The 225077-nt window shown below is 63.5% G+C and carries 227 protein-coding genes, 3 tRNA genes and 3 pseudogenes (2 of these 233 only partly in view); 131 read left to right on the top strand and 102 right to left on the bottom strand.

Annotation, left to right across the window (positions count from 1 at the left end; genetic code table 11):
* Positions 1–196 carry the end of a DUF1697 domain-containing protein gene (locus CK224_RS02285; RefSeq protein WP_095780654.1) on the top strand. 377 nt of this gene lie to the left of the window's left edge, so 196 of the gene's 573 nt are visible here — the last part of the coding sequence; the start codon falls outside the window, past its left edge; the stop codon is at positions 194–196.
* A gap of 12 nt (positions 197–208) precedes the next feature.
* On the opposite strand, the gene CK224_RS02280 is transcribed toward CK224_RS02285, so the two are convergent.
* Entirely contained in the window at positions 209–496 is a 288-nt protein-coding gene (locus CK224_RS02280) for a DUF2218 domain-containing protein (RefSeq protein ID WP_067328442.1), read from the bottom strand.
* A 125-nt stretch (positions 497–621) separates the two neighbouring features.
* Positions 622–1062 (bottom strand): lactoylglutathione lyase, encoded by a 441-nt coding sequence (gloA, locus tag CK224_RS02275; protein ID WP_066998873.1) that lies wholly within the window; start codon positions 1060–1062, stop codon positions 622–624.
* A 259-nt stretch (positions 1063–1321) separates the two neighbouring features.
* Between gloA and CK224_RS02270 the strand changes: the two genes are divergently transcribed.
* The 3 genes from CK224_RS02270 (at position 1322) to CK224_RS02260 (ending at position 3402) form a co-directional block, all read left to right on the top strand.
* A complete protein-coding gene (locus CK224_RS02270) occupies positions 1322–1915 on the top strand; it encodes a cold-shock protein (protein WP_066998870.1) in 594 nt (197 codons plus the stop codon).
* 191 nt (positions 1916–2106) lie between these two features.
* Entirely contained in the window at positions 2107–2619 is a 513-nt protein-coding gene (locus CK224_RS02265) for a DUF192 domain-containing protein (protein ID WP_095780653.1), read from the top strand.
* Between the two features lie 15 nt (positions 2620–2634).
* Positions 2635–3402 carry an alpha/beta fold hydrolase gene (locus CK224_RS02260; protein WP_095780652.1) on the top strand — a complete coding sequence of 256 codons (768 nt, stop codon included), beginning with the start codon at positions 2635–2637 and terminating at the stop codon, positions 3400–3402.
* A 117-nt stretch (positions 3403–3519) separates the two neighbouring features.
* Here the strand turns inward: CK224_RS02260 and speB are convergent, their stop codons facing one another.
* Both speB and CK224_RS02250 read right to left on the bottom strand, forming a co-directional pair.
* Positions 3520–4485, bottom strand: coding sequence for an agmatinase (gene speB, locus CK224_RS02255; RefSeq protein WP_095780896.1), 966 nt, complete (start codon positions 4483–4485; stop codon positions 3520–3522).
* 41 nt (positions 4486–4526) lie between these two features.
* On the bottom strand, positions 4527–5141 hold the full coding sequence (locus tag CK224_RS02250) for a hypothetical protein (RefSeq protein ID WP_095780651.1): 615 nt from the start codon (positions 5139–5141) through the stop codon (positions 4527–4529).
* A gap of 121 nt (positions 5142–5262) precedes the next feature.
* Here CK224_RS02250 and cysE point away from each other — a divergent pair, with 121 nt between their 5' ends.
* Both cysE and CK224_RS02240 read left to right on the top strand, forming a co-directional pair.
* The gene (gene cysE, locus CK224_RS02245) at positions 5263–6111 is read left to right on the top strand and encodes a serine O-acetyltransferase (RefSeq protein ID WP_095780650.1); all 849 of its coding nucleotides are present in this window, start codon (positions 5263–5265) and stop codon (positions 6109–6111) included.
* A gap of 137 nt (positions 6112–6248) precedes the next feature.
* A complete protein-coding gene (locus CK224_RS02240) occupies positions 6249–6452 on the top strand; it encodes a DUF3126 family protein (RefSeq protein ID WP_040969488.1) in 204 nt (67 codons plus the stop codon).
* Positions 6453–6516: 64 nt separating this feature from the next.
* On the opposite strand, the gene CK224_RS02235 is transcribed toward CK224_RS02240, so the two are convergent.
* Complete coding sequence (locus tag CK224_RS02235) at positions 6517–7065, bottom strand: hypothetical protein (protein WP_095780649.1); 549 nt, start codon at positions 7063–7065, stop codon at positions 6517–6519.
* Between the two features lie 432 nt (positions 7066–7497).
* Between CK224_RS02235 and clpP the strand changes: the two genes are divergently transcribed.
* From clpP to hupB, 4 genes are all read left to right on the top strand, one after another.
* Positions 7498–8127, top strand: a complete 630-nt coding sequence (gene clpP / locus CK224_RS02230) for an ATP-dependent Clp endopeptidase proteolytic subunit ClpP (protein ID WP_066998854.1) — start codon at positions 7498–7500, stop codon at positions 8125–8127.
* A 295-nt stretch (positions 8128–8422) separates the two neighbouring features.
* Entirely contained in the window at positions 8423–9697 is a 1275-nt protein-coding gene (clpX, locus tag CK224_RS02225) for an ATP-dependent Clp protease ATP-binding subunit ClpX (RefSeq protein WP_059185169.1), read from the top strand.
* A gap of 274 nt (positions 9698–9971) precedes the next feature.
* Positions 9972–12383, top strand: a complete 2412-nt coding sequence (lon, locus tag CK224_RS02220) for an endopeptidase La (RefSeq protein ID WP_066998851.1) — start codon at positions 9972–9974, stop codon at positions 12381–12383.
* Positions 12384–12578: 195 nt separating this feature from the next.
* Entirely contained in the window at positions 12579–12851 is a 273-nt protein-coding gene (gene hupB, locus CK224_RS02215) for a DNA-binding protein HupB (protein ID WP_027166452.1), read from the top strand.
* Positions 12852–12934: 83 nt separating this feature from the next.
* Here the strand turns inward: hupB and CK224_RS02210 are convergent, their stop codons facing one another.
* Complete coding sequence (locus CK224_RS02210) at positions 12935–13957, bottom strand: aldo/keto reductase (protein ID WP_095780648.1); 1023 nt, start codon at positions 13955–13957, stop codon at positions 12935–12937.
* 187 nt (positions 13958–14144) lie between these two features.
* Here CK224_RS02210 and hxlB point away from each other — a divergent pair, with 187 nt between their 5' ends.
* Both hxlB and CK224_RS02200 read left to right on the top strand, forming a co-directional pair.
* Positions 14145–14708, top strand: a complete 564-nt coding sequence (hxlB, locus tag CK224_RS02205) for a 6-phospho-3-hexuloisomerase (protein ID WP_095780647.1) — start codon at positions 14145–14147, stop codon at positions 14706–14708.
* A gap of 4 nt (positions 14709–14712) precedes the next feature.
* A complete protein-coding gene (locus CK224_RS02200; RefSeq protein WP_095780646.1) occupies positions 14713–15456 on the top strand; it encodes a creatininase family protein in 744 nt (247 codons plus the stop codon).
* A 30-nt stretch (positions 15457–15486) separates the two neighbouring features.
* On the opposite strand, the gene CK224_RS02195 is transcribed toward CK224_RS02200, so the two are convergent.
* The 3 genes from CK224_RS02195 to CK224_RS02185 form a co-directional block, all read right to left on the bottom strand.
* A complete protein-coding gene (locus CK224_RS02195) occupies positions 15487–16404 on the bottom strand; it encodes a carbohydrate ABC transporter permease (RefSeq protein ID WP_066998838.1) in 918 nt (305 codons plus the stop codon).
* Between the two features lie 8 nt (positions 16405–16412).
* A complete protein-coding gene (locus CK224_RS02190) occupies positions 16413–17534 on the bottom strand; it encodes a sugar ABC transporter permease (RefSeq protein WP_095780895.1) in 1122 nt (373 codons plus the stop codon).
* Positions 17535–17686: 152 nt separating this feature from the next.
* Positions 17687–19351 (bottom strand): sugar ABC transporter substrate-binding protein, encoded by a 1665-nt coding sequence (locus CK224_RS02185; protein WP_067328234.1) that lies wholly within the window; start codon positions 19349–19351, stop codon positions 17687–17689.
* Positions 19352–19630: 279 nt separating this feature from the next.
* Here CK224_RS02185 and ugpC point away from each other — a divergent pair, with 279 nt between their 5' ends.
* Genes ugpC through rbsK form a run of 3 tightly spaced genes read left to right on the top strand, consistent with a single transcriptional unit; the run spans position 19631 to position 22102 of the window.
* Complete coding sequence (ugpC, locus tag CK224_RS02180) at positions 19631–20689, top strand: sn-glycerol-3-phosphate ABC transporter ATP-binding protein UgpC (RefSeq protein WP_066998832.1); 1059 nt, start codon at positions 19631–19633, stop codon at positions 20687–20689.
* 26 nt (positions 20690–20715) lie between these two features.
* Complete coding sequence (locus CK224_RS02175; RefSeq protein WP_066998829.1) at positions 20716–21168, top strand: RbsD/FucU family protein; 453 nt, start codon at positions 20716–20718, stop codon at positions 21166–21168.
* Positions 21169–21172: 4 nt separating this feature from the next.
* A complete protein-coding gene (gene rbsK / locus CK224_RS02170; RefSeq protein WP_095780645.1) occupies positions 21173–22102 on the top strand; it encodes a ribokinase in 930 nt (309 codons plus the stop codon).
* A gap of 812 nt (positions 22103–22914) precedes the next feature.
* On the opposite strand, the gene CK224_RS02160 is transcribed toward rbsK, so the two are convergent.
* The 3 genes from CK224_RS02160 to CK224_RS02145 form a co-directional block, all read right to left on the bottom strand.
* On the bottom strand, positions 22915–24261 hold the full coding sequence (locus CK224_RS02160) for an FAD-binding oxidoreductase (protein ID WP_095780644.1): 1347 nt from the start codon (positions 24259–24261) through the stop codon (positions 22915–22917).
* 128 nt (positions 24262–24389) lie between these two features.
* Positions 24390–24596 carry a hypothetical protein gene (locus CK224_RS02155; RefSeq protein WP_095780643.1) on the bottom strand — a complete coding sequence of 69 codons (207 nt, stop codon included), beginning with the start codon at positions 24594–24596 and terminating at the stop codon, positions 24390–24392.
* A 974-nt stretch (positions 24597–25570) separates the two neighbouring features.
* Positions 25571–25647 (bottom strand) — tRNA-Asp (locus CK224_RS02145).
* 218 nt (positions 25648–25865) lie between these two features.
* On the opposite strand from CK224_RS02145, the gene CK224_RS02140 reads away from it, so the two are divergent.
* Positions 25866–25941 (top strand) — tRNA-Val (locus tag CK224_RS02140).
* Positions 25942–25962: 21 nt separating this feature from the next.
* Here CK224_RS02140 and CK224_RS02135 read toward each other — a convergent pair.
* From CK224_RS02135 to CK224_RS02075, 13 genes are all read right to left on the bottom strand, one after another.
* Positions 25963–26733 carry an SDR family oxidoreductase gene (locus CK224_RS02135; RefSeq protein ID WP_095780642.1) on the bottom strand — a complete coding sequence of 257 codons (771 nt, stop codon included), beginning with the start codon at positions 26731–26733 and terminating at the stop codon, positions 25963–25965.
* A 13-nt stretch (positions 26734–26746) separates the two neighbouring features.
* Positions 26747–27742, bottom strand: coding sequence for an ABC transporter permease (locus CK224_RS02130; protein ID WP_095779582.1), 996 nt, complete (start codon positions 27740–27742; stop codon positions 26747–26749).
* A gap of 97 nt (positions 27743–27839) precedes the next feature.
* Complete coding sequence (locus tag CK224_RS02125; RefSeq protein ID WP_066995049.1) at positions 27840–28880, bottom strand: sugar ABC transporter substrate-binding protein; 1041 nt, start codon at positions 28878–28880, stop codon at positions 27840–27842.
* Between the two features lie 39 nt (positions 28881–28919).
* The gene (locus CK224_RS02120; RefSeq protein WP_095779583.1) at positions 28920–29684 is read right to left on the bottom strand and encodes an ATP-binding cassette domain-containing protein; all 765 of its coding nucleotides are present in this window, start codon (positions 29682–29684) and stop codon (positions 28920–28922) included.
* Positions 29681–30847 (bottom strand): ROK family transcriptional regulator, encoded by a 1167-nt coding sequence (locus tag CK224_RS02115; RefSeq protein ID WP_095780641.1) that lies wholly within the window; start codon positions 30845–30847, stop codon positions 29681–29683. Before CK224_RS02115 ends, CK224_RS02120 begins: the two co-directional genes overlap by 4 nt.
* A gap of 141 nt (positions 30848–30988) precedes the next feature.
* Entirely contained in the window at positions 30989–31744 is a 756-nt protein-coding gene (locus CK224_RS02110) for an ABC transporter permease (protein ID WP_095780640.1), read from the bottom strand.
* On the bottom strand, positions 31741–32514 hold the full coding sequence (locus tag CK224_RS02105) for an ATP-binding cassette domain-containing protein (protein ID WP_095780639.1): 774 nt from the start codon (positions 32512–32514) through the stop codon (positions 31741–31743). The genes CK224_RS02110 and CK224_RS02105 overlap by 4 nt, the downstream gene beginning before the upstream one ends.
* On the bottom strand, positions 32514–33566 hold the full coding sequence (locus CK224_RS02100) for an ABC transporter substrate-binding protein (protein WP_176477830.1): 1053 nt from the start codon (positions 33564–33566) through the stop codon (positions 32514–32516). Before CK224_RS02100 ends, CK224_RS02105 begins: the two co-directional genes overlap by 1 nt.
* A 65-nt stretch (positions 33567–33631) precedes the next feature.
* Entirely contained in the window at positions 33632–34066 is a 435-nt protein-coding gene (locus CK224_RS02095; protein ID WP_067328264.1) for a VOC family protein, read from the bottom strand.
* Between the two features lie 2 nt (positions 34067–34068).
* Positions 34069–34803 (bottom strand): FadR/GntR family transcriptional regulator, encoded by a 735-nt coding sequence (locus CK224_RS02090; protein WP_066995066.1) that lies wholly within the window; start codon positions 34801–34803, stop codon positions 34069–34071.
* Entirely contained in the window at positions 34800–36236 is a 1437-nt protein-coding gene (locus CK224_RS02085) for an FAD-binding oxidoreductase (protein ID WP_095780637.1), read from the bottom strand. Before CK224_RS02085 ends, CK224_RS02090 begins: the two co-directional genes overlap by 4 nt.
* 135 nt (positions 36237–36371) lie before the next feature.
* On the bottom strand, positions 36372–37649 hold the full coding sequence (locus tag CK224_RS02080; protein ID WP_095780636.1) for a M23 family metallopeptidase: 1278 nt from the start codon (positions 37647–37649) through the stop codon (positions 36372–36374).
* A 166-nt stretch (positions 37650–37815) separates the two neighbouring features.
* Positions 37816–38283 (bottom strand): peroxiredoxin, encoded by a 468-nt coding sequence (locus CK224_RS02075; protein WP_095779635.1) that lies wholly within the window; start codon positions 38281–38283, stop codon positions 37816–37818.
* A gap of 97 nt (positions 38284–38380) precedes the next feature.
* Between CK224_RS02075 and CK224_RS02070 the strand changes: the two genes are divergently transcribed.
* On the top strand, positions 38381–41791 hold the full coding sequence (locus CK224_RS02070) for a DUF3971 domain-containing protein (protein ID WP_095780635.1): 3411 nt from the start codon (positions 38381–38383) through the stop codon (positions 41789–41791).
* Positions 41792–41800: 9 nt separating this feature from the next.
* On the opposite strand, the gene tyrS is transcribed toward CK224_RS02070, so the two are convergent.
* The gene (tyrS, locus tag CK224_RS02065) at positions 41801–43054 is read right to left on the bottom strand and encodes a tyrosine--tRNA ligase (protein WP_095780634.1); all 1254 of its coding nucleotides are present in this window, start codon (positions 43052–43054) and stop codon (positions 41801–41803) included.
* 350 nt (positions 43055–43404) lie between these two features.
* Between tyrS and CK224_RS02060 the strand changes: the two genes are divergently transcribed.
* Together CK224_RS02060 and CK224_RS02055 are read left to right on the top strand one after the other, a co-directional pair.
* Positions 43405–45048 carry a glycosyltransferase family 39 protein gene (locus CK224_RS02060; protein ID WP_095780633.1) on the top strand — a complete coding sequence of 548 codons (1644 nt, stop codon included), beginning with the start codon at positions 43405–43407 and terminating at the stop codon, positions 45046–45048.
* Positions 45049–45084: 36 nt separating this feature from the next.
* Positions 45085–45936, top strand: coding sequence for a phosphatase PAP2 family protein (locus tag CK224_RS02055; RefSeq protein WP_095780632.1), 852 nt, complete (start codon positions 45085–45087; stop codon positions 45934–45936).
* A gap of 29 nt (positions 45937–45965) precedes the next feature.
* Here CK224_RS02055 and CK224_RS02050 read toward each other — a convergent pair whose 3' ends face one another.
* Positions 45966–46640 (bottom strand): alpha/beta hydrolase, encoded by a 675-nt coding sequence (locus CK224_RS02050; protein ID WP_066995082.1) that lies wholly within the window; start codon positions 46638–46640, stop codon positions 45966–45968.
* A 247-nt stretch (positions 46641–46887) separates the two neighbouring features.
* Here CK224_RS02050 and CK224_RS02045 point away from each other — a divergent pair, with 247 nt between their 5' ends.
* The 8 genes from CK224_RS02045 (at position 46888) to CK224_RS02010 (ending at position 54642) form a co-directional block, all read left to right on the top strand.
* Positions 46888–48048, top strand: coding sequence for a cysteine desulfurase family protein (locus CK224_RS02045; RefSeq protein WP_095780631.1), 1161 nt, complete (start codon positions 46888–46890; stop codon positions 48046–48048).
* A gap of 237 nt (positions 48049–48285) precedes the next feature.
* Complete coding sequence (sufB, locus tag CK224_RS02040) at positions 48286–49803, top strand: Fe-S cluster assembly protein SufB (RefSeq protein WP_095780630.1); 1518 nt, start codon at positions 48286–48288, stop codon at positions 49801–49803.
* Positions 49804–49829: 26 nt separating this feature from the next.
* Positions 49830–50585 carry a Fe-S cluster assembly ATPase SufC gene (sufC, locus tag CK224_RS02035; RefSeq protein WP_066995090.1) on the top strand — a complete coding sequence of 252 codons (756 nt, stop codon included), beginning with the start codon at positions 49830–49832 and terminating at the stop codon, positions 50583–50585.
* A 25-nt stretch (positions 50586–50610) separates the two neighbouring features.
* Positions 50611–51885, top strand: coding sequence for a Fe-S cluster assembly protein SufD (sufD, locus tag CK224_RS02030; protein WP_095779591.1), 1275 nt, complete (start codon positions 50611–50613; stop codon positions 51883–51885).
* Between the two features lie 103 nt (positions 51886–51988).
* On the top strand, positions 51989–53230 hold the full coding sequence (locus CK224_RS02025; RefSeq protein WP_095780629.1) for a cysteine desulfurase: 1242 nt from the start codon (positions 51989–51991) through the stop codon (positions 53228–53230).
* Positions 53231–53235: 5 nt separating this feature from the next.
* A complete protein-coding gene (locus tag CK224_RS02020) occupies positions 53236–53628 on the top strand; it encodes an SUF system Fe-S cluster assembly protein (RefSeq protein ID WP_095780628.1) in 393 nt (130 codons plus the stop codon).
* Between the two features lie 108 nt (positions 53629–53736).
* Positions 53737–54123, top strand: a complete 387-nt coding sequence (gene sufA / locus CK224_RS02015) for a Fe-S cluster assembly scaffold SufA (protein WP_066995098.1) — start codon at positions 53737–53739, stop codon at positions 54121–54123.
* Positions 54124–54642, top strand: a complete 519-nt coding sequence (locus CK224_RS02010) for a DUF2199 domain-containing protein (RefSeq protein WP_095780627.1) — start codon at positions 54124–54126, stop codon at positions 54640–54642.
* Between the two features lie 8 nt (positions 54643–54650).
* On the opposite strand, the gene CK224_RS02005 is transcribed toward CK224_RS02010, so the two are convergent.
* The gene (locus CK224_RS02005; protein WP_095780894.1) at positions 54651–55148 is read right to left on the bottom strand and encodes a GFA family protein; all 498 of its coding nucleotides are present in this window, start codon (positions 55146–55148) and stop codon (positions 54651–54653) included.
* Between the two features lie 89 nt (positions 55149–55237).
* Here CK224_RS02005 and CK224_RS02000 point away from each other — a divergent pair, with 89 nt between their 5' ends.
* The gene (locus CK224_RS02000) at positions 55238–55561 is read left to right on the top strand and encodes a TfoX/Sxy family protein (RefSeq protein WP_095780626.1); all 324 of its coding nucleotides are present in this window, start codon (positions 55238–55240) and stop codon (positions 55559–55561) included.
* A gap of 3 nt (positions 55562–55564) precedes the next feature.
* Here CK224_RS02000 and CK224_RS01995 read toward each other — a convergent pair whose 3' ends face one another.
* Both CK224_RS01995 and CK224_RS01990 read right to left on the bottom strand, forming a co-directional pair.
* Positions 55565–56482: a pseudouridine-5'-phosphate glycosidase gene (locus CK224_RS01995; RefSeq protein WP_095780625.1), complete on the bottom strand. Its 918-nt coding sequence runs from the start codon at positions 56480–56482 to the stop codon at positions 55565–55567.
* 49 nt (positions 56483–56531) lie between these two features.
* Positions 56532–57470 (bottom strand): carbohydrate kinase family protein, encoded by a 939-nt coding sequence (locus CK224_RS01990; protein WP_095780624.1) that lies wholly within the window; start codon positions 57468–57470, stop codon positions 56532–56534.
* A 280-nt stretch (positions 57471–57750) separates the two neighbouring features.
* Between CK224_RS01990 and recA the strand changes: the two genes are divergently transcribed.
* Together recA and alaS are read left to right on the top strand one after the other, a co-directional pair.
* On the top strand, positions 57751–58848 hold the full coding sequence (recA, locus tag CK224_RS01985; protein ID WP_059185132.1) for a recombinase RecA: 1098 nt from the start codon (positions 57751–57753) through the stop codon (positions 58846–58848).
* A 269-nt stretch (positions 58849–59117) separates the two neighbouring features.
* The gene (alaS, locus tag CK224_RS01980) at positions 59118–61787 is read left to right on the top strand and encodes an alanine--tRNA ligase (protein WP_095780623.1); all 2670 of its coding nucleotides are present in this window, start codon (positions 59118–59120) and stop codon (positions 61785–61787) included.
* A 236-nt stretch (positions 61788–62023) separates the two neighbouring features.
* Here the strand turns inward: alaS and CK224_RS01975 are convergent, their stop codons facing one another.
* The 3 genes from CK224_RS01975 to CK224_RS01965 are packed head-to-tail and all read right to left on the bottom strand — an operon-like array spanning position 62024 to position 64604.
* A complete protein-coding gene (locus CK224_RS01975) occupies positions 62024–62650 on the bottom strand; it encodes a glutathione S-transferase family protein (protein ID WP_095780622.1) in 627 nt (208 codons plus the stop codon).
* Position 62651: 1 nt separating this feature from the next.
* Positions 62652–63389, bottom strand: coding sequence for a hypothetical protein (locus CK224_RS01970; protein ID WP_095780621.1), 738 nt, complete (start codon positions 63387–63389; stop codon positions 62652–62654).
* A 3-nt stretch (positions 63390–63392) separates the two neighbouring features.
* On the bottom strand, positions 63393–64604 hold the full coding sequence (locus tag CK224_RS01965; protein ID WP_095780620.1) for an NADP-dependent isocitrate dehydrogenase: 1212 nt from the start codon (positions 64602–64604) through the stop codon (positions 63393–63395).
* A gap of 204 nt (positions 64605–64808) precedes the next feature.
* Between CK224_RS01965 and CK224_RS01960 the strand changes: the two genes are divergently transcribed.
* From CK224_RS01960 to CK224_RS01925, 8 genes are all read left to right on the top strand, one after another.
* Positions 64809–65648: an RNA methyltransferase gene (locus CK224_RS01960; protein ID WP_095780619.1), complete on the top strand. Its 840-nt coding sequence runs from the start codon at positions 64809–64811 to the stop codon at positions 65646–65648.
* 79 nt (positions 65649–65727) lie between these two features.
* On the top strand, positions 65728–66342 hold the full coding sequence (locus tag CK224_RS31140; RefSeq protein ID WP_176477828.1) for a hypothetical protein: 615 nt from the start codon (positions 65728–65730) through the stop codon (positions 66340–66342).
* 106 nt (positions 66343–66448) lie between these two features.
* Complete coding sequence (gene murI, locus CK224_RS01950; RefSeq protein ID WP_067328310.1) at positions 66449–67249, top strand: glutamate racemase; 801 nt, start codon at positions 66449–66451, stop codon at positions 67247–67249.
* A gap of 59 nt (positions 67250–67308) precedes the next feature.
* On the top strand, positions 67309–67491 hold the full coding sequence (locus CK224_RS01945) for a DUF3008 family protein (RefSeq protein ID WP_066995133.1): 183 nt from the start codon (positions 67309–67311) through the stop codon (positions 67489–67491).
* A gap of 409 nt (positions 67492–67900) precedes the next feature.
* Positions 67901–68518 carry a 30S ribosomal protein S4 gene (gene rpsD / locus CK224_RS01940; protein WP_066995136.1) on the top strand — a complete coding sequence of 206 codons (618 nt, stop codon included), beginning with the start codon at positions 67901–67903 and terminating at the stop codon, positions 68516–68518.
* Positions 68519–68705: 187 nt separating this feature from the next.
* Positions 68706–69602: a tRNA 2-thiocytidine(32) synthetase TtcA gene (ttcA, locus tag CK224_RS01935; protein WP_066995139.1), complete on the top strand. Its 897-nt coding sequence runs from the start codon at positions 68706–68708 to the stop codon at positions 69600–69602.
* Positions 69592–70419 carry an inositol monophosphatase family protein gene (locus CK224_RS01930; RefSeq protein ID WP_095780617.1) on the top strand — a complete coding sequence of 276 codons (828 nt, stop codon included), beginning with the start codon at positions 69592–69594 and terminating at the stop codon, positions 70417–70419. The genes ttcA and CK224_RS01930 overlap by 11 nt, the downstream gene beginning before the upstream one ends.
* 78 nt (positions 70420–70497) lie before the next feature.
* Positions 70498–70908 (top strand): hypothetical protein, encoded by a 411-nt coding sequence (locus CK224_RS01925; RefSeq protein WP_095780616.1) that lies wholly within the window; start codon positions 70498–70500, stop codon positions 70906–70908.
* Between the two features lie 22 nt (positions 70909–70930).
* Here the strand turns inward: CK224_RS01925 and CK224_RS01920 are convergent, their stop codons facing one another.
* Together CK224_RS01920 and grxD are read right to left on the bottom strand one after the other, a co-directional pair.
* Complete coding sequence (locus CK224_RS01920) at positions 70931–72130, bottom strand: multidrug effflux MFS transporter (protein ID WP_176477848.1); 1200 nt, start codon at positions 72128–72130, stop codon at positions 70931–70933.
* Between the two features lie 192 nt (positions 72131–72322).
* The gene (gene grxD / locus CK224_RS01915; RefSeq protein ID WP_066995148.1) at positions 72323–72658 is read right to left on the bottom strand and encodes a Grx4 family monothiol glutaredoxin; all 336 of its coding nucleotides are present in this window, start codon (positions 72656–72658) and stop codon (positions 72323–72325) included.
* Positions 72659–72950: 292 nt separating this feature from the next.
* Here grxD and CK224_RS01905 point away from each other — a divergent pair, with 292 nt between their 5' ends.
* The gene (locus CK224_RS01905) at positions 72951–74072 is read left to right on the top strand and encodes a multicopper oxidase domain-containing protein (RefSeq protein WP_066995151.1); all 1122 of its coding nucleotides are present in this window, start codon (positions 72951–72953) and stop codon (positions 74070–74072) included.
* Positions 74069–75268: a ZIP family metal transporter gene (locus tag CK224_RS01900; protein WP_066995154.1), complete on the top strand. Its 1200-nt coding sequence runs from the start codon at positions 74069–74071 to the stop codon at positions 75266–75268. The genes CK224_RS01905 and CK224_RS01900 overlap by 4 nt, the downstream gene beginning before the upstream one ends.
* A 19-nt stretch (positions 75269–75287) precedes the next feature.
* Here the strand turns inward: CK224_RS01900 and CK224_RS01895 are convergent, their stop codons facing one another.
* The 4 genes from CK224_RS01895 to CK224_RS01880 form a co-directional block, all read right to left on the bottom strand.
* Positions 75288–75521 (bottom strand): BolA family transcriptional regulator, encoded by a 234-nt coding sequence (locus CK224_RS01895; protein ID WP_023674714.1) that lies wholly within the window; start codon positions 75519–75521, stop codon positions 75288–75290.
* Between the two features lie 107 nt (positions 75522–75628).
* Complete coding sequence (locus tag CK224_RS01890) at positions 75629–76153, bottom strand: hypothetical protein (protein ID WP_095780614.1); 525 nt, start codon at positions 76151–76153, stop codon at positions 75629–75631.
* Positions 76150–78381: a phosphoribosylformylglycinamidine synthase subunit PurL gene (purL, locus tag CK224_RS01885; protein ID WP_095780613.1), complete on the bottom strand. Its 2232-nt coding sequence runs from the start codon at positions 78379–78381 to the stop codon at positions 76150–76152. Before purL ends, CK224_RS01890 begins: the two co-directional genes overlap by 4 nt.
* Positions 78382–78534: 153 nt before the next feature.
* Positions 78535–79944, bottom strand: a complete 1410-nt coding sequence (locus CK224_RS01880; RefSeq protein ID WP_095780612.1) for a PLP-dependent aminotransferase family protein — start codon at positions 79942–79944, stop codon at positions 78535–78537.
* 92 nt (positions 79945–80036) lie between these two features.
* Between CK224_RS01880 and CK224_RS01875 the strand changes: the two genes are divergently transcribed.
* Complete coding sequence (locus CK224_RS01875) at positions 80037–80276, top strand: DUF1127 domain-containing protein (protein WP_095780893.1); 240 nt, start codon at positions 80037–80039, stop codon at positions 80274–80276.
* Positions 80277–80442: 166 nt separating this feature from the next.
* Here the strand turns inward: CK224_RS01875 and CK224_RS01870 are convergent, their stop codons facing one another.
* The 4 genes from CK224_RS01870 to purC all read right to left on the bottom strand — a co-directional run bounded on the left by CK224_RS01870 (position 80443) and on the right by purC (position 82789).
* On the bottom strand, positions 80443–80853 hold the full coding sequence (locus CK224_RS01870; RefSeq protein ID WP_095779611.1) for a hypothetical protein: 411 nt from the start codon (positions 80851–80853) through the stop codon (positions 80443–80445).
* A gap of 55 nt (positions 80854–80908) precedes the next feature.
* Complete coding sequence (purQ, locus tag CK224_RS01865; RefSeq protein WP_095780611.1) at positions 80909–81577, bottom strand: phosphoribosylformylglycinamidine synthase subunit PurQ; 669 nt, start codon at positions 81575–81577, stop codon at positions 80909–80911.
* A gap of 110 nt (positions 81578–81687) precedes the next feature.
* Positions 81688–81927: a phosphoribosylformylglycinamidine synthase subunit PurS gene (gene purS, locus CK224_RS01860; protein WP_066995172.1), complete on the bottom strand. Its 240-nt coding sequence runs from the start codon at positions 81925–81927 to the stop codon at positions 81688–81690.
* A 67-nt stretch (positions 81928–81994) separates the two neighbouring features.
* Positions 81995–82789, bottom strand: a complete 795-nt coding sequence (purC, locus tag CK224_RS01855; protein WP_040969563.1) for a phosphoribosylaminoimidazolesuccinocarboxamide synthase — start codon at positions 82787–82789, stop codon at positions 81995–81997.
* Positions 82790–83064: 275 nt separating this feature from the next.
* On the opposite strand from purC, the gene CK224_RS01850 reads away from it, so the two are divergent.
* Positions 83065–83385 (top strand): DUF1476 domain-containing protein, encoded by a 321-nt coding sequence (locus CK224_RS01850; RefSeq protein WP_066995175.1) that lies wholly within the window; start codon positions 83065–83067, stop codon positions 83383–83385.
* 100 nt (positions 83386–83485) lie between these two features.
* On the top strand, positions 83486–84259 hold the full coding sequence (locus CK224_RS01845) for an HpcH/HpaI aldolase/citrate lyase family protein (protein WP_066995178.1): 774 nt from the start codon (positions 83486–83488) through the stop codon (positions 84257–84259).
* 12 nt (positions 84260–84271) lie between these two features.
* Here the strand turns inward: CK224_RS01845 and CK224_RS01840 are convergent, their stop codons facing one another.
* Positions 84272–84829 (bottom strand): alpha/beta hydrolase, encoded by a 558-nt coding sequence (locus CK224_RS01840; protein ID WP_066995180.1) that lies wholly within the window; start codon positions 84827–84829, stop codon positions 84272–84274.
* 198 nt (positions 84830–85027) lie between these two features.
* Between CK224_RS01840 and CK224_RS01835 the strand changes: the two genes are divergently transcribed.
* Positions 85028–85840 (top strand): VOC family protein, encoded by an 813-nt coding sequence (locus tag CK224_RS01835; protein ID WP_095780610.1) that lies wholly within the window; start codon positions 85028–85030, stop codon positions 85838–85840.
* Between the two features lie 37 nt (positions 85841–85877).
* On the opposite strand, the gene purB is transcribed toward CK224_RS01835, so the two are convergent.
* Positions 85878–87185 (bottom strand): adenylosuccinate lyase, encoded by a 1308-nt coding sequence (gene purB, locus CK224_RS01830; protein WP_095780609.1) that lies wholly within the window; start codon positions 87183–87185, stop codon positions 85878–85880.
* Between the two features lie 60 nt (positions 87186–87245).
* A complete protein-coding gene (locus tag CK224_RS01825; protein ID WP_141245769.1) occupies positions 87246–87653 on the bottom strand; it encodes a hypothetical protein in 408 nt (135 codons plus the stop codon).
* A 300-nt stretch (positions 87654–87953) separates the two neighbouring features.
* On the opposite strand from CK224_RS01825, the gene CK224_RS01820 reads away from it, so the two are divergent.
* Positions 87954–88211 (top strand): DUF2171 domain-containing protein, encoded by a 258-nt coding sequence (locus CK224_RS01820; protein ID WP_095780608.1) that lies wholly within the window; start codon positions 87954–87956, stop codon positions 88209–88211.
* 15 nt (positions 88212–88226) lie between these two features.
* Here CK224_RS01820 and CK224_RS01815 read toward each other — a convergent pair whose 3' ends face one another.
* Together CK224_RS01815 and CK224_RS01810 are read right to left on the bottom strand one after the other, a co-directional pair.
* Positions 88227–89243 carry a P1 family peptidase gene (locus tag CK224_RS01815; RefSeq protein ID WP_095780607.1) on the bottom strand — a complete coding sequence of 339 codons (1017 nt, stop codon included), beginning with the start codon at positions 89241–89243 and terminating at the stop codon, positions 88227–88229.
* Positions 89243–90307, bottom strand: a complete 1065-nt coding sequence (locus tag CK224_RS01810; protein ID WP_095780606.1) for an ABC transporter substrate-binding protein — start codon at positions 90305–90307, stop codon at positions 89243–89245. The genes CK224_RS01815 and CK224_RS01810 overlap by 1 nt, the downstream gene beginning before the upstream one ends.
* 179 nt (positions 90308–90486) lie before the next feature.
* On the opposite strand from CK224_RS01810, the gene CK224_RS01805 reads away from it, so the two are divergent.
* From CK224_RS01805 to CK224_RS01780, 6 genes and pseudogenes are all read left to right on the top strand, one after another.
* Positions 90487–90981 carry a flavin reductase gene (locus CK224_RS01805; RefSeq protein ID WP_066995321.1) on the top strand — a complete coding sequence of 165 codons (495 nt, stop codon included), beginning with the start codon at positions 90487–90489 and terminating at the stop codon, positions 90979–90981.
* 3 nt (positions 90982–90984) lie between these two features.
* Positions 90985–91175, top strand: a pseudogene (locus CK224_RS01800) (VWA domain-containing protein); the annotation flags it as partial.
* 69 nt (positions 91176–91244) lie between these two features.
* Positions 91245–91583 (top strand): XdhC family protein, encoded by a 339-nt coding sequence (locus tag CK224_RS01795; RefSeq protein ID WP_095780605.1) that lies wholly within the window; start codon positions 91245–91247, stop codon positions 91581–91583.
* Positions 91584–91589: 6 nt separating this feature from the next.
* Positions 91590–92294 (top strand): XdhC family protein, encoded by a 705-nt coding sequence (locus CK224_RS01790; protein ID WP_066995193.1) that lies wholly within the window; start codon positions 91590–91592, stop codon positions 92292–92294.
* Positions 92291–93910 carry a molybdopterin-binding/glycosyltransferase family 2 protein gene (locus CK224_RS01785; protein WP_095780604.1) on the top strand — a complete coding sequence of 540 codons (1620 nt, stop codon included), beginning with the start codon at positions 92291–92293 and terminating at the stop codon, positions 93908–93910. Before CK224_RS01790 ends, CK224_RS01785 begins: the two co-directional genes overlap by 4 nt.
* Before the next feature lie 32 nt (positions 93911–93942).
* Positions 93943–94833, top strand: a complete 891-nt coding sequence (locus CK224_RS01780; protein WP_095779622.1) for an alpha/beta fold hydrolase — start codon at positions 93943–93945, stop codon at positions 94831–94833.
* Here the strand turns inward: CK224_RS01780 and CK224_RS01775 are convergent, their stop codons facing one another.
* Positions 94834–95883 carry a DUF1176 domain-containing protein gene (locus CK224_RS01775; RefSeq protein ID WP_095780603.1) on the bottom strand — a complete coding sequence of 350 codons (1050 nt, stop codon included), beginning with the start codon at positions 95881–95883 and terminating at the stop codon, positions 94834–94836.
* A gap of 145 nt (positions 95884–96028) precedes the next feature.
* Between CK224_RS01775 and CK224_RS01770 the strand changes: the two genes are divergently transcribed.
* Entirely contained in the window at positions 96029–96532 is a 504-nt protein-coding gene (locus CK224_RS01770) for a DUF1993 family protein (RefSeq protein WP_095780602.1), read from the top strand.
* Positions 96533–96583: 51 nt separating this feature from the next.
* Here CK224_RS01770 and CK224_RS32435 read toward each other — a convergent pair whose 3' ends face one another.
* A complete protein-coding gene (locus CK224_RS32435; RefSeq protein WP_082954041.1) occupies positions 96584–96748 on the bottom strand; it encodes a DUF1127 domain-containing protein in 165 nt (54 codons plus the stop codon).
* Positions 96749–97077: 329 nt separating this feature from the next.
* On the opposite strand from CK224_RS32435, the gene CK224_RS01760 reads away from it, so the two are divergent.
* From CK224_RS01760 to CK224_RS01750, 3 genes are all read left to right on the top strand, one after another.
* Positions 97078–97596, top strand: coding sequence for a hypothetical protein (locus CK224_RS01760; RefSeq protein ID WP_176477827.1), 519 nt, complete (start codon positions 97078–97080; stop codon positions 97594–97596).
* A gap of 117 nt (positions 97597–97713) precedes the next feature.
* Positions 97714–98781: an aldo/keto reductase gene (locus CK224_RS01755; RefSeq protein ID WP_095780890.1), complete on the top strand. Its 1068-nt coding sequence runs from the start codon at positions 97714–97716 to the stop codon at positions 98779–98781.
* A 36-nt stretch (positions 98782–98817) separates the two neighbouring features.
* The gene (locus CK224_RS01750) at positions 98818–100086 is read left to right on the top strand and encodes a cysteine desulfurase-like protein (RefSeq protein WP_095780889.1); all 1269 of its coding nucleotides are present in this window, start codon (positions 98818–98820) and stop codon (positions 100084–100086) included.
* 1 nt (position 100087) lies between these two features.
* On the opposite strand, the gene CK224_RS01745 is transcribed toward CK224_RS01750, so the two are convergent.
* From CK224_RS01745 to CK224_RS01725, 4 genes are all read right to left on the bottom strand, one after another.
* Entirely contained in the window at positions 100088–101116 is a 1029-nt protein-coding gene (locus CK224_RS01745) for a histone deacetylase family protein (protein WP_095780601.1), read from the bottom strand.
* Positions 101113–101610 carry a GNAT family N-acetyltransferase gene (locus CK224_RS01740; RefSeq protein ID WP_095780600.1) on the bottom strand — a complete coding sequence of 166 codons (498 nt, stop codon included), beginning with the start codon at positions 101608–101610 and terminating at the stop codon, positions 101113–101115. The genes CK224_RS01745 and CK224_RS01740 overlap by 4 nt, the downstream gene beginning before the upstream one ends.
* Positions 101611–101834: 224 nt before the next feature.
* Positions 101835–103217 (bottom strand): aspartate aminotransferase family protein, encoded by a 1383-nt coding sequence (locus CK224_RS01730; RefSeq protein ID WP_095780598.1) that lies wholly within the window; start codon positions 103215–103217, stop codon positions 101835–101837.
* A 1-nt stretch (position 103218) separates the two neighbouring features.
* A complete protein-coding gene (locus CK224_RS01725; protein ID WP_095780597.1) occupies positions 103219–104859 on the bottom strand; it encodes a N,N-dimethylformamidase beta subunit family domain-containing protein in 1641 nt (546 codons plus the stop codon).
* A gap of 144 nt (positions 104860–105003) precedes the next feature.
* On the opposite strand from CK224_RS01725, the gene CK224_RS01720 reads away from it, so the two are divergent.
* From CK224_RS01720 to CK224_RS01710, 3 genes are all read left to right on the top strand, one after another.
* Positions 105004–105252 carry a ParB N-terminal domain-containing protein gene (locus CK224_RS01720; RefSeq protein WP_066995224.1) on the top strand — a complete coding sequence of 83 codons (249 nt, stop codon included), beginning with the start codon at positions 105004–105006 and terminating at the stop codon, positions 105250–105252.
* A gap of 128 nt (positions 105253–105380) precedes the next feature.
* A complete protein-coding gene (locus tag CK224_RS01715) occupies positions 105381–105776 on the top strand; it encodes a GFA family protein (protein WP_067328478.1) in 396 nt (131 codons plus the stop codon).
* Positions 105777–105929: 153 nt separating this feature from the next.
* Entirely contained in the window at positions 105930–106142 is a 213-nt protein-coding gene (locus CK224_RS01710) for a hypothetical protein (protein ID WP_067328366.1), read from the top strand.
* Between the two features lie 40 nt (positions 106143–106182).
* Here CK224_RS01710 and CK224_RS01705 read toward each other — a convergent pair whose 3' ends face one another.
* On the bottom strand, positions 106183–107094 hold the full coding sequence (locus CK224_RS01705; protein WP_095780596.1) for a hypothetical protein: 912 nt from the start codon (positions 107092–107094) through the stop codon (positions 106183–106185).
* A 187-nt stretch (positions 107095–107281) separates the two neighbouring features.
* On the opposite strand from CK224_RS01705, the gene CK224_RS01700 reads away from it, so the two are divergent.
* From CK224_RS01700 to CK224_RS01685, 4 genes are all read left to right on the top strand, one after another.
* Positions 107282–108154 (top strand): undecaprenyl-diphosphate phosphatase, encoded by an 873-nt coding sequence (locus CK224_RS01700; RefSeq protein ID WP_066995237.1) that lies wholly within the window; start codon positions 107282–107284, stop codon positions 108152–108154.
* A gap of 54 nt (positions 108155–108208) precedes the next feature.
* A complete protein-coding gene (locus tag CK224_RS01695) occupies positions 108209–108994 on the top strand; it encodes a phosphodiester glycosidase family protein (protein WP_095780595.1) in 786 nt (261 codons plus the stop codon).
* Between the two features lie 210 nt (positions 108995–109204).
* Positions 109205–110344: a GH25 family lysozyme gene (locus CK224_RS01690; protein ID WP_066995242.1), complete on the top strand. Its 1140-nt coding sequence runs from the start codon at positions 109205–109207 to the stop codon at positions 110342–110344.
* A gap of 138 nt (positions 110345–110482) precedes the next feature.
* Positions 110483–110965: a DUF2314 domain-containing protein gene (locus tag CK224_RS01685; protein ID WP_066995245.1), complete on the top strand. Its 483-nt coding sequence runs from the start codon at positions 110483–110485 to the stop codon at positions 110963–110965.
* Between the two features lie 201 nt (positions 110966–111166).
* Here the strand turns inward: CK224_RS01685 and CK224_RS01680 are convergent, their stop codons facing one another.
* Positions 111167–111538, bottom strand: coding sequence for a VOC family protein (locus CK224_RS01680; protein WP_066995247.1), 372 nt, complete (start codon positions 111536–111538; stop codon positions 111167–111169).
* A 160-nt stretch (positions 111539–111698) separates the two neighbouring features.
* The gene (locus CK224_RS01670; protein WP_095780594.1) at positions 111699–115490 is read right to left on the bottom strand and encodes a vitamin B12-dependent ribonucleotide reductase; all 3792 of its coding nucleotides are present in this window, start codon (positions 115488–115490) and stop codon (positions 111699–111701) included.
* Positions 115491–116211: 721 nt separating this feature from the next.
* On the opposite strand from CK224_RS01670, the gene gltX reads away from it, so the two are divergent.
* Entirely contained in the window at positions 116212–117585 is a 1374-nt protein-coding gene (gene gltX / locus CK224_RS01665; RefSeq protein WP_095777790.1) for a glutamate--tRNA ligase, read from the top strand.
* On the opposite strand, the gene CK224_RS01660 is transcribed toward gltX, so the two are convergent.
* From CK224_RS01660 to CK224_RS01650, 3 genes are all read right to left on the bottom strand, one after another.
* The gene (locus CK224_RS01660) at positions 117503–118708 is read right to left on the bottom strand and encodes a DUF2865 domain-containing protein (RefSeq protein ID WP_095780593.1); all 1206 of its coding nucleotides are present in this window, start codon (positions 118706–118708) and stop codon (positions 117503–117505) included. The genes gltX and CK224_RS01660 overlap by 83 nt on opposite strands.
* A gap of 122 nt (positions 118709–118830) precedes the next feature.
* Entirely contained in the window at positions 118831–121152 is a 2322-nt protein-coding gene (locus CK224_RS01655) for an NADP-dependent malic enzyme (RefSeq protein ID WP_095780592.1), read from the bottom strand.
* Between the two features lie 161 nt (positions 121153–121313).
* On the bottom strand, positions 121314–122093 hold the full coding sequence (locus tag CK224_RS01650; RefSeq protein ID WP_067328390.1) for an SDR family oxidoreductase: 780 nt from the start codon (positions 122091–122093) through the stop codon (positions 121314–121316).
* A 116-nt stretch (positions 122094–122209) separates the two neighbouring features.
* Between CK224_RS01650 and CK224_RS01645 the strand changes: the two genes are divergently transcribed.
* Together CK224_RS01645 and CK224_RS01640 are read left to right on the top strand one after the other, a co-directional pair.
* A complete protein-coding gene (locus CK224_RS01645; RefSeq protein WP_095780591.1) occupies positions 122210–123031 on the top strand; it encodes a UDP-2,3-diacylglucosamine diphosphatase in 822 nt (273 codons plus the stop codon).
* A 142-nt stretch (positions 123032–123173) separates the two neighbouring features.
* Positions 123174–124388 (top strand): MFS transporter, encoded by a 1215-nt coding sequence (locus CK224_RS01640; RefSeq protein WP_095780590.1) that lies wholly within the window; start codon positions 123174–123176, stop codon positions 124386–124388.
* On the opposite strand, the gene dgcA is transcribed toward CK224_RS01640, so the two are convergent.
* Positions 124359–125342, bottom strand: coding sequence for an N-acetyl-D-Glu racemase DgcA (gene dgcA / locus CK224_RS01635; RefSeq protein ID WP_095780589.1), 984 nt, complete (start codon positions 125340–125342; stop codon positions 124359–124361). The genes CK224_RS01640 and dgcA overlap by 30 nt on opposite strands.
* A gap of 76 nt (positions 125343–125418) precedes the next feature.
* Here dgcA and CK224_RS01630 point away from each other — a divergent pair, with 76 nt between their 5' ends.
* The 4 genes from CK224_RS01630 (at position 125419) to CK224_RS01615 (ending at position 129493) form a co-directional block, all read left to right on the top strand.
* The gene (locus tag CK224_RS01630; RefSeq protein WP_095780588.1) at positions 125419–126606 is read left to right on the top strand and encodes an ABC transporter permease; all 1188 of its coding nucleotides are present in this window, start codon (positions 125419–125421) and stop codon (positions 126604–126606) included.
* A 1-nt stretch (position 126607) separates the two neighbouring features.
* The gene (locus tag CK224_RS01625; RefSeq protein WP_067328403.1) at positions 126608–127426 is read left to right on the top strand and encodes an ABC transporter ATP-binding protein; all 819 of its coding nucleotides are present in this window, start codon (positions 126608–126610) and stop codon (positions 127424–127426) included.
* A 14-nt stretch (positions 127427–127440) separates the two neighbouring features.
* Positions 127441–128814 (top strand): MlaD family protein, encoded by a 1374-nt coding sequence (locus CK224_RS01620; protein WP_095780587.1) that lies wholly within the window; start codon positions 127441–127443, stop codon positions 128812–128814.
* 79 nt (positions 128815–128893) lie between these two features.
* The gene (locus CK224_RS01615) at positions 128894–129493 is read left to right on the top strand and encodes an ABC-type transport auxiliary lipoprotein family protein (protein WP_066995280.1); all 600 of its coding nucleotides are present in this window, start codon (positions 128894–128896) and stop codon (positions 129491–129493) included.
* A 33-nt stretch (positions 129494–129526) separates the two neighbouring features.
* On the opposite strand, the gene CK224_RS01610 is transcribed toward CK224_RS01615, so the two are convergent.
* Both CK224_RS01610 and CK224_RS01605 read right to left on the bottom strand, forming a co-directional pair.
* Positions 129527–130141: a 3'-5' exonuclease gene (locus tag CK224_RS01610; protein WP_095780585.1), complete on the bottom strand. Its 615-nt coding sequence runs from the start codon at positions 130139–130141 to the stop codon at positions 129527–129529.
* A 106-nt stretch (positions 130142–130247) separates the two neighbouring features.
* On the bottom strand, positions 130248–136451 hold the full coding sequence (locus CK224_RS01605; protein ID WP_095780584.1) for a kinesin: 6204 nt from the start codon (positions 136449–136451) through the stop codon (positions 130248–130250).
* 291 nt (positions 136452–136742) lie between these two features.
* Between CK224_RS01605 and CK224_RS01600 the strand changes: the two genes are divergently transcribed.
* The 3 genes from CK224_RS01600 to CK224_RS01590 all read left to right on the top strand — a co-directional run bounded on the left by CK224_RS01600 (position 136743) and on the right by CK224_RS01590 (position 138664).
* Positions 136743–137111 carry an Hpt domain-containing protein gene (locus CK224_RS01600; RefSeq protein WP_095780583.1) on the top strand — a complete coding sequence of 123 codons (369 nt, stop codon included), beginning with the start codon at positions 136743–136745 and terminating at the stop codon, positions 137109–137111.
* Positions 137112–137218: 107 nt separating this feature from the next.
* On the top strand, positions 137219–137539 hold the full coding sequence (locus CK224_RS01595; protein ID WP_095780582.1) for a 2Fe-2S iron-sulfur cluster-binding protein: 321 nt from the start codon (positions 137219–137221) through the stop codon (positions 137537–137539).
* Between the two features lie 93 nt (positions 137540–137632).
* Positions 137633–138664 (top strand): NAD(P)/FAD-dependent oxidoreductase, encoded by a 1032-nt coding sequence (locus tag CK224_RS01590; RefSeq protein ID WP_095780581.1) that lies wholly within the window; start codon positions 137633–137635, stop codon positions 138662–138664.
* A 5-nt stretch (positions 138665–138669) separates the two neighbouring features.
* Here the strand turns inward: CK224_RS01590 and CK224_RS01585 are convergent, their stop codons facing one another.
* Positions 138670–140157, bottom strand: a complete 1488-nt coding sequence (locus CK224_RS01585) for an MDR family MFS transporter (RefSeq protein WP_095780580.1) — start codon at positions 140155–140157, stop codon at positions 138670–138672.
* A gap of 220 nt (positions 140158–140377) precedes the next feature.
* On the bottom strand, positions 140378–140998 hold the full coding sequence (locus CK224_RS01580; RefSeq protein WP_067319718.1) for a DUF922 domain-containing protein: 621 nt from the start codon (positions 140996–140998) through the stop codon (positions 140378–140380).
* Between the two features lie 84 nt (positions 140999–141082).
* Here CK224_RS01580 and folP point away from each other — a divergent pair, with 84 nt between their 5' ends.
* The 3 genes from folP to folK are packed head-to-tail and all read left to right on the top strand — an operon-like array spanning position 141083 to position 142792.
* Positions 141083–141934, top strand: a complete 852-nt coding sequence (gene folP, locus CK224_RS01575) for a dihydropteroate synthase (RefSeq protein WP_095780579.1) — start codon at positions 141083–141085, stop codon at positions 141932–141934.
* A 2-nt stretch (positions 141935–141936) separates the two neighbouring features.
* Positions 141937–142296 carry a dihydroneopterin aldolase gene (gene folB, locus CK224_RS01570; protein ID WP_066992392.1) on the top strand — a complete coding sequence of 120 codons (360 nt, stop codon included), beginning with the start codon at positions 141937–141939 and terminating at the stop codon, positions 142294–142296.
* A complete protein-coding gene (gene folK, locus CK224_RS01565) occupies positions 142280–142792 on the top strand; it encodes a 2-amino-4-hydroxy-6-hydroxymethyldihydropteridine diphosphokinase (RefSeq protein ID WP_095780578.1) in 513 nt (170 codons plus the stop codon). Before folB ends, folK begins: the two co-directional genes overlap by 17 nt.
* Before the next feature lies 1 nt (position 142793).
* Here folK and CK224_RS01560 read toward each other — a convergent pair whose 3' ends face one another.
* The 3 genes from CK224_RS01560 to CK224_RS01550 are packed head-to-tail and all read right to left on the bottom strand — an operon-like array spanning position 142794 to position 145454.
* Complete coding sequence (locus tag CK224_RS01560) at positions 142794–143033, bottom strand: hypothetical protein (RefSeq protein WP_095780577.1); 240 nt, start codon at positions 143031–143033, stop codon at positions 142794–142796.
* 26 nt (positions 143034–143059) lie between these two features.
* Complete coding sequence (locus tag CK224_RS01555; RefSeq protein ID WP_066992399.1) at positions 143060–143608, bottom strand: DUF924 family protein; 549 nt, start codon at positions 143606–143608, stop codon at positions 143060–143062.
* Positions 143609–143618: 10 nt separating this feature from the next.
* Positions 143619–145454 carry a monovalent cation:proton antiporter-2 (CPA2) family protein gene (locus tag CK224_RS01550; protein WP_095780576.1) on the bottom strand — a complete coding sequence of 612 codons (1836 nt, stop codon included), beginning with the start codon at positions 145452–145454 and terminating at the stop codon, positions 143619–143621.
* A gap of 274 nt (positions 145455–145728) precedes the next feature.
* Between CK224_RS01550 and CK224_RS01545 the strand changes: the two genes are divergently transcribed.
* On the top strand, positions 145729–145995 hold the full coding sequence (locus CK224_RS01545; protein WP_067320126.1) for a hypothetical protein: 267 nt from the start codon (positions 145729–145731) through the stop codon (positions 145993–145995).
* Positions 145996–146064: 69 nt separating this feature from the next.
* On the opposite strand, the gene CK224_RS01540 is transcribed toward CK224_RS01545, so the two are convergent.
* From CK224_RS01540 to CK224_RS01525, 4 genes are all read right to left on the bottom strand, one after another.
* Positions 146065–146592 (bottom strand): hypothetical protein, encoded by a 528-nt coding sequence (locus CK224_RS01540; RefSeq protein ID WP_245299552.1) that lies wholly within the window; start codon positions 146590–146592, stop codon positions 146065–146067.
* Positions 146593–146718: 126 nt separating this feature from the next.
* A complete protein-coding gene (locus tag CK224_RS01535) occupies positions 146719–147798 on the bottom strand; it encodes a YcjF family protein (protein ID WP_095780575.1) in 1080 nt (359 codons plus the stop codon).
* The gene (locus CK224_RS01530) at positions 147795–149264 is read right to left on the bottom strand and encodes a YcjX family protein (protein ID WP_095780574.1); all 1470 of its coding nucleotides are present in this window, start codon (positions 149262–149264) and stop codon (positions 147795–147797) included. Before CK224_RS01530 ends, CK224_RS01535 begins: the two co-directional genes overlap by 4 nt.
* A gap of 63 nt (positions 149265–149327) precedes the next feature.
* Positions 149328–149831 (bottom strand): histidine phosphatase family protein, encoded by a 504-nt coding sequence (locus CK224_RS01525; RefSeq protein ID WP_095780573.1) that lies wholly within the window; start codon positions 149829–149831, stop codon positions 149328–149330.
* A 252-nt stretch (positions 149832–150083) separates the two neighbouring features.
* Here CK224_RS01525 and dksA point away from each other — a divergent pair, with 252 nt between their 5' ends.
* Positions 150084–150500 carry an RNA polymerase-binding protein DksA gene (dksA, locus tag CK224_RS01520; protein ID WP_040972254.1) on the top strand — a complete coding sequence of 139 codons (417 nt, stop codon included), beginning with the start codon at positions 150084–150086 and terminating at the stop codon, positions 150498–150500.
* Positions 150501–150584: 84 nt separating this feature from the next.
* On the opposite strand, the gene CK224_RS01515 is transcribed toward dksA, so the two are convergent.
* Entirely contained in the window at positions 150585–151295 is a 711-nt protein-coding gene (locus CK224_RS01515; protein WP_095780572.1) for a flagellar biosynthetic protein FliO, read from the bottom strand.
* 208 nt (positions 151296–151503) lie between these two features.
* Here CK224_RS01515 and CK224_RS01510 point away from each other — a divergent pair, with 208 nt between their 5' ends.
* Both CK224_RS01510 and CK224_RS01505 read left to right on the top strand, forming a co-directional pair.
* Complete coding sequence (locus tag CK224_RS01510) at positions 151504–154083, top strand: PAS domain-containing sensor histidine kinase (protein ID WP_095780571.1); 2580 nt, start codon at positions 151504–151506, stop codon at positions 154081–154083.
* Positions 154084–154259: 176 nt separating this feature from the next.
* The gene (locus tag CK224_RS01505; protein WP_066992426.1) at positions 154260–154967 is read left to right on the top strand and encodes a purine-nucleoside phosphorylase; all 708 of its coding nucleotides are present in this window, start codon (positions 154260–154262) and stop codon (positions 154965–154967) included.
* A gap of 96 nt (positions 154968–155063) precedes the next feature.
* On the opposite strand, the gene CK224_RS01500 is transcribed toward CK224_RS01505, so the two are convergent.
* On the bottom strand, positions 155064–155456 hold the full coding sequence (locus CK224_RS01500; protein ID WP_066992768.1) for a hypothetical protein: 393 nt from the start codon (positions 155454–155456) through the stop codon (positions 155064–155066).
* A 265-nt stretch (positions 155457–155721) separates the two neighbouring features.
* On the opposite strand from CK224_RS01500, the pseudogene CK224_RS32430 reads away from it, so the two are divergent.
* Positions 155722–156055, top strand: a pseudogene (locus tag CK224_RS32430) (ATP-binding cassette domain-containing protein); the annotation flags it as partial.
* A gap of 354 nt (positions 156056–156409) precedes the next feature.
* Entirely contained in the window at positions 156410–156586 is a 177-nt protein-coding gene (locus tag CK224_RS01490) for a hypothetical protein (protein WP_082953673.1), read from the top strand.
* A 108-nt stretch (positions 156587–156694) separates the two neighbouring features.
* Here CK224_RS01490 and CK224_RS01485 read toward each other — a convergent pair whose 3' ends face one another.
* The 9 genes from CK224_RS01485 to CK224_RS01445 form a co-directional block, all read right to left on the bottom strand.
* Positions 156695–156949 carry a hypothetical protein gene (locus tag CK224_RS01485; protein WP_095780570.1) on the bottom strand — a complete coding sequence of 85 codons (255 nt, stop codon included), beginning with the start codon at positions 156947–156949 and terminating at the stop codon, positions 156695–156697.
* A gap of 207 nt (positions 156950–157156) precedes the next feature.
* Complete coding sequence (locus CK224_RS01480) at positions 157157–157960, bottom strand: DUF72 domain-containing protein (protein ID WP_095780569.1); 804 nt, start codon at positions 157958–157960, stop codon at positions 157157–157159.
* Positions 157961–157990: 30 nt separating this feature from the next.
* A complete protein-coding gene (locus CK224_RS01475; protein ID WP_095780568.1) occupies positions 157991–158455 on the bottom strand; it encodes a GNAT family N-acetyltransferase in 465 nt (154 codons plus the stop codon).
* Between the two features lie 35 nt (positions 158456–158490).
* Positions 158491–161412, bottom strand: a complete 2922-nt coding sequence (gene uvrA / locus CK224_RS01470; RefSeq protein WP_095780567.1) for an excinuclease ABC subunit UvrA — start codon at positions 161410–161412, stop codon at positions 158491–158493.
* Between the two features lie 749 nt (positions 161413–162161).
* Positions 162162–162428 carry a hypothetical protein gene (locus tag CK224_RS01465; RefSeq protein WP_245425705.1) on the bottom strand — a complete coding sequence of 89 codons (267 nt, stop codon included), beginning with the start codon at positions 162426–162428 and terminating at the stop codon, positions 162162–162164.
* An 81-nt stretch (positions 162429–162509) separates the two neighbouring features.
* On the bottom strand, positions 162510–163115 hold the full coding sequence (locus tag CK224_RS01460) for an ATP-dependent Clp protease proteolytic subunit (protein ID WP_095780566.1): 606 nt from the start codon (positions 163113–163115) through the stop codon (positions 162510–162512).
* A 23-nt stretch (positions 163116–163138) separates the two neighbouring features.
* On the bottom strand, positions 163139–163630 hold the full coding sequence (locus tag CK224_RS01455; RefSeq protein ID WP_095780565.1) for an SRPBCC domain-containing protein: 492 nt from the start codon (positions 163628–163630) through the stop codon (positions 163139–163141).
* A complete protein-coding gene (locus tag CK224_RS01450; protein WP_067319753.1) occupies positions 163627–163941 on the bottom strand; it encodes a metalloregulator ArsR/SmtB family transcription factor in 315 nt (104 codons plus the stop codon). The genes CK224_RS01455 and CK224_RS01450 overlap by 4 nt, the downstream gene beginning before the upstream one ends.
* A gap of 44 nt (positions 163942–163985) precedes the next feature.
* On the bottom strand, positions 163986–164366 hold the full coding sequence (locus CK224_RS01445; protein WP_066992456.1) for a cupin domain-containing protein: 381 nt from the start codon (positions 164364–164366) through the stop codon (positions 163986–163988).
* 194 nt (positions 164367–164560) lie between these two features.
* On the opposite strand from CK224_RS01445, the gene CK224_RS01440 reads away from it, so the two are divergent.
* The 3 genes from CK224_RS01440 to CK224_RS01430 all read left to right on the top strand — a co-directional run bounded on the left by CK224_RS01440 (position 164561) and on the right by CK224_RS01430 (position 166042).
* Complete coding sequence (locus tag CK224_RS01440; protein WP_067319755.1) at positions 164561–165079, top strand: single-stranded DNA-binding protein; 519 nt, start codon at positions 164561–164563, stop codon at positions 165077–165079.
* Between the two features lie 34 nt (positions 165080–165113).
* Complete coding sequence (locus tag CK224_RS01435; RefSeq protein WP_066992460.1) at positions 165114–165512, top strand: DUF2306 domain-containing protein; 399 nt, start codon at positions 165114–165116, stop codon at positions 165510–165512.
* Between the two features lie 104 nt (positions 165513–165616).
* Positions 165617–166042, top strand: a complete 426-nt coding sequence (locus CK224_RS01430) for an OsmC family protein (RefSeq protein WP_095777762.1) — start codon at positions 165617–165619, stop codon at positions 166040–166042.
* A 17-nt stretch (positions 166043–166059) separates the two neighbouring features.
* Here the strand turns inward: CK224_RS01430 and CK224_RS01425 are convergent, their stop codons facing one another.
* From CK224_RS01425 to CK224_RS01415, 3 genes are all read right to left on the bottom strand, one after another.
* On the bottom strand, positions 166060–166689 hold the full coding sequence (locus CK224_RS01425) for a MarC family protein (RefSeq protein ID WP_066992466.1): 630 nt from the start codon (positions 166687–166689) through the stop codon (positions 166060–166062).
* A gap of 91 nt (positions 166690–166780) precedes the next feature.
* The gene (locus tag CK224_RS01420) at positions 166781–167158 is read right to left on the bottom strand and encodes a VOC family protein (protein WP_095780564.1); all 378 of its coding nucleotides are present in this window, start codon (positions 167156–167158) and stop codon (positions 166781–166783) included.
* A gap of 32 nt (positions 167159–167190) precedes the next feature.
* Entirely contained in the window at positions 167191–167721 is a 531-nt protein-coding gene (locus tag CK224_RS01415) for a hypothetical protein (protein WP_095780563.1), read from the bottom strand.
* A gap of 85 nt (positions 167722–167806) precedes the next feature.
* On the opposite strand from CK224_RS01415, the gene CK224_RS01410 reads away from it, so the two are divergent.
* Both CK224_RS01410 and gyrA read left to right on the top strand, forming a co-directional pair.
* On the top strand, positions 167807–168643 hold the full coding sequence (locus CK224_RS01410) for an AraC family transcriptional regulator (protein ID WP_095780562.1): 837 nt from the start codon (positions 167807–167809) through the stop codon (positions 168641–168643).
* 187 nt (positions 168644–168830) lie between these two features.
* Complete coding sequence (gene gyrA, locus CK224_RS01405; protein ID WP_095780561.1) at positions 168831–171626, top strand: DNA gyrase subunit A; 2796 nt, start codon at positions 168831–168833, stop codon at positions 171624–171626.
* 49 nt (positions 171627–171675) lie between these two features.
* Here the strand turns inward: gyrA and CK224_RS01400 are convergent, their stop codons facing one another.
* Entirely contained in the window at positions 171676–171828 is a 153-nt protein-coding gene (locus CK224_RS01400) for a hypothetical protein (protein ID WP_082953674.1), read from the bottom strand.
* Positions 171829–172021: 193 nt separating this feature from the next.
* On the opposite strand from CK224_RS01400, the gene coaD reads away from it, so the two are divergent.
* The 7 genes from coaD to tgt all read left to right on the top strand — a co-directional run bounded on the left by coaD (position 172022) and on the right by tgt (position 176662).
* The gene (gene coaD / locus CK224_RS01395) at positions 172022–172522 is read left to right on the top strand and encodes a pantetheine-phosphate adenylyltransferase (RefSeq protein ID WP_095780560.1); all 501 of its coding nucleotides are present in this window, start codon (positions 172022–172024) and stop codon (positions 172520–172522) included.
* Positions 172523–172689: 167 nt separating this feature from the next.
* Complete coding sequence (locus tag CK224_RS01390; protein ID WP_245425716.1) at positions 172690–173187, top strand: peptidylprolyl isomerase; 498 nt, start codon at positions 172690–172692, stop codon at positions 173185–173187.
* A gap of 31 nt (positions 173188–173218) precedes the next feature.
* Positions 173219–173731, top strand: a complete 513-nt coding sequence (locus CK224_RS01385) for a peptidylprolyl isomerase (RefSeq protein WP_066992487.1) — start codon at positions 173219–173221, stop codon at positions 173729–173731.
* An 11-nt stretch (positions 173732–173742) separates the two neighbouring features.
* Positions 173743–174192: a DMT family transporter gene (locus tag CK224_RS01380; RefSeq protein WP_095780558.1), complete on the top strand. Its 450-nt coding sequence runs from the start codon at positions 173743–173745 to the stop codon at positions 174190–174192.
* A complete protein-coding gene (queA, locus tag CK224_RS01375; RefSeq protein ID WP_095780557.1) occupies positions 174192–175280 on the top strand; it encodes a tRNA preQ1(34) S-adenosylmethionine ribosyltransferase-isomerase QueA in 1089 nt (362 codons plus the stop codon). The genes CK224_RS01380 and queA overlap by 1 nt, the downstream gene beginning before the upstream one ends.
* Positions 175270–175539, top strand: coding sequence for a hypothetical protein (locus CK224_RS01370; protein ID WP_095780556.1), 270 nt, complete (start codon positions 175270–175272; stop codon positions 175537–175539). Before queA ends, CK224_RS01370 begins: the two co-directional genes overlap by 11 nt.
* Entirely contained in the window at positions 175532–176662 is a 1131-nt protein-coding gene (tgt, locus tag CK224_RS01365; protein WP_095780555.1) for a tRNA guanosine(34) transglycosylase Tgt, read from the top strand. The genes CK224_RS01370 and tgt overlap by 8 nt, the downstream gene beginning before the upstream one ends.
* Positions 176663–176668: 6 nt before the next feature.
* Here tgt and CK224_RS01360 read toward each other — a convergent pair whose 3' ends face one another.
* Positions 176669–177088, bottom strand: a complete 420-nt coding sequence (locus CK224_RS01360; protein WP_066992501.1) for a DUF4864 domain-containing protein — start codon at positions 177086–177088, stop codon at positions 176669–176671.
* Between the two features lie 283 nt (positions 177089–177371).
* Here CK224_RS01360 and CK224_RS01355 point away from each other — a divergent pair, with 283 nt between their 5' ends.
* The 16 genes and pseudogenes from CK224_RS01355 (at position 177372) to CK224_RS01280 (ending at position 194095) form a co-directional block, all read left to right on the top strand.
* Entirely contained in the window at positions 177372–177608 is a 237-nt protein-coding gene (locus CK224_RS01355) for an Lrp/AsnC ligand binding domain-containing protein (protein WP_066992504.1), read from the top strand.
* 168 nt (positions 177609–177776) lie between these two features.
* Positions 177777–179189 carry a circularly permuted type 2 ATP-grasp protein gene (locus CK224_RS01350; RefSeq protein WP_066992507.1) on the top strand — a complete coding sequence of 471 codons (1413 nt, stop codon included), beginning with the start codon at positions 177777–177779 and terminating at the stop codon, positions 179187–179189.
* 171 nt (positions 179190–179360) lie between these two features.
* Entirely contained in the window at positions 179361–180302 is a 942-nt protein-coding gene (locus tag CK224_RS01345; protein WP_066992511.1) for an alpha-E domain-containing protein, read from the top strand.
* A 20-nt stretch (positions 180303–180322) separates the two neighbouring features.
* A pseudogene (locus CK224_RS01340) lies at positions 180323–181117 on the top strand (transglutaminase family protein).
* 30 nt (positions 181118–181147) lie between these two features.
* Positions 181148–181879: a peptidase gene (locus tag CK224_RS01335; protein ID WP_066992517.1), complete on the top strand. Its 732-nt coding sequence runs from the start codon at positions 181148–181150 to the stop codon at positions 181877–181879.
* Between the two features lie 89 nt (positions 181880–181968).
* On the top strand, positions 181969–183396 hold the full coding sequence (locus CK224_RS01330; protein WP_066992520.1) for a pyridoxal-dependent decarboxylase: 1428 nt from the start codon (positions 181969–181971) through the stop codon (positions 183394–183396).
* 111 nt (positions 183397–183507) lie between these two features.
* Positions 183508–184275 carry a DeoR/GlpR family DNA-binding transcription regulator gene (locus CK224_RS01325; RefSeq protein ID WP_066992523.1) on the top strand — a complete coding sequence of 256 codons (768 nt, stop codon included), beginning with the start codon at positions 183508–183510 and terminating at the stop codon, positions 184273–184275.
* Positions 184276–184401: 126 nt separating this feature from the next.
* Positions 184402–185928 carry a glycerol-3-phosphate dehydrogenase gene (glpD, locus tag CK224_RS01320; RefSeq protein ID WP_095777753.1) on the top strand — a complete coding sequence of 509 codons (1527 nt, stop codon included), beginning with the start codon at positions 184402–184404 and terminating at the stop codon, positions 185926–185928.
* 37 nt (positions 185929–185965) lie between these two features.
* Positions 185966–187045 carry an ABC transporter ATP-binding protein gene (locus CK224_RS01315; RefSeq protein WP_095780887.1) on the top strand — a complete coding sequence of 360 codons (1080 nt, stop codon included), beginning with the start codon at positions 185966–185968 and terminating at the stop codon, positions 187043–187045.
* A gap of 10 nt (positions 187046–187055) precedes the next feature.
* The gene (locus tag CK224_RS01310; RefSeq protein WP_095780554.1) at positions 187056–188123 is read left to right on the top strand and encodes an ABC transporter ATP-binding protein; all 1068 of its coding nucleotides are present in this window, start codon (positions 187056–187058) and stop codon (positions 188121–188123) included.
* Positions 188124–188990, top strand: coding sequence for a sugar ABC transporter permease (locus CK224_RS01305; RefSeq protein WP_066992534.1), 867 nt, complete (start codon positions 188124–188126; stop codon positions 188988–188990). It begins immediately after the preceding gene.
* A gap of 1 nt (position 188991) precedes the next feature.
* On the top strand, positions 188992–189900 hold the full coding sequence (locus CK224_RS01300) for a carbohydrate ABC transporter permease (RefSeq protein WP_066992537.1): 909 nt from the start codon (positions 188992–188994) through the stop codon (positions 189898–189900).
* Positions 189901–189903: 3 nt separating this feature from the next.
* Positions 189904–190191, top strand: a complete 288-nt coding sequence (locus tag CK224_RS01295; RefSeq protein WP_095780553.1) for a DUF2160 domain-containing protein — start codon at positions 189904–189906, stop codon at positions 190189–190191.
* A gap of 77 nt (positions 190192–190268) precedes the next feature.
* The gene (locus CK224_RS01290) at positions 190269–191999 is read left to right on the top strand and encodes an ABC transporter substrate-binding protein (protein WP_066992542.1); all 1731 of its coding nucleotides are present in this window, start codon (positions 190269–190271) and stop codon (positions 191997–191999) included.
* A gap of 90 nt (positions 192000–192089) precedes the next feature.
* Positions 192090–193583: a glycerol kinase GlpK gene (gene glpK, locus CK224_RS01285; protein ID WP_095780552.1), complete on the top strand. Its 1494-nt coding sequence runs from the start codon at positions 192090–192092 to the stop codon at positions 193581–193583.
* Positions 193584–193615: 32 nt separating this feature from the next.
* Positions 193616–194095: a DUF6882 domain-containing protein gene (locus CK224_RS01280; RefSeq protein WP_067319793.1), complete on the top strand. Its 480-nt coding sequence runs from the start codon at positions 193616–193618 to the stop codon at positions 194093–194095.
* A gap of 67 nt (positions 194096–194162) precedes the next feature.
* Here CK224_RS01280 and CK224_RS01275 read toward each other — a convergent pair whose 3' ends face one another.
* Positions 194163–194618 carry a BA14K family protein gene (locus CK224_RS01275; RefSeq protein WP_095780551.1) on the bottom strand — a complete coding sequence of 152 codons (456 nt, stop codon included), beginning with the start codon at positions 194616–194618 and terminating at the stop codon, positions 194163–194165.
* 284 nt (positions 194619–194902) lie between these two features.
* Here CK224_RS01275 and CK224_RS01270 point away from each other — a divergent pair.
* The 4 genes from CK224_RS01270 (at position 194903) to CK224_RS01255 (ending at position 197627) form a co-directional block, all read left to right on the top strand.
* Positions 194903–194978 (top strand) — tRNA-Lys (locus CK224_RS01270).
* Between the two features lie 493 nt (positions 194979–195471).
* Complete coding sequence (locus CK224_RS01265; RefSeq protein ID WP_095780550.1) at positions 195472–196011, top strand: J domain-containing protein; 540 nt, start codon at positions 195472–195474, stop codon at positions 196009–196011.
* Positions 196012–196195: 184 nt separating this feature from the next.
* Positions 196196–196381 (top strand): hypothetical protein, encoded by a 186-nt coding sequence (locus CK224_RS01260; RefSeq protein ID WP_066992556.1) that lies wholly within the window; start codon positions 196196–196198, stop codon positions 196379–196381.
* A gap of 100 nt (positions 196382–196481) precedes the next feature.
* Positions 196482–197627, top strand: a complete 1146-nt coding sequence (locus CK224_RS01255; protein ID WP_095777747.1) for a hypothetical protein — start codon at positions 196482–196484, stop codon at positions 197625–197627.
* Positions 197628–197657: 30 nt separating this feature from the next.
* On the opposite strand, the gene dprA is transcribed toward CK224_RS01255, so the two are convergent.
* The 4 genes from dprA to CK224_RS01235 are packed head-to-tail and all read right to left on the bottom strand — an operon-like array spanning position 197658 to position 201666.
* On the bottom strand, positions 197658–198785 hold the full coding sequence (dprA, locus tag CK224_RS01250; protein WP_066992563.1) for a DNA-processing protein DprA: 1128 nt from the start codon (positions 198783–198785) through the stop codon (positions 197658–197660).
* On the bottom strand, positions 198782–199363 hold the full coding sequence (plsY, locus tag CK224_RS01245) for a glycerol-3-phosphate 1-O-acyltransferase PlsY (RefSeq protein ID WP_095780549.1): 582 nt from the start codon (positions 199361–199363) through the stop codon (positions 198782–198784). The genes dprA and plsY overlap by 4 nt, the downstream gene beginning before the upstream one ends.
* Before the next feature lie 54 nt (positions 199364–199417).
* Positions 199418–200704 carry a dihydroorotase gene (locus CK224_RS01240; RefSeq protein WP_095780548.1) on the bottom strand — a complete coding sequence of 429 codons (1287 nt, stop codon included), beginning with the start codon at positions 200702–200704 and terminating at the stop codon, positions 199418–199420.
* Positions 200701–201666 (bottom strand): aspartate carbamoyltransferase catalytic subunit, encoded by a 966-nt coding sequence (locus tag CK224_RS01235; protein WP_095777744.1) that lies wholly within the window; start codon positions 201664–201666, stop codon positions 200701–200703. Before CK224_RS01235 ends, CK224_RS01240 begins: the two co-directional genes overlap by 4 nt.
* A 182-nt stretch (positions 201667–201848) precedes the next feature.
* On the opposite strand from CK224_RS01235, the gene CK224_RS01230 reads away from it, so the two are divergent.
* The 3 genes from CK224_RS01230 (at position 201849) to CK224_RS01220 (ending at position 204531) form a co-directional block, all read left to right on the top strand.
* Complete coding sequence (locus tag CK224_RS01230) at positions 201849–203477, top strand: DNA alkylation response protein (RefSeq protein ID WP_095780886.1); 1629 nt, start codon at positions 201849–201851, stop codon at positions 203475–203477.
* 152 nt (positions 203478–203629) lie between these two features.
* Positions 203630–204190: a hypothetical protein gene (locus tag CK224_RS01225; RefSeq protein ID WP_095780547.1), complete on the top strand. Its 561-nt coding sequence runs from the start codon at positions 203630–203632 to the stop codon at positions 204188–204190.
* Entirely contained in the window at positions 204190–204531 is a 342-nt protein-coding gene (locus tag CK224_RS01220) for a DUF6105 family protein (protein WP_066992578.1), read from the top strand. The genes CK224_RS01225 and CK224_RS01220 overlap by 1 nt, the downstream gene beginning before the upstream one ends.
* On the opposite strand, the gene ruvX is transcribed toward CK224_RS01220, so the two are convergent.
* Positions 204473–204955 carry a Holliday junction resolvase RuvX gene (gene ruvX, locus CK224_RS01215; RefSeq protein WP_095780546.1) on the bottom strand — a complete coding sequence of 161 codons (483 nt, stop codon included), beginning with the start codon at positions 204953–204955 and terminating at the stop codon, positions 204473–204475. The genes CK224_RS01220 and ruvX overlap by 59 nt on opposite strands.
* 107 nt (positions 204956–205062) lie before the next feature.
* Between ruvX and CK224_RS01210 the strand changes: the two genes are divergently transcribed.
* From CK224_RS01210 to CK224_RS01190, 5 genes are all read left to right on the top strand, one after another.
* Entirely contained in the window at positions 205063–205770 is a 708-nt protein-coding gene (locus CK224_RS01210) for a metal-dependent hydrolase (RefSeq protein ID WP_095780545.1), read from the top strand.
* Positions 205771–205907: 137 nt separating this feature from the next.
* Positions 205908–206195 carry an Asp-tRNA(Asn)/Glu-tRNA(Gln) amidotransferase subunit GatC gene (gene gatC, locus CK224_RS01205; RefSeq protein ID WP_066992584.1) on the top strand — a complete coding sequence of 96 codons (288 nt, stop codon included), beginning with the start codon at positions 205908–205910 and terminating at the stop codon, positions 206193–206195.
* A 7-nt stretch (positions 206196–206202) separates the two neighbouring features.
* On the top strand, positions 206203–206661 hold the full coding sequence (locus tag CK224_RS01200) for a GNAT family N-acetyltransferase (RefSeq protein ID WP_095780544.1): 459 nt from the start codon (positions 206203–206205) through the stop codon (positions 206659–206661).
* On the top strand, positions 206661–208226 hold the full coding sequence (locus tag CK224_RS01195; RefSeq protein WP_095780543.1) for an amidase family protein: 1566 nt from the start codon (positions 206661–206663) through the stop codon (positions 208224–208226). The genes CK224_RS01200 and CK224_RS01195 overlap by 1 nt, the downstream gene beginning before the upstream one ends.
* Before the next feature lie 83 nt (positions 208227–208309).
* Positions 208310–209107: a YdcF family protein gene (locus tag CK224_RS01190; protein ID WP_095780542.1), complete on the top strand. Its 798-nt coding sequence runs from the start codon at positions 208310–208312 to the stop codon at positions 209105–209107.
* Here the strand turns inward: CK224_RS01190 and CK224_RS01185 are convergent.
* Positions 209080–209856, bottom strand: coding sequence for a DUF599 domain-containing protein (locus tag CK224_RS01185; protein WP_095780541.1), 777 nt, complete (start codon positions 209854–209856; stop codon positions 209080–209082). The two genes, CK224_RS01190 and CK224_RS01185, sit on opposite strands and share 28 nt — an antisense overlap.
* A 116-nt stretch (positions 209857–209972) precedes the next feature.
* Here CK224_RS01185 and CK224_RS01180 point away from each other — a divergent pair, with 116 nt between their 5' ends.
* From CK224_RS01180 to CK224_RS01170, 3 genes are all read left to right on the top strand, one after another.
* A complete protein-coding gene (locus tag CK224_RS01180; RefSeq protein ID WP_095780540.1) occupies positions 209973–211376 on the top strand; it encodes an L-serine ammonia-lyase in 1404 nt (467 codons plus the stop codon).
* A gap of 139 nt (positions 211377–211515) precedes the next feature.
* Positions 211516–211953 carry a DUF1489 family protein gene (locus tag CK224_RS01175; RefSeq protein ID WP_095780539.1) on the top strand — a complete coding sequence of 146 codons (438 nt, stop codon included), beginning with the start codon at positions 211516–211518 and terminating at the stop codon, positions 211951–211953.
* A 123-nt stretch (positions 211954–212076) separates the two neighbouring features.
* Positions 212077–212775, top strand: coding sequence for a molecular chaperone DnaJ (locus CK224_RS01170; protein ID WP_066992599.1), 699 nt, complete (start codon positions 212077–212079; stop codon positions 212773–212775).
* Between the two features lie 41 nt (positions 212776–212816).
* On the opposite strand, the gene CK224_RS01165 is transcribed toward CK224_RS01170, so the two are convergent.
* Positions 212817–214271, bottom strand: a complete 1455-nt coding sequence (locus CK224_RS01165; protein ID WP_095780538.1) for a D-alanyl-D-alanine carboxypeptidase — start codon at positions 214269–214271, stop codon at positions 212817–212819.
* A 288-nt stretch (positions 214272–214559) separates the two neighbouring features.
* Between CK224_RS01165 and CK224_RS01160 the strand changes: the two genes are divergently transcribed.
* Positions 214560–214889 (top strand): phasin family protein, encoded by a 330-nt coding sequence (locus CK224_RS01160; protein WP_066992785.1) that lies wholly within the window; start codon positions 214560–214562, stop codon positions 214887–214889.
* 10 nt (positions 214890–214899) lie between these two features.
* On the opposite strand, the gene CK224_RS31135 is transcribed toward CK224_RS01160, so the two are convergent.
* Entirely contained in the window at positions 214900–215076 is a 177-nt protein-coding gene (locus tag CK224_RS31135; protein ID WP_156751000.1) for a hypothetical protein, read from the bottom strand.
* An 89-nt stretch (positions 215077–215165) separates the two neighbouring features.
* Between CK224_RS31135 and clpS the strand changes: the two genes are divergently transcribed.
* Together clpS and clpA are read left to right on the top strand one after the other, a co-directional pair.
* Positions 215166–215492: an ATP-dependent Clp protease adapter ClpS gene (gene clpS / locus CK224_RS01155; protein ID WP_041000825.1), complete on the top strand. Its 327-nt coding sequence runs from the start codon at positions 215166–215168 to the stop codon at positions 215490–215492.
* 6 nt (positions 215493–215498) lie between these two features.
* The gene (gene clpA / locus CK224_RS01150; RefSeq protein WP_066992605.1) at positions 215499–217964 is read left to right on the top strand and encodes an ATP-dependent Clp protease ATP-binding subunit ClpA; all 2466 of its coding nucleotides are present in this window, start codon (positions 215499–215501) and stop codon (positions 217962–217964) included.
* A gap of 237 nt (positions 217965–218201) precedes the next feature.
* Here clpA and CK224_RS01145 read toward each other — a convergent pair whose 3' ends face one another.
* Both CK224_RS01145 and CK224_RS01140 read right to left on the bottom strand, forming a co-directional pair.
* Positions 218202–219296 carry a phosphatase PAP2 family protein gene (locus CK224_RS01145; RefSeq protein ID WP_245425704.1) on the bottom strand — a complete coding sequence of 365 codons (1095 nt, stop codon included), beginning with the start codon at positions 219294–219296 and terminating at the stop codon, positions 218202–218204.
* Positions 219297–219508: 212 nt separating this feature from the next.
* A complete protein-coding gene (locus tag CK224_RS01140; RefSeq protein ID WP_066992609.1) occupies positions 219509–219937 on the bottom strand; it encodes an HIT family protein in 429 nt (142 codons plus the stop codon).
* 156 nt (positions 219938–220093) lie between these two features.
* Between CK224_RS01140 and CK224_RS01135 the strand changes: the two genes are divergently transcribed.
* Positions 220094–220258, top strand: a complete 165-nt coding sequence (locus CK224_RS01135) for a cytochrome oxidase subunit III (protein ID WP_095780537.1) — start codon at positions 220094–220096, stop codon at positions 220256–220258.
* Between the two features lie 21 nt (positions 220259–220279).
* Here CK224_RS01135 and CK224_RS01130 read toward each other — a convergent pair whose 3' ends face one another.
* From CK224_RS01130 to CK224_RS01120, 3 genes are all read right to left on the bottom strand, one after another.
* Positions 220280–221494: a GNAT family N-acetyltransferase gene (locus CK224_RS01130; protein ID WP_095780536.1), complete on the bottom strand. Its 1215-nt coding sequence runs from the start codon at positions 221492–221494 to the stop codon at positions 220280–220282.
* Between the two features lie 164 nt (positions 221495–221658).
* Positions 221659–222387: a glycerophosphodiester phosphodiesterase gene (locus CK224_RS01125; protein WP_095780535.1), complete on the bottom strand. Its 729-nt coding sequence runs from the start codon at positions 222385–222387 to the stop codon at positions 221659–221661.
* Between the two features lie 12 nt (positions 222388–222399).
* A complete protein-coding gene (locus CK224_RS01120) occupies positions 222400–222864 on the bottom strand; it encodes a RidA family protein (RefSeq protein WP_095780534.1) in 465 nt (154 codons plus the stop codon).
* 138 nt (positions 222865–223002) lie between these two features.
* Here CK224_RS01120 and CK224_RS01115 point away from each other — a divergent pair, with 138 nt between their 5' ends.
* From CK224_RS01115 to CK224_RS31720, 3 genes are all read left to right on the top strand, one after another.
* Positions 223003–223833 carry a cell envelope integrity EipB family protein gene (locus CK224_RS01115; protein ID WP_066992621.1) on the top strand — a complete coding sequence of 277 codons (831 nt, stop codon included), beginning with the start codon at positions 223003–223005 and terminating at the stop codon, positions 223831–223833.
* 95 nt (positions 223834–223928) lie between these two features.
* Entirely contained in the window at positions 223929–224939 is a 1011-nt protein-coding gene (locus CK224_RS01110) for a hypothetical protein (RefSeq protein ID WP_245425703.1), read from the top strand.
* Positions 224867–225077, top strand: partial view of a hypothetical protein gene (locus CK224_RS31720; protein WP_245425702.1) — the 5' portion only. Its footprint extends 143 nt past the window's final position; the window shows 211 of its 354 coding nt (coding positions 1–211); it begins with the start codon at positions 224867–224869; the stop codon falls past the right edge of the window. The genes CK224_RS01110 and CK224_RS31720 overlap by 73 nt, the downstream gene beginning before the upstream one ends.

Raw genomic sequence — 225077 nt, 5'->3', positions numbered from 1 at the left:
GCGGCTGGCGGAAAAGTCTGCCGGCCCGGAGCGCTTCGAGATCAAAGGCGACGTGCTTTACCTGCATGCGCCGGAAGGGCTTGGCAAATCGGTGTTTGCCAACCTTATTGGGCGAACGCTCAAGGTGCCGGGCACGGCGCGGAACTGGCGCAGCGTGCTTGCGCTGCTCGAAATGGCTAGCAAGGCCGCCGGCTGACGCTCAATTCTTTCAGGCAGCCTTCTGCCAGTCGAAGGTCAGCTCCTCGCGGAAGGCGAAGCGCTTGATGTGGTCGGCGACCACGGTTTCCAGCCGCTCGAGCGAGGCGGCGTCGTCAGCGGCGACCGCGATGTGGAGAGCCTTGTCGTCTGCATCCATCACGGTGCGGCCGAGCGAGAGCTGGATGGCGCCGTGATGCGGGTCGAATTCGACCGGGAACTTGTGCGCCCAGTGCTTGCAGAGCTGCTGCAGATAGCGGCTGGCGTTTTCAGTGGCGACGTCGGCGCGGCTGGTCGGCATGAAATTCTCCCGGCGGATCAAGAAAAGCGCCAGCCTGATCTGGCTGGCGCCACAAGCGCTTAGATAGGCGCGATCCGGCAAAACGCCATAGACCGGCCGGTCAAATCCCCGGGAAGGGCAGGCGCCTACCAGCTTCCCGTATTCGACATTGAGGCCCATGGCTCCGCCTTTGCCTTGGCCGGGCCTTTCTGCAGGAGCTCGATGGAGATGCCGTCCGGCGAGCGAATGAAGGCCATGTTGCCGTCGCGCGGCGGCCGGTTGATGGTCACGCCATTGTCCATCAGCTTCTGGCAGGTGGCGTAGATGTCGTCGACCTCATAGGCAAGGTGGCCGAAGTTGCGGCCGCCTTTGTACTCCTCCGGATCCCAATTGTAGGTCAGTTCGACCAGCGGCGCCTTCTCGGCAATGCCGCTTTGCTCGTCATCGGGTGCGGCGAGGAAGATCAGCGTGTAGCGTCCCTGCTCGTTCTCGTAGCGACGCACTTCCTTGAGGCCGAGCTTGTTGCAGTAGAAATCGAGCGATTGATCAATGTCGGCGACGCGGACCATTGTGTGAAGATAGCGCATATCGGATTCCTCGCGGCGTTACGTTTGCGGCGCACCATAGGAGCCGCTCCGCCAAAGGGCAATCGTCCGACAAAACCGATGGAGGGATCGATTTCAGCCGCCCCTTTGCGCTTCAGGCCGCGCCGGTAAACAACAATTGAGGCTTTCCGGTGCTCAACGGTGAAAAAAGGCACGTCAGGTCTTGCACACCCCGGAAGCCGCAGTGTTAATCTGATGGCAAGAATCACTAGCGGTTGCAGTTGGAAAAGGGGGCGTTCTTATGGGGGAAAAAGCCTCTTTTACGAGGCGGGACGGAAGCCTTGACGACGCCTTGACGCGAGACAGTGGCGGCGACTCCGCCGGGCTTGTCGAAATCGCCGGCGCTATCAAATGGTTCGACGTGGCCAAGGGCTACGGCTTCATTCTTCCGGACGACGGCGTCTCGGGTGATATTCTCCTCCATGTGACATGTCTTCGAAGAGATGGCTTTCAGACCGCGCTGGAAGGCGCGCGCGTCGTCTGTCTCGTCAAGCAGGGCGAGCGTGGCCTGCAGGCGTTCCGGGTTCTTTCCATGGACGCCTCGACAGCGGTGCATCCGGCCGAGCAGGAGCAGCGCACGCATGTCACCGTGACTGCCGAGAGCGGGCTCGAGCGGGCGCTGGTGAAGTGGTTCAACCGCACCAAAGGCTTCGGCTTCCTGACCCGGGGCGAGGGCACCGAGGACATCTTCGTCCATATGGAGACGCTGCGCCGCTACGGCATTACCGAGCTGAGGCCCGGCCAGGTCGTTCTGGTCCGTTTCGGACGCGGCGACAAAGGCCTTATGGCCGCCGAAATACACCCCGATATGGGCACCTTGCCGGTCTCGCATTAAAGCGCGGCCCGACGCACTTTATTTTTTGCTTGATGCAGGTTCGCCAAAACCGCTTGGCAGTTTTGGGCGACATGCATCGGGCTCTCTCGATGCGATCGGGATGCCCTGCCCGGTGCAAGGCCGTTCCTGTCCAAAAACCAGTTCCACTCGCTCGGATCATGGTCTAGGACAGGGCCTGGACGAGGTATCACATGGCTCATCGCAACTGGCTGACCGCAGGCGCGCTTTGCGCCGCCATCGCTCTGGCCGCCATTTTCAGCGCCTTGAGACCGAGTTCGGCGGACGGTCAGGCGATGATGCTGCCTGCCGATCCGACGCGGCTTGTCGCGATCACCGGCTCCGGCAAGTATTCCTTCTCAATCGAGATCGCCGACAGCTCGGAAGAACGCGAGGCCGGGCTGATGTACCGCAAGGACATGGCCGACGATCACGGCATGCTGTTCGTGTTCGAGCGGCCCGCTGAGGTGAATTTCTGGATGAAGAATACACCGATGCCGCTCGACCTGGTCTTTATCGGCCAGGACGGCAGGATCAAGGCCGTCAAGCGTGGCGAACCGGAATCGGAGGCGATCATCTCGCCCGGACAGCCGGTAAGCTTTGTGCTTGAGCTGAAGGCGGGAACGGCCGCCAAGGACGGTCTGAAGGACGGCGATCTCCTGCGTCACCCAGCGATCGATAAGACCTCGGGCGCCGGCTCCAACTGACCGCGGCTGCGCCAGATGCAATATTTTTCCCACGACGGCTTCGAACTCGCTTACCTCGACCGCCCGCCGGCGTCCGGGCAGGGCGATCCGGTGCTGATGATCCACGGCTTCGCCTCCAGCCACTACGTCAATTGGGTCTCGCCGGGCTGGTTCAAGACGCTGAACGACGCGGGGTACCGCGCCATCGCCCTCGACAATCGCGGCCACGGTTCTTCGACGAAGAGCTACCAGGAGGCCGACTACACGCCGGTTAAGATGGCCGCGGACGCGGCCGCGCTGCTCGATCACCTCGGCATCGAGCACGCCCATGTCATGGGCTATTCGATGGGCGCGCGGGTATCCGCCTTCATGGCGTTGTCCAATCCGGACAAGGTGGCGACGCTGGTGTTCGGCGGCCTCGGCATCGGTCTTGTCGACGGCGTCGGCGACTGGGATCCAATCGCCGATGCGCTTCTGGCCGAGGATGCCGGTACGATCAGCCATGCGCGCGGCCGCTCGTTTCGCGCCTTCGCCGACCAGACGCGCAGCGACCGCCGGGCGCTGGCCGTCTGCATCGTCGGCTCACGCGCGTCAATGAGCGAGGACGATGTCGCGCGGATCGCCCAGCCGACCCTGATTGCCGTCGGGACCAAGGACGACATCGCCGGCTCGCCTGACGAGCTTGCCGCGCTGATGCCCCACGCAGAGGCTTTTCGCATCGAGGGCCGCGACCACATGCTCGCCGTCGGCGACAAGAGCTTCAAGCAGCGCGTGCTGGAGTTCTACGCCGAAAATCCGCTCTGACCCATACCGTCCGCTACGGGCGACGACGCGTCTAAAGCGGGTTGCGCAAAACGCGACCTGCTTTTGACCTACGCGATGTCCTCGTCCCGAAACTGAAAGCACGTCGGGGAGAATGCTTTAGCCGCGCGTTCTCCTGTCGGCGATGGATTTCGCCATGACGCAAAGCAGCTCGAACATCATGGTCGCTCCCGCAAGCGCCGTCATGCCGCCAATATCAAAAGGAGGCGCGACCTCGACGACATCGGCTCCGGCGAAATTCAATCCGTCGAGCAATCGAACCAGCTCCTGCACCTCGCGGGTGGTGAAGCCGCCGAGCTCCGGCGTGCCGGTGCCAGGGGCCATCGACGGATCGATGCAATCGATGTCGAAGGTCACGTAAGTGAGGCTGTCGCCGACAAGATCGCGTGCTTCCTGCATGACGGAAGCGGTGCCGCGTTTGACGAACTCTTCCATATATACGATGCGCACGCCCTGAGCGGTCGCCCAGTCGTGTTCGCCCGGCTCATAGATCGAGCCTCGAATTCCGATCTGAATAACCCGCTTCGGGTCGAGCAGCCCTTCCTCGATCGCGCGGCGAAAGGGCGTCCCGTGTGTATAGGGATTCTCGCCGAAGTAGCGGTCGTTCGTGTCGGAATGCGCGTCGAAGTGGATCATGCCGACGGGTTCCTTGCGGGCGATGGCGCGCAGCACCGGCAAGGTCGTCAGATGATCGCCGCCGGCGGCCAAAGGAAGAGCGCCGTCAGCAACGATGGCGGCAATGCCGTCCTCGATGCGCTTCAATCCGTCGAGCAAGTTGATCGGATTGACCGAGAGATCTCCCACATCGGCGACATTGGCAATGCTGAACGGCTCGGTTCCCGACACGTGGTGGACGCGGCGCATCAGGCTCGACTGGTTCCTGATTTCGCGTGGACCGTGGCGGGCGCCGGCCCGATTGGTCGTGCCGCCATCCCAAGGAATCCCGACAAGGGCAATATCGAGCCCCTTCGCGTTCGGCACCGCCGGCAGCCGCATGAAGGTGGAAAGCCCGGCAAATCGCGGCACCTGGGCGGCGTCGACGGGTTGGAAGAAGTTGTTTTCCATGGTTTCGGTCATCCCAGAGGCGTTCACGTTCCGCGTGGCGATCAGGTCTGTTGAGACTGGTCTTGCAGGACCTGCAGCGATCGGACCAGATTTTCCCTGGCCCGAGCCTCGAACCGATCGCGAAACCATTGTGTGTTGAAAATATGCGGACGGGCCAGGAAGCTCGTCAGGACAGCCGCGCGGCCGGCGCGCCAGATCGGTTCCTCGACCCAGCCATATTCGCGCCGGACCGCCTTCTCGTAGGCGTCGAAGCGGTTCGGGTCGGCACCGAGGATCGCGAGGTCCATGTCGAGGAAAAGGGCGGCATCACTCGCGGCACCCTCATCTTCGAGCGGCGGCAACTGGTGCGTGGCGGTGGCGCTGATCATGGCCAGAATCCGGGCAAGCCGGGCCGGGTCGGTGCGGCCGGAGAGTTTCCTTTCTGCCAGCACGGCGCTCTTTGCCTCGTTGTCCTTGGCGCGGCTGTCATAGACCGCGTCATGGAACCAGATCGCCGCTTCGACTGCTTCTGGATCATCAAGAAGGTGCCGGTGTTCTGCCGCCAACGCCAGCATCGCTTCGATGTGATGCAAGCCGTGGTAGTGGCGATCCGCGCTCTGATAGAGCGCGGCAAGCTCGTTTTTCAGCGCATCGTCGATCAAGGGTTCGTTTTCCATCGCCGCTTGAATCTTGGTGAACCAAGTTCATTTGACAAAGCACTAAGGAAAATTGAGTTCAACCGTGTTATGATCTGGCCTATATGTGCCGCCGGATGAATGAGCAGGCCGGAGACCGCCGATGAACAGCGTTACGATAGCCCGCCCCAGCATGGTGCAGCCGGTCGACCCGATCTGGCGCGCGATCAGGGATGAGGCGATGGAAGCGGTAAACCGCGATCCGTTGCTGGCTGCTTTCCTCTATTCCACCATCCTCAACCAGGAGAGCCTGGAAGAAGCGGTCATTCACCGCCTGGCCGAGCGCCTGGCGCATCAGGATATCGGCTCCGACCTCATCCGGCAGACCTTCAAGGCCATGCTTGCCGACGATCCGGAGTGGAGCACGACGGTCCGCGTCGACATCCAAGCCTATTACGATCGCGACCCTGCCTGCGACCGCTTCGTCATGCCCGTGCTTTATTTCAAGGGCTTTCATGCCATCCAGACGCACCGTTTGGCGCATTGGCTGTGGAACCAGGGCCGCAGGGACTTCGCGCTCTACCTGCAGAGCCGCTCGTCCTCGGTGTTCCAGACCGATATCAACCCGGCCGCCCGTATCGGCAAGGGCATTTTTCTCGATCACGCCACAGGCCTGGTGGTCGGCCAGACCGCCGTCATCGAGGACGATGTCTCGATCCTGCACGGCGTGACGCTGGGCGGCACCGGCAAGGCCAGCGGCGACCGCCATCCGAAGATCCGCCGCGGCGTGCTGATCGGCGCCGGCGCCAAGATACTCGGCAACATAGAGATCGGCCATTGCTCGAAGATCGCGGCCGGTTCGGTGGTGCTGTCGCCCGTGCCGCATAACAAGACGGTCGCCGGCGTGCCGGCGCGGGTCGTCGGAGAGACCGGCTGCGACCAGCCCTCGCGACAGATGGACCAGCTCCTGCCCTCGCAGACGATGGACCACGTCGTCAGCTTCGACATCTGATTCTGCGGTCATCGCCAGTGGCCGGAGTCCGGTCGCCACTCAAGGCTCGGTTGTAATGCTGCCGGCTTGCCTTTACATCGCCATCGTCGGCGTGTCAGAAGCGCGTTCCAACGAACAGCCGCATTCGGAGAAGACTTTTGAAGCCAGACGAAATCAGAAAGCTGGACGCCTACTTCAAGCGCGTCTTCCAGAATCCCAAGCTGCAGGTGAAGGCGCGCCCGCGCAAGGAAGACTCTGCCGAGGTCTATGTCGGTGACGAATTCCTCGGCATCGTCTTCAAGGACGAGGACGACGGCGACTATAATTTCTCGATGGCGATCCTCGACGTCGACCTGGCCTAAGCCGGCTTTCCGGCCGGGCTCGCCATGCCGCCTCGGTCGGAAACACCCCTGCGTGATTTTCCGGCTAGTCCACGCAGTGCCGCGGGATATGCACCCGCCGCCAGTCGGTCGAGCCTTCCCGCACCACCATTCGCCGCGCTACCCTCCGGTATGAGGGCGCGATTTCGGTGATGCGCCGCTCTCCTGGCCGCACCAGCACCTCGCGGGCGACGCCTTCGTATTCGGCCGGAAGGACGACGCGCCGGACGCGCTCCGGCTCGACGATGACCGTTGTGGCAACCCGCGCGTAGCGCGCCTTACGCCACACCTTGCACAGCACCTTGCGGCCGTGGATGACCCGCCATTCCCAGGCATAGCCGCCGTCATCCACCTTGACCGTGTGATAGACGGTGCGCGTCACGGCCGGTACGACTTCATAGCCGATGCGAGGCGTGGCGATCTGTTCGATGCTCTCGGTCGTGCCGTAGATCGGCGGGTCATAGTGGACGAGCTGGCCGCCGGGGCTCACCATCACGTCTTCATAGACCGTGTCGTAGATCGCCGGCCGATGCACCGGCTCGTAGCATTCGAGCGTGCGGCCGCCGGCCGCGGCCTGCGACACGGCGGTAAGCATTGCGAGGCTGGTCGAGGCGAGCGATGCGGCACCCTTGCGAAGGGAGCTCTTGCAAAAGGAACTCGTGCAAAAGGAACTCTGGCTAAACATGACGTTCACCCGTTGAAAAAAGGACGCCGCTTCAACGCGGGAGCGTATCGGAAGGTCCGCCATGGACGGGGATTTCACGGCTTGTCGTTAAGCAGCGCGGTTAAGAAACTGCTACCGTGGCGGCCGGGTAGCGCCCTGGCATTTCGGGCAAAGGGCCATCTCCGGCGCAACCTGCAGCATTTCCTTGGGCCGAGCCGCTTGCTTCGACTTAACCAGATGGCTAGGAGGGGCGGCCTTGCGCTAGGGTGAGCCGGCATCCTATTTAGGATTCAACGTTCCAGAACCGATTCCGCCCGATTGCTCAGGTCTACGGCGCCGGAATCCATCCAACAAGGGTAGTCCATGAAGAACCCCGTCGAAACCTACATGAACCTCGTTCCGATGGTGGTCGAGCAGACCAATCGCGGCGAGCGTGCCTACGACATCTTCTCCCGCCTGTTGAAGGAACGCATCATCTTCATCACCGGCCCGGTCGAGGACGGGATGGCGACGCTGGTTTGTGCACAGCTTTTGTTCCTCGAGGCGGAGAACCCCAAGAAGGAAATCAACCTGTACATCAACTCGCCGGGCGGTGTGGTGACATCGGGCATGGCGATCTACGACACCATGCAGTTCATCAAGCCGGCGGTATCGACGCTCTGCATCGGCCAGGCAGCCTCGATGGGCTCGTTGCTGCTTTGCGCCGGCCACAAGGATATGCGGTTTGCCACGCCGAACGCCCGTGTCATGGTCCATCAGCCGTCCGGTGGCTTCCAGGGCCAGGCGTCGGACATCGAACGTCATGCGCAGGACATCATCAAGCTGAAGCGCCGCTTGAACGAGGTCTATGTCAAGCACACCGGCAAGAGCTATGACGAGATCGAGCGGACGCTCGACCGCGACCATTTCATGACCGCCGACGAGGCCAAGGAGTTTGGTCTGATCGACAAGGTCATCACGACGCGCGAACTTGGCGAAACCCCGGCCGCATAGGCTCTGATTGGGGGCTGAATGGCGGGATAACGCGCTTTTGGCGCGGCTTGCGGCATTTCGGCCACAATTGCCTGTTCCCTCAAGGTTCGGGATTGCCTACGTTAAGGCTATGTTGATTTTCGACGGCTTAGCTTTGCATGGGGTTGCTGCGAATCATTGTCGCGTTTTCTGATTGTGTTTCGGACGGAATGCGCTGTGTGAGCCGGGGCACTGGCGCCGGCGGATTCCTGCGATAGATTGGTGAGACGCCAATGCGGCCAGACCATCGGCTGGCAGGCGGTGAAAGGACAGAAAAATGAGCAAAGTTAGCAACAACGGCGGCGATTCAAAGAACACGCTCTATTGCTCGTTTTGCGGCAAAAGCCAGCACGAAGTGCGCAAGCTGATCGCCGGTCCGACCGTCTTCATCTGCGACGAGTGCGTCGAACTCTGCATGGACATCATCCGCGAGGAGAACAAGACCTCGATGGTGAAGTCGCGCGAGGGCGTGCCGACCCCGCAAGAGATCCTCAAGGTTCTCGACGACTATGTTATCGGCCAGCCCTACGCCAAGCGGGTGCTGTCGGTGGCCGTCCACAACCACTACAAGCGCCTCGCGCATGCCGGCAAGAACAACGACGTCGAATTGGCAAAGTCGAACATCCTGCTGATCGGGCCGACCGGCTGCGGCAAGACGCTGCTCGCCCAGACGCTCGCCCGCATCATCGACGTGCCGTTCACCATGGCCGACGCCACGACGCTGACCGAAGCCGGTTACGTCGGCGAGGACGTCGAAAACATCATCCTGAAGCTCTTGCAGTCGGCCGACTACAATGTCGAACGTGCCCAGCGCGGCATCGTCTATATCGATGAGATCGACAAGATCTCGCGCAAGTCGGACAACCCGTCGATCACCCGCGACGTCTCGGGCGAGGGCGTGCAGCAGGCGCTGTTGAAGATCATGGAAGGCACGGTTGCTTCCGTGCCGCCGCAGGGCGGCCGCAAGCACCCGCAGCAGGAATTCCTGCAGGTCGACACCGCCAACATCCTGTTCATCTGCGGCGGCGCCTTTGCCGGACTGGACAAGATCATCTCGGATCGCGGCCGCAAGACCTCGATCGGCTTCGGCGCAACCGTGGCGTCGCCCGAGGATCGCCGCACCGGCGACCTGTTCCGCCAGGTCGAGCCCGAGGATCTTTTGAAATTCGGCCTGATCCCGGAATTCGTCGGCCGTCTGCCGGTTCTGGCGACGCTCGAGGACCTCGACGAGCCGGCGCTGATCCAGATCCTGACGGAACCGAAAAATGCGCTGGTCAAGCAGTATCAGCGGCTGTTCGAGATGGAGAATGTGGATCTCACCTTCCACGAGAACGCGCTGTCGGCGATCGCCAAGCGCGCCATCGAGCGCAAGACCGGCGCGCGCGGCCTGCGTTCCATCATGGAAGCGATCCTGCTCGACACGATGTTCGAGCTTCCGGCGCTGGAAGGCGTGCGCGAGGTGGTGATCTCGGAAGAGGTGGTCTCGGGTAACGCCCGGCCGCTTTACATCTATTCCGAGCAGAAGGAAAAGAAGGGCAATGTCAGCGCCTGAAATGGCACTGATCCGGCAAATTTTCATGGAACGGCGCCCGTGTGGCGCCGTTTTGCTGTGAGGGGCTTACCTGTAGGTGATGGAGTGGCTGATCAAAGCATGCTAACCCTTGATCTTTGCACCGCCCGCATCCACCTAACAGCGGAAGGCCGAGGGCCCGAATTCTGTGCTGTAAAATTCCCGTCACAAACGGTGGTAGGCGGAACGACGCTCGGTCGTTAATATAAGATTCGCGGTTGGCTCAATTAGCGGCCGCGACATGAAAGGTTGGACAATGGCCAAAATATCCAGGGCTTCCGGCGACGGCGTGTTTGCAGTCCTCCCACTGCGCGACATCGTCGTGTTCCCGCACATGATCGTCCCGCTCTTTGTCGGGCGTGAAAAGTCGATCAAGGCGCTGGAAGAAGTGATGGGTCAGGAAAAGCAGATCCTGCTTGCCACCCAGATGAACGCAGCCGACGATGATCCTGAGCCCGATGCGATTTTCGACATCGGCACGCTCGCCAATGTGCTGCAGCTCCTGAAGCTTCCCGATGGCACCGTGAAGGTGCTGGTCGAGGGCGCCTCGCGCGCCAAGATCGTCTCGTTCACCGATCGTGCCGACTTCCACGAGGCCCGCGCCACCGCGTTGGTCGAGCCGGAGGAGGAAGAGGTCGAAATCGAGGCGCTGGCCCGCTCGGTCGTCACCGACTTCGAAAACTACGTCAAGCTGAACAAGAAGATTTCGCCCGAAGTGGTAGGTGCCGCCAGTCAGATCGACGACTATTCCAAGCTCGCCGACACGGTTGCCTCGCACCTGGCCATCAAGATCCCCGAGAAGCAGGAGATGCTCGCCACGCTCTCCGTCAAGGAGCGTCTCGAGAAGGCGATGGGCTTCATGGAGGCCGAGATTTCCGTGCTGCAGGTGGAGAAGCGCATCCGCAGCAGAGTCAAGCGCCAGATGGAGAAGACGCAGCGCGAGTACTACCTCAACGAGCAGATGAAGGCGATCCAGAAGGAGCTCGGCGAGGGCGAGGACGGCCGCGACGAGGCTGCCGAGATCGAGGCGCGCATCAAGAAGACCAAGCTCTCCAAGGAAGCCCGCGAGAAGGCGGAAGCCGAATTGAAGAAGCTGCGGTCGATGTCGCCGATGTCGGCTGAATCGACGGTCGTGCGCAATTATCTCGACTGGCTGCTGTCGATCCCGTGGGGCAAGAACTCCAAGGTCAAGCAGGATCTCGGCTACGCCCAGGACGTGCTCGACGCCGATCACTTCGGCCTCGACAAGGTCAAGGAGCGCATCGTCGAGTATCTCGCCGTGCAGAGCCGTCAGAAGAAGATCAAGGGTCCGATCCTGTGCCTCGTCGGCCCGCCCGGCGTCGGCAAAACCTCGCTCGGCAAGTCGATTGCCAAGGCCACGGGGCGTGAGTTCATCCGAATGGCGCTCGGCGGCGTGCGCGACGAGGCCGAGATCCGCGGTCACAGGCGGACCTATATCGGCTCGATGCCCGGCAAGGTCATCCAGTCGATGAAGAAGGCCAAGAAGTCCAACCCCCTCTTCCTGCTCGACGAAATCGACAAGATGGGCCAGGACTTCCGCGGCGATCCGTCGTCAGCCCTGCTCGAGGTGCTCGATCCGGAGCAGAACTCGACGTTCATGGACCATTACCTCGAAGTCGAATACGACCTGTCGAGCGTGATGTTCGTGACGACGGCGAACACGCTGAACATCCCTGCGCCCCTGATGGACCGCATGGAGATCATCCGCATCGCCGGCTACACCGAGGACGAGAAGATCGAGATCGCCAAGCGGCACCTGATGCCGAAGGTGATCCGCGATCACGCGCTGCAGCCGAACGAGTTCTCGGTCGGCGAGGACGCGATCCGCGGCATCATCCAGACCTACACCCGTGAAGCGGGCGTCAGAAGCCTCGAGCGCGAGCTGATGAAGCTCGGGCGCAAGGCGGTGACCGAGATCCTGAAGACGAAGAAGAAGACGGTGAAGATCACGGCCGACAACCTCGCCGATTATCTCGGCGTGCCGCGCTTCCGCTTCGGTCAGGTCGAGGCCGACGATCAGGTCGGCGTCGTCACGGGTCTTGCCTGGACGGAAGTCGGCGGCGAGCTGCTGACGGTCGAGGGCGTCATGATGCCCGGCAAGGGACGCATGACGGTGACCGGCAACCTGCGCGACGTGATGAAGGAATCGATCTCTGCAGCGGCCTCTTACGTCCGCTCGCGGGCCATCGATTTCGGCATCGAGCCGCCGCTGTTCGACAAGCGCGACATCCACGTCCACGTGCCGGAGGGCGCGACCCCCAAGGACGGCCCGTCGGCGGGTGTGGCGATGGTGACGGCGATCGTGTCCGTGCTCACGGGTATTCCGGTCCGCGCCGATGTGGCAATGACCGGCGAGGTGACGCTGCGGGGCAGGGTGCTGCCGATCGGCGGCCTGAAGGAGAAGCTGCTTGCCGCGCTGCGCGGCGGCATCAAGAAGGTGCTGATCCCGGAAGACAATGCCAAGGACCTGGCGGAGATCCCGGACAATGTGAAGAACAACATGGAGATCATTCCGGTGTCGCGGGTCGGCGAGGTGCTGAGGCACGCGCTGGTCAGGATGCCGGAGCCGATCGAATGGGTCGAGCCGGTCAATCCGCCGGCCGGCGCGGACGCCGGCGACGACGCCGGCAAGTCGCTTGCGCATTAGTTTCTTCTAAGGTTGCAATGCACAAAGAGAGAGCCGGGCTTTCAGCCCGGCTTTTTCATGTGAAAAATCTCCGAAAAAGTGGAAAAAAGCCCGGAATTCTGCGGTTTTCGGCTTGGGTTCCGGAACGCTTCTTTCTAAAGTCCGTTTCCTGCCGGATGAGTCGTAGTTCCGGTTTTCTCATGGAAGGGAATTTTTATGAACAAGAACGAACTGGTGTCCGCCGTCGCCGACTCCGCAAGCATTTCGAAGGCTGATGCGCAGTCCGCCGTCGATGCGGTGTTCTCTGTGATCACTGGCGAACTGAAGAAGGGCGGCGATGTCCGGCTTGTCGGCTTCGGAAATTTCACCGTGTCAAAACGTGCTGCTTCGACCGGCCGCAACCCGCAGACCGGCGCGGAAGTGAAGATTCCGGCGCGCACCGTGCCGAAGTTCTCGGCCGGCAAGGGCCTCAAGGACGCGGTCAACTAAGACCTTTTGTTTTTAAGATCAGATGAGCCGGGCTTGCCCGGCTCTTCCTTTTTGTGACCCGCGCCAGGGCCACATGTGTGGTATCAGCCGGTAGGCGCGTCGGCGCGCATCAGGCCTTCTTGCTTGAGATCCGCCCACAAGGCTGCCGGGATCTTCACGTCGAGCAGTGCACGGTTGCTTTCGACCTCGGCCGGGCGTTGGCCGCCGGGTATTACCGACATGACGGAAGGGTGCCGCAGCGGGAACTGCAACGCGGCCTCGATCAGCCGCACGCCATGGCGCTTGCAGACCGCCTCGATGCGTGCCACGCGATCGAGCACGTCTTTTGGCGCCTCTGTGTAGTTGTAGAAGGCGCCGGGCTTCGGCCCTGTCGCCAGGATGCCGGAATTGTAGGGCCCGCCAAGAACGATGCCGATGCCGCGCTGCTCGCAGAGCGGCAGGAAGCTCGCAAGCGCATCCTGCTCGAGCAGCGTGTAGCGGCCGGCGAGCAGAAAGAGGTCGAAATCGCCGCGCTCGGCGAGCGTCTGGCAAACCTGCCACTCGTTGATACCGCCTCCGAAGGCCTTGATCACGCCCTGGTCACGCAGCGCGAGCAGCGCGTAATAGCCCGAAGATATGAACTCCTCGATGCGCCGGTCGGAAGCCTCCTTGCTGCCATGGGTGAAGATGTCGACATCGTGCACATAAAGGATGTCGATGCGGTCGACGCCGAGCCGCTCCAGCGAGGCCTCGAAGGAACGCATCACGCCGTCGTAACTGTAGTCGTAGACTTCCCGGCGCGAGGGCGTGTCGAAGAACTTGCCGATGCCGGTTCGCTGGTCGGGCGCAGAGACGCGCATGAGGCGGCCGACCTTGCTCGACAGCACATAGTCGTCGCGTTTCTTGCCGCGCAGGAAGGGGTTGAGCCGGGTTTCGGAAAGGCCGAGGCCATAGAGCGGAGCGGTATCGAAATAGCGGCAGCCGGTCTTCCAGGCCGCCTCCAGCGTGGCATTGGCATCCTCGTCCGAGACAGCGCGGTAGAGATTGCCGAGCGGCGCGGTGCCGAAACCAAGCTCGGTGAAGGTGATGCCGCCATTGCCGATGCGGTCGAAATGCCGTGTCTTCATATCCGCAAGATGTCCTGGATTGATTTGTCTGACATGACACTAGCACGCCGGTGGCACAGCAAAAGCGCCGAGGCTCGTTGGACACGAATTTTCGCGGTGATAGCATGAACGAAAACAAGTGTTTCGCGCCGAACGCGATCGCAAAGCCGCATGCCTATCAAGGCATCGGCAGACAGGATGAGCAGCCATGACGCAAGCCGGATCGGAGTTGTTTGCGACAGCGCTGGGCGAGCTCGGCGCCGTGTTGGGGCGCATCGATGACGGTCGGGTTGACGCCGCCTGCGCAATGCTCGCCGGCGCTGGCAAGATCGTCGTCTATGGCTGCGGCCGCGAAGCGCTGCAGGTCAAGGGCTTCGCTATGCGGCTCTTCCATCTCGGCCTGCCGGTTTCGGTGGTCGGCGATATGACCACGCCGCCCCTCGGCCAGGGCGATGTCTTCCTGGCAAGTTCCGGACCGGGCGAGACCGCCACCGTTCTCACCTTGATGCGCGTGGCCCGGGAGGCCGGCGCCAAGGTGGTGTTGCTCACGGCCGAACCGGCGGGCAGCGCGGCAAAGCTTGCGGACTTCACGCTGCTCGTTCCGGCCCAGACCATGGCGAGCGACCAAGGCGCCAGAAGCTCGGTGCTGCCCATGGGCTCGCTGTTCGAGGGAGCGCTTTTCCTGGTGTTTGAGGTGATGGTGCTGAAACTCAAGGCGCTCACCGGCGCAACGCCGGAGACGATGCGCACCCGGCACACCAACATGGAGTAGGGACATGCGCTACGAACTGATGCTGCCGCACCAGATCCGCAACGCGATCGAGGAGAACTGGCCGGTCGCGCTGCCGCTCGGCGTGCTCGAATACCATGGCGAGCACATGGCGGTCGGCATGGACACGCTGGCCGTCATCAAGACGCTCGAGCTTATCGAGAAGGAGCGGGACATCGTCATCCTGCCGCCCTTCTATTATGGCGCGGCGAGTTATGCCGTGGCGCCGCCGGAAGGCAGCGGCTCGGTGCAGGTCGGCGGTCCGGTGCTGGCGCCCTTTGCGGAGGAATTGTTCTATGGCCTGCTGCGCATCGGCTTCCGCAACATTCACGCCATCATCCATCACCAGACCGAGAATTTCGTCGCCGGCATGCCGACCGATCTCGCCTTCAAGACCGCCGGCCGGCAGGCGATTTTCCGCTTCCTGGAGAAGGAACGCGGCGAGGGCTGGTGGGGCTCGGAGAAGATGGTCGACTACTATGCCGGCCATGCCCAGGGCGAGAACGTCTTCAACTGGGTGCAGGTGCACCCGCTGATGCCGGCCGCAATGACCGGCAAATATCCATTCGACCATGCCGGGATCGGCGAGACATCGCTGATGCTGGCGCTACGTCCCGAAGCGGTGGATGCCGGTCATTTCGCGGACAATACCGGCTGGTACACAAAAGGCGCATCGGATGCCTCGGCCGAGCTGGGCCGGAAGGGTGTGGCGATGATCCTTGAGCATTTGCGGGCGATATTGCGGGCCTAGCTCGCTTCTCCCACAAGAAGGGGAAGGCGGCTATTTCACCGAACCGGCCGTCATGCCCATGATCAGATAGCGTTCGAGCGCGATGCCGATGATCGCCAGCGGCGTGATGGCTGCTGTCGCCAGGGCTGCCATCGACCACCAGTTGATACCTTGCGAGCCGGTCTGGCTCGCCACCATAACTGGGATGGTCTTGGCATCCGTCGACGTCAGAAGGGCGGCGAAGAAATATTCGTTCCAGCAGAGCACCATCGCCAGGATGAAGGCGGCGACCATGCCTGGGAGCGCGATCGGCATGACAATGCGGAAGAAGGCGCCCCAGATCGACAGGCCGTCGACGAGTGCCGCCTCCTCGAGCTCGACGGGAATGGAGTTGAATTGGTCGCGCATGATCCAGATGACGATCGGCAGCACCATCAGCGTGTAGAGGAGCACAAGGCCGATGCGGGTGTCGAGCAGGGCCACTTCGCGGTAAAGCACCAGGAAGGGCAGCGCCAGCACCACCGGCGGCAGGATCAGCTGCGAGAGGAAGAAGAAGGAGATGTCCTCGTTCTTGAACCAGGCGAACTTGTAGCGGTATCGGGTCAGGCCATAGGCGGCGAGGCTGCCGATGATGATGGCGAGGCTCGACGCGCCGACAGAGGTAATGACCGAGTTCATGAAGCGTTTCAGGAACTCGTCGCGCACCGTCGAGGTCTGGACGATCGAATCCGGCGACAGCCCGAGTGAGCGCCAGCCCTTCCAGTCTGGCTGGAAGTCGACGAAGGGGATGAGGTGCCCCTGCGTGACATCGACCGCCGACTTGAACGAAGTGGTGATCGTCCAATAGATCGGGAACAGGCAGACGAAGGACCAGAACACCAGGGCGCCATAGATGAAGACGCGGCTGGCGAGGAAGGCCGCCGGGGAGCGGATATCGGAAACGGTATATTCGGTGGTCTGGACGCTCATATGGACGCTCAGTTGACGTTGCGCACGAAGCGACTGGCGAGCTTCAGCAGCCAGGTGACGAACACGACGATGATGATCAGATAGACCATCGCGAGCATGGTGCCGTAGCCGACATTCGAACGGTCGCGATATTCGCGGTAGATGAAGCTCGAAACGGAATCGGTGGCGCCGCCCGGCCCGCCGGACGTCACCGTAATGATGATGTCGGCGAGCTTCAGCTTGAAGATGATGCGCAGGATCACCGCCGTCACGGACACCGGCAGCATCAGCGGGAAGGTAACCTGCCAGAAGGTCTGCCATGTCGTCGCGCCGTCGACGCGCGCCGCCTCGATCACCTCGCGCGACATCGCTTGCAGGCCGGCGAGCAGCATGATCATCATGAACGGAATGAAGGTCCAGGCGTCGAGCACCATGATCGAGATGCGCGCGATGATCGGGTCGGAGAAGAAGGCGGGATTGTCCCAGCCGAGATGGCGCGCCAGCGTCGATGCCGGTCCGAACCGGTATTCCATCAGCGACTTGCCGACCATCCAGGAGACCGCCACCGGCGACAGCATGAGCGGCAGCAGGAAGACCACACGGAAGAATTTCCTGGCGCGGATCTGCGCGTTGAGCAGCAACGCCAGTCCGAAGGCGATGACATATTCGACCAGCACCGCCAGCACATAGAGCACCATGTTGAAGAGCGCGTTGCGGTAGTAGGGGTCGGCCAGCATCTGCCAGAAATTGTCGAGACCGTTGAACCTGCGGCCAGCGAAGGAGCTGAGGTTCCAGTCGGTCAGCGCGATATAGAAGCCGAACAGCGTCGGGAAGATCACCATGGCGACGGTGAAGAGCAGCGCCGGCAGCAGGAACAGCGCGCGCTGGCCGTCCTCGCCGCGCGTCAGCACTTGCCAGGCGCCGAGCGCCACGCCCCACAGCACATAGGCGTAGACCACCGGACGCCAGGTATAGAAGCCGATCGTGTCGACCTCAGTCTTGTAAAGGATCTGCATCACGATCGTCGCCAGCAGCACGAGCGTCGCGGCGATCATCAGGGCCCAGCCGAGGCGCTTGCGGGCGGGCGGGATCAGATCGATCGCTGCGGAGTTAGCCGGCCATGCATTGGCGGTTGAAGTCTGCTCAGCCACGCCTCTCGCCTCTACCTTGCTTTGATGCAATTCCGGAGGAAAACCGCTTCACGCTTTTCCTGGAATTGCTGGAAGTCCAAATGACCGGCCATTGCCGGTCAACATGCGGCCCGGCGACGAGGTCGCCGGGCCGCGACTTCTCACGGGACAGCCTACATGCCGAGCGAGGCTTTGTAGAGCTTGATTTGGTTCTCGCGGCCGATCTGGTCGGTCAGCTTCTCCCAGGCGGCGGCGATGGCATCCGCACCTTCCTGCGCCTTCATCTTGCCGGCGAAGGTGTTGGCCAGGATGTCCTCGGCGGCGCTGTAGTACTGGAAGATGCCGGGGATGCGCGGCTCGATCGCGGCGTTCGGATGGTTGTAGGAGTCGCCCTCCGACTTCAGATAGGAGGTGATGAAGGCCTCGTCATAGCCGGCCGCCACCCATTCCGGAATGTTGAAATGGGAGTTGCGGTAGGGCTGGAAGCCGGAAGGATAGGCCGCGCACCACAGCGACAGATCCTTGCCGCCGAGATGGGCCGCCGCCGACCACGCCGCCTTCTTCTTCTTCTCGTCGCTGTCGACGCGGGCCATGACGTAGACGCCCCAGCCGAGATAGGCGCAGTTCGGCGCATAGTTCGGGCCGCTGGCCAGCTTGTCCCACTTGCCGGTCTTCGAATTGTAGACGTCGTCCGAGCCCGGCAGGATCGAGAAGCCGGTGACGTCGCCGATGACCGAGGAGTCGTTGGTCTTGACGTTGGAGCCGATATCGCCCCACCAGGGGATCATCGAGCCCGTGCCGGCAAGGAACTGCTGGAAGCCGGTGGTGTTCGGATCGGCGTTGATCTGATCCGGCGGCTCCGAGGGCAGGGCGTCGATGACGTCCTGGATGGCCCGCACCCAAGCCGGGTTGTTGATGCGCGGCTTCATCGTATCCGGGTCGAACAGCCAGGCCTTGTCGTCGGGGTGCTTGGCATAGGCAGAGGCGCGGCTGCCGAGGAAGTAGAAACCGAAGCCGCCCCAGGGCTTGGGCGCGTCGAGATAGCCATAGACGTCCTGGCCCTTGAACTGCTTGCCCTTGAGGAACTTTGTGACGGCCTGCACTTCCTGCCAAGTCTTGGGCACGCCCCATTCGGTCGTCGCGCCGCTCTCCTTCCAGGCCTTGGCGAGATCGGGATCGGAGAATACGTCGGTGCGGTAGTTGAAGTTGTGCGTATCGCCGTCGATGGTCACGCGATACTGCTTGCCGTCCCAGGTGCCGACCGGCGGCTTGAGGTAGTTGACGAGATCGTCCATGTCGATCTGCTTCTTGACCCAGTCGGGCATCTCCGAGGTGAGGCCCTTGCCGCAGACGTCGCCCTCGAAGGGCGCACCCATCTCGATGATGTCGAAGTCGACGGTTTTGGTCGCGATCGACTGCTGCAGACGGGCGTTGTAGTCGGCCTGGGCGAGGTCGATCCAGCTGATCTTGGCGCCGGTATAGGCCTCCCACGGCTTCAGGAAGCCGCGGAACAGCACGTTGTGCAGGTTCTGGTTGTTGAGGCCCATGAAGGTGAGCTCGACACCGGCGAACTCGCCTTGCTTGACGTTGGCCTTGGTCGCTTCCAGGCAGAGCTCACCGACTTTCTGGAAGTCGGCGTCCGTCGGCTGGCCTTTGCCGACGCCGGGTATCTGCAGGATTTTCGCGCGCAGGTCGTCGGCGGCAGCCGCCGGCCTGGTCAGCGCGCCAAGCCCCGTGCCGGACGCCGCTGCGAGCGCCGCCATGCTGGCCGCGCCCTTCAGCAAATCGCGGCGGGTCGCCCCGGCGCGCACCAGTTTTTCGTAAAGATCGACTCTCATCTCAAGGTTCCTCCCAGAACTTCAGTCGTGAATTGATTCTGCCAATCTCTCGGACGTCGAAACGTCTGCGGTTCTCCTATACCATAGGGCAGCGTGGGACCCCACCCTGCGTCGCCTGGAGATCCGATTTTCGGGACAAGGACCGGCATTCGGATTGGCACTCGTCACTATTCGCGTAATCGATTACCTTGTCAACAAGATTGGCTTTTTATCTATAAGATACCGACTTGCCCTTGCCGTTGGCAATGGCTAGCTTCACCGAAAAAGATAGGGGAGACAATGGCTCAAGTCGCGATCGCCAATGTGGCCAAGGCTTTCGGAACCGTCAAGGTTCTACATGAGGTCAGCGTCGATATCGCCGACGGTCAATTCGTCGTCCTGGTCGGCCCTTCGGGCTGCGGCAAGTCCACGCTGCTGCGGATGGTGGCGGGGCTGGAAACGGTTTCCGGCGGAACGATTTCGATCGGCGACCGCATCGTCAACAACCTGCCGCCGGCCAAGCGCGACATCGCCATGGTGTTCCAGAACTACGCGCTCTATCCGCACAAGACGGTGGAGCAGAACATGGCTTTCGCGCTGAAGCTGCGCGGCACCGATCCGGCCATCGTCGCCGAGCGGGTGAAGCGTGCGGCCGACATCCTCGACCTCAATCCCTATCTCAAGCGCTATCCGCGCCAGCTTTCCGGCGGCCAGCGCCAGCGCGTCGCCATGGGCCGCGCGATCGTGCGCAACCCGCAGGTGTTTCTGTTCGACGAGCCGCTCTCAAACCTCGATGCCAAGCTGCGCGTGCAGATGCGCACCGAGATCAAGGAACTGCATCAGCGGCTGAAGACCACCACCATCTACGTCACACACGACCAGATCGAGGCCATGACCATGGCCGACAAGATCGTGGTGATGCGCGATGGCCGCATCGAGCAGATCGGCGCGCCGCTGCAACTGTTCGACCGGCCGGCCAACCTGTTCGTCGCGGGCTTTATCGGCTCGCCGGCGATGAACCTGCTGAAGGGCACGGTGAAGAAGGGTGAAAGGCCGGAGGTCGACATAGCAGGCTCGGCCTTTCCGATGCCTGCCAGCATCGCCGCGGCGGACGGCCAGGCCGTCGTCTATGGCGTCCGTCCCGAGCATCTGGAGATCCATCCCGACGGTGTGGCGTCCACGATTTCGGTGGTCGAGCCGACCGGCTCGGAGACGCTGGTGTTCGTGCGCTTCGGCGAGGGCGAGATGGTGGCGCTGTTCCGCGAGCGTCACGACTTCAAGCCTGGCGATACGCTGAAGCTCAGGCCGCGGCTCGACCATGTCCATCTCTTCGACGCAGGGACCGGCAAGCGTCTCTGACCGCAAACACACATCGAGGAAACCCAATGCTCAAAGGGATCAATCCGCTGCTCAACGCCGACGTGCTCCAGGCACTGCGGGCGATGGGGCACGGCGACGACCTGATCATCGCCGACACCAATTTCCCATCCGACTCCGTCGCCAAGCAGACGGTGCTCGGCAAGCTGCTGCGCATCGATGCGCCGGCGGCCGAAGTGGTGAAGGCGGTGCTGTCGCTCTATCCGCTGGACAGCTTCGTCAACGACGCGGCCGCGCGCATGGAGATCGTCGGCAAGCCGAACGAGATCCCGCCGGTGCAGAAGGAGGTGCAGCAGGAAATCGACGCGGCCGAGGGCAAACCCTGGCCGATGATCTCGATCGAGCGCTACGCCTTCTACGAGCGGGCCAAGAAGGCGTATTGCGTCATCCAGACCGGTGAGCGCCGCTTCTATGGCTGCTTTGCCTTCCGCAAGGGCGTCATTCCGCCGGATGCGGAGTAAGGAGATGTCCGCCAGCAAGCCAGTCGTCATCCTGGGTGTCTTCGTCGCCGACACCGCCTATCGCGCCGACCGCCAGCCGCGCATGGGCGAGACGATCCTCGGCAATTCGTTCAAGCTCGGACCCGGCGGCAAGGGCTCGAACCAGGCGGTCGCAGCCGGCAAACTCGGCGCCGACATCACCTTCCTGACCCGGCTCGGCATCGATGCCTTCGCCGACATGGCCAAGCAGACGTGGAAGGATGCGGGCGTCAAGAGCGCGGTCATCGACACGCCGGACAGCTACACCGGGGCGGCTTATATCTTTGTCGAGGAGGGCAGCGGCAACAACGCCATCATCGTCAGCCCGGGTGCTGCGATGCTGATCTCGTCCGCTGACATCGAGGCGCATGCCGACCTGATCCGCTCGGCGGGCGTCTTCGTCACCCAGCTCGAGCAGCCGATCGACGCGGCGCTGAAAGCCTTGCAAATTGCGCACGGGGCAGGGGTGACTACCATTCTTAACCCGGCGCCGGCCGCCACCCTGCCGGACAGCATCTACGCGCTTTGCGACTACGTCACACCCAACGAGTCCGAGGCCGAGGGGCTGACCGGCATCGCCGTCTCTTCGGTCGACGATGCCCGCCGCGCCGCCGACAGCCTGCTGGCAAAGGGCGTCGGCGCCGTGATCGTGACGCTTGGCGAGAAGGGCGCGCTGCTGCACACCAGGGAGCGATCCGATCACGTCGGCGCCGTCAGTGCCGGCCCTGTAATCGAAACCACGGGGGCGGGCGACGCCTTCAATGGTGGACTTGCGGCGGCGCTTGCCAAGGGCGTCGAGCCGCTGGAGTCGGTGCGCTTCGCCTGTGCCGTCGCAGGCATTTCGGTGACCCGGCCGGGCACCGCGCCTTCCATGCCGACGCTCCAGGAAGTCGAGGCGCTGCTGGCGCGCGGTTGAAGCCGCTAAATCTCGCGTGGCGTTTCAGCGGCGCTAGCCGGCCATCGGCTTGACCACAACTCACAGAAGTTGGTCTCTCACGGCCCCCAGGGTTGCATATTAGCCACGGTTAATATTAATCGGCGCCAACGCCTTGCATCAACGGCATAGGTGTCCCGTAATGGGCCACCGTGTCTGGCATCGCAATTGCACTGTCAGCAATGCCGGGGTGGACTGTGCCTCGGTAGCCGGGGGGTATTTTGGGGGCCCGCCGCTCCGCGATGGAGCGGCGGGCGCTTTAAGGGTCGAGGGTACTGGCGATGTATTTTCCGCAATTTCTGGTGGGCATGTTCGCGAGTTCGTTCACGGTCGCAATCTGGGTCGGGCTGCAAACCGGCTCCGCCTGGAAGGCGCTTGGCTGCGCTATGCTTGCGATGATTATTCTCCAGATTGGATATGCCGGACTTGTCATTCGGCTGATCTACAAGCGGGGCCCGCAAGGCACTGGAGCAGACTTTATATCGGCAAATGCGGCGCCACCGGTGCAGCGAGCGCGCCCACACTAGAGGGCTCACCTCCAACCCGCCAACGCGCCCTGCGGAACGCAAGCAGTGCCAGCGCGTTCACCGTCTTGACCAGCACAGGCAGCCTGGTTGCCCGGAACGGTGAGATGAAAACGCCCTATAAAAAGCCCACGCTTGTAAAGCGCGAGAAGCTCACCGCCCGAACCGCGCAGATTGTCGCCTCCGGTGTGATATTGGGCGAGTGAACAGGGGCGCCGAAGCGCAGCTGAAGAATTTTGCTGCTCACAGGCTGGCCGGTCGGTGACTGCTCTAGAGGGCCGGACCCGGCCGAATGGCGCTTCCGTCAGAAAAGCGCGACAGGCGAAAGCGGGTGAGATCGTGCCCGATCTGGTTTCCCTGGATCATGTCGGCGACGACGCGGCCGATTCCGGGTCTGATACCGAAGCCGTGCCCGCTCATGCCCGTTGCGACGATAAGGCCAGCTATCGCCTGCACTTTGTCCACAATGGGAACGACATCCGGCATCGCGTCGATCATGCCAGCCCAGCTTGCCTTTAGGCGCACCGCGTCGAGCTGTGGGAACAGGCGCCTGAAATTGCGCTCGATCGAACGCAGACCAGAACGTTCGGGAGCCGGATTTAGCACCCGCATTCTTTCGAAAGGACTTTGCGAATCCGGCGCCCAGTGACGCGGCGTCGACCAGCCATCCGGGTAGCCCGCCGGCGCAGCCGGCGAATAGCGTGAGCCGAAAGGATTGGCCATAAGGGCGGGAAGGTATTTCCTAGCATGCCGGAATGCGTCCGGGCCAAGGTGGAGCAAATGACTGCCTCCGGCAGCGAGCGTGTATCCGCCATCCTGTCGGCGTCTGAAAGCGATATGCTCTCCTGCCGCGGCTCCAGCATGGACTTCGGGCATCGGCTCGGTTGCCGCGACGGTCGACCTTACACTGAGCTGGGGAATGGAAACGCCATGTCTTCTCAGGAACAGGGAAGACCACGCACCGCCGGCGAGCAGAACGCTCGACGTCTCGATGTGACCCGCCTCTGTCCACACACCGCTGATCCTCCCGGCCGAGATTTCCAGGGCTCGCGCCGCGCAATTCTCCACAATCTTGACGCCCTTGCGGGCGGCAAGCCGGGCGAGTGCGGGCACGGCCAGCCAAGGCTCCGCCCGAATGTCGGAAGGCGTTGTCATCGCGCCCTTGAAACTGCGCGACATGCCTTTGATGAGACCGGCGGTTTCCCGTGCGTTCAGCAGGCGCGTGTCGATCTCATGGACGGCAGCGATCTTCATGAATTTTTCGAAGCGGGCCATTTCGCGGTCGGAGCCTGCCAGGTAAGTCACGCCTGTCTGCTTCAAGCCGATGTCTTCGCCGCATTCCTCAGCCAGCTGCCGCCAACGACGGGACGCCTCGATCACGATCGGCAGTTCGTCCGCATCGCGTCCCTGTTTGCGGATCCATCCCCAATTGCGGGAGGACTGTTCGGCGGCGATGCGTCCCTTTTCCAACAGCGTCACCGAGATGTTGCGCCGCGCAAGAAAAAGCGCTGTCGTCACGCCGATAACGCCCCCACCGATAATGACGACGTCAGCGCTTTTTGGTGGAGGGCCGGGAAATTGAATCGGATCTGCTTCGGAGAACGGGAAAGTAGGCAAGGGGCGAATCCTGAAAAGGCCGCGTCAGCTATGGCCCACCGGCAGCCATCCTTTCTTGAGGCAGTTCAGGGGGAAGGTGGAGCACAGGCCGCCCGATAGGTCAGCGTCACACGCTTAACGCCTTTTCTTCAAGGCTTCCGCGAGCCAGTTGTCAAACCATCGGCCAGTTCGGCGGGCTTGATGATCCCTTTCATAAATAAAGCCATAATACGTTTGGCGATTTCGTCGCGCTCGCTAACTTTCCGTAGCCCGTGCTTTTCGCAGTATTCGTTGAGAGCTTTGGTGAGAGCGATCAGTTCTTCCGAATTCGCCACACCGTGCCGATGCGCTAGCATGGCTGCCTCCCTCGTCGGGGCGAAAGCGTCACAATCGCATCCAAGCGTCCGCTTGCCTCAATTTGGTACGGACGACGCTTGCGATGTTACGCCTTTTGAAGATTGGCGCTATTTCGAAATGACAAACCAAATGATTTTGGTTCCCACAAAGCCCGCCCGAGCTAATCGGGCGGGCTGTCGGGTTTGACCCAACGGCGGCACGTCAAGTAATTGTTCCAGTCTTACCATGTGCCGCGAACTCCAACGATAACGCTCTGCTAAGGTTCCTGCGTGACAGGCGCCCGACTTGGGGCCGGTCCGGCATCTGTCCAACTGCATTTTCACCTTTCGCGATCTCAAATGGACTTGGGACGGGCACCATCGTCGTCCACGCGCCTCCGACCTCAGGCCCAGAGCTAGACCGGATTTTCACTTCGATATTCGTCCAGGGAGGTTTCAGAACAGGCAAGAGCTGTGGCCCTCATCACGGATGCCTCAAGGCTTGCGTGCTGGCGCTTAATCCGTCGGCCTCAAAGGCGCTATTCTCCGGTAACACCAGCGTGAAGTTGACCGGCTGTTCGGTGATGTCGGATTCGCTCGCGTCGGATGCCCTTAAGGTACAAGGCCTCGGCTGGTTTACAGGCGGATTGCCTGATCACTGTCGGCGGCCTGGTCCTGAACAACCCGGTCACCACAGTTTGCAAGGCCCCCGCACGCGCTGCGGCGCCGCCTACACCGGAAGATGATGCTGGACGAAGGCCGTAGCTGGCGGCGTCGAGGGCACCGCGCTGTCGGCGAAGCTGGCGAACTCGCTATCCGAATCGAAGAAGCTCGAACAGACCTACGTGCCCGTCCAGGTCGAGATGGTAAGCCGATGACGCCAGACGCGAGGGAAGGCGGTCTCTCAGAGGGAACAAAAAGGGTTAAAAGTCTGAATTGCCGGTCTGGCATTCAGACTATTGCCATCTACCCCAACATCTAAGTTGTTGATTTGATGGCGCGAGTGACGGGGCTCGAACCCGCGACCTCCGGCGTGACAGGCCGGCACTCTAACCGACTGAGCTACACCCGCGCACTGACGAGCACGTGTCAGGCGTGTTCGTCGTTGGGGCGCTGGATAAGGGGTTCGTTTGCGGGTGTCAAGCGCGGCATGTGAGCATAACAGCAATCAGCAGAAGGTTTTTTGACAAGTGCGCCGGCATTGGCGCAATCCGTCCGATAGTGAGTGCGCCGGCTGTTCATTGGGCCTTGCGAATAGAGCTCTAACTGCTTAAAGGTCCGGCCCGGAGCGGGCGATTAGCTCAGTTGGTAGAGCGCTTCGTTTACACCGAAGATGTCGGCGGTTCGAGCCCGTCATCGCCCACCAGTTTCCCGGCACAATCAAGACTCACGGCGGCGTCAGGCGGAAATCCTGGCCTTCGGGCAGGAGCTGGCCGCCATCAACGACGATCGTCGTGCCGGTGATGTAGCTGGCGTCGTCGGAGGCCAGGAACAGGAAGGCGTTGGCGACGTCGCGTGGCGTGCCGAGACGTCCGAGCGGCACGGCGTCCTCCATGCTCTTGATGAAGGCGGCATCGCGGTGAAGCTTCATGCCTTCGGTCAGGATGTTGCCAGGCTCGACGCCGTTGACGGTGATGCCATAGCCGGAAAACTCCAGCGCCGCCGCGCGGATGAAGCCGTTGATGCCGGCCTTGCTTGCCGAATAATGGCCGTGGCCGGGGCTGCTCACCTGCGGGCCGGTAATGGAAGAGGTGAAGAGCATGCGACCGCTGCCCTGAGCCTTCATCGGTGGAAGCGCTGCCCGGGCGGCGTTGAAGCTGCCGCGCAGATTGACCGCCATGACCCGGTCCCAATCTTCCGGGCTGGTGTTCTCGATCAGTTGCCAGGGATAGATGCCGGCGTTCTGGACGATGATGTCGAGGCGGCCGTGACGCTGCAGCGCAAATGCCACCACCGCTTCGGCGTCGGCCATCTTCGAAATATCGGTGCGGATGAAGGCGGCACCAAGTTCGTCGGCGCTCGCTCTGCCGGCTTCGGCTTCACTGTCGGCCAGCACAAGGCTGGCGCCTTCCTCGGTGAAGCGCTGGGCTATGCCCCTGCCGATGCCACGCGCGGCCCCGACGATCACCGCCACCTTGCCTTCGATGCGTCCGGTCATGCGAGCCGTCCTGTCATGCGAGCCTTTGGCGAATGGTTTGCTTGAAAGCGTCGAGAAGCACGGCCGCCAGCACCAACAAGCCGTGGATGACCTGGGTGAAGTTGGCCGGCAGGGCCATGAGGTTGATGGCGGTGTTGATGGCCGACAGAAGTAGCACGCCGGCATAGACGCCGGGCAGGGTGCCGACGCCGCCTTTCAGGCTGACGCCGCCAATGACCACGGCGGCGAAGGCGTTGAAGAGCAGGCCGACCCCGAGATTGGCGGTGGCGCCGGAGGTGCGGATGGCGAGCAGCCAGCCGGCGAGGCCGGCGATGGCGCCGGCAAGCACGAAGGCGATGATCAGGTTGCGGTTGACGCGGATGCCGGCACGGAAGGTCGCGGTCTCGTTGCCACCGATCATCACCAGATGCCGGCCGAACGGCGTCTTGGCGAGAATCAGCGAGAAGACGACGAAGCAGCCGACAGCGATCCAGGCGGTGAGCGGCAGCCCGACGAGCCGCTGGATGCCGAACCAGCGGATGGCCGGCGCCAGGTCCTGCGCCGAGCGTCCGCCTGAAACGACAAGCACCAGGCCGCGCACCCAGATATAGGAGGCAAGCGTGATGATGAAGGCGCTCATCCGCAGTCTGACGATGAGGAAACCGTTGATGACGCCGATAAGGGCTCCGACCGCCAGGGCTACGGCGAGCGAGACCGGCACCATCAGCCAGTCCGGATGCAACTGCAGGCCGAGGCCGATGCCTGACGAGCAGAACATGATGCCGACCGCCATGGCGCTGAGCGCCGCGACCGATTCAACCGACAGGTCCATGTGACCGGCAATGATGACCAGCGCCAGGCCGATCGACATGACGCCCAGCACGCTCGAAGCCTCGACGATGTTGGCGAAGATGCCGAGCTGGAAGAAGTTCGGAATGAGCGTCGAGAACACGGCCAGCACAAAGACCAGCATGAACCAGACGAGATTGTCGAGCACAAGCTCGAGACTGTGGCGGGTGCGTGGGCTCATCGGCCGATCCGGTTAGCGTCGAATTTGAATATGCGGCTGCCGCGGGGCGGGCCTGCGAGGCTCCGGGCCGGGAGGCCCGGAGCTCGATGAAAAAGGCCTACTCGACGGGCTTGACGGTATCCGTCGGCGGCTTCAGGTTGCCCCAGAAAGCGGGGTTGTCGACATTCTCCTTGGTGATCGCCGCACCCGGGATCTTGATGTTCGGGCCCCAGGCTTCCTTGGTCACCACCGACTTCAGGCCGAGCACGTCATATTCGCCGGGCTTGATCTCCTGCTTGTTGACGACCTTGTCCATGAACATGGCGACGGCCGCGGCCTGGGCGTAGAGCGGCTGTTCGACTTCGACGTTGAGCCAACCCTTGCGGATAAGGTCGAGGCCGACCGGCGCGCCGTTCGAGCTCATCATCATCACGTCGCCCGGCTTCTTACCGGCAGCCTCCAGCGAGGCAACGCCCGCGACCGAAAGATGTGCGGCGTGGCTGAAGATCAGGTCGATGTCGGGATTGGCCAAGATCTGGTCGGCAACGATGGTGCCGGCGTTGCTCGCCTCCCACTGCATGGCGGGCAGCGAGATGATCTTGACGTCCGGAAACGCCTTCATCTTCTCCTCGAAACCCTTCTGGATGTCGAGCGTGTAAGGATCGCCGGGATCGCCGAGCACCTGCAGGATCTTGCCCTTGACCGAGCCATGCTTGGCCTTCAGCAGCGCTTCGGCCTGCTCGGCCGCAATGTGGCCGATCTCGACCGTGCCGGCGACCGATGTGAAGTCGGATGGCGTGGCGGTGATCTGGCGGTCGAACTCGACCACAGGGATGCCGGCCGCGCGGGCGGCTTCAACGGATGGCTTCAACGCATTGAAATCGACCGCGGCGAGGATGATCGCCTTCGGCTTCAGTGCGATGACGTCGTTCATCTGCGATTGCTGAGCGTCGGTCTTGTTGTCGGCGTTCAGTGTCTTCATCTCGTAGCCGACCTGTTTCAGGAACAGTTCCAGCGCGCTCACCGAGCCGGTCTGGAATTCGTCGAGCAAGGTCGGCACCAGGTAGTAGACGGTACCCTTGGACTGGGCGAATGCCGGCGTGAGCGTGGCAATGGCCAGGGCCAGGATACCGAAGACAGAAAGTAGCATTCGCTTCATGTCGTTCGCTCCTCTTTTCGCCGGACCCCTCATTGTCCCTCAGCCCGCCGGTCCGGCACCGGCGAGCGTTTCCCCGGTGATCATGTTGATCACCGCATCGGGACTTGTCTTGTTGCGGGCAACGTCGCCCGCCACGACGCCCTGGCGGATCACCACGATCCGGTCGGCGACCTGGAAGGCCTGCTGCATGATGTGGGTGATGATGACGACGCCGATGCCTTGGCTCGCCACCTTGCGGATCATGTCGAGGCCGCGGCGCGTCTGCTCGACGCCGAGCGCGGCGAACGGCTCGTCGAGCAGCACCAGCTTGCCGCCCCAATGAACGAAACGGTTGAGCTCGATCGCCTGCCGCTGGCCGCCCGAGAGATGCTCGACCTTGGTGCGCAGCGAGGGAATGCGAGTGCCGGCATTGGCCAGCGCCTTCGCCACTACGGACTCCATCGCGCGCTCGTCGAGCACCGGAACGCCCAGCACCTTGCGGGTGATCTCGCGGCCCATGAAGAAGTTGGCCACCACGTCGACATTGGTGCAGAGCGAGAGGTCCTGGTAGACGGTCTCGATGCCGGCCGCCTTGGCCTCGGCGGGGGTTTTGGCGAGGAACTCCTTGCCTTCGAACAGCATGCGGCCCGAGGTCGGCTCGAGTCCGCCGGCGATGATCTTGACCAGCGTCGACTTGCCGGCGCCGTTGTCGCCGAGCAGCGCCACCACCTCGCCGCGCGCGATCGAGAAGCTGATGCCCCTCAGCGCCCGGATGGCGCCGTAATTCTTGGTGACGTTGTCAAGGACCAGCAGGGGTTCGCTCATGCCGCGATGTCTCCGCCGTTCAGAAGGTCGCCTTCGCGCTGCCGCTTGGCGGTGAAGATCTGGCCGAAGCGCGGCGAAAGCACGCCGGAAACCGCAAGTGCCGCGGCGCCGCGCAACACGGCATGCTGCCCGCCCTGCGCCACGAGGATGCGCGGCGCGGCGCGATCCTTGCGAGCCGAAACCGAATTGTGCAGCGGCTCCGCCAATGCAGCCAGGCGTTCGAGCAACTGAGGCGAGGCGAGGCCCCCAAGCACGATCGTCTCGGGGTCGAAAAGGTTCTCGATGACTGCGACGGCGTTGCGGAAGATCGGAGCGACTTCGGCCACCCATCCGGCGTCGTTGCCGTTCCAGCGGCCGCGCGCCTCGAGCGACAGATAGCGTTCGAGGCAGCCCCGGTTGCCGCAGGGGCAAAGCTCGCCTTCCGGAACGACGGGGATGTGTCCGATCTCGCCGGCATTGCCCCAGGCCCCGCGCAGCACGCCGCCGTCATGCACCATGGCGCCGCCAAGCCCGACGCTGAAATAGAGATAGTAGTAGTCGGAACGCTGGAGGCCGAGGCCGTAGAGGCGTTCCCCCATGGCCGCCGCCGCCATATCGGTCTCGAAGAAGGCGGGCAGGCCGGTCGCGGCGGCAAGGCGCTCGCGCAACGGCACGCCTTTCCAGCCGGCCATTGTGGTCGGTCCGACGAAGCTCATGGACTCGACGCCGAACGGGCCGGGAAGCGCCATGCCGACGCCGATGACCCGTCCTCCGGCCCGGCGCCCGGTCAGATCGGCAACCATGGCGCCGATCGCCTCGAAGGCGAGATCGGGTGTCGGGCTCGGCGCTTCGCGATGGACGCTCTCGATCACGTCGCCGCTCAGGTTGATGAGCGCGGCGTCTATCCCCAGCGGGGTGAGGTGGATGCCGACCGCATAGCCGCCTTCCGGGTTGATGCGCAGCGTGGCCGGAGGTTGGCCGCGGCCCTTCGGCTCCTCGCGGACCGACAGTATGTAACCTTGTTCCTCCAATTCGCGCACGATGGTCGACACCGTCTGAACGGTGAGCCCGACGTGCTGCGCGATGTCGCCGCGGGCGATCGGACCGAAGCGGCGGATGGATTCGAGCACGATGCGCCGGTTGTATGGCCGCCCGAACTCCTGATTGGTTCCCCGCAACGCCATGGCTTGCGCTCCTGACGGACACAAGGTTCGCAGAGAAGATTTATTCAGTCAAATGGAATTCAAAAATAATTTGCCCGGCTCCCGAGGAGAGCAAGTTTCCCTGCGGCCCCGGCGCTTGCGACCCGGGCAATGTGCGGAAAGCTAGTATCTGATGACGCGACGCTCGATCAGCACGACGATGCAGAAAAGCGCGATCGACAGCGACGAGGACAGCACAATCGCGGCGTAGAGCCGGTCGGATTGATAGTTGAACGTCGCCTGGATGATCAGCGCGCCGAGGCCTTTGTCCGAGCCGATCCATTCGCCGACGATGGCGCCGATCACCGCAGTGGCCGAGGCGATGCGCAGCGAGGAGAACAGCATCGGCAGGGCGCGGGGCAGGCGCAGAGTCCAGAAGATCTCCGAGCGTGTCGCCGACAGCACGCGGAACAGCTCGTGCTCGTTGTCGCTTGCCGAATCCAGGCCCCGGATCATGTTCACCAGGGTCGGGAAGAAGCAGATCACGGCGGCGATGACGATCTTTGGCGTCATGCCGAGGCCGAAGATCAGGATGATGATCGGCGACAGCGCCAGGATCGGAATGGTGTTGAAGAATAGCACGATCGGGAAATATGCGGCCTGCAGGATGCGGCTGTGCACGAAGACCACGGCAAGCAGCACGGCGGCGAGATTGCCGATGACGAAGCCCGCCAGCGCCTCGATCAGCGTCGGTCTGAGGTTGTCGATGAGCAGGGCGAAATTCTTCTGGAAGACGCCGAAGATCGCCGTCGGCGCCGGCACGATATAGGCCGGTACGCCGAGCAGCGGCAGGAGATACTGCCAGGCAATCAGGATCGACGCCGCGCCCAGAACCGGAAGCGCAATCGCCATTTGCGGGGCAAGCGGCGCCGGTTTCACGATGCGCGCTCCAGCGCTGCACGCAACTCGGCCATGGCGCCGACGATCGCCGCATCCTCGCGCTTGCAGCGGTTGCCTTCCTGCTTGAAGGGCCGCAGGTCGAGGTCCTTCACCACCCGTCCCGGATTGGCAGCCAGCACAATGACGCGCTCGCCGAGATAGGCGGCTTCGGCGATCGAATGGGTGACGAAAAGGATCGTTGTGCCGGTGCGCCGCCAGAGGGTCAGCAATTCGTCGTTGAGGCGATCGCGCGTGATCTCGTCCAGCGCGCCGAACGGCTCGTCCATCAGAAGCAGCCTGGGCTCGCCAAGCAGGGCGCGCGCGATGGCGACGCGCTGGCGCTGGCCTCCCGAAAGCTGATGCGGCAGGCGTTCACCGAGTCCGCCAAGCCCCATCAGCTCCAGCAGTTCGCTGCTGCGGTCATCGATCTTGCGTGTGAGGCTGCGCTGGCCGACGCCGAGCGGCAGGCGCACATTGTCGCGCACCGTGCGCCAGGGCAGCAGGGTGGAATCCTGGAAGACGAAGCCGACGTCGCGGCGCGAGCGCACCGCGTGCGGTGTGGCCCCAAGCACGCTGATCGTGCCGTCCAGCGGGTCGAGCAGGTCCGCCACCACGCGAAGTAAGGTCGACTTGCCGCAGCCCGACGGGCCGAGGATCGACAGGAAGGAGCCGGCCGCGACCGTGAGGTCGAGGCCGGACAGCACTTTGACGACCTTCTGCCGGCCGCCATAGCCGACATCGAGCTTCTGCGCTTCGATGGCGTTCGGCATCAGGCCGCGGGCGCGTCGAGCTTGGGCCGGTCCGCGGCCGAAAGCTCCAGGATCTTCGTGGTGTAGACATCTTTGGCGGCCGGGCGTCCGTTCGGGTACTGGCCGACCTTGTCGAGCAGCGTCAATTGCTCCTCGATGGAGGCAGGGTCGAACGTGCCCCAGCCATCTTTGGCGGTCGCGCCGTCGAAGGAGAGTTTCAGCACCAGGTTGACGGTCTTCTCTTCCCAGCCGAGATCCATCTCCGGATAGGCGGCGACCATCTTCTTCACCGCTTCCTGGGGGCTGGCGTGAACCCAGCCCCAGCCCTTGCCGACCGCGCCGACGAATTTCGCCAGTGTGTCGGGGTCCTTCTCGATCACCGCGTCGGTCGCGAAATAGACGTCGGCGTAGGAAGCGAGGCCGAGGTCGCGCACCAGGAGATCGATGCGGTCCTCGCCGACCACGCTCAGCGCCTGGGTGTTGGTGATCCAGCCGCCGATGGCGTCGACGTCGCCGCGCACCAGAGGCGCCTTGTCGAAGCCGACATTGACGATGGTGACTTCCGACGGGTCGATGCCGTTCTTGGCCAGGATCTCATCGATGACGAAGCGCGCGGTCGGCTGGATGCCGATCTTCTTGCCCTTGAGGTCGGCAACATTGCGGATTGGCTTTCCCGGTTTCGAGGTCAGCGCATAGGGGCCGGTGCGGAAGCCGCAGGCGATGATTTTGATCGGCACGCCGCTGGCGCGCGCCGCATAAAGCTGCGGCGTTTCCGAGAACTGGCCGAGCTGCGCGGCGCCGGAGATCACCGGCGGCACGGTCGAGGCGTTGGGCCCGCCAGGGCTGAACTCCACCTCGAGCCCAGCATCCTTGAAATAGCCGTTGGCGACGGCCGCGATGTCGCCGATCTGGCCATTGGACATCAGCCAGTCATACTGGATGACGACCTTGCCGGCGGCCCTGGCGCCCGGCGTCAACACCAATTGCATACCGGCTGACGCGGCTGCGACCGCTGCGAGGCCGCCCTTCACGAAAGCGCGGCGGTTCAATTCGTAGTCTTGGTTCCCACTCATTTTTCGCTCCTGTTGCAGACTTCTTGTCTCTTCTTTCCAAGCGCCGCTCCCTCGGCGCGGCGTCGCTACGGCTGTTGGTCGTGGTAGTCGCCAGGGCCGCCGTCGAGCCAGGCGTAAAGCTCCCAAAGCGTGTCGTCCGGATCGGTGAAATAGGCGCAGCGCGCATTCCAGACGTAGTTTTCGGGCGGTCCATAGAAGGGCACGCCCTTGGCGCTCAATTCGCCGTGCAGCCGGTCGATCTCGGCCGGCGATCCGAGCTGGACGGCGACGCAAACCTTGTGCGCTTGGCGCGGCGATCTCTGGTTCGAGACGCCGGTGTGTCGGTTGATGTGGTCGAGCTCCCAGGCGGCGAGCGTCACGCCCTCGCCATGGAAATCGGCAAAGCCTTCGGCACGCCGACGCAGCCGGAAGCCGAGTTTCCCGACATAGAAGTCGACCGTACGCTCGATATTTTCCACCAGCAGGCAGACGTCGGAGATGCGGGTGAGGTTGGCCGGCATGACTATTTCGTCCCGCCGGTCTTGGAGAGTGGCAGCTTCACGCCGACGCGGTTGGCGGCGCCGATGATGTGCGTACGCATTGCTGCTTCCGCCGCCGCCGGATCGCCCGCCACCAGCGCCTCGTAGATGCGCACATGCTCGCCGACATTGATCTCGACGAGATCGTGCAGCGGGTTGGTCATGCGGGCATAGTGGATCGACTGGCGGATCTGCTCACAGACAAAAGAGATGAAGGTGTGGATGTAGCTGTTGCCGGTCGCCCGCGCGATCTCGCGGTGGAAGAGCAGGTCGGCGTCGATGCTGCCTTCTTCCCAGCGCTCCTCGCCGCCCATGCGGTCGAGCGCCGCCTTGATCGAATCGAGATGCTCCTGCCCGCGCCGCGCCGCGGCGAGCGCCGCCGACTCGGCCTCGAGGATGCAACGCAGCTCGAACAGCCGCTCCATATTGTGGGTATCCTTGAGCGCCTCGCGGTCGATGCGGATGGCGGCCCTTTGCTCGGGCGCCAGCACGAAGGCTCCGATACCTTGCCGCGCTTCGATCATGCCGTCGGCCCTGAGCTGGGCGATCGCCTCGCGCACCACATTGCGGCTGACGCCGAACTTCTCGGAAAGCTCCTGCTCGGTCGGCAGCCGCGCGCCGGGATTCAACTCGCCGGATTCGATCTCGCGGCTGAGGAAGGCCGCGACCCGGTGCGGCAGGGTTTCGACGGTGCCGATGGCGGCCAGTCTCTGCTTCATAAAAAACGCTCCGTCAAGGGCAGCAGGCAGCCGGGATTCATCACCCCTTTAGGGTCGAGCGCAGTCTTCAGCGCGGTAAGCATGCGGCGATGTGCTGGCGAGAGTCCGGCCCAGAATTCTCGGGCACGGCTGCGGCCGATGCCGTGCTCGGCGCTGATCGAGCCGCCGAGGCTGACGGCGATGTCGTAGAGCCCCGCCGTGATTTCCTCGCCGCGCACCCGCGCTTCGCCATCGGCGAGATCGAGCGGCGGCAGCACATTGAAATGGATGTTGCCGTCGCCGGCATGGCCATAGGCCAGTGCAATCCAGCCCGGATGTTCGGTGGCGGCGAAGCGGCGGGCGCGCTCGACAAGGACAGGGATATCGGGAATGCGCACCGAGAGATCGGTGCGCACGTGATAGCCGCGCTTCGCCTGGCCCTCGACCAGTCCCTCGCGGATCGCCCAGAAGGCCTTAGCCTGCGCGTTGCTGGTCGCGAGGACTGCGTCGGCCACCAGGCCGCCTTCGATTGCATCGGTTAGAAAACTGGCGAGCACGCCGTTGAGGTCGATGGTCGGTCCGGAGGACAATTCGATCAGCGCATGGACGGGTGCTGCGACAGGCGCCATCATTCCAGGATCGACCAGCCGGGCCAAATCGATGCATTCCGAGCCGATGATCTCGAAGGCGGAAATCAGATCGGAGCAGCCGCGGCGCGCTCGGTTGAAGAGGCCGATGGCCGCCTCGAACGAGACGAGGCCGAGGTAGGCAGTCTCGACACGGGCGGGCTTCGGGAACAGCTTGACCTCGACACCGGTAATGAGGCCGAGCGTGCCTTCGGAGCCGATGAAGAGCTGCTTCAGGTCATAACCGCTGTTGTTCTTGCGCAGCCCGGAAAAGCCGTTCCACAGCTCGCCATCGGCCAGAACAACCTCCAGCCCCAGGATCAGGTCGCGCGCCATGCCGTAGCGCAGCACGTTGACGCCGCCGGCATTGGTCGCGGCATTGCCGCCGATCTGGCAACTGCCTTGTGCGCCGAGCGCCAGTGGGAACAGGCAATCTTCGGCCTCACTTGCCTCTTTGATCGTCTGCAGCACGCAGCCTGCGTCCGCCTGAAGTGTGAAGTTCGCGCGATCGATCCGGCGGATGGCGTTCAGCCGCTCCAGGCTGACGACAATAACGCCGGCGCTGGTGCCATCGATGGCGCCCGAAACCAAGCCGGTGTTGCCGCCCTGTGGAATGACGCCGAGTCCCAACTCGCTGCACAGACGCATCAGCGCTTGCACCTCCGCAACCGACGCGGGGCGCAGTACGGCCAGCGCGCTGCCTCGATAGTCGCCGGCCCAATCGCCGAGATACTTCGCCATTCCAGCAGTGTCGGCGGTGAGACCGCTCGGCCCCACTGCGTCTTCGAGGACGCTGAGGATATCCGGTGAGAGGCTGCGAATGGTCATCAGCGGCGCAATCGGTGAGGCGATAGGGTGATGTATATCATCCTACAACTTGGATTGAGTCAATCCGAAGCGAGCGCTGCCTGGCAAAACGGTGGATAAATCTGGAGGGACCTCGGGTCGGCCGCGAGGCGTGCGCTAAAGGTACTGCGCGACCTTCTTGCCGACGGCGAGGAATCGCAGCGGGTCGACCGCCTCGCCGTTGTGGCGCACTTCGTAGTGGAGATGCGGACCGGTCGAGCGGCCGCTGCTGCCGGTCTTGCCGATCACGTCGCCGGCGGCGAGCTTCTGGCCGACAGTCACGTCGATCTCGCTGAGGTGGCCATAGCGCGTCGCAAAGCCGTTGCCGTGGTCGACCTCGACCATGCGGCCGTAGCCGCCGTTCCAGCCGGCCTTGGTGACGACGCCGGCAGCGGTGACCTTCGCCGGCATGCCGATCGGCGCCCTGAAATCCATTCCCGTATGCAGGGCGGCCGTGCCGAGGATCGGGTCGGTGCGCACCCCGAACGGGCTGGTCACAGTATGGCCCGGCGCGGGATTGCTGAGCGGCAGCTTGCACGCCTCTTTCTTGACTTGATCTAGCGCATCAAGCGCTTCATCCAGCTCTTTGACTTTGCTGTCGAAGATCATTGAAGAATCGAGCGGCACCAGCGGCCCGCCGACATCGTTCTTGTCGAGCTCCGTGTCGACCGGCAGCCCGGCGGCTTGCAGTGCCTGCGAGATCGCGTCGGCGTTGCGGTAGGCATTGTCCGCAAGCGTGGTGATGCGGGTGAGCTGCTGGTTCTCGATGGACTTGAGCGAAGCGTTGATCGACACGAAGAGCTTGTCGGCACGATCCGCTGCCGTTTCGTTGTCGAGCGGGTCCGAGCGTGTCGACCACAGGGAGAATGGCCTCGTGTCGCCGGCGCCCAACGATGCGACGGAGTAGGTCGGGGCCTGCGAAAGACCGCCGGTGATCTCGGCGTGCTCGTCGGGTTTGGTCGCGGTGGCATTGGCTGCGGCGGGCACATCGCCGACCTCGCTCTCGGCGCGTTCGAGGATCGGCCCGAGCCGGCCGTGGCGCTGGCTGAGCTGGGTCTGCCTGGCCAGCAACTCGCTGACCTTGGTCTCCATGAGCTGCTGGTCGAGAAGCTGGCGGCTGGTGATGCGATCGACCTGGGCGCGAAGCGCGGAGATGCGATCCTCATAGGCCTGCTGCATGCGCGCCTGCCTGGCTGCGGTGGCGCCGATCAGGTCATCGCGCAGCACCAGGTAGGAGGTGGCGAGCAGATAGCCGATGGCGATCGCCGCAAGCGCCGACCCGATGAAGGCGGCGAGCCACGGGCGGATGGTGAAATGCCGGATCTCGTTGCCCCGGGCGATAATGACCGTATGGGGCTCCTTGCGCCTGCCGAAGACCGCTGACTGACCGTTCACGGGACCAAGCTTTCGTTACGACTCCAACGACAGCTCGATTACACATTATTAGGGTTAACAAAGGTTTGCTGGCGGCGATGTCGGCATGTCCAAATCCCGCAACGCGGGTGGCAGGTTGCAGGGAAGGAGGCCAGCAAAATCGCGGAAGCTTTGGGTCTGCCCCGCTTCACAGCGCGCGCACCGCCTCCAGCACCTCTTCGGCATGGCCCTTGACGCGCACCTTGCGCCAGATGCGGGCGATGCGTCCGTCCTGGCCGATCAGGAAGGTGGCGCGCTCGACTCCCATGTACTTGCGGCCGTACATCGTCTTCTCGACCCACAGATGATAGGCCTCGATCGCCTTGCGCTCCTCGTCGGCGACGAGATCGAGGGTGAGATCGTATTTCGCCTTGAATTTGTCGTGTTTCTTGACGCTATCCGGGGACAGCCCGATGACCACGGCGCCGGCCTTCTCGAATTCCGGCTTCAGCTGCGAGAAGCCGATCGCCTCGTTGGTGCAGCTTGTGGTGTCGTCCTGCGGATAAAAGTAGAGTACGACAGGTTTTCCCCGGATCGCGGCGAGGCTGAGGGAGCCGCCGCCGTCGCGCGGAAGATCGAATTGCGGCGCAACGTCGCCCACGTCGAGTTCAGCCATGTCGATGCCCCTGTTTGCGGTTACGCGCGGATCGAGCATCGATATAACGTGAGGCGGGGATTCGTCCACGACGAGTACGTTTACAACGGAATATTGCTTGGATCAGGAGCAACCGCAGCACGAGAAGATCAGGTTCAGGCGTGACGAGATCACCGACCTGGCGGCCTTTCCGTCCGCGTGCAGCGTGCCGCCGCTCGGCCGTGCTTCGGCGCGCCGGCGCTTCCGCATCCTCGGTCGGGTGTTCGCCGGGCTCTGCGCGTTGGTGCTTCTGGCGGCAATTGGCGTCTATGTGCTTGGCACGTCAGGCATCGGCACCGAGCGACTTCGCGCCGAAGCCGAGACGGCCATCGAGAAGCTCGCAGGCGTCGATCTCAACGTCACCGTTGGGCCGGCGCGGTTGACGCTCGATGGGTCGAGCTTCGTCGCCCTGCAGGTCAGCGACGTCAGCTTGAAGACGGCCGACGGCAAGCCGATGGCCGATGTCGGGCGCGTCCGCTTCGGCATGCGCCTGCTGCCGCTGCTATCCGGCGAGGTCAAGCTCACCAGCGCCCGGTTCTCCGATGCTCGCATCATGGTCGCCGCCATGCCGTCCGGCAGCGGTGATTGGACGGCGGCTTTGCGCAACGAGGATGGCCTGGTCGATCCGGAGAAAGTATCGGCGGCGGTGTTTGGCGGCGTCAACGCGGCGCTGGATGCGGTGCGCGCGGAATCGATGCGCCAGATCGACCTCCGCAACGTCGAGTTCGAATTGCCGCCGGGCGGATCGGTCAGGCGTGTGACCGTCGCCGAGGCCACGGTTGGGCAGACGGGCACAGGCAGCATGGAACTGTCTTCAAAAGCCGATGTCGACGGCCGGCATGTAAGCCTGAGCGCCTCCGCGGCGCGCGATCCGAGCGCCAGGCGGATCGCATCGCTGGACGCCGCCGTCGCGATAGCGGACGTCGGCGTAACGCCCGCTCAGGGAAGCTCCAGCGGCGGGAACTTCGCCGCCCAGGGCGGCAAGCTTGGTTCTGTTGCGCTGAAGCTTTCGGGCGTCGAGGCGTCCGGCGACACGCCGTCGCGGCTGACGGCGTCGCTGTCGCTCGGCGGCTCGGTGCTCGATCTCGGCTCGCGCGGGCTGCTGCCGGCCGACGTCGATGCCAGGGCCACATTGGTCGCGGGATCAAACAAGGTCTCGGTCGACAAATTGCTGATCAGGACCGGCCGCTCGACATTCGATTTCTCAGGCTCGGTCGGGCCGAAGCCGGCAGCCGCGGGCGAGGAGCCGTCCTACCGCTATGACCTTGTCAGCGACGGCTCGACGCTCGCGCCTTCGGAATCGCCGGAGCCGGCGCTTCAGTTCCTTGCCCGGGTCGCCGGCGTCTACCAGACCAAGAGCCGCAAGCTCGTCGCCGAGCAGATCGGCGTTCGCTCCGGGGGTTCGAGCGACGTGCTGGGCACGGCGTCGCTCGCCTTCATCGACAATGGCCCGCCGGGTGTGTCGCTGTCGCTCAATGTACACGACATGCCGATTTCGCATGTGAAGCAGTTGTGGCCCTGGTTCTCCGCCCGCAACGCGCGGCTTTGGGTGCTGGACAACCTGTTCGGCGGCCGTGTGGTCGACGCCAACCTGCAGTTCCAGGTCGTTCCTGGGCGGCTCGGCAACGGCGTTCCGCTTTCCGGCGACGAGGTGTTCGGCCGCTTCCAGGTCGAGGGCTCGCGCTTCGATACCGCGGGGCGCATTCCGCCGATCCGCGATGCGGTCGGTGTCGTTGCCTTCCATGGCAACGATGTCGATATCACGCTGTCCTCGGGCAGCGTTTTTATGCCGAGCGGCCGCACCGTGGCGGCAAGCGGCGGCACGCTGACGATCAAGCAGGCGAATGTTTCGCCCGTGATCGGCTCGCTCGACATCGATGTCGCCGGCGAAGCCCCGGCGATCGCCGAACTCGCCTCCTTTGAGCCGATCAACGCCATGCGCCATGTCGGACTTGCGCCTGAGGATTTGAGCGGCACCGTCACCGGGCATGTGCGGGCCGACATTCCGCTGACTTCCGGCGTCGATACCTCGACGCTCGACTGGCTGGTGGCGCTGGACTACCAGGATCTTTCCTTAGCCAAGCCGTTCGAGGACCAGATGGTGACCGAGGCCGACGGGTCGATCACCGTGAGCCCCGACCGTGCGGTGATATCGGCCAAGGCGAAGCTGAACGGCATTCCGGCCGAGCTCGACCTGGTCGAGCCGCTCGAGGACAGCGGCCCGCCGCGCAGCCGTAAGGTCGCGCTGGTGATCGACGACAAGACGCGCGCTGCAGCAATGCCCGGCCTGTCGCCGCTGCTTTCCGGAACCATCAAGGTGGCGATCGACAAGAGCGGCGAGGGCGTCCAGAACGTGTCGGCCGACCTGACCAACGCAAGGCTCGACATCCCTTGGGCAGGATGGAGCAAGGGTGCCGGCATTCCGGCCAAGGTCACCTTCACGATGGCAAAGTCCGGCAGCACGACCACGCTGTCCGACTTCGATCTCGACGGGAAGAGCTTTTCGATCGACGGCGATGTGACTCTGGTCAACGGGGCGCTGTCCTCGGCCCGGTTCAGCAAGGTCGCGCTCAACAGAGGAGACGACGTCGCGGTCTCGGTCAAACGGTCGGGCAAAAGCTATGCGGTCAATGTCAGCGGCGACTCTCTCGACGCCCGCTCGCTGATCAAACAGTTCACCTCAGACGTCGATACAGCCACAAAAGGCGCCGGCGCCGACGCGATCTCGGTCAGCGCCGACGTGAAGTCGCTGACCGGCTTTCACGACGAGGTGCTGTCGAACCTCAAGCTGAATTACAGCGCTGCCGGCTCCCGGGTGAATGGTCTTGATATCAGTGCGACGGCGAGTTCGGGTGCCGCCATTGCCGTCCGAAACACCACCGGCGACGGCGGCCGGTCCCTCACGATGAAATCGGCCGATGCCGGCGCTATCCTGCGCTTCCTCAACATTTACGAGCATATGGAGGGCGGGGCCATCACGCTGTCGCTGGCGGGCGACGCCGACGGGCCAATGAAGGGCCAGGTCGACGCCAGCAATTTCTATGTCGTCAACGAGCCGAAGCTTGCGTCGATCGTGTCGACCAGGCCGGCCGGCGATACGCGCAGCCTCAACCAGGCGGTCAAGGCCAACATCGACACCTCAAGGGTGCAGTTCGAGCGCGGCTATGCCGACATCGACAAGGGCTCCGGCTATCTCAGACTGGCAAACGGTCTGTTGCGCGGTCCGCGCATCGGCACGACTTTCCAGGGCACGCTCTACGACCAGGACAACAATATGGACATGACCGGCACCTTCATGCCGGTCTATGGGCTCAACCGCATCTTCGGCGAACTGCCGCTGTTCGGCCCGCTGCTCGGCAACGGCCGCGACCGCGGCCTGATCGGCGTCACCTACCGGCTGCGCGGCAACGCCAACAAGCCGACGCTCAACATCAATCCGCTGTCGGTGGTGGCGCCGGGAATTTTTCGCTCAATCTTCGAGTATCGGTGATCAGGCCGACTAGATCGGCCGCACCAGAACGTGCTTCTTCCTGCCGAACGAGAGCTTCACCACACCTTCCGCGCCCAGGTCCTCAAGCGTCACCACGTGCCGGTCATCGGTCACCACCTTGTCGTTGAGGCGCACGGCGCCGCCCTGCACATGCCGGCGCGCTTCGCCATTGGAGCCGGCGAGTCCGGCGGTGACGAACAGCGACAGGATGCCGATGCCGGCCTCGAGATCAGCCTTGGCGACGTCGATGCTGGGCAGCGTGTCGGCGAGTGCGCCTTCCTCGAAAGTCTTGCGCGCGGTCTCTGCAGCCGTTTCGGCCGCCTCGCGGCCATGCAGCATGGCGGTGATCTCGGTGGCGAGAATCTTCTTCGCCTCGTTGATCTCCGAGCCGCCGAGCTTTTCGAGGCGCGCGACCTCGGCGAGCGGCAGTGTCGTGTAGAGCTTCAGGAAGCGCCCGACATCCGCATCCTCAGTGTTGCGCCAGTACTGCCAGAACTCGTAAGGCGACAACATATCGCCGTCGAGCCAGACAGCGCCGGAGGCCGACTTGCCCATCTTGGCGCCCGACGAGGTGGTGAGCAGCGGCGTTGTCATCGCAAACAGCTGCACGCCTTCCATGCGATGACCGAGATCGATGCCGTTGACGATGTTGCCCCACTGGTCGGAGCCGCCCATCTGCAGCCGGCAGCCGACGCGCTTGTAGAGCTCGACGAAGTCGTAAGCCTGCAGGATCATGTAGTTGAATTCGAGGAACGACAGCGACTGCTCGCGGTCGAGCCTGAGCTTCACGGAATCGAAGGCCAGCATGCGGTTTACGGAGAAATGCCGGCCGACATCGCGCAGGAAATTGACGTAGTTGATCTCCATCAGCCAGTCGGCGTTGTTGACCATCACCGCGTCGCCCGCGCCGCTGCCGAATTTGAGGTAAGGCGCGAAATTGCGGCGGATGCCGACGAGATTGCTTTCGATATCCCCAGGCGTCAGCAGCTTGCGCGCCTCGTCCTTGAAGGAAGGATCGCCGATCATCGAGGTGCCGCCGCCCATCAGCGCGATCGGCCGGTGGCCGGTCTGCTGCAGCCAGTGGAGCATCATGATCTGGATCAGCGATCCGGCATGCAGGCTCTTCGCCGTCGCATCGAAGCCGATATAAGCGCTCACCGTTTCGTTGGCGAAAAGCTGGTCGAGGCCGGTTTCATCCGAAATCTGGTGGATGAAGCCGCGCTCGCTCATGATGCGCAGGAAATCGGACTTGAAGGCGGACATCTTTTCTTCCCGGAGATCGCACGGCATTTGGCCGAGCTTGACGTGAAGGGGCGCGTTTAGCATCCAAGCGCGATCAGCAAAAGTGGTTTCCGGTTTTGCGTAGGATCGCGCTTCAAGAGGCAAACAGGTGATCAGCAACAGTGAGTTCCGGTTTCGCGTAAGACCGCACTTCAACCGGCAAATGGGCGATCAGCAAAAGTGGCTTGGGGCATTGCGTGCTATCGCCTGCCATGAGCCGCATCCTTGCTTCGCCCCTTTTGCTGGCGTAATGAGGCGCCCGCGCAAGGGCAGCACGCCCCGACGCGCCGCGACGGGGCTATCCCGCAGATCAGATCGGACAAGCTCCCGCGATGAACAGGAACTATCTCCTCCTCTTTCTGTTCAGCATCCTGATGACCGTCAGCGGGCTGGCAAGCCTGCCGCCGGTCGACCGGGACGAATCACGCTTCGTCCAGTCGACCAAGCAGATGGTCGAGACCGGCGACTATATCGACATCCGACTGCAGGATGTGACCCGCTACAAGAAACCGATCGGCATCTACTGGCTGCAATCGGCGGCCGTCATATTGAGCGGTGAGGGGGTCGAAGCGCCGATCTGGGTCTATCGACTGGTTTCGATGCTGGGCATCGCGCTCGCCGTCGTGGGCATCGGCTGGACGGGCACAAAACTCTTCGGCGCCAATGCCGGCCTTGCCGCCGGCCTGATGATGGCCGCCATCTTCGCCACCGCCTTCGAAGGCCGCGACGCCAAGACCGACGCCATGTTGCTCGCCTGCTGCGTGGCCGCGCAGGGCGCGCTGGCGCAGGTCTATCTGGCCGCGCGCCGCAAGGAGCCGGTTGCCGGCCACCTCCCATGGATCTTCTGGATCGCGCAGGGACTGGGAATTCTGATCAAGGGTCCGGTCGCTCCGCTGTTGTCGCTGCTGACGGCCGGCGCGCTGTTCGCCTTCGAACGCGACTGGCGCTGGCTTTTGAAGCTGAAGCTGGTGCGCGGCGTTGCAATCGTGCTCGTCATCGTGCTGCCCTGGATCATCCTCATCAGCTGGAAGAGCGGCGGCGCCTTCTTCCAGGAGGCGGTCGGCAAGGACATGCTGAACAAGGTGGCGCAGGGCGAGGAATCGCATGGCCTGCCGCCGGGCTTCTATATGCTCACCTATTCGCTGTTCATGTGGCCTTTCGGCCTGATCGCGGTCGGCGCCGGGCTGCAGGCCATCAACCGCTTCTGGGACGACCCGCGCCTGCGCTTCTGTCTCGCCTGGTATATCCCCTTCTGGCTGGTGTTCGAGGCGATCCCGACCAAGCTGCCGCATTATGTGCTGCCGGCCTATCCCGGCATGGCGCTGCTGATCGGCTGGCTGCTCACCTTGCCGGAGGATAAGGCCAATGCGCCGCTCAAGCGCTGGCAGAACTGGCTGTGGTGGTCGACCGCCTTCGGCGTCGTCGTCGTGTCGATCGGGCTAGCCGCAGTATGCATAGGCGCGCCGCTCTATCTCGCAAAAGCCTTTTCCTGGTGGAGCATTCCGGCGGCGATCGCCGCGCTCGTGACCGGCTATCTCGCTTTCCCGCGCCAATTGCAGGTGCCGCTCGAACGCATCGCGGCGATCGCGATCGGCGCGGGCGTAACCTTCAGCCTGCTGTTCGGCGTGATTGCGCCGGCGCTGAGGCCGATCTGGCTGAGCCCGGCCATCAAGGCAGCCGTCGATGCCAACCGTCCTTGCGACACCACGGTGGTCGCCTCGTCCCCCTATCACGAGCCGAGCCTGGTGTTCCTGGTCGGGACCAAGACCGTGCTGACCGACGTCGATGGCGTGGCAAAGCACCTGCTGGCCGATCCGACCTGTGCGCTGGGACTGGCGCCAGTCAAGGAGGAGCAAAAGCTCAACGAGCTGCTTGCCGGGCAGGGCAAGTCGGCGAAGCGACTGACCGAGATCGACGGGCTCAACTATTCGTCAGGAGACAAGCTGGCGCTCGGCCTTTATCGAGTGGCCCAGTGAGGAATAATGTCGGAGCTCGAAGACCCCCATAGAGCCATGTCCGCCGTTTCTCTTTACCGCCGTTCGCTCGGCAACTTCCTCGACACGACGCGCATCGTGCAGCGGCGTTTTGCAGTGCGTCCCGCGCGCTATCCCGAGATTCCCTGGCTCGTCTGGGTCTCTGCATGGCTTCTGCTGGCCATAGCCATTGGCCTCACCCTGGACAGCGCAGCCGGCAGGATGCGCGGCGGGTGGACACCAGGCTTCGTCCGTTTCACCGACTTCTTAACGGATTTCGGCCTGGGCGGCTGGTATCTCATCCCCGCCGCTCTCTGCCTCGTCGCCGCCAACCTGACGGACTGGCGACGGCTTTCCAGGTCGTCGCGTCTGCTCGTCTACAATTGGACCTGCTTCGCTTTCCTGGTGCTTTGCGCGGTTGGTCTTTCCGGGTTGGCCGTCAACTTACTGAAATACGGCATCGGCCGGGCCCGGCCGCTCTATTTCAACGATTACGGGGTGCTGTCGCTGCATCCCTTCGCCATGGATGCGCGCTTCGCCGGCTTTCCGTCCGGCCATGCCACGACGATGGGGGCGGTGTTCGGCGTCCTCTTGCTGCTGTTTCCAAGGCGCTGGCACATTGCGCTTGCGCTCACGGCCTTGATCGCTTCGACGCGCGTCTTCGTCGGCGCGCATTATCCGAGCGACACAGTGGCCGGCTTTGGGCTCGGCCTAGCCTTTGCGATCGCCGCAGGGTTGGTCTTCGCGCGGCTCGGTTTCATCTTCCGGCGGCCGTCGTCGACCAGACCCGTGCCCAAGCGCACGTTCCGGCTGCTGTCTTCCAGCGGATCCAAGGGTAAAACATCGCTGGCGAGGCGGAGCCGCGAGCAATTGTCAGCTGACCGCCCGTAGAGCTATTTGGTCTAAGGATTGCCCGAAATCTACCTCAGCCGCTTCGGCCGTGGATCGGCGAGCTCGCCGGCCAGACGCCGGTCGAGGTAATCGGCGCATTCGTCGATCAGCAGTTCGGCGTGGTTGGCGAAGAAATGGTTGGCGCCGGAGATAGTCTTCTGCGTGATGGTTATGCCCTTTTGCGTGTGCAGCTTGTCGACCAGCGTCTGCACGTCCTTGGGCGGCGCCACCTTATCGGCATCGCCATGGATGATGAGGCCGGACGACGGGCAGGGTGCCAGGAACGAAAAATCGTAGGTGTTGGGCTGCGGGGCGACCGAGATGAAGCCCTCGATCTCGGGCCGGCGCATGAGCAGCTGCATGCCGATCCATGAGCCGAAGGAATAGCCCGCGACCCAGCAGCTCTTGGAATCCGGATGCAGCGACTGCACCCAGTCGAGCGCAGCGGCCGCGTCCGACAATTCGCCGGTACCGTGGTCGAACTCGCCCTGGCTGCGGCCAATGCCGCGGAAATTGAAGCGAAGCGTGGTGAAATCGCGCTTCTGGAACATGTAGAAGAGGTCGTAGACGATCTTGTTGTTCATCGTGCCGCCGAATTGCGGGTGCGGATGCAGCACAATGGCGATCGGCGCGCTCTTTTCCTTGGAAGGCTGGTAACGGCCCTCCAGGCGACCAGCCGGACCGGCGAAAATGACCTCAGGCATAAAATACTCCACGTGGCATACGAAGGCGCGAGCCCGGACTCTTCCTTTGGCCCATTCTGTGGCCTTGACGCCGGGCAAGCGTCTTCCTAGAAGCTAGTTTAGAATTGTTCAAAACTGGGTGCCGAGAACGCATTTTCTCGGCCGCCCGCGCCGCAAGCCGGGTAAATAGGACGGCTCGCCTTGCAATTTCAAGGAAATAACGCGCTGTCCTCGCGGAATGGCTGCTGACAGGATCGACTGAAGGAAAATGGCCGCAACTCGCGCCTATCTCGACTACAACGCCAGCGCACCTCTCATGGCAGAGGCGCGGTCGGCGGCGGTCGCGGCGCTCGATGCCGCCAATCCGTCGTCGGTTCACAGCGAGGGCCGCGCGGCGCGGCGGCTGATCGAGGATGCCAGGCGTGACGTGGCAGGGCTGGTCAATGCCAGGCCCGAGCACGTCGTGTTCACCTCCGGCGCGACGGAGGCCGCATCGACGCTGCTTGCTCCCGACTGGCAGATGGGGCGCGGCTCTGTCCGCATCAGCCACCTCTATGTCTCGGCCGCCGATCATCCCTGCATTCTGAATGGCGGGCGGTTCTCGGCGCCGCAGGTGACGAGGATCGGCGTCGATCGAGACGGCATTGCCGATCTCGAGGCGCTGACTACGGCGCTCTCCGCGCATGACAAGGCTGCCGGCCTGCCGCTGGTGGCGATCCATGCCGCCAACAACGAGACGGGGGTGATCCAGCCGGTCGGACGCATCGCCGAGATCGTCAAGGAAGCGGGCGGCGTGCTGGTCGTCGATGCCGTGCAGGCGGCAGGACGGATTCCGATCGACATGTCAGCCGGTTATGCCGATTATCTGATCCTTTCCTCGCACAAGATCGGCGGCCCGAAGGGCGCCGGCGCCATCGTCGCCCGGGCCGATCTGATGATGCCGAAGCCGCTGATCAATGGCGGCGGCCAGGAAAAGGGCCATCGCGCCGGCACGGAGAATCTGCCCGGCATTGCCGGTTTTGGTGCCGCGGCGCGGGCAGCACTCGCCGGCCTGGAAGACATGGAAGCGGTCGCGCGCCGTCGCGACAAGGTCGAAGCCATCGTCCGGGAGCTCGTCCCTGATACGGAAATCTTTGGAGCGGCAGCGCCAAGGCTTGCCAATACGACATTCTTCGCTATTCCCGGCGTCAAGGCCGAGACCGCGCAGATCGCCTTCGATCTCGCCGGTGTTGCGCTGTCGGCCGGTTCCGCCTGCTCGTCGGGGAAAGTCGGGCCAAGCCACGTGCTGAAGGCGATGGGCCACGGCGAGAGCCTTGGCGCCTTGCGCGTCTCGATTGGCGGCGCTACCGGCGCCGAGGAGATCGAGGCGTTCCGGGCGGCTCTGGCGGGCATAGCCGCGCGTCGGGCTGGAAAAGAAAAGGCTGCCTGACGGCGGCAAGGCATCGGACAAGAGATCCCCGGCGGCTCTTGAAATCCGGTGCTCGAAAAACGAATTCAGGCCATCCGGCCTGGTAGAGCCGTGCGTTTCGTTTGGACGGGTGAATTTCCGGCCGGAACGCACTATATGGAGCTTACTCCGCAGCCGAGTCCTTCCCCGGGCGCGTTTCTGCGGTGCCATAGTTTGAAAACTGCCGGGCCTTGACCCCGGCGTGGATGGAGAACGCTTATGCCTGCTGTGCAGGAGACGATCGATCGAGTCCGAAAGATCGACGTCGACCAGTATAAATACGGATTCCAGACAGAGATCGAGATGGATAAGGCCCCCAAGGGCCTGAGCGAAGACATCATTCGCTTGATCTCCGAGAAGAAGGGCGAGCCGGACTGGATGCTGGAATGGCGTCTGGGCGCCTATAGGCGCTGGCTGACGCTGGAAGAGCCGACCTGGGCGCGCGTCCACTATCCGAAGATCGACTTCCAGGACATCCACTATTACGCGGCGCCGAAGAGCACGCCGGGACCGAAGTCGCTGGACGAGGTCGATCCCGAATTGCTCAAGGTCTACGAGAAGCTTGGCATTCCTTTGAAGGAGCAGGAGATCCTCGCCGGCGTGCGGAAGACCGACGCTTCGGAGCTGGAGGAGGCCAACGACAACGTCTATAAGTCTGGCCGCGTCGCGGTCGACGCCGTGTTCGATTCCGTCTCGGTCGTCACCACCTTCAAGAAGGAGTTGGCTCAGGCCGGCGTTATCTTCTGCTCGATCTCGGAAGCGATCCGCGAGCACCCGGAACTTGTGCAGAAATATCTGGGCTCGGTCGTGCCCACTTCCGACAATTTCTACGCCACGCTGAACTCGGCCGTGTTCACCGACGGCTCCTTCGTCTTCGTGCCGAAGGGCGTGCGCTGCCCGATGGAGCTGTCGACCTATTTCCGCATCAACGAGAAGAATACCGGCCAGTTCGAGCGCACGCTGATCATCGCCGAAGCAGGGGCCTATGTCTCCTACCTCGAGGGCTGCACGGCGCCGCAGCGCGACGAGAACCAGCTGCATGCCGCGGTAGTCGAGCTGATCGCGCTCGACGATGCCGAAATCAAATATTCGACGGTGCAGAACTGGTATCCCGGCGACGCCGAGGGCAAGGGCGGCATCTATAATTTCGTCACCAAGCGCGGCGATTGCCGCGGCCATCGTTCGAAGATTTCGTGGACGCAGGTCGAGACCGGCTCGGCGATCACCTGGAAATATCCGAGCTGCATCCTTCGCGGCGACGATTCCAGCGGCGAGTTCTATTCGATCGCGGTGTCGAACGGCTATCAGCAGGTCGATAGCGGCACCAAGATGATCCATCTCGGCAAGAACACGTCGAGCCGCATCATCTCCAAGGGTATTGCCGCCGGCTTCTCGCAGAACACCTATCGCGGCCAAGTCTCGGCGCACCGCAAGGCGACCAACGCCCGCAACTTCACCAACTGCGATTCGCTGCTGATCGGCGACCAGTGCGGCGCGCACACCGTGCCCTACATGGAAGCCAAGAACGCGACGGCGAAGTTCGAGCACGAGGCGACGACGTCGAAGATATCCGAGGACCAGAAGTTCTACGTGATGCAGCGCGGGATTCCCGAGGAAGAGGCGATCGCGCTGATCGTCAACGGCTTTGTCAAGGACGTCATCCAGCAGCTGCCGATGGAGTTCGCCGTAGAGGCGCAGAAGCTGATCGGCATCAGCCTCGAGGGTTCGGTCGGCTGACCGCAGAAGATATTCAGGAAAAAAATATGCTTGAGATCAAGAATTTGCATGCCCGCATCGTCGAGGACGGCACGGAGATCATCCGTGGCCTGAACCTGACGGTCAAAGCCGGCGAGGTCGCCGCCATCATGGGCCCGAACGGTTCGGGCAAGTCGACGCTGTCCTACATACTCGCCGGCCGCGAGGACTACGAGGTCACCGAAGGCGACATCCTCTACAACGGCCAGTCGATCCTCGAAATGGATCCGGCCGAACGTGCCACCGCCGGCATCTTCCTCGCCTTCCAGTATCCGATGGAGATACCGGGCGTGGCGACCATGGAATTCCTGAAAGTCGCGATGAACGAGCAGCGCAAAGCGCGCGGCGAGGAGCCCCTGAAGGTTCCGGAATTCCTGAAGCGCGTGAAGGACGCCGCCGCCTCGCTCAACATGGACATGAACATGCTAAAGCGGCCGCTCAATGTCGGCTTCTCCGGCGGCGAGAAGAAGCGCGCCGAGATCCTGCAGATGAAGCTGCTCGAGCCGAAGCTCTGCGTGCTCGACGAGACCGATTCAGGCCTAGACATCGACGCCCTCAAGATCGTCGCCGATGGCGTCAACGCGCTGCGCTCGCCGGAGCGCGCGATCGTCGTCATCACCCACTACCAGCGCCTGCTCGAGCACATCGTGCCGGACAGCGTGCACGTGCTCTACAAGGGCCAGGTCATCAAGTCGGGCGACAAGTCGCTGGCGCTCGACCTCGAGACCAACGGCTATGCCGGCGTGATCGGGCAAGCCGCGTGAGATGGGGCCAAGTGAGGCAAGAGCAATGAACATGCACGCACAGCCCCAGCGGACATTGGCCGAAACCGCGCTGATCGACGCCTTCGGCGAGCGGCTGTCGCTGCTGCCCGGCGACGGCGCGGTGATGGTCAAGCGCGACGACGCGATCGAGGCGATCAAGCACGGCCTGCCGACGCGCCGCGTCGAATCCTGGCATTATACGGACCTGCGCCGGCTGCTGACCTCGGTGCCGGCCTTCGAGGCCGGGGACATCGCAAAGGCGCTCGATCCGGTCCTCGACGGTTCGGCCGTTCTGCCGGTGCTGAACGGCGTTTCGAGCGCCAAGGCTCCCGAGATCGAAGGCGTCACGGTGGAGCGCCTGTTGGAGAAGCTCACCGACGGCAGTATCGCGCCGGGGCTCGATCGCTATGGCGCCGATGACGCAATCGGCGCGCTGAACACGGCCTTCGTGGCCGACGGCTATTTCATCGACATCGCCGACGACGCCGAGCTGGAAAAGCCGATCGAGCTGCAGAACCTGCAGGCCGGCGGCCAGACGCATGTGCGGCTCCTGGCACGTGTCGGTGCCGGCGCCAAGGCAATCATCGTCGAGCGCCAGACGAGCGAGGGCGGCGAGGCCGCGCTCGTCAGCTCGGTCAGCCAGCTCGTGGTCGGCGACGGCGCCGAGGTGACCTGGCTGATCGTGCAGGAGCAGCCGGATACGGCAACGCACCTTGCTCAGTTCAAGGCGCATATCGGCAAGGACGCCAAGCTGACGCTGTTCGTGATGAACGCCGGCGGCAAGCTGGTGCGCCAGGAAGTCGTGGTCAGGACGACTGGTGAGGGCGCCGATTTCAAGCTGCGCGGCATCAACCTTCTGGCCGGCGACACGCACACCGACACCACCATGGTGCTCGATCATGCCGTGCCGCACACCGCCTCGACCGAAGTGATCCGCAACGTTGTGACCGGCAAGGCGCGGGGTGTCTTCCAGGGGCGCATCAACGTCCACCAATACGCGCAGAAGACCAACGCCAAGATGGCGTGCAACACGCTGCTCCTATCGGACGAGGGTGAGTTCTCGACCAAGCCGGAGCTGGAAATCTTCGCCGACGACGTCGTCTGCGGTCACGGCGCGACGGTCACCGAGATCGACCACAACCATCTGTTCTATCTGATGGCGCGCGGCATCGACGAAAAGGCGGCTCGAGGGCTGCTGGTGAAGGCTTTCGTCGCGGAAGTGATCGAGGAACTGGACGACGAGGCGCTCGTCGATGCGCTCGAAGCGCGGCTCGACGCCTGGTTTTCGACGCACGGATAGCGCTTTCCCCTTCTCCTACTTGGGAGAAGGTGGATTGGCGCGGAGCGCCAAGACGGATGAGGGATGCTGGACGGAGTGAGGCGAAGCCTCGAAAGACCTTGTGATGGACCAGAAGATCGAAACCGCTCCCTACGACGTCGAGGCGATCCGCCGCGACTTCCCGATCCTGTCGCGGCAGGTCTATGGCAAGCCGCTGGTCTATCTCGACAACGGCGCCTCGGCGCAGAAGCCGCAGGTGGTGCTCGACACGATCCAGCACGCCTATTCCCAGGACTACGCCAATGTCCATCGCGGCCTGCATTTCCTGTCGAACGCCGCGACCGATGCTTATGAGAAAGCACGCGAGACGGTACGCCGCTTCCTCAATGCGCCGAGCACCGACAACATCGTCTTCACTTCCAACACCACCTCGGCGATCAACACGGTCGCCTATGGCTACGGCATGCCGAGGATCGGCGAGGGCGACGAGATCGTGCTCTCGATCATGGAGCACCACTCCAACATCGTGCCCTGGCATTTCATCCGCGAGCGGCAGGGCGCGAAGCTTGTCTGGGTGCCGGTCGACGATCTCGGCGCCTTCCATATCGAGGAATTCGAGAAGCGGCTGACGAACCGCACAAAACTCGTCGCCATCACCCACATGTCGAACGCGCTGGGCACGGTGACGCCGATCAAGGAGATCGTGCGCATCGCGCATTCGCGTGGCATTCCCGTGCTCGTCGACGGCAGCCAGAGCGCCGTGCATATGCCGATCGACGTGCAGGACCTCGATTGCGACTTCTTCGTCTTCACCGGCCACAAGGTTTACGGTCCGTCCGGCATCGGCGTGCTCTACGGCAAGAAGCACATGCTGGAAGCGATGCGGCCCTTCATGGGTGGCGGCGAGATGATCGAGGAGGTGACGGAAGACATCGTCACCTACAACGAGCCGCCGCACCGTTTCGAGGCCGGCACGCCGCCGATCGTGCAGGCGATCGGGCTGGGCGCCGCGCTCGAATATATGGAAAAGGTCGGCCGCGAGCGCATCGCGGCGCATGAGGCGGACCTCAAGAATTACGCGCACGAGCGGCTGCGCGCCATCAATTCGCTGCGCATCTTCGGCGACGCGCCCGGCAAGGGCGCCATCATCTCGTTCGAATTGCAGGGCATCCACGCCCATGACGTGTCGATGCTTATCGACAGGCAAGGCGTCGCGGTCCGCGCCGGCACGCATTGCGCCCAGCCGCTGTTGAAACGCTTCGGCGTGACCTCCACATGCAGGGCATCGTTCGGCATGTATAACACCAGGGCCGAAGTCGACGCTTTGGCCGATGCGCTGGAAAAGGCGCGAAAGTTCTTCGGGTGACGACCATGGAAGATGCGAGCACCACCGCAGAGACCGCGCCGGAAACGGCCGGTAACGGCCTCGTCTCGGCCTCGGCGATCCCCGCCGATGAGCTGGCGAGGCTGACCGACGATATCGTCTCGGCGCTGAAGACGGTCTACGATCCGGAAATCCCGGCCGACATCTACGAGCTCGGCCTCGTCTACAGGATCGACATCGAGGACGACCGGACGGTCAAGATCGACATGACGCTGACCGCGCCGGGCTGCCCGGTGGCCGGCGAAATGCCGGGCTGGGTCGAGAACGCCGTCGGCGCCGTGGAGGGGGTTTCGGGCGTCGAGGTCATCATGGTGTTCGACCCGCCGTGGACACCCGACCGGATGTCGGAAGAGGCGCAGGTCGCGGTTGGATGGTACTAGCCAGCGACCCCACTAAGGTTGGCTGGCTTGCAGCAAAGGTGAAACTTCACCATCTTAAAGGCAGACTCATTCCGCGGGCCTTGAACCCGCGCGAACGTGGAGAATGACATGGGACGCTTCGCCGTCATCACGATGACCGACAAGGCCGCGGACCGCGTGCGTGAGATCGTCGCTACGCGCGACAACGCGCATGGGATCCGCCTTGGCATCAAGAAGGGCGGCTGCGCCGGGATGGAATACACGGTCGATCTGGTCACCGAGCCGAACCCCAAGGACGATCATATCGAGCGCGACGGCGCGCACGTCTATGTCGCGCCGGAAGCGGCGCTTTTCCTGCTCGGAACCGAGATGGATTTCGAGCAGACGACGCTGCGAACCGGCTTCACCTTCAGGAACCCGAACCAGAGCTCGGCCTGCGGCTGCGGCGAATCCGTCGAGCTGAAGCCGGCCGATCTCAAGGCGCTGGCGGAGGCGCGCGCTTCAAGCGCTGCTTAGGTGAGCGCCGAGGCATATCGCTGGCGATGTGCCTGCTGTGACCAGGAGTTCACCGGACTTCCCACCGATATAGCCTTTGGCGCACCGGTGAATCCAGAGGCGCTTGACGAGGTAGCTCGGTCGACTTTCCGCAAGAACGACGATTTTTGCGTGGTGAGCTACGCCACGGGGCAAACAGACCGCTTCATTCGTTGCCTGCTGCCCTTGCCCGTACCTCAGTTGTCCGAAGAGTTCTGTTTCGGTGTTTGGATGTCCGTCTCGGAAAGAAGCTGGAATGTCTATCGAGCCGGGTTTGATAGCGGCCAATATGAGGACGAGCTCTGCTTCGGGTATCTGATGCACGACATTCCTGAATATCCGAGCTCGATGCACCTGCATCCCAATGTTGTGTTTCAGCCCGGCAATCTGCGTCCCAGGGTTTTTCTGCATGATGCAGACCACCCTTTGGTCGCCGCGCAGCGCGAAGGGGTAGATGTGACACAGATCGAGCGCTGGGTTGCGCTAACCCATCGCCCTTAGATGCAGGCTTAGTTGACCCACAAGCCGGTGCGCTTGTGCCAGTCGGCGATCGATTCTTCGGGATAGAGCTCGAACACCTTGTCGTTCTTGCCGATCGCCGGTTCGACCCAGTTCGCCTTGTATTTCAGCATCAGATGCACCTTTTCCAGCGGCTTCGGCAGGTCGCTGTCGATCGCCGAGGCGAAGGGGTGGACGAGGTCCGGCCAAGTCGGGTCGTAGAGCCAGAGCGCGGCGCCGCATTTCTTGCAGAAATTGCGCTCGCCGGTCGAAGCCTCACAGTGCGGATGCTCGTCGTCCTCGATCTCAGCGCGGTAGACGCCGAGATTGGGCTTGCCGGTGACCTTGAGCGTTTCGTTGTCGGCGCCGAGATTGATGGCAAAACCGCCGCCGCCCTGCTGCTTGCGGCAGATCGAGCAGTAGCAGAGCATGAACGGCACGGGCGTGTGACTTTCCACCTCGAAGCGGACGGCGCCGCAGCGGCAGGAGCCTTTGAGCAGGACAGGCATGGCGCGAAACTCCATTTCATGTCTCAACCTGTCAGCATGCTGTTGGTTGCTGCGATGACAAGGCCCATGCCGGATGAGATGATTGCGGCATGGACAATGACCGCCTCGAAGAATTGTTCGAGAGCCTGGGGCCGATCAGCATCCGAAAACTGTTCGGCGGCAAGGGCATCTATTGCGACGGCGTCATCGTCGCGGTGGTCGTGCGCGGCGAACTGATGCTGAAGGCCGACGAGGAGACGATCCCCGAATTCGAGGCCGCCGGCTGTAGCCAATGGACCTATACCGGCCCGCGGCACGGCAAGGAGGTGGCGATGCCCTATTGGAGCGTTCCCGACAGCGCCTTCGACGATCCCGACGAAATGGCGGTCTGGGCGCGGCGCGCTTATGAAGCGGGGCGGCGCGCGGGCAGATAAGGCCTACAGCGCCTTCGCGATCTCCGCCGCCAGCCGTGCATTGTTCTCGACCAGCGCGATGTTGGTCTTGAGGCTGCGGCCGCCGGTGAGCTCCAAAATCTTCGACAGGAGGAACGGCGTCACGGCTTTGCCGGTGATGTTCTGCGCTTCGGCCGCCTTTTGCGCGGCCTGGATGTAGCCGTCCATCTCGGCTGCCGGGATCTCGTCGTTCTGCGGCACCGGATTGGCGACCAGTATGCCGCCGCCGAGGCCGAGCGCCTGCCGGATATGATAGAAATTCGCGATATCTTCAGGCGCATGCAACGTCAGCGGCGCGCGGAAGGGCGATTGCCTGGACCAGAAGGCCGGCATGGTCTCGCAGCCATGGCCGATGACCGGCACGCCGCGCGTCTCCAGCACTTCCAGCGTCTTTTCGATGTCGAGGATCGCCTTGGCGCCGGCCGACACGACGATGACCGGCGTGCGCGCCAGCTCGTCGAGATCGGCCGAGATGTCGAAACTCTTTTCGGCGCCCTTGTGGACGCCGCCGATGCCGCCGGTGGCGAAGACCTTTATGCCAGCCATGTGCGCGGCGATCATGGTGGCGGCCACGGTGGTGCCGCCGGTGCGCTTTTGGGCGACGGCAAAGCCGATATCGGCACGCGACAGCTTCATGGCGTCGCCGGTCATGGCAAGCGATTCGCGCTCGCCATCGGAAAGGCCAATCTTGATGCGGCCATCGACCACGGCGATCGTCGCCGCCACCGCGCCGCCATCGGCAATGATCTGCTCGACCTTGGCGGCCATCGCGCCATTGTCGGGGTACGGCATCCCGTGCGTGATGATGGTGCTTTCCAGCGCCACCACAGGCCGCCCGGCGGCAAGCGCCTCCGCCACTGGCGGATGAATGTCGATGAAGGGGCGGGCGGTTTCGGGCGTCATGTCCGTTCTCCACTCCGGAGAAAACACTCCGGCAAGATAGTTTGTGGCCCTATGCCACCACCCGTGCCTCCGGCACAAGGGCAAGCGCCTGGCCAAAACTGCCGGCGGTGAAAGACGGAACCGCCTCGGCGCTCTCAATGGCGAGCATCGCCGCGGCAACACCTTCGGGCAGTGCCCTCCGCAAAGGCAGCCCACGCAGCAGCGCGGCAACCGTGGCTCCGGTCAGGGCGTCGCCGGCGCCGGTTACGTCGGCAACTCGTCGCGGCGCGGGCGGGTCGATGGCGAAGACGCCCGATTGGTCGAAGCCGAGCACCGGAGCACTGCCAGCCGTGATCACGCCTGCCGTCAAGCCCAGTCGCCTGAGTTCCCCGACAAGATCGCGGCCGGAGATATCCGCACCAGCCAGCGCCGCCGCCTCTCGGCGGTTCATGAATAGCAGCGAAAGATTGCCGAGCAGCGGCGCTAGCCGCACCACCTTGGCTGGCGAGATGGCGATGGCGAAAATCGGCCTGTCGCCGGCTTGCGCAACCAGACGCTCGAGGGCCGCCGTCGGCAGGTTCGCGTCGCAGAGGATCGCGTCTGCCTCGGCGATCGCCTCGCGCACCTTGGCGCGGCGGATCTGCTTGGGGAAGGCCAGGTCGTAAAGGCCCATATCGGCAAAGCCGACGATCAGCTCCCCCTCGCTGTCGATCAGCGCGGTGTAGCTCGGCGTCGTGCGGTCGAGGAACACCGCCGAAAGGTCGGCGATGCCGGCCTCGTCGATCGCCGATGCGACGGTCTCACCCGCCGCATCGCCGCCGCGCACCGAAAGCAGCGAGGCCGAGACGCCGCGCTTCACAATGCTGCGCAGCGCGTTGAAGACGCCGCCGCCGACATCCTCGCGCATGATGCCGGGATTGGATGCGGCGGGCACGTAAGGGCCCGAGACCTTGCCGCGCCGGTCGATATGGGCGCCGCCCAGCGCCAGGATATTTGGGGATGTCGGCATGCCGCGGAGGTGACCTCGTTGATTGTTTGCGTGCGCACACTAGGTTTCCGCGCATCGCCCCGCAATCGGGTCGCGATTCGGGCCGCCCGGATAACGAGATCTCGTTTGGATCAGCAGCACTGGTTCACGCCATCTCTGGTGAGACAAAAATAGAACAAATCCAGATATTGATTGTTTTCCAGTTAGTTGACGCCTCTTGCCAGATGAGAACAAAAAAGGTACAAACTGGCAGGGATCACGGACTGTCCGGCCTTCATTGACGACCAAGGGGTGATGTATCATGGCTCAGAATAGTTTGCGGCTTGTAGAGGATAAGGCAGTGGACAAATCAAAGGCTCTGGATGCGGCGCTGTCGCAAATCGAGCGCGCTTTCGGCAAGGGCTCGATCATGCGGCTCGGCGCCAACGAGCAGGTGGTCGAGATCGAAACGGTGCCGACGGGATCGCTCGGGCTCGACATCGCGCTCGGCGTCGGCGGGTTGCCGCGCGGCCGCATCATCGAAATCTACGGGCCGGAAAGCTCGGGCAAGACGACGCTGGCGCTGCACACGGTTGCGGAAGCCCAGAAGAAGGGCGGTATCTGCGCCTTCGTCGATGCCGAGCACGCGCTCGATCCGGTCTATGCCCGCAAGCTCGGCGTAGACCTCGAAAACCTCCTGATCTCGCAGCCCGACACGGGTGAGCAGGCGCTGGAGATCTGCGACACGCTGGTGCGCTCCGGCGCCATCGACGTTCTGGTGGTCGATTCGGTGGCGGCACTGACGCCGCGCGCCGAAATCGAGGGCGAGATGGGCGACGCGCTGCCCGGCCTGCAGGCCCGCCTGATGAGCCAGGCGCTGCGCAAGCTGACCGCATCGATCTCGCGCTCCAACACCATGGTCATCTTCATCAACCAGATCCGTATGAAGATCGGCGTCATGTTCGGCTCGCCGGAAACCACGACCGGCGGCAACGCGCTGAAATTCTACGCCTCGGTGCGTCTCGACATCCGCCGCATCGGCTCGGTCAAGGATCGCGACGAAGTGGTCGGCAACCAGACCCGCGTCAAGGTGGTGAAGAACAAGCTGGCTCCGCCCTTCAAGGTGGTCGAGTTCGACATCATGTATGGCGAGGGCGTGTCGAAGACCGGCGAGCTCGTCGATCTCGGGGTCAAGGCCGGCGTGGTCGAGAAGTCGGGCGCCTGGTTCTCCTACAATTCGCAGCGTCTCGGTCAGGGCCGTGAGAACGCCAAGCTTTTCCTGCGCGACAATCCGGACACGGCGCGCGAGATCGAGCTGGCGCTGAGGCAGAATGCCGGGCTGATCGCGGAAAAATTCCTTGAGAACGGCGGCTCCGAAGGCGGTGACGACGGCTTCGAGGACGAGGCTGGAGCCATGTAGGCAACTGCCGGAGTTCGGCCATAATCTGGACCCATTATCTAAAGCTGATGTAATCGAGTTCCCTAGTACTGCGTTCGAACCGCCGGCCTCCGTGCCGGCGGTTTGCGTTTGGGGGGCGAGGGTACACGCCGCTCGGCCGGTGGGTTGGCCTGGTTCCGTGTTTCTGGACAGGGTCAAGAGCTACGGCTAAAAGGCCAATCTATCTTCTGACACACGAAAGCCCATTTGCCGCCGGCCTGGCCGGCGGTTTTCGCGAAAAGGCAGTATCCATGAGTGGCGTGAACGAGATCCGGTCGACATTCCTCGACTACTTCCGCAAGGAGGGTCATGAGATCGTCGCCTCCAGCCCGCTGGTGCCGCGCAACGATCCGACGCTGATGTTCACCAACGCCGGCATGGTGCAGTTCAAGAACGTGTTCACCGGCCTGGAGAAGCGGTCCTATTCGCGCGCCGCGACCGCGCAGAAGAGCGTGCGCGCCGGCGGCAAGCACAACGATCTCGACAATGTCGGCTACACCGCGCGCCATCTCACCTTCTTCGAGATGCTCGGCAATTTCTCGTTCGGCGATTATTTCAAGGAGCGCGCGATCGAGCTTGCCTGGAACTTGATCACCAAGGAATTCGGCCTGCCGAAGGACAAGCTTCTGGTCACCGTCTATCACACCGACGACGAGGCGGCCGGTTACTGGAAGAAGATCGCCGGCTTCTCGGACGACCGCATCATCCGCATTCCGACCTCTGACAATTTCTGGGCGATGGGCGACACCGGTCCCTGTGGTCCGTGCTCGGAGATATTCATCGATCGCGGCGAGCATATCTGGGGCGGTCCGCCCGGCAGCCCGGAGGAGGACGGCGACCGGTTCCTCGAATTCTGGAACCTGGTGTTCATGCAGTATGAGCAGGTGACGAAAGAAGAGCGCATCGACCTGCCGCGCCCGTCGATCGATACCGGCATGGGCCTGGAGCGCATGGCTTCGATCCTTCAGGGAGTGGAGAGCGTCTTTGAGACCGACCTGTTCCGGCATTTGATCGATGCGGCATGCTCGGCGCTCGGGCACGGTCACAACCAGGAGAACGCAGCATCCTTCCGCGTGATCGCGGATCATTTGCGCTCGTCATCCTTCCTGGTGGCCGACGGCGTGCTGCCCTCCAATGAAGGCCGCGGCTATGTGCTGCGTCGCATCATGCGTCGCGCCATGCGCCACGCCCAACTGCTCGGCGCCAAGGAGCCGCTGATGTGGAAGCTGGTGCCGGCGCTGGTGCGCGAGATGGGCCAGGCCTATCCGGAACTGGTGCGTGGCGAAGCGCTGATCACCGAGACGCTGAAGCTCGAGGAGACGCGCTTCCGCAAGACGCTGGTCCGCGGTCTCGGCCTGCTTTCGGAGGCGACGGAACAGCTGCACGCCGGCGCCATGCTGGATGGCGAGACGGCTTTCAAACTCTACGACACTTATGGCTTCCCGCTCGACCTGACGCAGGATGCGCTGCGCCAACGCGACATCTCGGTCGATCTTGCCGGCTTCACCGCTGCGATGGAGCGGCAGAAGGCGGAAGCGCGCGCGCATTGGGCGGGGTCGGGCGAAGCGGCGACCGAGACAGTCTGGTTCCCGGTGCGCGAGCAGACCGGCGCCACCGATTTCCTCGGTTACGAGACGGAAGAGGCGGAAGGCCTGATCCAGGCCTTGGTCAAGGATGGCAAGATCGTCGACAGCGCGGGGCAGGGTGACGCGGTTGCGGTCGTCGTCAACCAGACGCCGTTCTATGGCGAATCCGGTGGTCAGATGGGCGATAGCGGCATGATTTCCGGCGACGGCTTCTCGATCGAGGTCACCGACACGCAAAAGAAGGCCGACGGGCTTTTCGTGCATTTGGGCAAGGTGACGCGCGGTACGATCAAGACCGGCGCTGCCGTGGAGCTAAAGGTCGATCACGCGCGCCGTTCGAAGCTGCGCGCCAATCACTCCGCGACGCATCTCATCCACGAGGCGCTGCGTGAGGTGCTGGGCACCCATGTCGCGCAGAAGGGTTCGCTGGTCGCGCCTGATCGCCTCCGCTTCGACATCTCGCACAACAAGCCGATCTCGGCCGAGGAGCTCGAGGATGTCGAGCGCATGGCCAACGAGATCGTCGTGCAGAACAGTCCGGTGACGACGCGGCTGATGTCGGTGGACGATGCTATTGCCGAGGGCGCGATGGCGCTGTTCGGCGAGAAATACGGCGACGAGGTGCGCGTCGTTTCGATGGGCACCGGCCTGCACGGCGCCAAGGCCAACCGTCCCTATTCGGTCGAGCTCTGCGGCGGCACGCATGTTAGGTCGACCGGCGATATCGGCCTTGTGCGCATCCTGTCGGACAGCGCGGTCGCCGCCGGCGTGCGCCGCATCGAGGCGCTGACCGGCGAGGCGGCGCGCAAGCATCTCGACGAGCAGGACAAGCGCCTGAAGGCAGCCGCGGCGACCTTGAGGATCTCGCCGGCCGACGTTCCGGCGCGTGTCGAGACTTTGCTCGAGGAGCGCAAGAAACTCGAGAAAGAGCTCACCGAGGCGCGCAAGAAACTGGCCCTTGGCGGCGGCGCGGCCGTTGCCGATGCTCCGGCCACCAACGAGACGGTTGCGGGTGTCGGCTTCCTCGGCAAAGCGGTCAGCGGTGTCGCGCCGAAGGACCTGAAGCCGCTTGCGGATGCCGGCAAGAAGACGCTGGGCTCCGGCGTGGTCGTCTTTATCGGCGCCGGCGAGGACAACAAGGCGAGCGTGGTGGTCGGCGTCACCGACGACTTGACCGGCCGCTTCAGCGCTGTCGATCTCGTCCGTGTTGCGTCCGCCGCGCTTGGCGGGCAGGGCGGCGGCGGGCGCCCTGACATGGCGCAAGCCGGCGGCCCCGACGCCTCCAAGGCGGACGACGCCATCGCGGCGGTAAAGGCGGCGCTCGAAGCCGCGTAAGCCAGCTACAGGGCTTCAATTTAAGCCAGTTCCACCTTCTCCGAGGGTAGCGCTGCCCCTCATCTGGCAGCCGCCATCTTCTCCCCGTCGAACGGGGAGAAGGGCGCTGTCACCGCGATTTTCGCCAATCGCCGGCGTCGCGCCCAGCCTCTTTCTCCCCATTTAGGCCCGTTTACGGGGAGAAATGCCCGGCAGGGCAATGAGGGGCACGCCGGCATCGAGGACGTTCACTCGAATCAGGCGGCTTTATCGGTTCGCGCAAAGCTCGGGCGAACGGCAACGCGCCCATACCAATCCCGGATTTCTGGAAACCGCGCAAGCAGCTTTCGCCCTTCGGCGACCTTGAGGAAATAGCCGATAATCGACGCCGCGTGCAGATCGGCCAGGGTCAACTGATCGCCGAGCAGCCAGGGGCCCGGGGTGCTCAATGAAACAAGCGTCCGCAGCACCGTCTCCGCCTGCGAAATCCCCCGCGCGATCAAGGCTTCGTCCGGCGCCGCCTTTTCCAGCCGCTCGACGGCGACATTCCAGACCATGGCCCGGTAAGCGTAGGCATCGAGCATGCCGATGATCTGGTTCATCCGCGCCCGACAGCGCGTATCGCCGGGCTGCAGGGCCGGACCGGCGAAGGCCTCGTCGATGTAGCGTGCAATCGCACCGGTCTCGAAGAGCCGAAAACCGTCATGCTCGAAGGCCGGAATGCGGGCGAACGGATGATGCTCCAGATACCAGGGCGGAATGCCTTCGGCCGCGAAGATGTCGAGAGGGACGAGCTCGTAATCGGCGCCCTTTTCCTCCAGCGCCATTCGCGCGATGCGGACATAGACGCTGTAGTGGGCGCCGTAGAGAAGAGGCTTTGCCACTTCATTCCTCTTTGCCTTGGCTGTCCCGTATCCAGACGCGCAGCGTGCCGGTGGTCTGAAAGCCGCAGGTCAGTGCGTCATCCATTGCGCCGCCGCGTTCATACCCGACTAGCGCGCGACCTTCAGCAAACGTATTGGCTGCGGCTCGCACAGCGTCTCGATAGGTCGGATTGCCATCCGTGGCAAAGACATTTGACAACCCGATCACGAGCTCGGATCTATTGGCTATGCAGCCGGCGGTGAAGCCGTCGGCCGTCCGTCGGCCAAGGATGGCGATGGCGGGGTCGGCCAGAACTGCAGTCGGAAAGAGACGGCCGCTGGAGCAACCTGCGCCACCCGTCCAGGCAAGTTCCCACATCTCCAAGCTGGCTGCGTCCCGAACGCGTTCCCAACCGGAGGGGGTCGTCGTTGGACGCCTTAGGTCCATCCAGATCCAGCTTGCTTCGAAGAGTTGGCTGAACCCGAGCGGTCGGAGATCCAGACGGCAGAAGCAATCCTTGACCGAAAAGCTGGTGGCAAGAACAGATGTCAGTCTGGCTATTTCTGCAAGTTGGATCGGTACGGCATCGGCATCCAAAGTGGCGGCATTGGGGTAGTAAGGAGGTGCTTGCTCAGCGCTGGACCAGACGGAGCGGCTCCTCCGGCCGCTTAGCCCGTGCACCTTGAAAATAGCCTGACAGAGGTCGGCATTGTTGCCAGCGCAAAGGCGGACCCTTTCGCTGGCAACAAGGCTCGGCACTTCTTACCCCATCGCCTTCTGCAGGTTCTCGTCGATCTTGTCGAGAAAGCCGGTGGTCGACAGCCAGGGCTGGTCGGGACCGATCAGCAGCGACAGGTCCTTGGTCATGAACCCGGCCTCTACGGTCTGGATGCAGACCTTTTCCAGCGTCTCGGCAAAGCGCTTGAGCTCGGCATTGCCGTCGAGCTTGGCGCGGTGGGCCAAGCCACGCGTCCAGGCGAAGATCGAGGCGATCGAGTTGGTCGAGGTTTCCTCGCCCTTCTGATGCTGGCGGTAGTGGCGGGTGACGGTGCCGTGGGCGGCCTCAGCTTCCACCGTCTTGCCGTCCGGCGTCATCAACACCGAGGTCATCAGGCCGAGCGAGCCGAAGCCTTGCGCCACCGTGTCGGACTGCACGTCGCCGTCATAGTTCTTGCAGGCCCAGACATAGCCGCCCGACCATTTCAGGCTGGAAGCCACCATGTCGTCGATCAGCCGGTGCTCGTACCAGAGTTTTCTCGCCTTGAACTCGGCCTCGAATTCCTTCTCGTAGACCTCCTGGAAGATGTCCTTGAAGCGGCCGTCATAGGCTTTGAGGATGGTATTCTTGGTCGAGAGATAGACCGGGAAGTTGCGCAGCAGGCCATAGTTCAGCGAGGCGCGAGCGAATTCACGGATCGACTCGTCGAGATTGTACATGGCCATGGCGACGCCGGCGCCGGGCGCCTCGAAGACGTCATGCTCGATCACCTTGCCGTCCTCGCCGACGAACTTGATTGTCAGCTTGCCCTTGCCCGGGAAGCGGAAGTCGGTGGCGCGGTATTGGTCGCCGAAGGCGTGACGGCCGACGACGATCGGCTTGGTCCAGCCGGGCACCAGGCGCGGCACGTTCTTCATGATGATCGGCTCGCGAAAGATGGTGCCGCCGAGGATGTTGCGGATGGTGCCGTTGGGCGACTTCCACATTTTCTTCAGCTTGAATTCCTCGACGCGCTGCTCGTCGGGCGTGATCGTCGCGCATTTCACGCCGACGCCGTATTTTTTGATGGCGTTGGCCGAGTCGACGGTCACCTGGTCATTGGTGGCGTCGCGGTTCTCGATTCCTAGATCGAAATAGTCCAGCTTGATGTCGAGATAGGGGTGGATCAGCTTGTCCTTGATGAACTGCCAGATGATGCGTGTCATCTCGTCGCCGTCGAGCTCGACGACCGGGTTCGCCACCTTGATCTTCGCCATGGAAAAAATGCCTCGTTGCTGGGGATCTGAACGGCCTTGCCCGTGGCTTCGGCCGGGGTTGGGCAGCGTATATCAAAGCCTTTTTGAGCGCGCAAACCGCGATCAGCCGATCGCAGACCGGTGTCGCGCTTGTGAATGCTTCATTTTCCGGGCCGGATGTGGCAGGGGACGCCGAAACGCCGCAAACCCAATGTAGGGAGAGCCATGCCAGGCGCAAACGACACCGCCAAGACCGCCGGACCGGCGATCATCCTTGTCGAGCCGCAGCTCGGCGAGAATATCGGCATGGTCGCGCGCGCCATGGCGAATTTCGGCCTTTCGGAGCTGCGCCTGGTCAATCCGCGCGACGGCTGGCCGAGCGAGAAGGCGCGTGCCGCCGCCAGCCGCGCCGACCACGTCATCGATGCGACAACGGTGTTCGACGACCTTGCCTCGGCAGTGGCCGACCTCAACTTCGTCTTCGCCACCACCGCCCGCGAGCGTGACGGCTTCAAACCGGTGCGCGGTCCGGTGGATGCGGGCAGGGCGCTCCGGGCCCGCGAGCAGGCGGGGCTGCGCACCGGAATTCTGTTCGGCCGTGAACGTTTTGGCCTCTACAATGAAGAGGTTGGTCTGGCTGACGAGATCGTCACCTTTCCCGTCGATCCCGGCTTCTCCTCGCTCAACATCGCACAGGCCGTGCTTTTGATGTCCTATGAATGGATGAAATCCGGCCTTGCCGAAGAGACCGCGACCAACTTCGCCGGACCGGAGCTCGTTCCGGCGACCAAGGAACAGCTGCACAGCCTGTTCACCTATCTCGAAGGCGCTCTCGAGGCACGCGGCTATTTCCGCCCGGAAGAGAAGAGGCCTAAGATGGTCGACAATCTGCGTGCCGTGCTGACGCGGGCGGGATTCGCTGAGCCCGAGTTGAAGGTGCTGCGCGGCATCATCTCGTCGCTCCACAGGTTTTCGCCGGCAATGCCGCGCGGCGACGGCTCACCGGGGGATGATCCGAGGCGGGCGCCGGCTACGCGCAAGCGAACAACGGACAAAGAAAGTTAAAATCCGTAAGCTCCGAACCTTCAAGGTAACCGAATATTATGCGGTTTGGTTCATCGTTCTCGAAACGATGGGGCAGCAGATGTTTACGTCCAATATTGGCCGTCTGCATTTCTTCTTCTATTCGCTAGGTCTGTTCATAGCGGAAGCGGTAACGATCGTGCTCTGCATTGCCGCAACGACCGGCTTCGCGGGATTGATCAATTCGATGCCGGGTCCGTCGCGGCAAAGCCTGGCCGGCGCCGCGCTTGTTGTGTCGCTCGTCTTCGTCGCGCTGCGCGGCAACATCGCATGGCGCCGCAGCCGCGATGCCGATGGTTCAGGCTGGATCCTCTGGTCCTATATCGCCTTTTCCGGCATCTATGGATTGCTGCAGGCCGGAACGCTTCTGGTCATCGATTTCGGCAATCCTGAGAGCGCGCCCGGTGGCCTGAACCTGCTCGGCCTTGCCATATTCGGCCTCTGGTGCACGATCCTGTGGGCAAAGCCTGTGGCCGGCAGCAACATCGATGAGCTGACCGAGGCTTTCGACTTTGAAGGCTCGTTGCCGGCGGAGGCGCGCCCCGCGAGGGCGACAGCGAGCGTCGCTCCAGCTGCGCCACGGACTGCTGCGCAACCCGCGCGTCCGGCGCCGGCGCCGGCGCCGCAGCCGTTTGGCCGCGCGCGACCCGCCGGCTTCGGCAAGCGGGGGCTCTGAGTTGCGCAAAAGCTGCTGGCATCTGCCACTTCAAGACCATGATCGTTCAGGATAGAAGCGCGGTTGGCCAAATCTCGGGTCAGCTTCTTCCTGTAGTCGGATGACAATGAACGATCGATCAAACCAGCGTCCGATCCTGATGTTCGATTCCGGTGTCGGCGGACTGACGGTGCTGCGCGAGGCGCGCGTCCTGATGCCGGATCGGCGCTTCGTCTATGTCGCCGACGATGCGGCTTTTCCTTACGGCGCATGGGAAGAGCCGGCGCTCAAGGAGCACATACTCGCCCTGTTCGGCAAATTGCTCGACCGTCTGCAGCCGGCGATCTCAGTGATCGCCTGCAACACCGCCTCGACCCTGGTGATCGATGCGCTGCGGGAAAAATTTCCCGGTCATCTTTTTGTCGGAACGGTGCCCGCGATCAAGCCGGCGGCCGAGCGCACGCGGTCCGGCCTGGTTTCGGTGCTGGCGACTCCGGGCACGGTGAAGCGCCAGTACACGCGTGACCTGATCAGCAAATGGGCGCAGAAATGCCATGTCCGGCTCGTCGGCAGCGACAGGCTTGCCGCATTGGCCGAGATCTATATGCGCGAAGGTTTTGTCGACGAGGAAGCCGTGCGCGCCGAGATCGCGCCCTGCTTCATCGAGCACGACGGGCAGCGCACCGACATCGTCGTGCTCGCCTGCACGCATTATCCGTTCCTGGCCAACCGCATGCGCAAGACCGCTCCCTGGCCGGTCGACTGGATCGATCCGGCGGAAGCCATTGCCCGGCGCGCCATGTCGCTGCTGCAGCCTATCGGCGAACCGTCGGGCGAGACCGAGCCCGATATCGCCCTCTTCACCTCTGGTAAGGTGGATTTCGCCACGCGCAGGCTCATCCAGGGCTTTGGGCTGACCTCGCGCTAGCTGGAACTGCGATAGCGCCGCAGCGTTTCTCTTCCCACCACCGCACAGGGAGAAATCGCATGCCAGCCAAATCGCAAGCCCAACAGAAGGCAGCCGGCGCAGCCCTTTCGGCCAAGCGCGGCGAGACCAAGAAAACCGAGCTTAAGGGTGCTTCGCGCGAGATGTACGAGTCCATGAGCGAGAAGCAACTCGAGGAGTTCGCCGAGACCAAACGCAAGGGACTGCCTAGCAAGAAGTCCTGACTTTGTGGCTGCCTGGCTCTCAAGTTGGTGCCTGGATAGAAACCCGCGGCATGCCACGACGTGGCGGATCTGCTTGCGGCCATGCCAATGCCTGCCATCGCCGGCTCCGGCGTCATGACGGCAGAATGGTTGAGCCGGTGCGTCGCCGACACGAGCTTGACACCGGTTAAATCTCTGTTTAACAGGGCCACCAACACCGGGCGGCGACGTCCGGTGGTTTCTTTTGCATGGGCAAGACCTCACCGGAAGCCACTCTGTCGGCGGTCTTGTTCGAACTGACGTGTCCCGTGGGTTTTCCGTCGCGTTGCGTGGGAAACCCTGTCAGGCCTCGAAAACGGAGGCCAGAGGAGGGCGCGTTTCCTTCACCCGGAGCAGGGGTTCCGGGTATATCGTTTTGAAAGGGAATGCGATGAGCAAGCGCGAATCCGCGAAATACAAGATCGACCGCCGTCTCGGCGAAAATATCTGGGGCCGTCCGAAGTCCCCGGTCAACAAGCGCGAATACGGTCCCGGCCAGCATGGCCAGCGCCGCAAGGGCAAGCTTTCCGACTTCGGCCTGCAGTTGCGCGCCAAGCAGAAGCTCAAGGGCCACTATGGCGACGTTTCGGAAAAGCAGTTCCGTAAGGTCTATGAGGAGGCCAACCGCCGCAAGGGCGACACCTCCGAGAACCTGATCGGCCTGCTCGAGTCGCGTCTCGACGCGATCGTCTATCGCGCCAAGTTCGTGCCGACCATCTTCGCGGCCCGCCAGTTCGTCAACCACGGCCACGTCAACGTCAACGGCAAGCGCACCAATATCGGTTCGTACCGCTGCAAGCCGGGCGACGTCATCGAGGTGCGCGAGAAGTCGAAGCAGCTCGTCATCGTGCTGGAATCGGTAGGCTTGGCCGAGCGTGACGTGCCGGACTATATCGAGGCCGACCACAACAAGATGACCGCGACCTACAACCGCGTTCCCGGCCTGGCGGATGTTCCGTTCGCCGTCCAGATGGAACCGAACCTGGTCGTCGAATTCTATTCGCGCTGATCCGACCAATCGGTGACACCCATCCAAGGCCGCCCTCGAGGCGGCCTTTTCTTTGTTTGTCGCGTCGGCCACGGCGGCAATTCCACCCTGGTCATTTTTTTAGCCGCAATTCCGCGACGGCTAGTGATTCCACTTGGCTGCAAAATGCTCTAAGCGAAGCGGCAACAGAACCGTGGGCACCTGCGCCATGAATATGCTGCCAAACGTCAAATCGCTTGAGCCGATCGCCGACGAGCCGGAAGGCGGATTCCATCCGCTGTTCCGCGACGTGCCATCCTCGGTCGAGTTCAACAAGCTGCGCAAGCGGCTGTTGCGGCTCACGCGCCAGGCGATCGAAGACTTCGCCATGGTCAAGCCCGGCGAGCGCTGGCTGGTGGCGCTCTCCGGCGGCAAGGATTCTTATGGCCTGCTTGCCTTGCTGCTCGATCTCAAATGGCGCGGGCTGCTGCCGGTCGAGCTGCTTGCCTGCAATCTCGACCAAGGTCAGCCGAATTTCCCGAAGCACATCCTGCCGGACTACCTCGGCGCCAACGGCATTGCGCATCGCATCGAGTACCAGGACACCTATTCGGTGGTCACCGACAAGCTGCCCGAGGGCAGCACCTATTGTTCGCTCTGCTCGCGGCTGAGGCGCGGCCATCTCTATCGCATCGCGCGCGAGGAGGGTTGCACCGCGCTGGTGCTCGGCCACCACCGTGAGGACATCCTCGAAACCTTCTTCATGAACCTGTTCCATGGCGGGCGTCTCGCCGCCATGCCGCCGAAGCTTCTCAATGACGAGGGCGACGTCATGGTTCTGCGCCCGCTCGCCTATTGCGCCGAGGCGGATCTCGAGAAATTCGCCAGTGCAATGAAGTTCCCAATCATCCCGTGCGATCTCTGCGGCAGCCAGGAAGGACTGCAGCGCAACGCCATGAAGGCGATGCTCGACGATATCGAGAAGCGTATGCCTGGCCGCAAGGACACGATGATCCGCGCGATGACCAATGTGCGACCCTCGCATCTGCTCGACCGGAAACTGTTCGACTTCGCCGCGCTCGATGTGCGCCTTACCATGGGAAAAGACATTTCCGATGACGTTTGACATGCAAGCGATCGACTGGCTGGCCGAGCTTCTAGCTGACGCAGCCAGGGCCGAAATCATGCCGCGCTTTCGCCGGTTGGGCGAGGGCGATATTCGCCAGAAGACGTCCGCCGCCGATCTGGTTACGGAGGCGGACGTCAACGCCGAAAGGCTGATCACTGTCAGGCTGCGCGAGCGTTACCCTACAGCGATGATCGTCGGCGAGGAGACCTGCTCCGACAATCCGGCCTTGCTCAAAGGGCTCGGCGATGCCGCGCTGGCCTTCGTCATCGATCCGGTCGACGGCACCTTCAACTTCGCCTCCGGCGTGCCGCTGTTCGGCGTCATGCTCGGCGTCGTGGTCAACGGCGAGACGGTTGCCGGCATCATCCACGACCCGATCGGGAAGGACTGGCTGATCGGCGCCAGGGGGGCGGGCAGCCATATCCGCCACGCACATGGCGCGCTGGACAGGGTGCGGGTCGCCGAGCCGGTGCCGATCTCCGAGATGACCGGCGCGATCTCGTGGCAGTATCTGAAGGAACCGGAGCGCTCGCGGCTCGCTCGCAACCACACAAAGGCGCTGTCGCAGTTCGGCTATCGTTGCGCCGCGCACGAATACCGGCTGCTGGCGAGCGGCCATGCGCATTTCGTCGTCTACAACAAGCTGATGCCGTGGGACCATCTGGCCGGCGTGCTGATCCATCAGGAGGCCGGTGGTTATGCGGCGCGGATCGACGGCGATGCCTATCTGCCGTCGCATGTCGACGGCGGGTTGTTGGTTACGCCAGACAAGGATAGCTGGAACGAACTGCGGCGCGAGCTCTGGGCGGAATAGGATCGATTGCGCTGACGAGGGCCAGCCCGTCGGCTGGAAGGTGTCGCTCTACACCCTCACGCAAATCCGGAGATGTGAATGAGCACCCGGTCCGCGATGGTCGCTCTGGCTCTCGCCCTCGCCGTGACGATCACCGGGGCTGACGAAGCAGCGGCACGGGAGCGCGCCTGCGGCAGTCGCGATCCCGTAAACTCCATAGCGGAAATGTCGGCTGCCATTTACGCCTGCTGGCGGCCGCCCCGCGGAACTGCCGGCCTGTCCTTGACCCTGCGGTTCTCGCTCCGCCGAGACGGAACGCTCATTGGCAAGCCGCGCGCGACCTTCTCCGCACTCGGACCGAACGACGCATTGAACAGAGCCTTCGTTGCCTCAGTCCTCGAGGCTCTCGATAAGGCCCTGCCGTTACCCTTTACCGAGAGCATGGGCGAGGCGATCGCAGGGCGCATACTTTCGCCTCGCTTCACGGCTGCGCTTGAACGAAAATCCTGACCGCCTGGCCGTAGGCGAGGTCTCACACCGGCGGATTGTGGGGCTGGAACAGCCTTCCGCGCTCGGCGATCAGGATCATCAGCAGGGCAGCGAGGGAAACGCTGCAGAAGCCGGCGGCCAATGGCGTGACCGTGCCGTTATAGGCCTGGCCTATCAGCGTGCCGAGCAGGCCGCCAAGAAAGGTCTGCATGAAGCCGAGGATGGAGGACGCCGTGCCGGCAAGCTCGCCGAGCGGCTCCATCGCAAGCGCGTTGAAATTCGCGCCGAGACAGCCGAACGGAACCATCGCGCCGGCAAAGAAGGCGATGAACAGCCAGAGCGGCATCTCGATCTCCAGCGAGACGACGAGCCAGACAAGGCTGATGGCGAGGAAGAGCAGCAGCGCGCTCTGCGACAGACGGCGCATGCCGACCTTGCCGACGAGCCGCGCGTTGAGGAAGTTCGAGAAGGCGAGCACGCCCGCGACGCCGGCGAAGATCAGCGGAAACAGCTCGCCGACATGGAAGACTTCGAGATAGATCTGCTGCGCGGAATTGATGAAGCCGAACATGGCGCCGAAGATGAAGGTGCTGGCAATGGCATAGCAAAGCGCGATGCGGTTGGTGAGCACGATGCGGAAGCCGCCGACGACGGCGTTGACGGTTAAGGGCCGCCGGTATTCCGGATGCAGCGTCTCCGGCAAGCGCAACAGTGACCATGCCGACACGATCAGCGCGCCGACCGCCATGGTGACGAAGATCCAGTGCCAGGTGGCGAAAAGCATGATGAACTGGCCGATGCCGGGCGCGACGACCGGTATCGCCATGAACACCATGAAGATCAGCGACATGACCTCGGCCATGCGGCGGCCCTCGAAGGTGTCGCGCACGATGGAGACGGCGATGACGCGGGTGGCCGCCGCGCCGATGCCTTGCACGACACGGCAGGCGAGCAGGGTGGCAAAGGTCGGAGCAACAGCAGCGGCCGCTACCGCCGCCACATAGATGATCAGGCCGGCGACCAGCGGCGCACGGCGGCCGAAACGATCGGAAACCGGACCGAAGAAGAGCTGACCGGTGCCGAAGCCAAGGATGTAGGCTGTGATCACATACTGGCGGTGGTTTTCATTCTCGACGCCGAGCGAGGCGCCGATCTGCTGCAGTGCCGGCAGCATGATGTCGATGGCGAGCGAATTGAGCGCCATCAGCGCCGCGCAGAGCGCAATGAATTCCCAGCGCGGAATGGGCAAGCTTTTTGCCGACTGCTGCGCTAGTGCCTGATTGTCCACGGCAAAATCCGATCAATCAAACGAACACGCGCCGGTCGACCGGCGCATCAATTCGTCTCGTTCTCGAGTTCGAAAGCCAAAGTGCCGGGGTGGGGCGGCCCCGGATGTCACCGCGCGGCCGGCTGGGCCGGCCAGCGCGAGCTCAAATCAGGCGGCGCCTTTGACGCTGACGCCTTTTTCGACCAGGAAATCCTGCAGCTCGCCGGCCTGGAACATCTCGCGCACGATGTCGCAACCGCCGACGAACTCGCCCTTGACGTAGAGCTGCGGAATGGTCGGCCAGTTCGAATAGTCCTTGATGCCCTGGCGCAGCTCGGCCGAGGTCAGCACGTTCACGCCTTTGTAGTCGACCCCGACATAGTCGAGGATCTGCACCACCTGGCCGGAGAACCCGCACTGCGGGAAGCCGGGGGTGCCCTTCATGAAGAGCACGACGTCGTTGCTCTTCACTTCGCTGTCGATGTAGTCGTTGATGCCGCTCATGGGGTATCCTTTCACGCCTGTGGGAGTCAGGCTCGAAGCATGTCCATCAAATAAACCCATAGGTTGGCTGAAACAAGACGTTAGCCGCGACGCACCCGAAATGGCGCAAAGCTTTGGTCCGCCATTGGGCCAAATCCGCCAGCCGGAACTCTTCCCACAGGCGGGCCGGCAGGCCGGTTCTCTTGTCCCGGTGCCGCTGACGGTTTCCCAGGTGCGCACGCGCCAGAATTATAGCTATAGCTAAATCTTGAAGCATGCGCTATCCTTGCCAGTGCCTTGGAGGAACGCGGATATGCGCGAAACGAAATCGCTGCTGGAACAAAAGCTCGATCGAAGGCTGCTTCTGGCCGGTGGCCTGGCGGCCGGCGGCACGGCGGTGATGGCGACCGCGGCGCGCGGGCAGACCGACCACGCCGGTCACGGAACGCCAGGGGCGGCCGAACCGCAGCCGGCGCACCTGTCCGCGCATGGGGCGATGATCACCGTCGGCGAGGTCGAGGATAGCCGCAACGGATTCGATCCAGTGAAGCTGCTGAGCGACTGGGAGACCGGGACGGTGTCGACGCTGCCGGACGGGCGGACACTGCGCAGCTTCGAGGTCACGGCCGAGGACAAGGAGATCGAGATCGCGCCCGGCATCCTGTTCCCCGCCTGGACCTACAATGGCCGCGTGCCGGGGCCGACGCTGCGGGCCACCGAAGGCGATCGCTTGAAGATCGTCTTCCGCAACAACGGCTCGCATCCGCATTCCATGCATTTCCACGGCATTCATGCAGCACGGATGGACGGCGTTCCCGGCGCCGGTCTGATCGGGCCGGGCGAGGAGTTCGTGTACGAGTTCGACGCCAGGCCGTTCGGCTGCCACCTCTATCATTGCCATGCGCTGCCGCTGAAGCGGCACATCCAGAAAGGTATGTACGGCGCCTTCATCATCGATCCCGATCCCGCCAGGCATCCGGAGCACGAGGCGGTCGCCCGCTCGCGCCTGCTCGGCACGCCGGAGAATGCCGGCTGGCAGGAATTCGTAATGGTGATGAACGCCTTCGACACCAATTTCGACAACGAGAACGAGGTCTATGCCGTCAACACCGTCGCCCATGCCTACGCGAAGAAGCCGATACGGGTGCTGAAGGACAAGCCTGTCCGGATCTATCTCGTCAACGTGGTCGAGTTCGACCCGATCAACTCCTTCCATCTGCATGCCAATTTCTTCGACTACTACAATCAGGGCACGACGCTGACGCCGACACTCAGGACCGTCGATCTGATCACCCAGTGCCAGGCCGAGCGCGGTATCCTCGAGTTCCATTTCAGGGAGCACGAGCCAGGCCTCTACATGTTCCATCCCCACCAGTCGGAGTTTACCGAACTCGGCTGGTCGGGCATGTTCGACGTCGTGGAGGCCTTGTCGTGACCGATGTCAGTAGCACCTCCCGGGATACACAGGCCGGTCGGCCGCGCTGGCTCTCTCTGCTCTGGATAGTACTGCCGCTCGCCGTGCTCGGGCTCGCGGTTGCGTGGATGGTCTCTTCCGACCCGTTGGCCAGCTTTCGCAACGGCGCGCCGCCGGTCGAGAACCTGACCTTCGAGCGGACAATTATCGGAAACGACGGCATTCGAATCCTCGTGCGGGCCGGTGGGTCGGAACCGATGACGATCGCACAGGTCCAGGTCGACGACGCTTACTGGCAGTTCACGCAGGATCCGCCGGGGCCGATCCCGCGAGGCGCAACGGCATGGATCAGCCTGCCATACCCCTGGGTGCTGGGGGAGGCGCATGCGATCAATGTCGTAACCAGTACCGGGACAACATTCGGGCACGATATCGCCGTCGCCGTACCCACACCGACGCGCAGTTCACCTAGCTTTGCCGCGCAAGCGGTGCTCGGCGGCTTTGTCGGCATCCTGCCCGTGGCGATCGGCCTGATGTTCTATCCGGCACTACGCGGGGTCGGGCGGAACGGCATGGACTTTCTCCTGTCGATGACCGTCGGTCTGCTCGCCTTCCTTTTCGTCGACACGCTCGAGGACGCGTTCGAACTGGCCGGCGAAGCAGCCGCCCTGTTCCAGGGGTCGACCATGATCGTACTCGCAGCCACCGCCAGTTTCCTTCTGCTCATGGCGGCAGGCCGGCGCAGCGGGACACCGACCGGGCTGGCGCTTGCCACCTTCATCGCACTCGGCATCGGCCTGCACAATCTCGGCGAGGGGCTGGCGATCGGCGCCGCCTTCGTTTCGGGCGCAGCCGGGCTCGGCACGTTCCTGGTGCTTGGCTTCACCTTGCACAACATCACCGAAGGCATCGCCATCGCCGCCCCGATCCTGAAGCAGCGACCGCCGCTCAGGACCTTCGCCATGTTGACGCTGCTCGCGGGAGGTCCGGCCGTCGTCGGCCTATGGATCGGCAGCCTCGCCTATGCGCCGCAATGGTCGGCGCTGGCGCTGGCGATCGGCGCCGGAGCGATCCTGCAAGTGATCGTCGAGATGGTTTCGCTGCAGCTTCGCCAGCGCCCCGATGGCTCGCGCGCCTTGCTCGCACCGGCTGCGATGGCCGGGCTGACAGCCGGGGTCGGCTTCATGTACCTCACGGCGATGCTGGTAAAGATCTGAACAACCGCGGCGTCAACACTCAGTCCGGAACGCTGGTCTGCAGGGCGAGCGCATGCAGCACGCCGCCCATATTGCCTTTCAGCGCGTCATAGACCATCTGGTGCTGCTGGACGCGGCTTTTGCCGCGGAAGCTCTCGGCCACCACTTCGGCAGCGTAGTGGTCGCCGTCACCAGCCAGATCGCGAATCGTCACCTTGGCGTCCGGAATGCCTTCCTTGATCAGCCGTTCGATGTCGTGCGCATCCATTGCCATGGCAGAAATCCTGTTTTCGAGGGGGCGCAGCCCGTGCGATGAGAGTCGGGGATAAGCGTAGAGCCTTTCCGGTCCGGATTGAAGCCGTTCCATCCGTGACCGAGGCTTCACGGGATATTCCGACCCGGCTGAGCCGCGTCGCCGGCGGACACATCCTCGCGCGTCGAGTAGGCGCGACCGAGGCTGAAGGTCAGCACGTAGAGCGGCACGTTTATCGCGATGCCGACCATCGGCAAGTAGCTCGTCCACTGCCAGACCGGGGAGAAAAACGGCCGGCCGTAGCCATCGCACATAAGCGAAGAACTATACGCCCAAAGCGCTCCGATGGCGGTTGCAATGGCGAAGAGCTTGACGCAAGTGACGATATGCCTTGCCCGGGCCGGCTCCGTCAAAAGGCGCTGCCACAGCACCAGGCACAAAACAGGAATGGCGTAGACGAGGTCCTGAGCGGCCAGCAACGGAATTGCGCCGTTCGCCGCAGCAAGGAACTCGGCTCGCGTTTCGAGCCTTGGACAGACCTCGCTCGAGGTCGTCGACAGCAGCAGAAAGACGAACGGGCCGAGGAACCAGAAAAAGAACAGCGACGGCCAGAAAACCGCTGCAAGCAGCGCCCGGACCGCCAGCCTGGTCAAATGGCCTGATCCATGAAGCGCGGGAACCAGCCCTCATGGGCGGCGGTCAATTCGCTGACCGGAACGGCACGCGCCTCGCCGAGCTTCAGCGTGTCGCCACCGGTCGTGCCGATCCACGGCGCGAAGATGCCGAGCTTGCCCTGCTCCGCGCGGATCCTATCCCATTCGCCGCTTTGCGGTTCGATCGACAAGGTCAGGAGATAACGGCCTTGGTCCTCGCCGAACCAGACCGGGATCGGATCGGTGCCGATGAGACCGGGAATGGTGGCGCCGATGCCGGATGCCATCGCCATTTCGGCCAGCGCCACGGCAAGGCCGCCGTCGGAGACATCGTGCGCGGCAGTCACGATGCCGGAAGCGATCAGCGCGCGCACGTGGTCGCCGACGCGCTTTTCATGTTCGAGGTCGACGGGCGGCGGCGAACCGTCGGCGCGGCCGTGGATGTCGCGCATATAGACGGACTGGCCGAGATGGCTGCCCCATGTCGGCGGCGCGCCGACCAGCACGATCATCTGGCCCTCGGCGGCAAAGCCGACGCGGGCCATCTTCGACCAATCGGCGATCAGCCCGACGCCGCCGATGGTCGGCGTCGGCAGGATGCCGCGGCCATTGGTCTCGTTGTAGAGCGAGACATTCCCGGAGACGATCGGGAAGCCGAGCGCGCGACAAGCGTCGCCGATACCCTTAACCGCTCCGACAAACTGGCCCATGATCTCCGGCCGCTCCGGATTGCCGAAATTGAGATTGTCGGTGGCGGCAAGCGGCAGGGCGCCCGTTGCCGTCAGGTTGCGCCAGCATTCGGCGACGGCCTGCTTGCCGCCCTCATACGGGTCGGCCTCGCAATAGCGCGGCGTGACGTCGGAAGAGAAGGCGAGCGCCTTGGTTGGATGGCCTTCGACGCGCACCACGCCGGCATCGCCGCCTGGGAGCTGCAGCGAATTGCCCTGAATCAGCGTGTCGTACTGCTCCCACACCCAACGGCGCGAAGAGAGGTCCGGACCGCCCAGCATCTTGAGCAACGCGTCGGCGACGTCGGCCTTGGGCGCGTCGTTCGCTGCAAGGGGCGCCGGCTTCTTCGTTTCGACCCAGGGGCGATCATATTCCGGCGCCTGGTCGCCCAGTTCCTTGATCGGCAGGTTGGCGACCTCGTCGCCACGGTGCAGCACGCGGAAGCGCAGGTCGTCGGTGGTCGTCCCGACGATGGCGAAGTCGAGGCCCCATTTGCGGAAGATCGCCTCGGCTTCCTCCTCTTTCTCGGGGCGCAGCACCATCAACATGCGCTCCTGGCTTTCCGACAGCATCATCTCGTAGGCGCTCATGCGCTCCTCGCGCACCGGCACCTTGTCGAGGTCGAGCTCGATGCCGAGATCGCCCTTGGCGCCCATCTCGACCGCCGAGCAGGTGAGCCCGGCCGCACCCATGTCCTGGATGGCGATGACCGCGCCCGACGCCATCAGCTCGAGGCAGGCCTCCAGCAGGCACTTTTCGGTGAAAGGGTCGCCAACCTGTACGGTCGGCCGCTTCTCCTCGATCTTGTCGTCGAACTCGGCCGACGCCATGGTGGCGCCGCCGACGCCGTCGCGCCCGGTCTTGGCGCCGAGATAGACGACCGGCAGGCCGACGCCCTTGGCCTGCGACAAGAAGATGGCGTTGGTTTTGGCGAGGCCGGCCGCGAAGGCGTTGACCAAGATGTTGCCGTTGTAGCGGGCGTCGAAATTGACCTCGCCGCCGACGGTCGGCACGCCGAAGGAATTGCCGTAGCCGCCGACACCGGAAACGACTCCAGCAACCAGGTGCCGGGTCTTGGGATGGTCAGGCGCGCCGAAGCGCAACGCGTTCATCGCCGCAACCGGTCGCGCGCCCATGGTGAAGACATCGCGCAGGATGCCGCCGACGCCGGTCGCGGCTCCCTGATAGGGCTCGATATAGGAGGGGTGGTTGTGGCTCTCCATCTTGAAGACGACGCAGTCGCCGTCGCCGATGTCGACCACGCCGGCATTCTCGCCGGGCCCCTGGATAACCTGCGGGCCGCTGGTGGGCAGCGTGCGCAGCCATTTCTTGGAAGACTTGTAGGAGCAGTGCTCGTTCCACATCGCCGAGAAGATGCCGAGCTCGGTGAAGCTCGGCTCGCGGCCAACCAGATCGAGGATGCGCTGGTATTCGTCGGGCTTCAGCCCATGCGCGGCGACGAGCTCGGGGGTGATCGGCACGGAATTGGATATGGTCATGAGCGGCGATTGGTATCCGTGGGAGAGGGGGCTCTTCTGAGTCTTCTCTTATCGCAAGCTTTCGAGCGATACACCCCCAAAGCACGACGAAAACGCCGGTAAACCGCTGCGCCGGCACCGGCCGGTAGCGCGAGGCGCTTAGGAAAGGGCAGGTCAGGAAAAACTGTCGTAGCCGGCGCGGCCCTCGTCGAGCAGGCGGCGGATGACCGCGACGCCACCGGCGACATCCTTGCTTTGCCCGGGTTGCGAAACACCGAAGCGGACGCCGTGGAAGACTTGCTCGGAACGACCGGCCTTGAACTCGTCCTCGTCGTCGATGAGCAAGCCCTGCGCCAGGCAGGCATTCTTGAAGGTACCCGAGAGCCAAGGATCCGGCAAGGTGAGCCAGACGAAGGGCACATTGTCCCGCGCCTTGAAATCAAAGCCAGCCAGCGTCTCGCGCACGACATGGACACGAGCTTGGATCTCGGCAATGCAGCGCTTGCGGATGTCGCTGGCCTGGCCGGACATCACCAGCCTTGTTCCAACCTCCGCCAGCAGAAAAGGCAGCCCGCCGGTCATCATCTTGTGCGCCACGCGGATGCGGTGGCGGTAGGCGGGCGGGCAGGACAGCCAGCCGCCGCGCACGCCGGCGGCGACTGACTTCGACAGGCCGCCGGCGACGATCGTGCGCTCAGGGGCGTATTCGGCGAGCAGTGGCGTCGGATCGTCGGTCAATTCGCCATAGAGATCATCCTCGATCAGGACGACATTGTACTCGCGCGCTATGCGCGCGATCGCCTGGCGCCGCTCCGCCGACAGCGTCACCAGCGTCGGGTTCTTCGCCGTCGGCATCACGAACATCATCTTCGGGTGTTTCTGCGCGCAGACGCGTTCGAAATCGTCGGGATCGAGACCTTCATCGTCCGCCGAGACCAGCGCGGTACGGCGCCCGATCAGACCGGCGCTGCGCGAGATCTGCGAATAGGTGAGATGCTCGAAGACGATCGTGTCGCCAGGCGTGGTGAGCGCCGCGATCGCCGCCATCACCGCCGCATGGGTGCCAAGCGTCGGCACGATCGAATCGGGCGAGGGGTGAAAGGAATTGCGCTTGAGCCAAAGGCCGCCGGCCTCGAACCAGCGCTCGGGGAAATCCCTGGTATAGCTTGAAATGTCGTGAGGGTGCTCCTCCGCCGTCCGCGCCAGCAGTTCGGCAATCAGTGCGCCTTGCCCGACATCGGGGGCGGCGGTGCTGTCGAAGCGCAGCTTGCCGCGGGGCGCGTCGATGAGCCGCGTTCCGAGCGCGGCGGGCTGCAGCTCGGGCTTGGGGCTCTCCGCGCGTTGCGCGAGCACATAGGTGCCGCGCCCGACCTCCCCACTCACCAGCCCGCGCTCGCGCAGCAACTGATAGGCCCGGCCGACCGTGCCGACCGTAGTGCCAATGTCGTAGGCGAGGTCGCGCTGCGGCGGCAGTTTTGCACCCGCATCGATGACGCCCTTGTCGATATCTGACTCAATGCTGTCAGCAAGGCGCTGATAGAGAGGGCCGGAACCGGAAGCGAGGTCTGGGAGCCAATTTGTCATGGTGACAATTTTTTATATTGCATCGCGCGACGAGTCAATCGATATGAAAACGCGGGTGAATAGAGTACAATTGATAGAATTGGTTGATCAAGATGAATACAATTGATACATTCCATGACAGCGCCGAATTGCACGGCCGCCCGTCGGGGCGCCGCGGGTTCGTTGACCGGGTCGTATTCGTGCTTCGTGCCATCGCCAGGCAAATCGACCGAATGCTGGAACGCCGTCGCGGACGCCTTGCGCTCTTGGAGATGACCGACGAGCAGCTCAACGACATCGGCATTTCGCGCTGCGACGCCCATCGCGAAGGTATCAGGCCGTTCTGGGACTAAGCCCGGCGCGACCGCCCTTAGTTGTTGCGATGCATGTCGTTCTCCCAAGACGCTTCGCGGTTTTGGGCCGCGAACAGAGCTTCGTCGGTATGTTGATTGCGACTGCAGGACGAGCGCGAAAACCGACCGTCAATCTTGCATTTGCAGGAATTGGCCTACGGCCGAATCACGCGGCGGCGGCGCAGGATGGATTGCCGGCCTGCCAGCGCGCGATGTCGGAGCCTATACGCGCGCCCAGCGGTTCGGCCATCAACGGCCCGAACACGTCCACTTTGCGGGAATTGCCTTGTGCTTGCACGACCAGCAGCGGCTTGCCGCCATAGTGCTTGGCGGGCACCAGCAGGAAGCGCGGCGTGCCGCTGTAGGAGTTGAGCTCGTTGGCCATCTGATAGGGCTTGAAGGCCGGGTCCTTGCTGGCGATCCAGCACTTGTGAGCGGCGATGGCGACCTGCTCCATGGCAAGCAGGGAAGCGCTCTTGCCAGAGGGGGGCGGCGTGGTCTTCGAGCCGGACTGGCAAGAGGCGAGCGCAAATCCGGCGGCGGCCAGGAGAGCAAGGCGAGTAATCGTCAGTCTCATGGTCAGGCCGCCCCGTTGGTCTGAAAGAATGGTCAGAAGGAATCGTCTGAAAGGATCAAGCGGCGATACCAAGCGCGCCTTCGAACAGCGCCCGGCCGTCGCCGCCGCCGTGTGCCGCCTCGATCAGGTTCTCCGGGTGCGGCATCAGACCGAGCACATTGCCCTTCTCGCTGACGATGCCGGCGATGTCGTTGATCGAGCCGTTGGGATTGGTGCCTTCGGCATAGCGGAACACCACCTGGCCTTCGCCTTCGAGGCGCGCCAGCGTTTCGGTGTCGGCGAAATAGTTGCCGTCGTGATGCGCGACCGGTGAGCGGATGATCTGGCCGGGCTGATAGCCGCGGGTGAACATCGTGTTCGCGTTAGCGATCTCGAGCTTCACGTGCCGGCAGACGAATTTCAGCGAGGCGTTGCGCATCAGGGCGCCGGGCAGCAGCCCCGCCTCGACCAGGATCTGGAAGCCGTTGCAGACGCCGATCACCATCACGCCCTTGGCCGCCTTTTCGGCCACTGCCCGCATCACCGGCATGCGCGCGGCGATCGCCCCGCAGCGCAGATAGTCGCCGAAGGAGAAGCCGCCGGGAATGGCGATCAGGTCGACGTCCGGGATTTCGGTGTCGGTTTGCCAGACGGTCGCCGGCGCCTGACCGGAAATCTTGGTCAGAGCCGCGATCATGTCGCGGTCACGGTTGAGCCCAGGCAGGAGGACGACGGCTGATTTCATTTGGGTCGTAGGGCCTCTGGTCTTCGGCGAGTTCGCTGGTGATGCACGCGCTTCAGGAGCCTGTACATCAAATCGCTGGTGGCTTCAGGCATAACCTCTGCGCTGCAACCTCAGGTAATAGCCACACTATAATTCTCAATCACCGTGTTCGCCAGAAGCTTGTCGCACATGGCCTTGAGGTCGGCTTCGGCCTTGGCTTTGTCGGTTCCGGTGAGCTCGATGTCGAAGACCTTGCCCTGCCGCACCTGGCCGACGCCGTCGAAGCCCAGTCCTGAGAGCGCGTGCTCGATCGCCTTGCCCTGCGGGTCGAGAACTCCGTTCTTGAGGGTGACGGTGACGCGGGCTTTCATCGATACTCCTGAGTGATCGGTAGTGCGGAGGGCGGGCACGCCGTTTCCGGCAGGCCCGCGCTGGCAGTCAGTGCTTCGTGCTCTTCGAGGGCTCGGAAGAGGCAACGAGCACCGGGCCTGTCGGGCGCGGCGGCTCGTTCTCATTCATGATGCCGAGGCGGCGGGCAACTTCCTGGTAGGCCTCGACCAGCCCGCCCATGTCGCGGCGAAAGCGGTCCTTGTCGAGCTTGTCCTGAGTGGCGACGTCCCACAGCCGGCAGGAGTCCGGCGAGATCTCGTCGGCGACAACGATGCGCATCATGTCGCCCTCGAACAGGCGGCCGCACTCGATTTTGAAGTCGACAAGCTGGATGCCGACGCCCAGAAACAGGCCGGAGAGGAAGTCATTGACGCGGATAGCCAGCGCCATGATGTCGTCGATCTCCTGCGGGCTGGCCCAGCCGAAGGCGGTGATGTGCTCTTCCGACACCATCGGGTCGTCCAGCGCATCGGCCTTGTAGTAGAATTCGATGATCGAGCGCGGCAGAACCGTGCCTTCCTCGATGCCCAGGCGCTTTGCCAGCGAGCCGGCGGCGACGTTGCGCACCACCACCTCGAGCGGGATGATCTCGACTTCCTTGATCAGCTGCTCGCGCATGTTCAGCCGGCGGATGAAATGGGTCGGGATGCCCATACGATTGAGGTGATTGAAAATGTGCTCGGAGATGCGGTTGTTGAGCACGCCCTTGCCGTCGACCACCTCATGTTTCTTCTTGTTGAAGGCGGTGGCGTCATCCTTGAAGAACTGGATCAGCGTCCCGGGCTCAGGTCCTTCATAAAGGATCTTGGCCTTGCCTTCGTAAATGCGGCGGCGATTTTTCATCTGATTTTTTCTCTGGATTGGCGGGCAGGCGGCAAGCGACCAGTTCCTGTCCGTCTGCCTAAATTAGTTGTGGCGACGGGTGCGTTCAATGCCGGTGTCTATAGCAATCGTAATGTTTGCTCAATCGGCAAATCCAGCCGATCAACCGCTTTCGGAACCGAAATGCCGCAGCGCAGCATGGGACGTTGCATATTGACCGGCCCGCGACCTTTTGGTTTGTGCTGGGTAAGCACAGATATTCATAGCCAAGCGAATCGATTTGATCGGAGGGACGCATGAGCAGCATGAAAGACCGCGAAGAGGGCTTCGAGCGCAAATTCGTCTTCGACGAGGAGCTCCGCTTCAAGGCCTCGGCGCGCCGCAACAGAGCGCTCGGCCTGTGGGCCGCCGAAAAGCTGGGCAAGAGCGGAGCCGATGCCGAGGCCTATGCCAAAGCGGTAGTCGTCTCCGACATCGAGGAGGCCGGCGACCATGACGTCTTCCGCAAAATCCGCGAGGACTTCGACGCCGCGGGCGTCAACCAGTCGGACCATCAGATCCGCCGCACCATGGACGAGCTGATGGCGCAGGCGATCGAGCAGGTCAAGAACACGTAAAAATCGTTGGACCAATCGACCGCCCGGCTCAGCCGGGCGGTTTTCTTTGCCTTGCCGCCGTTTCCGGCTGAGACTGCGGATCGTTACCAAGGAAGTTCCGATGTCGCTCAAGTCCCGCCTGGCCGCCGACGAAACGCTGTTCACCGCCTGGTCCGGCGTGCCGGACGCGCTGACGGTAGAGATCATCGCCAAGCAGGGCTTTGATGCCGTTACCCTCGACATGCAGCATGGCGGCCACCACGAGGACAGCGTTCTGCGCGGCCTGGTGCCGGTGCTTGCCGCCAACAAGCCGGCGCTGGTGCGCATCCCGGTCGGGCGCTTCGACATGGCGAGCCGGGCGCTCGATTTCGGCGCCGAGGCGGTGATCGCGCCGATGGTCAATTCCGTAGACGACGCCAGGCAGTTCGCCGCAGCGATGAAGTATCCGCCGATAGGCGAGCGTTCTTGGGGCCCGACCTATGCCTTCCCGCGCCATGGGAAGGGCGACCATGCCGAGTGGCTGCGCGACTCGAACCAGCGCACCATGGCCTTTGCCATGGTCGAGACGCGTGCGGCGTTCGAGGCGCTGGACGGGATCCTCGAGACGCCCGGCATCGATGGCATCTTCGTCGGGCCGTCGGATTTCTCGATCGCCTGGTCGAACGGCACCACCGTCAATTCGACGCTGGAAAGCATGATGGAGACGGTCGCCTCGATCGCCGAGCGGACGCGCAAGGCCGGCAAGCACGCCGCGATCTATGTCATCGAGCCGGCCGTTGCCGGCCGCGTCGTGTCGATGGGCTACCGCCTGCTCGCCATGGGCTCTGACCACACGCTGATCTCGCTCGGCGCCAGGACGCTGCTGAAGAGCATGCGGGATTCGATCGGCGCCTGAGGCGCCGGCGTTTCAAGGCTCCTTCAGTTCCGTGAGGAACTTGGCGAAAGTCATCGATCCCTCCGGCCAGGGGCCGAAGCCCGCGTCCTGGTTGAGATGGCCAGCGTCGCCGGCGTCGATGAACAGCGAACCCCAGGCGGCGGCGATGTCCTCGGCAACCTCAAAGGCGCAGAACGGGTCGTTGCGGCTGGCGATCACGATCGACGGAAAGGGCAGGGGCTCGCGCGAATAGGGCCCGAAGGTCATCAGGTGCCTCGGCCTGATCTCCGGATTGGCGACATCAGGCGGCGCCACGAAGAAGGCGCCCGCGACCGGCTTCTGGAATTGCGGGATCGCCTGCACCGCCGCCGCCACACCCAGCGAATGCGCGACGATGACGACCGGCCGCTCGGCCTCGTTGACAGCTTTCGCCACACTTGCTGTCCAGTCCTCGCGCACGGGTTTCGTCCACTCGGCCTGCTCGACCCGGCGCGCTGTCGATAGCTTCGATTGCCACCGGGTCTGCCAGTGCTCGGGCCCGGAATTGGTGTAGCCCGGTATGATGAGAATATCGGCGTCCTTGACTTTCATGGCGCCGATGTAGCGAGCGCCCCTGTCTGATGCAACCGGCCGGTGGGATGCAGTGGCATCACAAAGGTGAACAACGTGTTCGATTCTTTCAACCTTGTGTGAACGATGGTGATGAACGATCTGGAGAGGGAACAGGAATGACTAATAAACGTCGGCGCGACTGCCCATCGTGAGATCGGCGCCCGAACGGAGAGTGTGATGAGCGAACTGCCTTTTGCCGCGACCACCCCGGTCAGCGTCGCGCGTGTCGGGTTGAAGGCGCGCGATGCCGAAAACCTTGCCGCCTATTATCGTGCCGTCGTCGGCCTGCAGGAGTTGAGCCGCGCCGATGGCGCGATCACCCTCGGCGCCGCGGGCCGCCCGCTGCTGGTGCTGGAGCAGGATGCCTCGGCCAAGCCTGACGACCCGCGCAGCGCCGGCCTTTTCCACACTGCGTTCCTGCTGCCGTCGCGCGCCGATCTCGGCCGGTGGATCAGCCATGCCGCCGCCAACCGGATCGGCATCGAAGGCGCCTCGGACCATCTGGTCAGCGAGGCGCTCTACCTCACCGACCCTGAAGGCAACGGCATCGAGATCTACGCCGATCGCCGTCCGCAGGATTGGAAATGGAACGGCGACAAGATCGCAATGTCGACCGAGCGGCTGAACCTCCCCGCGGTCGTCGCCAGCGTGCCCGTCGGTGATGCCGGCTGGCAGGGAGCGCCGGAAAACACCATTGTCGGCCATGTCCACCTGCGCGTCGGGCGTCCGGAAGACGCCGAAGCGTGGTGGCATGACGAATTCGGCTTCGACACGGTCGCCAAATATGGCGGTCAGGCTGTGTTCCTGTCCTCCGGCCACTACCACCACCATATCGGTGCCAATTCCTGGCGCAGCGCCGGCGCCGGCCGCCGCGATCCCTCTCGCTCGGGCCTCGCCTGGGTCGAAATGCGCTCGGATAACGTGAAGGCCGAGACGACGCGTGAAGATCCCTGGGGCACGGTGATCAGGACGGTGCCTGGCAAGGCTTGACTAGGGCTGCGCGACACTAGCGGGCCTTCCCCCGGACTCAGGCCTGTCCAAACACCCGCCTGAAGATCGTGTCGACATGCTTGGTGTGATAGCCGAGGTCGAACTTCTCGCGGATCTCGGCCTCGGGCAGTGCCGCTGTCACGTCCTTGTCGGCAAGCAGTTCCTCAAGGAAATCAGCACCTTGCTCCCATACCTTCATGGCGTTGCGCTGCACCAGGCGATAGGCATCCTCGCGTGACACGCCAGCCTGCGTCAACGCCAGCAGCACGCGCTGCGAATGCACCAGGCCGCGGAACTTGTTGAGGTTCTTCACCATGTTCTCGGGGTAAACGAGCAGCTTATCGACGACGCCGGTCAGGCGTGCCAACGCGAAGTCGAGCGTCACCGTCGCGTCCGGCCCGATCATGCGCTCCACCGAGGAGTGCGAGATATCGCGCTCGTGCCACAGCGCCACATCCTCCATGGCCGGCATGGCGTAGGAGCGGACCATGCGGGCAAGGCCGGTGAGATTCTCGGTCAGCACCGGGTTACGCTTGTGCGGCATCGCCGACGAGCCCTTTTGTCCCGGCGAGAAATATTCTTCCGCTTCCAGCACCTCGGTGCGCTGCAGATGCCGGATTTCGACCGCCAGGCGCTCGACCGACGAGGCGATCACGCCGAGCGTAGCGAAGAACATCGCATGGCGGTCTCGCGGGATGACCTGAGTCGAGACCGGTTCCGGCTTCAGGCCGAGTTTCTTCGCCACATGCTCTTCGACATAGGGATCGATGTTGGCGAAGGTGCCGACCGCGCCCGAGATGGCGCAGGTGGCGATGTCTTCGCGCGCGTGCAGCAACCGCTCGCGGCAACGCGAGAATTCGGCATAGGCCAGCGCCAGCTTGACGCCGAAGGTGGTCGGCTCGGCATGGATGCCGTGGCTGCGGCCGATGGTGATGGTATCCTTGTGCTCGAAGGCGCGGCGCTTCAGGGCCACAAGCAGCGCGTCAATGTCGGCAAGCAGAATGTCGCTGGCGCGAGTCAATTGCACCGCAAGGCAGGTGTCGAGCACGTCCGACGAGGTCATGCCCTGGTGAATGAAGCGGGCGTCCGGTCCGACGAATTCGGCGAGATGGGTCAGGAATGCAATCACGTCATGCTTGGTGACGCGCTCGATCTCGTCAATTTTGCCAACGTCGAATTTGGCCGCGCCGCCCTTCTCCCAAATCGTCTTCGCGGCTTCCTTCGGGATGACGCCGAGCTCGGCCAGCGCATCGCAGGCATAAGCCTCGATTTCGAACCAGATGCGGAACCGGGTTTCGGGCGACCAGATGGCGACCATTTCCGGCCGGGAATAGCGAGGGATCATGGTTTCTTAGTCCTGCTGGGAGAAGCTTTGGCCGCGTCCTAACAGAGGCCGGCTCAATGCTCAACGCCGCCGGCGTGCAAACCAGATGCTGGCGGCGGCAAGTGCGGCAAAGCCGAACGGAAAATAGAGCCGGATGCCAAGGACGACGAACTGGTAGAGCGCAGCGAGGATCGTGAACACGAACTCAGACCCACAGGTCCGCGTGAAGGCCGGCGCGTGCCACTCGGCGTAGTAAGAACGGTATTGCAGGGCAAACAGCCCGCCGGTGAAAGCGAGCGTCGCGCCGAGCAGGCATACGAAAGCTGCGGCGAGCGCGGTTTCCCAGTGGCGGCCGCGCGTTACCAGCGCGGCGAACGTCAGCCCGACCGGAAAAGCAAGCGCGCCGCCGAGCGCATACAGCAGCACGACGAAGCGGGCGCTGTCCGGCGTCTCCCAATAATACAGATTGAGGAAAGCGCTCGCCGCCATCGCAAGCCCCCACAGCAAGGCGCCGACAATGCCGTGCCTGCCGAGGGCAGAGCGTCGCGCAGGCGGTTTGCCAGGCGCAGACGCAAGGAGGCCGGCTGCAGCGACGTTACGGTCACTGGGCCACGTTCCGCGGCGAAAAGGTTCGGCTTGCGTGGTGTTGGCAATGCTTCCCGTCTCATTGGCGTCATGGCTATCACGCCATGGTGAACAAGACGTGCCGCTCGATGCATCCAATCCGGCGGCCGTTTGTTATTGTGGGCGCCCGACAGGGACGCGCGGCCACCCACCGGAGGGACCAGCATGACCACCGATGTCAGCAAGATACGCGAGCATATGGAAGTAGTCGGCGCCGATGGCGTCCATGTCGGCACCGTCGACAAGGTCGAGGGGCAGCGCATCAAGCTGACCAAGGCCGACAGCGGCATGGGCTCGCACAAAGGCCACCACCATTACGTTCCGCTGGCTCTGGTCGCGGAGATCGAAGGAAAGAAGGTCTGGCTCTCGGCGAATTCGGAAGTCGCGGTGACGTTCGAGGAAGAGAAGTCCGACCCGACCTGACCGGCGTCCAGAACTCTAGCGGGACGACCAGACCGGAAAGAGATCGCCGTCGGCCGGCCTCGCCGCGTGGACGCCGCGGCTGATGGCGCGGGCCATCGTAGACCCCGCTGCGGCATAGAGATCGATCGCTGCATCGGCGCTGAGTTCGATGCCGCTCCTGCCGGTCGCGAGCGCAAAGACGAGATCGCCGTCGGCCGGTGTGTGCGTCGGCCAGATGGCGCGGGCAAATCCGTCATGCGCCGAAATCGCCAGCCGTTTGGCGGCCGACTTGGAAAGCACGGCATCGGTGGCAATGACGGCAATCGTCGTGCTGGCGCCCTCTGGCGGTTCCCCTGCGCGCCTGTCGCGGTACTTCAAGAGTATCTTCCTGGCGTCTTCAGGTATCGGGTCGGGATAACCCAAGCCGCCGAATTCATCGCCGATCTCGAAGGGAGCGGCCCAGAAATGGCGGCTGCGTCCGACCGTCACCGAACCGGTCGGGTTGACGGCGGCTAGCGCGCCGATGGTGACGCCGCTGTCGAGCATCGTCGAGGCCGAACCCAGCCCGCCCTTTAGACCGGAAGTCAGCGCGCCGGTACCGGCGCCGACCGTACCGAGCGGGAAATCGGTCGTTGTCGCCTGAGCCGCCTCGTAGCCAAGCTCGCGATAGGGCGGATAGCGGCCCCAATCCTTGTCGCCGCCATTGGGCAGGTCGAAGAGGATCGCGGCCGGCACGATCGGCACGCGAAAACCACCCACCTCGACGCCGATGTTTTTCTCCCGCAGCGCCGCCTGGACGCCGGAAGCGGCATCGAGGCCGAAGGCCGAGCCGCCGGACAGCACGACTGCGTGAATGGTCGCGATCGAGTTTTGCGGCTCGAGCAGGTCGGTCTCACGTGTGCCTGGTGCGCCACCCAGCACCTGGACTCCGGCCACCGCCGGCTCCTCGCAAAGCACTACCGTGACGCCGGACTTCAGCCTGGCGTCAGCAGCATTGCCGACGGTGAGTCCGGCGACGTCGGTGATCAGGTTGCGTGGACCGGTGCGGAACATCAGTTTTCCTCCAGCGGCACGAAATGGGAGCCGTCGAAGCGGAAGGCGCGGAATGGGTTTTGGCTGAGATCGCCCTTTTCGTCGAAGCGGACGGTGCCGATAGCGGTCGCGAAATCATGTTCGGTCAGCGTCTTGGCGAGCGGCTTGCCGGAGCTTTCTGCGTTGACCGCTGCCGCCTTGGCGACCTCCACCGCGGCATAAGCCGGCAGCGTGTAGCCGTCGGTCACGATCTTCCTTTCGCCAAAGGCCTGCACGACCTTGGGGTCCGCGACTTCTGACCACTCCGGCAACGCGATCATCAGTGTGCCGGCCGCATAGGGCACATCGCCGGGTGGCGTGCGCAGCGTCTCGCCGCCGGCGAAGGTGATGCCAGCATTGAGCGAGGCAGCGTCGCGCCCCATGATGGCGATGTCGTCGCCGTCGCCGCCGGCAAACACTTTCGTAGCCCCCGCTTTCTTCAGGCGGCCGATCAGCCCAATCTGGTTGTCGAGCTGCGGCCGGAACGTGTCGACGAAGACCGGTTTCAGCGCCGCCTGCTCGGCGGCCGCGCGGAAAGTCTCTGCGATCTCTCGGCCATAGATGGTGCCGTCATCGATAACGGCGAACAATTCGTTCTGCCAGAGCCGAGTGAGGATCGTGGCCACCGCATTGCGTTCGTCGTCGCCGCGCGGGCCAAGCCGGTAGACCGGCCAGCCGGTCTTGGCGCGGCGGTCGGTCAGGCTCTCGGTGCGCACGCCGACCGCGATGACCGGAATGTTGGCGTCCTTCAGGATCGGCAGCGCCGCCTCGATCGCTTCGGTGCACAGAAAACCGACAACGATGTTGACCTTGGCATCCACGAATTGCCTGGCAGCCGCTGCACCGCCGTCGGCCGTGCAGGCGTCGTCAACGGTTCGGACCGCGACCCCTTCGGCGTCCGCCGCCAGCGCGGTCCCCGCCTCGATCTGCTTGCCGAGGATCGCCGACGGCCCGGACAGCGGTGCGGCGACGCCAACCAGCGTCTCGGCATGGACGCTCGCGCCCAGCCAAAGCAGCGCGGCTAAAGTCGTCGTGAGAAGGCGCATTCGGGCGAAGAGGTCCTCCGTGCCGGGAGTATTGTTCCGGCACTATTCCAGCAAAGACCTAAAGGCTGCCTAATCCGGGTGCAACACGCGAATTCAGGATTGCGCTCAAGCACTTCGCTTGTGTCATACAATATGCAGCCATATATAACGAGCTTCCGTTTTGGCAGGTGGATCATCGGGTGCTGAAGATTAATGACATCGGGCCGCAAGCCTATCGCGATGCGATGGCGCATTTTGCCGGCCATGTGCATGTGGTGACCACGGACGGCCCGGCCGGGAAACGAGGCGCAACGGTGATTGCCGCCTGCTCGGTCTCGGATACGCCGCCCGCCGTGCTTGTCTGCCTCAACCGCGAAAATCCGAAGAACGAGGCGTTCATCCGGAACGGCAATTTCGCGCTGAACACGCTCGCCTCGGACCAGGAGGCGCTGTCGGTCGGCTTTTCCGGCATCACCGGCCTGCCGTCCGAGGAGCGCTTCGCGCTCGGCGAATGGGACGTGATCTCGACCGGCGCGCCGACGCTGAAAGGCGCGCTCGCCGTCTTCGACTGTCAGATCATCGATACCAAGGATTTGGCCACCCATCGTGTGCTTTTTGGCAAGGTGACGGGCCTGCGCATCGGCGATAATTTGCGGCCGCTGATCTACCACAACCGCGACTACCACGTTCTGTGAAAACCGCTCTTGCGCTTTGATGGGTCGAGGCGCGCACCCGTGGCGGGAAGGCGATGCTGCCGCGTGTCGACGAGTTCCGCGCCGTGCACAATCTGGACGCGCTGGTCGATCCTTGCGCCTCGCTCGACCAGCGGCCGGCCGCAGCTGTGTACCCGCGGCGCTGGCTGCGAACTGGCGACAGGCGGGCCGCGTAGCCATATGTTTCGCAGCGATATATTCCTCTGGGACGTTCCCCGAGAAAACAGACTTTGTGAGAAGCGACGATGGACGAGAGCATTTATCTCGATGAGGCCCGCGATCCCCTGATCATCGCGGAAGGCTGGATGAAGGACGGCAAGGATGTCGCCATCGCGACCGTGGTCGAAACCTGGGGTTCGGCGCCGCGCCCGGCCGGCAGCCATCTGGTCATCGACGTCGAAGGGAATTTCCACGGTTCGGTTTCCGGCGGCTGTGTCGAGGGCGCGGTGGTGACCGACGCGATCGACGTGATCGGCTCGGGCAAGCCGCGGATGCTGGAGTTCGGCGTCGCCGACGAAACCGCCTGGCAGGTAGGCCTGTCCTGCGGCGGCCGCATCAAGGTCTATGTCGAGCGGCTGGGTTGATTGCGGATGGACCCATATGTTCTCAAAACATTGAACGAAGAGCGCCGCGCCAGGCGCGCCGCGGTGCTGGTCACCGACCTCGGTGACGGCCGCGACCGCATCGTGCGTGAAGGCGACCGCGTCGCGGGCGAGCTCGGCGCGGCGATCGCCAGTGCGTTCCGCACCGGCATTTCTCGATCGGTGGAAGCGGAAGGGCGGACTTTCTTTCTCAATGCGCATCTGCCGCGCCCGCGCCTTGTGGTGATCGGAGCGGTGCATATCAGCCAGGCGCTCGCGCCAATGGCCAGAATCGCCGGCTATCCAGTCGAGATCATCGATCCGCGCACCGCCTTCGCCACGCCGGAGCGCTTTCACGGTGTAGCGCTGCATGCCGAATGGCCGGAAGATGTGCTGAAGCGCCAGCCGCTCGACAGCTACACCGCGCTTGCCGCCGTCACCCACGATCCGAAGATCGACGATTTCGCGCTGAAGGCGGCGCTCGACGCCAGGTGCTTCTATGTCGGGGCGCTTGGCAGCAGGAAGACTCACGCCAAGCGGGTCGAGCGTCTGCTGGCGCTGGGCGCCAGCGCCGACCAGATCGCCCGCATCCATGCGCCGATCGGTCTCGATATCGGCGCCGCGAGCCCGGCCGAGATCGCCGTAGCGGTGCTGGCACAAACCATCCACGCCTTCCGCTCGCGCGGCCTGGAAAGCAAAGGCGCGGTGGCGTGAAGTTCGGTCCGATCGCGATCGATGAGGCCGAAGGCGCGGTGCTGGCGCATGCGACCACTGCCGGCGAGCGGCGATTCCGCAAGGCGCATCGGCTGAACGGCGAGGACGTTGCGGCGCTGAAGGCGGCCGGCATCAGTGAAGTGGTCGTGGCCGTTCTCTCTCCCCATGATCTCGGCGAGGATGCCGCGGCCGAAAAGATCGCGTTGAGTATGTCCCATCGCAACGTCGAGACGAAGCCCGCTGCAACCGGACGCGTGAACCTGCATGCCGAAACCGCGGGCGTCTTCACCGTCGACGCCAAGATGATCGACGCCATCAATGCCATCGACCCGGCGATCACCATCGCCACCCTGGCGCAGCACGCGCCTGTCGAGGCGGGCCAGATGGTGGCGACGGTGAAGATCATTCCGTTTGCCGTCGCTGCGAGCCTGGTCGATGCGGTGGCCAAGATTTGCGCCGGCGGCGAAATCTTCGCCGTCAACGCCTATCGCCCGGTCAATGTCGGCGTCATCCAGACGACGCTGCCCGGCTTGAAGCCGAGCGTGCTCGACAAGACGCTGCGGGTCACCGAGGCGCGGCTGGCGCGCTCCGGCGGCCGGCTGACTGCGGAGCGGCGCACGCCGCATGACGTGACGCTTGTTGCGGAAGCAGCAAGCGCGCTGGCGCGCGACAACGACATGGTGGTGATCTTCGGCGCCTCGGCGCTGGCCGATTTCGCCGATGTCATCCCTGCCGCGATCGAGAAGGCGGGCGGCAAAGTCATTCGAGCCGGCATGCCGGTCGATCCCGGCAATCTGCTGGTGCTCGGAACGCTCGGCGGCAAGCGCGTCATCGGCGCGCCCGGCTGTGCCCGCAGCCCGAAGGAAAACGGTTTCGACTGGGTGCTGGACCGGCTGGTCGCGGGGCTTGACGTGACGGCGAGCGACATTGCCGGCATGGGCGTCGGAGGCCTGTTGATGGAAATCCCGTCCAGGCCACAGCCGCGCGAGCCGCTGCCGTCGCGGTCGGCAAAAGCGGAGCCGAGGGTCGACATCGTGCTTCTCGCCGCAGGGCGCTCCAGCCGCATGGGCGGGCCGAACAAACTGCTGGCGCTGTTCGACGGCAAGCCGCTGGTGCGGCGCACCGCCGAGCGGGCGCTGGGATCGAAAGCGGCCAACGGCATCGTCGTCACCGGCCATCAGCGCGAGCGGGTGCGCTCGGCGCTCTCAGGTCTCGATATCACGCTTGCCCACAATCCGGACTTCGCCGACGGGTTGGCCTCGTCGCTCAAGGCGGGCATCGCGCGGGTCGCGCCCGACGCGGCCGGCGCCATGATCGTGCTCGGCGACATGCCTGGTATCTCGTCTAAGGATCTCGATAGCCTGATCGATGCGTTCCGCCGATCCGGGGGCCGCGCGGTGGTGCGCGCGGCGCATCACGGCAAACGCGGCAACCCGGTGCTGCTGCCGCGGTCGCTCTTTGCCGCCGTCGCGCAGCTCGAAGGCGATACTGGCGCGCGCCATTTGGTCGAGGCCGAAGGGCTCGACGTCATCGATGTCGAAATCGGGCAGGGCGCTTCGATCGACGTCGATACGCGCGAGGCGCTGGAACGCGCGGGCGGCGTGCTGCAGGATTGACAAACCGAAGCCGAATTTCGCATGGCTTCGGAATGTCTTTGCGCTGCCGAACTTTCCTCACTTTGCTCGCCGCAACAGCTTTTTCGCTCTCTGCCGCCGAGGGCCAGACGTTGTCGCTGAAACCCTTCAAGGACGAGCTTTTCGCTTATCCGGCGACGCTGTCGAGCGGCGACAACGGTGCCTATACGGTGCTCGACTATCGCGAGATGCGCGACATCAATCAGCGCGACGAGGTGCCGGAAAGGCGTGTGCATGCCCAATATACCGACCCCGGCGTGCGCAAGATGCAGCAGGACTTGATGCTGAAGACCGATGTCGGCGATGTCCGGCATGTCGCAGTCGGCAAGACGCAAGGTGCCGCCATCATCGTGCTTTATCTGCACGGGCAGGGCGGCAGCCGCAAGCAGGGCGTCGACGACTTCACCTTCGGCGGTAATTTCAACCGCCTCAAGAATTTGATGGCCGAAAATGGCGGTCTTTATCTTTCGCCGGACTTTCCCGATTTCGGCGACAAGGGCGCCGCCCAGGTCGCGGCGTTGATCGACCACTATGCAGAGACATCGCCCGGCGCGAAAATCTTCGTCGCCTGCGGCTCGATGGGCGGTATCCTCTGCTGGAAGCTGGCGGACCGCAAGGATACTGGCGCCCGCGTCAGTGGGCTGCTGCTGCTCGGCTCGCTCTGGGACCAAAGCTTCTTGACCAGCCCGGCCTTCAAGCGTCGGGTGCCGGTGTTCTTCGGCCAGGGCAGCCGTGACGTGGTTTTCCAGGTTGAGAAGCAGGAAACCTTCTTCCGCTCGATCCTCGCCAAATCGAAGAGCTATCCGACCCGCTTCGTGCGGTTCGAGACCGGCACGCATGGGACGCCGATCCGCATGGTCGATTGGCGCGGCACACTGAACTGGATGCTGACGAAAGCGCCCTGATCAAGGCGGCGTGTTGTAGTCCAGGACGGTCTCGGGATTGATCTCGCCGTCGTAAGACGCATCGACATCATACTGCACCAGCGAGAAATTGCCGTGGCGGAACAGATAGGTGCCGGTCGATGAAGCGTCGCCGACGCCGCGCCATTTGTTCATCGAGGTGATCGTCTTGGTCTTGTCGTCATATTCGGAATTGACCAGCTGGTCGTCGGTCTGGAAGCCGATGATGTGGATGCCCTCGACCTTGCCTTCACTGTTGTTGTTCTCGTAACGGATGTCGAGTTCCGGCGCGGCGAACTGCAACTGCCGGACGCCGGACACATCGTCATAGATGTAATAGACCGCGCTTTCATTGTAGGCGGCCATCGAGCAGAAGAAGCGGAAGAGCCGCGTCTCGCGCTCCGGCTCGTCGGCTCCAGCGTCCTTGTCCTTGTAATGGATCGAGTAGGCGTCCGGCTCGCCGGCCGGCTTGCCTTCCGGGTTCTCCTTGTCGCACTGCTCGCCATAGGCGGCGAGGAACGCCTTCCTGGCCTGTTCCAGCGCCTCGTCCTTCTTGGGCGGCGGCGGGCCGTCGCCGCAGCTTGTCGGCACGGCATCCTGGAAATCCGAAGTCGACGGCTTCAGGGCGCCCTTGTCGATAAAGATCGGCTGGAACGGCGGTTCCTGGATCTGCGCGTTGACCTGGCGAAGCGTGTAGCAGCCGGCAAAGATTTTGGCTTTGCCCTTCTTGTCGGTGGCCTGGATGGCGACAGGGACGCTGTAGTAGATGCTGCCGGCAGCACCCTCGTCCGATACCGCGCCGGTCTTGACCTCGACCGCGTCGGTGCTGTCGTAGCCTTTAACGAAGGCATCGAAATCTTTTGCCGGCTTGGTGTCGCCGAAATAACCCCAGGCGCGGGCGAATTCATGCCGGTTGATCGCGCTGTAGAGCGAGCGAACAACAGCCTCGGCACTGGACCGGTCGTCGATATAAGGGGCTTCGGCTGCAAGCGCCGACCGGCCGATGGCCGCAAGGGAGAACAAGGCAGTCGCTGCGAGAATGGCAGGTCTCATCGGGAATCTCCGCTCGATAACGAAAATACTACCACCGCGATTGCGGCGAGGCGGTGACAGGGGCGCACGGGCTGCTTGAAGAATCGAGCCGGGAAGCGCTAGCTCACGGCCCGCGGCGCTGACGCCGCCTGGGGAGATAACTCACGTGACCATATCCATGTACGATATTTCCGTGGCCGTCTTTTCGGCCCGGCTGAAGGCGCTGGCCAGCGTGCTGTCACTGGCCGAACAGAACGCCGCTGACCGCAAGATCGACCCTCAGGTGTTTCTGACCGCGAGGCTGGCGCCCGACATGTTCGCGCTGACCCGGCAGGTACAGATCGCCACCGATCATGCCAAGGGCGCGCCGTCGCGGCTCGCCGGCCGCGAAGTGCCGAAATACGAGGACAACGAGTCCAGTTTCGCAGAGCTGCACGCCCGAATCGCCAAGACGCTCGATCATCTGGCGACATTCTCGGCCGCCGATCTGGACGGGTCGGAGGAGCGGACGATCGAATTGAGGCTTGCCGGACGCGAGGTCTCAATGGCCGGACTGCAATATCTGCTCAACGCAGCCATGCCGAACTTCTACTTCCACATCACCACGGCATACAACATCCTGCGGCACAATGGCGTGCCGCTGGGCAAGTCGATTTTCCTGGGACGCTGAAGACGGAGAGGTTTCCCGGCGCGGCCGAGAACCCTCTTTTTCATCGTTGAATCAGCGTATCGACATCTCGCGGGCGATACGCGGAAAGTCGGCCGGCTTGATGCCGATATCGGCGCGGTCGGCGTTGCTCATCGCGTTCAGCAGCGCGAGCGCCGATCGGTAACGCTGTTGTTCCTGCGGCCGCGGCCGCGCGAACATTTCGGTGAAGAACCCCATATTCCAGCCCCTTGTTTGTCCTCCACACGCCGAGAATATAGGTGATTTGTTACAATTGTGCAGTGCAGCAAGCGCATGGCAGCCATGCCTGGTGAATTTTTTCCGCCAAAATCGCTTCTCTTCTGAAACTTTTGCGGAAACTCGACCGTACGGCACGGTCCTGGCGGGTGGGCTTTTTCCTCGCCACTCTGGCGACCTGCCGGTCGGTATCAAATGCAGCGCGGCTTTGATCTTTCCGGCCGGCGTCTGCAACTGCAAGCACCCGCAATCGTTAATGTCGTCGGCATTCATTTTTAACGACAGCGATCTATGGTCGACGGCAACAATGAATGCCGTTGCGACAGGAGGAGGCTGAGATCGGCACCGGGAACAAGCTGGATTTCGCTTCGTTGCTCGACGACCTCATCATCGCTTCCGAGGAGGGCGAAGACGGAGGCGCCCGGCCCCCTATTCCATTCGACTATCTGTCGGTGGCGGACGAGCTTCACTCCGGCCGCATCAAGGTCGCCGGCGAAAGCGTCGCCGCCGAGTACCGCGAAGCGGGCGCCGACCTTGCCGCCGAGTTCGCCGCGCTTCTCGACCAGGCCAAGCTGGCTCTCGCTGAGGAAGAGCATCGCCCTGAGGAAGAGCTGGCGCCGATCGACCCTGAATCGATTGCCGGCGAGCTCGGCCTCGATCGCCCTGCGAAGGATACCGATTTCGGCCGCATTCGCCGCAACTTCGCCTTCGCCAACCATCCGGACCGTGTCGCCCCGCATCTGCGTCAGCGCGCCATGATCCGCATGCAAGTGGCCAACATGCTGATCGACGAGGCCAAGCGGCGCGCGCTGGCCGCGGCACGACGCTAACCGGTTTCCGAATTCACGCAAAAGTCGCCAGGACCGGCTTGGAGAAAATCCGGCCTATGCCTTATGCTTGAATTCCTCCCCGCGCAGCCGCGCGCCACCTCCCGCCGGAGACATTTCATGCAAAAACGCCGCCTCGGTCGGACAGACCTCCTTGTTTCGCAAATCTGCCTCGGTTCGATGACCTGGGGCCAGCAGAACACAGAGGCCGAAGGCCATGCCCAGATGGATCTGGCCTTCTCGCGCGGCGTGAATTTCATCGACACCGCCGAGCTTTACCCGATCCCGCCCAAAGCCGAGACGCAAGGGTGGACCGAGAGGATCATCGGCAGTTGGATGAAGACCAAGGGCAACCGCGACAAGGTCATCATCGCCTCGAAAGTGGTCGGCCGCACGGCCAACGCCTGGTTTCGCGGCGACCGGCCATCGAAGCTTGTGCGCGCCGACATTTTCGATGCGGTCGAGAAGTCGCTCGCCAAGCTCCGTACCGATTATATCGATCTCTACCAGATCCATTGGCCGGACCGGGACATTCCCTGGGGTTCGAACCCGACGCGGGTCGGGGCGGTAGCGCGGCGGGCCGATGCTGTCGGAGCGCCGGCGGACGAGACGCCGATCGCCGAGACGCTCGCTGTCTTCGAGGAACTGGTGAAGGCGGGAAAAATCCGCCATTTAGGCCTGTCGAACGAAAGCTCGTGGGGCGTCATGCGTTTCCTTGCCGAGTCCGACAAGGGCGTCGGCCCGCGCGTCGCCTCGCTGCAGAACGCCTACAATCTCGTCAACCGCACCTTCGAGGTGAACCTGGCCGAAGTCTGCCAACGCGAAGAGATCGCGTTTCTACCTTATTCTCCGCTGGCGCAGGGCTACCTCACCGGCAAATATGATCACGGCGCGCGGCCGCAAGGCTCGCGCACGCAGCTCTTCAATCGCGGCCAGCGCTACGAGACGCCGAATGCGACGGAAGTGCTGCTCCAATACAGTGAGCTGGCGCGCTCCTTCGGCATGGAGCCGGCGCTCTTCGCCAACGCCTATGTGACGAGCCGGCCTTTTGTGACCGCGAATATCGTCGGCGCCACCAGCGTCGCCCAGCTCGACATGGCGCTGTCTTCGGTCGAGGTCCGCTGGACGGAGGAGATGCAGAAGGCGGTCGACGCCATCCACCAGCGCGTCGGCAACCCTTGCCCGTGACTGGAAATCATTGAGAAGGACGGAGGGATGGAGGCGATGGCAGATTTTCCGATCGAGCTCGTGCGCGGACGGTTTCCAGCACTTTCGCTGACCGACAAGGGCCGCCGTCGCATCTATCTCGACAATCCCGCCGGAACCCAGGTGCCGCGGGCGGTGGCGGATGCGGTCTCGCGCTGCCTGCTAACGACAAACGCCAACCTCGGCGGCTTCTTCGAAACGACGCTCGCGGCGCAGCAGGTGGTCGATGATGCGCATGCGGCGATGGCCGATTTTCTCGGTGCGGCGAGCGTCGAGGAAATCATCGTCGGCGCCAACATGACGACGCTGACCTACCACATGTCGCGCACCCTCGGCCGGACGATGAAGCCGGGAGACGAGATCATCCTCACCCGCATGGACCACGAGGGCAATGTCTCGCCCTGGCTGCAGCTTGCAGAGGATCTCGGCCTCGTCGTGCATTTCCTGCCCTTCGACGAGAAGAGCTGGCAGGTCGAGGAAGCGGGGCTGAAGGCGCTGCTTTCGCAAAAGACCCGGCTTGTGGCGCTGAACTATGCCTCGAACCTCACCGGCTCGATCAACCGCGTGAGCGAACTGACTGCAATCGCCAAGCAGGCCGGGGCGCTGGTCTATGTCGACGCGGTGCAATTCGCGCCGCACGGGCTGATCGACCTTCAGGCGCTGGGCTGCGATTTCCTGGTCTGCTCGGCCTATAAATTCTTCGGGCCGCATATGGGTATATTGTGGGGCCGTCGCGACGTCATCGATGCGCTGAAACCCTACAAATGCCGCTGCTCGTCCAACCACCTGCCGGAAAGGTTCGAGCTCGGCACGCCGCAGATCGAGCTGATGGCTGGGTTGACCGCAGCGGTCGACTACTTCGCCGATCTCGGCGCCGCAGCCGGCGAGGGCGGTTCGCGGCGGCAGCGGATAGCGAGAGCCTTCGAAGTGTCGATCGCTTACGAGAATACGCTCGCCCGGCAGTTGATCGAGGGCCTGTCGAACATCGAGGGATTGACCATCCGCGGCATCACCGACCCGGAACGTTTCGGCGATCGCGTGCCGACAATTTCCTTCACGGTAGAGGGCATCGCGCCGGAAACGATCGTGCGACAGATGAATGCCGAGAACATCTTCCTGTGGTCCGGCCACAACTATGCATGGGAGATCGTCCACCAACTCGGCATTCCGCCGGAGCAGGGCGTCGTGCGCATCGGCATCGCGCATTACAACACAGCCGCAGAGATCGACGAGACGCTGGAAAGCGTACATCGCGTCATTGCAATGCTGAGGCAGGAGCGCGCCTGAACTATCCTTTCTTCCCGCCAAAGCCGGTCAGGAAAGCGGTGAGGTTGTCGCCGAGCGCATCGCAGAGGTAGCCGCCCTCCTGGACGATGACCGTCGGCAGGCCAAGGCCGGCGATCGCCTCGCCGATGCGCGCGAAGCCGGGCGTCGTCACCGAAAGGCCTCCGAACGGATCGCCTTCGAATGCGTCGAGCCCGAGCGCGACAACCAGCGCTTCCGGCGCGAAGGCACGGATGCGCCGGAAGGCTGTTTCCAATCCTTCCAGAAAGGCCGCGTCGCCGGATTTGCGCGGCAGTGGCAGGTTGAGGTTGTAGCCGAGGCCCGCCCCTTCGCCGCGCTCGTTGGCATGGCCCCAGAAGAAGGGATAGAAGCGCACCGGATCGGCATGCAGCGAGACAGTGAGAACATCCGGCCGGGCGTAAAAAATTCCTTGCGTGCCGTTGCCGTGATGCAGGTCGACATCGAGTATGGCGACACGTCCCGCGTCCTTTCTCAGCACCTGCGCGGCGACCGCCGAATTGTTGATGAAGCAGAAGCCGCCCGCCACGTCGGCAAAGGCGTGATGGCCGGGCGGGCGGCAGAGAGCGTAGGCCGCCGTCGCGCCGGCCATCACGGCTTCGGCGGCTTCCACCGCGCTCCAGGCGCTCCAGAGCGCACTGTTCCAGGTCTCTACCGAGATCGGGCAGGCGGTGTCGGCCATATGATAGCCGGCCTGGCCGACCGCCGAGGCCGGGTAGGAGCCGCCGCGGCCGATTGGATGGATGTTCGGGATGACCTCCGCCGAGGCGCCTTCGATGCGTTGCCAACGCGCGAAGATGTGCTCGAGAAAGTCGAGATATTCGGGCGTATGCACGGCGGCGATCGGCCCAAGGCCATGGTCGTTCGGCCGTTCGATCGTCACACCGGCCGATCTTGCGCCGGCTAGCAATCTCTCGACCCGTTCCGGCTTTTCCGGATTGGGTTGCGGCGCGCCGCTGGAAAGGAAGGCCTTCGGGTCATGGCGCTTCTGTTCCTCGGCATAGAAGGCTTTCATCGTTCGTCCTCCGGCGCGTCGGCAAAGGCAAAAAAGGCCTCGCCGACAATCTTGTGCACCTGCTCGTAGCTCGACCAGCCGATGCCGAGCTTTTCATAGAAGGTCTTCGCGGTTTCGTTATCGGTGTCGACGGAGAGCCTGAGATAGACGCCGCCTGCAGCGCGACACTCCTTGGCCACGCGCCGCAACAGCTTCTCACCGATGCGGCGGCCGCGAAAGCGGTCCTCGACATAGAGGTCCTGCACAAAGACCCCGGGCCGGCCCATCCAGGTCGAAAAGATCGGGAAGTGCAGGCAGAGCCCGGCGAACTCGCCGTCGACCTCGGCGATCAAGGTCGAAAAGGCGGGGTTTGCGCCGAAGCCGTAGCGGCGGAGGTCGTCCGGTGTCGAGGTGATCTCTTGATGCGCGCCGATGTGGGTGCCGAGGCGCAGCAAGGCGGCATGGATGGTCTCGGCATCCTCGATCCGGCCGGGACGGAGGATAATCGTGCTCACGACAAGTAGGGCGCCCGGGCACCCCCCTCTCTCCTGCCGGACATCTCCCCCGCAACGGGGGAGATCAGCAGGTGCACCGACGGCGCTGTTCCTGCAACGTCGGCGATTGGCGAAAGCGACCGGGACATCGGATCTCCCCCCTTGCGGGGGAGATGGCCGGCAGGCCAGAGGCGGGTGCGAAGGATCGCGAACATCTCAGGACGTCTCAAAGCGCCATTTCACCCTCAGCCTGCCACCGGCAGGTCGAGTTCCTCCGCCAGCGCCTCGAGCGAGTCGCCGATGATTGCGATCATCTCGCCGATCTGCTCGCGCGTGATGATCATCGGCGGCGCCACCATGAAATTGTCGCCGTCGACGCCCCCCTTGACCTTGCGGCCATAGATGATCAGGCCGCGCGCATAAGCGTGGTCGAGCAGGCGCTGCGTTGCCTTTTTCGCCGGCGCGATCGGCGTCAGCGCCTCCGGATCGGCGACCATCTCGGCGCCGAGCAGCAAGCCCTTGCCGCGCACGTCGGCGATGAAAGGGAAACGCTTCTGCAACGCCTTCAACTCTGCGATCAGCACATCGCCCATGGTCGCGGCGTTGGCGATGAGATCGAGCCGGTCCATTTCGCTCAGCACCGCAAGGCCGGCCGCACAGGCAAGCGGATTGCCGGCGTAGGTGTGGCCGTGCTGGAAGCCGCCCGAGGCGAGCAGCGGCTCGACGAGCCGCATGGGAGCCGCCAGCGCGCCGAGCGGCGCATAGCCGGAGCCCAGCCCTTTTGACAGCGCGACGATGTCCGGCTTGCAGCTCCAATGGTCGCCGCCCAAAAATTTACCGGTGCGGCCGGCACCGCTCATCACCTCGTCATGGATGAGCAGGATGCCGTAGCGGTCGCATATCTCGCGGATGCGCGCATAGTAGCTGTCGGGCGCGACAAGGGCTGCCGTTGCCGCGCCGCCCACGGGTTCCATGATGAAGGCGAGCACGCTTTGCGGGCCCTCGGCCTGTATCTTGTCTTCGAGCATGTCGGCATAACGGATGCCGCGCTGCTCCATCGAGAGGTTGTCGCGATCGCGCCAGGCGGCCGGCGCCGGCACCGTCGGCATCACCCGCATCAACGGCGTAAAAGTCTCGGCAAGCGCGTCGTCGCCGGTGATGGCGAGCGAACCCAGCGTGCCACCGTGATAGGACGGGAAGCGGGTGATCACCTTCCAGCGCTTCGGCTGCCCGGTGGCGACCGCCCATTGCCGGGCGAGTTTGATGCAGGATTCGGTCGCTTCCGAGCCGCCCGAGACGAAGAAGATGCGGTCCATGCCTTCGGGCAGCTTGTGAGACAGTGCCCGCGCCAGTTCTTCCGCCGGTTCGTTCTCGAAATGCAGGCGATAGGCGAAGGTGGTCTTGTCCATCTGCCGCTTCATGGCGTCGAGCACGTTGCGGTTGGAATGGCCGATATTGGCGACCATCGGTCCGCTTGAACCGTCGATGAAGCGGCGGCCGTCCTTGGTCCAGAAATAGATGCCCTCGGCGCGGTCGACGAGTGGCCGGCGCAGGCTGGAGAGATAGAACAAATGCGACGGCGGCCGCGCTTCGGCTTCAGGCGAGGGCTGCACTTCCGGTGTCGGCATATCAGGACTTTCCGAGATAGCGGTCGAGAACATTCTTGGTGACGCGTTCGACCATCGCGTCCTGCCTTAGCAGGCCGGCGACCCATTCGCAGCTTCCGGCGTGGAAGACTTCGCCCTTGCCGCGCGGGAAATTGACGATCATGCCGTTGCCGCGCTTGACCTTGTCGAGATTGGCGTCGCTGGCCTCGCCGAACAAAGTCTCGGCGGTGAAGCGGCCGTCCTCGTCGGTGAGGAACTGGTCTTCGATCGAAATGTCGGCGCTTTCCTCGACCTGACTCGCCAGGCCGACGGCCAGCACCTGCAAGCCGTCCGGCGCGCCGCTCTCTTCAGTCGGGTACGGCAGGCCGCCGCGTATTTCGAAATCGAGCCCGTCGACCTCATAGCCATAGACATGGCTATCGGCGCCAAGCAGGTCGCCATAATAGATGCCGGTGCCGGCGAAGGCCCAGTGCTCGGGGCGGTAAACAGGGAAGCCGCGCACGCCGCGCGGCGCGCAGCCGCCCCAGCCGGCATAGACGCCACGCGTCGCGTTGAGGCCGAAGGTAGCGCTGCCCGGACGGCCGATCTCCGGCGCTTCCCAGGAATTGGTGGCGCGGGTGATGTCGCCGCCGCGATAGGCCGGGTCTTCGGCCCGCGCCCGGTATTTGTAGCAAACCTGGCGTCGGCCCTCGTCCTCCAGCCTGGTCTGCCACATGAAATTGCCGGCGAAGCGCGCCGCGTGGCCACCGCGCTCGACATAAGCGTCCACCGCGTCGCGCATCTCCCAGGTCCAGTATTCGTCGTGGCCGACGAAGACGACGCAATCATAGCCGTCGAGGATTTCCGGCGAGAAGTGCAGCTCGTGCTGGCTGGCGAGGTCGACCTGATATCCGGCGCGTTCGGCAAAGCCGAAGAAATGGCTGTCGTAGTTGGCCCAGCCGGAAGACGCATATTTCTTCGAATGTCCCGTGGCAAAGGCCCATTCCATATGCGGATAACGCGGCACGGTCTTCGGCGGCACAGCGACTTCCAGCGGCACGCGCGGTGCATCCTTGGGCAGCACGACGAAGCCGCGGCACCAAGGGCGCTGCGTGGAGACCATCGTGGCATATCGGTCGCGGTTCGGGCCGGTGATGCCCTGATAGTGGTTGGAGCCGCCCCAGGTGTTATAGGCGAGCCAGGTGCCGGTCGCGGCGATCTGCAGCAGGCGACCAGGCTTGCGGCCGGGCAGGGGCGCGACGATGAAGAGGTGGTGGCTCTCGATCGGCGTGCCGTCCGGCCCTTCAGCCGAAAGCCTGACACGGTAAGCTCCCGACGGCCAGTCATCGCCGATGCGGAATTCGAACGAGGCTTCCCAGCCGCAGCCGTCGACCGAACATTGCTCGGGCGTTTCCTGCCAGCGCGCCGACAGTCCCGACCCATCGAAGACCTTGGTTTCATCGCCGCCGTCGCGGACGATGACAATCCTGAATTGCGGGGCCGTCGAGCTGACGAAAAGCGTCACCGTCTCGCCCGGACGATAGGAAAAGCGGTCGCTGTAGCACCAGATCTCGCCGCTCGAGCCATCCATGCCGGGCCACTCGTAATAATGCCCGCGCACCGCCTCCCGGCGCTGCTCGGGCGTCAGTCCGAAATCGGGAAAGTCGGCGGGCCGTTGCGTCATGGAAAAACCGAAACCAAGAGGTCGCCATTGAGACCTTAGGGCGGCCAAGCGTCAAATGGAAACGATCGGGCCAGCAGGCGCTTGGCCTTATCCGGCAAACGGCTTATTTGATCTTCAGGCGATGTTTGAACGCCGGGAGCCAAGATGCTGCGCGTGCAAAGGGTCAAGGTCGACGACATCTATGTGCCGATGGCGAGGCGCAAGACGCTGCATCCGGAGACGGTGCGCCATCTTGCCGAGGATATCCTCGAGAACGGCATGAAGATGCCGATCCAGGTGCGCCACGACGGCAAGCGTCATGTCCTGGTCGAAGGGCTGCACCGGCTGGAAGCCGCCAAATGGCTCGGCGAAACCGAGATCGACGCCTACCTCGTCCAGGCGCGGCGCCACTGACGCCATCCTATCTGTTGCCGTGTCAGCCCGGCATCACCGTGAGCGATCGCGTCTATCAATGCTTTTTGATTGACGCTGCGATGTTCGCCGCTACCGTGCCGGCCTTCCTGTCAATCGGGTACTTGGAAATGGCGAAATACCAGGGCGGATGCCTGTGCGGCGCAGTGCGCTATCGCGCCGAGGCCGAACCAATCAACGAGCGCGTCTGCCATTGCCGGCTGTGCCAGAAGGCGATCGGCGCCGCCTTCAATGCGCGGCTCCTGTTTCGCATCGATGATGTCACGATCGAGGGGCCGGTGGCGACGGTCAATTCCTCGCCGGACCTCAAGCGTGGCTTCTGCCCGGCTTGCGGCACGACGATGTTTTCGCGACGTGACTCCAGGGGCATTCTCGGCGTCACATCCGGCTCGCTCGATGATCCGTCCGCGTTCAAGCCCGACATGCATTTCTGGACCGCTTCGAAGCAGCCTTGGGTGCGGCTGGATGACGGCCTGCCGCAATATGAGGGGGCACCGCCGGCATAGAGTTTTCCGCTCTCCCACAACAATGGGAGAAGGAAGAATGCCTGCACAAAAATTTCATCTTCGATTCACGAGATAGCCGGCAAAGCGTCATTGGCGGGCCATCATTGGCTGCCTATCTAAGCGCCACGCGGGAAGGCATCGAGGAGGCGACGGATGAGCGAGAGCAGCAACCCCCTGGACGAGCTTTTGAACGACCCGATGATCCAACTCGTGATGGAGCGAGACCGCGTGCGCCCGGCCGAGCTTCGCCTGCTCTTGGAAAAGGCTCGCGACAGGGCTGCCGACGATTCCCGCTTCGACCAGCCGGTGCTGCCGCCGGCGCATATCGTGGCCAGAAGCTGCCTGAAGCAATGGCTGTACCGCTAAAGCGCGTCGCGCCGAACTGACGCGCTTTAGGTCTTTCCGATCAGCTCGAATGCGCCGGCAAATAGCTGTAATGGCTGCGGAGATAGGCAATTTTGAAGCCGAGCCGGGCGTAGTTGCGGTAGGCCGGACCGTCGCGTTCGGGGCGCGGCGCCTCGATGTCGGCGACGAACAGTCTTGCGCCGGCGGCTATGCCGTCGCGAACCAGCCTTTCGCCAAGCATGGCGTCGAGGTCGAAGCTCGGCGCCATGATGCCAGGCACCGGGGCGTCGATCCCGCTCCAGGCGGCGACATCCGAGATGAACATTGAACGCACGGCAGCCACGGCGCCATCGCGTTTCAGCATGTAGTGACGCCAACCCTCGCGGCCGACCAGCGCCATGAGCCAGGGCGAGGTGGGCAGCCTGTACTTCGCATCGACGAAGGAGGCCCATTCGGGAGCGGTCTTGGACGTAACCTCTTCGACCGACAGATCGTCTGCCGGGAACAGCGGCTCGGCAGGCAGCGGCGTTGCGTCGCGAAAAATTCGTTCCCAGCCGCTCTGATGCTGGAGCCCGCGCGCTTCCAGCCAGCAGCGCAGCCGGGAAGGCTCGGTGTGCGGGCCTGTGCAGAACCACGGCCGCAAGATGCCGGCAGCGCGGTAATGCGCCAGCAGCGAATCGAGCTGATCTTCCGTGGCCGGGCCGTCGACGCCGATGTTCTTCACGCAGTTGAAATGGATGAACGGGATCGTCGTGCAGGTGGTCCAGACGAGGTCGCCGTCGCGGGCGAGCGACAAGCCGTGCCGCGCGGCGAATTCCGTGGGCGCGGCATCGTAGAGATCGAGCCAGGCATTGACCTCTGCGCGCTCGATGGCGCGGCTCAAATCGCGCGAGACCTCCTTGATCCCGATTTCCGGATGGTGCGACACCGGCGGGACGACCGGCTGCAGTTCCGAGAGGGCGGCAGTCGACATGCTAGTCCTCCTCCGATCTGCCTTACAGTGTAAGATTAGCGCATGATAATATGGAAGCGCCTGTTGTCAAGCAGGATAAGCGGCACCTTACAAATCCGTGAATTGGCTTCGCCGTACCATGAGGCTAAGCCTGCCCTTGAGGGGCTTTGCGCATAACAATTCATTTTTCGCCGGGGAAAGGACAGGGATGACGGACGTCTGCACGCAGGGATTGGACACCGGCTTTGTCAGCCTGGGCTACGCCAAGGTGGCGTTTCTCGGCATCGTGCAAGGCATCACCGAACTGCTGCCGATCTCTTCGACGGCGCATATGCGCGTCGTGCCCGCCGTGCTTGGCTGGCAGGACCCGGGGTCGGCCTTTTCTGCGGCTATGCAACTCGCGGCCCTTGCCGCGGTGATCAGCTATTTCTGGAGCGATGTCAGGGAAGTCGCGGTGGGGTCGCTGGCGGCGCTCACGCGCCGCGACTATGCCAACCGCTATTTCCGCCTGGCGATCGGCATCGTGCTTGCCACCGTTCCGATCGTCATCGCCGGCCTCGCGCTATCCAGCGTGCTCAATGCCTGCAACTCGCCGCTGCGCGGGCTGGCCGTGATCGGCTGGGCCTGCATCGCCATGGCCGTGCTGCTTGCGCTGTCGGAAATCTATGCCCGCCACAGGCTGACTCTGGACAAGGTGTCCGTGCTCGACGCCTTGCTCGTCGGCGTGGCCCAGGTCGGCGCGCTCATTCCCGGCGTGTCGCGCTCCGGATCGACGCTGACGGCGGCGCTGGGTCTTGGCTATGCCCGCCCGGAGGCGGCGCGGCTTTCCTTCCTGCTCGGCCTGCCGGCCATCGCGTTGGCAGGCCTGAAGGAGCTCTGGGAACTGCACAAGATTCACCTCGGCGCTTATGGCTGGTCGGTCCTGGCGGTCGGCCTCGTCGTCGCCTCGATTTCCGCCTTCTTCGCCATATGGGGACTGATGCGCGTGCTCGAGCGCTTTTCCGCCTGGCCCTTCGTCATCTATCGCGGCCTGCTCGGCGTCGTGCTGCTGATCGGCGTCGCCGTCGGCTGGCTGAGCTAGAGGCTTTCACCGAATCCGCTATACCGGCACCTGAACCTTGCTTCGGGTGCGCCTATGGACATTGCAACGCTGCTGCAATCGCTGCCGTTGCTGGCAGCGCTGGTGAAATCGGCGGTGCCGGCAGTAGTCGGTGCGGGCCTGGGGCTCAGCCAATGGGTCGCAGCGCTGCCGCCATGCCGCAATCACACCTTCGAGACGGCGACCTATCTCGTCTGCGAGACGGACCCGAAGCATTACTCGATCGAGCTGTTCTGGAAGGATCCCGACGGCAAGCTCTACCAGTCGCTGCACAATCTTCGAAGCGCGCAGCAGGCGGCCGGACGCACCATGCTCTTCGGCGTCAATGCCGGCATGTACCATCCCAATCTCGCGCCTGTCGGTCTCTATGTCGAGCGAGCGCAGCAGATCGCGTCGGCGAAGACCGGGGCCGGCCCCGGCAATTTCTCGATGCAGCCCAACGGCGTCTTCTATCTTAGCGACGGCAAGGCCGGCGTTCGCGCGACGAAGGATTATTTGAAGCGTTCCCCGAAGGTGGACTATGCCACCCAGTCCGGGCCGATGCTGGTGATCGACGGAAAGCTGCATCCGAAATTCCAGGCTGACAGCCCTTCGCGAAAAATCCGCGACGGCGTCGGCGTGCGTGGCGACGGCGTCGTCGTCTTCGCCATCTCGAACGACGTGGTGACTTTCCACGAATTCGCGCGCCTGTTCCGCGACGAACTCGGCTGTCCCAACGCGCTCTTCCTCGACGGCTCGATCTCCAGCCTCTATGCGCCGGCCATTGGCCGCAACGACGATTTCTGGAATCTCGGGCCGATGATCGGCGTGTTCAGGCGCTAAGCAATTCGAGGAAAACCGAGAAGCGGTGTGCCGTTCGGAAATTGCGTGGAAAAAAGGCGGAGCTTTCATTGTCGGCTCGCCTGGCGAATCGCCCCGCCGAACCAAAGGTAAATTTTGATTCAAACTTTGTTGGTGATTTCTCATTAGGAATGGGGCTTCCGGCGGCGCTGTTCCGGCCCTCGGTCTGTTTTGTTTTGCGTACAGGTCAAGATGCGGATTTTTGGCGTCGTCAGTTTCGTGCTTGCAGGGCTTTGCCTTGCCGGCTGCTCGTCTACCTCGGGCGTCGATGCCTTGCAGATGCCGTCGAACGAGACGACCAGTTCGGTCGTGCGGCCAAGCGCGCCAGTAACGAAGGCAGTGAAGACCGCCGACGCCGCGATGACGGTGGAGACCGTTTCCATGGCGGGCGCCGCGCGCATCAGGCCGCCGGCGTCGCTCCCTGGCGACCAGAATGCTCGTGTTGACGAGGACAACGCGCGTCCAGGGGATGAGAATTCGCGTCCCTTTGGCTTGGCCGAGGAAGAGACGGTGGCGTTCCCGGCGCCGGACCTGCCGGATACGGTCGAGCCCCCGGTCGAGGCCGCAGCACTCGTCTCGCCGCCGAAGCGGCTGTCGCGCGCAGCGCCCGCGATGCTTGCTGGCCCCGTCACCCGCTATGCCTTTCGCGATGCCAAACCGATCAATTTCGGGCGCGCCTCGCCAAGGCACCTTGCCGTCCATGGCGTCGACGTGTCGCGCTGGCAGGGCAATATCAACTGGCAAAAGCTGCGCGCCCAGGGCGCCAACTTCGCCTACATCAAGGCGACCGACGGCGGCGACCATCTCGATCCGATGTTCATGAAAAACTGGCGCGGCGCCGATGCCGCCGGGCTTAAGCGCGGCGCCTATCATTTCTTCTACTGGTGCCGCACCGCCGGCGAGCAGGCCGACTGGTTCATCCGCAACGTGCCGCGGGTCCAAGGCGCGCTGCCGCCGGTCATCGATGTCGAGTGGAACGGCGAGTCCTCCTGCAAGCGCCGGCCTTCGCGCCAGAAGGTGCTGGAGAAGATGCAGGTGTTCATGGACAAGCTGGAGCGCCATTACGGCCAGCGGCCCATCATCTACACGTCGCCGGATTTTTATCGCGACAATCTGCGCGGTGCATTTCTCGACTATCCGTTCTGGCTGCGCGCGGTGGCCGCCCATCCGTCAAAGGTCTATCCGGGCCGCAACTGGCTGTTCTGGCAATATTCGGGCTCCGGGCTGTCGCATGGCGTGAGCGGCCGCATCGACCTCAATGTCTTCCACGGCGACGAGCGGCAGTGGCGCAGGTGGCTGGGCGGCGGCGAGGTGGTGGCCGACGCGAATTGAGGCCGTATGCTTCACCCGGCGCGGGGCGGCGATCGACGGCAATTTCAGGATTTCTCTAACCATCGACTCACCGTCTCCCTTAGCGGCGCGGCAACGGCCTTCCGGTAACGTGTTCGTGATCGCGTCTTGGAGGGGTCTATGCGCAAACTGATTGTCACTGCCGCTGTGGTGGCCGCCGTCGGCTACGGATTTTTCAATTCGCACCTGCGCAGCAATACGCCCAACGCCAATGTGGTCGCCTATTCAACCACCGACGAGGCGATGCAGGGCGCCAAGGCCAAGGGCCACTCGACGCTACCCCGCTTCCATGAGTTGATGGCCGCCCGCACGCCTGGCACCTATACGGTCAAGTTCCCGCTGACCCAGAACGGCGCCACCGAGCATATCTGGATGCAGCTTGTGGCTTTCAGCGACGGCCGCTTCGTCGGATTGCTGGCCGACAAGCCGGTCAACGGCAACCAGTACAAGATGGGCGACCGCATGACGGTTGCCGAGGCCGATGTCGAAGACTGGATGATCCGCAACGGCAGCGACGTCTATGGTGGCTACACGGTACGCCAGGCGCTGGCCGACATGCCGAAGGAACAGGCCGCGAAATACGGGATCACGTTCAAGGATTGAGTGGTTCCCCTTCTCCCCTTGTGGGAGAAGGTGTCGCCGAAGGCGACGGATGAGGGGTGCTCCAGCTTGCCGCAGACCTTCGCCAACGTTGGGCACAGCGACAGGATCGCAGCGTCTCACTCCGCTGGAACACCCCTCATCCGTCTCGGCGCTGCGCGCCAATCCACCTTCTCCCACAAGGGGAGAAGGAGAGGGCGCGCGCTACCCCTCGTTGATCATCGCCTCGATGTTGTAACCGTCGGGATCGAGCACGAAGCAGGCGTAGTAGTTCGCCGCGTAGTCCGGACGCGGCCCGGGCTCACCATTGTCTGCGGCACCTGCCTCCAGCGCCGCCCGATAGAACGCATCGACCTCCGCCTTGCTCTTCACCCGGAAGGCAACGTGCAGATGGGTGAGCGGCGGCTGCTCGCCGGCGCGCTGGATCTCGAACAGGCAGCCATTGCCGACATCGAAGGCCCAGAACACGCCCTCCTTGCCGAAGGAGAGGCTGTAGCCCAAGGGCGCAAAAGCCTTTTCGTAGAAGAGCTTGCTCTTCTCGAGGTCGCACACTTCGATGGTGATGTGGTCGATCATGGAAGGTCTTGGACAATCAGGCCAGTGTGGCCGGCCACGATGACGCGGCCGGCTTTGATCTATATTGGCGATGGCTGCATTTGGTTGCAACCAGATACCAGCCATCGGCCTTCAGCTTGCGAATAACTTCGCTGACTGTCAGCCTTGGCGGCATCGGGCCTCAGCTGCACCCGCTCGTCGAACCACACGTGTCGCACTTCTCGCAGGTGCCGTTCCGCACCATGGTGAAGTTGTGGCACTCCGAACATTCGTTGCCGGTGTAACCCTGGAGCAAGGACTGCTGGCGACGGGTGGCGGCTAGCTTCTTGGCCTCGGCGGCCTCGTTGGCGGCGGCGTCGGTGAAGAGCGCCTCGGCGCCGCCGGCGGCCTCGGCTTCCTCTTCCACCATCTCCTCGGCCAGTTCCCTGGCGCGCTCCTCATAGTCGCGCTTGTAGGCAAGGGCCTCGTCGCTTGCCGGCTTCAATGCCAGCACGTTGGAGCCGGCAAAGGCGGTGGGCGCTGCGCGGGCAGGGGCGGTCGTCGGGGCTGAGCCGCCAAAGCCCTTGGGGTCCGAACCGGCAGCCGAGACCAGCTTCACCGGAGAGGCGCCGCGATAGAGGCCCTTGGAGAAGGGCGTCGCCTTGCCTTCGGTGATGCCGCGGCCGAGCGCCGTCTTGTCGAAGTCCGACTGGTCGACATGGGCGAGGTCGTGGCGGCCGAGATAGGACACGGCAAGCTCGCGGAACACGTAGTCGAGGATCGACGTCGCGTTCTTGATTGCGTCGTTGCCCTGCACCATGCCGGCCGGCTCGAACTTGGTGAAGGTGAAGGCCTCGACATATTCGTCGAGTGGCACGCCATATTGCAGGCCGAGCGAGATGGCGATGGCGAAGTTGTTCATCATGGCGCGGAATGCGGCACCTTCCTTGTGCATGTCGATGAAGATCTCGCCGAGGCGGCCGTCGTCGAACTCGCCGGTCCTGAGATACACCTTGTGGCCGCCGACGACCGCCTTCTGCGTGTAGCCCTTGCGGCGGTTCGGCAGCTTCTCGCGGTCGCGGTAGAGACGCTCGATGACGCGCTCGACGATCTTTTCCGTCACCTGCACGGCGCGCTGCGCGGCGGGCGCCGCAATCAGCTGCTCGACCGCCTCGTCCTCGTCCTCCTCGCCGTCGGCGAGCAGCGAGGCATTGAGCGGCTGCGACAGCTTCGAGCCGTCGCGATAGAGCGCGTTGGCCTTCAGCGCCAGCTTCCAGGACAGCATGTAGGCGTTCTTGGCGTCCTCGACCGTCGCCTCGTTCGGCATGTTGATGGTCTTGGAAATGGCGCCCGAGATGAAGGGCTGCGCCGCCGCCATCATCAGGATGTGGCTCTGGATCGACAGCGAGCGCTTGCCGATCTTGCCGCAGGGGCTGGCGCAGTCGAACACCGGCAGGTGCTCGGCCTTGAGGAACGGTGCCCCTTCGAGCGTCATCGCACCGCAGACATGGATGTTGGCGGCGTCGATGTCCTTCTTGGAGAAGCCCAGCGCCGGCAGCATCTCGAAGGAGAAGTCGGAAAGCTGCTCGTCGGTGAAGCCGAGCGTCTCTTTCACCCAATCGGCGCCGAGCGTCCACTGGTTGAACACGAACTTGATGTCGAAGGCCGACTTCAGCGCCGCATTCAGCGCCACGATCTTGTCATCGGTGAAGCCCTTGGCCTTCAGCGAAGACGGGTTGATGCCGGGCGCCTGGTTGAGGTTGCCATGGCCGACGGCATAGGCCTCGATCTCGGCGATCTGGCTTTCGGAGTAGCCGAGCGTGCGCAGCGCTTCCGGCACCGCGCGGTTGATGATCTTGAAGTAGCCGCCGCCGGCGAGCTTCTTGAACTTCACCAGCGCGAAGTCGGGCTCGATGCCGGTGGTGTCGCAGTCCATGACCAGGCCGATCGTGCCGGTCGGCGCGATGACGGTCGCCTGCGCGTTGCGGTAGCCATGCTCCTCGCCGAGCTCGATGGCGCGATCCCAGGCGGCGCGGGCATGCTCGGCCAGCGCCTGCTGCTTCAGGTCGGAGGCGACCAGCGGCACCGGATTGACGGCGAGCTTCTCGTAGCCGTCCTTGTCGCCATAGGCGGCACGGCGGTGGTTGCGCATGACACGCAGCATGTTCTGTGCGTTGCGGTCATAGTCCGGGAAGGCACCGAGCTCGGAAGCCATTTCGGCCGAGGTCGCATAGGCGATGCCGGTCATGATGGCGGTGAGCGCGGCGCAGATCGCGCGGCCCGCGTCGGAGTCGTAGGGAATGCCGGACGTCATCAACAGGCCGCCGATATTGGCGTAGCCGAGGCCGAGCGTGCGGTAGTCGTAGGAGAGCTTGGCGATCTCCTTGGACGGGAACTGCGCCATCATCACCGAGATCTCGAGCACGACGGTCCACAGCCGAACGGTGTGCTCGTAAGCGGCGATGTCGATCGTGCCGTCTTCCTTGCGGTAGGGCAGGAGGTTGATCGAGGCGAGATTGCAGGCCGTGTCGTCGAGGAACATATATTCCGAGCACGGGTTGGAGGCCCGGATCGCACCGGCGGAGGCGCAGGTGTGCCAGTCGTTCATGGTCGTGTTGAAATGCAGGCCGGGATCGGCGGACGCCCAGGCGGCATAACCGATCTTTTCCCACAGATCCCGCGCCTTCAGCGTCTTCAGCACCTTGCCGTCCTTGCGGGCCGTGAGCTGCCAGTCGCCGTCGGCCTCGACGGCGCGCAGGAAGTTGTCCTTCAGCGACACCGAGTTGTTGGAGTTCTGGCCGGAAACGGTGAGATAGGCGTCAGAGTCCCAGTCGGTGTCGTAGGTCTTGAACGACATCGAGGTGTAGCCCTGGCGGGCGAACTGGATGACGCGATAGATGTAGTTCTCCGGCACAGCGTCCTTCTTGGCCGCCTTGATCTCGCGCTTCAGCGCGGTGTTGAGGGCCGGGTCGAAGCAGTCGTCGCCATTGCCTTCGCAATTGACGCAGGCCTTCATGATCGCTTCGAGGTGCTTCTTGACGATCTTCGAGCCGGTCACCAGCGAGGCGACCTTCTGCTCCTCATTGACCTTCCAGTCGATGAAGTCCTCGATGTCGGGATGGTCGGCGTCGACGATGACCATCTTGGCGGCGCGGCGCGTCGTGCCGCCCGACTTGATGGCGCCCGCCGCGCGATCGCCGATCTTGAGGAAGCTCATCAGGCCGGACGAGCGGCCGCCGCCGGACAGCTTCTCGCCTTCGCCGCGCAGCATCGAGAAGTTCGAGCCGGTGCCGGAGCCGTATTTGAACAGGCGCGCCTCACGCACCCACAGGTCCATGATGCCGCCCTCGTTGACGAGGTCGTCCTGAACGCTCTGGATGAAGCAGGCATGCGGCTGCGGATGCTCGTAAGCCGACTTGGACTTGGTCAGCTTGCCGGTGAAGGGGTCGACATAGAAGTGACCCTGGCTCGGCCCGTCGATGCCATAGGCCCAGTGCAGGCCGGTGTTGAACCATTGCGGCGAGTTCGGTGCCACGCGCTGAGTGGCCAGCATATAGGCAAGCTCGTCGCGGAAAGCGCGCGCATCTTCTTCCGACTTGAAGTAACCGCCCTTCCAGCCCCAATAGGTCCAGGTGCCGGACAGCCGGTCGAAGACCTGGCGGGCATCGGTTTCCGAACCATAGCGCTCGGCCTCAGGGAGCTTGGCGAGTTCGGCCTCGTCGGCAACCGAACGCCACAGGAAGGAGGGGACGTCGTTCTCCTCGACCTTCTTCAGGCGCGCCGGGACGCCGGCCTTGCGGAAATATTTTTGGGCCAGGATGTCGGCCGCGACCTGGCTGAACTGCGCCGGCACATCGATGTTGTCGAGGCGGAACACCACCGAGCCGTCGGGATTCTTGATCTCCGACAGAGCCTTGCGGAATTCGATCTCCGCATAGGCTGCCCCTTCTTGACCTGCTTGGTCTGGCTTGGTGAAGCGACGCTCGATGCGCATTGGTTCGGTCCCTTTTGTCTACATATAGCGCTTTTCCCCAGGGATTGCTGCCCCGCCAGGCGAAAAGCACGGTCCGCCGTTTGCCGGCATCGCAGGCGACGCCGGCATTCTCCTCGTCGCGGGCAGCACCGTGCAGACAAGCAAACGCCCTTCCAGGCGCTCACCAGGCTGCAGGCCGACCCGCGGGTCCCTCAAAACTGAAACTTTTGTCGATTCCCTCGGAAGAGGGAGGTTCACACTATCTAGGGTCGAGCCTGCCTGCAAACACTAAATATAGTGTTAACAGATCATTTTTTCCAGCCCGACAATTCTCCCTTTCGCCCACCCAAGCCCCATCATACCCAACGCTTCCGCCGGCCTCGTGAACGGGCGGAAATGTGGGCAAAACGCACAAAATCCGGGAAAAAAGACCGGCTTCTGAACTCTCCGGTCACGCCCGCAACAGGAGCGCATGGCCTATAAAAAGCGACTCGTTCTGACCCGTCAAGGATTCGTTTTTGTAGGTTTTGTGACCCCAATATGTTGTGTGTCACAAATGTGGATAACGGGGACAGAAAGGCGCATCGAAAAGCCTTTATTTGACGGTCCTTGCGGACGGTTCGTCGGGTTGCCCGGGGCCGGGCCCGACGGGCGGCTTTTCATTTTAGCTGGCTTGCACTATCTGTTGCCCTGCGCGGGGGCGTGTCTTGTCAAGCCTGGAAGCATTCGCTACGCCCCGCTCATGACAGTTACCGTTCGTTTCGCCCCGTCGCCGACCGGCCGCATCCACATCGGCAATGCCCGCACCGCGCTGTTCAACTGGCTTTTCGCCATGAACAACAAGGGCCGCTACATCCAGCGCTTCGACGATACAGACGTTGCCCGTTCGACGCAGGAATTCGCCGATTCAATTCTCTATGACCTGCATTGGCTCGGCATTTTTCCCGACGTTACCGAATACCAGTCGCGTCGCTTTGAAGTCTATGACGCCGCGGTGGAGCGGCTGAAGGCGGCGCGCGTGCTTTATGCCTGCTACGAAACGCCGGAGGAGTTAGACCTGCGCCGCAAGGTGCGCCGCACGCGCGGTCTGCCGCCGGTCTATGGCCGCGAGGCATTGACGCTGACGCCGGAGCAGGTGGCCGAATACGAATCCGACGGGCGCCGGCCGCATTGGCGCTTTCTTTTGCCGAACTTCACCGGCGACCCGCTGCAGCCCGAGCGGACCGAGGTGCACTGGAACGACCTTGTGCGCGGCGAGGAGACCGTCGATCTCGCCTCACTGTCGGACCCGGTCCTGGTGCGTGAGGACGGCACTTATCTCTACACGCTGCCTTCGGTGGTCGACGACATCGAGATGGGCGTCACCCATGTCATACGCGGCGACGACCACGTGACCAACACCGGCGTGCAGATCGCCTTGTTCCAGGCGCTGGGCGCTGAGCCGCCGGTGTTCGGGCACCACAATCTCTTGACCACCGTGTCGGGTGAGGGGCTGTCGAAGCGCACCGGCGCGCTGTCGATCGAAAGCCTGCGCGAGGACGGCATCGAGCCGATGGCTGTCGCCTCACTTGCCGTGCTCGTTGGCACATCGGAGAATGTCACGGCAGCGCACGATCTCAACGAGCTCGCCAGCCATTTCGACCCGGCCGCGACATCCAAGTCTGCCGCCAAGTTCGATCCCGACGAGCTTTTCGTGCTCAATCGCACGCTGATGCACCAAATGCCGTTCGAGGAGGCGCGCGACCGGCTGATTGTGCTTGGCATTTCCGGCGACAGGGCCGAGCCCTTCTGGCTCGCCGTGCGCGGCAATATCGACCGTTTGTCCGACGCTGTCGCCTGGTGGCGAATCCTGAGTGACGGGCCGCAGGAGCCGGCGGAATTTTCCGGCGAGGACCGTGATTTCCTCCACCAGGCGTTCGACCTGTTGCCGGAAGAGCCTTGGAACGGCACGGTCTGGAAGGATTGGACCGGCAAGATCAGGGAAGCGACGGGCCGCAAGGGCAAGCCGCTGTTCATGCCGCTGCGGCTTGCCCTTACCGGGCGGTCTTCGGGGCCGGAGCTTGCAGATCTATTGCCGCTGATGGGTCGGGAAGGAACGCTGGCCCGACGACCCTGACCTTGCGCTGTTCCGGCGGCAGGGCCGAAACCGGTGACGCCGGCACCTTGGCGGTCAGCTGCTTGATAGCCGCGCGGTCGAGCCCGCCTGCAGCGTTGGCGAGCGTTTCGGGATCGGCGCCAGCATCGAGCTTGGCCGCCGGCGCCGGCACGAGGGTCGTCACCCCGCTGTCCGGCTGCGGCTGCTCCGGATTGGGCGGATTACCGCCTATGATCGAGAAGTTTTCGGCCTGGGCGTTGCAGCCGCATTGCGGCGGCCGCGAGTAGTTGGCCTGCTTGTAGAGATAGGCCGTCGGCAGCTTGCTGTAAGGACGGCCGGTCGCCGAGGATGTCATGTTGCCGGCGTCATCGTCCATGCCGCGCGTGTAGAAGACCTGCATTTCGGTGCCGGGGCAGCTCGATTCGCAATTCTTCTGATCGCGCTCGAAATCGCCAACAGAGGCGGCGTTCGACATCGGGAAGAAATAGCCGTCGCAGGTGCGCACGCAGACGGTGCGGAACTCGTCGTTCATCCTCGGCAGGTTCATGCCGTCGGGTTGGTTGATCACCCGGCGGATGTTGCGCGCGCCGGGATCGTCTGGCGGAAGCGCTTCAGGCGTGTCGAGCGAAGCGATCTCCTCGTCGCCACGGCCGAAGAGCTGCTCGAACAGATTGCCGCCACCATTGTTGCGGGCGGCCTCCTGGATCGGGGCGCGAGGCGCCTCGACTTCATCATCGCGGCAGCCATTGGCGTCGAGCGCCGCAAGAATGCGGCTGCGGTCGCGCCGCGTGCCGCCGCCGGCCAGCCGCTGGCGCTTGGCCTGCAAGATGTCGAGATTGGCGTTCATGCGCTCTATCGAGGCATTGATCGCCGCGCATTGGCCGGCATTGCGCGACAGCGCGAAGCCGCAATTGGCATCACCGGCGCGGCCGCGCGCCTTGGCCAGTTGCTCGCGCTGGCGGGCGATTGCGTCGTCATATTTGCGGATCAGTCCCGGACCGCCGCCACCGCCGCGCGTGGCTGCAAGCTCCGCTTCGAGCTGGCGGCAGGTGCGAGAAGCGGCCTGCGGCTCGGTCACAGCGACAGCCGACGCCGCCAACGCTGCAAGCAGCGCAGCAAGGTGCGTCAGCTTCAACCCCTTCATTCGCCTGGAATCCCGATTGCCGGTGGAAGGCTACCGCGTTCGTGGTTAACTGTTCCTTTGCTTACTACCCAAACACAATTCCGCTGGCGCGAGCTCGCATCAACCCAGAGCTCACCCTCAACTCAGATCGGGGCGAGCGCCTGCGCCTTGTGCGCCGCCTCGACCACCGCCAGTGCCGTCATGTTGACCACGCCGCGCGACGTCACAGAAGGCGTCAGGATGTGCGCGGGCTTGTCGGTGCCGAGCAGGATCGGCCCGACATGCAGCGCGTCCATCATGGCACGCAGCGCCGTCAGCGTGATGTTGGCCGAATCGAGGTTCGGGAACACCAGCAGATTGGCTTCCCCTTTCAGCCGCGAATGCGGGTAGACGCGCTGGCGCAGATGCTCGGAAAGAGCCGAGTCGGCATGCATCTCGCCGTCGCACTGCAGCTCCGGCGCGATGCGGGCGAGGATGGCGGCGGCCTCGCGCATCTTGAGCGCGCCGGGCGAATCGCGCGAGCCGAAATCCGAATGCGACAGCAGCGCAGCCTTCGGCTCGATGCCGAAGCGCTGGATTTCTTCCGCCGCCAGCACCGTCATCTCGGCGATCTCCTCCGCCGTCGGATCGACGGAGACATGGGTGTCGGTGAGAAAGATGATGCCGCGCTGCGAGATCAGCATCGACAGCGTCGAGAGATCGCGGTCCTTGATGCCGGGACGCGGCCCGATGATCAGCGTGACATTGCGCAGATGGCGCTCGAAGCGGCCTTCGAGCCCGCAAATCATCGCATCCGCATCGCCGCGCTTCAACGCAAGCGCGGCGATCACCGTGTTGTTGGTGCGCACCATGGTGCGGGCGGCTTCCGTCGTTATACCGCGGCGGCCGGCGAGCTCGATCAGCAGATCGACATAGTGCCGGTAGCGCGGATCGTCCTCCGGGTTGATCAGGCCGAAATCGACGCCCGGTCGGATGCGCAGGCCGTAACGCTTCAGCCTGACTTCCACGACATGCGGACGGCCGATCAGGATCGGCTCGGCGATGCCTTCCTCCAGGACCACCTGTGCCGCCCGCAGCACGCGCTCGTCCTCGCCGTCGGCGTAGATGACGCGCTTGGCGCTGGCGGCCTTGGCCGAGGAGAACACCGGTTTCATCACCAGGCCGGAGCGGAAGACGAAGCGGTTGAGCTTGTCGACATAGGCCGCGAAATCGGAGATCGGCCGCGTCGCCACGCCGGTGTCGCAGGCGGCTCTCGCCACCGCCGGCGCGATGCGCAGGATGAGCCGCGGATCGAAGGGCGAGGGGATCAGGAAGTCCGGCCCGAAGACCGGCGTCTCGCCGGAATAGGCGCGGGCGGCGACGTCCGAGGGCTCCTCGCGGGCCAGGGCCGCGATCGCTCTGACCGCGGCCATCTTCATCTCCTCGTTGATGGCGCTCGCCCCGCAATCCAGCGCGCCGCGGAAGATGTAAGGAAAGCAGAGCACGTTATTGACTTGATTGGGAAAATCGGAGCGCCCGGTGCAGATCATGGCGTCGGGCCGTGCCGCGCGCGCCACCTCAGGCATGATCTCCGGCGTCGGGTTGGCGAGCGCCAGGATCAGCGGCTTCGGCGCCATGTGCTGCAGGAGTTCTGGCTTCAGCACGCCGGCGGCGGAGAGGCCGAGAAAGACGTCGGCGCCAGGGATGACATCGGTCAGCGTGCGCGCCTGGGTGTCCTTCACATAAGGGTCTTTCCAGCGGTCCATCTCCTCGACTCGGCCTTTGTAGGCGACGCCGAAACGATCGGTGACCCAGATGTTTTCGACATTGGCCCCGAGCGAGACCAAAAGGTTGAGGCAGGCGAGCGCCGCAGCGCCCCCGCCGGACGTGACGATCTTGATGTCGGAGATCGATTTGCCGGCGAATTCCAGCCCGTTGAGCACCGCGGCGGCGACGATGATTGCCGTGCCATGCTGGTCGTCATGGAAAACCGGAATGCCCATGCGGGCCTTCAGCCGCTCCTCGACCTCGAAGCATTCAGGCGCCTTGATGTCCTCGAGATTGATGCCGCCGAAGGTCGGCTCGAGCGCGGCCACCGTCTCGACCATGCGCTCGATCTCGGGAGCATCGATCTCGATGTCGAACACGTCGATGCCGGCGAATTTCTTGAACAGCACCGCCTTGCCTTCCATCACCGGCTTGGAGGCGAGCGGGCCGATATTGCCCAGCCCAAGCACCGCCGAGCCGTTGGAGACAACGCCGACGAGGTTGGCACGCGCCGTGTAGTCGGCGGCGACCGCCGGATCGTCCCGGATCTCGAGACAAGGAGCGGCAACGCCCGGCGAATAGGCAAGCGCGAGGTCGCGCTGGTTGCCCAGCGGCTTGGTCGCCTGGATCTCGAGCTTTCCCGGGGTGGGGTGCTTGTGAAAGAAGAGCGCGGCCTCATCGAGGTCCGATCGGGCCGTTTTCTTGCTCTCGCCGTCCATTCGCGGCCCTCCTGCGCTTCTTGCTTTCGAGCCTTTTAGCATGCAGCGACGATTCTTCGCGACGCCAAATGTCGGCCCTGGCATTCACAATGCCGAGGCGAAGATAATCAATGCATTTCAGCCAGTTGGCTCGGAAACTTGCGGCTGATTGACGAAGCTCGTCAGAACGCGCTCACGTAGAGGCCACCGTCGACCGGGATGTTCTGTCCAGTGAGATAGCCGGCATGAACCGAGCACAGGAAGGCGCAGATCTGGCCGAACTCTTCCGGCGTGCCGAGGCGCTTTGCCGGTACGTCGGCGCTGATGCGGGCCTTGCGCGCGGCGGCCGCTGCCGGGTCTTCCGGCGTGCCGGCTTCATGCGGGCCACGCAACCGGTCGGTGTCGAGCTTGCCGGGCAACAGGCTGTTGATGGTGACGTTTCGGTCGATGACCGTGCGGGCCACGCCGGCAAGGAACGAGGTCAGGCCGGCGCGGGCGCCCGACGACAGGTCGAGGCCCGGGATCGGCACATAGACCGACAGCGAGGTGATGTTGACGATGCGGCCGAAGCCGCGCTTGGCCATGCCGTCGATGACCGCCTGGATCAGCTCGATCGGCGTCACCATGTTCTGCGTCACGCCTTCGAGGATTTTCGCGCGGTCGAGCTCGCGGAAATCGCGAAGCGGCGGGCCGCCATTGTTGTTGACCAGGATGTCGGGGGCGGGGCAGGCGGCAAGCAATGCCTTCTGCACTTCCGGCTTCGAGACGTCGCCGGCGATCTCGATCACCTCGACGCCGAATTTTTCGCGGATTTCCTGCGCCGTCTTCGCCAACAGCTCGGCGTTGCGGCCGTTGACGACAAGGTCGACGCCGGCTTCGGCCAGCGCAATCGCGCAGCCGCGCCCCAGTCCCTTGCTCGAGGCGCAGACGATGGCCTTCTTGCCGCGAATGCCGAGATCCATGGTGATTTCTCCTTTTTCGAGGCGGCAAGCTAGCGCCTGGGCTGGACCAACCGCAACCGTCATACGGTTGTTGCATGAATCGAGGCATAGCACGCCAAAGAAAGGTGGAAATCGCGATGTCCGGTCCAGAGCCCCGCACTTTTCGCACCATGTTCATTTCCGACGTGCATCTCGGCTCGAAAGCGGCCAAGGCCGATTTCCTGATCGATTTCCTGCGCCACCATGACGCCGATACCATCTACCTGGTCGGCGACATCGTCGACGGCTGGCGCCTGCGGCGCAACTGGCATTGGCCGCAGAGCCATAACGACGTGGTGCAGAAACTGCTGCGCAAGGCGCGCAAAGGCGCCTCGATCACCTACATCGCCGGCAACCACGACGAGTTCGCCCGCCAGTTCCAGGGCGTGCATTTCGGCGGCATCGTCGTTGCCGACCGCGCCATTCATGAGACCGCCGACGGCAGGCGGCTTCTCGTCATCCATGGCGACCAGTTCGACACTGTGGTGCACAATCAGCGCTGGCTCGCTTACCTCGGCGACTACGCCTATGACACGGCAATGCTGGTCAATCGCCTCGTGACGAGACTGCGCCACCTGCTCGGCCTGCCTTACTGGTCGTTCTCTTCCTGGGCGAAGGTCAAGGTGAAGAAGGCGGTGAACTTCATCGGATCGTTCCAGACGGTGCTCTCCGAGGAAGCGCGGCGCTCGCATGTCGACGGCGTGATCTGCGGCCACATCCATCACGCCGCGATCGAAAGCTATGGCGACGTGCAATACATCAACACCGGCGACTGGGTGGAAAGCTGCACCGCGGTGGTCGAGCATTTCGACGGCCGCATGGAGATCCTGACCTGGGCGCATGTGCTGCCCGATGTTCCGGCCGGCAAGGACGCGCCGGTGCGCGTCGATCTCATCGATCTCAAGGTCAAGGCTGCCTGAGCGCCTTTCCGGCTCCGAGGTTCCTTGTCTTTCAACAGCTTTAGCCAGATCGACTGGTCCAGGCGGTTCCGTCGCGCCTTGCCGCGTGATAGGGATCGAAACGCGTTGCGGGTCGTGGAATGCAGCGTAATTGGATCGATTCATGCCGCTGCCGCCGCTTTCGCCTGAGCAACTCGTCAAGCCCGCCCATTTCGAACTGCGCATGAGCCTGATCTTCGCGACATTGTTCGTGTCGCAGGGGACGCATCTGCCCTATTTTCCGCTCTGGCTGGAGGTGAAAGGCTTCCACGCCGAACAGATCGCAGTCATCCTGGCCGCGCCGATGTTCCTGCGCGTCGTGACGACGCCGATGCTCACCGCGTTTGCCGACCGGGCGAAGGACCGCGCCAATGTCTATATCGCGCTGGTCGCGGCGACGATGATCATTTCGGCCGGCTATTTCCTGCCGGCCACCTATGCGGGCGTGCTGGCCATCTCGCTGTTGCTTTCGATCCCTTGGACGCCGCATTCGCCGATGGCCGATTCGCTGGCTCTGTCGGGCGTCCGCCGCTTCGGCTCCAACTACACCGCCATGCGCAAATGGGGTTCGATCTCCTATTTCTGCGCCAATATAGTCGGCGGCTTCATCCTGGCGGCCACCGGCCCGCAAGCAGTTCCGGCGATCATCTTTGTGGCCCTTGCCGCAGCGCTTGCCGCGGGTTTGTGGGCGCCGCGGATGGGCAAGCCTCGCAAGGCGTCGCCATTATCGGCGACCGACATTCAGCATTCGGCGCCAAGCCTCTTCAACGCCTATTTCCTCTATTTCACGCTGGGTGTCGGCATCATCACCGCCAGCCACGCCTTTCTTTACGGCTTCGTGTCGATCTACTGGAAGTCGATCGGCATCAGCGATTCCGTCGTGGGCCTGCTGTGGGCCTGGGGCGTGGTTGCCGAGGTCTGCATGTTCTTGTTCTTCAACCGCATTTTCGCCTCCGTTTCCGTCGTCAGGGTGATGGTGATCGCCGGCATCGGCTCGATCCTGCGATGGGTCGCCTTTCCGCTGGTCTGGCCGCTGGGCCTCGGCGTCGTCGGCTTCTTCGGCGTCCAGACGCTGCATGCGGTTTCGGTGGCGATGGTGCTGATCGGCCTGCAGAAGATGATCGGCGAAACGGTTTCCGAAGAGCGCACGGGCGCCGCGCAAGGCATCGCCTATTTCTTCAACGGCTTCTTCATGGCCGCGGTCACGCTGGTCTCCGGCCCGCTCTACGATCATCTTGGCGTCGACGGGTTCCTGGCGATGATCCCGATCGCGATCATCGGCCTCGCGCTGATTGGGCTTGCCGCGCGGTCAGCCCCACAGCGCCGGCTGAGGCGGTGAGACCAGCGAGCCCTGGTAGACCAGACCCGGTTCGCGGTCGTGCGCCAAGAGCAGCGGCCCGTCGAGGTCGACGAAATCGGCACCTTGAGCCAAGAGCACTGCCGGCGCCATGGCGAGCGACGTGCCGACCATGCAGCCGACCATGATGCCGAAACCCAGCTCCCGGGCACGATCGCGAAGGATCAGCGCTTCGGTCAGTCCGCCAGTTTTGTCGAGCTTGATGTTGACGACGTCATAGAGGCCGACCAGCGCTTCGAGGTTCTTCGCCTCGTGCACGCTTTCGTCGGCGCAGATCGGCACGGGATGCGCGATTTCGCGCAAGATGCCATCACGGCCGGCCGGCAGCGGCTGCTCGATCAGCACTATGCCGTGCTCGGCTGCGAATGCGAGATTCTCGACGATGTTGTTATCGGTCCAGCCCTCGTTGGCATCGAGTATGATGCGGCTTTGCGGGGCGGCTTGCGTCACGGCGCGAATCCTTGCCGCGTCGTTGTCGCCGCCGATCTTGACCTTGAGCAGTGGCCGCGAGGCAGCGGCGCGGGCCTGCGCCGCCATCGCCTCAGGTTCGGCGAGCGACAGCGTGTAGGCGGTTTCAAGCGCCTTAGGCGAAACGACCCCGATCGCGTCCGCCACCGGCCTGGCGCCCAGCTTGGCTTCGAGATCCCACAAGGCGCAGTCGATGGCATTGCGGGCCGCTCCGGCCGGCATGGCCGCGAGCAAGGCGGTGCGGCCGATGCCGTCGATGATCTGGCCGCGCATCGCCTCGATAGCGGCGCGCACGCCTTCCATCGTCTCGCCGTAGCGCCTGTAGGGCACGCATTCGCCGCGCCCGACATGTCCGTTGTCGGCGATCGTCACGGTGATGACTTCGGCCTCGGTTTTCGAGCCGCGCGAGATGGTGAAGGTGCCCGCGATGGGGAATCGCTCCGCCTCGACCGAAATGACACGCGCCATATTTTTCTTCTCCGGCTGTGCGACCCGGTCTCCCGGCAAATCGACACGCCAGTCCCGTCACGCTAAACAGGACGCCATGTTGACCATCCGCAAACGCGACGCAAGCCGCACGCCCGCCGGTGATGCCAATCACCAGCCGCGCATTGCCGTCGGCGAGGAAGGCGACGTGCTCGGCTGCGCTTTTTCGGGTGTCTGGACGACGCGGACCGTGGCATCGGTCGATGCCGAGATGCGCAAGATCGAAAACCGCAACAGCGCCAAGAGGCTGATACTCGACCTTTCCCAGATCGAGAAGATGGACACGGCCGGCGCCTGGCTGATCGATCGGCTGGCGAGCGCTTTCGAGAAGAAAGGCGTCGAAGTCCATGTGCAGGGGCAGAGCGAGATCGCCTCAATCCTGCTCGGCGCGGTGGGCGACGCGGTGCGTCGCGAACCCGAATCGGGGCCGGCCGGACCGCCCAACATCATCCTGCGCGCGCTGGAGCTGGTCGGCCGCCGCGTCTACGAGATGCGCGACGATTTTCTGGCCTCGATGAACATCCTCGGCGCCACCATCCGCGGCGCGCAGATGAAGCTCGGCCGCGGCCATGCCGTCAATCCGGCAGCAATCTTCAACCAGATCGACCGCATGGGCGTCGGTGCCATTCCGGTGGTGGTGCTGATGTCGGCCATCGTCGGCGCCATCGTCGCCCAGCAAGGCGCTTATCAGCTCAGCTATTTCGGTGCCGACATTTTCGTCGTCGACCTCGTCGGCGTGCTGATCCTGCGCGAACTTGGCGTGCTGATGACCGCGATCATGCTGGCCGGCCGCTCGGGCAGCGCCATCACCGCCGAGATCGGCTCGATGAAGATGCGCGAGGAGGTCGACGCGCTGAAGGTGATCGGGTTGAACCCGATCGGCGTGCTGGTGTTTCCGCGGCTCGTCGCCTTGGTGATTGCGCTGCCGTGCTTGACGATCATCGCGAATTTCGCCGCGCTCGGCGGCGGCATCATCGCCGCCTGGCTCTATTCCGACATTCCACCGGCGGCATTTATCGACCGGCTGCGGGTCGCCATCGACCTCAGCACTATTTTTGCCGGGCTGATCAAGGCGCCGTTCATGGCCATGATCATCGGCACCATCGCTTCGGTCGAGGGCATGAAGGTCGGCGGCAGCGCCGAGTCGCTCGGCCAGCACGTGACCGCCTCGGTGGTGAAGTCGATCTTCGTCGTCATCATCCTCGACGGGCTTTTCGCCATGTTCTACGCATCGATTGGGTTTTGAGATGGCGGTTGCAAGCGGCAACGGGGTCAACACGGCGCAGAACGCGGACGAGAGCGAGATCGTGCTTTCGGTCCGTGACGTCACCGTTGCCATCGAAGACAAGCTGATCCTCGACAAGCTTTCGCTCGACATCGAGCGCGGCGAGATCCTGGGGTTCGTCGGCGCCTCGGGCGCCGGCAAGTCGGTGTTGCTGCGCACCATCCTCGGGCTTATGCCGAAGCAATCGGGAACCATCAGGCTGTTCGGCGTCGACGTCGACAAGGCAAGCGAGATCGAGCGCCTGCGCATCGACATGCGGCTCGGCGTCCTGTTCCAGCACGGCGCGCTGTTTTCGGCGCTGACGGTGCTGGAAAACGTGCAGGTGCCGATGCGCGAGTATCTCGACCTGCCGAAGAAGCTGATGGACGAGCTCGCCATGCTCAAGGTCGAGCTGGTCGGGCTGCCGCCGGACGCAGCGCAGAAATTCCCTTCCGAGCTGTCGGGCGGCATGATCAAGCGCGCGGCGTTGGCTCGCGCGCTGGCGCTCGATCCGGACATCGTCTTCCTCGACGAGCCGACCTCGGGCCTCGATCCGATCAGCGCGGCCGAATTCGACGAATTGGTCGTCAAGTTGCGCGATACGATGGATTTGACGGTCTACATGGTCACGCACGACCTCGACACGCTGTTCACCGCCTGCGACCACGTGGCGGTGCTCGGCAAGAAGAGGGTGCTGGTCGAAGGCACGATCGACGACATGCTGAAAAGCGAGGAGCCGTGGGTAAAATCCTATTTCCGCGGAAAACGCGCCCGGCAACTTGATCTTGCGGCTCGCGCATAGCCATAAGTGGGGCAATGGAAACCAGAGCCAACTACGTCATTGTCGGCATTTTCACGCTGGCCGCTATCCTCGCGGCGTTCGCCTTCGTCTACTGGACGGCCGCGATCGGCGAGCGTGGCGAGACGACGCTGCTGCGGGTGCGCATCCCGGGCTCGGCTTCGGGCCTTGGCCGCGGCAGCTTCGTGCTGTTCAACGGCGTCAAGGTGGGCGACGTTAAACGGGTCTATATCGATGTCGACAACCCGACCGTCGCCATCGCCGATACCGAGATCGACCGCATGACGCCGATCACGAAGTCGACGCAGGCCGATATCGGGCTCGCCGGCCTCACCGGCCAGGCCAATATCGAGCTGAAAGGCGCCGATCCCAAGGAAGTGAAGCTGCTCGACCAGGCCGAGAAAGAAGGCAGGGTTCCGGAGATCGTCGCCAATCCGTCGGCCGTGACCAACCTGCTGCAGACGGCGCAGAACATCTTCACTCGTGCCGACAAGGTGCTCACCGAGCTGGAAGGCTTCACCAAGGATGTTCGCGGACCGCTGACGCAGACCGTCAAGAACGTCGAGACCTTCTCCAACGCGCTGGCCAAGAATTCGGACGGTATCGATAAATTCCTGTCCGCCGTGAGCTCGCTTTCGGAGCAATTGCAAAATGTGTCGGGCCGACTCGACAGCACGCTGAAGGCGGCCGAGGGCCTGCTCAATTCGGTCGACAAGGACCGGATCAAGAGCATCGTCGCCAATGTCGACACGGTCACCGCGAACCTCAAGGAAACCAGCGGGCAGTTGGACGACGTGCTGAAGAACGTCGATGCCGCGGTGGGGTCGGTCAACGACTTCGCCAAGCAGACGCAAGGGACGCTCGCCAAGGTCAACGGCGTTCTCGATGGGATAGATCCGGCGAATGTCCGTACGGCGCTCGCCAACATCCAGAAGGCAAGCGACAGCGCCAACAAGGCGGCCGCCGACATCGCCAAGGTCACCGACAAGATCGCCAACCGCTCCGACGACATCAACGATACGATCAAGAATGCCCGCCAGCTTGCGCAGCGCCTCAACGACGCGTCCGTGCGCGTCGACGGAATTCTCGAGAAGGTCGACAAGCTTCTCGGGTCCGGTGAAGCCAATGGCGTGATGGCCGATGCTCGGGCGACGCTGAAATCCTTCAAGCAGGTTGCCGATACGCTGAACTCTCGGCTGGGCACTATCGTCGACAATCTGTCGCGCTTCTCCGGCCAGGGGCTGCAGGATGTCGAGGCGCTGGTCCAGGCCAGCCGGCGCTCGATCAGCCGAATCGAGGAAGCGGTGACAGATCTCAGCCGAAACCCGCAGCGCATACTGACGGGCGGCGAGGGGGAGGTCCGTCAGTTTGACGGCAGGGCACGGCGTTGACTTCCGCTGCTGCGAACGCCAAGAACATGGATTGCAGCTGCAAGTTGATCGTCAGATCCGGGGACAGTGGGGATCGCGCGTGAAGTCAGTGAGAGGGTTGAAGTCCGTTGCTGCCGCGACGCTCGTGTTCACGCTTGCAGGCTGCGCGGTACTGGGGGGCAGGCCGGCGCCGCTCGACACGTTCGAGCTTTCCGCGCCTTCGCTCGACATGCGAGGCCACAGCCGCCGCCAGATCCTGATCGCCCAACCCTCGGCGCTGAAGGCGCTGGACAGCCAGAACATCGTGATCAGGCCGTCCGACCAGTCGATCCAGTTCCTCAAGGGCGCGCAATGGGCGGACCGCCTGCCGCTGATCGTGCAGGCAAGGCTCGCCGAGACTTTTCAGCGCTCCGGCAGCTTTGCCGGTGTCGGCAAGCCGGGCGAGGGTCTGGCGATCGACTACCAGATCATCGTCGAGGTGCGGTCCTTCGAAGTCCGGGTCAATGGGGGCGAACATGCCGATGTGGACCTGTTCGTGCGCATCCTCAACGATCGCAATGGCGAGGTGCGCGCCTCGAAGGACTTCACGGCCAGCGCACCGGTCTCGGGCGGCGGAAACGCCGCTTATGTCGGTGCCCTGGACAACGCGTTCGGCCAAGCGGCGAAGGACATCGTGCGCTGGACCGATTCGGTGATCTGAACGAATGCGCGTGCCTGTGCGGTGCCGCGCAAGCTACAAACACTCGAAGACGTCTGCCTGCAATTTTTCGGATTTCAACAGATGTTGCAGGGTGTAGGTCAGCGATAGCGCATCGTCGAGCGCGTCGTGTGCCCGCAACGGAGCGTGGTCGACGCCATAGTAGTCCGCCAGCTTGTTGCTGGGTGTCCTCGGCAAATCTTCGATCGGCATCCCTGCCGCTAGCAGCAGCTTGACTGCATTGTCGAACCGGTTGGCTGGTATGGAAACGGGAATGCCGGCGATATAACAACTGATCGCGACCATGTTCAGCTCGTCCTTGCCCCAGGACCAAAAGCGCGCACCGTCGGAGAACCGGTCGATGTCGGCAAGAGCTTCTGCCAATCCGACTCCCTCGGTCTCCAGGGTTTCTTCAGTGATGCCGGTGAGCTGGGTGAAAAACGGATCGAGCGCGTATCCCCGGCCGAATCGGTCAATCGGTTGCACATAGGCGCGGTGCGTGCCTAATAGGGGAAACTCCCCCTCAAGTCCGAGCTTTACTGCGCCGACCTGGGCTATGACCGGATCGGGATCATGAGCCGCGCACCAAAATCTGCGTTGCGAGCCTTCGAGGCAAAGAAATTCGCAGTCGAAGATTATCGCTGTCTTCAAGGCCTTCCCGCCAATTCGAAGATGGGACCTGCGTCAAACTAAAAGTAGATTCTAAAATGAAGAAGCGGAGCAATGGCCCCGCTTCAGTGTCTGACAGGTGCCCCGCTCAGTGCAGGCGGCCGCTGGCGTGGGCCAGCATCGTGTAGACCTTGCCGGTGTCCGACGTGAGATAGGTTTGCGCCATGATGTTGTCGCGGTCGTTGCGCGATACGTCCTTGAGCAGCTTCTCGAAATCGTCGCAGTAGCGGTCGACGGCGGCGCGGAACTCGGCCTCGGCCTGATACTTGCGGCGGATCTCGTCGAAGGTCTGCTGGCCCTTCAGCGTGTAGAGCCGGCGCGTGAACACGTCGCGCTCGCCGCGGCGGTAGCGGTTCCACAGCTCGATCGAGGCGTCGTGGTCGATGGCGCGAGCGATGTCGACGGATAGCGAGTTGAGCGATTCCATGACATGCAGCGGCGAACGCTGGGCAGGAGTCGCGCGCGTTGCTTCGGCGGGCGTCGCCGGCTTCAACTCTTCCTCGCGCGAGGCGTTGGTCAGGAGATCACGCACCCAGCCGCCCTGCTGCGTGCGGCCGTTCGGATCGCGGCGCGGCGTTTCCGCCGGGCGCTCGAGATCGAGGGTGCCGCGCAGCGTCGTCTCGCCGAGCGGTGCCTGCGGCGCCGGGCGCTCCGGCTGAGGCTGCTGCGGCGCCGGCGGGCGGCGCAGCGGCTGCTCGGCGGGGCGAGCGGGCGACTGCGGCGCGGGGCGCAGGGCGCGCGGCTCGCCGGTCTCGCTGCTGCCGCTGCGGCCGGATTTCGCAACGATATCCGACAGTTCCTTGAGCGCGTTAATCTGCTCGGCGACGGCGCGGCGGATGGCCGAGGTCGATTCCTTGGCCTCCTCCGGCATCTCGATGACGCCTTTCTTGAGCTCGGCGCGGGTGAGGTCCAGCTCGCTCTTGATGGAGCCCGCAGTGCGCCGCATCTCCTCGGTCGCGTCGGCGAAGCGGCGCGTCGCCGAATCGACGACCTCGGCGATGGCGGTGCGAATCTTCTCCGCCGATTCCATCGTCCGGCCCTCGGCATTCTGCATCGTCTGGCCCACAAGAGTCTCGAAGGAGCGCATGACTTTCTCGAGGTCTTCCGACTTCTTGACCAGGCCGACGGCGAGGTCTTCCAGCGACGACTGCCGCTCCAGCGTGTGCTCGAGATTGCTCTGCGCGGAGCTCAGCAGGTCCGAGGCGCTCGACAGCAGGCGGCTGTGCTCGTCGAACTTGGTCGCGATCGAAGCGACCTCGCGCAACGTCGCCGACGACAGATCGGTGAGCCGCGTCGTGTTGGAATCAACGAGGCGCGCCGAGCTGGCAAAGGTCTGGGCCGCCTTCTCGGTGGTCGCCGCGAAGCTCTGCGTGCTGCCGCTCAGGCGCTCCTCGACCTGGCCGAGATTGACGGCCGCCTGGTCGATCAGCTGACTGAGCTGCGCGCTGGAGGTGGTCATGCGGCCGATAAGGTCGGCAACGCTGTCGGCCAGCGTCGAGCGGGCGCCCTCGACCGCCGAGAGCGTCTCCGCGGTACGGTTGGCGAGCGCATTGACGAGGGCCGCGTTTTCGCTGCGCAGCTTCTCGGTCGCCTGTTCGGTGACCTCTTCCATCCTCTTTTGCAGCTCGGAGCCGCCCTGGGCGAAGCGCTCGACCAGCGGACGCGCCGTCTCGTCGAGAATCTTCGACATTTCGGAGGAGCGCGTCGCAAGCATGGTGTTGAGCTCGCGGGTGTTGGCCCCGATGGTCTTTGCCGCCTCGTTGGTGCTCTGGCCGATATGCTGGCCGACCGCGGTGAAGGTTTCGGCAATGACGTTGGCGCGCGAGATGAGCTGCGCCTCGGCGCTGGAGACCTGCTCGTTGAGCTTCTGACCCATCGTTTCGGCGCCATAGGCGAGCCGGTTCTCGACGCTCGCAACCTGCTCCTCGACACGGGCCGCGGCCGCAGCGGCGCTCGAGGCCAGGCGTTCGTCGGCACCGGCGAGCGCCTGCTCGATCTCACGGGCGTGGACGGCGAGTTCCTGGCCGGTCTGGCGGGCACGGTCGGCGACGCGCTGCTCGGTGGCGGCGAATGCGCCGACAATGGTGTCGGCATGTTCGCCGATGGTCGAGGTGCTGCTGGCGATGCGCGACACCAAACGGTTGTCGGCGTCGTCGAAGATGCGGGCAATTTCAGACGCCCGCGACGACAGCGCCTCCGAACCTTCGGCAATGCGCGAGATCAGATGCTGGTCGGCGGCGTCGAAGATGCGGCCGAGATCCGAAGCGCGGGCGGCCAGCGCTTCGGCCGATTCGGTGATGCGCATGCTGAGGCGCTCGTCCGCGCCCTCGAAGTTGCGCAGGATGTCGCCGGCGCGGGTTGCGAGCGACTGCGCCGTTTCGACCGCGCGGGCGACCAGTTTCTGGTCGGCGGCGTCGAAGGTGCCGGCGATCTCGCCGGCGCGGGCGGCGAGCTTGTCGGCGGTTTCCTCGGCACGGGCCATGAGCGCGTGGGACGCATCATCGGCGCGGGCCATCAGCATGCTCGAGGTGTCCTGAGCGCGCTCGTGCAGGCGGCGGTCGGCCTGCTCGAAGGCGTTGGCAATCTCTTCGGCCCGGGCGAGCAGCGCAGCCGAAGTCTGTTCGGCGCGTTCGGCGATCTTGCGATCGGCGTCGCTGAAGGCGGCGCCCGCCTGCTCGTGCAGCGTGCTGGTGATTTCCATCACCTTGTCGCGCAGCGCGCCGGCAACGAAGACGGCGGTCTTTTCGAGGACGCCGCGGACATTGTCGACGCCGGCCGAAAGCGCACGCTCCATGGTGCCGGCGCGTTCTTCGATGATGCCGGTCTGGCGGCTGAAGGCCTGCTCGATCTTCTCGACATCGGCAGCGATCGCCGCCGAGATGTCGCTGCTCTTGGCCGCGATCTGGTCGATATGGCCGGACACCGAACGGTCGACGTCCTTGCGCGCTTCGGCGAGCTTGACGAGGTCATCTTCCAGCGCGCGGGCCAGCATGTCGCGGCCTTCGGACAGCTTGCCGATGTGACCGGCGATGACGCCGTCGATCTCCGAGCGGCTTTCCGCCAGCTTCTGCAGATCGGATTCAAGCGCCCGCTTGAGGATGTCGCGACCCTCGGCGAGCTTTTCCACCTGGCCGGAGACCAGCCCGTCGATGCCGGCGCGGCTCTCGGCGAGCTTGGCCAGGTCGGCCTCGAGGGCGCGCGTGAGGACATCGCGGCCTTCCGCGAGCTTGTCCACCTGCGCGGCGACGAGGCCGTCGATCGAGGCGCGGCTTTCGGCGAGCTTGGCGAGGTCCGCTTCGAGCGCACGCTTGAGGATATCGCGGCCTTCGGCCAGCTTCTCCACCTGGCCAGCGACCAGACCATCGATCGAGGACCGGCTTTCGGCCAGCTTGGCGAGATCGTCCTCCAATGCCTTGGACAGGGTCGAGCGGTCCTGGACGAGCCTGTCGGCGTGGGTCTGCATGAGGCCGCTGGCATTGGCCATGTCGGCATCCAGGACGCGCGACAGCTCGGCGCGATGGTCGGCGATCTTCTGCGAATGATCGACGATGGCGCCCTGGATGGTGTTGAGGTCCGCTTCCAGAGCGCGTTTGAGGATATCGCGGCCCTCGGCAAGCTTCTCGACCTGGCCGGCCACCAAGCCATCGATGCTGGAACGGCTCTCGGCCAGCTTGGCCAGATCGTCCTCGAGCGACTTCGACAGCACGGCGCGGTCCTGGACGAGCCTGTTCTGGTGATCGGAGATTGCGCCGCCGACGGTCTGCAGGTCGGCCTCCAGGGCCTGCGACAGCTGAGCGCGTTCCTCCTGCACCTTCTCGGAGTGTCCCGCAATGGCACCCCTGATGGTGTTGATGTCGGCTTCCAGGGCACGCTTCAAGATATCGCGGCCTTCGGCGAGCTTCTCGACCTGGCCGGCGACCAGGCCGTCGATCGAGGCGCGGCTCTCGGCCAACTTGGCGAGATCGGATTCGAGCGTCTGGGACAGCAGGCTGCGGTCCTCGACAAGCCTGCCGGCGTGGCTGTCGATCAGGCTTCGGATTCCGCTCAGGTCGCCCTCCAGCGCGCGGCTGAGTTCACCCCTGTCCTCCGCGAGCTTGGCCGAATGGCTCTCGATCAGGTCCCTTATCCCGGCGATGTCGGTCTCCAGCGCCTTGGCGAGCACGGCGCGGCCCTCGGCGATCTTCTCGACCTGGCCGGCGACCAGGCCGTCGATCGAGGCGCGGCTGTCCGACAGTTTGCCGAGATCGGCTTCCAGCGCGCGCGCCAGAATGTTGCGGCCCTCGGCCAGCTTGCCGACATGTCCAGCGACCATTTCGTCAATTATGGTGCGGGCTTGCACGAGTTTGCCGGAGTCTTCGTTCAGCGCCTGGGAGAGGCGGTTGCGACTCTCTTGGAGTTGCTCAAGATGGGCGCCGAGCGAGGCGTCGATGGCCGCGTGGGACTCGTTGACCTTGCGCAGGTCCTCTTCCAGCGCGCGAGAGATAAGGCTGCGACCCTCGGCCAGTTTTTGGACCTGACTGGCCACGGCCTCATCGATGCCGGCGCGACTCTCGGCGAATTTCGCGAGGTCCTCCTGCATGGCGGCGGCCATACGGTTGCTGCTGTCGGAGAGCTTCCGGCTGTGGTCTTCGATGGCTTCGTCAATGCCGGCGCGGGCATCGGCGAGGCGCTGGATGTCGGAGTCGAAGGCGCGCGACACGACATGGCGGGCCGCCTCCATGCGTCCGGCGAAATCCGTGGCGCGGGCTTCGAGCATGGAGGACGTCGACGAGATGATGTCGGCCATGTCGGCACCGATCTGGGTCTTGCCCTGATCGATCATCGACGACAGCTGGTCCTTGCTCTCGGCGAAGGTGTTGGCGATCTCGCGCGCACGTTCGACCAGAGTTTCGTTGATCTGGCGGGCACGCGCTTCGAGCGCGGCATTGAGCTTCTGGGTGCCGGTGTCGAGTGCTTCGGCGCGAGTCTGGAACTCGCTGATCAGCGCCTGGCCGCGCTCGGCCAGCGTCCGCTCGATGCCGCTGAGGCTTGCTTCGAACTCGGAGTTCAGTGTGCGGGCGGCGCCGCCGAGCAGCGAAACCATGCCGTTGGTGCGATCGTCAAGAAGATCGGTCAGCGAACGGGTAAGGCCGTCCGTGGTGTCGGTCAGCTTGGCGATGCGGGTGTCGAGCAGGCTGGCGAAGGCCTCGCCCGAGGTCGACAGGCGGTCAGTGATCGTGTCGAGCCGGGTTTCCACCGAGTCGAAGATCGACAGCGAGCTCTCGTTGATGCGATCGATCAGCGTGTCACCCGAATTGTTGATCGTCATCGACAGCTTGGTCGAGGCATTGAGGATCGAATCGCGGATGATATCGCTGGCGGCACCGATCTCATCGCGCAGCGTCTCGTGCGCGCCGTGGATCGAAGCGCGCACGCGCTCGGCATGGCTAACGACAGCTTCGCGCTCGCTGCCCAGCCCGTCGACCAGCGAGCGGATACGCGCTTCGTTCTCGGAATAGGAGCGCTCGATCTGGTTGACTTCGCTGTGGACGAGGGTTTCGAGCTCGACGGCGCGGGCCAAAGTGCGCTCGATGCCTTCGCCCATGGCGGCGACCTCGCGGCGAACGGCCTGACCGATCATCATGACGCGATCTTGGGCAAGGTTTTCCGGCTCGGCGAGGCGGAAGGCCACTTCGGTCATGGATTGCGCGGCGATGCGCATTTCCTGCGCGCGCCGGATCATGGCGGCGAAGGCCCAGAACAGGATGACCGGGATGATCGCCGCGACCGCCAGGCCGATCAGCTCGGGGCGGGCGAAGAACTGATCGAGAGTGCGGATCTGCCAAATGCTCGGCCCAAACAGCAGGTTGGCGAGGCCGCCGGCGCCCGCGATCCAGGCGAGTGAAATGAACGCGATCACCCAGTAGACGGTGCTCGAAGCGCGCCGGTTGAGGCCATGCAGAAGCGTCCGGTAATCCTTTTGGCGATCGTCATTGGCCGGCGTGAAACCGGCAGGAGCCGGCGCAAAACCGTTCGGTTGCGAGGCGCGCGATTCGACCGGGCGCAGTTCCACCGGCTTCGGCTGGGGCGCCGCCTTCGCGGCCTGAGGCTCATTTGCCGGCTCGATTCTATGGCTGCGGCCTTCGCGCGCCAGTTCATCCGCGGCCGCCGAAATCTGGGCCTCGAGATCTTCCATCGACGCCGCCATGTCGAGCCCGCCTTCGTCGCCGTTCAGGTCAAGGTCAAGCGCCTTTTCCAGTTCCGCGGCCACGTCGCTCTCGAGAGATTTGGTCGTCGTCGGTTTCTTAGCCATGCCTTCGCTACCCTGTACTAGCTGCCGCGGGACTTATGATTTTGGCCTGATTCTGGCTTGTCTGGTCCCAGACAGGAGGCTGAAAATGGACGTTCGTATCGTAATGACACACACGGGTAAAGAAAACATGCATTCCCGGCGATACGTAAAACTTTAAATATAAGGTTAACGAGAGCGTGATTTGGCTGCCTCCGTGACAACATTTTTCCCCGGCAATCGTTAACCCGTTGGCGACGGGAATCCGCCTATTTTCGGGCCGCCGGCCGGCCCTTTCTTGGAGCAGCAGTGCGTATGCGTGGCGAGATTGGTATTGCGTTTTCCATGCCCGGCGGCGACGTGTCGGGGACGGCAGGTTCGCGACCTGTGGATATGGCCCACCTTGCGCGGCAGACGATGGATGATCGCGCGCTCGAACAGGAGGTGCTGGCGCTGTTCGTGCAGCAGGCGCTTTCGGTGCGCGACAAGATCGTCGATGCCGATGTCAAGGAACGGGTGCTCCTTGCACACGGCCTGAAAGGCTCGGCCCGCGGCATCGGCGCCTTTGCCGTCGCCGAATGCGCTGCAGCCATCGAAAAGCAGCCTGAGGATGGTCGCAGCCTGAGGAAGCTGGGCGTGCTGATCGATGAAGTGCGGGACTTCATCGCCGCCATCAGCCGGTAGTCCTCCAGGGAGCACATCCAGAAAAAACGTCATGCGGTGGCGCTTTCGCGCCGCAGTTGACTTGTCCGGCGGAGTGATTATCTCGGCTGCGACTCCTCAGGTGACAAATGGCCAAGCTGACTTACATCGCCAATGACGGTACTCAATTCGACGTGCAGGCCGAGAACGGCTCGACCGTCATGGAAAACGCGATCCGCAACGCGGTCCCCGGCATCGAGGCCGAATGCGGCGGCGCCTGCGCCTGTGCGACCTGTCATGTCTATGTCGACGAGGCCTGGACGGGTGAGGTCGGCGAGCCGGAAGCGATGGAGGAGGACATGCTGGACTTCGCCTACGACGTCCGGCCCAACTCGCGCCTGTCCTGCCAGATCAAGGTGCGCGACGCGCTCGACGGGCTGGTCGTGCGCGTTCCCGAACGCCAGGGCTGAACCAAGTCCCCATTTCCAATTTTGCCGTGGCTGCTTGGCAGCGAGCCAATGCTCATGCACTGTCGCCAGCATTCCCAAAATGGGGCGGAGCTGATGACGGACACGATCAAGACGGACGTACTCATTGTCGGGGCAGGGCCGGTCGGCCTATTCGCCGTGTTCGAGCTCGGGCTCTTCGACATGAAGTGCCATCTCATCGACATCCTCGACCGTCCCGGCGGGCAATGCGCCGAGCTCTATCCGGAAAAGCCGATCTACGACATTCCCGGCTGGCCGATGATCACTGCCCAGGGTCTGGTCGACAAGCTGCTCGAACAGATCCATCCCTTCAAGCCGGACTTCACTTTCAACCGGATGGTCTCAAGCCTCGAAAAGCTCGAGGACGGCAGCTTCCGCGTCACCACGGACGAGGCTGAGGTGCTCGAAGCCAAGGTGGTGGTGATCGCCGCCGGCGGCGGCTCATTCCAGCCCAAGCGACCGCCCATCCCGGGCATCGAGAGCTACGAGGGCAAGAGCGTGTTCTATTCGGTCCGGCGCATGGAAGATTTCCGCGGCCACGATCTCGTCATCGTCGGCGGCGGCGATTCGGCGCTCGACTGGACGCTCAACCTGCAGCCGATCGCCAAAAGCGTGACGCTTGTCCACCGGCGTCCGGAATTCCGGGCTGCGCCCGACAGCGTCAACAAGATGTACGCCATGCAGGAGATGAAAGAGCTGGAATTCCTGGTCGGTCAGGTGAGCGGGCTCGCAGGCGCCGACGGCCAGCTCTCGTCCGCCACCATCAAGGGTGGCCCGGATGGCGACATCGAGGTGCCATGCACCCGCATGCTGCCGTTCTTCGGCCTCACCATGAAACTCGGGCCGATCGCCGAATGGGGGCTGAACCTGCATGAGAACCTCATCCCGGTCGACACCGAGAAATTCCAGACGTCGGTTCCCGGCATCTTCGCCATCGGCGACATCAACTGGTATCCGGGCAAGCTGAAGCTGATCCTCTCAGGTTTCCATGAGGTCGCCCTGATGGCGCAGGCCGCAAAACGCATCGTCAGCCCGGGCGAGCGCATCGTCTTCCAGTACACGACCTCGTCGACCAGCCTGCAAAAGAAGCTCGGCGTCCACGATTGACGTGATCATTCGGCGAGCACGGGCGCTGCGTGCTCGTCCTTGCCGCGCAGCGGCTTTTCCGGCATCAGCGCCAGCGCGATCAATGCCAGAACAAGAGTGATGCCGGCGGTGAGGAAGATCATCACGAACGGCATTGCCGATGTCAGCTCGATATGCGTCTGCGAGCCCTCGGCGGCGAGCGGCAGGCCGTAGCCGAGCGCGACGGCGCCGAGCAGGGCGACGCCAAGCGCGCCGCCCAGTGTGCGCAGGAAGGTCAGGACGCCGGTCGCGACACCGAGATGGGCACGATCGACCGCGTTCTGTACCGAGACGGTGCTGACCGGGAAGGTCGTGCCACTGCCGAGGCCAATGAGGGTCGTCAGGATTTCGACTTCGAGCAGCGACGCGTGTGTCGCAATGGCACTCAGCACCCCGATGCACGCGATCGCCAAACTGACGCCGACCATGGCAATGCGCTTGTAGTGGACGAAGCGCGGGATCATGCGGCCGCTGAAGGTGGCACCGGCAACGGTGCCGAGCAGCAGACCCAGCATGGCGATGCCGGATTCACTGACCGAGAGCCCAACGACCGATTGCAGATAGACCGGCAGGTAAACCGACGCACCGATATTTGCCGCCTGCAGCAGGAACATCGACAACGTGCCGGCGAGCACGATCCGGTTGCCCAGCACCTCGAGCGAGATCAAAGGCTCACTGGCCCTCAGCAGCCGCAGCGCGAACAATGCCCAGAACGCGGCCGAGCAGGCCACCAGCCCAAGGATTTCCGGCGAGAACCACGGATAGGTGCTGCCACCCCAGTTGAGCGCCAGAAGCAGCAGCGCCGTGGCGATCACCAAGAGCACTGCGCCCAGCCCGTCGATGCGGTGATGTTTGGCCGCGATCGGCAACTTCTTCAGCGGATTGTTGATGATGGCCATCGCCAGGAAGCCGATCGGCAGGTTGATCCAGAAGATCAACGACCAGTGGAGATGCTCTGCGAAGACACCGCCAAGCAGCGGGCCGGCGACGCTGGCGACCGCCCAGGTGCCGGAGATCCATGCGGCGTAGCGGGCCCGCTCGCGTGGCGGCACCAGATCGCCGATGACGGTTTGCGTCAGCGCGAAAAGGCCGCCGCCGCCGGCCCCCTGGATCGCCCGGCCGATGACCAGCACCAGCATGTTGGGGGCCAGGGCGCTGACCAGAGATCCCAAAAGAAAGATCAGGATGGCGGCGTAGATGACCGGCCGGCGGCCATAGACGTCGGAAATCTTGCCGTAGAGCGGCGCCATCGCGGTGGCCGTCAGCAGATAGCCGGTCACGATCCAGGGCAGGTATTCGGCGTGGCCGAGAGCGCGCGCGATGGTCGGCAAGGCAGGCGACACAATGGTCTGGTCAAGCGCCGCCAGAAGCATCGACAAGAGCACGCCGCCGATGATGGCGTTCTTCTCGCTCTCGCTGATCGACGGCGAGGCCGTTGTCCTCATCCTCGTGCGATTGTCGACGGTCTGGTCCATGCGTCACTCTTTCAAGGTCGGTGCGCCGTCGGCAAGAAGCAGCCGGTGCGGGGCGTCCTGCGCCCGTCATTCGTATCTCGGTTTCCAAAGTCCGCCGGACGGCGAACCCGATATATGTCGGTCGATATAGGCCGTTTTCGACCGGTGCTCGAAAGTTTTCTGGAATCTGGCACCATTGTTTCGGCGGTGTTGGCTTTCGCCGGCACCGCCGAAACAATGGTCAAGCCGGCGGCAACCGTCCGCTTTGGGTGCGCTGCATCCGGTAGCGCAGGAGCCGGATGATTCGGCTCTCGAAATTGACGCTTTCGACGCGGTCGAACTGCACCTGGGCGCGATCGTGCTTGGCGAGGATGGCGGCCGAGATCTGGGCGGCCTGGGCCTTCGCGGCTTCGCAGGTCCTCTGCGGATAAGTCGCCTTGAGCGCGTCCTCGAGTTCGCGCGCGTGGTTCTTGGCGATCTCGACATGGCGCTCTTCGTGGCGCTTGATGTCGGCCGATAGCGTATCCCAGAACAGCCTGACCTGCGGATCCGCCTTGCGCGGGCGCCGCCATTCCGGGAGGATCACCTTGACCTTCACGGTCACCTGCGCGTTCGCGATCCGGCATGAATTTGCGGTTTGCGCGTAGCTGACGCGGGTGGTGAAAGCCATCTGCGTTGCGCCTGGATGCCGGGAGCCGGTACTCTTCACTTCCGGTCCGTTTTTCGTCAGCTGTTTTTCGATGTCGTCCAGCGTGCGGCCGCCGACGCTGAAATAGCTGTAGGTCTTCACCAGATTTGCCGCGGCGGCCGGCGTGGCGGCCAGCGTGAGCATGAGGGCGCAGAGCAGGGAACGGTTCATCATGTTGCCTCTTCACGCACCTTGCTTTACGGCCGTTGCCGGCGCAACGAAATTGATTTCGCGCGGATCACGCATGGTTGATGGACAATGACGACAAGGCGGTGGCAGCTCGCGCATGGACGCCATCTCGACCTCGGCCCCAAGTCGGTCGTGGTCGGCATCCTCAACGTCACGCCGGACAGTTTTTCCGACGGGGGATTGTTCATCGCGCCGGAGAAGGCGATAGCCCAGGCGCGCCGCATGGCGGAAGAGGGCGCGGCCATCATCGACATCGGCGGGGAATCGACGCGGCCCGGTTTTGCCCCGATCAGCGCCGAAAAAGAGCAGGCGCGGGTGCTGCCGGTCATCGAGGCGCTCGCGACATCGGGCGAGGCGCTGATTTCGGTCGACACCTATCGCGAGGCCACCGCGCGGCGGGCCGTCGCTGCGGGGGCGCATATCGTCAACGATGTCTGGGGACTGCAGCGCGAGCCCGGCATCGCGAGAGTCGCGGCCGAGACCGGCGCCGGCCTCATCATCATGCATACCGGCCGTGAACGCCAGAAGCTGCCGGACGTGATCGAGGACCAGCTTCTGTTCCTCAGCAAATCGCTGGAGATCGCGCGCGCCAGCAATGTTGCCGAGGACCAGATCGTGCTCGACGCCGGTTTCGGCTTTGCCAAGGAAACGACGGAGGAAAATCTCGATCTGATGGCGCGGTTCTCCGAGCTTCAGGCGCTCGGCTTTCCGCTGATGGCGGGAACGTCGCGAAAGCGTTTTATCGGCGGCGTCACCGGGCGCGAGCCCGCTGAGCGCGCTGTCGGCACGGCGGCCACGAGCGTCATTCTGCGGCTCAAGGGAGCCGATCTTTTTCGCGTCCACGATGTCGCAATCAACGTGGATGCGCTGGCGATGGCCGATGCTATGCTGGCGCGAGAAAAACTTTCTCCCGGACGCTGACGATGTATGTCATCCGCATGAAGAACTGCGCCTTCTTTGCCCGGCACGGCGTGCTGGACGAGGAGGAGACGCTCGGTCAGCGTTTTTATGTCGACGCCGAACTCACGGTCGAGCCCAGCCGGCCGCTGGAGGACGATTCGATCGAGGATACCGTCAATTACGGCATCGCCTTCGCGGTGATCGAGAAGATCGTCACCGGGCACCGGCGTTTCCTGATCGAGGCGCTGGCGCTGGAAGTGGCGAAAGCGCTGGCGGCACGCTTTCCGCAGATCAGGAAAGCGGAAATTACCGTGCGCAAGCCGAACGCCCCGGTTCCGGGCGTGCTCGATCATGTCGAGGTGACAGTTGTCTGGCCTCAATAGCGCCGTCTACCTTAGCCTCGGCGGCAATCTCGGCGATCCGCCGAAATCCATGGCCGCGGCGCTGCGCATGCTGGACGGCGATGACAAGACGCGCGTCACCGCTGTTTCCTCGCTCTACCGGACGCCGCCGTGGGGCAAGCTCGACCAGCCGGATTTTCTCAATGCCTCGGCCGGGATCGAAACCGCGCTCTCGCCACGCGGCCTGCTCGATCTCTGCCTGGACGTCGAGAGGCGCCTGAAGCGGGTGCGCGAGGAACGTTGGGGGCCGCGCCTGATCGACATCGACATTCTGGTGTTCGGTGACCGGGTGATCCACGAGACGGGCCTTGAGGTTCCCCATCCGCGCATGCTGGAGCGGGCCTTCGTGCTGGCGCCGCTGGCCGAGATCGCGCCCGACCTTGTGGTCGGCAACAAAAGCGTGTCGGAGCGGCTCGGCGTCGTCGATATTTCGGGGATCGAGCGGCTGCCGTCCGGCCGGGAGTGGTGGCTCGCTTAGATTAGCCGAGGGTGGGATTGGTTGGAGGACGACGGATCTTGGCCGTGGCGATCATCCATTCAACCACTTCCACGGACACTTCAGACTCAAACAGGGTCACGGTCATCTTCCTATCGAAATCCGAAAAGAAAATCTGGCCCACAATGTGCCCGTGTTGGTCGGCGAGTTCCAGATACATGCCATCGCGTTGGACGTCGCTTCCGATCGTGGCTTCGTAGGTCCGCCCTGCTAGCTCGATCATGTGTTGATTATCCGCAGTTTGCCTGTTCAGCCGGAGAAACCGCCGCCCTCGAGAAACGTCTTTTCCTCGGGCGTCGTCTCGCGGCCGAGCATTTTGTTGCGGTGCGGAAAGCGCCCGAAGCGCTGGATGATCTCCAGGTGCTCCTTGGCGTATTTGAGATAATCCGGCGCCCTCGCCGCTGTGAGTTCGAGCGAGCGTTCCTGATCCGCGAGCGACTCCGAATGCTCAAAGGGGAGATAGAGGAAGACGCGAAGCGCTTCTTCGAACTCGAGATCCTGACCGGCGGCGATCGCCCGGTCGGCGAAATGCCTGGCCAGCGGATCGGTCGCATACATATGCCCGGTGCCGCGGAAGCAGTTGCGCGGAAACTGGTCGAGCAGGATCATCAGCGCCAGCGATCCTTCGGCATGCTCGCTCCAGGCGTCGCATTCGCGCCGGGCGGCGGCGTGGTGCAGCTCGAGGAAGCAGTCGCGGAAACCCGAGTCGAACGCGTCGTTCTTTTCGAACCAGGCGTCCTCGCCGGCATCGCGCCAGAATTTGGTGACGGCAAGCGCCCGCGGGTCGAGTTCTGCCATGCGTTGCTCCTCAGCTCTTCGTCTCTGCCTTGTTCAGCACGCCGGCCGTCTCTTCGTTCAGCGCTCGGCCGGCGCGGCGCGGCTGCGCGAGCGGGGTCGGGATCGGCGTGCCGATATTGCCTTTGAGAAAGCGCTGGCCGGCGCGGATACCTTCGGCGAGCTGTGTCTCGATGCGAGCTGTGTCGCGGCGGCGGACGTCCTCGATCACCTCGGCTACCTCTTCCGGATCGACGCCCAGCGCTTCCAGGGCCGAGCCGCCGAAGACCAGCGCCGATTCAAAGGTCTCGCGCAACTGATAGTCGACGCCGGCGCGGATGAGTTGCAGCGCGGTGCCGCGGTCGAAGGCACGCGCCAGGATAGTGACCAGCGGGAATTCCGCCTTGATCAATTGCGCGATGCGCACGGCCACGTCCGGTTTGTCGACGCAGATCAGCACGGCGCGCGCGCGGCCAGCGCCTGCCGCACGCAGGATGTCGAGCCGCGTGCCGTCGCCGTAATAGACCTTGAAGCCGAAATCGGCCGCCGCCTGGATCATCTCGACCTCATTGTCGATGATCGAGACGTCGAGACCGCGCAAAAGCAGCGGCTGGCTGGCGATCTGGCCGAAGCGGCCGAAGCCGATGATCAGCACGCTGCCGGTTAGCCCGTCGGCGATGTCGACGCCTTCCAGCGATTGCTCGTCGCGCGGGGTGAGGTAGCGCAGTGCCAAGATAGCCACGGGCGTCAGCACCATGGAGATGATGACGATGGCGGTCAGAGTGGAATTGGCCTGGCCGTCGATGATGCCGACGACGGCGGCCGAGGAATAGAGCACAAAGGCGAATTCGCCGCCCTGCGCCATGAAGACGGCGCGCTCGAGCGCCTCGCGATGGCCGCTCTTGAGCATACGCGCGACCAGATAGATGCCGAGCCCCTTCATGACCATATAGGCGACGACATAAATGGCGACCAAGCGCCAGTTCTGGGCGACGACGCCAAGATCGAGCGACATGCCGACGGCAAGAAAGAACAGGCCGAGCAGGATGCCGCGAAACGGCTCGATATCGGCTTCGAGCTGGTGGCGGAAGGTCGATTCGGAGAGCAGCACGCCGGCGAGGAACGCACCCATCGCCATCGACAGACCGGAAAGCTGCATGGCTAGCGCCGACCCAAGCACCACCAGCAGGGCGGCGGCCGTCATCACTTCGCGGGCGCGGGCATCGGCTAGGATGCGGAAGAGCGGGTTGAGCAGATAGCGACCGGCCACGACGAGGCCGATGATCGCCGCGATCCCGATCCCCACTTCGGTCAAGCGCTCAGACAGGCTGGTCTCCGCGCCCCCGGGCGCCAGGAACGCCACCAGCGCCAGAAGCGGCACGATCATCAGGTCTTCGAGCAGAAGGATCGAGACGATGCGCTGCCCCTTGGGTGCGGCGATCTCGCCGCGCTCCTCGAGCAGTTGCATGACGATCGCGGTCGAGGTCAGCACAAAGCCGGCGCCGGCGACGAAGGATTGCGCGATCGGAAAGCCTCCGGCCAGGCCGACGAGCGTCAACAGAACGGCGCAGACGCCAACCTGCAGCGCGCCGAGACCAAAGATTTCCCGGCGCAGGCCCCAGAGCCGCGACGGCTGCATTTCCAGGCCGATGATGAACAGGAACATGACGACGCCAAGCTCGGCGACGTGAAGGATGGATTCCGATTCGGAAAAAATGCGGAGGCCGAACGGCCCGATGACCACACCGGCAGCGAGATAGCCGAGGATGGAGCCCAGCCCGATGCGCTTGAAGATCGGCACGGCGATCACGCCGGCAGCGAGCAGCGCCACTACCTGTACGAGATCGCTGCCCGATGCTTCAGCCGCCATGACTGCCGTCCTTTCGTTTCAGCACTCCTTGCATGCAGCGGGAGTGCGAGGCAAGGGCAGGGGGCCTGGCAGGAAGAGCAGGGGTGTCTGCCCGAAAATGAGCGTGTGCCGTCAGACAAACTCGCGCTGCAGCTTCGTGCACAAGTTTACGCAGCCCGGTCGTTGCGCGCCGCCACAATCAAAGGTTAAGGCCGGTAGGCTTTGGCTATGGAGCTTCAGCCATTGGAGGGCAGCGGCGATGGGCCGCTGCCTTTTTTTTGAGGAGATGACTGACATGAAGAAGTTTTTGCTCGTTGCCGTTGGCGTTGCGGCGCTGGCCGTTTCGGCCTGTTCGAAGGGACCGGAGTGCACACAGGAGATCGCCGCCAAGAAGGCGCAGGACATGGCTGCCGCGCTTCAGGAAGCAATCACCAAGGATCCGAGCAAGGCGGCTGATCTGACGGCCAAGGTGCAGGCCGTGACGACGAAATATCAGAATGCCACGACGCTGGACGAAGCCTGCAAGGCATATGACGAAGTGACTGCCGCCATCAAGGGTTGAGCCAAGTCAAAACGAAAGAAGGCGGTGGCCATTGGCTGCCGCCTTTGGTCTTCCTCGATCGCGCTTTGCTCAGTTCTTCGCGATCGAGCCGACTTCGACCGTGTCGACCCGCTTTAGGCTCATGCCGATGACCGGCACCAACTGCTTGTCGACGCGCACGGCGACCGTCACGGTCATCGAATTGTCGTCGGGGACGCGCGCCTGCATGACGCCGTTCAACTGATTGCGGTTAATGGTGAAGACGACCTTTTGGGGATCGACGACATTGCCGCCGACAATGTCCATGCCGTTGCCGGTCGAGCCACCCATGAAAGTGCCTTTGTAACCATCCCGGCCCCGGCGTTCGACCGTCGCCGACATCTTCTGGGTGAAAACGCCGACCCGGCAGTCGCCGTCCAGCGTCATGCCGACCTTGCCGTCCGGCGTGGAACCGTTGAAATTGCAGGTGAATTTCGTGCCCTTGTATTTGCCGGCGATGATTTCGCCAGGGCCGACCCATTTGCCTTCGACCGAGCGGAAAAACTGCTTGTCAGCCTCTGCTCCAAAGGCCCTTTCGACGAGGCCGAGCGGTACGGCGGCCGCAACCGTTGCGGTCATGACGCAGGACAAGATTACGCTTCTCATTGACAACACCCGGCACGAACGAGTCTGCTGTTGGAACCAGAGTGACCATGAAGAAGATTGGTTAATGCTTCGTCACTGGCGACCGTTTCTGCATTTACCTTACTGCTCGCTTTGGCCATCCTTTCGCGACGCGAACGAGGTCAATGCCGAGAGGAAATCGCCTAGCCCCGGTCGCTTTACCGCAATGAACGGCAGCGGGCGCGTCGTTTCCATCGCCGCGATGCCGATGCGCGCCGTCATCATGCCGTTGACGACGCCTTCACCAAGCTTTGCCGAGAGCTTCGCGGCAAGGCCGTGGCCGACGATCTGCTGCACGAAACTGTCGCCGACGGCGATCGAGCCGGTCACCGCGAGATGGGCGAGCACACCGCGCGCCAGGCGGAAGAAGCCCAGCGTACCGGGACGGCCGCCATAAAGTTCCGACAGGCGCCGGATCAACCTGCCGGCTTCGAACACGACATAGGCGACGTCGACCAACGCGCGCGGGCTGACCGCCGTCACCAGCGAGACCCTCTTCGCGGCCTCCAGGATCATCATCTTGGCGCGGGCATCGAGCGGCGACAGGATCTCGGTTTCGGCGAGCCGCACCAGATTGGCGCCATCGATGATCTCGCCGCGCAATTCGGCGAGCGAGCGGCGGCCGGCCGCGGTCTCCGGTTTAGCTGCGACAAAGGCGGAAAGCTCGTCGACCAAAGCGCGCGCGGCCTTGGGGTCGTCGCGCGCAACCGCATCCACGGCCCGTCGCTGTAGTTTCTCGACCTCAGCGAGGCGTGCGATGGCGAGGAACTCGCGGATCAGGACGATAAGCAGCGACAAAAGCGCGATGGCCGCCATGCCGGCCGCCAGCCAGCCCAGCCATTCGGCGCGCGCGAAAAGGTCACGGATGAGCTGATCCGTCCACAAGCCGACCGCGAGCGAGACAAGCACGCCGAAAGCTCCGAAAAACAGGCGTGCCAGCAGTGAGCGCTTCCTTGCAGAGGTCGCCGGTGGCGGCGGGGCCTGCTCGATATCCGGCTGGTCGAAAACGTCGATCTCCGAGGGAATGACCACGGCGACATCGGCCCTGGCGGCGGGTGGCCTGCGCACGGGCTGTTCGGCGCGATGCTTCTGCGGCGCCTCGTGCCGCGGCGCGGGCTCGGGCTCGATGCGGAAGGCCGCCGGTTTGCGGGGCGGATTCATGCCAAACGATCTCCGATCAGGAACTGAAGCGCGCGGTCGAGGCGAATATGCGGCAAAGACAGCGTGACGCCTTCGGCCGTCCGCTCGAGCTTCGGCGGACGAAAGCGCACGAAACGGATCGCCGGTTCATTGTTTTCCGCCTGCTGCCGGGAAACGTCGAACACGGGATCGACCTTTTCCGGCAAGTCGCCGGGAAATATGGCTGTTTCGGCTTTGCCGTCGAATGTCTCGCCGTTGATCTTCTCGCCTTTCAAGGGCGTGCCGATGATCACCGGCAATGTCTCGCGGCCTTGCTTCACGAAGCCCTCGCGGGTCGAGCGCACCGCCGCCATGGCGACCACATCGACATCGGCGCCGCCGAAATTGGCCCGCGCGACCGCGCGGTCGGCCAGGCGGCGCACGATCGCCTGCAGCCGGTCATGGGTTTCGTGGTGCAACTGGTCGGCTTTGGTCGCCGCCACCAGTATGCGGTCGATGCGCCTCGAAAACAGGTCGGTGACGAAATTGCTCCGCCCGGGTCGGAAGCAGGAGAGGATTTCGGTGACGGCCCGTTCGAGGTCGGCCATGGCGGCCGGGCCGGCGTTGAGCGCCTGCATGGCGTCTATCAGCACGATCTGGCGGTCGAGACGGGTAATATGCTCGCGAAAGAATGGTTTTACGACATGCGTCTTGTAGGCCTCGTAGCGGCGCTCCATCATCGCCTGCAGCGATCCGGGGCGGCGCCGTTCGGACAATTTCATCAGCGGCGCGAAGGTCAGCGCCGGCGAGCCTTCGAGATCGCCCGGCATCAGGAAACGACCCGGCGGCAGCGTCGACAGCGCACGTTCGTCGAGCTTGCAAGCCTTGAGATAGGCGGCGAAGCTTTCGGCGAGACGGCGCGCCGTCATCTCGTCCGCGTCTGTGTCCGGATCGACCGAGGAGGCCAGCTCCTGCCACGCCTGTGACAGGTCGGAGCGGACCGGTAGGGCGGCCAGCTCCACCGCCTCGCGCGAAAAATCGGCGAAAGATTTACCGAGCAGCGGGAGGTCGAGCAGCCATTCGCCGGGATAATCGACGATGTCGATCGACAGCTTTCCGGCCGAAAACAGCCGGTTCCAGCCGGAGGCCGACTCGTATTCGATGGTCAGCCTCAGCTCTGAAATGGCGCGCGTCGAATCCGGCCAGACACGGTCGTCGACCAGGGCCGCGACATGGTCCTCGTACTGGAAGCGCGGGACGGCGTCGTCCGGCTGCTCCTCGAGCAAGGCGCGGGCGATGCGGCCCGATTTTTGCGCTTCGAACAGCGGCAGCCGCCCGCCATGGATAAGGTTATGCACGAGAGCGGAAATGAACACCGTCTTGCCGGCACGGGAGAGGCCGGTGACGCCCAGTCGCAGGGATGGGGAGAAGAGCCCGGCGGCCCGGCCCGACAACGTGTCGAGCGCAATCCTCGCCTCGTCGGTGAAAGTGGTCAGCGATGATGCCAAATCTGCCTCTGGGTCGCCCGTCAGGGCCCGATATAAGCCTTGGGCAAGGCGTTTGAAATGGTGTCAGAGATCGGCGGGACTGAGAAAGGCCTCGAGATAACCACGGCCTTGGCCTGCTTCACCGAGATTGCCGGGAAAACGCACGACGGCGAGTCCGGAAGTGGGAAAGCCGTGGTTGAGCATGCCTCGCGCGGTCTCATCGCCGTCGCCCGACACCGCCATGGCTAGGTCCTCGGTCATCGGATTGTGGCCGATCACCAGCAATGAGCCGGCCCCGCTGTTATTACGAATGATTTCGAGGTAACCGGCGGCATCTTCGCTGTAGAGTGTGTCGAAGAACAGCACCCGGCCGGTGTCGGTGCGGCCCGCAAGGCCTTCCAGGGTCTGCCGTGCTCGCTTGGCGTTGGAGCAGAGCGTGACATCCGGCACGTAGTCGCGGGCCCGCATGGCGTCACCCATCGCCTCAGCGTCGGCCATGCCCGATTCGTCGAGCGGACGATCGAAGTCACGAACACCGGGCAGCGCCCATCCGGCCTTGGCATGCCTCAACAGATAAAGTCTGCTCAACCGGCTCCCCCTTTATGTTGAATACGCTGAGCGTTTTGGCGATTAGTCACCAGAACGGTGTCGTGCACAATGGCATAGGACGCGCAACCGCGCCGAATCGCTGATGAATTCGATCTCGACCGTTGAGAAATGGCCGCCGCGAATGCCTGCTGCTAAGACTAACAAATGCGTGAAACTGTTATTGTTTCCGCTTGTGCAGCCCCTTGTCCGCGAATATATAGGCGCCAAATTTGGGGTTGTTGGGTGAGTCGAATGAACGACATCGTTACCGCCGATTACGTACCCTCCGAAGACGAGCCGTTCATGAACGAACGGCAGAAATCATACTTCCGCCAGAAGCTTATCACATGGAAGAATGACATCCTTCGCGAAGCGCGTGAAACACTCGAAATCCTCCAGCAAGAAAACGCCAACCATCCCGACCTAGCCGACCGCGCCTCTTCCGAAACCGACCGAGCCATCGAACTGCGCGCCCGCGATCGCCAGCGCAAGCTCATCTCGAAAATCGACTCCGCGCTGCAGCGCATCGACGAAGGCACCTATGGCTATTGCGAGGAAACCGGCGAGCCGATCGCGCTGAAGCGGCTCGACGCCCGCCCGATCGCGACGCTGTCGATCGAGGCGCAGGAGCGCCACGAACGCCGCGAGAAGGTCTACCGCGACGACTGACGCGGGTTGGGACAGACGCAGGTTTTGCGAAAATGGCCGGATCTTTCCGGCCATTTTCTTTTTTGAGCGGCAATCCTTTGGGGGTCAGCGTTTGTGGCTGGCCAGCTCGCCGAGAAGCTTGGTCATCTCGTCATCGAGCGAGGGCTTCGCCGCCGGCTTGCTTGCCGGTTTGGAATGGGACTCCTCCAACGATGCCTCGAGCTCGTGCATCAGTGTGTCGTCGATCGAGTCGTTGGAGGGCTGCGGCGGGGCCTGCCGGCCAGTGCCATTCGTCCCATACGCAGGGAGCGGCATGACTTTCGCGGCCGGGGGAGGCGGTACCAGCGGCTTTGCCGGAGGGGGCGCCGCGCGCGGGCGCGACACGGGCTCGCCCACGGGAGCCGGCGCCGGTGCGGTCGGCTGCCGGGCCGGGGCGGGTGCGGGCTGAGGCGCCCGCGGGCGCGGCGCGGCGGTCTGCTGCTGGCCGCTGTCTCCGGTCAGCGCCGGGCGGCGAGGTGCTGCCAGCCTTATGTCGCGCTCGACCACGACATCAGTCGGGCCGCCGATCAGGATGAGGTGTTCGATATCGTCGCGCCGCACCAGCACCAGCCGGCGGTGGCTGTCGACAGCGGTGGCGTCCATGACGGCGAGCCGTGTCTTGCGATTCCGGCCTCCGGCAACGAAGGTGCCGAAAGTCAGGTTGCGGACTACCTTGATGACGAGCAGGACCACGACCAGCAGAACAAGGGCCGCGAACGTCCATAGAATTGCAGCGACGTAACCCGGCCCCGCTACGCTATCCAGCCACTGCAGCATCGGTGCACCCAATCGCCTTTGAAGTGACGCGACACTAGACCTTAGGGACTAGCCTCCGCAAGGCGACATCACCCATCGTGAACAGTTTGAAACATGAATCGTTGATTTTATCGGACATTTGCCGTCCGGGCCTTTTCCGCTACAGGAGAATGTGATTCAACCGGCCGTTCGGGGGTGTCGGGGCATCGGAATCACGAGCAGGGGGCACATGGCCAAGGAAACGCGCGGCGATTTCTATCCGGTACCGATCGTCGACCAAAACACGCGTCCGGGCGCCATCGCCAGGCTCATCATCTTCATCGTCGTTTTGACCGGCGCGGCGGTCGTCTTCGGGTTGTTCCGCGAGCGCCTCGGCGATCCGTTCCTGCTCGGCATGCTTGGCGTGCTCGCCATGATCGGCGTCGGCTTTCTGTTCGCGACGGCGATCGGCTTCGTGCAGATCGCGCCGCGTTCAACCGGAGACGAGCTGTCCAAAGCGTTCGTCGATTCAATGTCGCAAGGCCTCCTGGTCACCGACACCAAGGGTCGCGTAATCTACGCCAACCGGGCCTATGCCGAGATGACGGGTGCCGCTTCGGCGGCCGACCTCAAGACGGTCGAGGGGCTGCTTTCGGACGTCCCCGAGGCTTCAATGACCATCTACCGGCTGGCGTCCGGCCTGCGCGACGGCCAGGCCGGCGACGGTGAATTCCGCCTGGCGCAATCGATCAAGCCTGGGGCCGAGCCGGGCGCGCGCTGGTACCGCGTCCGCGCCCGCGCCTTCAACGTGCCGGGCCAGCGGCTGCCGATGCTTGCCTGGCAGATCGCAGACATCTCGCAGGAGCGGGCGGAACAGGAGCGTTTCTTCCTCGACCTGCAAAAGGCGATAGACCATCTCGACCACGCGCCCGCAGGCTTCTTCTCGGCCGACCAGGAAGGCCGCGTCACCTATATCAATGCGACGCTTGCCGAATGGCTGGGCATCGACCTTGCCAGCTTCACCCCGGGCGCGGTCACGCTGCCGGAGATCGTCGCCGGCGACGGCATGGCGCTCGTCCGCTCGGTCAAGGCTGATCCCGGCGCCACGCGCAACGCCGTCATCGACCTTGATCTGACGACAATGAGCGGCCAGGCACTGCCGGTCCGCTTCATGCACCGCGTTTCGGCAAGCCGCGAAGGAGTGAACGGGCCGACGCGCACCATCGTGCTCAACCGCACCCAGGGTGAGGACGCGTCCGCCGACCTGCGCGCCTCGGAGGTGCGCTTCACGCGTTTCTTCAACTCGACACCGATGGCGATAGCCGGCGTCGATGCCGGCGGGCGCATCCTGCGCACCAATGCGCCGTTCCTGTCGCTGTTTTCGTCCGTCGTCGACCGGGACGCTGTCGACCGGCGTGTGCGTTTCGAGAGCGTGGTGCATGAACGCGACCGGCCGGCCTTCGCCGCCGCCTTCGAGAAGGCGCGGCAGCGGCAGGCCAATATCGAGCCGATCGACTCGTTGCTGCCCGGCCATGAGGAGCGCCACATCCGCTTCTACGTGAATGCGGTCGCCGACGGCGCCGGTAGCGAGGGTGCTGAGGAATCGGCCATCGTCTACGCCGTCGAGACTACCGAGCAGAAGGCGCTCGAGGGCCAGATGGCGCAGAGCCAGAAGATGCAGGCGGTCGGCCAGCTTGCCGGCGGCATCGCGCACGACTTCAACAACGTGCTCACCGCCATCATCATGGCGTCGGACCTCCTGCTCACCAACCACCGGCCGTCGGACCCGTCCTTCCCCGACATCATGAACATCAAGCAGAACGCCAACCGGGCGGCGTCGCTTGTCAGGCAGTTGCTGGCCTTCTCGCGCAAGCAGACCTTGCGGCCGGAAGTTCTCAACCTGACCGATGTGCTTGCCGATCTGCGCATGCTGCTTGCCCGCCTGGTAGGCAACGACATCAGGCTGAAGATCGACCACGGGCGCGATCTGTGGCCGGTCAAGGTCGACATCGGCCAATTCGAGCAGGTGGTGGTCAATCTCGCCGTCAACGCGCGCGATGCGATGCCCACCGGCGGCGATCTTACCGTGCGCACCCGCAACGTCATGGCCGAGGAGTGCAAATCGTTCCCGTATCGCGAGCTTATCCCGGCCGATTATGTGCTGGTCGAGGTCGAGGACACGGGCAGCGGCATCGCGCCGGAGGTGCTGAAGAAGATATTCGAGCCGTTCTTCACCACAAAGGAGGTCGGCAAGGGAACGGGCCTTGGCCTCTCGATGGTGTATGGCATCATCAAGCAGACCGGCGGCTTCATCTACTGCGATTCCGAAGTCGGCAAGGGCACGGTGTTCCGGATCTTCCTGCCGCGTCACGTGACGGAGGTGAAGAAGGCGAGCGAGCCTGCCGACACTGCGGCGGCGGCAGCTGCAGCCAAGCCGGCCGACACGGCGAAGGACCTCTCAGGTTCGGCGACCGTGCTTCTGGTCGAGGACGAGGACGCCGTTCGCATGGGCGGCGTGAGGGCGCTGACTTCGCGCGGCTACACCGTTCACGAGGCTTCCTCCGGCGTCGAGGCGCTGGAGGTCTTCGAGGCACTCGGCGGCAAGGTCGACATCGTCGTGTCCGATGTGGTGATGCCGGAAATGGACGGGCCGACGCTGCTCGGCGAATTGCGCAAGCGCCAGCCGGACATAAAATTCGTCTTCGTTTCCGGCTATGCCGAGGACGCCTTTGCCAAAAACCTGCCGGCCGACGCGCATTTCGGCTTCCTGCCCAAACCATTCTCGCTCAAGCAACTGGCGACGATCGTCAAAGACGTGCTGGAATCTTAAAGCGCATCGGTGAAGCAGATCAGGCGACGCGCTTCAGATCATTGCTTGATGCAGGTCGTTTCCCCAAAAGCGCTGCGCCCTTTTAGGCGACATGTCTTAAACAGCTATCGCTTGCACATTGCAGCGAGCCTGCCATGATGGCGATCGGATGGGTCCTGTCATGGGGGTGATAGCGCGTGACGCCGCACATCGAGGCGGGCAGGGGAGATTATGCCGAAACGGTGCTGCTGCCGGGCGACCCCGAGCGCGCGCAGTGGATGGCGCAAACTTTTCTGGAGGCGCCGCGCTGCATCAATCTCCGTCGGGGCGCCCTCGGCTTCACCGGCCGTTTCCGCGGTAAGCCGGTCAGCATCCAGGCAACCGGCATCGGCGTCTCTTCTTTCCTGATCTATGCCCATGAGTTGCTGGACTATCATGGCGTGAAGACGCTGATCCGCACAGGAACATGCGGCGCATTGTCGGACGACGTTCCGCTGCGGGGCTTGGTCGTTTCAAGCGCCGTGCGCGCCGAGGGCCCGATCAGCGGGCAGGTGTTCGGACTTTACCAGCCGGCCGGCCCCGATGAGGCGCTCCATGCGCTGGCGCTGCAGCGGGCCGCCGATCTCGGCATTGCCTGCAGCGCCGGCCTGACCGTCTGCAGCGACATCTTCCATCATCCCGATGGCCGCGCCCGCTTCGACGAGCCCAGGGCGCTCGGCGCGCTGGCGGTCGATATGGAAACCAGCGCGCTCTACCGCATCTCGGCGCAGTTCGGCGCGCGCGCCCTATCGCTGCTGACCGTGGTCGACCACGTCGCCGCCGACGAGCAGACCGAGTATTCCGAACGCCAGGCGCTGTTCACCGACATGACCCGCCTGGCACTGGAAGTCGCGGTCACTGCTTAGGCGGTTTCCGCTTCAACTGCCCCTCGGCTGTCGGCCGGCGACCCGCAGATAAAGCGGCAGGTTGTGCGCAGCATCGAAGCGAAGTTCCTTGTTCGATCAATGTTTCGTGCAGGTGGAGGCGGTAAAGGCGCCGTCCTGCTGCTTCATGATGATGTCGAAGGAGGGAGCGCCTGGATCGTCGAGCGTCGCCTGTGTCAGCGAGATCGAGTTGCCGCCGCTCGTATAGCCGCCGAGCGGGCCGAGCCAGCTGATCTCGCCATTGGCGTCCATCTGGTAGTTGTAGGTTCCCGACGTGCCGAAGGTCACTGGGCCGCTATAGACATTGCCCTTGATGGTGATGTCGCCGAGATTGATGAAGAGGCCGAGCAGATAGACCTCGCAATGATAGACGCCGTCCGGAAGCTTGCCTTCGGCGAAGTCCGCGCGGGCCTTGCCCACGGCCGACGCAAGAAGCAGCAAGCTCAGAAGAATGCGAATCGGGAAGGCCATGCGGTCGCTCATTTCGGCGGCGACCTTGCCCCATTTTGCCGCTGCCCCGCAACTGGCCGGCGAGTGCCGGCAGGGAGACGAGATTAAGCATTGGGCAATTTCATAATTTGGGCAAAATCTAGGCAGAGTTGCGCAACGTTTTCTCAAACCCAGGGTGCTTGATCGGCGTCGTTTTATTCGCTTTTCAAGCGCTAAGTGTTTGTATTTAATGACTATTTCTCCTGATCCCCGCATGCGTCCGCGTTTGGCACGTCGCTTGCAACCAAGTTTGATGAGATCGGATCGTCAACCATCACCGGTTGACGAGCGGAAGGGTTGCCTTCGAGGGGAAGGCGCTCGACCGGAGCGCGGCGTATGACCGCGCCCGGTCGGGCATCGCATCGTGCCGCAGGGCAGGGAGATTTCTCCGCTGCTCACGGTCCTCGAAAATCTGAAGTCCGGCTTCGCGCCGCTTCGGCGCGGCGACCGCAACATTCCTTCGCATGTCTTCGAGGTGTTTGCGGTGCTGAGGCAGATGCCTTCGCGGCGCGGCGGCGACCTGTGCGGTGACCAGCGGCAGCTCGCCACTCGGGCGGGCGCTGGTGAAGCGGCCGAAGCTACGCACGCCGTCGCCGGTCTCGCGATGCAGAATAGATTCCTCGTGCGGACGCCTAGATCATTGCGGATTATGCACCGTTAATGACGCTTCCAAGTAACGGAATGGATCCTTGGGTCTTCGCTCCGGTTCGAGTCGTTACGCGGAAGGATGACGAAGTGTTCGACGGCTCTGGCGCGACCAATAGCGCATGCTAGTCTTTTCATGGCCTTGGTGAGTCGGGCTCTTTCCGTATCAGTCGAGATGAAGGGGGATGGCGCGGGCTCCGCCCGCAAGGTCCGCGCAAGCAAGCCTGCCTAGCTTTCCCCGCAGTGATTGTCGGTCGATGCGTCCAACAAAAGCTTGCCAGGGGAAGGCGATGGAACGTTTTGTCGAGGACTATCAGAAGCGGCGGCTGACCGAGCGGGTCGATATCATGACGGCGATCAACATCCTGATGTCGCAGGGCTACGACGAGGATGATCTGCTCGGCGAAATAACCAAGGTTTTTTACGTCGACCTCGACGCCTATAACGAAGTGATCGGGCACCACTGACGGTTTGAGCAGCAAGACTTCAACCGTTCCGGAATTGCTCTGAGCTTCAGGCGCTGCGGTGGATGTCGAGCACGCGGCTGCGAGCGAAGACTCCGACATTCCGTAAGGTCAGATGACGAACACCGACAACAGCAGTATGATGCCGACCGCCATCATCACCAGACCTGGCCAATTCTGAAACAGGCCGAGGAAACGGAGTCCGCGTCGCCGCGGCTCCAGTGTGGGGCCTGGTGTTGCCAGGTTCGGCGCCGGACGGTCCGGCGCTGTAGATGCCGGGTCACTCAGGCGTCCGCGCCTCAAAGTGGCGCCTGCCATGTAGACGACGCCTGCGATGGTAAGCAACGCACCAAGGATAACGGTCATCTTCCCTCGCTCCTTTCCGACGCTGCGGGATGTGGCGAGCGTTTCGCGAGGTCGCCGTACCGATCTTTCGGCGAGATAACCCTCGGCCGACCTTGCGATCGGCTGGGACAGAACGGTCAAGATGGCCGGCAGGTTCCGACAAGCCAACCGCCGACGGCGTTCCGCGCCGGGCAAACTTCGGGCGTTCCAACAAAGAGCCGCGGCAGTTTAGGCGGCGACCCGCTTCATCAGTGCCATGGCACCGAATGGCGCGCGCACTTTGCCCTCGCTTATGAAATAGGCGAACACGTCGCGCGGCTTGACCGGCGCGTCGGTCTTGGGATCGGCGCGCGGCAGGTCGGCCGGCTGCCCGCCTTCCGCCCAGGTCTTGACGCGGCCCGCCCATTCGTCGAGCCCTTTCGGCGTGTAGCAATCGGGATTGTCGTCGCTGCCGGTTTGCAGGCGGGCATAGACGAAATCGCCGGTGACGTCGGCGATCGCCGGATATTTGGCGTGGTCGGCATAGACGATGGCGGCATTGTATTTGCGCGCCAGAGCCGGAAATTCCGGCACAATGAAGCTGTCATGCCGCACTTCGAGCGCATGGCGCAGCGGCACGCCGTCCTGCTTGTCGGGCAGCAGCTTCAGGAAGGCCTCGAGATCGTCCGCGTCGAACTTCTTCGTCGGCGCGAACTGCCACAGGATCGGTCCCAGCTTGTCGCCGAGCGCGACAATGCCCGAGCCGAGGAAGCGCATTATCGATTCCCCGGCCTCGCCAAGCACGCGGCGGTTGGTGACGAAGCGGTTGCCCTTGAGCGAAAAGACGAAGCCGTCCGGCGTATCGTTCGCCCACTTGACGAAGGTCGGCTCCTTGAAGCTGGAATAATAGGTGCCGTTGACCTCGATGCTCGGCACCTGGCGGCTGGCATAGTGCAACTGCTTGGCCTTGGCGAGCTTGTCCGGATAGAAGGAGGTGTCCCAGGGCTCGAAGGTCCAGCCGCCCATGCCGGAGCGGATCTTTCCTTGGCTCATCGTCTTCCTCCTCCGAGTTTTGAATGCGGCTCAGGCTGCTTTGTCGACCGGCTTGGCCATGTCGACCAATATCCATCCTGGCCGGTATGGGTTGGCGCGGCGACCCGTTTCCCGATAGCCGTAAGCCGAATAGAGCGCGATGTTCCGCTCCATGCGCGAATTGGTGTAGAGGCGCACCTCCGGCACGCCCCATGACCGCGCCTGTTCGTCGGCGAAGTCGAGCAGCGCGATGCCGAGTCTCCTGCCCTGGAAGGCCGGCGAAACGGCAACGCTGAAGATCATGGCATGATCGTCGTGCCGCTCGAGGACAAGCAGCCCGGCCAGATCGGAACCATCCTCCAGCAGCCAGACCTCTCCGCGCGTAATACGTGGCGCATAGTCCTCGGTCACCGGGATCGGCGGGGCGCCGAACAGGGCGGTGTAGGGGGCGTAGGCGTCCGTGGTTATCGCGACGACAGCTTGGAGATCACCTGTAAGCGCCTGCCTGATCTTCATTTGAGACTGTTCCAAACGCTTGCCGGCCCACTCGCTCACTCGGCCGCTTCGCGCTTGCCCCCGGGGCGCCGCTCCAGAAGCTCCTTCAGGAACTGGCCGGTGTAGCTGCGCTTTTCGCGCACGATCGCTTCCGGCGTGCCGGAGGCTACCAGCTCGCCACCGCCGTCGCCGCCTTCGGGGCCGAGGTCGAGCACCCAGTCGGCGGTCTTGATGACTTCGAGGTTGTGCTCGATCACCACCACCGTGTTGCCCTGGTCGACCAGCTCATGCAGCACTTCGAGAAGCTTGGCGACGTCGTGGAAATGCAGGCCGGTGGTCGGCTCATCGAGGATGTAGAGCGTCTTCCCGGTCGCCTTGCGCGACAGTTCCTTGGCCAGCTTGATGCGCTGCGCCTCGCCGCCTGAGAGCGTCGTCGCCTGCTGGCCGATATGGATGTAGCCGAGCCCGACCTGCTTCAGCGTCTCGAGCTTGTCGCGCACGCCGGGCACCGCCGAGAAGAACTCGACGCCTTCCTCCACCGTCATGTCGAGCACGTCGGCGATCGACTTGCCCTTGAACAGCACGTCCAGCGTCTCGCGGTTGTAGCGCTTGCCATGGCAGACGTCGCAGGTGACGTAGACGTCGGGCAGGAAGTGCATCTCGATCTTGATGACGCCGTCGCCTTGGCACGCCTCGCAGCGGCCGCCCTTGACGTTGAAGGAGAAACGGCCCGGCTGATAGCCGCGCGCCTTAGCCTCCGGCAGACCGGCGAACCAATCGCGGATCGGCGTGAAGGCGCCGGTATAAGTGGCGGGGTTGGAGCGTGGCGTGCGGCCGATCGGCGACTGGTCGATATCGATGACCTTGTCGAGGAACTCCAGGCCTTCGATGCGATCATGCTCGGCCGGATGCTCGCGCGAGCCCATGATGCGGCGTGAGGCCGCCTTGAACAGCGTCTCGATCAGGAAGGTCGACTTGCCGCCGCCGGAGACGCCGGTGACGCAGGTGAAAGTGCCGAGCGGGATCTCCGCCGTGACGTTCTTCAAATTGTTGCCGCGCGCGCCGATGACCTTGATACGCCGGTTCTTTTTCGCCTCGCGGCGCACCGCCGGCGTCGCGACCTCGAGCTCGCCCGACAAATACTTGCCGGTGATCGAGGCGGGCGTCGCCATGATCTGCTGCGGCGTGCCTTGCGCGATGATCTCACCGCCATGGATGCCGGCGGCGGGGCCGATATCGACGACATAGTCGGCATGCAGGATGGCGTCCTCGTCATGCTCGACGACGATCACCGTGTTGCCGATGTCGCGCAGGTGCTTCAGCGTATCGAGCAGGCGGGCATTGTCGCGCTGGTGCAGACCGATAGACGGCTCGTCCAGCACGTAGAGCACGCCCGTCAAGCCGGAGCCGATCTGCGAAGCCAAACGAATGCGCTGGCTCTCGCCGCCCGACAGCGTGCCGGAATTGCGCGACAACGTCAGATAGTCGAGGCCGACATCGTTCAAGAAACGCAGGCGCTCGCGGATTTCCTTCAGCACCCGGACGGCGATCTCATTCTGCTTCTCGTTGAGCTGCGCCGGCAGATCGGTGAACCACCGGTCGGCCTTGCGGATCGACAGCTCCGTGACCTCGCCGATGTGCCTGCCGGCGATCTTGACCGAGAGCGCTTCCGGCTTCAGCCGGTAGCCGTTGCAGGCGGGGCAGGGGGTGGCCGACATGAAGCGCTCGATCTCCTCGCGCATCCAGGCCGATTCCGTTTCCTTCCAGCGCCGGTCGAGGTTGGGGATGACGCCCTCGAAAGTCTTGGTCGTTTTGTAGGAGCGCAGGCCGTCGTCATACTGGAAGGTGATCTCGCGCTCGCCCGTGCCGTGCAGCACCGCCTGCTGCGCCTCGGCGCTCAGATCCTTGAACTTGTCGCCGAGCTTGAAGCCATAGGCCTTGCCCAAGGCCTCAAGCGTCTGCGCGTAATAGGGCGAGGTCGATTTCGCCCACGGGCTGATGGCGCCGTCGCGCAGCGAGACATTCTCGTCCGGCACAATGAGGTTGGCGTCGATGGCGCGCTGGCTGCCGAGGCCGTCGCAGGTCGGGCAGGCGCCGAACGGATTGTTGAAGGAGAACAGCCTGGGCTCGATCTCGGGAATGGTGAAGCCGGACACCGGGCAGGCGAATTTTTCCGAGAACATGATGCGCTCATGCGTCTCGTTCTTCGACTTGTTGACCGAGTCCTCGCCCGTCTGGCTGGCGTCGAGCGGCTTGTCGGCGAACTCGGCCACGGCAAGACCGTCGGCGAGCTTCAGCGCCGTCTCCATCGAATCCGCAAGCCGCGTCGCCAGATCGCCGCGAACGACGATGCGGTCGACGACCACGTCGATGTCGTGCTTGTATTTCTTGTCCAGCGCCGGCACGTCGGCGATCTCGTAGAAGACGCCGTCAACCTTGACGCGCTGGAAACCCTTCTTCTGCAGCTCCAGAAGTTCCTTGCGGTATTCGCCCTTGCGGCCGCGCACGATCGGCGCCAGCAGGTAGAGACGCGTGCCCTCGTCCAGCGCCAGCACGCGGTCAACCATCTGGCTGACCGTCTGGCTTTCGATCGGCAGGCCGGTGGCCGGCGAATAGGGAATGCCGACGCGGGCGAAGAGCAGGCGCATATAGTCGTAGATTTCGGTGACGGTGCCGACTGTCGAGCGCGGGTTGCGCGATGTCGTCTTCTGCTCGATCGAGATGGCGGGAGACAAGCCGTCGATCTGGTCGACGTCCGGCTTCTGCATCATTTCCAGGAACTGGCGGGCATAGGCCGAAAGGCTTTCGACATAGCGACGCTGACCCTCGGCATAGATGGTGTCGAAGGCAAGCGATGACTTGCCGGACCCCGACAGGCCGGTCATGACGATCAGGCTGTCGCGCGGCAGGTCGAGATCGACATTCTTGAGATTGTGTTCGCGCGCGCCGCGAATGGAAAGATATTTTTGGTCGGCCATCGCCGGTCGCCGCCTCAGGTCTGGAATTTGCTGGATTGGCGGGTTTGTCCCGGCCATCCCCTATGTAGGTAATCTCGTCGCCGCGTCGAGAGACGCCACAATCTCGACCAAAGCGTTTAACCGCCTTTCGCGCGAGCGGGCAAGCGGAAAGAACAAAGGCCGAACACCCTCCTGACAAAGCGCTGTGGAAACAGCGGCTGCAAAAACCGTCGCGACCGATCAGTCGAAGGCATTCGACTTACCTGGACGTAACCTCCAAGCGATCACATTTTTCTGTAACCGGCTCTTCAACGGTTGACGTCTCGGACCCATGGGGGCAGTCTCAAAGGCGTCAACGAAGCCGGCCGTCTGTCGATGGCCTCGTCACCCAGAGGTGGCCTGCGAGACGCCGCAGGCTTCAGCGATTTGCGCTTCGGACGACATTGCCACAACGGACCAGGAGCGGAGCATGACGCCACCGGACAGTCCCTTGAGGCTCCACGAAGCGATGGAGCCGCGGCGGGCATAGTGCCAGGGTAGGCGTGAGCGCCACCCGAAAAACGTGACCTGCCGATTCCTACAATCAGAGACCATAGTCGGATCGTCGGCTGAAAGCCGCGTTGCATCCGAAACAGAACGCCGGCAGTCCACTCCCGGCTAAAATTGGGTTTCAGATCCATGAAAGCCCCGTCCACCTGCGGAAGCAGTGGCGGGGCTTGCATTTTGCGAGTCGGAGGTCCGTCGCCGGCGTCCGCAATGCGGGGTAAGCTTCAGTGGTTGGGAGGCCTGATGCCGCCCGTTGCCATGTCGATGGTTATGCTGCCCGAAATCCTGACATCGGTGTCGCCGATCTTGAACGTGCCGTTGCTGCCGGCTGGCAGTGCGTCGTCAGGCTCGGGCTGCGGCGCGGGCTTGGCGATACGGTAGTCGCTGCTCACGCCGGGCAGTTTTTGTGTCGAATTGTCGTCGGCAAAAGCGGCGGTGCCGACCGCAAGCACGCCGGCGACTGCGACAACGGCAATACCCAGATTCGTCAAGGAACGCGCTCGGATCATGCGCGAACTATAGAGGCGCGCCGGCGGCGAGGCCAGCCGCGCGGCAATCAATTTGCCGCGCGGTCAGGCCGCCTTCTTGCGCGTATCGTAGACATGGTCGACGAGGCCCCACGCCTTTGCTTCCTCGGCGGTCATGAAATAGTCGCGGTCGAGCGTGCGCTCGACCTCGTCATAGCTCCGGCCGCAATGCTTGGCGTAAAGCTCCGTCATGTGGCGCTTGGTGCGCAGGATGTCCTCGGCATGGCGCTGGATATCGGAGGCCTGGCCCTGGAAGCCGCCGAGCGGCTGATGCAGCACGATCCTGGTGTTGGGCAGCGCGATGCGCCGACCGGGCGAGCCTGCCATCAACAGGAATGAACCCATCGAGGCGGCAAAGCCCATGCACACCGTCGACACCGGGCAGGAGATGTACTGCATAGTGTCGTAGATGGCGAAGCCGCTGGTCACCACGCCGCCCGGCGAGTTGATGTAGATCGATATCTCCTTGTCGGGATGGTCCGATTCCAGCGACAGGAGTTGCGCGCAGACCAGCGCCGACACGCCGTCATTGATCTCACCGTTGATGAAAACGATGCGTTCGCGCAGCAGCCGCGAGAAAATGTCGAAGGCGCGTTCGCCGCGGCTCGACTGCTCGATCACCATCGGCACGAGATTGGCAAAGGCGCTCATCGCAGATCTCCTCGGTCCTTTAGTCAAGCCGCGCGCAGCATCATGCTTGGCGCGTTGGCGGCAGCTGGGCTCTTGCGCGCGTGGAGCGAAATCCCGCAGCCGGCGCCGGAAACGGCGACGACAGGTTGCGCGACCGTCGCGAAACCATCATGGACGATGCTGAGATGCGTGCCGCCGGAAACCGTGCGCGCGAGCGTGAAGGTGACAATGCTGTCGAAGATGGGACCGTCGAATGCCGGTAGCCGGTCGGCAGCGTCCACGCCCGGTCGCTCGCGCCAGGAATAGCGCAGCAGCTTGCCGGGCTCGGCCTCGAGCACTTCGCACTCGATCGGCGCGTTTGGTCCGGCAAAGGCAAAGCGCTCGCCGATCGCTGGCTTGATGTCGTTGGGCATCAGCCAGGCGGCGAGCAGTTCCGGCTCGGTGAGCGCCCGCCAGACTTTTTCCGGCGGATCGGGAAGCTCGCATTCGAAGCTGAGCGGCGCGTTGGCCGCTGCCGGGTGTTTGGTAGTCGTCATTGGTCCATTTCCTTTAGAACCCGCTTCAAACGCTCGATGCGCTCCGGCCAGAAGGCGCGGTAGCGTTCGATCCAGCCGAGCAAGGGATCGAGCCCTTGAGGGTCGGCGCGGTAATAGGCGTTGCGACCGGCGCGCCTCTCGATCACCAGTCCGGCGCCGCGCAGCACGGCAAGATGCTGCGAGACGGCCGGCTGCGACACGCTCACGCCGGCGCGCAGCTCGGACACCGTCAATTCGCCGGCCGCGAGCCGCTCGTAGACGGCGCGGCGTGTCGGATCGGCCAGGGCCCGGAAAATCTCTGCTTCGATCATGCGCAAAGCATAAGTCGATACTTATTGGTTTGGCAAGCGCCGTTTTAGGCCGTCCAGCGTCTCACCGGCTCCGCCGCTCCGTCGAAGCTTGCCTCGAAGATTGGCGATGCGAGCACGGCATGGATGTGAAGCGTGCCGGAAGCCACGTTTCGAAAGCCATGCTTGCGGTGCGCGGGGATGATCAGGGACTGCCCGGCGGCAAGCACGGCCCGTCGGTCGTCGACCCACATTTCGGCTTCGCCGGCAATCACCGTCAGTACTTCCTCGACTTTATGCGCATGCGTTGGTGCGCCGGAACCCGGTCCGACCCACTGCTCGAATATGCAAAGGCCCGCCGCGCCATTGGCGGCGGCAACATGCATGCGGGTTTCGACCCCGGCGCGCCACGTTTCGCGCGGCTGATCCTCATGCGAAACAACGTTCATTCCGATGTCCCCTTTGTTTCCTGCTCAGGAATACTACCTGTTGCTGACATTCCTTGACAGAAACAGCGGTCAAGACTAGAACGAAAAGAGAACAAAAACCTTGTGGGAAAAGCCAGCCTTCGCGGGCATGGGCGAACCGCAGGCTGTAAGGTGAGCGACTTAAAATTTGTTTCGGATGAGCGCGGAGAAGTACGATGGCGGGTAGCGTCAACAAGGTCATTCTGGTCGGCAATCTCGGGGCGGACCCTGAAATCCGCCGCCTGAATTCGGGCGACCCGGTCGTCAACATCCGCATCGCCACGTCGGAAAGCTGGCGCGACAAGAATTCCGGGGAGCGCAAGGAAAAGACGGAGTGGCACAATGTCGTCATCTTCAACGACCAGCTCGCCAAGGTGGCGGAGCAGTATTTGAAGAAGGGCATGAAGGTCTATGTCGAGGGCCAGCTGCAGACGCGCAAATGGCAGGACCAGACCGGCAACGATCGCTACACGACCGAGGTCGTACTGCAGAAATTCCGTGGCGAGCTGCAGATGCTCGACGCGCGCGGCGAAGGCGGCGGCCAGGTCGGCAGTTATGCCGGCGGCGGCAACAGCCGGGGTTCCGATTTCGGCCAGTCGGGCCCGAACGAAGGCTTCAGCCGTGGCGGCGGTGGCGGTTCCAGGGGCGGTGGCGGTGGTTCGTCGCGCGAGCTGGATGACGAGATTCCGTTCTGAAGGTCTCGCAATCGTCGTTTGAGGGGAAGGCGCGATGTCGCTCGGACCGTTGCTGACAGCGCCTCCTCCCATTCCATGGCACGCGTTCGCCGCCTTCGCCGCGCTGGCGATAGGCGGGGCGCAACTGGCATTGCCGAAAGGCACGACACGCCACCGCGTCTTGGGCTATGCCTGGGCCGCGCTGATGCTGGTCGTCGCCGTCTCGAGCTTCTGGATCCAGCAGATACGCCTGATCGGGCCGTTCAGCCCGATCCACATCCTGTCGATCCTGGTGGTTGTCACCGCCCCGCTGGCGGTCTGGTATGCGCACACCCATAAAGTGGCCGCGCATCGCAGCGCCATGATCAAGCTCTACCTATTTGCGCTGATCGGCGCCGGCATCTTCACGTTGGTGCCCGGCCGCATCATGCACACGGTCGTATTCGGCCAATAAACAATTTCCAGCGAAAGTGCGTCGCGGTTTTCCGTCGGGAATTGCCTATAGTTGATAGTTGCGGCGATAGTCCGCTTGCAAAGCAGCGTCTAAGGAAGATCATCGTGAAAGCACGCGTCAAATGGGTTGAGGAACGCACCTTTGTCGGCGAGTCCGGCAGCGGTCACAAAGTCGTGCTGGGCACGGCGCATGGGCCGGAAGGCCGGACGCCAGGGCCGAGCCCAATGGAGCTGGTGCTGATCGGCACCGGCGGCTGCTCGGCCTACGACGTGGTCCATATCCTCGAAAAAGGTCGCGAGGCGGTCGAGGACTGCGTGGTCGAGCTGGACGCGGATCGTGCCGAGACGGAACCGCGCGTCTTCACCCGCATCCACATGCATTTCATCGTCAAGGGTCGCGCGCTGTCGCGCGACAAGGTGAAAAGGGCGATCGACCTGTCGATCGAGAAATACTGCTCGGCCACCGCCATGATGGCCAAGACGGCGGCCGTCACGCATGATTTCGAGGTGGTCGATACAGCAGTGAAATAAGGCAGTAGGGATGCTGCTCAGGCAGCCATCAGCGCCCTGACGCCGTCGGCGACGAACTGCACCGCAAGCGCCGCCAGGATGACGCCGAGCAGCCTCGTCAGGATCGAGCGGCCAGTCTGGCCGAGGATGCGGTCGATGCGCTCTGCCAGCACGAACACCAGAAAGGTGAGCACAAGACAGATCGCGATGATGCCGACCAGCGCCGCTTGCGCGGCAAAGCCCTCGAAGTGTCCTGACAGCAGCACTGTCGCCGATATCGCGCCGGGACCGGCGATCAGCGGGATCGCCAGCGGAAAGGCGGCGATGTTGTGGATCATGTCCTTGGTGATGGCGACGTCGCCGATCTTCTCCTTGCGGTCCTGACGGCGCTCGAACACCATTTCGAAGGCGATGAAGAAAAGCAGGAAGCCGCCGGCGACGCGGAAGGCCGGCAGCGTGATGCCGAACACCGACAGGATCGACGCGCCGGCTACGGCGAACAACGCCATCACCAGAAAGCCGATCACCGAAGCTCGCACCGAGACCTGCTGGCGCTCGTCCCGGTTCATGCCACGCGTGACGGCGAGGAAGAGCGGTGCCAGCCCGGGCGGATCGATGGTCACCAGGATGGTGACGAAGGCGTTGAACAGGGTGTCGAAGCTCGGCATCGCTGGTCCCCTCCCGCCTGGCGAAGCCCAAGCCCTGCATTCGTAGAGCAAAGCGGGAGCGGTGGGAACAGGACGGGAGGATTTCAGCCGGCTATTCAGCTTTGCTGCAATAAGCCTCGAGCCGGTAGCCGTCGGGGTCGATTACGAAGGCGGCATAGTAGTTGTCGCCATAGGCGGCGCGCAGGCCGGGCCGGCCATTGTCCTTGCCACCCGCAAGCAAGGCCGCCGCATGGAAAGCGTCGACGCCGGCGCGTGTCGGTGCGGCAAAGCAGAAATGCAGGCCGGAGTGCGCGTCGGCCGGGACCGGCCGGCCGGCCTCGTTGACCCAGAGTTCTACGGTCTTGGCGCCGTAGCCGAGCGAGCCGGGTGACTGGCTGAGGCACGAGTAGCCGAGGGGCTCCAAAGCGGCGTCGTAGAACCGTTTCGAGGCGTCGCAGTCGCGGACGCCGATCGAGATATGGTCAAGCATCGTTTTCTCCATGATTACAGGTGGTTGATCGGTCAGGCTGGAGTCGAGCGCCGCGCCAGGAACTCGACCTCCATGCGCCAGGTTTTGCCGCCGTCATGCGAACGCTCGCCAAGCCAGCGGAAGGCGTTCTCGGTGATGTGCGAAAAGCTCCAGCGCACCGAGGAGCCGGTGCCGTCGGCGCCGATCTGCACGATCGTGTCGCCTTCGGCGCGGCCGAGCTGGCGGCTGTAATACTGGTTGCGCGGATCGCTCCAGAAGATATGCCAGGCGTCCGCACCGGGGTCGTAGACGCGCAACGTCATGCCGTAGAAGGTCCATGGCCCGAGAGAGGCTTGCACCCCGGCATTCCGCGCCGGCAGGATCCAGACGTCCTGGACCGCCTTGCCCTCCAGAACCCAGCCGAAATGCACCTCGCCGCGCCCGGTTAGCCTGGTGCCGTCCTCCAGCGTGCGCGTGGCGTCGAACGTCCAGGCGCCGATGAAACGGCCGTAGAGTTTCAGCTTTTCGGCGAGATCCGGATTGGGAGCGTCGCTGTGCAGGGCTTCGGCAAAGGGATCGGTCATGGTTGCTGCCTCGTTTGTCAGGAGAGGCGGAGCAATAGGGGCATGGCGGGGTTCTGGGCTTGGGAAAAATTGCTATTTTTCGGCGATGGCGACGACTGAGAAAAACCTGGCCTCAGGGCATGGCTGGCAGGTATCCGACGTGATCTGCACGGCTCGCGCCGGCGACCGCCCGTTTGAAGAACAGCATCGCGGTTTCTGCGTCGCCGCCGTGACCAGGGGCACGTTCCGCTACCGGACGCGCCAGGGCACGGCAATGCTTGCTCCAGGCGCCATCCTGCTCGGCAATCCGGGCGCCTGCTACGAGTGCGGCCACGAGCACGGCGCGGGCGACCGCTGCCTCTCCTTCCATTTTTCGCCGGCCTATATGGAGCGCGTCGTCGCCGATGTGCCGGGCGCAAGCCGGCTCGGCTTTGCCGACCCACGCCTGCCGCCCTTGCCGGTGCTGGCGCCGTTGCTGGCGCAAGCGGAGGCGGCGCAGCAAACGGGCGACGGCGAGGCGTTCGAGGAACTCGGTCTGCGCATTGCCTGCGCGGTGGTCGGGGCTGCGGCCAATTCGTCCGAGGTTGCCCGGACACCCAGCCCCCGCGACCAGAAACGCGTAGCCGAGGCGGTGCGTTTGATCGAGCTCAACGCCGATCGCCCGCTTTCGCTGACCGAACTCGCCGACGGCACGGCGACCAGCCCGTATCATTTCCTGCGCACGTTCCGTCATGTCGCCGGCATGACGCCCTATCAGTTCCTGTTGAGGACCAGGCTGCATCGGGCCGCGGTGCGGCTGTGCGCGTCGAACGAAGCGATCTCGACAATTGCTTTCGATGCCGGCTTCAACGACCTTTCGACCTTCAACCGGAGGTTCCGGCGCGAGATGGGAGAAGCGCCCGGCGCCTACCGCTGCAAACGGGCGGGCGGACGCGGGCATTAGCCAAGGCCGTTCGAGATCGACTTGGCCTGCGAGCTCAAAGTGTGGCTTCGGCCATATCGTCGCAATCAGCGGTATCCATTTGAAATTGCCGCCGAAATTGTCTTTGGAAAAGTGTCGTAGCCATTGGAGTTTCAGCCCGGCTTCCTATATAAGCGGCGAGTGATTCCCGACTGGATTGTGACCTGATTTGACCGACCAGAAGACACCGCGCGGGCCGGAGGGCGGCCCCACCGGCATCGAGCCGATTTCGATCATCGAGGAGATGCAGCGCTCCTATCTCGATTACGCCATGAGCGTGATCGTCAGTCGGGCGCTGCCCGACGTGCGCGACGGCCTGAAGCCGGTGCACCGCCGCATCCTCTATGCCTCGCATGAGAGCGGCTACCACTGGAACCGCAAATATGTGAAGTCGGCGCGCCCGGTCGCCGACGTGATGGGTAAATACCATCCGCATGGCGATGCCTCGATCTATGACGCGCTGGTGCGCATGGCCCAGGATTGGTCGCTGCGCGTGCCCCTGATCGACGGTCAGGGCAATTTCGGCTCGATCGACGGCGACCCACCGGCGGCGATGCGCTACACCGAGTCCCGGCTGACCAAGGTTGCGCATGAGCTGCTGGAGGACATTGACAAGGAAACCGTCGATTTCCAGGACACTTACGACGCCTCCGCCACCGAGCCCAAGGTGCTGCCGGCCCGCTTCCCGAACCTGCTCGTCAACGGCTCGGGCGGCATCGCTGTCGGCATGGCCACCAACATCCCGCCGCACAATCTGGCCGAAGTCTGCAACGGCGCCATCGCCATCATCGACAATCCGGCGATCGACCTGCCTGCGCTGATGGAGATCGTGCCCGGTCCGGATTTCCCGACCGGCGGCATCGTGCTTGGCCGCTCCGGCATCTACAATGCCTATTCGACGGGCCGCGGCTCGATCGTCATGCGCGGCCGCGTCAACATCGAGGCGCGCGGCAACGACCGTGAATCGATCATCATCACCGAGATTCCCTATCAGGTGAACAAGGCGGCGATGATCGAGAAGATGGCCGAACTCGTGCGCGAAAAGCGCATCGAGGGCATCTCCGACATCCGCGACGAGAGCGACCGCCAGGGCTACCGTGTCGTCGTCGAGCTCAAGCGCGAGGCCGTCGCCGACGTCATTTTGAACCAGCTTTACCGCTTCACGCCGCTGCAGACCTCGTTCGGCGCCAATATGGTCGCGCTGAACGGCGGCAAGCCGGAAGTGCTGACGCTGATCGACATGCTGAAGGCCTTTGTCGGCTTCCGCGAGGAGGTTATCAGCCGGCGCACGAAATATCTTCTGCGCAAGGCGCGCGAGCGCGCCCATGTGCTGGTCGGTCTCGCCATCGCCGTCGCCAACATCGATGAGGTGATCAAGCTGATCCGCACCGCGCCAGATCCGCAGACGGCGCGCGAGCAGTTGATGGAACGGCGCTGGCCATCGCACGACGTCGCTCCGCTGATCCAGCTGATCGATGATCCGCGCCACCGCATCAACGAGGACGGCACCTACAATCTATCCGAGGAGCAGGCCCGCGCCATCCTCGACCTGCGCCTGCAGCGCCTGACCGCGCTCGGCCGCGACGAGATCGCCGACGAGTTGAACAAGATCGGCGCTGAAATCCTTGATTACCTTGACATCTTGTCTTCTCGCGCGCGCATCCAGCAGATCGTCAAGGATGAGCTGATCGCCGTCCGCGACGAGTTCGGCACGCCGCGCCGCACGGAACTCGCCGAGGGCGGGGCGGACATGGAAGACGAAGACCTGATCCAGCGCGAGGACATGGTCGTCACGGTCAGCCATTCCGGCTACATCAAGCGCGTGCCGCTGTCGCTCTACCGGGCGCAGCGTCGCGGCGGCAAGGGCCGCTCCGGCATGTCGACCAAGGAAGAGGATTTCGTCACCCGGCTATTCGTCGCCAACACGCATACGCCGGTGCTGTTCTTCTCCTCGCGCGGCATCGTCTACAAGGAAAAGGTCTGGCGCCTGCCGGTCGGCAACCCACAGTCGCGCGGCAAGGCGCTGATCAACATGCTGCCGCTCGAGCAGGGCGAGCGCATCACCACCATCATGCCGCTGCCGGAGGACGAGACGAGCTGGGGCGAGCTCGACGTGATGTTCGCAACCACGCGCGGCACCGTGCGACGCAACAAACTGTCCGACTTCGTCCAGGTCAACCGCAACGGCAAGATCGCTATGAAGCTGGAGGAAGAAGGCGACGAGATCCTCGGCGTCGAGACCTGCACGGACAGTGACGACGTGCTGCTGACGGCGAATTCCGGCCAGTGCATCCGCTTCTCGGTCTCCGATGTGCGCGTCTTCCAGAGCCGCAATTCCGTCGGCGTGCGCGGCATCGCCATGGCCGAAACCGACCGCGTGATCTCGATGTCGGTGATCGAACATGTCGATGCTTCACCGGCTGAGCGCGCGGCCTATCTCAAGCGTGCGGCATCCGAGCGTCGGCTTGCCGCCGGCGCTGCAGCCGAGGAGGAAGAGATCGCGCTGACCAATGAGGAGATCGGCGAGGAAGCCGAGCTTTCCGACGAGCGCTACGAATTCCTCAAGATGCACGAGCAGCTTGTGCTGACGGTGACCGAATACGGCTACGGCAAGCGTTCCTCGTCCTATGATTTCCGCCTGACGGGTCGCGGCGGCAAGGGCATCCGCGCCACGGATGTCTCGAAAGTGGCCGAGATCGGCCGGCTGGTCGCGACCTTCCCGGTCGGCAACGACGATCAGATCATGCTGGTATCGGATGGCGGGACCGTCATCCGCGTGCCCATCGATGGCATCCGCTTCGCCAGCCGTGCCACCAAGGGGGTGACCATCTTCAACACCGCCGAAGGTGAGAAGGTGGTGTCGGTCGAGCGGATTTCGGAGCCGCAGTCGGACGAGGAAGCCGAGGAAGCGCCTTCGGGTGAAGCCGACACTGCAGAAGATTCGGGCGAGGGAAATCCCGAATAGCCTTACTGCGCGCCACCGGCCCTTGGGCCGGTGCGATCATGGCTGGAAGTCAGCGGCGGTGGTACAGGTTGCGGCCTACGAAGCCATCGAGCCGCTTGGTGTTGGTCTTGATGCGCACCCGCGCCGCTTCCTGGTGCAACCCGAATGCGGTGGCGATCAGCATCACGATGGTCATTGCAGTGGCAAGCATGTAGATCAGCATTTGCGTGTTCTCCTGCGATCACAACGATAAAGATGGTGCTTTGGTTTCATCTCCTGAAGCGGCAAGCTGGTGAATGCTGCGTGAAGCGTTCGTGATTGTCGCATTCGTCTGTCGTTGACGTCCGTGAAAAGGTTCACGACCGGGCGCAGCAATGGGATTTGCCTTTGTCGGAGAGGCTCGCTAGAAGCCTGCCATGACCGAACGCACCGCCCTTTACGCCGGCTCCTTCGACCCGCTGACCAATGGTCACCTCGACGTGTTGAAGGCTTCGCTTGCAGTGGCCGACACCGTCTACGCTGCAATCGGCATTCATCCCGGCAAGACGCCGCTGTTTTCCTTCGAGGAACGCGTGAAGCTGATCGAGGCCGCGACCAAGGCGGAATTCGGCCGCGACAGCGACCGCATCAAGGTCGTCTCCTTCGATGGGCTGGTCATCGACGCCGCCAGGAAGCATGGCGCCTCGATCATCATCCGCGGCCTGCGCGACGGCACCGATCTCGACTATGAGATGCAGATGGCGGGCATGAACGAGACCATGGCGCCGGAGCTGCAGACGGTTTTCCTGCCGGCCAGCCCGTCTGTGCGCACCATTACCGCCACACTTGTCCGCCAGATTGCGTCGATGGGCGGCGACATCCGCCCGTTCGTGCCGGCGGCGGTCGCAGGCGCCCTCACTGCCAAATTCGCGAAATAGTGCATGTCGCCCAAAGGTGGATCCCGGTTTTGGGGCAACGAGATGCACCCAAACAAAGACTTTCGGAGAACCTCATGCAGCTGAAAAAGCTTGCTTCGTTGCTTGTCGTGCTTGCCGGCGTTTTGGCGGCGTCCTTGCCGGCCTCGGCAGCCGACAAGGAAAACACCATGATCATCACGCTGAAGGACGGTGACGTGACCGTCGCGCTGCGTTCCGATCTGGCGCCGAAGCATGTGGCGCAGATCAAGAAGCTGGTGCGCGAGGGCGCCTATGACAATGTCGCCTTCCATCGCGTCATCGACGGCTTCATGGCCCAGACCGGCGACGTCAAGTTCGGCAACATGAAGAAGGGTTTCAATCCCGAGGCTGTCGGCACGGGCGGATCCGACCTTCCCGATCTGCCTGCCGAGTTCTCGCAGACCGAGCAATTCACCCGCGGCGTGGTCGGCATGGCCCGCTCACAGGACCCGAACTCGGCCAATTCCCAGTTCTTCATCATGTTCGCGCCCGCGCCGAACCTCGACGGGCAGTACACCATTGTCGGCAAGGTGGAGAGCGGCATGGATCTGGTGGACAAGATCAAGAAGGGCGATGAGGCGGACAACGGCACGGTCAAGGACCCGGACCGCATGATCAAAGTCCGCATCGCTGCCGACAACAAGTAACTGCTCGATTTTCAAAAAGGATTTTCTGACAATGGCTGAGATCAAGGACCGCGAGAACGCGCTCATCATGGAAACGACCAAGGGCGAGGTCGTCATCGAAATGTATCCGGACCTTGCGCCCGGTCACGTCGCGCGCATCAAGGAACTGGCGCGCGAGGGCGCCTATGACGGCGTGGTGTTCCACCGTGTCATCGACGGCTTCATGGCGCAGACCGGCGACGTCAAGTTCGGCAACTCCTCGAAGCCGACCTTCGCCCCGTCGCGCGCCGGCATGGGCGGCTCCGACAAGCCGGACCTCAAGGCCGAATTCTCCAACGCCAATCACGGCCGCGGCACCTGCTCGATGGCGCGGGCGCAGAACCCGAACTCGGCGAACTCGCAGTTCTTCATCTGCTTCGACGATGCCTCCTTCCTCAATCGCCAGTACACGGTCTGGGGCCAGGTCATCGAAGGCATGGAGAATGTCGACAAGATCAAGCGCGGCGAGCCGGTGCAGGATCCCGACAAGATCGTGTCGCTGAAGGTCGCGGCCGACGTCAAGTAAGGCATAGAACGATGATGGGCGCAGTCTGGTCCCTGCTCGGCATCCTGTCCGGCGCCTTCATCGCCATCCAGGCGCCGATCAACTCGCAATTGGCGCGCGGCCTCGGCCTTCCGGTCGCGGCCGCCGCTTTCTCGTTCCTGTCGGGCGCCGTCGTTCTCGGTATCATCGCGGTCGCCGTGGTGAAGCTGCAGGGCCTCTCGCTCGACTGGAAGGCGCCGGCACCCTGGCTGTTCGTCGCCGGCGGCATGCTCGGCGGATTCTACGTCACGCTCTCCACCATTCTCACGCCGCGCATCGGCGCGGCGGCGCTGATGGCCTTCCTGGTCGCCGGCCAACTGATCGCCGGCATGCTGGTCGACCGTGCAGGCTTCCTTGGTGTTGCCGTGCGCGAGGTCTCGCTTGGCCGCGTGGCCGGCGCCGTGTTGCTGCTCGTTGGAGCGCTGCTCATCCGGCTCTACTGATGCGCGTCGATCTTTTCGACTTCGAGTTGCCGGAGGAGCGCATTGCGCTGCGCCCGGCGGATCCGCGTGACAGCGCCAAGCTATTGGTGGTCAAACCGGGCGAAACGCTGCGCGACCGCACCGTCAGCGATCTGCCGTCGCTGCTGAGAGAAGGCGACGTGCTGGTATTCAACGATACCAAGGTCATTCCGGCCCAGCTGAAAGGCATCCGCAAGCGTGGCGAAGCGATGGCGCAGGTCGAGGCCACGCTGCATATGCGGCTCGCGCCGGACCGCTGGCGGGCCTTCATGCGGCCCGGCAAGCGCATCGCCGTCGGCGACCGCATTCATTTCGGCCACGACCAGAATTCCTGCTTTCTCGGCCAGCTCGACGCGACGGTGATCGAGAAAGGCGAGGCGGGCGAGGTGTTGCTCGGCTTCGACCTCTCGGGCGTCTTTCTCGACGAGGCAATGCACGCCGTAGGCCATATCCCATTGCCGCCATACATCGCCTCGAAGCGAGATGACGACGAGCGCGACCGCAGCGACTACCAGACCATCTATGCCAGGGAAGAGGGCGCGGTCGCGGCCCCCACCGCCGGCCTGCATTTCACGCCGGAGTTGTTTGCAGCGCTCGAAGCCAAGGGCATCGAGCGGCGTTTCGTCACGCTGCATGTCGGCGCCGGCACTTTTTTGCCGGTTAAGGCCGACGACACCGCCGACCATAAGATGCACGCGGAAACGGGCTTGGTGAGCCAAGAAACGGCAGACGCGCTCAACGCTGCAAGGGCGCGGGGAGGGCGGCTTGTCTCCGTCGGCACGACCTCGCTGCGCCTTCTGGAAAGTGCCGCGCGTGAGGACGGCAGGATCGAGGCCTGGTCCGGGCCGACCGATATCTTCATCACCCCCGGCTACCGCTTCAAGACAGCTGACATGCTGATGACCAATTTCCACCTGCCGCGCTCGACGCTGTTCATGCTGGTCTCGGCCTTCAGCGGACTGGACGCGATGCGTTCGGCCTATGCGCATGCCATCGAGAGCCGCTACAGGTTCTACTCCTACGGGGACTCCAGCCTGCTTTACCGAGCGGAGACGAGCGATGGACGATGATCTAGAGAGAATGGACCGCGAGGCGCTCATCGCGGAAGTGACAAAGCTGCGCGCCGGTATCCGCGCGCATCGCGATGCGACCGGCCATGATCTCTGCTGGCATCATCCCGACCTCTGGGACCTGCTGCCGGAGAAGACCGAGCCGGCGATCGCCGTGCCGCCGTGGCCGAAATTCATGCGCGGCTGCATCCGCTACCGGCAGTCGCTCGACGAGCAGGCACCCGGCGCCCCGGTGCACGACAAGGAATTCGATGGCTGAGACTTTCTCTTTCAAGCTGCTCGCCACCGACGGTAATGCGAGGCGCGGCCTCATCAGCATGCCGCGCGGCGAGATCCGCACGCCGGCCTTCATGCCGGTCGGCACCGGCGGCACCGTCAAGGCCATGTATATGGATCAGGTGCGCGGCGTCGGCGCCGACATCATCCTCGGCAACACCTATCATTTGATGCTCAGGCCAGGCGCCGAGCGTGTGGCGAAGCTCGGCGGCCTGCATGAATTCGCGCGCTGGCCGCACCCGATCCTGACCGATAGCGGCGGCTTCCAGGTAATGTCGTTGTCGAAGCTGAGGAAGCTTAGCGAAACGGGCGTCACCTTCCGCTCGCATATCGACGGTGCGCGCTACGAGATGTCGCCGGAGCGGTCGATCGAAATCCAGGGGCTGCTCGATTCCGATATCCAGATGCAGCTCGACGAGTGTACGGCGCTTCCCGCCAAGCCGAAGGAAATCGAGCGCGCCATGGAACTGTCGCTGCGCTGGGCCGAACGCTGCAAGGCGGCGTTCGGCGATCAGCCGGGCAAGGCGATGTTCGGCATCGTGCAGGGCGGCGACAGTGCTGTGATGCGCGTGCGTTCGGCGCAGGCGCTGGCGGCGATGGACCTCAAAGGCTATGCCGTCGGTGGGCTGGCGGTCGGCGAGCCGCAGGCGGTGATGCTGGAGATGCTGGACATAACCTGCCCGGAACTGCCGGCCGACAGGCCGCGCTACCTGATGGGTGTCGGCACCCCGGACGACATCTTGAAATCCGTGGCATGCGGCATCGACATGTTCGACTGCGTGATGCCGACGCGCGCCGGCCGCCATGGTCTGGCCTATACGCGCCGCGGCAAGATCAACCTGCGCAACGCCCGCCATGCCGACGATCCGCGTCCGCTGGACGAGGAAAGCGACTGCCCGGCCGCGCGCGACTATTCGCGCGCCTATCTCCATCATCTCGTGCGCTCGCAGGAGTCGCTCGGCGCAATGCTGCTCACCTGGAACAACCTGTCCTACTACCAGAAGCTGATGCAGGACATCCGCGCCGCGATCGAGGCAAAAGCCTTCGAGACGCGCGCTGCCGAGATTTCGGAATGCTGGGCGAGGGGCGATCTGCCGGCGCTATGAACGCTTTTATGTGCTCACCGAAGTCGCGGCGCGCAGGCTGCAGCCGGTGATCTTAAAGCTGCCGTCGGGCTGCTGTTCGAGCGTGTACACCGCCTCATAGTCCTTGCCGTCGGGCCCGACGATCAGCACCTGCTGGACGATCGAGGCCGGCCCGGTCTGCTCCACCTTGCCGAAGGAATAGTTCTGCGGCCTGCGCACCGGCGCATAGCCGTTGGTCACCATGTTCATGAAGGTGTCGACGGTCGGGAAGATCCGCTTCACATTTGGCGCGGCGAAGCTGTAGGCGGTGGCGCCGTCATCGGCGAGAAAGGCCTTGAGCTGGCTGTCGATGACTGTTTGCGCCGCTTTGATCTCGGCGTCACCGGCGAAGGCCATGGATGCGAGAACCATCGGAACGAGAGCGAGTGCGAACAATACGCGGCGCATGGCCTGTCTCCAGAATTCGCGTGGATAGACAATTAACATACGCTGGCCGGCGTGCCGTGGTTTCACCGTTTCGCAGATTTCTTGCCCGCACGGATGCCTCCGCTAGGACCTGACCTGAGGTGGTCCCGAACTGTCCTTGGTGGCGTCCCTGGGCCGGTGTGGCATGCCGATCGCGAAGTTGCGGCAAGCGGCGCCGCCAAGGCGCGTGCAGCCTGATGCTTGAAAGCCCGTCGCCAGTCTGCCACAAGGGCCGCTCATTCGCGAAGACTGGCAGGACCGGGAAATGAAGGCATTTTTCGTGCAGATAAAGTGCGATCTGGGCAAAGCCTATGAGGTCGCCAGCGCGCTCGCCGATGCCGAGATCGCCTCCGAAATCTATTCGACCGCCGGCAATTACGACCTGCTCGCAAAATTCTATGTCGACGACGAGGAAGACATCGGCCACTTCATCAATGAACGGGTGCAGATCCTGCCTGGAATCAAGGACACCTTCACCATCGTCACTTTCCGGGCGTTCTGATTTGCCGTTTGATGCCCGCTCACCGGGCATGAACTGACCCGGCGTCGCTCCCGCTGCCCTAATCGTAGGCAATTTGCATAGGACGGCCGCCAGCGCCGCCCAAATCATCGATTGCGCTTGATTTTCTCCAGCCGGGCCAGTGAAATGGCTTCAGAGGGGAGTACGCGATTGGCAGCGTTCGACGAAATGCTTCCGGAAGTCTCCGGATTGAGAAGACCATATCAGGCTTATGATCGCTGGCTGAAGGAACAGGACCCGGCCAGGCTCACCCAGAAAATGGAGGACGCCGAACGCGTCTTCCGCAAGACCGGCATCACCTTCGCCGTCTATGGCGAGCAGGAAGCTTCCGAACGGCTGATCCCCTTCGACATCGTCCCGCGCATCATTTCGGGCCAGGAATGGCGCCGGCTGACGCAGGGCATCGAGCAGCGCGTGCAGGCGCTCAACGCCTTTCTCGACGATATCTACCACCGCCAGGAAATCCTGCGCGCCGGGCGCGTTCCCAAGGAGCTGGTGGCGAAGAATGAAGCGTTCCTGCCGGAGATGATCGGTGTGAGACCGCCGGCCGGCGTCTACACCCATATCATCGGCGTCGACATCGTGCGCATCAGCGAGAACGAATTCTACGTGCTCGAGGACAATGCCCGCACGCCGTCGGGCGTCTCCTACATGCTGGAGAACCGCGAGACGATGATGCAGCTCTTCCCGGAGCTGTTCCAGCAGATCAAGGTGCGGCCGGTCGAGAACTATCCGCAACTGCTGCGCCAGTCGCTGGCGGCGGTGCGGCCGCAGAGCGCAAAGGGCGCGCCGACCATCGCGGTGCTGACGCCGGGCAGCTACAACTCCGCCTATTTCGAGCACGCCTTCCTCGCCGACCAGATGGGCGTGCAACTGGTCGAAGGACAGGATCTGCGCGTGGTCGACGGCCATGTCACGATGCGCACCACCGAAGGCTACAAGCAGATCGACGTGCTTTACCGGCGCGTGGACGACGCCTTCCTCGATCCGCTGACCTTCCGGCCGGATTCCGCGCTCGGCGTGCCGGGCATCATGGATGTCTATCGGGCCGGCAACATCACCATCGCTAACGCGCCGGGCACCGGCATTGCCGACGACAAGGCGATCTATTCCTACATGCCCGAGATCGTCGAGTTCTACACCGGCCGCAAGGCGATCCTCGGCAACATCCCGACCTGGCGCTGCTCGGAGCCCGACAGCCTGAAATATGTGCTGGAGCACATCGGCGAGCTTGTCATCAAGGAAGTGCACGGCTCCGGCGGCTACGGCATGCTGGTCGGCCCCGCGGCGACCAAGAAGGAATGCGAGGCGTTCGCCAAGAAGCTGCAGGCCAAACCCGGCAACTACATCGCCCAGCCGACGCTCGCGCTGTCGACATGCCCGATCCTGACCGAGAAGGGGCTGTCGCCGCGTCATGTCGATCTCAGGCCTTATGTGCTGGTTTCGGATCGTATCCAGATCGTCCCGGGCGGCCTGACTCGCGTCGCGCTCAAGGAGGGGTCGCTTGTGGTCAATTCCTCGCAAGGCGGTGGGACGAAGGATACGTGGGTGTTGGACGATTGAGGCGAGTGAATAGTGACTAGTGACTAGCGACTAGTGAAATGGAGACACTCTAGTGCCCGGATTGATTCAGGCTAAGAACATGACGCGCGGTCGAGCGCGATTGCTGGACCATTCACCCTTCACTATTCACCAATCACTATCCACTATTCACTAGCCCGAAGGGCCGCTTTCATGCTTCTCGGCCGCACCGCCAACGGTCTCTACTGGATGAACCGCTATATAGAGCGGGCCGAAAACATGGCGCGCCTGGTCGATGCCGGCCTGCGCATGGCGCTGACGCGCACGCAGAACGCGTCGGAGGAATGGAACTCCGTCCTGCTCAGCGCCGGTTCCGACCTGGCCTTCTCGCAGAAATACCAGGACTACACCGTCGCCAACGTCTCGGATTTCCTGCTGCGCGACACTTCGAATCCGTCGAGTACGATGGCCTCGATCGAGACGGCGCGCAACAATGCGCGCATGGTGCGCACAGCGCTGACGCGCGAGACCTGGGAGAGCATCAACGAGGCCTGGATGTCGCTGAAGCGGATGCTGGCACGGCCGATCGACGAGCGCGATCTGCCGACGGTGCTCGACGCGATCAAGCGCGAGACGGCGCTGATCCGCGGCTCGTTCTACGGCACGATGCTGCGCAACGAGATCTTCGACTTCTCGCAGCTCGGCACCTATGTGGAGCGCGCCGACAACACGGCCCGCATCCTCGACGTGAAATATTATGTGCTCTTGCCGTCGATCTCCTGGGTGGGCTCGACACTCGACAATTATCAATGGGAATCGATCCTGCGCTCGGTGTCGGCGCACCGCTCCTACCGGTGGGTGTATGACGCGGACTACAAGCCGACCAACATCGCCGACTATCTGATCCTCAATGTCCGCATGCCGCGCTCGCTGACCTTCTGCTATCGCTTCCTGGGCGAGCATCTGAGATTCCTCGCCGACGACTATGGCGAGCGCCATGCCTGCCACGCCACCGCCGAGAAAATTCAGACGATGCTGAAGAAAGGGTCGATCAAGGATATTTTCGACCACGGCCTGCATGAATTCCTGGCGGAATTCATTCGTGACAACACCAGGCTGGGGGATGAGATCGCCTTGGACTACCGGTTCTACTGAGCGCTGGAGAGACAGGCGCCATGCGGCTCAAGATCACACACCGGACCGAGTACCGCTACGATGCACCGGTGCAGTACCTGTTGCAGCGGCTGCGCCTGATGCCGGTTAGCGGATCGACTCAGACGGTTGCGTCCTGGGTGATCAAAATCGACGGCGCGCGAGAGGAGGTTCGCTTCACGGACCATTTCGGCAATGACACGCAGTTGGTGAGCGCCGAGGGCGGCCAGCACACCATCATAGTCGAGGCGGCGGGCGAGGTGACGACGCGCGACACCGCCGGTGTGTCCGGTGCGCATCATGGTTTCGCGCCGCTCTGGCTGTTCAGCCAGCAAACGCCGCTTACGACCGTCGGCGACGGCATTCGCGACCTGGCCGCTTCGGTCGGGGAGGGGACGGATATCGACAGGCTGCACAAGCTGATGGGCGCGATCCGGGAGCGCGTCGCCTATTAGCCCGGGACGACCAGCGCCGTGACGCCGGCGGAAGAAGCGCTAACGCTGAAGGCCGGTGTCTGCCAGGATCACAGCCACATCTTCACCGCCGTGGCGCGCGTGATGGGCTTCCCCGCGCGCTATATCAGCGGCTATCTGATGATGGATGCCTCGGTCGAGCAGGCGGCAAGCCATGCCTGGGCAGAAGCGCATGTGCCGGGCCTGGGATGGGTTGCCTTTGATCCCGCCAACGGTATCTCTCCCGACGAACGCTATGTAAGAGTGGCGGCGGGTCGGGACTATAGCGATGCCTCGCCTGTGTCGGGAATACTGCTGGGGCAAGCGGAAGAGAAGCTTGCCGTCACCGTCACGGTAGAGCAGTAGTCTCTGCCAAGATTCACCAGAAGAGCGACCATGACCTATTGCGTCGGCCTCAAGATCGATCGTGGACTCGTGTTCATGTCGGACACGCGCACCAATGCCGGCATGGATTCGATTTCGACCTTCAGGAAAATGCATGTCTGGGAAGAGCCTGGCGAGCGCGTCATCGTGCTGATGTCTGCAGGCAATCTTGCCACGACGCAAGCCGTGGTCAGCCTGCTGGACGAGCGCAACAAGGCGGCCGGCGACCGTCACGAGAAGCTGCTCGAGACCCCGTCAATGTACCAGACGGTGCGGCTGGTCGGCGAGACGGTGAAAGAGGTGATCGCACACTCTTCGCCGGCCGGCGATCAGGCGGATTCCTATTTCAACGCCTCCTTCATCCTCGGCGGCCAAATCAAGGGCAGCCAACCCCGGCTGTTCATGATCTATCCCGAGGGCAATTTCATCGAGTCGACCGACGACACGCCATTCTTCCAGATCGGCGAGACCAAATACGGCAAGCCGATCATCATCCGTGCCTATGACCGTACGATGAGCCTGGCCGAGACGGTGAAGCTGCTGTTGGTCTCCTTCGACTCGACGCTGAAGTCGAACCTGTCGGTCGGCCTGCCGCTCGACCTGCTCTTCCTGGAACTGGATGCTTTCAAGGTCGGCCTGAAGAAGCGGATCGGTCATGACGACCAATATTACCGAACGATATCGGATGGCTGGTCCAACGCGCTAAAGGCGGCCTTCGCCAGCCTGCCCGATTTTCCCGGCTAGGGCGTTCGCCTACGAAGCGGTTGCCTCATTATATTTAACATGGTCGAAGTGGCGGGCCGATCAAGGTCCGGCGGCTGCTGAGAGGATACATGGACAAGAAAGAATTCCGCGATTGGTCGAGGCGAGCCGCGGATTGGGGCGTGGACTACCGGTCCAGCCTGCGCGATCGTCCGGTGCGGCCGGCGATCGCGCCCGGCGACATATTCAGGAGCATCGAAGAGTCGCCGCCCGAGACGGCCGAGCCGATGGAAAAAATCTTCGCCGATTTCGAAACGAAGATCGTGCCCGGGATGACGCATTGGCAGCATCCGCGCTTCTTCGCCTATTTCCCGGCCAATGCGGCGCCGGTCTCGGTGGTGGCCGAGTATCTCGTCTCGGCGATGGCCGCGCAGTGCATGCTGTGGCAGACCTCGCCGGCGGCGACAGAGCTCGAGACGCGTATCGTCGACTGGATGCGCCAGGCGCTGGGCCTGCCCGAAGGATTCTCCGGTGTCATTCAGGATTCGGCTTCGTCGGCGACGCTTGCCGCGGTGCTCACCATACGCGAGCGGGCGCTTGACTGGCAGGGAAACAGACAAGGTCTCGCCGGCCAGGCGAAGCTGCGTGTCTATTGCTCCAACCAGGTTCACACCTCGATCGACCGAGCGATCTGGGTCGCCGGCATCGGCGAGGAGAATCTCATCCGTATCCCGGTAACCGGTCGTTTTCGCGCGATGGACACGCCGGCGCTCGAGGCGGCAATTATCGCCGATCGCGAGGCCGGCCTGCTGCCGGCGGGCATTATCGCCTGCGTCGGCGGCACCAGCACCGGCGGCACCGATGACATCGCTGCCGTAGCGGCTGTGGCGAAGCGGCACGGCCTTTACCTGCACGTCGATGCGGCCTGGGCCGGGTCGGCAATGATCTGCCCGGAGTACCGGCATTTCTGGGCCGGTGTCGAGAGCGCCGATTCCATCGTCTTCAATCCTCACAAATGGCTCGGCGCGCAATTCGACTGCTCGATCCAGTTCGTCAGCCAACCGGAAGACCTTGTGCGCACGCTGGCCATCAAGCCGGACTATCTCAAGACCGGAGGTCATGACGGCATCATCAATTATTCGGAATGGTCGGTGCCGCTCGGCCGCCGCTTCCGTGCGCTGAAACTCTGGTTCCTGCTGCGCGCCCACGGGCTGGAAGGATTGCGCAAGATGATCCGAAACCATATAGCCTGGAGCGAGGGCCTTGCCGCACGGCTGGTCGGGGAAGCGGATTTCGAGCTCGTCACCGAGCCGATGCTGTCGCTGTTCTCGTTCCGCCATCGCGCCCCTCAGGGTGCCGATCCAGACGAGCACAATTTGCGTCTCGTCGATGCCATCAACACGGACGGACGCATCTATCTGACGCAAACGCGCGTCGATGGTCGGGTGGCGATCCGCTTTCAGGCGGGACAGTTCGAGACCACGGCCGGCGATATTGATGCGGCCTTCGATGTCGTCACAGAGATTGCGCGTCGGCTTACCCTTGAGGCGACAAACTGATTGCGGACCGGTTTGCCTTTGCGAGAAGGTGAAGTTCGTTAGCCGGCTTGCCCCTTTCCATCACTTTCGTTTTCCGATATAGACGGAAAAAACGAAAATGAAGGGTAGCGGATGTTCCTTTCGCCACGCCACGCCGAGATCATCCAGATGGCGAAGGACAACGGCCGGGTGCTGGTCGACGACCTGGCGACACATTTCAGCGTGACGCCGCAGACCATCCGCAAGGACCTCAACGACCTCTGTGACCAGCGGTTGCTGACGCGCATCCATGGCGGGGCGCTGTTCCCGTCCGGCATCGAGAACATGGAATACGAGGCGCGGCGCAAAATCGCTGCCGATGAGAAGGAAGCGATCGGCCGCGCCGCGGCCAGGCTCATTCCCGACAACGCCTCGCTGTTCATCAATATAGGCACCACGACGGAAGCCGTCTCGAAGGCGCTTCTCGACCATAACGGGCTTATGGTCATCACCAATAACATCAACGTTGCCAATAGGATGCGGATCTATCCTTCGATCGAGGTGGTGATCGCCGGCGGCGTTGTACGCGGCTCCGACGGCGGCGTCGTCGGTGAGGCCGCGGTGGATTTCATTCGCCAGTTCAAAGTCGACTACGCCGTCATCGGCGCCTCGGCCATCGACCATGACGGCGCGCTGCTCGACTTCGACTTTCGCGAAGTGAAAGTGGCGCAGGCCATCATCGCCAATGCGCGTCATGTGATTCTCGTCTCCGACCGGACAAAATTCGAGCGCACGGCGCCGGTTCGCATTGGTCACCTGTCGCAGGTGAACACCTTCATCACCGACCGTTGCGACATTCCTTCGGTGCGCCGGATTTGCGAGGAAACGGAGGTTCGTTTGATCGAGACAGCGCTCGGATAGAGTCTCTTCACGGACATCTCACGCATCTGTGATATTTCGTTTGACATTCGGATCGAGTTCGAAATAATCCCGCCACGGTTTCGCGAAACACAAAAATGGTGCAATGCGAAATCGTGGAGGAACCCTGTGGACGCATCTCCGATCCATGACATTTTTGTCATAGGCGGCGGCATCAATGGCTGCGGCATCGCCCGCGACGCCGTTGGCCGTGGATTTTCCGTATACCTCGCCGAGATGAACGATCTCGCCAGCGGGACTTCCTCCGGCTCGACTAAACTGATCCATGGCGGGTTGCGCTATCTCGAGTTCTACGAATTCCGGCTGGTGCGCGAAGCGCTGATGGAGCGCGAGGTTCTGTGGAAGAACGCGCCGCATATCATCTGGCCGATGCGCTTCGTGCTGCCCTACGCCAAGGGCCTGCGTCCGGCCTGGCTGATCCGGCTCGGCCTTTTCCTTTACGACCATATCGGCGGGCGCAAGCTGCTGCCGGCGACCAAGACGCTGGACATGGCCACCGATCCGGCCGGCAAGCCGCTGAAGCCGCTGTTCCGCAAGGCGTTCGAATATTCGGACGGCTGGGTCAACGATGCCCGCCTGGTGGCGCTCAATGCCCGCGACGCGGCCGACCGCGGCGCCGTCATCCGCACTCGCACCAAGGTGGTCAGCGCGCGCCGCGAGAGCGCGCTGTGGACGATCAAGATCCAGAACGTGCTGACCGGCGAGACCGAGGAAGTCCGCGCCCGTCTTCTCGTCAACGCCGCCGGGCCCTGGGTGGATCAGGTGCTGGCAAAATCGGTCGGCCAGAACGATGTGCACAATGTTCGGCTGGTGCAGGGCAGCCACATCGTCATCGGCAAGAAGTTCAACGATCCGCGCGCCTATTTCTTTCAGAACAAGGACGGGCGCATCATCTTCGCCATTCCTTACGAGGAAGAGTTCACGCTGATCGGCACCACCGACCGCGACTTTCCGGGCGATCCGCATGAGGTGAAGATCAGCGATGCCGAGATCGACTATCTTTGCGCCGCCGCGAGCGAATATTTCGCCCAGCCGGTCAAGCGTTCGGACATCGTCTGGACCTATTCGGCGGTGCGCCCGCTTTATGACGACGGCGCCTCGAAGGCGCAGGAGGCGACGCGCGACTATGTGCTGAAGGCCGATGGCGGGGAGGGTGCTGCCCCCTTGCTCAACGCCTTCGGCGGCAAGATTACCACGTTCCGCCGGCTGGCGGAATCGATGCTGGAGAAGATCGAAGGCTTTCTCGGCAAGCGCGGCAAGCCATGGACCGCCAACGCGCCGCTGCCCGGCGGCGATTTTCCGGCGACCGGGTTCGACGCGCAGGTATCGAGGCTCAAGAACGCCTATCCGTTCCTCGACCAACGGCTGGCACGCAGGTTGACCCGGCTTTACGGCACGTGCGCGGAGAAGCTGCTTGGCCTCGCCAAGTCGAATGCCGATCTCGGCCGCAATTTCGGTGCGGACCTCTACGAAGCCGAGGTGCGCTACCTGGTCGAGAACGAGTGGGCGATCACCGCCGAGGACGTGCTGTGGCGCAGGACCAAACGCGGCCTGCATTTCAGCCGCGAGCAGACGGCGGCATTGGAAGAATTCATGCGCGGGTTGAGCAGCCGCCATGTCGCCGCGGCGGAATGAGGATCGAGCGGATGCGCAAGGCCTGGGAGGAGGCGTGATGCTGGAACTGAGGAACGTGACGAAGACGGTCGGCGCGCAGGAGCATATCCGCGACGTGTCGCTGACGCTTCAGCACGGCTCGCTGAATGTCCTGCTCGGGCCGACGCTTTCCGGCAAGACCAGCCTGATGCGGCTGATGGCCGGGCTCGACGCGCCAACTTCGGGCTCCGTGTGGTTCGACGGCAAGGACGTCACCGGACAGCCGGTGCAGAAGCGCAACGTCGCCATGGTCTACCAGCAATTCATCAACTATCCGGCGATGACGGTGTACGAGAACATCGCCTCGCCGCTTCGGGTTGCCGGCATCGAACAGGCCAGGATCGACAAGGAGGTCCGCAACGCTGCGGCACTTCTCAAGCTCACGCCCTATCTCGACCGCACGCCGCTCAACCTCTCGGGCGGCCAGCAGCAGCGCACGGCGCTCGCCCGCGCCATCGTCAAGAACGCCAGCCTGGTGCTGCTCGACGAGCCGCTCGCCAATCTCGACTACAAGCTGCGTGAAGAGTTGCGCGCCGAATTGCCGAAGATTTTCGCCGCGGCGGGCACCATCTTCGTCTATGCCACGACCGAGCCGCACGAGGCGCTTTTGCTCGGCGGCAACACGGCAACGCTTTCGGAAGGCCGCGTCACGCAGTTCGGCCCAACCGTCGAGGTGTTCCGCAAGCCGGTCGACCTGGTGACGGCGCGGACCTTCGCCGACCCTCCGCTCAACACCATTGTTCTCGCCAAGAAGGGATCGGATTTCCTTCTCGAAGGCGGCGTCAAGCTGCCGGTGCCGCCGGAACTGCTCGGCATTCCGGATGCCAGCTACACGATCGGCTTCCAGCCGCACCATTTGTCGCTCGAGCGTCCCAACGCCGGCGCCGTGCCGGTGCGGGCCAAGGTCACCATCACCGAGATCACCGGCTCGGAAAGCTTCGTCCATCTCGACTTCGCCGATGCGCGCTGGGTGATGCTCGCGCACGGCATTCTCGATTTCGAGACCGACGACGAGGTCGAGGTGTTCATCGACCCGCGCCACATCATGGTCTTCGACCAGAACGGCCGTGCGGTGACGGCGTCGAAGCTGGCGGCCTGAGGAGGAAGCGATGGCACGCATCGACGTCAACCACATCCGCCACTCCTACCTGACTAATCCAAAGGAGGATTCGGATTTCGCGCTGAAGGAGGTGCATCACACCTTCGAGGACGGCGGCGCCTATGCGCTGCTCGGGCCGTCCGGCTGCGGCAAGACCACCTTGCTCAACATCATCTCGGGGCTGCTCCATCCCTCGCACGGCCAGCTCCTGTTCAACGGCCGGAACGTGACCAATCTGTCGACGCAGGAGCGCAATATCGCCCAGGTGTTCCAATTCCCGGTCATCTACGACACCATGACCGTCTACGACAATCTGGCCTTTCCGCTGCGCAACCGCCGCGTGCCGGAGGCCGATGTCGACCGCAAGGTGCGCGAGACGCTCGACATGATCGATCTCGCCTCGATGGCGAACCGGAAGGCGCGCCGGCTGACCGCCGACCAGAAGCAGAAGATCTCGCTCGGTCGAGGACTGGTGCGCTCGGACGTCAACGCCATCCTGTTTGACGAGCCGCTCACCGTCATCGATCCGCATATGAAATGGGTGCTGCGTTCGCAGCTGAAGCAACTGCATCGCCGCTTCGGCTACACCATGGTCTACGTCACGCACGACCAGACCGAAGCGCTGACTTTCGCCGATCGCGTCGTGGTCATGTATGACGGCGAGATCGTGCAGATCGGCACGCCGGCCGAGCTGTTCGAGCGGCCGCGCCACACCTTCGTCGGCTATTTCATCGGTTCGCCTGGCATGAATGTGCTTCCGGTTGCGCTCGAAGGCAGGACGGCTTTGCTCGGTTCGCAGCGCATCGAACTGCCGGGCGCACCCAAGGCCGAAGCCGGTCTCGTCGAGCTCGGCATCCGTCCCGAGTATGTCCGGCTCGGCCGCGAAGGCATGGCGGTGTCAGTCAGCAAGGTCGAGGATGTTGGCCGCCATAAGGTGGTTCGCGCCAATCTCGAGGGCAAAGAGATCGCCGCCGTCATCGGCGAGGACGATGAAGTGCCGGCCGAACCCCGGGTCCGCTTCGATCCGGCCGGCATCAACATCTATGCCGATTCATGGCGCGTCGAGATGGGGGCGTAGATGGAAAAGACCTGGAACAACAAAGCCTGGTTCCTCGTCCTGCCGGTGTTGGTGCTGGTGGCCTTCTCCGCCGTCATTCCGCTGATGACCGTCGTCAACTATTCGGTGCAGGACACGTTCGGCAACAATGTCTTCTTCTGGGCCGGCACCGAGTGGTTCGAGGAGTTGCTGGCGTCCGACCGCTTCTGGGAAGCGATGGCGCGCAACCTGATCTTCTCCTTCATCATCCTGGCGATCGAGGTGCCGCTCGGCATCTTCATAGCGCTCAACATGCCGAAGAAGGGCTGGGGCGTGCCGGTCTGCCTGGTGCTGATGGCGCTGCCGCTGCTCATCCCATGGAACGTTGTCGGCACGATCTGGCAGGTGTTCGGCCGCAACGACATTGGCCTGCTCGGCTACTACGTCAACGCATTCGGCATCGACTACAACTATGTCCAGGATCCGATCGACGCGTGGGTCACCGTCATCATCATGGACGTCTGGCACTGGACGAGCCTGGTCGTGCTGCTCTGCTATGCCGGCCTGGTTTCAATCCCTGACGCCTTCTACCAGGCGGCCAAGATCGACGGCGCCTCGCGGTGGGCGGTGTTCCGCTACATCCAACTGCCGAAGATGCAGCGCGTGCTGCTGATCGCGGTGCTGCTGCGCTTCATGGACTCCTTCATGATCTATACCGAGCCCTTCGTCGTCACCGGCGGCGGTCCCGGCAATTCGACCACCTTCCTGTCGATCGACCTCGTCAAGATGGCGCTCGGTCAGTTCGATCTCGGTCCGGCGGCGGCCATGTCGCTGGTCTATTTCCTGATCATCCTGTTGTTGTCGTGGGTGTTCTACACCGTGATGACCAACTACGACGCGGAGCGCTGAGATGGCGAGCGCAAACGAGACGACACGCGTAAGCGAAGCGGCGGTCACCGAGGTAGGCAGCACCCTTTCGCAGGACGAGGTGGCGAAGCTGATGCGGCGCCGGGGCGAGGAATCGCGCTGGTGGTGGATTGTGCCGACGCTCTACATCGTCGTGCTGCTGCTGCCGATCTATTGGCTCATCAACATGAGCTTCAAGACCAATGCGGAGATCGTGTCGTCGCTGACGCTGTTCCCGCACAATCCGACGCTGGCAAATTACCGCACCATCTTCACCGATGCGTCCTGGTATTCGGGCTACATCAATTCGATCACCTATGTGGTGATGAACATGGTGATCTCGGTGGCCGTGGCGCTGCCCGCGGCCTACGCCTTCTCGCGCTACCGCTTCCTCGGCGACAAGCACCTGTTCTTCTGGCTGTTGACGAACCGCATGGCGCCGCCGGCGGTGTTTGCCCTGCCGTTCTTCCAGCTCTATTCGGCCTTCGGCCTGATCGACACCCATATCGCCGTGGCGCTGGCGCACTGCCTGTTCAACGTGCCGCTGGCGGTATGGATCCTGGAAGGCTTCATGTCCGGGGTGCCGAAGGAGATCGACGAGACCGCCTATATCGACGGCTATTCCTTCCCGCGCTTCTTCGTAAAGATCTTCATGCCACTGATCGCGAGCGGCATCGGCGTCGCCTGCTTCTTCTGCTTCATGTTCTCTTGGGTGGAGCTTTTGATCGCCCGCACGCTGACGACGACCGACGCCAAGCCGATCGCGGCCACCATGACCCGCACCGTCTCGGCCGCCGGCATGGACTGGGGGCTGCTCGCCGCAGCCGGCGTGCTGACGCTGATCCCCGGCGCGCTGGTGATCTGGTTTGTGCGCAACTATATCGCCAAGGGCTTCGCCCTGGGGAGGGTGTGATCGATGAACCTCGACTTCTCCTGGATGGCGTGGACGTTGCCGACGGCGGCTTTCTTCGGAACCGTATTGCTGCTGCTGTTCGGCATGGCGGCCTGGGAATATGCCTCGCCGGGCGGCAACCCGCGCGTTGGGATCCTGCGCTTCGAAACGACGCGCGGCGACCGCCTCTTCCTGTCGCTGCTCGGCAGCGCCTTTATCCATCTCGCTTGGCTGGGTCTCGTTGGACCCAACCTGTGGTGGGCTCTCGCTCTCTCCGTGGTCTACGCGATCGGCGTATTCCGATACGTATAGAGGGGGAAATAGTTGGAGCGGCCGCGTGCCGGCGGCCGCTCCAGATCGCACTTGCAACCTAAGACTGGAGGAAACACATGCGACGGCAAATTTTTACATCAACGACAGCCATTGCACTATTGCTGGGCGTAGGTAACGCCTATGCCGGTATGGACGAGGCAAAAGCCTTTCTCGACAAGGAGATAGGTGATCTGTCGACGCTTTCGCGCGCCGATCAGGAAAAGGAAATGCAGTGGTTCATCGACGCAGCCAAGCCGTTTGCCGGCATGGACATCAAGGTCGTGTCGGAAACCATCGCCACCCATTCCTATGAATCGCAGGTGCTGGCGCCGGCCTTCTCGGCCATCACTGGCATCAAGGTCACCCACGACACGATCCAGGAAGGTGACGTCGTCGAGAAGATCCAGACCCAGATGCAGACCGGTCAGAACCTCTATGACGGCTGGGTCAACGACTCCGACCTGATCGGCACGCACTGGCGCTACCAGCAGGTGCGCAACCTGACCGACTGGATGGAAGGCGACGGCAAGGACGTCACCAATCCGAATCTCGACCTGAAGGACTTCATCGGCACCTCGTTCACGACGGCGCCCGACAAGAAGCTCTATCAACTGCCGGACCAGCAGTTCGCGAACCTCTACTGGTTCCGCTACGACTGGTTCAACGACGAGAAGAACAAGGCCGACTTCAAGGCCAAGTACGGCTACGACCTCGGCGTTCCCGTCAACTGGTCGGCCTATGAGGACATCGCCGCGTTCTTCACCGGCCGCGAGATCGATGGCAAGAAGGTCTACGGCCACATGGACTACGGCAAGAAGGACCCATCGCTCGGCTGGCGGTTCACCGACGCCTGGCTGTCCATGGCCGGCAACGGCGACAAGGGCATTCCGAACGGCCTGCCGGTCGACGAATGGGGCATCAAGGTCGACGAGAATTCGCGGCCCGTGGGCTCCTGCACCGCGCGCGGCGGCGACACGAATGGTCCGGCTGCCGTCTACTCGATCCAGAAATACCTCGACTGGCTGAAGGCCTACGCTCCGGCCGAAGCGCAGGGCATGACCTTCTCCGAATCCGGCCCGGTTCCGGCGCAGGGTGGGGTGGCCCAGCAGATCTTCTGGTACACTGCTTTCACCGCCTCGATGGTCGACGCCAGCGCCAAGGCGGTGCTGAACGACGACGGCACGCCGAAGTGGCGCATGGCGCCGTCGCCGCACGGCGTCTACTGGAAGGACGGCATGAAGCTCGGCTACCAGGACGTGGGTTCCTGGACGTTGATGAAGTCGACGCCGACCGACCGCGCCAAGGCCGCCTGGCTTTACGCCCAGTTCGTCACCTCAAAGACCGTCGACGTGAAGAAGAGCCATGTCGGCCTGACCTTCATCCGCGAGAGCACGATCCACGACAAGAGCTTCACCGAGCGTGCTCCGAAGCTCGGCGGCCTGATCGAGTTCTACCGATCGCCGGCCCGCGTCCAGTGGTCGCCGACCGGCACCAACGTGCCTGACTATCCGAAGCTCGCTCAGCTCTGGTGGCAGGCGATCGGCGATGCGTCGTCGGGCGCCAAGACCGCGCAGGAAGCGATGGACTCGCTTTGCGCCGAGCAGGAAAAGGTCATGAGCCGCATCGAAAAGTCGGGCGTCCAGGGCGATATCGGCCCGAAGATGGCCGAAGAGCATGATCTCGAATACTGGAACAAGGACGCGGTCTCGAAGGGCAACCTTGCGCCGCAGTTGAAGATCGAGAACGAAAAGGAAAAGCCGATCACCATCAACTACGACGAGTTGGTGAAGAGCTGGCAGCAGCAGTAACTGCATGACGCAGGCCCGCGAGCCTGTGTAGGAAACGCAGGGGAGGCGGCTTGGCCGTCTCCCCTGTTGCATGAGAAGTGGAGGGACGGAATGAGCGGTTTTGTGCTGGCCATCGACCAGGGAACGACCTCGACCAGGGCGATCGTCTTCGACAGCGAAATGAAAGTCGCCGGCACGGGCCAGCAGGAATTCACGCAGCATTATCCGGCTTCCGGCTGGGTCGAGCATGACCCGGAAGACATTTGGGCAAGCGTGCTCGCGACACTGAAGGCGGCGCTGAAGGCTGCCGGTTGCGCAGCATCGGATATGGCCGCGATCGGCATCACCAACCAGCGCGAGACGGTGGTCATCTGGGACAAGGCGACGGGAAAACCGATCCACAACGCGATTGTGTGGCAGGACAGACGAACCGCGCCGCTTTGCCAGAAGCTCAAGAAGCAAGGGCTGGAGAAGACGTTCACGAAAAAGACCGGGCTGCTGCTCGATCCCTATTTCTCCGGCACCAAGATCGCCTGGATGCTGGACAAGGTGAAGGGCGCGAGAAAGCGCGCCGAGAAGGGCGAATTGCTCGCCGGCACGATCGACAGTTTTCTCATCTGGCGCCTGACCGGCGGCAAGGTACACGCCACCGATGCCACCAACGCCTCGCGCACGCTGGTCTACAACATCGAGAAGAATGTCTGGGACGACGAGCTGCTGTCCATCCTGAACATACCGGCCGCGGTCCTGCCGCAGGTGAAGGACTGCGCCGATGATTTCGGTGTCACAGAAAAGAGCCTTTTCGGCGCCGAGATGAGGATTCTCGGGGTCGCCGGCGACCAGCACGCAGCGACCATCGGCCAGGCCTGTTTCGAGCCGGGCATGATGAAGTCCACCTACGGCACCGGCTGCTTCGCGCTGCTGAACACCGGCGCCGATCTGGTGCGCTCGAAGAACCGGCTCTTGACCACCATCGCCTATCGGTTGAACGGCAAGACCACCTATGCGCTGGAGGGCTCGATCTTCATTGCGGGTGCCGCCGTGCAATGGCTGCGCGACGGCATCAAGGTGATCGGCAAGGCCGAGCAGAGCGGCTCGCTGGCGGCGACCGCCGATCCGGCGCAACAAGTCTATCTGGTGCCGGCCTTTGTCGGCCTGGGCGCGCCGCACTGGGACGCGGATGCCCGCGGCGCGATCTTGGGCCTGACGCGCAATTCAGGCCCGGCCGAGTTCGCGCGCGCGGCGCTCGAATCCGTCGCCTTCCAGACGCGGGACCTGCTCGACGCCATGCGCAAGGATTGGAAGGGCGCTTCCGCCAAGACCGTGCTGCGGGTCGACGGCGGCATGGTCGCATCGGATTGGACCATGCAGAGGTTGGCCGACATCCTCGACGCGCCGGTCGATCGGCCGACGATCCTGGAAACGACCGCGCTGGGTGCCGCCTGGCTTGCCGGATCCAAAGCCGGCGTGTGGCCGAAGGCAAAGGAGTTTGCCAAGACCTGGGCGCTCGATAAGCGCTTCAAACCGGATATGGACGCCGCCACCCGTTCCGCCAAGCTGAGTGGCTGGCGCGACGCAGTGCGCAGGACGCTGAGCGTGCAATGAGGCGCGCGGGAGACACGGCAAGGCGAGGGGGCATGAAGCATCCGGATTGGTATCCCGCATGGCGTGACGAGGCTTTCGACCAGTTGAACGCCAAGAACCATCGTTTGGAGGATGAATTCCGCCTCGGCAGCTGGCAGCGCTACGACTATGACTTAACCACCGGAAAACTGCTTTTTTCGGCAGATGGTGTCGTCAAGGTGGTCGCTCACATACAGATTGCCGGCTCTACAAGCGCCAAGGCGGACAACTGGCTATGGGCTTGGGCAAATTCAAATTTGCCGGGCGACCTTCTCAGCGACGCCAAACTGGTTCGGTCATTCGGCGAGGAGAAGGGCATAGACGAACTGGCGCAGGCTTATGTGCTCGACGTGGCCGATGACCTCGAAGCGCTTGGTTGGGGACTGACCGGTGCCATGGTTCGGATTTGCAACGCGCTCGGAGCCTATCGCTCACCGCGAGGGGAAGGCGGGGGCCTGTACCTGATATTGAAAAGCGTCAACTGGGCCAGCTGAACGAACAGAGAGCCCGTGCCTTGCGGCACGGGCTCGGTCAACGACCCTGGATACTGACTGGAGGCTGTCAGTAGGGCGAAACGCACTGCTGACGCGGGCCGTTGTAGGGCTGGAAGGTGTTGTCCGAGGCGCGATAAGACCGATAGCGGTCATAGCACCACTGCACATGCGCATCGCCGCCACGATAGACGCGGTTCTGGCTGTTGATGATGGCGCCGGTAATCAGCGCGCCGGTGGCGAAGGCAGCGAGCGGGAACCAATAATCGCCATGCCGGCGATAGCCGCGGCGATATTCACGGTAGCCGCGATGGCCGTTCCAGTAGACGACGCCGTCCCGACGCGAGAAATCGCGGTTGAAGCTGCGGTGTCGTCTCCAATCCCGATACTGCACGGTCTGGACATCCGACAAGAGACCTTGGGATTGTGGCACATAAGCTGGCTGAGCGTTGACCGGCACCATCTCCGCCGCGATGAACGACGCCGAGAGGGCGGCTGCCATCAGGCCTGATGCGATCCGTTTCATCGATGTACTCCTCAAGGGTTTGGTAATCGTCCCTGTGTTGCAAAACGGGTCTCGGTTGCAATGGTTCCCGCTTCTCGATCAACGTACTGTTATCGTAGGGCTTTCTGAAGCGGCCCGGGTCCGGGTGATCGGCGAAGGCACCGAAAGCTTCTCCCGGGTACCTTAACCGCTCCTTTGGAATCCGTTCAAAATCCGCCTTGGAAGCTGGTGTTTTTCCGGTTGACCGGTCGCGGCACTCTCCCTATGTTCCGCGCAATTTCGAGGGCGGCGTTTTGAGCCCGCGGGAGCGCGTAGCTCAGCCGGTAGAGCAACTGACTTTTAATCAGTAGGTCATGGGTTCGAATCCCATCGCGCTCACCAAATATCCGGGCCATTTCAAAGAGATAAGGTTTCGGCTGCGAAACGGGAGACCGCTTTTCACGCCCCGGCTTAGCTGGGGCTAACTGATTGGCAACGAAAAAGCCCGGCAGCCGAAGCGACCCGACCCGGTGGCATTTGGTCTTCCTGTCTCGTTTCAGGACGGGAATGCTTGGCATCGGCTTTGCACCGCAGACATGGCCGGCTTGATCCCCGGCAGCTCGTCGGGCTTGAAGGCCGTTGTTGGGGGCCTCGCCCGGCGAGTTCTTCCCAAAGTGACCTGCCGGCGCTGCTGCTCTCTCGCTTCGATGTCAGCTCGCGTTGACAATAAGTTGAGGCATCCTTGACGCAGCATCCCGACTAGGCCGCTCAACAGCCTTCCGTGAGTTCTGACTGCCAGGTTCATGCTCGGCATGCGGCTTGCGCGGGCAGGACGGTTGCGCGATGCTGCCGTTGGGGAGTGGTGTCGCAATATCGATTCTGTGGAATCACCACTATGTTCGTTGACTACTATGAGCTGCTCGAGATCAGCCCGAACGCGAATTCGGAAACGATCGAGCGGATATTTCGTTACTTTGCCATGCGCTACCATCCCGACAATCGGGATACCGGCAATGAGTCACGCTTCTCGGAAATCGTAGAAGCCCACAATACGCTCAAAGATCCAGTCAAACGCGCCCAATACGATGTCCAGTATAGAGACCATTTGAGTGTTCGCCGCGAGCTGGCCGAAGAAGCCAGCGATGCCAAAGGGCTTGAACGGGACATTGTCATCCAGGCCAAGCTGCTGTCGCTTCTCTATGTAAAACGTCGACAGGACGTCAACAATCCTGGCATTGGCGATGAAGAGCTCGAACGCTTGTCAGGCTGCCCGCGAGAACATCTGGAATTTCATCTTTGGTATCTGAAGGCAAAGAGCTGGATAGCAAGGATCGAAAACGGGATGTTCGCGATCACCGTAGACGGCATCGATCGCGCCAATTCAGAGCATCGCCGTGAAACCGTCGCAACCAGGCTGCTGGATCATGCAACTTGACGGTGCCCTCTGATACTGCCGGCTGATCGGTTGCTCTTACATTCGCGAATGCTTGTGTTCGAATTCCGCCGGGGCCATGGTTGCCCGGCGAGGAGGAGCGATCCGGTGTGGGCCGGCCGCGCCATGCCTGGTTCCGTGCAACCGGGCAGGTAGCGTCAGGATGGCGGCCCAAGGGGAGGATAAATTGCCCGAGAAGAAGGTGATTGCCGTCAAAGACTGGACTTGCGCCATGAGTGACGAACTCGGCCGCGTGGCCCTGACCGTCAATCCGACAGACGGTGAGCCGATCCTGGTCTTGCTGACGATCTTTCAGGCGGCAAAGATGGGGCGCGAGCTGCAGTCGCCGAAACGCGTTCAGTTTTCCATCTAACTGGGGATCGAGACGTCGGCAAAGGCTGGAGCGGTACCCCAACCTTGTCGCCAGGCGGGGTGGCGGCTAAGGTCGATCCTTCCCGAGGGAGAGCTCGACCATGGCACTTGACCTTTCGGTGGATGCTTCAGCCGCTAAAGCGGCGACGCTGCCTGGCAAATATCTCTTTGGCCCGGTCGCCGATTTCCTCATGCTCGGCGGCAGCGCGTTTCTGATCCTGCCGATCCTGTTCCTGGTGCCGCTCGAATATGAAGGCCTCGTCGCTGCAACCATGGTCGTCGTGGCATATCTGGTCAACTACCCCCACTTCGCCCACTCGTACCAGATTTTCTATCGCAATTTCGGGCGCAAGGTGAGGGGCAACGGATACGAGAAGAGCCTGCAGCTTCGCTACATTTTCGCGGGCATCGTCGTCCCCCTGATCATGGCCGCGTTCTTTGCATATGGCGCGGCAAGGGCGGACACTCAGCTGCTGGGATACGCAGCCAACGCCATGTTCTTCTTCGTCGGTTGGCACTACGTCAAGCAAGGCTACGGCATGCTGATGGTCGACGCCGTCCTGAAGCGTAAATTCTTCGACAATCGTGACAAGAAGGTGCTGCTGGTCAACAGCTATGTCGTGTGGATCCTGGCATGGCTCCAGACGAACACGGCGGTGACCCAAGGGAAATATTACGGCCTGGAATATTACACATTCGCGGTCCCTTCCTGGATAACCAACATTGCCCTGCTAGCGGCCGTCGCCTCGACGGCGGCCACGGTGCTGATGCTGATCAACCGCTGGCACAGAAATGGTCATGCGCTGCCGTATAACGGCATCGTAGCCTATGTCGCGTCGCTCTATCTGTGGATCCTGATTGCGAGGATAAACCCGCTCTGGCTGCTAGTGGTGCCGGCGCTCCACTCGCTGCAGTATCTGGCCGTGGTCTGGCGCTACCAGACGAACGTCGAGCGCGACGTCGCGGATGCCGCACAAAATCCGCAACCGAAGGTACTGTCCTTTCTCGGACCTCTCTACAGGCTTAGGGTTCTGGGATTCATCGTCGGGGGTGGTGCGCTCGGATATCTCGGCTTCTGGCTTATGCCGATGGCGATGACCGCCTTGATCCCCTACGACAAGCAAGTCCTCGGGTCCTCGCTGTTCTTCTTCATCGTGCTGATCTTCATCAACGTGCACCACTATTTTCTGGACAACGTGATGTGGCGCCGCGGCAATCCTGAAGTGTCCAAATATTTGTTCCGCTAACGCTGAAGCCGCAGGTCGGAGCAGCCGGGTTCACGCCACCAGCGACACATTCCCGCCGGCATGGCGCTCGAGGCGTCCGGCGAGGTCGAGCTCCAAGAGCACCATGGCGATCTGCGCGGCGCTCAGGCCTGTGTGGCGGATGATCTCGTCGACCGCGATCGGCGTCGGGCCGAGCGCTTCCAGCACGTCGGCGCGTTCGTCTTCGCCGGGCGGCGGCATTGCCGACAAGTCGGGCGCCTCGGCGAGCGGCATGGTCCTTGGCGGGCGAGTGCCAGCCAGCGGTGCCAGCGCGCCCAGAATGTCGGCCGCTTCGGTGACGAGCGTGGCGCCGTCCTTGAGCAGCGCATTGCTGCCGGCGGCACGCGGGTCGAGCGGCGAGCCCGGAACCGCGAAGACCAGTCGGCCCATCTCGCCGGCCAGCCTGGCGCTGATCAGCGAACCCGAGCGCTGTGCGGCTTCGACCACGACGAGCCCGAGCGCAATGCCGGCGACGAGGCGGTTGCGGCGCGGGAAATCCTGCGCTCGCGGCTGCCAGCCGAAGGGCATTTCCGAAACGATGGCGCCGCCGCGCTCTGCGATGTCGTCGCACAGACCGGCATTTTCCGGCGGGTAGGGCACATCGAGGCCGCCGGCCAGCACTCCGACCGTGCCGGTCGAAAGGCTCCCCTGATGCGCCGCGGTGTCGATGCCGCGTGCGAGGCCGGAGACGATGGCGTAGCCCTCGCGACCGAGGTCGCTCGCCAGCATGCGCGCCATCTTGATGCCGGCGAGCGAGGCGTTGCGGGCGCCGACGATCGCCACCGCAGGGAGACGGAACACCGCGCCTTCACCCTTCACCGCCAACAGCGGCGGCGGGTTGTCCAGGGTCTTCAGCAAAGCGGGATAGTCTGCTTCGCCGATGCCGACGAAGCGGGCGCCGGCGCGCCGGGCCGCTTCCAACTCCGCCTCGGCTTCGCCGGCGGAGGGAATGCGAGCGATGCGGTTGGCGCCGCCCGAGATCATCAGCTCGGGCAGCATTTCGAGCGCGGCTTCGGCCGAGCCGAAGCGGTTGATCAGTTCGCGAAAAGAGGCAGGGCCGACGTTCGGCGTGCGGATCAGGCGAAGCCAGGCAAGCCGCTGCCGCTCGCTGAGGCGCGGGCCGGCGACCGGAGCACTCACCCCTTCGCCCCGATCTTTCCCTCGGTGCCGGCGAGCAGCCGCGAGATGTTGGCGCGGTGCTTGACGAAGACGATCAGGCTCATCAGCGCGAACAGGCCGGCGATCTGAGGCGTGCTGATGAAGTAAAGCGCGATCGGCACGACCACCGTCGCCGCGAGCGCCGCGAGCGAGGAGTAGCGGAACAGGAAGGCCATGGCGAGCCAGACAACGGCGAAGACAACCATGCCCTGCCAGGCAAGCCCGAGCAGCACGCCAAGGTAGGTGGCGACGCCCTTGCCGCCCTTGAATCCTAGCCAGGCCGGAAAGAGATGGCCGAGGAAAGCGCCGAAGCCCGCGAGCAGTCCGAAATCCGGCGAGAAATGTCCGGCGATCAGCACCGCCGCGGTGCCCTTCAGCGCATCGAGCAGCAGCGTCGCAGCGGCGAGCCCCTTGTTGCCGGTCCGCAGCACATTGGTCGCGCCGATGTTGCCTGAACCGATCTGGCGGACATCGCCGAGACCGGCCGCGCGGGTAATCAACAGCCCGAACGGAATCGAGCCGAACAGGTACCCGAAGATCAGTGCGAGCCCGTAACCCATTGTTTCCCCACCTATTTCGTCCGATCGAGCTGCTTCCGGCTGGTCGATTGACGTTCAGGCCGAAAACACTGTGCGGCCCGCCACCATGGTTTGCAAGACTTTGCCCTGGAGGCGCGCGCCTTCGAAACAGGTGTTCTTCGACCGCGAGCGCAGGCCGCTCTCGCTGACGATCCAGGGCTCGTCAAGATCGACCAGCGTAAGATCGGCCGCGCCACCCGGCTTCAGCGTGCCGCCGGGCAGGCCGAACAGTCTTGCCGGCGCGGTGGACAGGGTCTCGACCAGCCTGAGCAGCGGCACATCGCCATTGTGGTGGAGCCGAAGTGCTGCGCCAAGCAGCGTCTCCAGCCCGATCGCCCCGGCGGCGGCATCGGCGAAAGGCAGTCGCTTGGTATCAACGTCCTGCGGGTCGTGCGAAGAGACGATGATGTCGATCGTGCCGTCCTTGATCGCCTCGACCATCGCCAGCCGGTCGTCCTCGGCGCGCAAGGGCGGGGTGAGCCGGAAGAAGGTGCGGTATTCGCCGACATCGTTCTCATTGAGCGACAGATTGTGGATGGCGACGCCTGCCGTGACATTGGCGCCGTCGGCCTTTGCCCGGCTCACCGCGCCAACCGCCATCGCCGTCGAGATCTTGGCGGCGTGATAGGCGCCGCCGGTCAGCCGCGCCAGCGCCAGGTCCCGCTCCAGCGGGACGAGCTCGGCCTCGCGCGGGATGCCGGAAAGGCCGAGCCAGCTCGCATAAAGGCCCTCGTTCATCACGCCGGCCGAGGCAAGGTCGGCATCCTGGGTTTCATGCGCGATCACGCTACCGAAATCGCGGGCATAAGTCAGCGCGCGGCGCATGACCAAGGCGTTGGCGATCGTGTGTCGACCATCGGTGAAGGCCACGGCGCCGGCTTCGCGCAGCAGGCCGAACTCGGTCATCTCGCGGCCGTCGAGACCCTTGGTGATTGCCGCCGCTGGGAAGATGTTGACGCTTGCGGTGTCCCTTGCCGTGCGCAGCACGAATTCGACCAGCGCCACATTGTCGATCACCGGATTGGTGTCGGGCATCATGACGATGGAGGTGACGCCGCCGGCTGCCGCAGCGACGCTTGCCGAGGCGATGGTCTCGCGGTGCTCACCGCCGGGTTCGCCGATGAAGACGCGGGCATCGATGAGACCCGGAATGATCGTCTTGCCGGCGCAGTCGATGACGACAGCGCCTTCGGGCGCGCCCTGGTTCAGCGCCGCCTTGCCGGCGGCGGCGATCCGGCGGCCGTCGACGATGACCGCACCGATCTCGTCGACACCGCGCGAGGGGTCGACGATGCGGGCCTTGTTGAAGACCGTCACGCTCATGCGCCGCGTCCCTCCTGGTTGCGACGCGGGTCTAACAGCGCTTGCATAACCGCCATGCGCACGGCTACGCCCATCTCGACCTGTTCCTGGATGACGCTCTGCGGCCCGTCGGCGATTTCCGAGGCGATCTCGACGCCGCGGTTCATCGGCCCGGGATGCATGACCAGCGCATCCTCCTTGGCCGCTTTCAGCTTCTCGGCGTCGAGGCCGAAATAGCGGAAATATTCACGGATCGACGGCACGAAAGCGCCTTCCATGCGCTCGCGCTGCAGGCGCAGCATCATCACGACGTCGGCGTCCTTCAGTCCTTCCGCCATCGAGCGCGACACGATCACGCCCATCCTGTCGATGCCCGCGGGCAGCAGCGTCGAGGGTGCAACCACGCGCACCTGCGCGCCGAGCGCGTTCAAGAGCATGATGTTGGAGCGGGCGACGCGCGAATGCAGAATGTCGCCGCAGATCGCCACGATCAGCTTCGACAGCGGTCCCTTGGCGCGGCGTATGGTCAGCGCGTCGAGCAGCGCCTGCGTCGGGTGCTCATGCGCGCCGTCGCCGGCGTTGACCACCGAGCAGCCGACCTTTTGCGCCAGAAGCGCTGCCGCGCCCGCCGACTGATGGCGGATGATCAGGATATCCGGACGCATGGCGTTGAGCGTCATGGCGGTGTCGATCAGCGTCTCGCCCTTCTTCACCGAAGAGCTCGCCACGGACATGTTCATGACGTCGGCCCCGAGCCGTTTTCCGGCGAGCTCGAAGGACGATTGCGTGCGGGTCGAGGCCTCGTAGAAGAGGTTGATCTGTGTCCGGCCGCGCAGCGTCGAAGTCTTCTTTTCAGATTGCCGCGAGATCGAGACGGCCCGGTCGGCGCGATCGAGCAGCAGCTCGATATCAGCGGGGGAAAGATCGCGGATGCCTAGAAGATGGCGGTGAGGGAACAGCGGCAGGGACGAAGCGTCGGTCATCTCAAGGCGCTGCTATAGGGTGCGGTCCGGCCAGCCGCAAGCGCCAGCTTTGGATTGCGCGCGTTCTCCCCGGTATTTTCGTCGCGCGCCTTGCATTGCTTGGCTATAAGGCCCGATGGCTTCGGATTCGCGACCGCGGCCTTGAGATGGTAAGGACCTCTCTGCCAACTGAAGGATTGGGCGTGACCGACGAGGTGATCAACCAGCCGCCGCCACTGACGGGCGGCAACGCATGGCGGGGCGATCCGTTGCTCATCCAGCTTGCCGAGCGTTTTTCCGATTCCGTCCGCAAGGATCTGGACGGGCTCGGCAGGTTCGTCATGACGCAGGAGGCACAGGAACTTGCCCGCCTGGCCAACACCGACACACCGAAGCTCAGGACGCATGACCGCCAGGGCCGACGCGTCGATCTGGTCGAATTTCATCCCGCTTATCATGCGCTCATGCGACGCTCGGTTGCCGGCGGCCTGCATTCCTCGGTTTGGGAAAACGGCGATGCCGAGATCGGCCGCCGGCATCAGGTGAGGGCGGCGCGCTTCTACCTGACCGCGGAGCTTGAGACCGGACATCTTTGCCCCATCACCATGACCAGCGCTTCGCTGGCGGCGCTGATGGCGAGCCCAAAGCTGTTCCGCGAATGGGCGCCGCGCGTGACAACGCGCAAATACGACCAGAGCCAGAAGCCGCCGGTGCAAAAGACCGGGCTTACCCTCGGCATGGGCATGACGGAGAAACAGGGCGGCACCGACGTGCGCGCCAATGTCACAAAGGCCGAGCGCGCGGGAAACGGCTTCTATCGGCTGACCGGGCATAAATGGTTCATGTCGGCGCCGATGTCCGACGCCTTTCTCGTGCTCGGGCAGGTGCCGGAAGGGCTTTCATGCTTCCTGGTTCCGCGCATCCTGGGCGACGGCTCGGGCAATGGCTTCCGCTTCCAGCGCCTGAAGGACAAGCTCGGCAACCGCTCCAACGCCTCGTCGGAGGTCGAGTTCGTCAATGCCATCGGCGAGATGGTCGGCGAGCCGGGCGCCGGGATCAAGACGATCATGGACATGGTCACGCTGACCCGGCTCGACTGCGCCGTCGCTTCGTCAGCGCTCATGCGCGCCGGGCTGGCCGAAGCCGTCCACCACGCGCGCCATCGCCAGGTGTTCGGCACCAGTCTGGTCGATCAATCGCTGATGCAGCGGGTCCTCGCCGACATGGCGCTCGACGTTGCCGCCGCGACGGCGCTGTCGTTCCGGCTGGCGCGTTCCTTCGACGAGGCGGCGAGCGATCGCGGCGAGGCGGCCTTTGCCCGCGCCATGACGCCAGTGGTCAAATACTGGGTATGCAAGATCGCACCGGCCTTGCTTTACGAGGCGATGGAGTGCCTCGGCGGCAACGGCTATGTCGAGGAAGCGCCGCTTGCTCGCTATTACCGTGAGGCTCCGGTCAACGCGATCTGGGAAGGCTCCGGCAACGTCATGGCGCTCGACGCGCTGCGTGTGCTTGGCCGCGCGCCAGGCCTGTTCGAGGAGGTGCTGGCCGGCATCGACCGCGACCTCGGCGCCGGCGGGCGGGGCACCATCGGCGTGCTCAACGCGGCCATGCAGGTGGCTTCGACCGACCAAGGCTCGGCGCGCCTGCTGACCGAACAGCTGGCACTTTCGGCGGCGGCGGCGGAGCTGCGCCGGCTGGGGGCAGGGCGGATCGCCGACGCTTTCGTCGAAACAAGACTCGGCGGCCAATGGCGCACCACCTACGGCATGCTCGATTCGCGCCATGACGCGCGCATGATCATCGACACGCTTTACCCGCCGCTGAATTGAGCGGCCTGAAAGGCGTTCGATCGCCGGCCTGTGGATTGCCGTTAACCTTAACGAATGGTTTCCGTTGCGGGGAGGCTTCGCGGAGCCCACTCTGTCCACCGGAGTAGGGAAATGTTAACCATGACGATCCCGTGCTCCCAGGCAGGAAGCGCATGCGGCACGTTTTGACATCATTTCTGGCCTTGCATTGGGCGGTCGTCTTCGCCCTGCTGGCCTACATCTGCATGGATGGCAATCGCGGCATCGCGTCGGCGCTCGGCGTGCTTGGCGTCTCGCTGCAAAGCAGCCGTTTCCCGGATCTCGATCATGCTCTCGTCGTGGCGCCGCTCGCGGTCGCTCTGCTGATCGTCGCGCTGCTGTTCTGCTGGGCCTTCGTCGAGACGCTGCTCAACATCGCGACAAGGCCGGATGCGGGCGATACGGTGGTGCGGATAGCCTTCATCTGCGCCTCCTTCCTGCTTTCGGTGATTCTCGTCGGCGGCGCCGCGCAAGGCATCAACGGGCTGTTCATGGTCGTCGCCATCCAGATGACGGCGCTGCTCGCCTCTTATGTCGCGGTGCTCGCCGAGCGACGCTCGGCTCTCGCCGCGATGACCTTGCATGAAGGCGAAGCCCCCGTCGTTTCCCATCGCATGGCAGCGGGCGTGGCGCACAGCTCGCTCCTGTCCCGCATCTCCAGCCGGCCGGAAATCAGACCCGGAGGTCGCCGCTGATGCGCGCCTTGTTCGCATTCTGGGCGGCTCCGCTGGTCCTGTTCTGGGGCTGGTTCTTCCTGTCTCTCAACGACATCAATTTCGGCTACGTGATGCTCAGCCGCCAATTGCACGACCTGGTCTTCCAGCTTTACGGCCAGATGCTCGGCGTCGATCCGGGAATCATCCCCGGTATGGTGGCGCGGGCCTGTGTGTTCGACAGTTTCCTGCTGCTCGGGCTGGTGGCATTCCGCCGCCGGCGCCAAATCGCCGAATGGATCAGGCGGCGCCGGGAAGGCCCTGTCAGCCCCGATCAGCTCGGCCGAGCGACTGGAGTCGGTCCAACGCTCCCTGCAGAATAAAGGCCGCCGCCGCCGAATCGATCTTGCCGGCGCGCTTTTTGCGCGAGAAATCCATCTCGATCAGCGTCCGTTCCGCCGCGACCGTCGACAGCCGCTCGTCCCATAGCACGAAGGGCAGGTCGGACAAGGCGGCCATGTTGCGCGCGAAGGCGCGGGACTTCTGGGCGCGCGGACCTTCCGATCCGTCCATGTTGACGGGAAGGCCGAGCACGATCGCGCCGACATTGTCCTTCTCGAGCTGAGCCAGCAACTGGGCGGCATCGAGCGAAAACTTCTTGCGCAGGATGACCGGGCGCGGATGGGCAAAGGACAGGCTTCGGTCCGATACCGCCACGCCGATCGTCTTGTCGCCCAGATCAAGCCCGGCGAGCGTGCGGCCGCCCGCGAGAAGTGCCGGCAATTCCTCGATGCTTATGATGCCCAACCGCTCGTCCTGGTTAGTCACCGCGCGCCTTTTTGATTGGCCGCGGGACTTTCAATTTGCTTTCGGCGTTCTATCCTTTGGCAACGAGAAAATCGAGGAATCCCTTCATGAAACTGACCTGGTATGGACATTCGGCATTCCGCATCGAGACCAACGACGCCAACATCCTCATCGACCCGTATCTGGTCGGCAATCCGTCATGGACGGGCGGCTGGGAAAATCCAGCCGAAGGGGTGACGCATGTTCTTCTGACCCATGGCCACAGCGATCATATCAGCGGCGCCGCCGAGGTGCTGAAGAAGAGCGGCGCCATGCTTGTCGCCAATTTCGAGATCTGCATGTATTTCGTCGGCCAGGGGGTCAGCGATAAGAAGATAAACCCCGGCAATATAGGCGGTACCGTCGATTGCGGTCCCTTCACCGCCACTTTCGTCCAGGCTTTGCACTCCTCTTCGTTCGGCGGACAAGACGGTACCAACACCTATCTCGGCAATCCGGGCGGGCTCGTGCTGCATTTCCCGGAGGACAAGACGCTCTACCACATGGGCGACACCGACATTTTTTCCGATATGGGGCTGATCAACGAATTGCATGAACCGAAGATCGGCATCGTGCCGGTCGGCGATCGCTTTACCATGGGCGGCGCGGTGGCTGCCCTAGCCTGCCGCCGCTTTTTCAGCTTCGATACGGTCGTTCCCTGCCATTTCGGCACCTTCCCGATGATCGACCAGACCGCCGACAAATTCGTCGCCGGCATGGAGGGATCCGGCGTCAAGGTGGCGCTGCCCGAGATCGGCAAGGCGATCACGATCTAGGCGTTCGCCCTATGTAGTAGGGTACACTACCTAGAGCGGCGCCCGAAGCACCGCATCCCGGTCGGCGGCATGATCTATGTTGCGCCGCAAGCGCGGCGCCGCTATAGCCCGCACTGGTTTTCCCGAGGCAAATAGACATGTCCGTTGATCTTCAGACCGTGAAGCGCGTCGCGCACCTTGCCCGCATTGCGGTGAGCGAGCAGGATGCCGAGCGCATGACAGGCGAGCTGAACGCCATCCTTGGCTTCGTCGAGCAGTTGAACGAGGTGGACGTCTCCGGCGTCGAACCGATGACTTCGGTCACGCCGATGGAGATGAAGAAGCGGCAGGATATGATCACCGACGGCAACAAGGCGGTCGACATCGTCGCCAACGCGCCGGCCACGGAAGAGAATTTCTTCCTCGTTCCCAAGGTTGTGGAGTAAGGGCAGGATGGCCGTCGAAATCGGCGTCGAGACGCCCTTGCAGGACGACGTGCGCGCGCTGGTCGCAGAACTCAACACCGCGCTGCTCGAACTGACGCCGCCGGAACATTGCTATCACCTCACCGTCGAGCAGATGGCTGGCCACGACACGACCGTGTTCGTCGCCCGCGACGGTGGCCTTGCGGTCGGCTGCGGCGCGCTGAAGCGTCATGCGGACGCGGTGGGCGAGGTCAAGCGCATGTACACGCGGCCGACGCATCGCGGCCAGAAGATCGGTGCCCAAATCGTTGCGCGGATCGAGGGTTTGGCGCGGCAGGAAGGCCTGAAGCGCCTGGTTCTGGAGACCGGCGATCGCCACCCTGCCGCCTGGGCCGTCTACGAACGCGCCGGGTTTTCGCGTTGCGGCCCGGTGCTGGATTATCCCGACTCGGAATGGTCGGTGTTTTACGAAAAGAGCCTTGCCTGATGAGCGACCTCACACATCTCACCATTTCCGAGGCCCGCGCCAAGCTGCGCGGCAGGGAGATTTCGGCTGCCGAGATCACCGAAGCCTATCTCTCGGCGATCGCGCGCGCCAATCCGGTGCTCAATGCCTATGTCACGGTGACCGGCGACAAGGCGCGCGAGATGGCCAAGGTTTCCGACGCGAAGCTCGGCAAGGGCGATGGCGGGGCGCTCGAAGGAATTCCGCTCGGCATCAAGGATCTGTTCGCCACCGAAGGCGTCCACACCCAGGCCTGCAGCCATGTGCTCGACGGTTTCCAACCGCGCTACGAATCGACCGTCACATCCAATCTGTGGGCCGACGGCGCCGTTATGCTCGGCAAGCTCAACATGGACGAGTTCGCCATGGGCTCCTCCAACGAGACCTCCTATTACGGCCCGGTCATCAATCCTTGGCGGCGCTCGCGCCTCGACACGGTGGTGACGCCGACGACGCATCAGGGCGACGGCGGGTTTGTCTCGGCCGGCGGCGCGAAGACCGCGCGGACGTTGGATAACGCCCAGCTGGTGCCGGGCGGCTCCTCCGGCGGATCGGCTTCCGCGGTCGCCGCCTTCCTCTGCGCCGGCGCCACCGCGACCGATACCGGCGGCTCGATCCGCCAGCCGGCAGCCTTCACCGGCACCGTCGGCATCAAGCCGACCTATGGCCGCTGCTCGCGCTGGGGCGTGGTCGCCTTCGCGTCCTCGCTCGACCAGGCCGGTCCGATCGCGCGCGATGTGCGCGACGCCGCGATCCTGTTGAAGTCGATGGCCTCCTCCGACCGGAAGGACACGACGTCGGTCGACCGGCCGGTGCCGGACTACGAAGCGGTGATCGGCAAGCCGATCAAGGGCATGAAGGTCGGCATTCCGAAGGAGTACCGCGTCGACGGCATGCCCGAGGATATCGAGGCGCTCTGGCAGAAAGGCATTGCCTGGCTGAAGGATGCCGGCGCGGAGATCGTCGATATCTCTTTGCCGCACACCAAATACGCGCTGCCGGCCTACTATATCGTGGCGCCGGCCGAGGCTTCGTCCAACCTCGCCCGCTATGACGGCGTGCGCTACGGGTTGCGCGTGCCCGGCAAGGACATCGTCGACATGTATGAGAAGACGCGCGCCGCCGGCTTCGGCCGCGAGGTCAAGCGCCGCATCATGATCGGCACCTATGTGCTTTCCGCGGGTTACTACGACGCCTACTACCTGCAGGCGCAGAAGGTGCGCACGCTGATCAAGCGCGATTTCGAGATCGTCTTTGCTGCCGGTGTCGACGTCATCCTGACCCCGGCCACACCGTCGGCTGCCTTCGGCGTCGCCGACGAGGACATGAACGCCGACCCGGTGAAAATGTATCTCAACGACATCTTCACTGTGACGGTGAACATGGCCGGGTTGCCGGGGATATCGGTGCCCGCCGGCCTCGACGGCAAAGGCCTGCCGCTCGGCCTGCAGCTCATCGGCAGGCCGTTCGACGAGGAAACGCTGTTCCAGACCGCCCACGTCATCGAACAGGCCGCGGGCAGGTTCCAGCCGGACAAGTGGTGGTAGCGTTGTCCCTCATCTAGTCCGTTAGCGTTGTGGCGTCCTTTGCGCGTCCAAAGGACGCGCGGCGCCGTAATGGGGTGAGGGAAATGTTCTACTATCTTTCCAAGATCCTTTGGTTTTTCGTCCAGCCGCTCAACCTGGCGATCTTCCTGCTGCTTGCCGGTCTGCTGGCGGCGCTCTTCCGCCGCCCTCGGCTGGCTGGCACCGGCAGCGTGCTCGCCTTCCTGATGCTCGCGCTTTCGGCCTGGACCTCGCTTGGCGCGATGATGCTAAATCCGCTGGAGGAACGCTTTCCCAAGCCGCCGCTGCCGGACAAGGTCGATGGAATCGTCGTGCTCGGCGGCGGTTTCGAGGGTGCGATCAATCTGGCGCGCGGAGGCTATGAGCTGAACAGCGGCGGCGATCGCATGGTCGAGACGGCGATCCTCGCCAGGCGTTTTCCGCAAGCGAAAGTGGTCGTCTCCGGCGGCAATGGCGAGCTTTTCCTGGACGGCGAGGGCGATGCCGACACCGCGCCGCGCCTGCTTGGCGCGCTGGGGGTCGCGCCCGATCGCCTGATTCTTGAGAACAAGTCCCGCAACACGTACGAAAATGCAGTCTTCACCCGCAGGCTGGTCGAGCCGAAACCGGGCGAGACATGGCTGCTGGTGACGTCTGCCTTCCATATGCCGCGCGCCAAGGCGCTGTTCGACAAGGCCGGTTTTCCAACCGTCCCTTGGCCGGTCGATTACCGGACCTCAGGCAAGGAAGGCATCGGTCTGTTCCGCGACAATCCGGCCGATTCGCTGCAGGCGACCACCATGGCGGTCCGCGAATGGATCGGGCTCTCCGCCTATTGGCTGTCGGGCCGCATCGCTCAACCTTTCCCGGCGCTGGGCGGCTGACCGAGCACTGCCTGGCGCGCGGCCGAGAAGAACTGGCGCCGCACAAGCACGGCAAGGAGCACCAGCGTCGACAGCACGAACACCGTCGGGCCGACGAACGAGCCGAGATAGCCGATCGAGAAGAAGACGGCGCGCAGGCCGGAATTGAAATGCTTGCCGGCAAGCACGTTCATGCGGGTGGCCCGCCACACCGCCGTCCCGCTGACCGGATTGCGCGAGGCCTCGCCATGCGGGACCGGCACGGCACCGATCAGGATCGAGCAGTAGTTGAACAGCCGGTAGGCCCAGCCGAATTTGAAGAAGGCGAAGGCGAGGATCAGCACCAGGCCGAACATCTTGGTCTGGAAGGCCTCGCGGGAGAATGCGGAGGCCAACGGCAGGTGAGCCATTATTGTTAGAACCCGGTCGGAAGCCCCGAGAAGGGCAAAGCAGCCGCCGAGCGCGATCAGAGAGCTCGAGGCAAAGAAGGCGGTGCCTTGCTGCAGCCCGGACATGATGGCGGTGTCGACTATGCGCACCTCGCGCTCGGCCATGTTGCGCATCCAGGCTTCGCGCTGAGCGTTCATGGCCGTGGTCAGCGACACGCGGCTAACGAGCTTGCCGTCGGAGGCCAGCGTATGCAGCACCCAGACGGCTAAGAAGAAGCCTAGAGCGGCAAGGTCTGCCGCTGAAAGATGAAGGGAATCGCCCCTACGTTCTTTTACCACAGGCCCGGCGGGCGCTTCGACGGCGGAAGCAAGCGGATACATGTCGCTGCCGGAGCAAACAAGGTCGGCTGACGCCGCGCCGCGACATGCAAAACAGCGGAAACATCGCGAGAATTCCTATATGTAAGTTTTGAGCGGCCTCCAGGAGACAGCGGCGCGTGTTCCTTTCGGTTTTCGACCTGTTCAAGATCGGCATCGGTCCATCGAGCTCGCATACGATGGGGCCGATGACGGCTGCCCGCCGTTTCCTCGACGAAATCCTCGCCGACGACTGGCCGCGCCCGGCCGGCGTCGAGGTCGATCGCATCGGCGCCAGCCTGCACGGCTCGCTCGCTTATACCGGCATCGGCCATGGCTCGGACCGCGCCGTCATCCTCGGCTTGGCCGGCGAGACGCCGCAGACGGTCGATCCGGATGAGGCGGATAGCATCGTTGCCCGCATCGGAACGGAGAAACGGATTTCACCGCCTGGGCATCCGGCCTACCGCTTCGACCCGGCCAAGGATCTGGTGCTCGACCGCAAGACGCCGCTGACCGGCCACGCCAACGGCATGGCCTTCTATGCCTACGATGCGTCCGACCGGCTGCTGCTCAAGCGCATCTATTATTCAATCGGCGGCGGCTTCGTCGTCTCCGAGGAAGAGTTGCAGCGCATGAAGGCCAAGGGCTCGGTGACGACGGAAGGCAAGAAGGTGCCTTATCCGTTCAAGAACGCCGTCGAGATGCTGGCGATGGCGGCCAAGAGCGGGCTTTCGATCGCCGAGATGAAGCGGTCCAACGAGGAAACGCATATGTCGCGCGAGGAGCTGGACGCCGGCCTCGACGCGATCTGGAGCGCCATGAAAGGCTGCATCGACCGCGGGCTGTCGCAGGACGGCATCATGCCGGGCGGACTGAAGGTGCGGCGCCGCGCACGCCAATTGCATGACAAGCTGCAGGAACAGTGGCAGCAGAACCGGCCCAACCCCTTGCTCGCCAATGACTGGCTGTCGATCTATGCCATGGCGGTGAACGAGGAGAACGCCGCCGGCGGGCGCGTGGTGACTGCGCCGACCAACGGTGCCGCCGGCACGCTGCCGGCAGTGCTGCGCTACTGGCTGCATTTCCATCCCGAAGCTGACCAGCCGAGCATCCGCGACTTCTTGCTGACGGCCGCCGCCGTCGGCGGCATCATCAAGTCAAACGCTTCGATCTCGGGCGCCGAGGTCGGCTGCCAGGGCGAAGTGGGATCCGCTTCGGCAATGGCGGCGGCCGGGCTTTGCGCGGTCATGGGGGGCACTCCGGAGCAGGTCGAGAACGCCGCGGAAATCGCACTCGAGCACCACCTCGGCATGACCTGCGATCCGGTCGGCGGCCTGGTGCAGGTGCCCTGCATCGAGCGCAATGCGCTGGGCGCGGTCAAGGCGGTGACAGCCGCCTCGCTCGCGATCAAGGGCGACGGGACGCATTTCGTGCCGCTGGATGCTGCGATCGAGACCATGCGCCAGACCGGTCTCGACATGAACGAGAAATATAAGGAAACCAGCCTCGGCGGACTGGCTGTCAACGTGGTCGAGTGCTGACCTTGCCCCGCCCACCGGCGGGCTTGGTTTGCCGAAGCGATCGAAACGGCCACGCTGGCCTCATGATCTGGCTGCAGTCGGCCTGTGCATAATCGAGCTTGGCGTTGAATGCCTCCGGCGCTGTCGCTAGATTGCGGGCATGTCTCTCAATCTCGTCAAACTCTGCGTCGGCTGCGACAGCGTCGAGGACCTGGAAGAGTGGATCGCCTTCCGTCTCGACGAGCGGCGCCGCGCTGGCGAGCCGGCCGAGCACTGGCACACCACGCGCATGGTGCCGACGCGCGGTGGGGAGATCACCGATGGCGGCTCGCTCTACTGGGTGATCAAGGGCAACGTCCAATGCCGGCAGCTGATCACGGAGATCCGGCCTTTCGTCGACGGCGAAGGCATCGGCCGCTGCCATCTCGTGCTTGATCCCGAAGTGGTGCGCACCGACTGGCAGCCGCGCCGCGCCTTCCAGGGCTGGCGTTATCTTAAGCCCTCCGATGCGCCGGCCGATCTCGGCAAGGGCAGGGCCGCATTGGCCGAGATGCCGCCGAAACTGCGCCTGGAGCTTGCGGATCTCGGCCTGCTGTAAGACTGCAGGTCCTCATCTTCCGCTTGCTGGCCCTTCGAGCGGCCCGGTGTGGGGCTTGCAAGCACCGCCCCTGCGCCACATCTTGATTTCGATGCACAATCATTTGGATGGCGGTGCAAACTGATGGGCGTGATCATCGCATTGGCAGCCGTGCTCCTGGTGCTTTTCGGCGCCGCGACAATCTTTGTGCGTGCCGACGCAGCGAGGATGGCGGACAGTCTCAGAACGCTTGGACCCGCGCTGTTGGGCCTGATCGGCGCGACGATGCTCGTGGTCGGCCGCAGCAGCTTTGGCGGCCTGCTGATGATTGCGGCTGCAGGCTGGTATGCCTGGATGCGGGCGAGGCGACCGCCACCGAAACTTGTCGCGGCCAAACGCTCAACCGTGCGCACCGCGGCTCTCGAAATGGAGCTCGACCACGACAGCGGCAAGCTCGAAGGCCTTGTTCTCGCCGGCCATTATGAGGGGAGAATGCTGAGCGCCATGGGGATCGCCGAGCTGCAGCAACTCCATGTCGAGCTGCGGCCGGACCCGGAGAGCCGCCAGCTGCTAGAGACGTATCTTGACGGCCGTTTTCCCGTCTGGCGCAAGGACGCGCAGCCGGACAGTGGCGAAGGGCTGGGTGTTGCGCCAGGTGCGGGCGCCATGACTAAGGAGGAGGCCTACAAGATCCTTGGTCTTGAAGCGGGGGCTGCCGCGGCGGATATCCGCAAGGCGCACCGCCGCCTGATGCAGCGCCTGAACGCCGATGTCGGCGGCACGTCTGTCCTGGCGGCGCGGATCAATGAAGCCAAGGACGTCTTGCTCTCCAATCACGACTAGTCTCCTTCGACGCGGAACTTCCCGGGAGGTTCAAAAGCCGCCTATTGCTGGACGGCGTAGCACTCGATCTTCTTTCGCTTCAGGGCGTCGCAAGCTTTCCAGGCTGCGTCCTTCGAGCCGAAACCGCCGAAGCGGGCGCGGTAGTAGGTGACGCCGCCCTTGTCGAACGCGACCGTGAAGCCCGATGCGTCGGCCAGCACCTTCGGCGCCTGCTTGGTCGTCTTGTCGAGAAGCGCCTGAGCCCCCGATTGCGTCGGCGAGGACGCGACCTGCACCACCCATCCCGACGGCAGCGAGGCCGTCTTGACCGGATCGATGGCCGGGGCGGCGGCTGCGGCCGGCTCGGCGTAAGCGGCAACCGTCTGGGACGTGGCTTCGGGCTGTGATGCGGTTTCGGTCTCTGAGGTGGTTTCTTGGGGCGCGGGTGCCGGAGCCATGGCGGCCACCGCAACCGTCTTCACCTTCCTGACCTGGATCACCGGCTTGGTTTCCTCAGCGACCGGCGCGCTGTCATCGGCTGACGCGACTTCGGTGTCGTCGACAGCCGGTTTTTCGTCCGGAGTCGGCGCGTCATGCTTGGGCAGGAGGACCTTGGCCAGAGCCTTGATCGGATTGCCGCCGCCCGCCTTGGCGATCAGGTTGCCGCCGCCGCGGGCCGAGGCGCGCGGCAGATAGGTGTTGATCAGTGAAGCCATCTGGTTGTCGCGGCTGCGGCCGGAAGCGCCGCCCATCACCACTGCGACGAGGCGGCGATCGCCATCGGCGACTGAGGAGACCAGGTTGTAGCCGGAAGCGCGCGTGTAGCCGGTTTTGATGCCGTCGACACCCTTGATGCGGCCGAGCAGGCGATTATGGCCGTTGATGCGCTGGCGGCCATAGAGGAACGAGCGCTGCGAGAAATAGCCGTAATATTGCGGGAAGTGCTCGCGGAGCGCGATGCCGAGCATCGCCATGTCGTGCGCCGTGGTGAACTGGCCCGGGTCGGGCAGGCCATTGGCGTTGCGGAAGACAGTGCCGTTCATGCCAAGCTGGCGTGCCTTGGCCGTCATCATGCGGGCAAAATTGTCTTCGCTGCCGCCGAGCAACTCGCCCAGCGCGGTCGCCGAGTCGTTCGCCGACTTCGTCACCATCGACAGGATCGCGGTCTCGACCGGCACCGACCCGCCGGCGCGCACGCCGAGCTTGGTCGGCGGCTCGGACGCGGCATGGGCCGAGAACGGCACCGGCGTGTTCTTGCCGATCCTGCCCTTCGCCAATGCCTCGAAGGTGAGGTAGAGCGTCATCATCTTGGTGAGCGAAGCCGGATAGCGCCGGCCGTTGGCGTCAGCCGAATAAAGCACCCTTCCGGTCTTGGCGTCGACGACAATCGCGGCAGACTTTGCCGCCATCGCGGAGGCGACATCGGCGGCGACAATCGTCACCGCGAGCGCGGCAATCATGATCGCTTTGAAGGAGAATGAAGATTTGGAGACGAAGCCCGACAACGCCTGACGCACCGTTACTTACCCTGAATTTTCGTTGCCCCGGAGGCGGCAGAGGGGTGCCTGCCTCACTTCCGGCCAAGCTATCGCGGTCAGCGTTACCAATCCGTTTATGGTAACCGCCGCGTTCCCCATTTTCTGGCGATTTGAGCCTCTGTTTATTCGAACTTTAGCGGTCGCTGTCGCGCGGAGCCCTTGCGGCTCAAGGCAATCTTGACTTTTGTGCAGCGCACAATATATTCCGGTGCATTGCACAAGGGCGCCCGGGGCTAAATGGGCGTTTCAACCAAGGGAAGGCATGAAATGACCCAGACCTATGAGGACTTCGCGAAATACGGCAAGGAGTTTGCCGACACCGGGCTGAAGAGCTTTGCCTCGCTCACCAAGGGTGCGCAGGCGATCGCGACCGAAGCCGGCGAATACACCAAGAAGAGCTTCGAGGCCGGCAGCGCCGCCTTCGAGAAGCTGTTCTCGGCCAAGTCGATCGAGAAGGCCATCGAGATCCAGACCGACTACGCCAAGCAGAGCTACGAGAGCTTCGTGGCCGAGGCCAGCAAGATCGGCAATCTCTATGCCGAGCTCGCCAAGGAAGCCTACAAGCCGTTCGAATCGGTCGTCGCCAAGGCGAAGTAATTTCGTCCGATCACATCGGGCAGGCTAGCCGGCCCGCAAAAACAACCCGGTCGCGGAAGCGCGGCCGGGTTTTTTCATGCGCCGCCGCAACCACCCGCGCCTTGCCGCATTCACGATTGAGAAATTCGCTGAAGTTTGCGTACCTAGCCATATTGTCAGCTAAACAGAAGGGCTTAAAATCGGCCATCGAAGACCTACATGTTGAACTCGCATGAGGATTCGAAAAGGCAGGACTACGTGACGATCGGTTTGACTGCCACGGCAGGCGTGGTGCGAATGCAAGGTGACGGCGACCGCAACGATCCCGGTCGCGGCACGGCGGTCATCACGCGCACCAAAACCAAGACAAAAAAGCCCAGCCTCTACAGGGTCCTCATCCTTAACGACGACTACACTCCCATGGAGTTCGTGGTCCACGTCCTGGAGCGTTTTTTCCAGAAGGACCGCGAGGCCGCCACACGCATCATGCTGCATGTTCACAATCATGGAGTGGGCGAGTGCGGGGTCTACACATTCGAGGTGGCCGAGACCAAAGTGTCTCAGGTCATGGATTTCGCCCGACAGAATCAGCATCCGCTGCAATGCGTGATGGAGAAGAAGTGAGGTAACATGCCGGCTTTCTCCCAAGGCCTGGAAAAGGCGCTACATCAGGCGCTGACATTCGCCAACGAGCGGCATCATGAATATGCTACGCTCGAACACCTGCTGCTGGCGCTCATCGACGACACCGAGGCGGCCGCGGTGATGCGCGCCTGCAATGTCGATCTCGACGAGCTCAAGCACACCGTTCTGACCTATATCGACACCGAGCTCGACAACCTCGTCACCGGTTACGACGAGGATTCGAAACCGACCGCCGGGTTCCAGCGCGTCATCCAGCGCGCCGTCATCCATGTGCAGTCGTCCGGCCGCGAGGAGGTGTCCGGAGCCAATGTGCTCGTCGCAATCTTTGCCGAGCGCGAAAGCCATGCGGCCTATTTCCTGCAGGAACAGCAGATGACCCGCTACGACGCGGTCAACTACATCTCGCACGGCATCGCCAAGCGCCCCGGCGCTTCGGAGTCGCGCACGCCGCGCGGCGCCGACGATGAGCAGGGCGGCCAGAACGGCGCCGAGCCGCAGGAGGACGGCGGCAAGAAGAAGCCGCAGGACGCGCTGACGGCCTACTGCATCAACCTCAACAACAAGGCCAAGGCCGGCAAGATCGATCCGCTGATCGGCCGCGAAAGCGAGATCAATCGCACCATCCAGGTGCTGTGCCGCCGCTCCAAGAACAACCCGCTCTATGTCGGCGACCCCGGCGTCGGCAAGACGGCGATCGCCGAGGGCCTTGCCAAACGCATCGTCGAAGGCGACGTGCCCGAGGTGCTGCAGGACGCCACCATCTTCGCGCTCGACATGGGCACGCTGTTGGCCGGCACCCGCTATCGCGGCGACTTCGAGGAGCGCCTGAAGCAGGTCGTCAAGGAGCTCGAGGACTATCCGGGCGCGGTGCTTTTCATCGACGAGATCCATACCGTGATCGGGGCAGGGGCCACGTCCGGCGGCGCCATGGATGCCTCGAACCTGTTGAAGCCGGCGCTGTCGTCCGGCGCGATCCGCTGCATCGGCTCGACAACGTACAAGGAGTTCCGCCAGTTCTTCGAGAAGGACCGCGCGCTGGTGCGGCGCTTCCAAAAGATCGACGTCAACGAGCCGACCATCGAGGACGCCATTGAGATCATGAAGGGCCTGAAGCCCTATTTCGAGGAGTTCCACAAGGTCCGCTACACGAGCGAGGCGATCAAGGCTTCGGTGGAGTTGTCGGCCCGCTACATCAGCGACCGCAAGCTGCCGGACAAGGCGATCGACGTGATCGACGAGACCGGCGCCTCGCAGATGTTGGTGCCTGAGGCCAAGCGCAAGAAGACGATCGGCATCAAGGAAATCGAAGCGACGATCGCCACCATGGCGCGCATCCCGCCGAAGACGGTCTCGGCGGACGACGAGAAGGTGCTGCAGGGTCTCGATGTCGAGCTGAAGCGCGTCGTCTACGGTCAGGATACCGCGATCACAGCGCTGACGTCGGCGATCAAGCTGGCGCGGGCGGGCCTGCGCGAGCCGGAGAAGCCGATCGGCTCCTACCTGTTCTCAGGGCCGACCGGCGTCGGCAAGACGGAAGTGGCCAAGCAACTCGCGGCCTCGCTGGGCGTCGAGCTGATCCGCTTCGACATGTCGGAATATATGGAACGTCACACCGTCTCGCGGCTGATCGGCGCACCTCCCGGCTATGTCGGCTTCGACCAGGGTGGACTGCTGACCGACGGTGTCGACCAGCATCCCCATTGCGTGCTGTTGCTCGACGAGGTGGAGAAGGCGCATCCGGACCTGTTCAACATCCTGTTGCAGGTGATGGACCACGGCAAGCTAACCGACCACAACGGCAAGCAGATCGACTTCCGCAACGTCATCCTGATCATGACGACCAATGCGGGCGCATCGGACGCTCAGCGCGCGGCGATCGGCTTCGGCTCGACCAAGCGCGAGGGCGACGACGTCGAGGCTATCAACCGGCTGTTCACGCCCGAATTCCGCAACCGTCTCGACGCGATCATTCCGTTCGGCTCGCTGCCGATACCGGTGATCCATCAGGTGGTGCAGAAATTCGTCATGCAGCTCGAGGCTCAGCTTTCCGAGCGGGGCGTCACCTTCGACCTGTCGCCGGACGCGATCGCCTGGCTGGCCGACAAGGGCTATGACGAGCGCATGGGCGCGCGTCCGCTCGGCCGCGTCATTCAGGAGCACATCAAGAAGCCGCTGGCCGACGAGGTGCTGTTCGGCAAGCTGAAGAAGGGTGGCACGGTGCGCGTCACCGTCGAGAAGAAGGAAACCGGCGAGACCGGCCTGAAGCTCGAATCGTTGGCCGATGAAGCTCCGGTGAAGCCGAAGAAGGAAGAGCCGGAGGACGCGCCGAAGCCGAGGAAGGCGGCGGCGAAGAAGCCTGCCGCCAAGAAGGCCGTGGCGCAGAAGCCGGAGCCGAAGGGCAAGGACGGCGGCAAGCGAAGCCTGGTGCCACAGCTGCCCCGCAAGGGCTGATCGACCTGAAGCGCGTCCCGCTGAAACGGATTCAGGCGGCGCGCGCTAGGTGCTTGTTACCAAAACGGCCGCCCGTCTTTGGGCGACATGCATTGCAGTCAAAAAGCACCGGCAACGGGGCTTTTTGACTGGGAGGAACCGGCACGTGACGGCTGGCCAAATCATCCATACGGAATGGCGCGCGGCCCTCAGGAAGTCGAGCATTGCCGCCCCGGGAAATGTTTGCTGGCTGCAGAGTCAAGCAACGCCGTCCGGCGCGAAGCGTGTCAGGAAATATCCGCACGCCTTCCAGATCATGATCGACAAGAGCGCACCCGCGTAGCCGTCGATGGCATAATGCCAGCCAAGCGCGACTGAGCCGACCATTATCATGGCAGCGAATGCCCACATCAGGATACCGGCCGGCCGGGAGCGCTGCGTTGCGTACAAAGAGAAAAGCACCGCCATCGCCACGTGCATGGACGGGAAAGCGGATATGCCGATGCTGCCGACGGTCGCGCCGGTATAGCCGCTCCACAGCATGTCCTGCGTGCTAAGCGCCCAGATCGGATAGATGCGATCGGCGGCGGCGAGTGCCTGCATGAGGGGACGGAAGTCACCGCCGAGTCCCAGTCGCTCGTAAAAGCACGGCCCTGCCGACGACAGCCCCATCGCCAGGAAGAAGCCGCCAAGCGTCCATATCAGCATGAAGCTCATCAGGAACTGATGACGCAGCTTCGTATCTTTGCGCGTGATGCAGGCGGTGAAAACCGTGGCGATGAGCACGATGAACCAGAAATTGTAGGCGAGATTGAGCATCCTCAATGCAAATGGCGACTGGACGACAAACCACAGCCATTCGTCCGGGGCTCTACCGAGATGCAGGATCCGATCGGCGTGGGCCAGCGCCTTGTCCCATGCAAAAGGGGAGAGGATTGCGATGGCTCCTTTCAGAACGCCGACGGCGGATACGAAGGCGATGCTGGCGGTCAGGCCGTTGAGGCTGTTGGCCGTGCGTTCGGCGTCGCCGAAAAAGCTGCCCAGCGATTTCAGGAAGGTGCCCAGCGGTTCGGGATCCCGTTTGACCAGCGCAAGGTGGAGAAAGATCCCAAGTGCAAAGACGCAACCGCAGATCCAGAAAGCGATCAAAAGGTACTCACTGTATTCTTTCAATATGCCGAAATCCGGCATGTTTCCGGTGCGCATGCCGATCGCTATTGCCAGAAGCAGAGCGCCGACGGCCAAGGCGTGAAGCAATCTGTGTCGTCGAAAGGCGTGTGCCAGGGCGATCAGAAAAGCCCGTCCGCCAGCCATCCTCGCAAGGGGGGTCGACGCCGCAACCGAATTGTCCATGGTTTGAAACCCAATAGCTCGCCACGCCTCAGCGTTCTACAGCGAGATGGTTCGATATTTCCTAACCAAACGATTCGAGTGCAAACGGTCGCATCCGGGCGCCGCACGCGGCCGGCCGGGGAAAAACGCGCCGGGGTTGTCGCGGCAAACCGATATAGGATCGTCAGTGCGAGGCTGTCAGTCGGCCTTCAACGGCGACGGGGCCGCGCGCTTTAGTTTCCCAGTGCCGCGCGGATCTTGCCGGCGTTCTCGGCCAGCACTTCCGGCTTTTCCATCTGCCCGGAATGAGGCTTCAGCGGCACGCCGTCGAAGCGCGGAATGACGTGGACATGGAGATGGTAGACGGTCTGCCCGGAGGCCGGCTCGTTGAATTGCATCAAGGTGACGCCGTCGGCGTTGAAGGCCTTTTTCACGGCAACCGCCACCTTCTGCACCACGGCAAACAGCGGACCGAATGTTGCCGGATCGGCGTCGAGGATATTGCGCGACGGCGCCTTCGGCACCACCAGCGTATGGCCGACCCCTTGCGGCATCACATCCATGAAGGCTACGACCGCATCGTCCTCATAGATGCGGTGCGAGGGGATTTCGCCGCGCAGGATTTTCGCAAAGATGTTGCCGGGATCGTAGGCTTCGGCCATGGCGGGCACTCCGGATTATGGTCGTCGTCCGGTGTAGCGAAGCCGCTTCCGAGCGGCAAGACGATTGAGCCGATCTGTCGGCAGCGCGGTCGGCCATCGCTGTTGCATGATCGCAGGTGTTCTCGTCTGATACGTCAATGTCAGGATGGAGCGACTATGAAGTGGATCGTCGCCGGATGGCTGTTGTTCATTGTGTCGGCGCTGTTCTTCATCGCCGCCGCGTGGCGCGCAGGCGATCTGCTGGCGCTCGGCGGCGGCATTTTCTTCCTGGTTGCCTGCTTTTCGTTCCTCGTTCCGATCGCGGCCCGAAAGCCGCAATGACTGTGGATTGCAAGGCCCGAGCTATTCCTTGAGATCCTTGCGGAACGGGGTGTGCTCTTCGAGATACTCCCCCATCCGCTCCACCTCGCGCCTCTCGCGGCGAAGGTAGTCGGCAACCGCGTTGCGCAGGCCGGGATGGGCGATGTAGTGCGCCGAATGCATGGTCACCGGCTGGTAGCCGCGCGCCAACTTGTGCTCGCCTTGCGCGCCGGCCTCCACCACCTTCAACTTGCGCTCGATCGCGAAGTCGATCGCCTGATGGTAGCAGACCTCGAAATGCAGGAAGGGGTGATCCTCGATGCAGCCCCAGTTGCGGCCGTAAAGCGCGTCGGACCCGATGAAGTTGATGGCGCCCGCAATGTAGCGGCCGTTGCGCTTGGCCATGACCAGGAGAACGTCCTCGGCCATGCGCTCGCCGATCAGCGAGAAGAACTGGCGGTTGAGATAAGGGCGGCCCCATTTCCTGCCGCCGGTATCCATGTAGAAAGCGAAGAAATCGTCCCAGACGCGTTCGGTGATGTCCCTGCCGGTCAGCCAATCGATGCTGATGCCGTCGGCCAGCGCCTCGCGACGTTCCTTTTTCATCGCCTTACGCTTGCGTGAAGCGAGCGTGGCGAGGAAGTCATCATAGCTCGAAAAGCCTTCGTTGAAGAAATGGAACTGCTGGTCGGTCCGGTGCAGGAAACCCGCTGCTTCGAGCGTCGCAATGTCGGGCTCGGCGGCGAAGGTGACATGCGCGGAAGACACGCCGAGCTTGTCGGTCACCAATTTCAGGCCGCCGGCGAGGCCGGCCCTCACCGCGCCTTCGTCCTCGCCCCTGCTTACGAGCAGGCGAGGTCCGGTGACGGGCGTGAACGGCACCGAGCATTGCAGCTTCGGATAATAGCGCCCACCTGCGCGCTCGAACGCGTCCGACCAGCCGTGGTCGAAGACATATTCGCCCTGACTGTGCGATTTGAGATAGCAAGGCACGGCGCCCAGCAGCTTGCCTTGCGCCGTCTCGAGCCTGAGGTGATGACCCTGCCAGCCGGTGCGCCGCACGGCACAGCCAGAATCCTCAAGCGCGCTCAGAAAACCGAATGAAACGAGCGGGTTGTAGCCGTTTGCTTTGTCGCCGCGCGTGGTTGCGGCGAAGCCGTTCCATTCATCGCAGGTGAATGCGCCGATGGTCGCCGCGACGCGGACCGAATAGTCCGCATTCGCTGTCCGTCCATCGTCGTCGTCGCCCTGATCCATCCGGCTTATTTAAGCGTCCTCAGGGCAGCTACAAGTCACGTTTCAGGCACTGCCTCAGGGCATGATGCCGAAAAGTGTGAAGCGGTTTTCGGACGGCATCATGCTCTCTCTCAGATTGATTTCGGCGGATCTGATCCAGGTCGTTCGACCTGAAATCATCAGCTCTAGGCGACCTTGACCAGGTCCGGCTCAAAGCCCTCGAAGGTCATCTGGTCGGCATATTTGAAGGTGAGGTCGACCGCTGGCTGGTCGTGCACGGTCCAGGTGATGACCGGCATCCCGAGCTTTTCGCGCACGAAGCTGACGAACCGGTTCGGCAGATCGCCGGCGGCGTAAGAGGTGAAGGCGAGGTTATGCGCCAGCATGGCAAAATGCGCCTCGATCAGCTGGTCGTCCTTGCCGTAGGCGGTGAGCCCGCCGGGAATGCCCGGCGCCTCCTTGGCGAAGTCGCGGATCAGCCAATGGTCAAATGACATGATGGCCACCTTGCCATTGTAGCGCTTGAGCAGCCTGCCGACGCTCGCGACCAATCCTTTGTCGTGGCCGGGAACACCTTTCAGCTCGACCACCAGCGGCACGCGTCCGTCGATCAGGTCGAGCGCCTCCTGCAACGTCGGCACATGATCTTTCGTGCCGCCCACCTTGAGCGCGGTGAGCTCGGCCGCGGTGCGTTGCCAGACGAAGCCATCCTCGCCTGTCAGGCGTTTCAGGTCGCAGTCGTGGATGATGACGGGAACGCCGTCGGACGAGACATGCACGTCGCATTCGATCGCGTAACCGCGGTCGGCTGCCGCGGCGAAGGCCGACAGCGTGTTCTCCCAGCGTGTCTTGTTCATGTCGTGGAAGCCGCGATGCGCGACGGGGCGGGCAATCAACCAGGAAATGTCGGTCATGTCAGGCTCGTTTCACTCGACTTCGAAGATCGCTTCGATCTCGACCGCGGCATTGAGCGGGAGCGACACGGTGCCGACGGCGGAGCGAGCGTGCTTGCCACGTTCGCCGAGGACCGCGACGAGGAAGTCGGAGGCGCCGTTGGCGACCAGATGCTGCTCGACGAAGTCCGGCGCCGAGGCGACGAAGACCGTGATCTTGACCAGCCGGCGGATTTTTTCGAGATCGCCAAGTGCTGCCTTGGCCTGCGCCAGAATGTTGATGGCGCAGAATTTTGCGCCCTCCTTGCCGGCGGCGGTATCGATGTCGCGGCCAAGCAGCCCGCTTGCCTGCAGCTTGCCGTCCTTCAGCGGCAGCTGCCCGGCGGTGAAGAGCGTGTTGCCTGTCCGGCAGTAGGGCACGTAGTTGGCGGCCGGCGCTGCTGCGGCCGGAATGGCGACGCCGAGATCGCTTAGCCGCTTTTCGATTGTTTCGCTCATTGGTTTTCCCTATTGCTGGAAGGCGCCGCGTTGGCGGGGCCGAAATTGCTATTTTTGCCTCGCTTCCGCCACGACTTTTTTTAAGCTGGACCATCTTTCCCTGCGGCCTGCCATCGGCCGCGACGATCGGAGCACTGCATGCGCTTGACGCGCCTTTTCCTTTCCGCCGCTCTCCTGTCGGCGGCCATCCCGATGACTCCGGCCCTTGCCGTGCCAGCGCTGCAGGCGCACCGCGCCGTCTATGATCTCACCCTCAACAAAGCGTCCGACCGCTCCGGCATCACAGGCATCTCCGGCCGCATGGTCTATGAGTTCAACGGCTCTCCCTGCGAGGGCTATACGGTGAAGTTCCGTTTCGTCACGCAGATCGTCACCAGCGAGAACACCAGGCTGACCGATCAGCAGACGACGACGTTCGAGGACGCGGAAGGCAAGACCTTCTCTTTCGTGACGAAGTCCTTCGTCGACCAGAACCTCGACAAGGAAGTCAAGGGTATGGCGACCAGGGAGCCGAAAGGCCTCAAAGTCAACATCGACAAGCCCGAGAAGAACACGCTCGAGCTCGCCGCCACGCAGTTCCCCACCCAGCACCTCGTGGAGCTGATCGGCAAGGCCGAGAAGGGAGAGAACTTCTATCAGACCAATCTGTTCGACGGCTCCGAGGATGCCAATAAGGTAATGACGACCACCGTCGTCGTCGGCAAGAGAGCCGACGCCGACAAGGCGGACCCGGAAGCGCCGGCGCTCGCAAAGCTAGCCACCGACAAATACTGGCCGGTCGACATCGCCTATTTCGACGACACCGACAAAAGCGGCGAAGAGGTGCCGGAGTACCGGATCAGCTTCAAACTGCATGAGAACGGCATCACGCGCGACCTCGTCATGGACTATGGCGACTTCTCGATGACCGGCAAATTGGTGAACCTGTCGCTCTTCGATCAGGCCAAGCCCTGTCCGGCCTCGAAATAGCGGCGGGTTAACCACTACGGCGATCCGTCGCCGAGCCTGACTTGAAGACGCCGCAATCCCGTTCCAGCATCCCTTAGGCATTTCGGGGGAAAAGCTTGGGCAGGATCGACGTGTTCGTGGCGCCGCGACCCAATCCGGCGCTGATCAAGGTGATGACGATCGTCAACCGCATCGTCATGCTGCGAGGGGTTCCCGGCTTCCGCGACCTGTTGCCGTTCAATCGGCTCGCCGGCCTGCGCGGCGTCGCCAATATCCGTCACATTGACTTTCCCGTCGCCGACCAGCAGAAGCTGCAGGCCTGCTGCGGCGAAGGCCAAGCGACGTTCATCACGCCCAACCATCCGGAATTCTTCACCGACTGGATGATCGACAAGGAGATCGTCTCGCGCGTCAGCCCGCTTGCCGCCTCATGGGCAACACATGGGGTGGTGAACGGGCTCGGTCGGCTGATGCAGAAATTCTGGCTGGCCAACAATCTGATCGCGCAGATTCCCGGCAACAGCGAAGCCGCCAAAGCGCATTCGGTCGATTGGGCGCTGAAAGGCCATGGCGTGCTGCTTCATCCGGAAGGCAGCGTCGGCTGGCACGGCAACTATGTCGCGCCGCTGCTTCCCGGCGCGGTGGAGATGGGGCTGGCGGCGCTGAAGCGCGGGCGCGAAACCAACAAGGATTTCAAGGTCTGGGTGGCTCCTGTTGTCTGGAAGCTCGCCTTCATCGGCAATGTCGAGCGGCCGCTCGCCAGGGAATGCGCCTATGTCGAGAAAAAGCTGAAAATGGAAAGTGTTGCAGCCGGCTCCCTGCCGGAGCGCGTCTACAGCATCTATTCAGGCCTGCTCTCCCTCGACGAGCAGGCCTGCGGCCTGACCGCAGAGGCGGGCGCTTCCTTTGCCAGCCGCCAGCAAAGGGTGCTGGCCGAGCTTGGCCTGCGGCTCGCCGATGCCGTTGCGGCCGAACCGGACCTCGACTTGGCCGAGTTGCTGCGGCGTTCACGCCGCTGGCTGCGCGAGGGCAAGGCTGATGCGGATGAGCAGAAATGCGAAAACTGGCGGAAACGATCCAGCGCGTCCAGCGCGTCGGCTCCTGGGCCTTCGCCAATCAGACGATAACCCAGGAGGAGATCGCCGAGCATCTGAAGCGCATCCGCAACGACTATTGCAAAGGCAACTTGCGCGATTCGATCAACCGCTTCATTCCGCAGCCCGCCGGGCCGCGCTGCGCTCACATCCGCGTGCCCGAGCCGTTGG

Source organism: Mesorhizobium sp. WSM3862 (genome assembly GCF_002294985.1).
GTDB lineage: Bacteria > Pseudomonadota > Alphaproteobacteria > Rhizobiales > Rhizobiaceae > Mesorhizobium.
This window is presented reverse-complemented; position numbering and strand designations above follow the sequence as displayed.

Excerpts from the sequence above, each read along its gene's own strand:
- CK224_RS02050 (WP_066995082.1), bottom strand. The coding sequence starts at position 46,640 with ATGCCTGAGGTCATTTTCGCCGGTCCGGCTGGTCGCCTGGAGGGCCGT.
- clpX (WP_059185169.1), top strand. The coding sequence starts at position 8,423 with ATGAGCAAAGTTAGCAACAACGGCGGCGATTCAAAGAACACGCTCTAT.
- CK224_RS02025 (WP_095780629.1), top strand. The coding sequence starts at position 51,989 with ATGGACCAGAAGATCGAAACCGCTCCCTACGACGTCGAGGCGATCCGC.
- CK224_RS01625 (WP_067328403.1), top strand. The coding sequence starts at position 126,608 with ATGGCGGTTGCAAGCGGCAACGGGGTCAACACGGCGCAGAACGCGGAC.
- CK224_RS01305 (WP_066992534.1), top strand. The coding sequence starts at position 188,124 with ATGGAAAAGACCTGGAACAACAAAGCCTGGTTCCTCGTCCTGCCGGTG.
- CK224_RS01265 (WP_095780550.1), top strand. The coding sequence starts at position 195,472 with ATGTTCGTTGACTACTATGAGCTGCTCGAGATCAGCCCGAACGCGAAT.
- CK224_RS01880 (WP_095780612.1), bottom strand. The coding sequence starts at position 79,944 with ATGACAAATTGGCTCCCAGACCTCGCTTCCGGTTCCGGCCCTCTCTAT.
- sufA (WP_066995098.1), top strand. The coding sequence starts at position 53,737 with ATGGGACGCTTCGCCGTCATCACGATGACCGACAAGGCCGCGGACCGC.
- CK224_RS01200 (WP_095780544.1), top strand. The coding sequence starts at position 206,203 with ATGGCCGTCGAAATCGGCGTCGAGACGCCCTTGCAGGACGACGTGCGC.
- CK224_RS01745 (WP_095780601.1), bottom strand. The coding sequence starts at position 101,116 with ATGAAAGCCTTCTATGCCGAGGAACAGAAGCGCCATGACCCGAAGGCC.
- CK224_RS01870 (WP_095779611.1), bottom strand. The coding sequence starts at position 80,853 with ATGAGACTGACGATTACTCGCCTTGCTCTCCTGGCCGCCGCCGGATTT.
- purQ (WP_095780611.1), bottom strand. The coding sequence starts at position 81,577 with ATGAAATCAGCCGTCGTCCTCCTGCCTGGGCTCAACCGTGACCGCGAC.
- clpS (WP_041000825.1), top strand. The coding sequence starts at position 215,166 with ATGCAAGGTGACGGCGACCGCAACGATCCCGGTCGCGGCACGGCGGTC.
- clpP (WP_066998854.1), top strand. The coding sequence starts at position 7,498 with ATGAAGAACCCCGTCGAAACCTACATGAACCTCGTTCCGATGGTGGTC.
- CK224_RS02260 (WP_095780652.1), top strand. The coding sequence starts at position 2,635 with ATGCAATATTTTTCCCACGACGGCTTCGAACTCGCTTACCTCGACCGC.
- CK224_RS01700 (WP_066995237.1), top strand. The coding sequence starts at position 107,282 with ATGACGGACGTCTGCACGCAGGGATTGGACACCGGCTTTGTCAGCCTG.
- lon (WP_066998851.1), top strand. The coding sequence starts at position 9,972 with ATGGCCAAAATATCCAGGGCTTCCGGCGACGGCGTGTTTGCAGTCCTC.
- CK224_RS02265 (WP_095780653.1), top strand. The coding sequence starts at position 2,107 with ATGGCTCATCGCAACTGGCTGACCGCAGGCGCGCTTTGCGCCGCCATC.
- CK224_RS02020 (WP_095780628.1), top strand. The coding sequence starts at position 53,236 with ATGGAAGATGCGAGCACCACCGCAGAGACCGCGCCGGAAACGGCCGGT.
- CK224_RS01990 (WP_095780624.1), bottom strand. The coding sequence starts at position 57,470 with ATGCCGACATCCCCAAATATCCTGGCGCTGGGCGGCGCCCATATCGAC.
- CK224_RS01345 (WP_066992511.1), top strand. The coding sequence starts at position 179,361 with ATGCTTCTCGGCCGCACCGCCAACGGTCTCTACTGGATGAACCGCTAT.
- CK224_RS01780 (WP_095779622.1), top strand. The coding sequence starts at position 93,943 with ATGTCTTTGCGCTGCCGAACTTTCCTCACTTTGCTCGCCGCAACAGCT.
- CK224_RS01450 (WP_067319753.1), bottom strand. The coding sequence starts at position 163,941 with ATGATCGAAGCAGAGATTTTCCGGGCCCTGGCCGATCCGACACGCCGC.
- CK224_RS01560 (WP_095780577.1), bottom strand. The coding sequence starts at position 143,033 with ATGATCGAGCTAGCAGGGCGGACCTACGAAGCCACGATCGGAAGCGAC.
- CK224_RS02045 (WP_095780631.1), top strand. The coding sequence starts at position 46,888 with ATGGCCGCAACTCGCGCCTATCTCGACTACAACGCCAGCGCACCTCTC.
- CK224_RS02235 (WP_095780649.1), bottom strand. The coding sequence starts at position 7,065 with ATGCTTACCGCCGTGTCGCAGGCCGCGGCCGGCGGCCGCACGCTCGAA.
- CK224_RS01460 (WP_095780566.1), bottom strand. The coding sequence starts at position 163,115 with ATGAGCGCCTTTGCCAATCTCGTGCCGATGGTGATCGAGCAGTCGAGC.
- CK224_RS01300 (WP_066992537.1), top strand. The coding sequence starts at position 188,992 with ATGGCGAGCGCAAACGAGACGACACGCGTAAGCGAAGCGGCGGTCACC.
- CK224_RS01595 (WP_095780582.1), top strand. The coding sequence starts at position 137,219 with ATGGCCAAGCTGACTTACATCGCCAATGACGGTACTCAATTCGACGTG.
- CK224_RS01580 (WP_067319718.1), bottom strand. The coding sequence starts at position 140,998 with ATGATGAACCGTTCCCTGCTCTGCGCCCTCATGCTCACGCTGGCCGCC.
- CK224_RS01820 (WP_095780608.1), top strand. The coding sequence starts at position 87,954 with ATGACCACCGATGTCAGCAAGATACGCGAGCATATGGAAGTAGTCGGC.
- CK224_RS01930 (WP_095780617.1), top strand. The coding sequence starts at position 69,592 with ATGACGTTTGACATGCAAGCGATCGACTGGCTGGCCGAGCTTCTAGCT.
- CK224_RS02125 (WP_066995049.1), bottom strand. The coding sequence starts at position 28,880 with ATGAAGCGAATGCTACTTTCTGTCTTCGGTATCCTGGCCCTGGCCATT.
- purS (WP_066995172.1), bottom strand. The coding sequence starts at position 81,927 with ATGAAAGCCCGCGTCACCGTCACCCTCAAGAACGGAGTTCTCGACCCG.
- CK224_RS01445 (WP_066992456.1), bottom strand. The coding sequence starts at position 164,366 with ATGAACGTTGTTTCGCATGAGGATCAGCCGCGCGAAACGTGGCGCGCC.
- CK224_RS01175 (WP_095780539.1), top strand. The coding sequence starts at position 211,516 with ATGTCTCTCAATCTCGTCAAACTCTGCGTCGGCTGCGACAGCGTCGAG.
- CK224_RS01290 (WP_066992542.1), top strand. The coding sequence starts at position 190,269 with ATGCGACGGCAAATTTTTACATCAACGACAGCCATTGCACTATTGCTG.
- CK224_RS01605 (WP_095780584.1), bottom strand. The coding sequence starts at position 136,451 with ATGGCTAAGAAACCGACGACGACCAAATCTCTCGAGAGCGACGTGGCC.
- CK224_RS01995 (WP_095780625.1), bottom strand. The coding sequence starts at position 56,482 with ATGACGCCCGAAACCGCCCGCCCCTTCATCGACATTCATCCGCCAGTG.
- CK224_RS01710 (WP_067328366.1), top strand. The coding sequence starts at position 105,930 with ATGAGCGAGAGCAGCAACCCCCTGGACGAGCTTTTGAACGACCCGATG.
- CK224_RS02075 (WP_095779635.1), bottom strand. The coding sequence starts at position 38,283 with ATGGCTGAACTCGACGTGGGCGACGTTGCGCCGCAATTCGATCTTCCG.
- CK224_RS01545 (WP_067320126.1), top strand. The coding sequence starts at position 145,729 with ATGAAGAAGTTTTTGCTCGTTGCCGTTGGCGTTGCGGCGCTGGCCGTT.
- CK224_RS01720 (WP_066995224.1), top strand. The coding sequence starts at position 105,004 with ATGCTGCGCGTGCAAAGGGTCAAGGTCGACGACATCTATGTGCCGATG.
- CK224_RS01425 (WP_066992466.1), bottom strand. The coding sequence starts at position 166,689 with ATGCCGAGCTTCGACACCCTGTTCAACGCCTTCGTCACCATCCTGGTG.
- CK224_RS01130 (WP_095780536.1), bottom strand. The coding sequence starts at position 221,494 with ATGGATCAGGGCGACGACGACGATGGACGGACAGCGAATGCGGACTAT.
- CK224_RS01515 (WP_095780572.1), bottom strand. The coding sequence starts at position 151,295 with ATGCTGCAGTGGCTGGATAGCGTAGCGGGGCCGGGTTACGTCGCTGCA.
- CK224_RS02055 (WP_095780632.1), top strand. The coding sequence starts at position 45,085 with ATGTCCGCCGTTTCTCTTTACCGCCGTTCGCTCGGCAACTTCCTCGAC.
- CK224_RS01640 (WP_095780590.1), top strand. The coding sequence starts at position 123,174 with ATGCCGCTGCCGCCGCTTTCGCCTGAGCAACTCGTCAAGCCCGCCCAT.
- CK224_RS01810 (WP_095780606.1), bottom strand. The coding sequence starts at position 90,307 with ATGCGCCTTCTCACGACGACTTTAGCCGCGCTGCTTTGGCTGGGCGCG.
- CK224_RS01725 (WP_095780597.1), bottom strand. The coding sequence starts at position 104,859 with ATGACGCAACGGCCCGCCGACTTTCCCGATTTCGGACTGACGCCCGAG.
- CK224_RS01255 (WP_095777747.1), top strand. The coding sequence starts at position 196,482 with ATGGCACTTGACCTTTCGGTGGATGCTTCAGCCGCTAAAGCGGCGACG.
- CK224_RS01650 (WP_067328390.1), bottom strand. The coding sequence starts at position 122,093 with ATGGATCTCGGCATTCGCGGCAAGAAGGCCATCGTCTGCGCCTCGAGC.
- CK224_RS01190 (WP_095780542.1), top strand. The coding sequence starts at position 208,310 with ATGTTCTACTATCTTTCCAAGATCCTTTGGTTTTTCGTCCAGCCGCTC.
- CK224_RS01170 (WP_066992599.1), top strand. The coding sequence starts at position 212,077 with ATGGGCGTGATCATCGCATTGGCAGCCGTGCTCCTGGTGCTTTTCGGC.
- tyrS (WP_095780634.1), bottom strand. The coding sequence starts at position 43,054 with ATGTCCGCCTTCAAGTCCGATTTCCTGCGCATCATGAGCGAGCGCGGC.
- CK224_RS01945 (WP_066995133.1), top strand. The coding sequence starts at position 67,309 with ATGCCAGCCAAATCGCAAGCCCAACAGAAGGCAGCCGGCGCAGCCCTT.
- hxlB (WP_095780647.1), top strand. The coding sequence starts at position 14,145 with ATGACGCAAGCCGGATCGGAGTTGTTTGCGACAGCGCTGGGCGAGCTC.
- CK224_RS01370 (WP_095780556.1), top strand. The coding sequence starts at position 175,270 with ATGGACGATGATCTAGAGAGAATGGACCGCGAGGCGCTCATCGCGGAA.
- CK224_RS01380 (WP_095780558.1), top strand. The coding sequence starts at position 173,743 with ATGATGGGCGCAGTCTGGTCCCTGCTCGGCATCCTGTCCGGCGCCTTC.
- CK224_RS02195 (WP_066998838.1), bottom strand. The coding sequence starts at position 16,404 with ATGAGCGTCCAGACCACCGAATATACCGTTTCCGATATCCGCTCCCCG.
- uvrA (WP_095780567.1), bottom strand. The coding sequence starts at position 161,412 with ATGGCCGACCAAAAATATCTTTCCATTCGCGGCGCGCGCGAACACAAT.
- CK224_RS02100 (WP_176477830.1), bottom strand. The coding sequence starts at position 33,566 with ATGAGTGGGAACCAAGACTACGAATTGAACCGCCGCGCTTTCGTGAAG.
- ttcA (WP_066995139.1), top strand. The coding sequence starts at position 68,706 with ATGAATATGCTGCCAAACGTCAAATCGCTTGAGCCGATCGCCGACGAG.
- CK224_RS01550 (WP_095780576.1), bottom strand. The coding sequence starts at position 145,454 with ATGGCGGCTGAAGCATCGGGCAGCGATCTCGTACAGGTAGTGGCGCTG.
- CK224_RS01410 (WP_095780562.1), top strand. The coding sequence starts at position 167,807 with ATGGCGACGACTGAGAAAAACCTGGCCTCAGGGCATGGCTGGCAGGTA.
- CK224_RS01685 (WP_066995245.1), top strand. The coding sequence starts at position 110,483 with ATGCGCAAACTGATTGTCACTGCCGCTGTGGTGGCCGCCGTCGGCTAC.
- purL (WP_095780613.1), bottom strand. The coding sequence starts at position 78,381 with ATGACCATATCCAATTCCGTGCCGATCACCCCCGAGCTCGTCGCCGCG.
- dksA (WP_040972254.1), top strand. The coding sequence starts at position 150,084 with ATGAACGACATCGTTACCGCCGATTACGTACCCTCCGAAGACGAGCCG.
- CK224_RS01585 (WP_095780580.1), bottom strand. The coding sequence starts at position 140,157 with ATGGACCAGACCGTCGACAATCGCACGAGGATGAGGACAACGGCCTCG.
- CK224_RS02185 (WP_067328234.1), bottom strand. The coding sequence starts at position 19,351 with ATGAGAGTCGATCTTTACGAAAAACTGGTGCGCGCCGGGGCGACCCGC.
- CK224_RS02090 (WP_066995066.1), bottom strand. The coding sequence starts at position 34,803 with ATGAAGCAGAGACTGGCCGCCATCGGCACCGTCGAAACCCTGCCGCAC.
- CK224_RS01120 (WP_095780534.1), bottom strand. The coding sequence starts at position 222,864 with ATGAGCGAAACAATCGAAAAGCGGCTAAGCGATCTCGGCGTCGCCATT.
- CK224_RS01360 (WP_066992501.1), bottom strand. The coding sequence starts at position 177,088 with ATGCGCCGCGTATTGTTCGCACTCGCTCTCGTTCCGATGGTTCTCGCA.
- CK224_RS02270 (WP_066998870.1), top strand. The coding sequence starts at position 1,322 with ATGGGGGAAAAAGCCTCTTTTACGAGGCGGGACGGAAGCCTTGACGAC.
- CK224_RS01500 (WP_066992768.1), bottom strand. The coding sequence starts at position 155,456 with ATGGCCTTCCCGATTCGCATTCTTCTGAGCTTGCTGCTTCTTGCGTCG.
- CK224_RS01210 (WP_095780545.1), top strand. The coding sequence starts at position 205,063 with ATGAAACTGACCTGGTATGGACATTCGGCATTCCGCATCGAGACCAAC.
- CK224_RS31140 (WP_176477828.1), top strand. The coding sequence starts at position 65,728 with ATGTTTACGTCCAATATTGGCCGTCTGCATTTCTTCTTCTATTCGCTA.
- CK224_RS31135 (WP_156751000.1), bottom strand. The coding sequence starts at position 215,076 with ATGGCCGATTTTAAGCCCTTCTGTTTAGCTGACAATATGGCTAGGTAC.
- CK224_RS01655 (WP_095780592.1), bottom strand. The coding sequence starts at position 121,152 with ATGGACGGCGAGAGCAAGAAAACGGCCCGATCGGACCTCGATGAGGCC.
- CK224_RS01600 (WP_095780583.1), top strand. The coding sequence starts at position 136,743 with ATGCGTGGCGAGATTGGTATTGCGTTTTCCATGCCCGGCGGCGACGTG.
- CK224_RS01775 (WP_095780603.1), bottom strand. The coding sequence starts at position 95,883 with ATGAGACCTGCCATTCTCGCAGCGACTGCCTTGTTCTCCCTTGCGGCC.
- ugpC (WP_066998832.1), top strand. The coding sequence starts at position 19,631 with ATGGCTCAAGTCGCGATCGCCAATGTGGCCAAGGCTTTCGGAACCGTC.
- CK224_RS01850 (WP_066995175.1), top strand. The coding sequence starts at position 83,065 with ATGAGCAGCATGAAAGACCGCGAAGAGGGCTTCGAGCGCAAATTCGTC.
- CK224_RS01435 (WP_066992460.1), top strand. The coding sequence starts at position 165,114 with ATGTCGCTCGGACCGTTGCTGACAGCGCCTCCTCCCATTCCATGGCAC.
- CK224_RS01905 (WP_066995151.1), top strand. The coding sequence starts at position 72,951 with ATGCGCGAAACGAAATCGCTGCTGGAACAAAAGCTCGATCGAAGGCTG.
- CK224_RS01620 (WP_095780587.1), top strand. The coding sequence starts at position 127,441 with ATGGAAACCAGAGCCAACTACGTCATTGTCGGCATTTTCACGCTGGCC.
- sufD (WP_095779591.1), top strand. The coding sequence starts at position 50,611 with ATGAACATGCACGCACAGCCCCAGCGGACATTGGCCGAAACCGCGCTG.
- CK224_RS01440 (WP_067319755.1), top strand. The coding sequence starts at position 164,561 with ATGGCGGGTAGCGTCAACAAGGTCATTCTGGTCGGCAATCTCGGGGCG.
- CK224_RS01960 (WP_095780619.1), top strand. The coding sequence starts at position 64,809 with ATGCCAGGCGCAAACGACACCGCCAAGACCGCCGGACCGGCGATCATC.
- CK224_RS01195 (WP_095780543.1), top strand. The coding sequence starts at position 206,661 with ATGAGCGACCTCACACATCTCACCATTTCCGAGGCCCGCGCCAAGCTG.
- folB (WP_066992392.1), top strand. The coding sequence starts at position 141,937 with ATGTATGTCATCCGCATGAAGAACTGCGCCTTCTTTGCCCGGCACGGC.
- purC (WP_040969563.1), bottom strand. The coding sequence starts at position 82,789 with ATGAAAAATCGCCGCCGCATTTACGAAGGCAAGGCCAAGATCCTTTAT.
- CK224_RS02085 (WP_095780637.1), bottom strand. The coding sequence starts at position 36,236 with ATGACCATTCGCAGCCTCTCACCGGATATCCTCAGCGTCCTCGAAGAC.
- CK224_RS01480 (WP_095780569.1), bottom strand. The coding sequence starts at position 157,960 with ATGAGCCAAGGAAAGATCCGCTCCGGCATGGGCGGCTGGACCTTCGAG.
- CK224_RS02000 (WP_095780626.1), top strand. The coding sequence starts at position 55,238 with ATGGACAATGACCGCCTCGAAGAATTGTTCGAGAGCCTGGGGCCGATC.
- CK224_RS01280 (WP_067319793.1), top strand. The coding sequence starts at position 193,616 with ATGAAGCATCCGGATTGGTATCCCGCATGGCGTGACGAGGCTTTCGAC.
- CK224_RS01555 (WP_066992399.1), bottom strand. The coding sequence starts at position 143,608 with ATGGCAGAACTCGACCCGCGGGCGCTTGCCGTCACCAAATTCTGGCGC.
- CK224_RS01235 (WP_095777744.1), bottom strand. The coding sequence starts at position 201,666 with ATGACCGACGCTTCGTCCCTGCCGCTGTTCCCTCACCGCCATCTTCTA.
- CK224_RS01420 (WP_095780564.1), bottom strand. The coding sequence starts at position 167,158 with ATGCTTGACCATATCTCGATCGGCGTCCGCGACTGCGACGCCTCGAAA.
- glpK (WP_095780552.1), top strand. The coding sequence starts at position 192,090 with ATGAGCGGTTTTGTGCTGGCCATCGACCAGGGAACGACCTCGACCAGG.
- CK224_RS01705 (WP_095780596.1), bottom strand. The coding sequence starts at position 107,094 with ATGTCGACTGCCGCCCTCTCGGAACTGCAGCCGGTCGTCCCGCCGGTG.
- CK224_RS01760 (WP_176477827.1), top strand. The coding sequence starts at position 97,078 with ATGCCGTTGCGACAGGAGGAGGCTGAGATCGGCACCGGGAACAAGCTG.
- CK224_RS01330 (WP_066992520.1), top strand. The coding sequence starts at position 181,969 with ATGGACAAGAAAGAATTCCGCGATTGGTCGAGGCGAGCCGCGGATTGG.
- rpsD (WP_066995136.1), top strand. The coding sequence starts at position 67,901 with ATGAGCAAGCGCGAATCCGCGAAATACAAGATCGACCGCCGTCTCGGC.
- CK224_RS01690 (WP_066995242.1), top strand. The coding sequence starts at position 109,205 with ATGCGGATTTTTGGCGTCGTCAGTTTCGTGCTTGCAGGGCTTTGCCTT.
- CK224_RS01750 (WP_095780889.1), top strand. The coding sequence starts at position 98,818 with ATGGCAGATTTTCCGATCGAGCTCGTGCGCGGACGGTTTCCAGCACTT.
- CK224_RS01630 (WP_095780588.1), top strand. The coding sequence starts at position 125,419 with ATGTTGACCATCCGCAAACGCGACGCAAGCCGCACGCCCGCCGGTGAT.
- alaS (WP_095780623.1), top strand. The coding sequence starts at position 59,118 with ATGAGTGGCGTGAACGAGATCCGGTCGACATTCCTCGACTACTTCCGC.
- gloA (WP_066998873.1), bottom strand. The coding sequence starts at position 1,062 with ATGCGCTATCTTCACACAATGGTCCGCGTCGCCGACATTGATCAATCG.
- purB (WP_095780609.1), bottom strand. The coding sequence starts at position 87,185 with ATGATCCCTCGCTATTCCCGGCCGGAAATGGTCGCCATCTGGTCGCCC.
- CK224_RS01875 (WP_095780893.1), top strand. The coding sequence starts at position 80,037 with ATGAATACAATTGATACATTCCATGACAGCGCCGAATTGCACGGCCGC.
- CK224_RS01490 (WP_082953673.1), top strand. The coding sequence starts at position 156,410 with ATGGAACGTTTTGTCGAGGACTATCAGAAGCGGCGGCTGACCGAGCGG.
- CK224_RS01540 (WP_245299552.1), bottom strand. The coding sequence starts at position 146,592 with ATGACCGCAACGGTTGCGGCCGCCGTACCGCTCGGCCTCGTCGAAAGG.
- CK224_RS01660 (WP_095780593.1), bottom strand. The coding sequence starts at position 118,708 with ATGAAGGGGTTGAAGCTGACGCACCTTGCTGCGCTGCTTGCAGCGTTG.
- CK224_RS01840 (WP_066995180.1), bottom strand. The coding sequence starts at position 84,829 with ATGAAAGTCAAGGACGCCGATATTCTCATCATACCGGGCTACACCAAT.
- CK224_RS01355 (WP_066992504.1), top strand. The coding sequence starts at position 177,372 with ATGAAGGCATTTTTCGTGCAGATAAAGTGCGATCTGGGCAAAGCCTAT.
- CK224_RS01670 (WP_095780594.1), bottom strand. The coding sequence starts at position 115,490 with ATGCGCATCGAGCGTCGCTTCACCAAGCCAGACCAAGCAGGTCAAGAA.
- rbsK (WP_095780645.1), top strand. The coding sequence starts at position 21,173 with ATGTCCGCCAGCAAGCCAGTCGTCATCCTGGGTGTCTTCGTCGCCGAC.
- queA (WP_095780557.1), top strand. The coding sequence starts at position 174,192 with ATGCGCGTCGATCTTTTCGACTTCGAGTTGCCGGAGGAGCGCATTGCG.
- CK224_RS01925 (WP_095780616.1), top strand. The coding sequence starts at position 70,498 with ATGAGCACCCGGTCCGCGATGGTCGCTCTGGCTCTCGCCCTCGCCGTG.
- CK224_RS02095 (WP_067328264.1), bottom strand. The coding sequence starts at position 34,066 with ATGCCGGCCAACCTCACCCGCATCTCCGACGTCTGCCTGCTGGTGGAA.
- CK224_RS01400 (WP_082953674.1), bottom strand. The coding sequence starts at position 171,828 with ATGCTGATCTACATGCTTGCCACTGCAATGACCATCGTGATGCTGATC.
- CK224_RS02115 (WP_095780641.1), bottom strand. The coding sequence starts at position 30,847 with ATGGCGTTGCGGGGAACCAATCAGGAGTTCGGGCGGCCATACAACCGG.
- CK224_RS01730 (WP_095780598.1), bottom strand. The coding sequence starts at position 103,217 with ATGCCGACACCGGAAGTGCAGCCCTCGCCTGAAGCCGAAGCGCGGCCG.
- CK224_RS01485 (WP_095780570.1), bottom strand. The coding sequence starts at position 156,949 with ATGACCGTTATCCTTGGTGCGTTGCTTACCATCGCAGGCGTCGTCTAC.
- sufB (WP_095780630.1), top strand. The coding sequence starts at position 48,286 with ATGCCTGCTGTGCAGGAGACGATCGATCGAGTCCGAAAGATCGACGTC.
- CK224_RS01390 (WP_245425716.1), top strand. The coding sequence starts at position 172,690 with ATGATCATCACGCTGAAGGACGGTGACGTGACCGTCGCGCTGCGTTCC.
- CK224_RS01415 (WP_095780563.1), bottom strand. The coding sequence starts at position 167,721 with ATGACCGATCCCTTTGCCGAAGCCCTGCACAGCGACGCTCCCAATCCG.
- CK224_RS01965 (WP_095780620.1), bottom strand. The coding sequence starts at position 64,604 with ATGGCGAAGATCAAGGTGGCGAACCCGGTCGTCGAGCTCGACGGCGAC.
- CK224_RS01825 (WP_141245769.1), bottom strand. The coding sequence starts at position 87,653 with ATGGCGGCGAGCGCTTTCCTCAATCTGTATTATTGGGAGACGCCGGAC.
- CK224_RS01385 (WP_066992487.1), top strand. The coding sequence starts at position 173,219 with ATGGCTGAGATCAAGGACCGCGAGAACGCGCTCATCATGGAAACGACC.
- CK224_RS01590 (WP_095780581.1), top strand. The coding sequence starts at position 137,633 with ATGACGGACACGATCAAGACGGACGTACTCATTGTCGGGGCAGGGCCG.
- CK224_RS01225 (WP_095780547.1), top strand. The coding sequence starts at position 203,630 with ATGCGGCACGTTTTGACATCATTTCTGGCCTTGCATTGGGCGGTCGTC.
- plsY (WP_095780549.1), bottom strand. The coding sequence starts at position 199,363 with ATGGGTTACGGGCTCGCACTGATCTTCGGGTACCTGTTCGGCTCGATT.
- CK224_RS02155 (WP_095780643.1), bottom strand. The coding sequence starts at position 24,596 with ATGCTAGCGCATCGGCACGGTGTGGCGAATTCGGAAGAACTGATCGCT.
- CK224_RS01815 (WP_095780607.1), bottom strand. The coding sequence starts at position 89,243 with ATGTTCCGCACCGGTCCACGCAACCTGATCACCGACGTCGCCGGACTC.
- recA (WP_059185132.1), top strand. The coding sequence starts at position 57,751 with ATGGCTCAGAATAGTTTGCGGCTTGTAGAGGATAAGGCAGTGGACAAA.
- speB (WP_095780896.1), bottom strand. The coding sequence starts at position 4,485 with ATGGAAAACAACTTCTTCCAACCCGTCGACGCCGCCCAGGTGCCGCGA.
- CK224_RS01680 (WP_066995247.1), bottom strand. The coding sequence starts at position 111,538 with ATGATCGACCACATCACCATCGAAGTGTGCGACCTCGAGAAGAGCAAG.
- CK224_RS32435 (WP_082954041.1), bottom strand. The coding sequence starts at position 96,748 with ATGGGGTTCTTCACCGAAATGTTCGCGCGGCCGCGGCCGCAGGAACAA.
- dgcA (WP_095780589.1), bottom strand. The coding sequence starts at position 125,342 with ATGGCGCGTGTCATTTCGGTCGAGGCGGAGCGATTCCCCATCGCGGGC.
- CK224_RS01295 (WP_095780553.1), top strand. The coding sequence starts at position 189,904 with ATGAACCTCGACTTCTCCTGGATGGCGTGGACGTTGCCGACGGCGGCT.
- gltX (WP_095777790.1), top strand. The coding sequence starts at position 116,212 with ATGACAGTTACCGTTCGTTTCGCCCCGTCGCCGACCGGCCGCATCCAC.
- CK224_RS02280 (WP_067328442.1), bottom strand. The coding sequence starts at position 496 with ATGCCGACCAGCCGCGCCGACGTCGCCACTGAAAACGCCAGCCGCTAT.
- gatC (WP_066992584.1), top strand. The coding sequence starts at position 205,908 with ATGTCCGTTGATCTTCAGACCGTGAAGCGCGTCGCGCACCTTGCCCGC.
- CK224_RS02060 (WP_095780633.1), top strand. The coding sequence starts at position 43,405 with ATGAACAGGAACTATCTCCTCCTCTTTCTGTTCAGCATCCTGATGACC.
- CK224_RS01220 (WP_066992578.1), top strand. The coding sequence starts at position 204,190 with ATGCGCGCCTTGTTCGCATTCTGGGCGGCTCCGCTGGTCCTGTTCTGG.
- CK224_RS01135 (WP_095780537.1), top strand. The coding sequence starts at position 220,094 with ATGAAGTGGATCGTCGCCGGATGGCTGTTGTTCATTGTGTCGGCGCTG.
- CK224_RS01645 (WP_095780591.1), top strand. The coding sequence starts at position 122,210 with ATGTCCGGTCCAGAGCCCCGCACTTTTCGCACCATGTTCATTTCCGAC.
- CK224_RS01335 (WP_066992517.1), top strand. The coding sequence starts at position 181,148 with ATGACCTATTGCGTCGGCCTCAAGATCGATCGTGGACTCGTGTTCATG.
- cysE (WP_095780650.1), top strand. The coding sequence starts at position 5,263 with ATGAACAGCGTTACGATAGCCCGCCCCAGCATGGTGCAGCCGGTCGAC.
- CK224_RS01315 (WP_095780887.1), top strand. The coding sequence starts at position 185,966 with ATGCTGGAACTGAGGAACGTGACGAAGACGGTCGGCGCGCAGGAGCAT.
- CK224_RS01535 (WP_095780575.1), bottom strand. The coding sequence starts at position 147,798 with ATGAATCCGCCCCGCAAACCGGCGGCCTTCCGCATCGAGCCCGAGCCC.
- CK224_RS02175 (WP_066998829.1), top strand. The coding sequence starts at position 20,716 with ATGCTCAAAGGGATCAATCCGCTGCTCAACGCCGACGTGCTCCAGGCA.
- CK224_RS01895 (WP_023674714.1), bottom strand. The coding sequence starts at position 75,521 with ATGGCAATGGATGCGCACGACATCGAACGGCTGATCAAGGAAGGCATT.
- hupB (WP_027166452.1), top strand. The coding sequence starts at position 12,579 with ATGAACAAGAACGAACTGGTGTCCGCCGTCGCCGACTCCGCAAGCATT.
- CK224_RS02200 (WP_095780646.1), top strand. The coding sequence starts at position 14,713 with ATGCGCTACGAACTGATGCTGCCGCACCAGATCCGCAACGCGATCGAG.
- CK224_RS01715 (WP_067328478.1), top strand. The coding sequence starts at position 105,381 with ATGGCGAAATACCAGGGCGGATGCCTGTGCGGCGCAGTGCGCTATCGC.
- CK224_RS02130 (WP_095779582.1), bottom strand. The coding sequence starts at position 27,742 with ATGAGCCCACGCACCCGCCACAGTCTCGAGCTTGTGCTCGACAATCTC.
- CK224_RS02105 (WP_095780639.1), bottom strand. The coding sequence starts at position 32,514 with ATGCCGAACGCCATCGAAGCGCAGAAGCTCGATGTCGGCTATGGCGGC.
- CK224_RS01140 (WP_066992609.1), bottom strand. The coding sequence starts at position 219,937 with ATGGCCGAAGCCTACGATCCCGGCAACATCTTTGCGAAAATCCTGCGC.
- CK224_RS01240 (WP_095780548.1), bottom strand. The coding sequence starts at position 200,704 with ATGAGCGTGACGGTCTTCAACAAGGCCCGCATCGTCGACCCCTCGCGC.
- CK224_RS02120 (WP_095779583.1), bottom strand. The coding sequence starts at position 29,684 with ATGAGCGAACCCCTGCTGGTCCTTGACAACGTCACCAAGAATTACGGC.
- tgt (WP_095780555.1), top strand. The coding sequence starts at position 175,532 with ATGGCTGAGACTTTCTCTTTCAAGCTGCTCGCCACCGACGGTAATGCG.
- clpA (WP_066992605.1), top strand. The coding sequence starts at position 215,499 with ATGCCGGCTTTCTCCCAAGGCCTGGAAAAGGCGCTACATCAGGCGCTG.
- CK224_RS02005 (WP_095780894.1), bottom strand. The coding sequence starts at position 55,148 with ATGCCTGTCCTGCTCAAAGGCTCCTGCCGCTGCGGCGCCGTCCGCTTC.
- coaD (WP_095780560.1), top strand. The coding sequence starts at position 172,022 with ATGACCGAACGCACCGCCCTTTACGCCGGCTCCTTCGACCCGCTGACC.
- CK224_RS02210 (WP_095780648.1), bottom strand. The coding sequence starts at position 13,957 with ATGAAGACACGGCATTTCGACCGCATCGGCAATGGCGGCATCACCTTC.
- folP (WP_095780579.1), top strand. The coding sequence starts at position 141,083 with ATGACGACAAGGCGGTGGCAGCTCGCGCATGGACGCCATCTCGACCTC.
- CK224_RS01510 (WP_095780571.1), top strand. The coding sequence starts at position 151,504 with ATGGCCAAGGAAACGCGCGGCGATTTCTATCCGGTACCGATCGTCGAC.
- CK224_RS01845 (WP_066995178.1), top strand. The coding sequence starts at position 83,486 with ATGTCGCTCAAGTCCCGCCTGGCCGCCGACGAAACGCTGTTCACCGCC.
- CK224_RS02250 (WP_095780651.1), bottom strand. The coding sequence starts at position 5,141 with ATGGAAAACGAACCCTTGATCGACGATGCGCTGAAAAACGAGCTTGCC.
- CK224_RS01475 (WP_095780568.1), bottom strand. The coding sequence starts at position 158,455 with ATGAAGATCAGGCAGGCGCTTACAGGTGATCTCCAAGCTGTCGTCGCG.
- CK224_RS02135 (WP_095780642.1), bottom strand. The coding sequence starts at position 26,733 with ATGACCGGACGCATCGAAGGCAAGGTGGCGGTGATCGTCGGGGCCGCG.
- grxD (WP_066995148.1), bottom strand. The coding sequence starts at position 72,658 with ATGAGCGGCATCAACGACTACATCGACAGCGAAGTGAAGAGCAACGAC.
- CK224_RS01695 (WP_095780595.1), top strand. The coding sequence starts at position 108,209 with ATGGACATTGCAACGCTGCTGCAATCGCTGCCGTTGCTGGCAGCGCTG.
- CK224_RS01160 (WP_066992785.1), top strand. The coding sequence starts at position 214,560 with ATGACCCAGACCTATGAGGACTTCGCGAAATACGGCAAGGAGTTTGCC.
- CK224_RS01310 (WP_095780554.1), top strand. The coding sequence starts at position 187,056 with ATGGCACGCATCGACGTCAACCACATCCGCCACTCCTACCTGACTAAT.
- CK224_RS01115 (WP_066992621.1), top strand. The coding sequence starts at position 223,003 with ATGCGCTTGACGCGCCTTTTCCTTTCCGCCGCTCTCCTGTCGGCGGCC.
- CK224_RS01275 (WP_095780551.1), bottom strand. The coding sequence starts at position 194,618 with ATGAAACGGATCGCATCAGGCCTGATGGCAGCCGCCCTCTCGGCGTCG.
- CK224_RS01795 (WP_095780605.1), top strand. The coding sequence starts at position 91,245 with ATGGACGAGAGCATTTATCTCGATGAGGCCCGCGATCCCCTGATCATC.
- CK224_RS01790 (WP_066995193.1), top strand. The coding sequence starts at position 91,590 with ATGGACCCATATGTTCTCAAAACATTGAACGAAGAGCGCCGCGCCAGG.
- CK224_RS01145 (WP_245425704.1), bottom strand. The coding sequence starts at position 219,296 with ATGGACAATTCGGTTGCGGCGTCGACCCCCCTTGCGAGGATGGCTGGC.
- CK224_RS01455 (WP_095780565.1), bottom strand. The coding sequence starts at position 163,630 with ATGACGACTACCAAACACCCGGCAGCGGCCAACGCGCCGCTCAGCTTC.
- murI (WP_067328310.1), top strand. The coding sequence starts at position 66,449 with ATGAACGATCGATCAAACCAGCGTCCGATCCTGATGTTCGATTCCGGT.
- CK224_RS01125 (WP_095780535.1), bottom strand. The coding sequence starts at position 222,387 with ATGACCGACATTTCCTGGTTGATTGCCCGCCCCGTCGCGCATCGCGGC.
- CK224_RS01185 (WP_095780541.1), bottom strand. The coding sequence starts at position 209,856 with ATGTATCCGCTTGCTTCCGCCGTCGAAGCGCCCGCCGGGCCTGTGGTA.
- sufC (WP_066995090.1), top strand. The coding sequence starts at position 49,830 with ATGCTTGAGATCAAGAATTTGCATGCCCGCATCGTCGAGGACGGCACG.
- CK224_RS01835 (WP_095780610.1), top strand. The coding sequence starts at position 85,028 with ATGAGCGAACTGCCTTTTGCCGCGACCACCCCGGTCAGCGTCGCGCGT.
- CK224_RS01755 (WP_095780890.1), top strand. The coding sequence starts at position 97,714 with ATGCAAAAACGCCGCCTCGGTCGGACAGACCTCCTTGTTTCGCAAATC.
- CK224_RS01325 (WP_066992523.1), top strand. The coding sequence starts at position 183,508 with ATGTTCCTTTCGCCACGCCACGCCGAGATCATCCAGATGGCGAAGGAC.